Annotated in this window: 184 protein-coding genes, 1 other RNA gene and 4 pseudogenes (2 of these 189 running past the window's edge); 78 read left to right on the plus strand and 111 right to left on the minus strand. The window is 69.5% G+C overall.

Annotation, left to right across the window (positions count from 1 at the left end):
* Positions 1-326, plus strand: partial view of a ligand-binding sensor domain-containing diguanylate cyclase gene (locus GGR66_RS02760; RefSeq protein ID WP_184447117.1) — the end only. Its footprint begins 2,809 nt before the window's first position; the window shows 326 of its 3,135 coding nt (coding positions 2,810-3,135); the start codon falls outside the window, past its left edge; it ends in the stop codon at positions 324-326.
* Between the two features lie 283 nt (positions 327-609).
* Here GGR66_RS02760 and GGR66_RS02765 read toward each other — a convergent pair whose 3' ends face one another.
* From GGR66_RS02765 to GGR66_RS02775, 3 genes are read right to left on the minus strand one after another with little or no spacing between them, the layout of a single operon-like run.
* The gene (locus tag GGR66_RS02765; protein ID WP_184447118.1) at positions 610-1,692 is read right to left on the minus strand and encodes an ABC transporter substrate-binding protein; all 1,083 of its coding nucleotides are present in this window, start codon (positions 1,690-1,692) and stop codon (positions 610-612) included.
* Positions 1,689-3,077: a sensor histidine kinase gene (locus GGR66_RS02770; RefSeq protein WP_184447119.1), complete on the minus strand. Its 1,389-nt coding sequence runs from the start codon at positions 3,075-3,077 to the stop codon at positions 1,689-1,691. Before GGR66_RS02770 ends, GGR66_RS02765 begins: the two co-directional genes overlap by 4 nt.
* Entirely contained in the window at positions 3,070-3,774 is a 705-nt protein-coding gene (locus GGR66_RS02775; RefSeq protein WP_160965246.1) for a response regulator transcription factor, read from the minus strand. The genes GGR66_RS02770 and GGR66_RS02775 overlap by 8 nt, the downstream gene beginning before the upstream one ends.
* A gap of 245 nt (positions 3,775-4,019) precedes the next feature.
* On the opposite strand from GGR66_RS02775, the gene GGR66_RS02780 reads away from it, so the two are divergent.
* From GGR66_RS02780 to GGR66_RS02795, 4 genes are all read left to right on the plus strand, one after another.
* Positions 4,020-5,210, plus strand: a complete 1,191-nt coding sequence (locus tag GGR66_RS02780; protein ID WP_184447120.1) for a porin — start codon at positions 4,020-4,022, stop codon at positions 5,208-5,210.
* 138 nt (positions 5,211-5,348) lie between these two features.
* Positions 5,349-6,674, plus strand: a complete 1,326-nt coding sequence (locus GGR66_RS02785) for a CitMHS family transporter (RefSeq protein ID WP_160965242.1) — start codon at positions 5,349-5,351, stop codon at positions 6,672-6,674.
* A 125-nt stretch (positions 6,675-6,799) separates the two neighbouring features.
* Complete coding sequence (gene phbB, locus GGR66_RS02790) at positions 6,800-7,540, plus strand: acetoacetyl-CoA reductase (protein ID WP_010344527.1); 741 nt, start codon at positions 6,800-6,802, stop codon at positions 7,538-7,540.
* A 338-nt stretch (positions 7,541-7,878) separates the two neighbouring features.
* Positions 7,879-8,910 carry a LacI family DNA-binding transcriptional regulator gene (locus GGR66_RS02795; protein ID WP_184447121.1) on the plus strand — a complete coding sequence of 344 codons (1,032 nt, stop codon included), beginning with the start codon at positions 7,879-7,881 and terminating at the stop codon, positions 8,908-8,910.
* A gap of 125 nt (positions 8,911-9,035) precedes the next feature.
* On the opposite strand, the gene GGR66_RS02800 is transcribed toward GGR66_RS02795, so the two are convergent.
* Entirely contained in the window at positions 9,036-10,361 is a 1,326-nt protein-coding gene (locus GGR66_RS02800; protein ID WP_167088041.1) for an MFS transporter, read from the minus strand.
* 299 nt (positions 10,362-10,660) lie between these two features.
* Here GGR66_RS02800 and GGR66_RS02805 point away from each other — a divergent pair, with 299 nt between their 5' ends.
* Together GGR66_RS02805 and GGR66_RS02810 are read left to right on the plus strand one after the other, a co-directional pair.
* Positions 10,661-13,117: a TonB-dependent receptor gene (locus tag GGR66_RS02805; RefSeq protein ID WP_160971055.1), complete on the plus strand. Its 2,457-nt coding sequence runs from the start codon at positions 10,661-10,663 to the stop codon at positions 13,115-13,117.
* Between the two features lie 48 nt (positions 13,118-13,165).
* On the plus strand, positions 13,166-15,085 hold the full coding sequence (locus GGR66_RS02810; protein ID WP_184447122.1) for an alpha-amylase family glycosyl hydrolase: 1,920 nt from the start codon (positions 13,166-13,168) through the stop codon (positions 15,083-15,085).
* 148 nt (positions 15,086-15,233) lie between these two features.
* Here GGR66_RS02810 and GGR66_RS21095 read toward each other — a convergent pair.
* Both GGR66_RS21095 and GGR66_RS02815 read right to left on the minus strand, forming a co-directional pair.
* Positions 15,234-15,359: pseudogene (locus GGR66_RS21095) on the minus strand (IS5/IS1182 family transposase); the annotation flags it as partial.
* A gap of 153 nt (positions 15,360-15,512) precedes the next feature.
* Positions 15,513-16,574, minus strand: a complete 1,062-nt coding sequence (locus tag GGR66_RS02815; protein ID WP_184447123.1) for a helix-turn-helix domain-containing protein — start codon at positions 16,572-16,574, stop codon at positions 15,513-15,515.
* 440 nt (positions 16,575-17,014) lie between these two features.
* On the opposite strand from GGR66_RS02815, the gene GGR66_RS02820 reads away from it, so the two are divergent.
* The 3 genes from GGR66_RS02820 to GGR66_RS02830 all read left to right on the plus strand — a co-directional run bounded on the left by GGR66_RS02820 (position 17,015) and on the right by GGR66_RS02830 (position 26,565).
* A complete protein-coding gene (locus GGR66_RS02820) occupies positions 17,015-20,374 on the plus strand; it encodes a filamentous hemagglutinin N-terminal domain-containing protein (RefSeq protein WP_184447124.1) in 3,360 nt (1,119 codons plus the stop codon).
* A gap of 147 nt (positions 20,375-20,521) precedes the next feature.
* Positions 20,522-24,844 carry a YDG domain-containing protein gene (locus GGR66_RS02825; protein ID WP_255421585.1) on the plus strand — a complete coding sequence of 1,441 codons (4,323 nt, stop codon included), beginning with the start codon at positions 20,522-20,524 and terminating at the stop codon, positions 24,842-24,844.
* Between the two features lie 44 nt (positions 24,845-24,888).
* Positions 24,889-26,565 (plus strand): ShlB/FhaC/HecB family hemolysin secretion/activation protein, encoded by a 1,677-nt coding sequence (locus GGR66_RS02830; protein WP_184447126.1) that lies wholly within the window; start codon positions 24,889-24,891, stop codon positions 26,563-26,565.
* Positions 26,566-27,061: 496 nt separating this feature from the next.
* Here GGR66_RS02830 and GGR66_RS02835 read toward each other — a convergent pair whose 3' ends face one another.
* The 3 genes from GGR66_RS02835 to rsgA form a co-directional block, all read right to left on the minus strand.
* Positions 27,062-27,745, minus strand: a complete 684-nt coding sequence (locus GGR66_RS02835) for a type 1 glutamine amidotransferase domain-containing protein (protein ID WP_184447127.1) — start codon at positions 27,743-27,745, stop codon at positions 27,062-27,064.
* 101 nt (positions 27,746-27,846) lie between these two features.
* A complete protein-coding gene (locus GGR66_RS02840; RefSeq protein WP_184447128.1) occupies positions 27,847-29,091 on the minus strand; it encodes a flavohemoglobin expression-modulating QEGLA motif protein in 1,245 nt (414 codons plus the stop codon).
* Positions 29,092-29,099: 8 nt separating this feature from the next.
* Complete coding sequence (rsgA, locus tag GGR66_RS02845) at positions 29,100-30,227, minus strand: ribosome small subunit-dependent GTPase A (RefSeq protein WP_184447129.1); 1,128 nt, start codon at positions 30,225-30,227, stop codon at positions 29,100-29,102.
* A gap of 328 nt (positions 30,228-30,555) precedes the next feature.
* On the opposite strand from rsgA, the gene GGR66_RS02850 reads away from it, so the two are divergent.
* The 4 genes from GGR66_RS02850 to GGR66_RS02865 all read left to right on the plus strand — a co-directional run bounded on the left by GGR66_RS02850 (position 30,556) and on the right by GGR66_RS02865 (position 33,722).
* The gene (locus GGR66_RS02850) at positions 30,556-31,833 is read left to right on the plus strand and encodes a pyridoxal phosphate-dependent aminotransferase (protein ID WP_184447130.1); all 1,278 of its coding nucleotides are present in this window, start codon (positions 30,556-30,558) and stop codon (positions 31,831-31,833) included.
* An 88-nt stretch (positions 31,834-31,921) separates the two neighbouring features.
* Entirely contained in the window at positions 31,922-32,563 is a 642-nt protein-coding gene (locus tag GGR66_RS02855) for an SGNH/GDSL hydrolase family protein (protein ID WP_184447131.1), read from the plus strand.
* A gap of 60 nt (positions 32,564-32,623) precedes the next feature.
* Complete coding sequence (locus GGR66_RS02860; RefSeq protein WP_160966912.1) at positions 32,624-33,295, plus strand: methyltransferase domain-containing protein; 672 nt, start codon at positions 32,624-32,626, stop codon at positions 33,293-33,295.
* A gap of 85 nt (positions 33,296-33,380) precedes the next feature.
* Complete coding sequence (locus tag GGR66_RS02865) at positions 33,381-33,722, plus strand: hypothetical protein (RefSeq protein WP_184447132.1); 342 nt, start codon at positions 33,381-33,383, stop codon at positions 33,720-33,722.
* A gap of 92 nt (positions 33,723-33,814) precedes the next feature.
* On the opposite strand, the gene GGR66_RS02870 is transcribed toward GGR66_RS02865, so the two are convergent.
* Complete coding sequence (locus GGR66_RS02870; protein WP_184447133.1) at positions 33,815-34,606, minus strand: polysaccharide deacetylase family protein; 792 nt, start codon at positions 34,604-34,606, stop codon at positions 33,815-33,817.
* A 43-nt stretch (positions 34,607-34,649) separates the two neighbouring features.
* On the opposite strand from GGR66_RS02870, the gene grxD reads away from it, so the two are divergent.
* Complete coding sequence (grxD, locus tag GGR66_RS02875; protein WP_184447134.1) at positions 34,650-35,576, plus strand: Grx4 family monothiol glutaredoxin; 927 nt, start codon at positions 34,650-34,652, stop codon at positions 35,574-35,576.
* Positions 35,577-35,923: 347 nt separating this feature from the next.
* On the opposite strand, the gene GGR66_RS02880 is transcribed toward grxD, so the two are convergent.
* Positions 35,924-36,469: a DUF924 family protein gene (locus tag GGR66_RS02880; protein ID WP_184447135.1), complete on the minus strand. Its 546-nt coding sequence runs from the start codon at positions 36,467-36,469 to the stop codon at positions 35,924-35,926.
* Positions 36,470-36,632: 163 nt separating this feature from the next.
* Between GGR66_RS02880 and GGR66_RS02885 the strand changes: the two genes are divergently transcribed.
* Positions 36,633-38,033: an amidohydrolase gene (locus tag GGR66_RS02885; protein WP_184447136.1), complete on the plus strand. Its 1,401-nt coding sequence runs from the start codon at positions 36,633-36,635 to the stop codon at positions 38,031-38,033.
* Entirely contained in the window at positions 38,030-39,319 is a 1,290-nt protein-coding gene (locus tag GGR66_RS02890) for an amidohydrolase family protein (protein WP_184447137.1), read from the plus strand. The genes GGR66_RS02885 and GGR66_RS02890 overlap by 4 nt, the downstream gene beginning before the upstream one ends.
* A 188-nt stretch (positions 39,320-39,507) precedes the next feature.
* Here GGR66_RS02890 and GGR66_RS02895 read toward each other — a convergent pair whose 3' ends face one another.
* Positions 39,508-40,344, minus strand: a complete 837-nt coding sequence (locus GGR66_RS02895) for a cellulase (protein WP_184447138.1) — start codon at positions 40,342-40,344, stop codon at positions 39,508-39,510.
* A 314-nt stretch (positions 40,345-40,658) separates the two neighbouring features.
* On the opposite strand from GGR66_RS02895, the gene GGR66_RS02900 reads away from it, so the two are divergent.
* From GGR66_RS02900 to GGR66_RS02910, 3 genes are all read left to right on the plus strand, one after another.
* The gene (locus GGR66_RS02900; RefSeq protein WP_184447139.1) at positions 40,659-41,288 is read left to right on the plus strand and encodes a DsbA family protein; all 630 of its coding nucleotides are present in this window, start codon (positions 40,659-40,661) and stop codon (positions 41,286-41,288) included.
* Positions 41,289-41,335: 47 nt separating this feature from the next.
* On the plus strand, positions 41,336-42,277 hold the full coding sequence (locus tag GGR66_RS02905; RefSeq protein WP_184447140.1) for a DegV family protein: 942 nt from the start codon (positions 41,336-41,338) through the stop codon (positions 42,275-42,277).
* Positions 42,278-42,359: 82 nt separating this feature from the next.
* The gene (locus GGR66_RS02910) at positions 42,360-42,698 is read left to right on the plus strand and encodes a hypothetical protein (RefSeq protein ID WP_160966881.1); all 339 of its coding nucleotides are present in this window, start codon (positions 42,360-42,362) and stop codon (positions 42,696-42,698) included.
* A gap of 51 nt (positions 42,699-42,749) precedes the next feature.
* On the opposite strand, the gene GGR66_RS02915 is transcribed toward GGR66_RS02910, so the two are convergent.
* Together GGR66_RS02915 and GGR66_RS02920 are read right to left on the minus strand one after the other, a co-directional pair.
* Positions 42,750-43,661: a DMT family transporter gene (locus tag GGR66_RS02915; RefSeq protein WP_184447141.1), complete on the minus strand. Its 912-nt coding sequence runs from the start codon at positions 43,659-43,661 to the stop codon at positions 42,750-42,752.
* Positions 43,658-44,449: a PhzF family phenazine biosynthesis protein gene (locus GGR66_RS02920; RefSeq protein ID WP_184447142.1), complete on the minus strand. Its 792-nt coding sequence runs from the start codon at positions 44,447-44,449 to the stop codon at positions 43,658-43,660. The genes GGR66_RS02915 and GGR66_RS02920 overlap by 4 nt, the downstream gene beginning before the upstream one ends.
* Positions 44,450-44,556: 107 nt before the next feature.
* Between GGR66_RS02920 and GGR66_RS02925 the strand changes: the two genes are divergently transcribed.
* Positions 44,557-45,966, plus strand: a complete 1,410-nt coding sequence (locus tag GGR66_RS02925) for a PLP-dependent aminotransferase family protein (RefSeq protein WP_184447143.1) — start codon at positions 44,557-44,559, stop codon at positions 45,964-45,966.
* Positions 45,967-46,664: 698 nt separating this feature from the next.
* Here GGR66_RS02925 and fghA read toward each other — a convergent pair.
* The 4 genes from fghA to GGR66_RS02945 form a co-directional block, all read right to left on the minus strand.
* Positions 46,665-47,495 carry an S-formylglutathione hydrolase gene (gene fghA, locus GGR66_RS02930; protein ID WP_184447144.1) on the minus strand — a complete coding sequence of 277 codons (831 nt, stop codon included), beginning with the start codon at positions 47,493-47,495 and terminating at the stop codon, positions 46,665-46,667.
* Between the two features lie 93 nt (positions 47,496-47,588).
* Positions 47,589-48,161 carry an S-(hydroxymethyl)glutathione synthase gene (gene gfa, locus GGR66_RS02935; protein ID WP_160966871.1) on the minus strand — a complete coding sequence of 191 codons (573 nt, stop codon included), beginning with the start codon at positions 48,159-48,161 and terminating at the stop codon, positions 47,589-47,591.
* Between the two features lie 71 nt (positions 48,162-48,232).
* Positions 48,233-49,342 carry an S-(hydroxymethyl)glutathione dehydrogenase/class III alcohol dehydrogenase gene (locus tag GGR66_RS02940; RefSeq protein ID WP_048490914.1) on the minus strand — a complete coding sequence of 370 codons (1,110 nt, stop codon included), beginning with the start codon at positions 49,340-49,342 and terminating at the stop codon, positions 48,233-48,235.
* Between the two features lie 40 nt (positions 49,343-49,382).
* Positions 49,383-49,658 (minus strand): metal/formaldehyde-sensitive transcriptional repressor, encoded by a 276-nt coding sequence (locus tag GGR66_RS02945; RefSeq protein WP_048490915.1) that lies wholly within the window; start codon positions 49,656-49,658, stop codon positions 49,383-49,385.
* A gap of 319 nt (positions 49,659-49,977) precedes the next feature.
* On the opposite strand from GGR66_RS02945, the gene GGR66_RS02950 reads away from it, so the two are divergent.
* Together GGR66_RS02950 and GGR66_RS02955 are read left to right on the plus strand one after the other, a co-directional pair.
* A complete protein-coding gene (locus GGR66_RS02950) occupies positions 49,978-50,694 on the plus strand; it encodes a response regulator transcription factor (RefSeq protein ID WP_026143454.1) in 717 nt (238 codons plus the stop codon).
* Entirely contained in the window at positions 50,691-52,202 is a 1,512-nt protein-coding gene (locus GGR66_RS02955) for an ATP-binding protein (protein WP_184447145.1), read from the plus strand. The genes GGR66_RS02950 and GGR66_RS02955 overlap by 4 nt, the downstream gene beginning before the upstream one ends.
* Before the next feature lie 37 nt (positions 52,203-52,239).
* On the opposite strand, the gene GGR66_RS02960 is transcribed toward GGR66_RS02955, so the two are convergent.
* The 5 genes from GGR66_RS02960 to GGR66_RS02980 all read right to left on the minus strand — a co-directional run bounded on the left by GGR66_RS02960 (position 52,240) and on the right by GGR66_RS02980 (position 55,618).
* On the minus strand, positions 52,240-52,623 hold the full coding sequence (locus GGR66_RS02960) for a YbjQ family protein (RefSeq protein ID WP_184447146.1): 384 nt from the start codon (positions 52,621-52,623) through the stop codon (positions 52,240-52,242).
* Positions 52,624-52,697: 74 nt separating this feature from the next.
* On the minus strand, positions 52,698-52,976 hold the full coding sequence (locus tag GGR66_RS02965) for a hypothetical protein (protein WP_326520379.1): 279 nt from the start codon (positions 52,974-52,976) through the stop codon (positions 52,698-52,700).
* Between the two features lie 77 nt (positions 52,977-53,053).
* Positions 53,054-53,404 (minus strand): hypothetical protein, encoded by a 351-nt coding sequence (locus tag GGR66_RS02970; RefSeq protein WP_160966863.1) that lies wholly within the window; start codon positions 53,402-53,404, stop codon positions 53,054-53,056.
* 434 nt (positions 53,405-53,838) lie between these two features.
* Positions 53,839-54,219 carry a hypothetical protein gene (locus GGR66_RS02975; RefSeq protein WP_184447147.1) on the minus strand — a complete coding sequence of 127 codons (381 nt, stop codon included), beginning with the start codon at positions 54,217-54,219 and terminating at the stop codon, positions 53,839-53,841.
* 34 nt (positions 54,220-54,253) lie between these two features.
* Positions 54,254-55,618, minus strand: a complete 1,365-nt coding sequence (locus GGR66_RS02980) for a glutamate--cysteine ligase (RefSeq protein ID WP_184447148.1) — start codon at positions 55,616-55,618, stop codon at positions 54,254-54,256.
* 221 nt (positions 55,619-55,839) lie between these two features.
* Between GGR66_RS02980 and GGR66_RS02985 the strand changes: the two genes are divergently transcribed.
* From GGR66_RS02985 to GGR66_RS03000, 4 genes are all read left to right on the plus strand, one after another.
* Positions 55,840-56,535, plus strand: a complete 696-nt coding sequence (locus GGR66_RS02985; protein ID WP_184447149.1) for a VIT family protein — start codon at positions 55,840-55,842, stop codon at positions 56,533-56,535.
* Between the two features lie 248 nt (positions 56,536-56,783).
* A complete protein-coding gene (locus GGR66_RS02990; protein WP_184447150.1) occupies positions 56,784-57,242 on the plus strand; it encodes a VOC family protein in 459 nt (152 codons plus the stop codon).
* Between the two features lie 299 nt (positions 57,243-57,541).
* Positions 57,542-58,372, plus strand: coding sequence for a helix-turn-helix domain-containing protein (locus GGR66_RS02995; RefSeq protein WP_184447151.1), 831 nt, complete (start codon positions 57,542-57,544; stop codon positions 58,370-58,372).
* 107 nt (positions 58,373-58,479) lie between these two features.
* Entirely contained in the window at positions 58,480-59,472 is a 993-nt protein-coding gene (locus GGR66_RS03000) for an MBL fold metallo-hydrolase (RefSeq protein ID WP_184447152.1), read from the plus strand.
* A gap of 603 nt (positions 59,473-60,075) precedes the next feature.
* Here the strand turns inward: GGR66_RS03000 and yihA are convergent.
* Positions 60,076-60,699 (minus strand): ribosome biogenesis GTP-binding protein YihA/YsxC, encoded by a 624-nt coding sequence (gene yihA, locus GGR66_RS03005; RefSeq protein WP_184447153.1) that lies wholly within the window; start codon positions 60,697-60,699, stop codon positions 60,076-60,078.
* Positions 60,700-60,828: 129 nt separating this feature from the next.
* On the opposite strand from yihA, the gene GGR66_RS03010 reads away from it, so the two are divergent.
* From GGR66_RS03010 to GGR66_RS03025, 4 genes are all read left to right on the plus strand, one after another.
* Positions 60,829-61,650: a c-type cytochrome gene (locus GGR66_RS03010; RefSeq protein ID WP_160966848.1), complete on the plus strand. Its 822-nt coding sequence runs from the start codon at positions 60,829-60,831 to the stop codon at positions 61,648-61,650.
* A gap of 85 nt (positions 61,651-61,735) precedes the next feature.
* Positions 61,736-62,377, plus strand: coding sequence for a thiol:disulfide interchange protein DsbA/DsbL (locus tag GGR66_RS03015; RefSeq protein ID WP_184447154.1), 642 nt, complete (start codon positions 61,736-61,738; stop codon positions 62,375-62,377).
* Positions 62,378-62,482: 105 nt separating this feature from the next.
* Entirely contained in the window at positions 62,483-63,334 is an 852-nt protein-coding gene (locus GGR66_RS03020) for a thiol:disulfide interchange protein DsbA/DsbL (protein WP_184447155.1), read from the plus strand.
* A gap of 25 nt (positions 63,335-63,359) precedes the next feature.
* Entirely contained in the window at positions 63,360-64,127 is a 768-nt protein-coding gene (locus GGR66_RS03025; protein ID WP_152237554.1) for an endonuclease/exonuclease/phosphatase family protein, read from the plus strand.
* A gap of 171 nt (positions 64,128-64,298) precedes the next feature.
* On the opposite strand, the gene GGR66_RS03030 is transcribed toward GGR66_RS03025, so the two are convergent.
* Positions 64,299-67,187 carry a TonB-dependent receptor gene (locus GGR66_RS03030; RefSeq protein ID WP_184447156.1) on the minus strand — a complete coding sequence of 963 codons (2,889 nt, stop codon included), beginning with the start codon at positions 67,185-67,187 and terminating at the stop codon, positions 64,299-64,301.
* A 727-nt stretch (positions 67,188-67,914) separates the two neighbouring features.
* Here GGR66_RS03030 and GGR66_RS03035 point away from each other — a divergent pair.
* Complete coding sequence (locus GGR66_RS03035; protein ID WP_184447157.1) at positions 67,915-69,867, plus strand: transglycosylase SLT domain-containing protein; 1,953 nt, start codon at positions 67,915-67,917, stop codon at positions 69,865-69,867.
* Positions 69,868-69,996: 129 nt separating this feature from the next.
* A complete protein-coding gene (locus GGR66_RS03040; RefSeq protein WP_184447158.1) occupies positions 69,997-71,232 on the plus strand; it encodes a multifunctional CCA addition/repair protein in 1,236 nt (411 codons plus the stop codon).
* Between the two features lie 178 nt (positions 71,233-71,410).
* Here GGR66_RS03040 and GGR66_RS03045 read toward each other — a convergent pair whose 3' ends face one another.
* The 11 genes from GGR66_RS03045 to GGR66_RS03095 form a co-directional block, all read right to left on the minus strand.
* Positions 71,411-72,676: a M23 family metallopeptidase gene (locus tag GGR66_RS03045; protein WP_184447159.1), complete on the minus strand. Its 1,266-nt coding sequence runs from the start codon at positions 72,674-72,676 to the stop codon at positions 71,411-71,413.
* Positions 72,677-72,988: 312 nt separating this feature from the next.
* The gene (locus tag GGR66_RS03050) at positions 72,989-74,899 is read right to left on the minus strand and encodes a hypothetical protein (protein ID WP_184447160.1); all 1,911 of its coding nucleotides are present in this window, start codon (positions 74,897-74,899) and stop codon (positions 72,989-72,991) included.
* A gap of 498 nt (positions 74,900-75,397) precedes the next feature.
* Complete coding sequence (gene nagA / locus GGR66_RS03055) at positions 75,398-76,543, minus strand: N-acetylglucosamine-6-phosphate deacetylase (RefSeq protein ID WP_160966832.1); 1,146 nt, start codon at positions 76,541-76,543, stop codon at positions 75,398-75,400.
* The gene (locus tag GGR66_RS03060; RefSeq protein ID WP_160966910.1) at positions 76,543-77,571 is read right to left on the minus strand and encodes an SIS domain-containing protein; all 1,029 of its coding nucleotides are present in this window, start codon (positions 77,569-77,571) and stop codon (positions 76,543-76,545) included. The genes nagA and GGR66_RS03060 overlap by 1 nt, the downstream gene beginning before the upstream one ends.
* Positions 77,572-77,579: 8 nt before the next feature.
* On the minus strand, positions 77,580-78,659 hold the full coding sequence (locus GGR66_RS03065; RefSeq protein WP_160966830.1) for a LacI family DNA-binding transcriptional regulator: 1,080 nt from the start codon (positions 78,657-78,659) through the stop codon (positions 77,580-77,582).
* Positions 78,660-78,690: 31 nt separating this feature from the next.
* A complete protein-coding gene (locus tag GGR66_RS03070; RefSeq protein WP_160966828.1) occupies positions 78,691-79,959 on the minus strand; it encodes a sugar MFS transporter in 1,269 nt (422 codons plus the stop codon).
* A 37-nt stretch (positions 79,960-79,996) separates the two neighbouring features.
* Complete coding sequence (locus GGR66_RS03075) at positions 79,997-80,752, minus strand: GntR family transcriptional regulator (RefSeq protein WP_160966826.1); 756 nt, start codon at positions 80,750-80,752, stop codon at positions 79,997-79,999.
* A gap of 71 nt (positions 80,753-80,823) precedes the next feature.
* Positions 80,824-81,978, minus strand: a complete 1,155-nt coding sequence (locus tag GGR66_RS03080; protein WP_184447161.1) for a heparan-alpha-glucosaminide N-acetyltransferase domain-containing protein — start codon at positions 81,976-81,978, stop codon at positions 80,824-80,826.
* On the minus strand, positions 81,975-84,341 hold the full coding sequence (locus GGR66_RS03085) for an alpha-N-acetylglucosaminidase (protein WP_184447162.1): 2,367 nt from the start codon (positions 84,339-84,341) through the stop codon (positions 81,975-81,977). Before GGR66_RS03085 ends, GGR66_RS03080 begins: the two co-directional genes overlap by 4 nt.
* A gap of 4 nt (positions 84,342-84,345) precedes the next feature.
* Positions 84,346-87,228 (minus strand): beta-galactosidase GalA, encoded by a 2,883-nt coding sequence (gene galA, locus GGR66_RS03090; RefSeq protein ID WP_184447163.1) that lies wholly within the window; start codon positions 87,226-87,228, stop codon positions 84,346-84,348.
* Between the two features lie 85 nt (positions 87,229-87,313).
* Positions 87,314-90,013, minus strand: a complete 2,700-nt coding sequence (locus GGR66_RS03095; protein WP_184447164.1) for a TonB-dependent receptor — start codon at positions 90,011-90,013, stop codon at positions 87,314-87,316.
* Between the two features lie 1,159 nt (positions 90,014-91,172).
* Here GGR66_RS03095 and GGR66_RS03100 point away from each other — a divergent pair.
* Positions 91,173-93,806 (plus strand): TonB-dependent receptor, encoded by a 2,634-nt coding sequence (locus GGR66_RS03100; protein WP_184447165.1) that lies wholly within the window; start codon positions 91,173-91,175, stop codon positions 93,804-93,806.
* Positions 93,807-93,885: 79 nt separating this feature from the next.
* Here the strand turns inward: GGR66_RS03100 and GGR66_RS03105 are convergent.
* The 3 genes and pseudogenes from GGR66_RS03105 to GGR66_RS03115 form a co-directional block, all read right to left on the minus strand.
* Positions 93,886-94,491: pseudogene (locus tag GGR66_RS03105) on the minus strand (expansin EXLX1 family cellulose-binding protein); the annotation flags it as partial.
* 263 nt (positions 94,492-94,754) lie between these two features.
* Positions 94,755-95,156, minus strand: a complete 402-nt coding sequence (locus GGR66_RS03110; RefSeq protein WP_160966811.1) for a VanZ family protein — start codon at positions 95,154-95,156, stop codon at positions 94,755-94,757.
* Entirely contained in the window at positions 95,156-96,340 is a 1,185-nt protein-coding gene (locus GGR66_RS03115; RefSeq protein ID WP_255421556.1) for an SAM-dependent methyltransferase, read from the minus strand. The genes GGR66_RS03110 and GGR66_RS03115 overlap by 1 nt, the downstream gene beginning before the upstream one ends.
* 54 nt (positions 96,341-96,394) lie before the next feature.
* Between GGR66_RS03115 and GGR66_RS03120 the strand changes: the two genes are divergently transcribed.
* Entirely contained in the window at positions 96,395-97,129 is a 735-nt protein-coding gene (locus tag GGR66_RS03120) for a pteridine reductase (RefSeq protein ID WP_184447168.1), read from the plus strand.
* Between the two features lie 150 nt (positions 97,130-97,279).
* Here the strand turns inward: GGR66_RS03120 and folK are convergent, their stop codons facing one another.
* Positions 97,280-97,768: a 2-amino-4-hydroxy-6-hydroxymethyldihydropteridine diphosphokinase gene (folK, locus tag GGR66_RS03125; RefSeq protein ID WP_184447169.1), complete on the minus strand. Its 489-nt coding sequence runs from the start codon at positions 97,766-97,768 to the stop codon at positions 97,280-97,282.
* Positions 97,769-98,473: 705 nt separating this feature from the next.
* On the opposite strand from folK, the gene GGR66_RS03130 reads away from it, so the two are divergent.
* The 11 genes from GGR66_RS03130 (at position 98,474) to GGR66_RS03180 (ending at position 110,269) form a co-directional block, all read left to right on the plus strand.
* Positions 98,474-100,384 carry a methyl-accepting chemotaxis protein gene (locus tag GGR66_RS03130; RefSeq protein WP_184447170.1) on the plus strand — a complete coding sequence of 637 codons (1,911 nt, stop codon included), beginning with the start codon at positions 98,474-98,476 and terminating at the stop codon, positions 100,382-100,384.
* A 59-nt stretch (positions 100,385-100,443) separates the two neighbouring features.
* Positions 100,444-101,970, plus strand: a complete 1,527-nt coding sequence (locus GGR66_RS03135) for a chemotaxis protein CheW (RefSeq protein WP_221236316.1) — start codon at positions 100,444-100,446, stop codon at positions 101,968-101,970.
* Positions 101,967-103,013 carry a chemotaxis-specific protein-glutamate methyltransferase CheB gene (gene cheB, locus GGR66_RS03140; protein ID WP_184447172.1) on the plus strand — a complete coding sequence of 349 codons (1,047 nt, stop codon included), beginning with the start codon at positions 101,967-101,969 and terminating at the stop codon, positions 103,011-103,013. The genes GGR66_RS03135 and cheB overlap by 4 nt, the downstream gene beginning before the upstream one ends.
* A 13-nt stretch (positions 103,014-103,026) precedes the next feature.
* Complete coding sequence (locus GGR66_RS03145; RefSeq protein WP_184447173.1) at positions 103,027-103,635, plus strand: HEAT repeat domain-containing protein; 609 nt, start codon at positions 103,027-103,029, stop codon at positions 103,633-103,635.
* Position 103,636: 1 nt separating this feature from the next.
* The gene (locus GGR66_RS03150) at positions 103,637-104,476 is read left to right on the plus strand and encodes a protein-glutamate O-methyltransferase CheR (protein ID WP_160966801.1); all 840 of its coding nucleotides are present in this window, start codon (positions 103,637-103,639) and stop codon (positions 104,474-104,476) included.
* The gene (locus tag GGR66_RS03155; RefSeq protein WP_160966800.1) at positions 104,473-104,844 is read left to right on the plus strand and encodes a response regulator; all 372 of its coding nucleotides are present in this window, start codon (positions 104,473-104,475) and stop codon (positions 104,842-104,844) included. The genes GGR66_RS03150 and GGR66_RS03155 overlap by 4 nt, the downstream gene beginning before the upstream one ends.
* Positions 104,841-107,516, plus strand: coding sequence for a chemotaxis protein CheA (locus GGR66_RS03160; protein WP_184447174.1), 2,676 nt, complete (start codon positions 104,841-104,843; stop codon positions 107,514-107,516). Before GGR66_RS03155 ends, GGR66_RS03160 begins: the two co-directional genes overlap by 4 nt.
* Entirely contained in the window at positions 107,516-107,752 is a 237-nt protein-coding gene (locus GGR66_RS03165) for a hypothetical protein (RefSeq protein ID WP_184447175.1), read from the plus strand. Before GGR66_RS03160 ends, GGR66_RS03165 begins: the two co-directional genes overlap by 1 nt.
* Positions 107,753-107,771: 19 nt before the next feature.
* On the plus strand, positions 107,772-108,149 hold the full coding sequence (locus GGR66_RS03170) for a response regulator (RefSeq protein WP_160966797.1): 378 nt from the start codon (positions 107,772-107,774) through the stop codon (positions 108,147-108,149).
* Between the two features lie 19 nt (positions 108,150-108,168).
* Positions 108,169-109,314: a methyl-accepting chemotaxis protein gene (locus GGR66_RS03175; protein ID WP_184447176.1), complete on the plus strand. Its 1,146-nt coding sequence runs from the start codon at positions 108,169-108,171 to the stop codon at positions 109,312-109,314.
* Between the two features lie 115 nt (positions 109,315-109,429).
* Positions 109,430-110,269: a 20S proteasome subunit A/B gene (locus tag GGR66_RS03180; protein WP_160966793.1), complete on the plus strand. Its 840-nt coding sequence runs from the start codon at positions 109,430-109,432 to the stop codon at positions 110,267-110,269.
* 234 nt (positions 110,270-110,503) lie between these two features.
* Here the strand turns inward: GGR66_RS03180 and GGR66_RS03185 are convergent, their stop codons facing one another.
* From GGR66_RS03185 to GGR66_RS03205, 5 genes are all read right to left on the minus strand, one after another.
* Complete coding sequence (locus tag GGR66_RS03185) at positions 110,504-112,018, minus strand: hybrid sensor histidine kinase/response regulator (protein WP_184447177.1); 1,515 nt, start codon at positions 112,016-112,018, stop codon at positions 110,504-110,506.
* Positions 112,019-112,024: 6 nt separating this feature from the next.
* Positions 112,025-112,465 carry a response regulator gene (locus GGR66_RS03190; RefSeq protein WP_010343137.1) on the minus strand — a complete coding sequence of 147 codons (441 nt, stop codon included), beginning with the start codon at positions 112,463-112,465 and terminating at the stop codon, positions 112,025-112,027.
* Entirely contained in the window at positions 112,462-114,273 is a 1,812-nt protein-coding gene (locus GGR66_RS03195) for an ATP-binding protein (RefSeq protein ID WP_160966789.1), read from the minus strand. The genes GGR66_RS03190 and GGR66_RS03195 overlap by 4 nt, the downstream gene beginning before the upstream one ends.
* A gap of 194 nt (positions 114,274-114,467) precedes the next feature.
* The gene (locus GGR66_RS03200) at positions 114,468-114,833 is read right to left on the minus strand and encodes a hypothetical protein (protein ID WP_184447178.1); all 366 of its coding nucleotides are present in this window, start codon (positions 114,831-114,833) and stop codon (positions 114,468-114,470) included.
* Between the two features lie 166 nt (positions 114,834-114,999).
* On the minus strand, positions 115,000-115,416 hold the full coding sequence (locus GGR66_RS03205) for a BON domain-containing protein (protein ID WP_184447179.1): 417 nt from the start codon (positions 115,414-115,416) through the stop codon (positions 115,000-115,002).
* A 147-nt stretch (positions 115,417-115,563) separates the two neighbouring features.
* Between GGR66_RS03205 and GGR66_RS03210 the strand changes: the two genes are divergently transcribed.
* Positions 115,564-116,604, plus strand: coding sequence for an oxidoreductase (locus tag GGR66_RS03210; RefSeq protein WP_184447180.1), 1,041 nt, complete (start codon positions 115,564-115,566; stop codon positions 116,602-116,604).
* A 4-nt stretch (positions 116,605-116,608) separates the two neighbouring features.
* Here GGR66_RS03210 and gnd read toward each other — a convergent pair whose 3' ends face one another.
* Positions 116,609-117,553, minus strand: a complete 945-nt coding sequence (gnd, locus tag GGR66_RS03215) for a phosphogluconate dehydrogenase (NAD(+)-dependent, decarboxylating) (protein ID WP_184447181.1) — start codon at positions 117,551-117,553, stop codon at positions 116,609-116,611.
* A gap of 69 nt (positions 117,554-117,622) precedes the next feature.
* Positions 117,623-118,876 (minus strand): hypothetical protein, encoded by a 1,254-nt coding sequence (locus GGR66_RS03220; RefSeq protein WP_255421588.1) that lies wholly within the window; start codon positions 118,874-118,876, stop codon positions 117,623-117,625.
* Positions 118,877-119,115: 239 nt separating this feature from the next.
* Here GGR66_RS03220 and GGR66_RS03225 point away from each other — a divergent pair, with 239 nt between their 5' ends.
* Entirely contained in the window at positions 119,116-120,006 is an 891-nt protein-coding gene (locus GGR66_RS03225) for a TIGR01777 family oxidoreductase (protein ID WP_184447183.1), read from the plus strand.
* 139 nt (positions 120,007-120,145) lie between these two features.
* Here the strand turns inward: GGR66_RS03225 and GGR66_RS03230 are convergent, their stop codons facing one another.
* The 6 genes from GGR66_RS03230 to GGR66_RS03255 form a co-directional block, all read right to left on the minus strand.
* Positions 120,146-120,514 (minus strand): glycine zipper 2TM domain-containing protein, encoded by a 369-nt coding sequence (locus GGR66_RS03230; RefSeq protein WP_160966777.1) that lies wholly within the window; start codon positions 120,512-120,514, stop codon positions 120,146-120,148.
* Between the two features lie 131 nt (positions 120,515-120,645).
* Entirely contained in the window at positions 120,646-121,380 is a 735-nt protein-coding gene (locus GGR66_RS03235) for a DUF2242 domain-containing protein (protein WP_184447184.1), read from the minus strand.
* Positions 121,381-121,505: 125 nt separating this feature from the next.
* Positions 121,506-122,555, minus strand: a complete 1,050-nt coding sequence (locus tag GGR66_RS03240) for a DNA methyltransferase (protein WP_184447185.1) — start codon at positions 122,553-122,555, stop codon at positions 121,506-121,508.
* Positions 122,548-123,654 carry a hypothetical protein gene (locus tag GGR66_RS03245; RefSeq protein ID WP_184447186.1) on the minus strand — a complete coding sequence of 369 codons (1,107 nt, stop codon included), beginning with the start codon at positions 123,652-123,654 and terminating at the stop codon, positions 122,548-122,550. Before GGR66_RS03245 ends, GGR66_RS03240 begins: the two co-directional genes overlap by 8 nt.
* 9 nt (positions 123,655-123,663) lie before the next feature.
* Positions 123,664-125,088: a nicotinate phosphoribosyltransferase gene (locus GGR66_RS03250; protein ID WP_184447187.1), complete on the minus strand. Its 1,425-nt coding sequence runs from the start codon at positions 125,086-125,088 to the stop codon at positions 123,664-123,666.
* Positions 125,089-125,148: 60 nt separating this feature from the next.
* Positions 125,149-126,204: a bifunctional nicotinamide-nucleotide adenylyltransferase/Nudix hydroxylase gene (locus GGR66_RS03255; RefSeq protein ID WP_184447188.1), complete on the minus strand. Its 1,056-nt coding sequence runs from the start codon at positions 126,202-126,204 to the stop codon at positions 125,149-125,151.
* Between the two features lie 288 nt (positions 126,205-126,492).
* On the opposite strand from GGR66_RS03255, the gene GGR66_RS03260 reads away from it, so the two are divergent.
* Both GGR66_RS03260 and GGR66_RS03265 read left to right on the plus strand, forming a co-directional pair.
* Positions 126,493-127,488, plus strand: a complete 996-nt coding sequence (locus GGR66_RS03260) for an arabinogalactan endo-1,4-beta-galactosidase (protein WP_184447189.1) — start codon at positions 126,493-126,495, stop codon at positions 127,486-127,488.
* Positions 127,489-127,535: 47 nt separating this feature from the next.
* A complete protein-coding gene (locus GGR66_RS03265) occupies positions 127,536-128,456 on the plus strand; it encodes an endonuclease/exonuclease/phosphatase family protein (RefSeq protein ID WP_184447453.1) in 921 nt (306 codons plus the stop codon).
* Positions 128,457-128,811: 355 nt separating this feature from the next.
* On the opposite strand, the gene GGR66_RS03270 is transcribed toward GGR66_RS03265, so the two are convergent.
* On the minus strand, positions 128,812-129,711 hold the full coding sequence (locus GGR66_RS03270) for a LysR substrate-binding domain-containing protein (RefSeq protein WP_184447190.1): 900 nt from the start codon (positions 129,709-129,711) through the stop codon (positions 128,812-128,814).
* Positions 129,712-129,797: 86 nt separating this feature from the next.
* Between GGR66_RS03270 and GGR66_RS03275 the strand changes: the two genes are divergently transcribed.
* Entirely contained in the window at positions 129,798-130,541 is a 744-nt protein-coding gene (locus tag GGR66_RS03275; protein WP_184447191.1) for a sulfite exporter TauE/SafE family protein, read from the plus strand.
* A gap of 491 nt (positions 130,542-131,032) precedes the next feature.
* Here GGR66_RS03275 and GGR66_RS03280 read toward each other — a convergent pair whose 3' ends face one another.
* The 4 genes from GGR66_RS03280 to GGR66_RS03295 all read right to left on the minus strand — a co-directional run bounded on the left by GGR66_RS03280 (position 131,033) and on the right by GGR66_RS03295 (position 135,450).
* The gene (locus GGR66_RS03280) at positions 131,033-133,210 is read right to left on the minus strand and encodes a carboxy terminal-processing peptidase (protein ID WP_184447192.1); all 2,178 of its coding nucleotides are present in this window, start codon (positions 133,208-133,210) and stop codon (positions 131,033-131,035) included.
* 233 nt (positions 133,211-133,443) lie between these two features.
* Complete coding sequence (lipA, locus tag GGR66_RS03285) at positions 133,444-134,454, minus strand: lipoyl synthase (protein WP_160966755.1); 1,011 nt, start codon at positions 134,452-134,454, stop codon at positions 133,444-133,446.
* A 22-nt stretch (positions 134,455-134,476) separates the two neighbouring features.
* Positions 134,477-135,184 carry a lipoyl(octanoyl) transferase LipB gene (gene lipB / locus GGR66_RS03290; RefSeq protein ID WP_184447193.1) on the minus strand — a complete coding sequence of 236 codons (708 nt, stop codon included), beginning with the start codon at positions 135,182-135,184 and terminating at the stop codon, positions 134,477-134,479.
* Positions 135,172-135,450, minus strand: a complete 279-nt coding sequence (locus tag GGR66_RS03295; protein WP_160966751.1) for a YbeD family protein — start codon at positions 135,448-135,450, stop codon at positions 135,172-135,174. The genes lipB and GGR66_RS03295 overlap by 13 nt, the downstream gene beginning before the upstream one ends.
* 353 nt (positions 135,451-135,803) lie before the next feature.
* Here GGR66_RS03295 and GGR66_RS03300 point away from each other — a divergent pair, with 353 nt between their 5' ends.
* Positions 135,804-136,856 (plus strand): lipid A deacylase LpxR family protein, encoded by a 1,053-nt coding sequence (locus tag GGR66_RS03300; protein WP_160966749.1) that lies wholly within the window; start codon positions 135,804-135,806, stop codon positions 136,854-136,856.
* A 169-nt stretch (positions 136,857-137,025) separates the two neighbouring features.
* Here GGR66_RS03300 and GGR66_RS03305 read toward each other — a convergent pair whose 3' ends face one another.
* The 10 genes from GGR66_RS03305 to GGR66_RS03350 form a co-directional block, all read right to left on the minus strand.
* A complete protein-coding gene (locus GGR66_RS03305; RefSeq protein WP_160966747.1) occupies positions 137,026-138,237 on the minus strand; it encodes a D-alanyl-D-alanine carboxypeptidase family protein in 1,212 nt (403 codons plus the stop codon).
* 149 nt (positions 138,238-138,386) lie between these two features.
* Positions 138,387-139,883, minus strand: coding sequence for a septal ring lytic transglycosylase RlpA family protein (locus GGR66_RS03310; protein ID WP_184447194.1), 1,497 nt, complete (start codon positions 139,881-139,883; stop codon positions 138,387-138,389).
* On the minus strand, positions 139,880-141,016 hold the full coding sequence (gene mltB / locus GGR66_RS03315; protein WP_184447195.1) for a lytic murein transglycosylase B: 1,137 nt from the start codon (positions 141,014-141,016) through the stop codon (positions 139,880-139,882). The genes GGR66_RS03310 and mltB overlap by 4 nt, the downstream gene beginning before the upstream one ends.
* A gap of 352 nt (positions 141,017-141,368) precedes the next feature.
* Complete coding sequence (locus tag GGR66_RS03320) at positions 141,369-142,799, minus strand: glycosyl hydrolase family 28 protein (protein ID WP_184447196.1); 1,431 nt, start codon at positions 142,797-142,799, stop codon at positions 141,369-141,371.
* Positions 142,796-144,136 carry a virulence factor family protein gene (locus GGR66_RS03325; RefSeq protein ID WP_184447197.1) on the minus strand — a complete coding sequence of 447 codons (1,341 nt, stop codon included), beginning with the start codon at positions 144,134-144,136 and terminating at the stop codon, positions 142,796-142,798. The genes GGR66_RS03320 and GGR66_RS03325 overlap by 4 nt, the downstream gene beginning before the upstream one ends.
* Before the next feature lie 326 nt (positions 144,137-144,462).
* Positions 144,463-145,569: a rod shape-determining protein RodA gene (rodA, locus tag GGR66_RS03330; protein ID WP_160966739.1), complete on the minus strand. Its 1,107-nt coding sequence runs from the start codon at positions 145,567-145,569 to the stop codon at positions 144,463-144,465.
* Complete coding sequence (mrdA, locus tag GGR66_RS03335) at positions 145,566-147,626, minus strand: penicillin-binding protein 2 (protein ID WP_160966737.1); 2,061 nt, start codon at positions 147,624-147,626, stop codon at positions 145,566-145,568. The genes rodA and mrdA overlap by 4 nt, the downstream gene beginning before the upstream one ends.
* A gap of 1 nt (position 147,627) precedes the next feature.
* The gene (gene mreD / locus GGR66_RS03340) at positions 147,628-148,113 is read right to left on the minus strand and encodes a rod shape-determining protein MreD (protein ID WP_048491037.1); all 486 of its coding nucleotides are present in this window, start codon (positions 148,111-148,113) and stop codon (positions 147,628-147,630) included.
* Positions 148,110-149,198 (minus strand): rod shape-determining protein MreC, encoded by a 1,089-nt coding sequence (mreC, locus tag GGR66_RS03345; RefSeq protein WP_184447198.1) that lies wholly within the window; start codon positions 149,196-149,198, stop codon positions 148,110-148,112. The genes mreD and mreC overlap by 4 nt, the downstream gene beginning before the upstream one ends.
* 169 nt (positions 149,199-149,367) lie before the next feature.
* A complete protein-coding gene (locus GGR66_RS03350) occupies positions 149,368-150,414 on the minus strand; it encodes a rod shape-determining protein (protein WP_010343692.1) in 1,047 nt (348 codons plus the stop codon).
* Between the two features lie 257 nt (positions 150,415-150,671).
* Here GGR66_RS03350 and GGR66_RS03355 point away from each other — a divergent pair, with 257 nt between their 5' ends.
* Positions 150,672-151,604, plus strand: coding sequence for a carbohydrate kinase family protein (locus GGR66_RS03355; protein WP_184447199.1), 933 nt, complete (start codon positions 150,672-150,674; stop codon positions 151,602-151,604).
* A gap of 254 nt (positions 151,605-151,858) precedes the next feature.
* On the plus strand, positions 151,859-153,838 hold the full coding sequence (locus GGR66_RS03360; protein ID WP_184447200.1) for a sigma-54-dependent Fis family transcriptional regulator: 1,980 nt from the start codon (positions 151,859-151,861) through the stop codon (positions 153,836-153,838).
* A 426-nt stretch (positions 153,839-154,264) separates the two neighbouring features.
* On the opposite strand, the gene GGR66_RS03365 is transcribed toward GGR66_RS03360, so the two are convergent.
* From GGR66_RS03365 to ubiE, 13 genes and pseudogenes are all read right to left on the minus strand, one after another.
* Positions 154,265-156,661, minus strand: a complete 2,397-nt coding sequence (locus GGR66_RS03365) for a TonB-dependent receptor (protein ID WP_184447201.1) — start codon at positions 156,659-156,661, stop codon at positions 154,265-154,267.
* 16 nt (positions 156,662-156,677) lie between these two features.
* On the minus strand, positions 156,678-157,787 hold the full coding sequence (locus tag GGR66_RS03370) for an S-(hydroxymethyl)glutathione dehydrogenase/class III alcohol dehydrogenase (RefSeq protein ID WP_184447202.1): 1,110 nt from the start codon (positions 157,785-157,787) through the stop codon (positions 156,678-156,680).
* A gap of 54 nt (positions 157,788-157,841) precedes the next feature.
* Complete coding sequence (locus tag GGR66_RS03375; RefSeq protein WP_184447203.1) at positions 157,842-158,855, minus strand: beta-propeller fold lactonase family protein; 1,014 nt, start codon at positions 158,853-158,855, stop codon at positions 157,842-157,844.
* Positions 158,852-159,418, minus strand: a complete 567-nt coding sequence (locus GGR66_RS03380; RefSeq protein WP_184447204.1) for a c-type cytochrome — start codon at positions 159,416-159,418, stop codon at positions 158,852-158,854. Before GGR66_RS03380 ends, GGR66_RS03375 begins: the two co-directional genes overlap by 4 nt.
* Positions 159,419-159,495: 77 nt before the next feature.
* A pseudogene (locus GGR66_RS03385) lies at positions 159,496-161,160 on the minus strand (quinoprotein dehydrogenase-associated putative ABC transporter substrate-binding protein); the annotation flags it as partial.
* A gap of 80 nt (positions 161,161-161,240) precedes the next feature.
* Positions 161,241-163,253, minus strand: coding sequence for a methanol/ethanol family PQQ-dependent dehydrogenase (locus GGR66_RS03390; protein ID WP_184447206.1), 2,013 nt, complete (start codon positions 163,251-163,253; stop codon positions 161,241-161,243).
* 402 nt (positions 163,254-163,655) lie between these two features.
* Positions 163,656-164,294, minus strand: a complete 639-nt coding sequence (locus GGR66_RS03395) for an HAD family hydrolase (RefSeq protein WP_184447207.1) — start codon at positions 164,292-164,294, stop codon at positions 163,656-163,658.
* A gap of 5 nt (positions 164,295-164,299) precedes the next feature.
* Positions 164,300-165,019 carry a hypothetical protein gene (locus GGR66_RS03400; RefSeq protein ID WP_184447208.1) on the minus strand — a complete coding sequence of 240 codons (720 nt, stop codon included), beginning with the start codon at positions 165,017-165,019 and terminating at the stop codon, positions 164,300-164,302.
* Entirely contained in the window at positions 165,016-165,999 is a 984-nt protein-coding gene (locus tag GGR66_RS03405) for an alpha/beta fold hydrolase (protein WP_184447209.1), read from the minus strand. The genes GGR66_RS03400 and GGR66_RS03405 overlap by 4 nt, the downstream gene beginning before the upstream one ends.
* A 33-nt stretch (positions 166,000-166,032) precedes the next feature.
* On the minus strand, positions 166,033-166,383 hold the full coding sequence (locus GGR66_RS03410; protein ID WP_184447210.1) for a cupin domain-containing protein: 351 nt from the start codon (positions 166,381-166,383) through the stop codon (positions 166,033-166,035).
* A gap of 424 nt (positions 166,384-166,807) precedes the next feature.
* Positions 166,808-168,748 (minus strand): M1 family metallopeptidase, encoded by a 1,941-nt coding sequence (locus tag GGR66_RS03415; protein WP_184447211.1) that lies wholly within the window; start codon positions 168,746-168,748, stop codon positions 166,808-166,810.
* Between the two features lie 209 nt (positions 168,749-168,957).
* Positions 168,958-169,062: pseudogene (locus GGR66_RS03420) on the minus strand (class I SAM-dependent methyltransferase); the annotation flags it as partial.
* Positions 169,063-169,189: 127 nt separating this feature from the next.
* Positions 169,190-169,951, minus strand: coding sequence for a bifunctional demethylmenaquinone methyltransferase/2-methoxy-6-polyprenyl-1,4-benzoquinol methylase UbiE (gene ubiE, locus GGR66_RS03425; RefSeq protein ID WP_152243601.1), 762 nt, complete (start codon positions 169,949-169,951; stop codon positions 169,190-169,192).
* A gap of 112 nt (positions 169,952-170,063) precedes the next feature.
* On the opposite strand from ubiE, the gene GGR66_RS03430 reads away from it, so the two are divergent.
* The 3 genes from GGR66_RS03430 to GGR66_RS03440 all read left to right on the plus strand — a co-directional run bounded on the left by GGR66_RS03430 (position 170,064) and on the right by GGR66_RS03440 (position 173,396).
* The gene (locus GGR66_RS03430) at positions 170,064-170,519 is read left to right on the plus strand and encodes a nucleoside deaminase (RefSeq protein ID WP_184447212.1); all 456 of its coding nucleotides are present in this window, start codon (positions 170,064-170,066) and stop codon (positions 170,517-170,519) included.
* A 249-nt stretch (positions 170,520-170,768) separates the two neighbouring features.
* Positions 170,769-171,956 carry a heparan-alpha-glucosaminide N-acetyltransferase domain-containing protein gene (locus GGR66_RS03435; RefSeq protein ID WP_184447213.1) on the plus strand — a complete coding sequence of 396 codons (1,188 nt, stop codon included), beginning with the start codon at positions 170,769-170,771 and terminating at the stop codon, positions 171,954-171,956.
* A gap of 75 nt (positions 171,957-172,031) precedes the next feature.
* Positions 172,032-173,396 carry a DUF2252 family protein gene (locus tag GGR66_RS03440; RefSeq protein ID WP_184447214.1) on the plus strand — a complete coding sequence of 455 codons (1,365 nt, stop codon included), beginning with the start codon at positions 172,032-172,034 and terminating at the stop codon, positions 173,394-173,396.
* 374 nt (positions 173,397-173,770) lie between these two features.
* Here GGR66_RS03440 and hslU read toward each other — a convergent pair whose 3' ends face one another.
* From hslU to GGR66_RS03485, 9 genes are all read right to left on the minus strand, one after another.
* Positions 173,771-175,138 (minus strand): ATP-dependent protease ATPase subunit HslU, encoded by a 1,368-nt coding sequence (hslU, locus tag GGR66_RS03445; protein WP_184447215.1) that lies wholly within the window; start codon positions 175,136-175,138, stop codon positions 173,771-173,773.
* Between the two features lie 99 nt (positions 175,139-175,237).
* Positions 175,238-175,789 (minus strand): ATP-dependent protease subunit HslV, encoded by a 552-nt coding sequence (gene hslV / locus GGR66_RS03450; protein ID WP_048491055.1) that lies wholly within the window; start codon positions 175,787-175,789, stop codon positions 175,238-175,240.
* Between the two features lie 48 nt (positions 175,790-175,837).
* Positions 175,838-176,068: a DUF3079 domain-containing protein gene (locus GGR66_RS03455; RefSeq protein WP_184447216.1), complete on the minus strand. Its 231-nt coding sequence runs from the start codon at positions 176,066-176,068 to the stop codon at positions 175,838-175,840.
* A 109-nt stretch (positions 176,069-176,177) separates the two neighbouring features.
* A complete protein-coding gene (gene xerC, locus GGR66_RS03460; RefSeq protein ID WP_255421557.1) occupies positions 176,178-177,188 on the minus strand; it encodes a tyrosine recombinase XerC in 1,011 nt (336 codons plus the stop codon).
* Positions 177,185-177,850 carry a DUF484 family protein gene (locus GGR66_RS03465; protein WP_184447217.1) on the minus strand — a complete coding sequence of 222 codons (666 nt, stop codon included), beginning with the start codon at positions 177,848-177,850 and terminating at the stop codon, positions 177,185-177,187. The genes xerC and GGR66_RS03465 overlap by 4 nt, the downstream gene beginning before the upstream one ends.
* Positions 177,847-178,701, minus strand: a complete 855-nt coding sequence (gene dapF, locus GGR66_RS03470) for a diaminopimelate epimerase (RefSeq protein ID WP_184447218.1) — start codon at positions 178,699-178,701, stop codon at positions 177,847-177,849. Before dapF ends, GGR66_RS03465 begins: the two co-directional genes overlap by 4 nt.
* Positions 178,694-178,945 carry a lipoprotein gene (locus GGR66_RS03475; RefSeq protein ID WP_017914634.1) on the minus strand — a complete coding sequence of 84 codons (252 nt, stop codon included), beginning with the start codon at positions 178,943-178,945 and terminating at the stop codon, positions 178,694-178,696. Before GGR66_RS03475 ends, dapF begins: the two co-directional genes overlap by 8 nt.
* 57 nt (positions 178,946-179,002) lie before the next feature.
* A complete protein-coding gene (locus GGR66_RS03480; protein ID WP_160969749.1) occupies positions 179,003-179,383 on the minus strand; it encodes a YbaN family protein in 381 nt (126 codons plus the stop codon).
* A gap of 300 nt (positions 179,384-179,683) precedes the next feature.
* On the minus strand, positions 179,684-181,774 hold the full coding sequence (locus GGR66_RS03485; protein ID WP_184447219.1) for a S9 family peptidase: 2,091 nt from the start codon (positions 181,772-181,774) through the stop codon (positions 179,684-179,686).
* 449 nt (positions 181,775-182,223) lie between these two features.
* Between GGR66_RS03485 and GGR66_RS03490 the strand changes: the two genes are divergently transcribed.
* Positions 182,224-183,435 (plus strand): pyridoxal phosphate-dependent aminotransferase, encoded by a 1,212-nt coding sequence (locus GGR66_RS03490; RefSeq protein WP_184447220.1) that lies wholly within the window; start codon positions 182,224-182,226, stop codon positions 183,433-183,435.
* Between the two features lie 38 nt (positions 183,436-183,473).
* On the plus strand, positions 183,474-183,956 hold the full coding sequence (locus tag GGR66_RS03495; protein WP_184447221.1) for a GNAT family N-acetyltransferase: 483 nt from the start codon (positions 183,474-183,476) through the stop codon (positions 183,954-183,956).
* 133 nt (positions 183,957-184,089) lie between these two features.
* On the opposite strand, the gene GGR66_RS03500 is transcribed toward GGR66_RS03495, so the two are convergent.
* Positions 184,090-186,195, minus strand: a complete 2,106-nt coding sequence (locus tag GGR66_RS03500; protein WP_184447222.1) for a prolyl oligopeptidase family serine peptidase — start codon at positions 186,193-186,195, stop codon at positions 184,090-184,092.
* Between the two features lie 67 nt (positions 186,196-186,262).
* Positions 186,263-186,562 carry a hypothetical protein gene (locus GGR66_RS03505; RefSeq protein ID WP_184447223.1) on the minus strand — a complete coding sequence of 100 codons (300 nt, stop codon included), beginning with the start codon at positions 186,560-186,562 and terminating at the stop codon, positions 186,263-186,265.
* 167 nt (positions 186,563-186,729) lie between these two features.
* On the opposite strand from GGR66_RS03505, the gene GGR66_RS03510 reads away from it, so the two are divergent.
* Positions 186,730-187,275, plus strand: coding sequence for a lipocalin family protein (locus GGR66_RS03510; RefSeq protein WP_237475431.1), 546 nt, complete (start codon positions 186,730-186,732; stop codon positions 187,273-187,275).
* Between the two features lie 234 nt (positions 187,276-187,509).
* Positions 187,510-187,926: a helix-turn-helix domain-containing protein gene (locus tag GGR66_RS03515; protein ID WP_160969735.1), complete on the plus strand. Its 417-nt coding sequence runs from the start codon at positions 187,510-187,512 to the stop codon at positions 187,924-187,926.
* Positions 187,927-188,180: 254 nt separating this feature from the next.
* On the opposite strand, the gene GGR66_RS03520 is transcribed toward GGR66_RS03515, so the two are convergent.
* The gene (locus GGR66_RS03520) at positions 188,181-189,152 is read right to left on the minus strand and encodes a YafY family protein (protein ID WP_010341069.1); all 972 of its coding nucleotides are present in this window, start codon (positions 189,150-189,152) and stop codon (positions 188,181-188,183) included.
* Positions 189,153-189,333: 181 nt separating this feature from the next.
* Here GGR66_RS03520 and GGR66_RS03525 point away from each other — a divergent pair, with 181 nt between their 5' ends.
* Positions 189,334-190,128: a DUF481 domain-containing protein gene (locus tag GGR66_RS03525; RefSeq protein ID WP_160969733.1), complete on the plus strand. Its 795-nt coding sequence runs from the start codon at positions 189,334-189,336 to the stop codon at positions 190,126-190,128.
* A 371-nt stretch (positions 190,129-190,499) separates the two neighbouring features.
* On the opposite strand, the gene hemC is transcribed toward GGR66_RS03525, so the two are convergent.
* The 4 genes from hemC to mdoH all read right to left on the minus strand — a co-directional run bounded on the left by hemC (position 190,500) and on the right by mdoH (position 194,971).
* Positions 190,500-191,423, minus strand: coding sequence for a hydroxymethylbilane synthase (gene hemC, locus GGR66_RS03530; protein ID WP_160969731.1), 924 nt, complete (start codon positions 191,421-191,423; stop codon positions 190,500-190,502).
* 58 nt (positions 191,424-191,481) lie between these two features.
* On the minus strand, positions 191,482-192,213 hold the full coding sequence (locus tag GGR66_RS03535; protein ID WP_184447224.1) for a LytTR family DNA-binding domain-containing protein: 732 nt from the start codon (positions 192,211-192,213) through the stop codon (positions 191,482-191,484).
* 103 nt (positions 192,214-192,316) lie between these two features.
* Complete coding sequence (locus GGR66_RS03540; RefSeq protein WP_184447225.1) at positions 192,317-192,982, minus strand: alpha/beta hydrolase; 666 nt, start codon at positions 192,980-192,982, stop codon at positions 192,317-192,319.
* A gap of 39 nt (positions 192,983-193,021) precedes the next feature.
* Positions 193,022-194,971, minus strand: a complete 1,950-nt coding sequence (gene mdoH, locus GGR66_RS03545; protein ID WP_184447226.1) for a glucans biosynthesis glucosyltransferase MdoH — start codon at positions 194,969-194,971, stop codon at positions 193,022-193,024.
* A gap of 305 nt (positions 194,972-195,276) precedes the next feature.
* Between mdoH and GGR66_RS03550 the strand changes: the two genes are divergently transcribed.
* Positions 195,277-195,906, plus strand: coding sequence for an isochorismatase family cysteine hydrolase (locus GGR66_RS03550; RefSeq protein ID WP_255421558.1), 630 nt, complete (start codon positions 195,277-195,279; stop codon positions 195,904-195,906).
* Between the two features lie 6 nt (positions 195,907-195,912).
* Here GGR66_RS03550 and GGR66_RS03555 read toward each other — a convergent pair whose 3' ends face one another.
* A complete protein-coding gene (locus tag GGR66_RS03555) occupies positions 195,913-197,214 on the minus strand; it encodes an ATP-binding protein (RefSeq protein ID WP_184447227.1) in 1,302 nt (433 codons plus the stop codon).
* Between the two features lie 115 nt (positions 197,215-197,329).
* Here GGR66_RS03555 and GGR66_RS03560 point away from each other — a divergent pair, with 115 nt between their 5' ends.
* Complete coding sequence (locus GGR66_RS03560; RefSeq protein ID WP_184447228.1) at positions 197,330-197,704, plus strand: response regulator; 375 nt, start codon at positions 197,330-197,332, stop codon at positions 197,702-197,704.
* A 64-nt stretch (positions 197,705-197,768) separates the two neighbouring features.
* On the opposite strand, the gene GGR66_RS03565 is transcribed toward GGR66_RS03560, so the two are convergent.
* A complete protein-coding gene (locus tag GGR66_RS03565; protein ID WP_184447229.1) occupies positions 197,769-197,993 on the minus strand; it encodes a hypothetical protein in 225 nt (74 codons plus the stop codon).
* Positions 197,994-198,397: 404 nt separating this feature from the next.
* Between GGR66_RS03565 and glgA the strand changes: the two genes are divergently transcribed.
* The 7 genes from glgA (at position 198,398) to glgX (ending at position 211,186) form a co-directional block, all read left to right on the plus strand.
* A complete protein-coding gene (glgA, locus tag GGR66_RS03570; protein ID WP_184447230.1) occupies positions 198,398-200,026 on the plus strand; it encodes a glycogen synthase GlgA in 1,629 nt (542 codons plus the stop codon).
* Complete coding sequence (locus GGR66_RS03575) at positions 200,023-202,269, plus strand: 1,4-alpha-glucan branching enzyme (protein ID WP_184447231.1); 2,247 nt, start codon at positions 200,023-200,025, stop codon at positions 202,267-202,269. Before glgA ends, GGR66_RS03575 begins: the two co-directional genes overlap by 4 nt.
* 2 nt (positions 202,270-202,271) lie before the next feature.
* On the plus strand, positions 202,272-204,059 hold the full coding sequence (gene treZ, locus GGR66_RS03580; protein ID WP_184447232.1) for a malto-oligosyltrehalose trehalohydrolase: 1,788 nt from the start codon (positions 202,272-202,274) through the stop codon (positions 204,057-204,059).
* 151 nt (positions 204,060-204,210) lie between these two features.
* Positions 204,211-206,178: a 4-alpha-glucanotransferase gene (malQ, locus tag GGR66_RS03585; RefSeq protein WP_184447233.1), complete on the plus strand. Its 1,968-nt coding sequence runs from the start codon at positions 204,211-204,213 to the stop codon at positions 206,176-206,178.
* Entirely contained in the window at positions 206,175-208,790 is a 2,616-nt protein-coding gene (gene treY, locus GGR66_RS03590; RefSeq protein WP_184447455.1) for a malto-oligosyltrehalose synthase, read from the plus strand. The genes malQ and treY overlap by 4 nt, the downstream gene beginning before the upstream one ends.
* Before the next feature lie 14 nt (positions 208,791-208,804).
* Positions 208,805-209,011, plus strand: coding sequence for a DUF2934 domain-containing protein (locus tag GGR66_RS03595; protein ID WP_160969709.1), 207 nt, complete (start codon positions 208,805-208,807; stop codon positions 209,009-209,011).
* A 9-nt stretch (positions 209,012-209,020) separates the two neighbouring features.
* Positions 209,021-211,186, plus strand: coding sequence for a glycogen debranching protein GlgX (gene glgX, locus GGR66_RS03600; protein WP_184447234.1), 2,166 nt, complete (start codon positions 209,021-209,023; stop codon positions 211,184-211,186).
* Between the two features lie 221 nt (positions 211,187-211,407).
* On the opposite strand, the gene GGR66_RS03605 is transcribed toward glgX, so the two are convergent.
* Complete coding sequence (locus GGR66_RS03605; protein ID WP_221236318.1) at positions 211,408-213,390, minus strand: PEP/pyruvate-binding domain-containing protein; 1,983 nt, start codon at positions 213,388-213,390, stop codon at positions 211,408-211,410.
* 276 nt (positions 213,391-213,666) lie between these two features.
* On the opposite strand from GGR66_RS03605, the gene GGR66_RS03610 reads away from it, so the two are divergent.
* Positions 213,667-214,650: an NAD(P)-dependent oxidoreductase gene (locus tag GGR66_RS03610; protein WP_184447235.1), complete on the plus strand. Its 984-nt coding sequence runs from the start codon at positions 213,667-213,669 to the stop codon at positions 214,648-214,650.
* A gap of 3 nt (positions 214,651-214,653) precedes the next feature.
* Here GGR66_RS03610 and GGR66_RS03615 read toward each other — a convergent pair whose 3' ends face one another.
* The 8 genes from GGR66_RS03615 to GGR66_RS03650 all read right to left on the minus strand — a co-directional run bounded on the left by GGR66_RS03615 (position 214,654) and on the right by GGR66_RS03650 (position 223,029).
* On the minus strand, positions 214,654-215,913 hold the full coding sequence (locus GGR66_RS03615; protein WP_184447236.1) for an MFS transporter: 1,260 nt from the start codon (positions 215,911-215,913) through the stop codon (positions 214,654-214,656).
* Positions 215,914-216,065: 152 nt separating this feature from the next.
* Positions 216,066-216,743 (minus strand): hypothetical protein, encoded by a 678-nt coding sequence (locus GGR66_RS03620; RefSeq protein ID WP_184447237.1) that lies wholly within the window; start codon positions 216,741-216,743, stop codon positions 216,066-216,068.
* Between the two features lie 96 nt (positions 216,744-216,839).
* On the minus strand, positions 216,840-217,628 hold the full coding sequence (locus GGR66_RS03625; RefSeq protein WP_184447238.1) for a hypothetical protein: 789 nt from the start codon (positions 217,626-217,628) through the stop codon (positions 216,840-216,842).
* Between the two features lie 284 nt (positions 217,629-217,912).
* Positions 217,913-219,253: a sigma-54 dependent transcriptional regulator gene (locus tag GGR66_RS03630; protein WP_184447239.1), complete on the minus strand. Its 1,341-nt coding sequence runs from the start codon at positions 219,251-219,253 to the stop codon at positions 217,913-217,915.
* Positions 219,238-220,674: an ATP-binding protein gene (locus tag GGR66_RS03635; protein WP_184447240.1), complete on the minus strand. Its 1,437-nt coding sequence runs from the start codon at positions 220,672-220,674 to the stop codon at positions 219,238-219,240. Before GGR66_RS03635 ends, GGR66_RS03630 begins: the two co-directional genes overlap by 16 nt.
* Positions 220,675-220,755: 81 nt before the next feature.
* Positions 220,756-220,830, minus strand: a non-coding RNA gene (locus tag GGR66_RS03640) — sX9 sRNA.
* A 43-nt stretch (positions 220,831-220,873) separates the two neighbouring features.
* A complete protein-coding gene (poxB, locus tag GGR66_RS03645; protein ID WP_184447457.1) occupies positions 220,874-222,583 on the minus strand; it encodes a ubiquinone-dependent pyruvate dehydrogenase in 1,710 nt (569 codons plus the stop codon).
* Positions 222,584-222,711: 128 nt separating this feature from the next.
* Positions 222,712-223,029 (minus strand): hypothetical protein, encoded by a 318-nt coding sequence (locus GGR66_RS03650; protein WP_184447241.1) that lies wholly within the window; start codon positions 223,027-223,029, stop codon positions 222,712-222,714.
* Positions 223,030-223,226: 197 nt separating this feature from the next.
* On the opposite strand from GGR66_RS03650, the gene GGR66_RS03655 reads away from it, so the two are divergent.
* The gene (locus GGR66_RS03655; RefSeq protein ID WP_184447242.1) at positions 223,227-223,454 is read left to right on the plus strand and encodes a hypothetical protein; all 228 of its coding nucleotides are present in this window, start codon (positions 223,227-223,229) and stop codon (positions 223,452-223,454) included.
* Between the two features lie 79 nt (positions 223,455-223,533).
* On the opposite strand, the gene GGR66_RS03660 is transcribed toward GGR66_RS03655, so the two are convergent.
* The 3 genes from GGR66_RS03660 to GGR66_RS03670 form a co-directional block, all read right to left on the minus strand.
* A complete protein-coding gene (locus GGR66_RS03660; protein ID WP_160966084.1) occupies positions 223,534-223,965 on the minus strand; it encodes a low affinity iron permease family protein in 432 nt (143 codons plus the stop codon).
* 165 nt (positions 223,966-224,130) lie between these two features.
* Positions 224,131-225,255, minus strand: coding sequence for an acyl-CoA desaturase (locus tag GGR66_RS03665; RefSeq protein ID WP_160966082.1), 1,125 nt, complete (start codon positions 225,253-225,255; stop codon positions 224,131-224,133).
* A gap of 10 nt (positions 225,256-225,265) precedes the next feature.
* A complete protein-coding gene (locus GGR66_RS03670; protein ID WP_184447243.1) occupies positions 225,266-226,342 on the minus strand; it encodes a ferredoxin reductase in 1,077 nt (358 codons plus the stop codon).
* Between the two features lie 93 nt (positions 226,343-226,435).
* On the opposite strand from GGR66_RS03670, the gene fabR reads away from it, so the two are divergent.
* From fabR to GGR66_RS03695, 5 genes are all read left to right on the plus strand, one after another.
* Positions 226,436-227,080: an HTH-type transcriptional repressor FabR gene (gene fabR, locus GGR66_RS03675; RefSeq protein ID WP_160966078.1), complete on the plus strand. Its 645-nt coding sequence runs from the start codon at positions 226,436-226,438 to the stop codon at positions 227,078-227,080.
* A 147-nt stretch (positions 227,081-227,227) separates the two neighbouring features.
* On the plus strand, positions 227,228-228,094 hold the full coding sequence (locus tag GGR66_RS03680; RefSeq protein ID WP_184447244.1) for an SDR family oxidoreductase: 867 nt from the start codon (positions 227,228-227,230) through the stop codon (positions 228,092-228,094).
* Between the two features lie 475 nt (positions 228,095-228,569).
* Complete coding sequence (locus tag GGR66_RS03685) at positions 228,570-229,082, plus strand: ferritin-like domain-containing protein (protein ID WP_160966074.1); 513 nt, start codon at positions 228,570-228,572, stop codon at positions 229,080-229,082.
* Between the two features lie 73 nt (positions 229,083-229,155).
* On the plus strand, positions 229,156-229,662 hold the full coding sequence (locus tag GGR66_RS03690; RefSeq protein ID WP_160966072.1) for a DUF892 family protein: 507 nt from the start codon (positions 229,156-229,158) through the stop codon (positions 229,660-229,662).
* A gap of 122 nt (positions 229,663-229,784) precedes the next feature.
* Positions 229,785-230,686, plus strand: partial view of a manganese catalase family protein gene (locus GGR66_RS03695; RefSeq protein ID WP_184447245.1) — the 5' portion only. It continues 1 nt past the right edge of the window; 902 of the gene's 903 nt are visible here — the first part of the coding sequence; it begins with the start codon at positions 229,785-229,787; its stop codon straddles the right edge of the window (only 2 of its three bases are visible, at positions 230,685-230,686).

Consider the following 230,686-nt stretch of genomic DNA (forward strand, 5'->3'; position numbering starts at 1 on the left):
AACGCTTGCGCGCGGCGGTGGCGACACAGGGCTTCGTCCTCGCCGAGCGCGAACTGACGCTGACCTGCTCGATCGGCTTCGCGCCCTGGCCGTTCGTCGCCGCGTGGCCGGCGCTGGGCGACTGGGAACAGAGCGTGGGCCTGGCCGACCGCTGCCTCTACGCCGCCAAGGGCGCCGGCAAGGACGCCTGGGTCGGGCTCGCACCCGGCGCAGCACCGGACCGGCCGCGCCTGCACGCGCTGCTGGCCGGCGGCGCGCCGGAGGAACTGGGCGACAGCGTGCGCGTGCTGTGTTCGCCCGGGCGCCAGCCACGCTTCGCACGCTGAGCGCAGGCGCCCTAGGGCGTGTCACCCCTCCCCGAGCATGCCGCGCCGCGGTTGCGCGTGCCTGTGGCAAGGAAGAGCGAGGAAGTGGACGTGCGTCCACGCCCGAGCGATGACGCGGCCACGGGCGCGCGCAACCGCGGCCCTTCGGGTTGGGTCTGGCAGGCGCGCTACCGGCGCCGCGCGGCTTGAACTGACGGCCAGTCAGGCGCTGCGCCACGCAACGCCGGCAGCGCGCCTGCCAGACCCAACGCGGCATGCTCGGGGAGGGGTGACACGCCCTAGCTCAGTGCGGCGGCGCCTGCTGCATGCTGCTGCGCCAGGCGTCCAGGAACTGGCGCCGCTTCAGCGCGTCCAGGTACACCAGCAGCCCCGGCCCCAGCGCGATCGGGCGAAACGCCGCGGCGGCGGCCGGCCCACCCTGCGCCGCCACGCCCGGCTGCGGCAGGATCGGCTGCAGCCGCGCCTCGCGCGACAGCACCTGCTGCCCGCGCGGGGACAGCAGGTAATCCAGGAAGCGGCGCGCCTCGGCCGCATGCGGACTGTCGCGCGGGATCACCGCGGTGCGCAGCGCGACCAGGGTGTAGTCCTCCGGCTGCACGATCGCCAGCGGCGCGCCGGCATCGATGCGCGCCTGCGCGTACGAGCCCAGCACGTTGTAGGCCAGCAGCAGCTCGCCGCGCGCGACCTTGTCCAGCAGCACGCCGGTACGCTCCTCCAGCACCACCTGGTTGTCGCCCATCGCCGCCAGCAGCGCCCCGGCCATGCTGCCAAGCTGGCTGTCCTGGGTCGCGAACAGGTAGCCCACGCCGCTGCGCTCCACGTCGTAGGTGCCGATGCGCCCGCGCAGCGGCAGGCCGGGCGCGCGCAGCAGTTCCAGCAACCGGCGGCGGGTGCGCGGCACCTGCGCGGCCGGCAACCGCGCGGTGTTGTAGACGATCGCCACCGGCTCGTAGCTGATGCCGAACACTTCGTGCCGCCACTGCGCCCACGCCGGCAGCGCCTCGGTCTGCGGCGAGCGGTGCGCCAGCGCGTGACCGTCGTTCACCAGCTTGGTCTGCAGGTCCATGCTGGCGCTGATCAGCAGATCGGCGCAGCGCGGGCCCGGTCCTGGATGCAGATAGCGCTGGTAGATGTCCCAGGCGATCGCGTCCTGGTACACCACCTCGGTGTGCGGATGCAGGCGCTGGTAGTCGCCGATCACCGCGGCGAACACCTCGATGTCGGTCGAGCCCTGGATGCACAGTTGCGCGGTGGCGGCGCCCTGCGCCGGGAAGCGGCGCACGTCGCCGGGCGCAGCCAGGGCGCTGCCGGCGAACAGCACGGTCAGCAGCAGTAGCAGACGGCGCAGCAGCGCGGGCAGGGTCATGGATGCAGCCTCGGCAGGTGCAGGCTGGCGATCAGGCCGCCGCCCACGCGATTGGACAGGTCGATGCGCCCGCCATGGGCCTCGACCACGCGCTTGACGATCGCCAGGCCCAGTCCGGCGCCGCCGGCGGCCGCGCCCTCGCCGCGCACGAAGCGCTCGAACACGCGCTCGGCCTCGGCGGCGGCGATGCCCGGGCCGTGGTCGGCCACGGTCACCACGCAATCGCGCGCGTTGCAGGTCAGCGCCACCTGCAGCGCGCCATCGCCGCCGTACTTGCAGGCGTTGTCGATCAGGTTCTTGATCGCCTCGCGCAACAGCAGCGCATCGCCGCGCACCAGTGCCGGTTCGCTGGCGATGGCCAACTGCACGCGCGGCCGCGGCGCCGCTTGCGGCAGGGCATCGTGCAACGCCTGGTGCAGCACCTCGGCCAGGTCGACGCTGGCGTAGCGTTGCAGGTTCGAACGGTGGATCACGCTGGCGTCGCTGAGCAACTGGTTGAGCAGGCGGCTCATGTGCGTGGCATTGCGCTCGATCGCCTCCAGGCTGCGGCGCATCTCGTGCGGGTCGTCCTCGTCCAGCGCCAGTTGCGCCTGCGCGCGCAGCGCCGCCAGCGGCGTGCGCATCTGGTGCGCGGCCTCGGCCATGAACGCACGCAAGGTCTCGTTGCTGCCGGCCAGGCGCGCCATGAAGCGGTTCAGCGCCGCCACCATCTGCTGCATCTCCTGCGGCGCGGTCGCGGCCACCGGCTTGAGCTCGGACGGTTCGCGCCGCGACAGCTCGCGCTCCAGCGTGCGCAGCGGCCGCAGCGCGCGCGACACGCCCAGCCACACCAGCGCCAAGGCCAGCAGCGACAACAGCGCGATCGCCACCAGCGCGTGCAGCACCACGTCCTGCGCCAGCGCCTCGCGTGCGCGGCGGGTCTGCCCCACCTGCACCCACACCTGGTCCTGCGCCGCCGCCGAGGATACGCGCCGCGACACCACCGCAAAGCGCACCGGTTCGCCGCTGTAGACCGCGTCGAACAAGCGCGGCGGTGCGCTGGCGCGCGGCAGCGACGGCGCCGCCGGCAGGTCGTCGTAGCCGGTGATGGTGCGCCCGCGCGCATCGAACACGCGGTAGAACACCCGGTCCTCCGGCGCCATCGCCAACAGGTCCAGCGCCGCATACGGCAGGTCCACCTGCCACTGGCCGCCGGCCAGCGCCACCGAATCGACGATGGACAGCGCCGAGGACACCAGCAGGTGGTCGTAGGAGCGGTTGGCGGCACGCTGGCCGTAGTCGCGCGCGACGAAGAACAGCGCCACCGCGCCGAGCAGCGACAGCGCGCCCAGGTAGCGCAGCAGGGTGCGCCGGATCGATGGCGGCGGCGGCGCGGCCTCAGCCATCGGCGTCCGCTGCCGCCGGATCCGGCGGCGTCGCGGCCGCCTCCAGCTTGTAGCCGACGCCGCGCACGGTGACGATGCGCAACGGCGCGTCGACCAGCTTCTTGCGCAAGCGCCCGACGTACAGCTCGATCGCGTTCGGCCCGGCCTCGTCGTCGAAGCCGAACAGGCCGTTGCCGATCTCGTCCTTGCCCACCACCTGGCCGAGCCGGCCGATCAGGATCTCCAGCAGGCGGTACTCGCGGTTGGGCAACTCGATCGGCGTGCCGTCCAGGCTGACGCTGTGCGCGGCGTTGTCGAAGGCGAAGCCGCCGAGCTGCACCACTTCGCTGGCCTGGCCGCGATTGCGCCGCAGCAACACCCGGCAGCGCGCCTCGAACTCGCGGAAGTCGAACGGCTTGCCCAGGTAATCGTCGGCGCCCACGTCCAGCGCCTGCACGCGATCCTCGATCCCATCGCGCGCGGTCAGCATCAGCACCGGCGTGGTATCGCCACGCTCGCGCAGGCCGGCCAGCACGCGCAACCCGTCCAGCCCCGGCAGGCCGATGTCCAGCACCACCAGATCGAAGCGCTGGTAGCGCAACACCCCGGCCGCACTCAAGCCGTCGCGCTGCCAATCCACCGCATGCCCGCTGCGGCGCATGCGCCGCACGATCGCATCGGCGAGATCGGCGTTGTCTTCTACCAGGAGCAGGCGCATGGGTCGGGGATTGGGGATTCGGGATTGGGGATTCGCAAGAGCGGCTCCGTGCGCGGATGCTAACGCGCCTGCGCCCGGGCAGACAGCGCGCAGAGCGCTTTTACCAATCCCGAATCCCCAATCCCCAATCCCGGCCCCACCGACAGGTCGATGACAGCTATGCCCGACTAGGCTGCGTCCATGCCGGTCCGCGGCGCTTGCTGGCGGGCCGATCCAATCGTTGCGACACGCACCTGGGAGGGGACGTGGAACTGAAGACTCTGACATTGGGCAGCGCCTGCGCGTTGCTGTGCCTGGCCGGATCGGCGCGCGCCGCCACCGACGACGATGGCCCGGTGACCGCCGAGTTCGGCGGCCGCCTGCACTGGGATTTCGCCCACTTCGACAACGACCATCGCGGCACGCCCAACCCCGACGACACCGAGATCCGCCGCCTGTGGCTGGACGTGTCCGGCAAGTTCTTCGGGTTCGGCTACAAGGTCGAGGGCGATTTCGCCGGGTTGCAGGACGACTTCAACGGCAAGGGCATCGAGGCCAAGGACGTGTACATCACCCGCACGTTCGGCGCCGGCATGCTGACCGTGGGCCAGTTCAAGCAGTACTTCTCCCTCGACGACCGCACCGGTTCCAACTTCGGCCAGTTCCTGGAGCGCAGCGGCGCGGGCAGCACGCTGGCGCCGCTGTACCGCAAGGCGGTGTCGTGGCAGGCCGCGGGCACCGATACCACCTGGGCGGCCAGCGTCTACAGCCTGCAGAGCATCGATGTCTCCAACGTCCGCGGCCATGCGTTCGGAGGCCGCGGCACCTGGGCGCCAGGCGCGCGCGACGGCGACGTGCTGCACTTGGGCCTGTCGCTGGCGCACGAGCACTACGACCACCCGGGCGCCGGCGGCGCACCGGCGCTGAGCATCCGCCCGCGCCCGGCCGGCCACCTGTCCGACGACAGCCGCGTCACCCTGGCACGCTTCGCCGACGGCCGCGACACCGACGTGGACAAGTGGTCGCTGGAGTACGCACAGGTGCGCGGGCCACTGTCGTGGCAGGGCGAATTCAGCGGCGGGGTGTTCGACGACGGCGCGCAGCGCGCCGACGTGATGTCCGCCTACGGCTTCGTCAGCTGGTTCGCCACCGGCGAGTCGCGCCGCTACGACCGCAAGACCGGCCGCTTCACCCGCATCAAGCAGGTCAACCACAAGTACGGCGCCTTCGAACTGGCGCTTCGCTACGACCGCATGTGGGGCGAGCAGCACCGCGACGGGCAACCGGACCTGCTCGACGCCTCCACCGCATCGTGGACGCTGGCCGGCAACTGGTACCTCAAGCCGAATCTGCGGCTGATGCTCAACCTGATCGACAGCCGCAACCGCGATCACCTGGCTGGCGTGACGCTGGACCACACGCGGGCGATCACCGGGCGCTTCCAATATGACTTCTGAGAGCCGGGATTGGGGATTGGGGATTCGGGATTCGAGATTCGCAACGGCGGCATCTTGCGATGTGACGTTTGGTCGGCCTCTTTTCTGATCCCTGATGTGGGGTCCACTTTCTTTCATGCACCACCCTGAGGAACTTCCATGCTGACCGCGCTCGGTTTCGGAATGGTCATTACCTTCATGTACCTGATCATGAGCAAGCGGCTGTCGCCGCTGGTCGCGCTGATCATCGTGCCGATCGTGTTCGCGCTAGCCGGCGGCTTCGGCACCGGCATCAACGAGATGATGCTGGAGGGGATCAAGAAGATCGCGCCCACCGGCGTCATGCTGATGTTCGCGATCCTGTACTTCGGGGTGATGATCGACGCCGGCCTGTTCGATCCGCTGGTGCGGCGCATCCTGCGCCTGGTCAAGGGCGACCCGATGAAGATCGTGGTCGGCACCGCGGTGCTGGCGCTGCTGATCTCGCTCGACGGCGACGGCTCCACCACCTACATGATCACCGTCTCGGCGATGCTGCCGCTGTATCGGCGGCTGGGCATGAACGCGCTGAACATGACCTGCGTGACCATTCTCGCCGGTGGCGTGATGAACCTGACGCCGTGGGGCGGCCCGACCGCGCGCGCCGCCACCGCCCTGCACGTGGACCCGGCCGACGTGTTCGTGCCGCTGGTGCCGGCGATGGCGCTGGCGATCGTCGGCATCCTGCTGCTGGCCTGGTACCTGGGCCTGAAAGAGCGGCGCCGGCTCGGCGTGGTGACGCTGCCGGGCGATGCCTGGATGGACGGCAGCGTGGCCGACGACGGCGAGGCCCTGCCCACCGTGGAGGACGCCGAGGACATCAAGCGGCCGCGGCTGCTGTGGGTGAACCTGGTGCTGACCCTGGCGCTGATGGCGGCGCTGGTGATCGGCGTGCTGCCGATGCCGGTGCTGTTCATGATCGGCTTTGCGCTGGCGCTGCTGATCAACTACCCGAACCTGGCCGAGCAACGCCGGCGCCTGGTCAACCATGCCGGCAACGTGCTGTCGGTGGTGTCGCTGATCTTCGCCGCCGGCGTGTTCACCGGCATTCTGTCCAACACCGGCATGGTCGAGGCGATGTCGCGCAGCTTCCTGGCGGTGATCCCCGACGCCTGGGGCCCGTACCTGGCGGTGATCACCGCGCTGGCGAGCATGCCCTTCACCTTCTTCATGTCCAACGACGCCTTCTACTTCGGCGTGCTGCCGATCCTGTCCGAAGCCGCCAGCCACTACGGCATCACCCCGGTGGAAATGGCCCGCGCCTCGCTGGCCGGGCAGCCGGTGCACCTGCTCAGCCCGCTGGTGCCGTCCACCTACCTGCTGGTCGGCCTGGCCAAGGTCGACTTCGCCGACCACCAACGCTTCACCCTGAAGTGGGCGGTGCTGATTTCGTTGGTGTTGATGGGCGGCGGGTTGTTGTTCGGCCTGTTCCCGCTGGCCAAGTGAGCGCCGCCCGGGATTGGGGATTAGGCATTCGGGATGCCTAGAAGCCACTGCCCACGCACTCATCCAATCCCCAATCCCCAATCCCCAATCCCCAATCCCGAATCCCAACTCCGAAGGAGTTCACCGTGACCCTCAGAATCGCCTACGTCACCAGCGGCATGGGCAGCATCGGCACCGCGATCTGCCAGAAGCTGGCGCGCAACGGCCATACCGTGGTCGCCGGCTGCGGGCCGGACTCGCCACGCAAGTCGGCGTGGCTGCGCGAGCAGCGCGAGCTCGGTTTCGACTTCATCGCCTCCGAGGGCAATGCCACCGACTGGGATTCCACGGTGGCCGCGTTCGCCAAGGTCAAGGCCGAGGTCGGCGAGATCGACGTGCTGGTCAACAACGCCGGCGGTAGCCGCGACATGCTGTTCCGGCAGATGGGGCGCGAGGATTGGCAGGCGGTGATCGCCAGCAACCTGCATGCGCTGTTCAACATCACCAAGCAGGTGGTGGACGGCATGACCGCGCGCGGCTGGGGCCGCATCGTCAACATCGGCGCGGTCAGCGCGCAGAAGGGCCAGATCGGGCAGATCAACTACGCCACCGCCAAGGCGGCGATGCAGGGCTTCAGCCGCGCGCTGGCGCAGGAAGTAGCCTCGCGCGGTGTCACCGTCAACACCGTCTCGCCCGGCTACATCGCCAGCGCAGCGATCAGCGGCTTCCCGCCGGACGTGCTCGATCGCCTGGCCAGCTCGGTGCCACTGCGCCGGCTCGGCAAGCCCGAGGAAGTGGCCGCGCTGTGCGCCTGGCTAGCCTCTGACGAGGCCGCCTACGTCACCGGTGCCGACTACGCGGTCAACGGCGGCCTGCACATGGCCTAGGGCGTGTCATCAATTCCCGAGTATGCCGCGTTGGGTCTGGCAGGCGCGCGGCCGGCGTTGCGTGGCGCAGCGCCTGACTGGCCGTCAAGTCAAGCCGCGCGGCGCCGGCCGCGCGCCTGCCAGGCCCAACCCGAAGGGCCGCGATTGCGCGCGCCCATGGCCGCGTCATCGCTCGGGCGTGGACGGACGTCCACGTCCTCGCTCTTCCTTGCCACAGGCGCGCGCAATCGCGGCGCGGCATGCTCGGGAATTGATGACACGCCCTAGCCATGCGCAGCGCCGCGACGCGCGCCTGGCATACACTGACGGTTCCGTTTCGTCCGTCGCGCCCGCTCCGCATGTCCGACAAACCCGAACCCGGCGCGCCCGCCGCGCGCCTGCAGATGGCCGACATCGCGCGCATGGCCGGCGTGTCCGAATCCACGGTGTCGCGCGCGCTGGCCGACAATCCGGTGGTCGCCGAACGCACCCGCGCCTACATCAAGCAGCTTGCGCGCGATGCCGGCTATCGGGTCGACCCGGTCGCGCGCAGCCTGCGCTCGCGCCGCTCCAACATCGTCTGCGTGGCGGTGCCGCTGATGCACGCGCACGAGCAGCCGCTGTCGGACCCGTTCATGATGACCATGCTGGCGCTGCTCGCCGACGCGTTGACCGCGCGCGGCTACAGCATGCTGTTGTCCAAGCTGGACCAGCACCAGGACCACTGGGTCGAGGACCTGGCGCAGAGCAGCCGCGCCGACGGCGTCATCATGCTCGGCCAGAGCCACGAGCACGCCTCGCTCGACGCCGCCGCGCGCGGCGGCCTGCCGATGCTGGTGTGGGGCAGCCGCATCGACGGCCAGGCCTATGCCAGCGTGGGCAGCGACAACCTGCGCGGCGGCGAACTGGCCACCGCGCACCTGATCGAGCACGGCCGCCGACGCATCGCCTTCCTCGGCGACGAACAGCTACCGGAAGTGACACCGCGCTTCGCCGGCTACCGGCGCATGCTCGACGCGCACGGCCTGGCGTTCGACCCGCGGCTGCATGCGCGCAGCCATTTCCTCAGCGAGGACGCCTATCGCCTGACCCGGGCGATGCTGAAGAAGACCGACCCGCCGGATGCGGTCTTCGCCGCCTCCGACGTGATCGCGCTGGGCGCGATTCGCGCCCTGATCGAAGCAGGCCACCGGGTGCCGCAGGACATCGCCCTGGTCGGCTTCGACGACATCCCCCTGGCCGCCTACAGCCAGCCGCCACTGACCACCGTGCGCCAGGATCTGGCACACGCCGCTACCCTGCTGGTGGACGGCGTGCTGAACCTGATCGGCGGCACGCCAGTGGAATCGGTGGAGTTGCCGGTGAGTCTGGTGGTGCGGGAGTCTGCGTGAGGGGCCGGGATTGGGCAGTCGGGATTGGGGATTCGTAAAAGCGGGACTTGCGCGCTGAGGGTGTCCTGGCTGAACCGGCTTTTTCCAATCCCGACTCCCGACGCGCGAATCCCGGCTCCACCGCTTTACGAATCCCGAATCCCCACTCCCGAATCCCGCCCCCTCACCAACCCCATCGCCACCGCCGCCGCCAGCATCAGCGCGCCGGCCAGGCGAATCACATTGCGCGGGTCGCCGTGCAGCAGGCTGTCGTAGTACAGCGGCAGGGTCACGATCTGGATCAGCATCGGCAGCACGATGAACAGGTTGAACAGGCCCATGTACACGCCGGTGCGTTCGGGTGGGATGCTGTTGGCCAGCATCAGGTAGGGATTGCCCATCATGCTGGCCCAGGCCAGGCCGATGCCGATCATCGGCAGCAGCAATAGCCAGCGGTCGTGGATCGACGGCAGCAGGCACATGCCGAGGCCGGCGGCGACCAGGCACACGGCGTGGGTGGCCTTGGGGCCGAACCGGCGCGCCACCGGCACCATCGCGAACGCGGCCAGGAACGCGACGAAGTTGTAGAAGCCACCGATCTGCCCGTTGACCAGGCCGGCCTCGCGGAAGCCATGCGAATCGGCCGCGGTGGTGCCGAACAGGGTGGTCGACAGCGACAGCACGATGTACTGCCAGTAGCAGAACATCGCATACCACTGGAACAGCATCACCGGCGCCATCTGCCGCATCGTCGGCGGCATCTGCCGCACCGCGTCGACGATCTCGCGCAACGTCGCCAGCGGCCCGACCGCGGCGCTGCGCAAGCGCTGCAGTTGCGCCGGCGGCAGCACCGGCTCGCGCACGCTGCGCGCGGTGAGCAGGATCGACGCGGCGGAGAAACCCGCACCGATCGCGAACGCGGCGATGGTGACGTAGGGAATGTGGTGGGCGTTGGCCGCGTCCTGGTTCATGCCCAGCCACACCAGGAGCGGCGGGGTGACGTAGGCCAGGGTCTGGCCAAGGCCGGTGAACGCGCTCTGGGTCAGGTAGCCCAGCGGCCGTTGCGGTGGCGCCAGCACGTCGCTGACCAGCGCACGGTACGGCTCCATCGCCACGTTGTTGGCCGCATCCAGCATCCATAGCAGGGCCACCGCCATCCACAGCGCCACGCTGAAGGGCATGGTCAGCAGGCACAGGCTGCAGACCAACGCGCCCACCACCATGTACGGCATGCGCCGGCCCCAGCGGGTCACGGTGCGGTCGCTGAGCACGCCGACCACCGGCTGCAGCACCAACCCGGTGATCGGGCCGGCCAGCCACAGATACGGCAGGTTGGCGTGGTCGGCGCCCAGGTAGTTGTAGATCGGGCTCATGTTGCTCTGCTGCAGCCCGAAGCTGTACTGCACGCCGAAGAAACCGGCGTTGAGCGCCAGCACGCGCGAGAGCGGAAGCAGGGGACGATCGGAACGCATGAGCATCGGCATCGGCCTGAAGGGGTCGGACACGCGGGAGGCGTGCCGCGGCGGCGGAGCGGAGTGTCGCTGCGCCTGCAATCGTTTGTAACGCTGCGTTGCACCATGCAAAATGCAACCTAATCCCGTTTGAAAGAGAGCGAACGGTACGGCGACCGGCTTTGCTGCACTGCAAGTTGCAATCGTTTGCAGGCAGCCGTATCTGTAGCCCGCCGCACCCACCGTTCGCGCCGTGTCCTGCCCGTTTGCGGCATTGGCGCGCCGCCGCCAACTGCACCCTCGCTTCGGGAGAGACAGCGATGCACCACCCTTCGATCCGCTTGCAGACCCTGGCCCTGGCCGTCGCCACGGCGCTGTCCGCCCCGGCCGCGCTCGCGCAACAGGCCACCCCCGCTGCCGACGCCCCGGCGGCGCAGAACGACGTGGTCAGCCTGGACTCGGTGTTCGTCACCGGCACCGCCACGCCCAAGAGCAAGCTCAAATCCAGCGTCTCGGTCAGCACCGTCGGCGCCGAGGCGATCGAACAGTCGGCGCCGCGCAGCACCGCGGAGATCTTCCGCAACATCCCCGGCATCCGTTCCGAGTCCAGCGGCGGCGAAGGCAACGCCAACATCGCCGTGCGCGGCCTGCCGGTCGCCTCCGGCGGCGCCAAGTTCCTGCAGTTGCAGGAAGACGGCCTGCCGGTGCTGGAGTTCGGCGACATCGCCTTCGGCAACGCCGACATCTTCCTGCGCGCCGATTACAGCCTGGAGCGCATCGAGGCGATCCGCGGTGGCTCGGCCTCCACCTTCGCCAGCAACTCGCCCGGCGGCATCATCAATTTCATCAGCAAGACCGGCGAGACCGCCGGCGGCAGCGTCGGCCTCACCCGCGGCCTGGGCGGCTACGACAACACGCGCCTGGACTTCGACTACGGCGCACCGTTCGCCGAGCACTGGCAGTTCAACGTCGGTGGCTTCTATCGCCGTGGCGACGGCATCCGCGATGCCGGCTACACCACCGACAAGGGCGGCCAACTCAAGGCCAATCTGACCCGGCTGTTCGACAACGGCTACGTGCGCGTCTACGCCAAGTACCTCAACGACCGTGCCGCCGGCTACCTGCCGGTGCCGACCCGGGTCAGCGGCCGCGACGGCGCACCGCACTTCGGCAGCATCGACGGCTTCGATCCGGGCACCGACACGCTGTACAGCCCGTACTTCCGCAGCAGCGCCACCCTCGATGGCGGCAACAAGCCCTCGCGGGTGGAACTGGGCGACGGCATGCACCCGCTGTCGCGTGCGTTCGGCGCCGAGGCGCAGTTCGACGTCGGTGGCGGCTGGACCCTGACCGACAAGTTCCGCATCGCCGACACCTCCGGCCGCTTCGTCTCGCCGTTCCCGGCGCAGGTCGCCGATGCCGGCGCGCTGGCGGCGAGCATCGGCGGCGCCGGCGCCGGCCTGCGCTACGTCGACGGGCCGAACGCCGGCCAGGCCTACACCGGCCTGGCGCTGCGCACGCACCTGTTCAACGTGCACCTCAACGACCTGGGCAACGCGGTCAACGATGTCAGCCTGGCCCGCGACTTCGGCAGCGGCGACGGCGGCAACCTCAACCTCAAGGCCGGCTGGTACACCTCGCGGCAGACCATCGACGTGGACTGGACCTGGAACTCCTACGTGCAGTCGCTGGCGCATCGCCCGCGGCTGCTGGACGTGGTCGCCGCAGACGGCAGCCTGCGCTCGCAGGACGGTCTGTACGCCTACGGCGTGCCGTACTGGGGACTGGACAATACCCGCCACTACGACGTGCGCTACGACATCAACGCACCGTATCTGGCGCTGAGCTGGGACCAGGGCCCGCTGAGCGTGGACGGCAGCCTGCGCTACGACATGGGCCGCGCCCGCGGCAACACCGCCGGCGGCGTGCTGGCCAGCAATGTCGACGTGAATGGTGACGGCGTGATCGAGGCGCCGGAGCAAAGCGTGGCCACCATCGACTACGGAAACCGCAAGCCGGTGCGCTACGACTGGAACTACCTGTCGTACTCGTTCGGCGGCAACTACATGTTCAACGACGATCTGGCGGCCTTCGCGCGCTACAGCCGCGGCGCTCGCGCCAACGCCGACCGCCTGCTGTTCGGCGTGGTCCGCGACGACGGCTCGGTGCCCTCCAACGAAGCGGTGAACGTGGTCAAACAGCTCGAAGGCGGCCTGAAGTGGCGCAGCGGCGGGCTGAGCCTGTTCGCCACCGCCTTCGCCGCGCGCACGCAGGAGCAGAACTACGAAGCCACCACCCAGCGCTTCTTCGACCGCACCTACAAGGCGCACGGCCTGGAGCTGGAAGCCGCGTACCGCGCCGGTGGTTTCAACCTCAACGGTGGCCTGACCTGGACCGATGCCACCATCGACAAGGACCAGATCACCCCGGCCAACGCCGGCAATACCCCACGGCGGCAGGCACGCTTCGTCTGGCAGCTGACGCCCAGCTACCGCGGCGAGCGCTACCAGGTCGGGGTCAACGCGATCGGCACCAGTTCGGCCTACACCCAGGACAGCAATCAGTTGAAGATGCCCGGCTACACCCAGGTCAACCTGTTCGCCGATTACCGCATCACCGATGCGCTGACCGTCTCGCTCAACGTCAACAACCTGTTCGATACCTTCGGCCTGACTGAAGCCGAGGAGGCATCCATCGCCGATGCGTCCTCCGGCGTGATCCGCGCGCGCTCGATCCCGGGCCGCACCTCCAGCCTCAGCCTGCGCTACGACTTCTGACGAGGACCGCACATCCGCGCCCCGCCCGGGGCGCGGCCAAGCCCCCCCATGACCGCACCCGCTCCTTCCGCACTGTCCGCGCTCGCCCACACCCTCTGGCAGGCGCATCTGCCTCCGGACGCCGCCGCCGTGCTGCTGCCGCGCCTGCAGCGCCACGGCGAACGCCTGCTGGCCCCATTGCACGCGCTGTACGGCACGCATCCGGCGTTCGCGCAGTGGCTGCCGCAGTGGCTGACGCAATTGGCGGCTATCGCCAATGCGCGGCCGCCGGCGCTGCGCCAGCTCGATGCCGAGCGCGCGCCCGACTGGTTCGCCACCCCGGCGATGCTCGGCTACAGCGCCTATGTGGACCGCTTCGCCGGCACCTTGAACGGCGTCGGCGAACGCGTGCCCTACCTGCAGGAACTGGGCGTGCGCTACCTGCACCTGCTGCCGTTCCTGCGCGCGCGCGCCGGCGACAACGACGGCGGCTTTGCGGTCAGCGACTACGGCCAGGTCGAGCCGCAGCTCGGCGACACCGACGACCTGGCGGCGCTGACCGCGCGGCTGCGCGCAGCGGGGATCAGCCTGTGCGCCGACTTCGTGCTCAACCACACCGCCGACGACCACCCCTGGGCGCTGGCGGCCAAGCGCGGCGATGGGCGGTTCCTGGACTATTACCACCACCTCCCGGACCGCGACGCGGTGGATGCCTACGAGCGCACCCTGGGCCAGGTGTTCCCGCACACCGCGCCGGGCAACTTCACCTGGGTGGAGGAGGCCGGCGCGTGGCTGTGGACCACGTTCTACCCCTACCAGTGGGATCTGGACTGGAGCAATCCGGCAGTGTTCGGCGAGATGGCGCTGGCGCTACTGCACCTGTCCAACCTGGGCGTGGAGGTGTTCCGCCTGGATTCCACCGCCTATCTGTGGAAGCGCCCGGGCACCGACTGCATGAACCAGCCGGAAGCGCACACGATCCTGCAGGCGCTGCGCGCGCTTACCGACATCCTGGCCCCGGCGGTGCTGCTGAAGGCCGAGGCGATCGTGCCGATGGCGCAGTTACCGCCCTACTTCGGCGACGGCGCCGCGCGCGGCCACGAATGCCACCTGGCCTACCACAGCACGCTGATGGCGGCCGGCTGGGTGGCGCTGGCCGAGCAGCGCGGCGACATCGTGCAGGCAGCGATCGCGCAGACGCCGGCGCTACCGCCGGCCTGCGGCTGGCTCAGCTACGTACGCTGCCATGACGATATCGGCTGGAACGTCCTGCAGCGCGAAGCCGCCGGCGGCGATGGCGTGGCGCCGTTCGCGCTGGCGCGCATCGCCCAGTTCTACGCTGGCCGCACGCCGGACAGCTATGCGCGCGGCGAAGCCTTCCAGAGCAGCGGCGATGGCGTGCACGGCAGCAACGGCATGAGCGCGGCGCTGACCGGTATCGCCGCGGCGCTGGCCGCCGACGACGCCGACGCGCTGGAACTGGGTGTGCGCCGCCTGCTGCTGCTGTACGCCGTGGCGCTGGCGATGCCGGGCATGCCGCTGCTGTACATGGGCGACGAATTGGCCCTGGGCAACGACGAGACCTACCGCGACGATCCGCTGCGCCGCCACGAAGGCCGCTGGCTGCATCGCCCAGCCATGGACTGGGAGCGTGCTGCTCGACGCCACGACACCGCCAGCCTGCCCGGCCAGGTCTACACCCGCCTGCGCCACCTGATCACCGCGCGCGCCGCTACTGCGACACTGGCTGCCGATCAGCCGCTGCGCGCGGTGCCGCTTGGCGATCCCGCCCTGCTCGGCCTGGCCCGCGGCGAGGACTTCGTGGCGGTCTACAACTTCAGCGCCCACCCGATCGTGGTGGATGTCGCCGCGGCGCTGGGCACTAGAGACTGGCAGACCATCGCCGACGGCGGCAGCGATCCGGCAGGGCTGGCGAACTGGAACGGCACCCTGCCCGCCTACGGCCTGCGCTGGTGGCGGCTCGGCTGAGCGGACGCGGGACGCGACGCCGGCAAGGCGCCGCTGCCGCGCAACCGCGATACGGCTGGATCGCATGGCGTCGGGGATGACGTCCCTCCCACAACCGCGCAGCCGCATCCTCGCGCGCACCGGTGGTACTGCATTGTGGGAACGGCCAACAAAGCCGTTCAGCGAAATGCAAGCAGATGACCGCGCAAGCCGCCAGTTTGGGCAATGTCAGGTGGGTGTCGAGCGACCGTTCGAACCGAATGCGTAGCGTGCCCAACCCTGCGAACCCGGCATGGAAGCCGTTGAAGGCGGTACGGTCATCGAGCCGTGGCGCCGCCCCTTGGGCGAGAACTTCGGCCAGCACCAATGGCTCGGGTTCTTGCCAGAGCGTCTGGTCGATCAGGGCGCTCTTCAGCCTTGCGCAGACAACAGTGTCGGTCCTTGCCATTCACGACGTGATGGAAGCGACGGACTGCTGGCCTGATGCCCGGCTCTCGCGCGCCTTGGCCAAGGCGCGGAAGTCCCGGGGCGGCATGTCATACGCGCGGCGGAACGCGTGGTTGAAATCCGCCGCACTCCTGAATCCCAGGCCGTAAGCGATCTCCACGACCGGCACCTTCGGGAATCGAATGAGTTCGTCCGCGGCCTCGCGCAACCGGCGATTGCGGATGTAGGTGGCCAGGCCGCCTTCATGCTCGAACAGGCGATACAGCGCGGCGCGGGACAGCCGCGATGCATCGACGATGCTCTCCAGCGAGAGTTCGGGCTCGTGCAAGTGGTGCTCGACATGCCGCCGCACCCTGCCGAACACCGCCGCGCGGACCGCGGCGCGCGCGTCGCCACTCAGGCCGCACTGTTTGGCGAAGGCCCCGACGATCAGGTGCGCGCATGTGGCCATCATCGCGCTGGCTTCAGCCCCGCTCATGGTATCGATGCTGCTGGAAAGCGCCTCCAGCTCGCCGAGAAACATGCGCGCGTGCGGCGATGCGGAGTCGATCACGCGGCCATGCAGCGATTCCGCATCGGGCAGCATCGATTCCACCAGTGCGCGCGGCAGGAACAAGGCCATGACCTGGCTTCTGTACTCCCGCTCCATGCGCATCGACTGGCCCATGTCCAGCGCCAGGATGCCCGGCCGGGATTGCAGCGCCTTGCGCCGCGGATACAGGCCGGTTGTAGTTTCGACGCAGCCGCCCACCCGTAGCACGTGAAAAATATAATCGCGCATGGTGTCGGTGGAAATTTGTGGCGCCGTGCGGGTCTGCGTGATCGGGTCGGTGCAGGCGTGGAGAAACCTCATGCCATCGACCCGGTAATGGTCGAGCGTGGCGCGAAACCCGGCAGCCACCTGTGCGTGCGACACCGCTATATCGAGAAAAGAGGAGGTTTGATCACGCCACGCCACCAGTTGTTGCGTTCGTGCGACGTCGCGTGTGCTGAAGTGCTGGCGGATCGGCGGCGCGCGAACGCTTGCCTCGACCTCGACATGGCTTGTGCTGTTGCTGGTCATCCCGGGCCCCGTCCGCGCGCGCTCAGGCTACAGGACGCGCGCCCGCTTTTATACCCGCATCGTGACAGGCGGTAACACCCTCCTACGCTGGCCCTGAGGCTTGCTGGCGCATCAACGCGCTACCGCCTGCCGTCTTGCCCACGAAAACAACGCGCTCCCCCATGTCGCCATTCCCGGGAAGGCGCGCGCTGCTTTAGAACAGCGAAGCGGGTAATCGCCCCACCAAAGCGAACCGCTGCTCCGCTGTGGCCTTGCCGTCGCAAGCGATTGCTCGTCACCCAACGCCGTCATTCCCGCAACCTCCCCTTCCCAACTGAGACAGCAGATCAAGTCGACTGTGACTTCACACGCAAAATTCCCAGCTAACCACCCCGCTCATCCGAGCCTGTCCAAGAGAGGCTTGCTCCGGGGAAATCCGCGTTGCACCACAGGGGAATCGCGTGAATCATATCTACAGGCTGGTCTGGAGTCAGGTCCGTCGCACCTGGCTGGTCGTTTCCGAACTCGCCCGCGGTCGCGGCAAGCCCGGGCGTACCTCGACATCGCACCGTACGCGCCCGGCCTGGTGGGCTGCGCTCCCCCTGAGCCTGCCGATGCTGGCCTTCGCTACCGCGCCAGCCGGCGTGACGGCGATGGATGCAGCCCATCCGGCGGCGGCCATCGTCGCCACCCATCCGACGGTCGTCGCCTCGGCGGCCTCCTCGGCCCATCCCACCGGCGGTCAGGTCACCGCCGGCAGCGGCCGTATCGACTACGGCGATCACCTCACCACCATCCAGCAGAACAGCCAGAACCTGTCGCTGAACTGGCTGAGCTTCGACATCGGCACGCAGGACACGGTCAATTTCCTGCAGCCGAACGCGCAGTCCATCGCCGTCAACCGCATCGCCGCCCCCAACGGCAGCGTGATCCTCGGCCACCTGAACGCGAACGGCCAGGTGTTCCTGATCAACCCCAACGGTGTGCTGTTTGGACAAGGCGCGCAGGTCAACGCGGGCGGCCTGGTCGCCAGCACGCTCGACGTCGGCGACAGCCAGCTGGGTCGCGGCACGTTGCATTTTGCCGGCGCAAGCGTCGGCAGCGTGACCAACCTCGGCACGCTCACCACGGCACCCGGCGGCTACGTGGCCCTGCTCGGCCACGCGGTGTCCAATCAGGGCGCCATCCACGCGCCTGCCGGCAGCGTGGCGCTGGCCGGCGGCAGCGCGGTCACCTTGAGTTTCGACGGCAGCCACCTGCTCGACATGCAGATCGACGCCAGCACCTTGAACGCGCTGGCCGAGAACAAACAACTGCTCGTCGCCGACGGCGGCCAGGTGCTGATGAGCGCCGGCGCGAAGGATTCATTGCTGGCCAGCGTGGTCAACAACAGCGGCACGATCCAGGCGCGGACGGTCGAAAACCGCGCCGGCAGGATTGTGCTGCTCGGCGGCATGGAAACAGGCACCACGCAGGTGGACGGCACGCTGGACGCCAGCGCGCCGAACGGCGGCGACGGCGGCTTTGTCGAAACCTCGGCGGCGCATGTGCAGGTGGCCGACGGCGTAAAGATCACCACCCTGGCCGCCATGGGCAACGCCGGCACCTGGCTGATCGATCCGCACGATTTCACCATCGCCTTCAGCGGTGGCGACATGAGAGGCGGCACCTTGAGCAGCCAGCTTGGTGCTGGCAACGTCACCATTCAGTCCAGCCAAGGCGCCAACTCCAGCGGCAGCGGCGATATCCAGGTCAATGATGTAGTGAACTGGGGCGCCAACACGCTCACGCTCACCGCCGCCCACGATATCGATATCAATGCCGTGATGACGGCCAGCGGCAGCGCCGGCCTCGCGCTGAACCAGAGCACCAGCAACGGCGGCGATACGGCGATTGGCGGCGGCACCGTGAATGTCAACATGGTCAATACCACGCTGGGCCAGAGCGGCCGGGTGGATTTCACCGGCGGCAGCAACACGCTAAACATCAGCGGCCAGTCGTACACCATCATCACGACGTTGGGTGCCCCCGGCAGCACCTCCAGAACGGACCTGCAAGGCATCAACGGCGCCCTTGCCTGTGCTTGCTATTTCGCGCTGGGTGCCAATATCGACGCCAGCGCCACGGCCAACTGGGGGGATTCCACCTTCGGCTCTGCCATCGGCTCAGGATTCGTTCCGATCGGCCACAGCTTCAACGCCACCGATTTCAAGATGTTCACCGGTACCTTCGACGGCCTCGGCCACACCATCAGCGGCCTCACCATCAACCGGCCCGGCTCCAGCAACGTCGGCCTGTTCGGTTACACCTACACCACAACGAAGATCCGTAACATCGGCCTGCTTGGCGTGTCGATCGCCGGGCTAAGCAGCGTAGGCGGCCTGGTCGGGTACAACTACGGCACGATCAGCCAGGCCTACGCCATCGGTGCGATCAGCGGCAATCGCGGCGGTTCCGACGTCAGCTTCGGCGGCGGTGCCAACATCGGCGGCCTGGTCGGATACAACGACAGCAGCGGCCGGATCAGCCAAGTCTATGCCAGCGGTGCAGTCAGCGGCGTGGCCACGGTCGGTGGCCTGATCGGGTACAACAACCACGCCCCGATCAACCAAGCCTATGCGACCGGTACGGTCAACAGCAGCGGCGGTGAGGTCGGCGGTCTGATCGGGATCAACGACGGCGGGCCGATCGGCCAAGCCTATGCGACCGGTACGGTCAGTGGCAGCAACGACGTCGGCGGTCTGGTCGGATACAACATCAGCGGCGCGATCAACCAGGCCTATGCGACCGGTGCGGTCAGTGGCAGCAACTATGTCGGCGGCTTGGTCGGGAACAATGTCTCCGGCACCACGATCAGCCAGGTCTATGCCACTGGTGCGGTCAGCGGCACCGGCAGCAACGTCGGCGGTCTCGTCGGGTTCAACAATGCCGGCACGATCACCAGCAGCTACTGGGACACGGAAACCACCGGTCAGTCCACCAGCAGCGGCGGTACCGGCCTGACGAGCAAGGCACTGATCGCAGCGCTGCCCGGAGGTTTCACGACCGCCAGGTGGGGCAACGTCGGCAACCAGACCACGCCATACCTGCTGGGCATGTCCGGCAATCAGGTCTTCAATACCAACGACCTGCCCACCGGCACCGTGACGCCCAGCAACCGGCCCAACCTCTACACCGTCATCCTGGATCTGAATCAGTTGCAGGCCGTGAACACCGGCCTCGCCGGCCGTTATGTACTGGGCAACGACATCGACGCCAACGCCTCGAGCGGATGGGTGGGCGTTGAGTTAGACGCCCGAGGCCGCCCCATCTTCGCCTACAACGGCTTCAAGCCGATTGGCGTCTCAGGCACACCGTTCACCGGCGTCTTAGACGGCCTTGGTCGCACCATCAACAACCTGACCATCAATTGGCCAAACACCGATTACATCGGCCTGTTCGGCGTCACCGGCAACGGCAGCGCGATCCGCAATCTCGGTCTGTTCGGCGGGTCGGTGACAGGCCAGAATGACGTCGGCGGCCTGGTCGGAGGCAACGGCGGCACGCTCACCAACGCCTATGCCACGGGGGCGGTCAGCGGCGGCAACACCGTCGGTGGCTTGGTTGGCTCCAACGGAACGAGCGGCACGATCACCAACACCTATGCCACCGGGGTGGTCAGCGGCGCCAACCACAACTATGTCGGGGGTCTGGTCGGAAGCAACCTTGGCGCGATCGCGAACGCCTACGCCACCGGGATGGTCAGCGGCGGCAACGCCGTAGGTGGCTTGGTTGGCTCCAACGAAACGGGCGGCACGATCACCAACACCTATGCCACCTGAGCGGCCAGCGGCGGTGTTTTCAACAACCATGTCGGTGGTCTGGTCGGTCTCTACCGCGGAGGCACCATCATCGGCAGTTACTGGGACACGGAAACCACAGGTCAATCCACCAGTGAAGGCGGCGGTACCGGCCTCACCACCGTGCAGATGATGGACCCGGCCAGTTTTGCGGCCTGGAACACGGAGATCAGTGCCGTCGGCGGCAGCTCCGCGACCTGGCGGATCTACGCGGGCGACACCGCGCCGCTGTTGCGCACCTTCATGACAGGCTTGGCGGTCACCGCCAAGAATCTCGGCACGGTCTACAGCGGCACCGCCTTTGCTGGCAGCAGCAGCGTGATCCTCGGCACGCTGACGCCGAGCTACTGGCGGCCGTCGAGCAGTGTGGATGCGACCCTGATGCTGGGCGACGCCAACGCTAGAACCGGCACCCCGGCGATCAATGCCGGCAGCTACGCGTTGGCTAGCGGACTGTATTCCGGCCAGATGGGTTACGACATCGCGTTCACGCCCGGCACGCTGACCATCGCCCCAGCCGCCCTCACCTATCTGGCCGATATCGCAACTACCACCTACGGCAACACGCCGACAGGGTTGACCGGCACGGTGACCGGCTTCGTCAACGGCGAGACCCTGGCCAACGCCACGACCGGTACCGTCAGTTTCGCGACCGGCGCCACAGCCACCAGCAACGTCGGCACCTACGCCATCAACGGTAGCGGCCTGACCGCGAACTACGGCAACTACACCTTCGCACAAGCCGCAGGTAACGCCAGCGCACTGACGGTGAACCCGGCCACCCTGACTTATCTGTCCGATACCGCCACCACGACGTACGGCAACACACCGAGCGGGTTGACCGGCACGGTGACCGGCTTCGTCAACGGCCAGACCCTGGCCAACGCCACCACCGGCACCGTCAGCTTCGCGACCGGCGCCACCGCCACCAGCAACGTCGGCAGCTACGCCATCAACGGTAGCGGCCTGACCGCGAACTACGGCAACTACACCTTCGCACAAGCGGCAGGCAACGCCGCCGCACTCACGGTGAACCCGGCCACCCTCACTTATCTGTCCGATACCGCCACCACGACGTACGGCAACACACCGAGCGGGCTGACCGGCACGGTGACCGGCTTCGTCAACGGCCAGACCCTGGCCAACGCCACCACCGGCACCGTCGGTTTCGCGACCGGTGCCACAGCCACCAGCAATGTCGGCAGCTACGCCATCAACGGCAGCGGCCTGACCGCGAACTACGGCAACTACACCTTCGCACAAGCGGCAGGCAACGCCGCCGCACTCACGGTGAACCCCGCCACCCTGACAATCACGGCGAATAACGCCGGCAAGACCTACGGTGACACGCTCACCTTTGCAGGCAACGAGTTCACGGCCAGCGGCCTGCAGAACGGCGAAACCATCGGCCATGTCGTGCTCACCAGCGCCGGTGCCGCGGCAAGCGCCGGCGTCACCGGTGGCCCGTACACCATCACCTCGAACGCGGCTACCGGCGGCAGCTTCAACGCGGGCAACTACGCCATCACCTACAGGAATGGCAGCCTCACGGTGGGTCGGGCCGCGCTGACCGTCACCGCCAATGACGACAGCAAGACCTACAACGGCCTCGCTTATACGGGCGGCCACGGCGTCACCTACAGCGGCTTCGTCAACGGCGAGGCCACCTCGGTACTCAGCGGCGCGCTGGGCTACGCCGGCGATGCGCAGGGCGCCACCAACGCGGGCGGCTACACGATCACGCCAGACGGCCTCACCTCCGGCAACTACGCCATCACCTACAGGAATGGCAGCCTCACAGTGGGTCGGGCCGCGCTGACCGTCACCGCCAATGACGACAGCAAGACCTACAACGGCCTCGCTTACACGGGCGGCCACGGCGTCACCTACAGCGGCTTCGTCAACGGCGAGACCACCTCGGTACTCGGCGGCGCGCTGCGCTACGCCGGCGATGCGCAGGGTGCCACCAACGCGGGCGGCTACACGATCACGCCAGACGGCCTCACCTCCGGCAACTACGCCATCACTTATAGAAATGGCGGCCTCTCGGTGGGTCGGGCCGCGCTGACCGTCACCGCCAACGACGACAGCAAGACCTACAACGGCCTCGCTTACACGGGCGGGCACGGCGTCATCTACAGCGGCTTCGTCAACGGCGAGACCACCTCGGTACTAGGCGGCGCGCTGCGCTATGCCGGCGATGCGCAGGGTGCCACCAACGCGGGCGGCTACACGATCACGCCCGATGGCCTCACCGCTGGCAACTACGCCATCGCCTACAGGAATGGCAGCCTCTCGGTGGGTCAGGCCGCACTGACGGTCAGCAGCAGCAACGTCAGCAAAACCTACGATGGCGGGCTGAGCGCGATCGGCACAGCGGTAGTGAGCGGCGGTAGGCTGTTCGGCAGCGACACCCTCACTGGCGGCAATTTCGCCTTCACCGACAAGAACGTCGGCATCGGCAAGCACGTGACCATCAACGGCGTCACCGTGAGCGACGGCAACAGCGGCGGCAACTATGCCGTCAGCTACGTCGACAACAGCAGCAGCACCATCACCGCGCTGGGCATCACCGTCGATGCCACCGGCACCAATCGCGTCTACGACGGCACCACCGCCGATGCGGTGAAACTGACCAGCACCGGCATTCTCGTCGGAGACACGGTGGGCTTCAACGGCACCGGCGCCTTCGCCGACAAGAACGTCGGCGTCGCCAAGGCGGTCGGTGTCAGCGGCATCACCGCCAGCGGTGCCGATGCCGGCAACTACAACTACAACACCACCGCGAACACGACGGCCGACATCCACCAGCGCCGCATCACTGTCGATGCCACCGGGACCAACCGCATCTACGACGGCACCACCGCCGATACGGTCACGCTGGCAAGTGCCGGCGTGCTGTCCGGCGATACAGTGAACTTCACGGGTACCGGCAGCTTCCTCGACAAGAATGTCGGTACGGCGAAGGCGGTCGGCGTGAGCGGCATCGCCGCAAGCGGCGCCGATGCGGGCAACTACCGCTACAACACCACCGCGAACACGACAGCCGATGTTGTCGCCAAGACGATCACGGTCGACGCGATCGGCATGGACAAGGTGTACGACGGCAGCACGGCCGCGACGATCGCAGCACTGGGCACGACTGACCTGGTGGCGGGCGATGCTGTCACTTTCGGCAATGCCTCGGCGGCCTTCGCCGACAAGAACGCCGGCAGCAACAAGACCGTCACCGTCAGCGGCATCACCGCCAGCGGTGCCGACGCGGGCAACTACCGCTACAACATCACCACGAACACGACGGCCGACATCCGCCAGCGCGGCATCACCGTCGATGCCACCGGCACCAACCGCGTCTACGACGGCGGCACGGCCGATGCGGTCACGCTGGCAAGTGCCGGCGTGCTGTCCGGCGATACCGTGAACTTCACCGGGACCGGCAGCTTCCTCGACAAGAATGTCGGTACGGCGAAGGCGGTCAGTGTGAGCGGCATCGCCGCCAGCGGCGCCGATGCGGACAACTACCGCTACAACAGCAGCGCGAACACGACCGCCGATATTACCGCCAAGACGATCACGGTCGACGCGATCGGCATGGACAAGGTCTACGACGGCAACACGTCCGCGACGATCGCAGCACTGGGTACAACGGGCCTAGTGGCGGGCGATACTGTCATCTTCGGCAACGCCTCGGCGGCCTTCGCCGACAGGAATGCCGGCAACAACAAGACCGTCACCGTCAGCGGCATCACCGCCAGCGGCACCGATGCGGGCAACTACCGCTACAACACCACCGCGAACACGACTGCTGACATCCGCCAGCGCGGCATCACCGTCGATGCCACCGGTAGCAACCGCGTCTACGACGGCACCACCGCCGATGCGGTCACACTGGCAAGTGCCGGCGTGTTGTCCGGCGACACCGTGAACTTCACCGGGACCGGCAGCTTCCTCGACAGGAATGTCGGTACCGGCAAAGTCGTCAGCGTCTTCGGCATCACGGCCAGCGGCAGCGATGCCAACAACTACAGCTACAACTCCAGCGCGACCACGACCGCCGATGTCACCCCCGCGACGTTGACGTACCGCGCAGATATCGCCCACTTCAAGATTGGACAGATGCCGGGTGATTTGAGCGGCGCCGTCACCGGGCTGGTCGGTGGCGATACCTTGGCCGATGCCACCGACGGCACGCTGACATGGCGAACGCCAGCCACGGCGGCCAGCCTGGCCGGGCCTTACGCCATCGACGGCAGCGGCTTGTCCGCACGCAACTATGTGTTTGAGCAGGCACCAGGCAACGCCGCCGCGCTACACGTGGTCGATGGCAGCGCGCCGCGCCTTGTCGTCAGCACCGTCGCCGGGCTGCAGCAATCCCCCGACGACACCCATGCTGTCCACGCGCCGTATGCCCCGGATGTGCACATCGTCGACGGTGGAGTTCGTCTGCCGTGAATCACGCAACCCGCACATTCCGCCCCCCGCGCAAGGATCGCCCTATGCCGTCACCGTTCGGCTTGCGCTTCGCCCCGCTCGCACTGGCCTGCTTCGCCCTGCCGCTGGCCACGTCAGCGCAGACGATCCCCAACAGCGGCCAGATCCTGCAGCAAGTGCCGCCGACGCCGCCGGACAAACCCGTCGCCGCACCCGGCGTAGCGATCGAATCGCCGCCCAGCGCCACGACTGAAGACGCCCCCCCGTTCGCGGTGACGCACCTGCAGGTGGAAGGCAACACCATCTTCGACAACGCAACCCTGCATGCGCTGGTCGCCGACGGCGAAGGGAACACGCTGACCCTGACCCAGCTCAACGCGCTGGCGCAGCGGATCACCGACTACTACCGCGCGCGCGGCTACCCACTGGCCCGCGCGCTGGTGCCGGCGCAAACCTTGAGCGGCGGCACGGTGCGCCTGCAAGTGGTCGAGGCACGCTACGACCAGATCGCACTGGCCAACCAAAGCCGCATCGGCGATGACCTGCTGCGCGCCACGCTCGCGCCGCTGCACTCCGGCGAGGTCGTCACCCAGTCCACGCTATTTACCCGCTTGCTGCTGCTAGGCGACCTGCCCGGCGTGGAACCCCACGCCACCCTGCGTCCCGGTACAGGACCGGGCACCTCGACCCTTGACGTGCGGGCCGGTGCCGAACCAACGCTGCAAGGCCAGTTGGTCGCCGACACCGCGGGCAGCCGCTACACCGGCCGCCTGCGCGTGGGAGCCTATCTCGACATCAACAATCCGATGCGCCACGGCGACCAGCTTAGCCTTGGCACGCTCACCTCAGGCCACGGCCTGCGCTACGGCCGCCTGGGTTACCAGTTCACCCTGAACGGGCATGGCACCCGGCTCGGCGCGGCGTATTCGATGCTGGCCTATGCGCTGGGTGGTCCGCTCGATAGGCTGGAGGCACACGGTACGGCCGGGGTTTCCAGTGCCTGGCTGACGCAGCCGCTGGTGCGCACGCACGACAGCCGAGTGGACGTCCGTTTGCAGTTCGACCGCAAGCAGCTACGCGACCGCATCGACAGCACCGCCCTGCGCAACGACCGCGACAGCAACCACTGGACAGCCAGCGTCGTCGGCCAGCACGGCGACGATTGGGGCGGCGGCGGGCTGACCAGCGCCAGCCTCAGCCTCGGCCACGGTCGGCTCGACTTCGCCAACGCCGCGGCAGCGGCCGCCGACGCTGCCACCGCACGCACGCAAGGCAGCTACACCCATTGGAACGCCAGCCTGGCCCGCCTGCAGCACCTCAGTGCCGCTACCCGCGTGTCTGTGAGCCTCAGCGGCCAGTACAGCACCCGCAACCTCGACTCCTCCGAGCAGTTCCTGCTGGGCGGATCGAACAGCGTGCGCGGATACGACGTCTCCAGCATCGCCGGCGCCAGCGGCTGGCTGGGCACAGTAGAGCTACGCCACGACCTGCCGTTCGACTACGGCGGCCGCTGCGAGGGCAGCCTGTTTGTCGACCATGGCAGCCTGCGCGTCAACGCCGCCCCGTGGATCGCCGGCCGCAATCAATTCGACCTCGATGGCGTCGGCATCGGCTTCAGCTGGGTCGGCACGCGCCATTGGCAGGCGCAGGTGCAACTGGCCATGCCTGTGGGCGCCACACCCACATCGCTCGGCAAGCGCAGCTCCGCACGGGCATGGTTACAGTTGGTCAGGGGGTTCTGAGCAGTGCGTAGTGGACGGAGGCAATTGAATGCCGTCTTTTGCCCTGCTGATTCCCACATCACGCATCCACGATTGAGAGGCGATCGCTCAGTGGACGGGGCCACGCGGCAGCGATGATGAGGCGGGAGATCAGCGCGGCCAAATCAAAGCAGCGATCAAACCGGCAGCAAATTTCGGACGGGTTCTCCCCCCCGAAATCACGAGCGCGTGGTTGGAGGTGCCCTGAAGCCCTTCCCACAACCACGCACCTCCATCCTCGCGTACACCAGTGATATTGCATTGCAGGAGCGGCTTCAGCCGCGACGCGCCTTACCGAGAACGCCCGTCGCGGCAAAGGTGCGTCCTGCGTGGTCGCGGCAGAAACCGACGCCATCGGTGTCCTTCAACCACGACGCCGAACAACGTTCGTCCACCGCACCATCGCCGCTTCGGGGACGGACGCTCCTTCCACATCGAGATCGCAGATCGGAGCGCCGTCAACGCAGGCGGGCACCCCTCACTTGCCGCGCAGCATTCCCAGCAAGGCCTGGGCCGCCGCTTCGGACGAGGCCGGATTCTGCCCGGTGACCAGGCGGCCGTCCTCGACCACATGCACGCCCCAGTCGGCGACCTTGCTGTACTGCCCGCCCAGGCGCTGCAGTTCGTCCTCGACCAGGAACGGCACCACATCGGTCAGGCCCACCGCGGCTTCCTCGCCGTTGGTGAAGCCGGTGACGCGGCGGCCCTTCACCAGGGGCGTGCCATCGGCCGCGGTCACCCGGCGCAGTACGCCCGGCGCATGGCAGACGAAGCCGATCGGCTTGTCGGCACACGCAAATGCTTCGATCAGGGCAATCGAATCGCGGTCTTCGGCCAGGTCCCACAGCGGGCCGTGGCCGCCCGGATAGAACAGCGCGTCGTAATCGTCCATGCGCACCGACGCTAGCGGCTGGGTGCTGGCCAATTGCTGCTGCGCCGCCGGGTCGTCCTTGAAGCGGCGGGTGGCTTCGGTCTGCGCGTCCGGCGCATCGCTCTTCGGGTCCAGCGGCGGCTGCCCGCCCTTGGGCGAGGCCAGCGTGATCTCGGCGCCGGCATCCTTGAACGTGTAGTACGGCGCGGCGAATTCTTCCAGCCAGAAGCCGGTCTTGTGGCCGGTGTCGCCGAGGCGGTCGTGCGACGTCAGCACCATCAGGATCTTCATGCGGGTCTCCTCGTGAGGTGAAGCGGCCATGCGGGGGCATGCCAGGCGCCGCAGTATCGGCAGCCGCACATTCGCGGCGGGTGAGCGCGGCGTGGCGCCGTTCAGTCCACCTGATCCATGCGGATGCGGTTGGCGAACAGCGAGAACGCCAGCATCCCGGCCAAGCCGCTCGCCCGTGCCACCCACGTCGGCAACCATCGCGGCGGCGACAGCACCCCGGACTCGAACAGCGGCGCGAACGCGGCCACGTCCTCCAACGCCATCTTGCCGGCGAACAGCCAGCGGCACAGCGGCAGACGGTCGCGCTGCAGCGCCTGGCGGAAGAAGGTATGCACCGACACCAGCCCGCGCAGGTACACGGTGTCCTTGGTGAAGGCAGCGCCGCCTGTGGTCGGCACGCCACGAAACACCCGCTGCGCCGAGGAGAAACTCTCCGCCGGCGACTGGCCGGCCGCATCGAAATAGCGGAACACCTCGATGAAGTCGGCGCCGTCGCGGGCCAGCGCGATCGCCTCGATGCGCAGGCTGATCCGCTTCATCCGCTCGATGTCGATGCTGCCGGTGATCTGCTCGGCGAAGGTCGCCAGGCCTTCCTGCGTGGCGGTGGTGCGCGGCGAGGACAGCGCCAGGCTCGGCAACTGCGCCTGTTGCCGGCCGTTGAGCGCGGTCAGCGAATGCACCAGCGCCTCGTGGTGGAACAGTTGCGCGCGGTCGTAGTCGCTGAAGTGCGCGCCGGAGCGCAGGCGGATGCGCTGCGCGCCGGCGGCGGCCTTGGCCAGCAGGTCCGGATCCAGTTCCACCGTGATCACCCGCGCGCCGAAGAATTCATCGAGGTCGCGCTGCAGCAGCAGGCGCAAGGCGGTGGCCGAGACCGGCACCTGTTCCTCGGCCGAGAACAGCTCGCGGTCCAGCTCCTGGGCGATGCGGATGAAGTGGCCGGCGGCCTCGCGGGTGGTGGGGCCGTGGCCAGGCATCGGGTCGTCCGGCACCCCGAACAGCTGCGCCGAATACGTGCCCACTGCCGGCGTGCCGAGCGCTTCCAGCAGGGCCGCGGCCAGATCCCAGCTGTGCACCGAGGACTGCAGGTAGGCGCCGAGCGGATGCGCCGGATCGGCGGCCTGGGCGATCGCCGCCAGCTCGCGGCGGGTGTCGGCGAAATCCAGCCTGGGGTATTCCACCTGCGGCAACTGCGGCTGCCCGCGCGCAACACTCTCCAGGAACGGCGCCTGCAGTGCCACCGGCCAACTGGCCAGGGCCAGCAGGCGGATGCCGCGCACCGCCTTGACCAGCCGCGCATCGAGCGCGGCGTGATGGCGGATCTCGGTGGGCAGTGCGCGCTTGGCCACGACTGGCGTCAGCGGCGCAGGGTGCGCGGTGGCGGCCGCTTGCCACCTGGTTTGCCGCCGCCCGGTTTGCCGCCGCTGGGCTTGCCGCTGCGACCGGCGGCCGCGTTCTGCGCCTGGCGCTGCGCCAGCTTGCCGGCGGCGCCAGCGACCTCGTCGCGCAGCTTCAGGTAATTGGCCAACCGCGCCTCCTCGATCTCGCCGCGCTCGATCGCCGCCTGCACCGCACAGCCCGGTTCGGCCAGGTGCGCGCAGTCGTTGAAGCGGCACTGCGCGGCCAGCGCCTCGATGTCGGCGAAACCGCCTTCGGCTAGGTCTTCTTCGCCGGTGGGCTTGAGTTCGCGCATCCCGGGCGTGTCGATCAGGCAGGCGCCGGACGGCAGCGGCAGCAGCGCGCGATGGGTGGTGGTGTGGCGGCCACGCGAGTCGGTGGCGCGCACCGCCGCAGTGCGCATCTTCTGCACGCCGAGCAAGGTGTTGGTGAGGGTGGACTTGCCGGCACCGGACGAGCCCACCAGCACCGCGGTCTGCCCTGGCCCCAGCCACGGCCGCAGCGCGTCGACGCTGTCGGCCTGGCGCGCGTTGACCGTGAGCAGCGGAATCGACTGCGCCGCCAGTTCCTCCAGCACCGCCAGCGCGTCGTCGGCGTATTCGGTGAGATCGGCCTTGGTCAGCACCACCACCGGCGCCGCACCGCCGCCGCCGACCAGCAGCAGATAGCGCTCGATCCGGCGCGGGTTGAAGTCCGCATCCAGGCCGCAGACGATGAACACCGTGTCGATGTTGGCCGCGATCACCTGCTGGTGGTAGTGCTCGCCAGCGGCGCCGCGCTTGATCGCGGTGCGCCGCGGCAGCAGCGCGACGATGCGCGTGTCCTCCAGCAATACCCAGTCGCCGACCGCGGCGCGTTCGTGGCTGGGAAAGCGCGGCCGCTGCCAGTCCGGCAGCGATTCGACCTTGAAGCCGGTGTCCACCGCGTCGGCGACCACGTAGCCGGTGCGGTGCTGCTCCACCACCCGCGCCGGCCGCGCCTGCGGATGCGCGTCGAACAACGCGCGCCAGGCCGGCTCCTCGGGCAGTCCGGGCCAGGGCCAGCCGATGGGGCGCAACGCGTCGAAGTCGATCGGGGAGGAGGTCATGCGCGGATTCTAGAGGGTGCGCCACGCTTGAGGTGAGCACATTGCGTCCGCCGGCAAACGCGCAGGGTGGCGCCTGGCGTGGCTGACCCGCCTCGCCGCGACGATACGGCGCGCGACAGGGTGACTTCCCGGGATTGGCCAGCAACAGCGCAGGACCCGCGCGAAGCGTGTATTGGCGCCACAGGGACCAGCCACGCGCCGCGCCCGTTGCAGCGCCGAGCGTGGAGGCCAGCCGCCGTAGACGACCCGCCATCACGGCGCCCCTCCGCCCCGCCGCGGTGTCACATTTCCGCTACCATGCAGGTCCCACGCCCCACCGGCCAATGCGATGCCCACCCTGCCGATCAAGCCGCTCGCGATCCGCGAACGCCTGTCCGAAGTCCGCTACGAAATCCGCGGCGAACTGGCACGGCGAGCCCGCGAGCTGGAGGCCCAGGGGCGCAAGCTGATCAAGCTCAACATCGGCAATCCCGGCGCGTTCGGCTTCCGTGCACCGGAACACCTGCAGCGCGCGATCGCCGACGACATGGGCCGCACCGATCCCTACACCCACCAGCAGGGCCTGCCGGAGGCGCGCGAGGCGATCGCCGCGGCCTACGCGCGGCGCCAGCACCCGGACGCGCATCCGGACCGCATCTTCGTCGGCAACGGCGTCAGCGAGCTGATCGACCTGTCGCTGCGTGCGCTGCTCAACCCGGGCGACGAAGTGCTGGTGCCCTCGCCGGACTACCCGCTGTGGTCGGCGGCCACCATCCTCAACGACGGCCGCCCGGTGTACTACCGCTGCGCGCCGGAGAACGGCTTCCAGCCCGACCCGGTGGAGATCGAGACGCTGGTGTCCTCGCGCACCCGCGCCATCGTGCTGATCAACCCGAACAACCCCAGCGGCGCCAGCTATTCGCGCGCGTTGCTGGAGAAGATCGTCGCCATCGCGGTCAAGCACAACCTGCTGCTGATGGTCGACGAGATCTACGACCAGGTGCTGTACGACGCTGCGGAATTCGTGTCGGTGGCGCCGCTGGCCGGCGCGCATCCGTGCATCAGCTTCGGTGGCCTGAGCAAGGTGCACCGCGCCTGCGGCTGGCGCGTGGGCTGGGCGCTGCTGTCCGGCGACGCCGAGCGCGTTAGCGATTTCCGCAACGCCATGGACCTGCTGGGCGCGCTGCGCCTGTGCGCCAACGTCCCCGGCCAGTTCGCGATCGATGCCGCGGTCAACGGCCCGGACACGATTTCGCCGCTGTGCGCACCCGGCGGGCGCCTGTACGAAACCCGCCGCGCGGTGATCGAGGCCTGCGCGGCCAGTGAACACCTGTCGCTGGTGCAGCCGGCCGGCGCGCTGTACGCGTTCCCGGCCGTGGTCGGCGCCCCAGCGCGTGGGTTCGACGATCACGCCTTCGCCCTGGAACTGATGGAACAGGAAGGCGTGCTGGTGGTGCCCGGCTCCAGCTTCAACGTGCCCTACCGGCACCATTTCCGCGTCACCCTGCTGCCGGAGGCGGCCACGATGCGCGAGGTGTTCGCGCGCATCGACCGGGTGCTGGCGCGCCGTGCCGAGGATGCCACCAAGGTGGTGCCGCTGAAGCCGCGGGCGGCTGTGGGGCGGTGAATCGGAAATGGGGAAGCGGGAATGGGCAAGGCGCGCCGGTTGGCGCGGCTGAGCACATGAGCGGCCATGTTTCGACGGTCGCCGCGCGATGAACGCATCCATTTCGGCGCCCCAGCACCACGCGCACTTGCGTTACCTGGCGCTCGGCGATTCCTACACGATCGGCGAAGGCGTTGACGCCGACGGACGCTGGCCGATGCAACTGGCCGCGGCGCTGCGCCGCGACGGCATTGCCCTGGCCGATCCGCAGATCGTCGCCACTACCGGCTGGACCACCGACGAACTGGACGCCGGCATCGATGCAGCCGCGCCGCAGGGACCGTTCGACCTGGTGACGCTGCTGATCGGCGTCAACAACCAGTACCGGGGCTATCCGCTCGACGACTACCGCGCGCAGTTCGACGCGCTGCTGCAGCGCGCGATTGCCTTCGCCGACGCGCGGCCGCAGCGGGTGCTGGCGGTGTCGATCCCGGACTGGGGCGTGACCGCCTTCGCACAGCCGCCCGCGCACGATCCGGCGCGCATCGCCGTGCAGATCGATGCCTTCAACGCTGCCGCGCAGGCCTGCTGCGCCGCACGCGCGGTGCGCTTCGTCGACATCACCGGTTGCAGCCGCGATGGCGGTGGCGCTCCGGCGATGCTGGCGGCCGACGGGCTGCATCCCTCGACGGCAATGTATGCGCGCTGGACCGCGCTGCTGTTGCCGGCGGCCCGCGATGCGTTAGCCTAACTAGCACACGACGCCCGCTGCCAAGGACCGACATTGCGCGACGCCAGCACCACCCAGCCCATGACCCGCCCGCAGGCCCTGGCCATCGCCCGTGCCTTCCTGCCCACGCATCCGCTGGGCAACCGCTACGACTACTACTACACGCGCACCAAGCTGCGCACCGATCCGCTGTACCCCGGTGTGCTCGCCGCGCTGCGCGGCACCGACGCGCCGGTGCTGGACCTGGGCTGCGGGTTGGGTCTGCTCGCGCACGCGCTGCGCGCCGACGGCCAGCGCCAGCGCTACCACGGCGTGGACATCGATGCGGCCAAGATCCGCCGCGCCGCGGCCATCGCCGCGCGCAACGGACTGCAGGACACGCAGTTCGCGGTCGTCGACCTGGGCCAGTCCTGGCCCGAGCACCACGGCAGCGTCGCGATCCTGGACGTGCTGCAGTACCTTGACCGCGACATGCAGTCCAACCTGATCCGCAGCGTGGCGCGAATGCTCACGCCCGGCGCCAAGCTGGTGATCCGCAGTGGCCTGGGCGATGCCAGCGGCCGCGGCCGCACCAGCCGCATCACCGACGTGCTCGCGCACCTGGCCGGCTGGATGCAGGAGCTGCCCAAGGCCTACCCCACCCGCGACAGCCTGCAGGCCCAGCTCGACGACGCCGGCCTGCGCGCCAGCTTCGCGCCGCTGTACGGCAATACGCCGTTCAACAACTGGTTGATCGTGGCGGAACCGCGCTGAGGCGGCCCCCGCCGCGCGCGCAAGCCGCCTCCCCACGCCTGCGCGCCTCGGCGGCGCGACGCTCCTCTCCCCCCACGGAATCCCCATGACATCCCCCACGCTTCCGCCCTATTCCGGGCTCGGCATCGCCGCGTTTGCGGTCAGCCTGATCGCTGCCGTCCTGACCCTGGCCTTGGTCGGCGTCTCCGCCGCGCTGGTGTATTACCAGCCCGCCAGCCTGGACGAAGACGCGCCGCTGGCGATGCTGGTCGGCATGGCGATGATGGTCGGCGTGATCGCCGAACTGGCCGCCGCAGCGCTCGGCATCGGCTGCCTGTTCCAACGCGACCGCAGGAAACTGTACGGTGTGCTCGGCCTGGTCTTCGCGGTCACGACCCTGGTCGGCATCACCGCGCTGATCGTTTTTGGGCTCGTCCAGGGCGGCTGAGTCCCGCGAACCGCACGCCGCGGGCGACGCGACGCGGGCCTACCGGGATGGTCGGTCGGCGCTCGGCATGGCCATCGCGCCGACTGGCGGCGCTAGCCCGGCAATGCGCTGCCGAGGCCGCGCTCGCGCATCGCCTGCAACACGCCTTCCACGATCGCCGGGTTGTGCCCGTGCGCCGCGCCTTCGTGCAGCAGCACGATGGCGCCGGGCCGCAGGTCGCGGGCGATGCGCGCGACGGTGACCGCGGGGTCGCAGCGCACGCCATCGAATCCGCGCGCGCTCCAGGCCACCCGGGTCAGGCCATGCCGGCGCAGCGGTGCGGCGACGAAGGGATTGGTCATGCCCACCACCGAGCGGTACCAGCGCGGCGCGGTGCCGGCGATCGCCGCCAGCGTCTGCTGCGCCTGGCCGATTTCCTGCGCCATGCGCCGCGGCCCCAGGGCCCAGAACCAGGCTTGCGGATGGTGCTGGCTGTGGTTGCCGATGCCGTGGCCGCGGCGCAGGATCTCGCGCACCAGCTGCGGGCGCGCGGCGGCGCGGGCGCCGACCAGGAAAAAGGTGGCCTTGGCCTGATAGCGATCGAGCAGGTCCAGGATCGCCGCGGTGTCGTCGGAGGGGCCGTCGTCGATGGTCAGCCACACCTGCGGCGCGCTGCCGGGCAGGCGGTCCAGCACCGGCGCGTACAGCCGCGCCCGCGGCAGGAACACCGGCAGCACCAGCGCTGCGTGCGACAGCAGCAGCGCCGGCAGCCCGACCCGCCAACCGTAGGCCCACCACAGCGCCGCTACCAGCACCTGCGAGGCCAGCGCCCAGGGCAGCCAGCGATACGGGTGGCGCGGGATGCGATGCAGCGTTTCCGGAACTGTCATGCCCCATGATGCCATGCGGCGTAGAATGACCGGTCCGACTCTGCGACGACTGCCTGCCATGTCCCTCGACCCCGCCCTGCGCTCCCGTATCGAAACGCTGCTCAGCTCCAACCGCGTCGTGCTGTTCATGAAAGGCCAGCCGAGCATGCCGCAGTGCGGGTTCTCCGCCAAGGCGGTGGGCGCGCTGAACGAGCTCGGCGTCGACTTCGCCCACGTCAACGTGCTGGCCGACCAGGACATCCGCGAGGGCATCAAGGTCTATGGCGACTGGCCGACCATCCCGCAGCTGTACGTGGACGGCGAGCTGGTCGGCGGCAGCGACATCATCCTGCAGATGGCCGGCAGCGGCGAACTGAGCGAACTGCTGGGCGTGGCCGCGCCGGACCGCACTCCGCCCTCGATCACCATCACCGACGCCGCCGCCGAGATGCTGCGCGGCGCGCTGGCCGACGCTCCGGGCGCGAGCCTGGCGCTGGCGATCGACGCGCAGTTCCAGCCGAACTTCCAGCTGGCGCCGACCGATCCCAACGCCATCGCCGCCGAGTCCAACGGTCTGCGCGTGCAGTTCGACCTGGGCAGTGCGCGTCGCGCCGACGGCATCACCATCGACTGGGTGGACGACCTGCGCGGTCGCGGCCTGGCGATCGACAATCCCAACGCGCCCAAGCCGGTGCAGGACCTCAGCCCGCGCGAGGCCGACGACCGCGTGCGCGCCGGTGGCCTGATCCTGGTGGATGTGCGCCCGCCGGAAGAGCGCGCGGTGGCGGCGGTCAACGTGCCGTTCCGCACCCTCGACGGCGAGCAGCGTGCGCAACTGGAAGCGCTGCCGAAGGACACCGCCCTGGCCTTCCTGTGCCACCACGGTGGCCGCAGCGCACAGGCGGCCGAGCACTTCCGTTCGCTCGGTTTCACGAAGGTGCACAACGTGGTCGGCGGCATCGACGCCTGGACCGACCAGGTCGACGGCAGCGTGCCGAAGTACTGAGTCACGTACCGCGTTGTTTGCGTCCCCTGCGGACGCGCCGAAAGGGCGATCGAACGATCGCCCTTTTTTGTGCCCGCGTGCCGCGATCGCCACAGTGCGCAAACACGCACACGCGCGCACGCGTAGGAGCGGCTTCAGCCGCGACCGAGCTTTACCGGTAAGGCCAGGTCGCGGCTGAAGCCGCTCCTACCCTGGGCACACACTCGCCTGGCGTCTTGCGCAAGTGCTGACGGCAGCACCGAAGTCCGGCGCTCCCTGTGGGAGGGACTTCAGTCCCGACTGCAGTGACACCCGACGCGCCATTGGCTTCGTCCGCATGAAGTGGCGAACGCGTAGGTCCTGCTCCCTCAACCAGCGAACCCACCCGCATCCAGGAAGTCCTGCTCCTCCGGCGTCGTCATGCGCCCCAGCGCCGCATTGCGGTGCGGGAAGCGGCCGAAGCGCTGGATCACGTCCTCGTGCACCACCGCCCACTGCAGCGACTCCGCGTCGCCGAGCGCGCTGAACAGTTCCACCGCCTGGCGTTGCCGCGCGGCGTCCTCGGCATGTGTGTAGGGAAGATAGAAGAACATCCGCAGTTCCGCTTCGGTCTCCTGGTCGAACCCGGCCGCCAGTGCCCGGTCGGCGTAGCGGCAGGCCAGGCCGTCGGTGGCGAAGGCATGCGCGCTGCCGCGGAACACGTTGCGCGGCACCTGGTCGAGCAACAGCAGCAGCGCCAGCGCGCCCTCGGCGTCGGCCAGCCAGTCGCCGCGTTCGCCGCGCGCGGCGGCGTGGTGCACCTCCAGCAGGTGTTGGCGGACGTTGGCGTCGAAGGAGTCGTTGGCGGCGAACCAGCGTTCGCGGCCGGCGCTGCGCCAGAAGTCCACGACGGTACGCGCAGGGGTGTCGGTCATCGCAATTTCCATGGGCGGCAATCGGCCTGCATAGCAGGTCCGGCGTCGCGGTCCGGTGCAGCCGGCGACGTCGATGCCGCAGCCGCACTTGGCAAGCGCGCCGGCTCGGGCTAGCGTGCGGGCACGGCCGCAACGGCCGCGTCCATCTTCCGGGGAAAATTCGATGCGTCATCTGTTGCTCGCCTGCCTGGGCGTGGCGTTGTGCGGCCCGGCCGCTGCCGCCTCGCGTTTCGTCGACGATCCCTATCCCAGCACCTACCGTGCGCTGCCCTCGGTGCCGGTGCTGATCGAACACGCCACCGTGCTCACCGGCACCGGCGAGCGCCTGGACGATGCCGACGTGCTGCTGCAGGACGGGCGCGTGCAGGCGGTCGGCCGCGCACTGACCGCGCCGGCCAACGCCACCCGCATCGACGGCCACGGCAAGTGGGTCACGCCCGGCATCATCGACGTGCATTCGCACCTGGGTGTGTATCCCAGCCCGGGCGTCAGCGCGCACAGCGACGGCAACGAGGCGACCGCGCCGGTGACCCCGAACGTGTGGGCCGAGCATTCGATCTGGCCGCAGGATCCCGGCTTCGGCACCGCGCTGGCCGGCGGCGTCACCGCGCTGCAGGTGCTGCCCGGCTCGGCCAACCTGGTCGGCGGCCGCGGCGTCACCCTCAAGAACGTGCCGGCCACCACCTACCAGGCGATGAAGTTCCCCGGCGCGCCGTGGGGCCTGAAGATGGCCTGCGGCGAGAACCCCAAGCGGGTCTACGGCGAGAAAGGCGGCCCATCCACGCGCATGGGCAACGTCGCCGGCTACCGCGCGGCCTTCATCGACGCCAGCGAATACCTGCGCAAGAACGCGCCGAAGCAGAAGAGCCCGCCCAAGCGCCACTGGTGGAGCCGCGGCGCCGGCGACAACGACAGCAGCGGCGACAGCGGCGGCAAGCGCGACCTGAAGCTGGACACGCTGGCCGGCGCCATCAACGGCGACATCCGCGTGCACATCCACTGCTACCGCGCCGACGAGATGACCACCATGCTCGACCTGGCCAAGGAGTTCGGCTTCAAGATCGCCGCCTTCCACCATGGCGTGGAGGCCTACAAGATCGCCGACCGCCTGGCCCAGGAGAACGTCTGCGGCGCGCTGTGGGCGGACTGGTGGGGCTTCAAGATGGAGGCCTTCGACGGCATCCAGGAGAACATCGCCCTGGTCGACCGCCCCGCCAACGGCTGCGCGATCGTGCACTCGGACTCGGAGGAAGGCATCCAGCGGCTCAACCAGGAAGCGGCCAAGGCGGTGGCCGCCGGCCGCCGCGCCGGCATGGACATCCCGCCCGAACGCGCGATCCGCTGGCTGACCAGCAACCCGGCCAAGGCGCTGGGCATCGACAAGCAGACCGGTTCGCTGGAGCCGGGCAAGATGGCCGACGTGGTGCTGTGGAACGGCAACCCCTTCAGCTCCTACGCCCTGGCCGACAAGGTCTACATCGACGGCGCGCAGGTCTACGACCGCGCCGACCGCCGCCTGCAACCCACCTCCGATTTCATGCTCGGCCAGGAGGCTGCCCGATGAGCCGCGCCCTACCCTCGCCCCACCGCCTGGCGCAGCGCCTGGCCCTGACCGCCTGGCTGCTGCTCGGCAGCGCGCCCGGCTTCGCCCAGGACGTGCTGATCCGCGGCGCCACCGTGCACACCGCCAGCGCCCGCGGCACCCTCGCCAATGCCGACGTGCTGGTCCAGGGCGGGGTGATCCGCGCGGTCGGCCCCGGCCTGAGCGCGCCGGCCGGCATGGCCGTGGTCGAGGCCAAGGGCCGCCCGCTGACCCCGGCGCTGTTCGGCGGCATCACCGAGATCGGCATCGAGGAGGTCTCCGGCGAGGCCTCCACCGTCGACAGCACGCTGACCCTGCCGCACGACCAGCCGATGCGTCCGGAGTTCGACGTGACCCTGGCCTACAACCCCGAGTCGGTGCTGATCCCAGTCGCACGGGTGGAAGGCATCGGCTTCACCGCGCTCGGCGCCAATACCGGCGGCGCCTTCGTCGCCGGCCAGGGCGCGGTGATGCGCCTGGACGGCGGCGCCGACCCGATCGGCCCGCGCGCGCTGTACCTGCACCTGGGAAGCGATGCGCTGGAACTGAGCGGCAAGTCGCGCGCGGCGCAGTGGATGCTGCTCGACCAGTTGGTGGCCGAAGCGCGTGGGCGCATGCCTGCCGATTCGCCGCATGCGCTGCTGACCCCGGCCGGACGCGCGGTGCTGGCGCGCTATCTCGCCGGCCAGGGCCGCATCGTGGTGACGGTGAACCGGGCAGCCGACATCCGCCAACTGCTGCGCTGGGCCCAGCGCGAGAAGGTGCGCATCGCCATCGCCGGCGGCGACGAGGCCTGGAAGCTGGCCCCGGAACTGGCAAAGGCGCAGGTACCGGTGTTCGTCAACGCACTGGACGACCTGCCGGCCAGCTTCGACCAGATCGGCGCCACCCTGGAGAACGCCGCACGCCTCAATGCCGCCGGCGTGGCGGTGAGCTTCACCCAGGGCGGCGACGGCGCGCACAACGCGCGCAAGCAGCGGCAACTGGCCGGCAACGCGGTCGCCCACGGGCTGCCGTGGGATGCCGCCCTGGCCGGCCTGACTCGTGTCCCGGCCGAGGCCTTCGGCGTGGGTGACCGCCTGGGCAGCATCGCCCCCGGCAAGCTCGCCGACCTGGTGCTGTGGGAAGGCGATCCGCTGGACGTGGCGCACTACGCCGAGCAGGTCTGGCTGGGCGGCCGCGCCATCCCGATGCGCTCGCGGCAGACCGAACTGCGCGACCGCTACATGCAGCAGAGCGGCGCGCTGCCGAAGGCCTACAGCCACTAGCGTCGCCGGCGGCGCAGGTGCGGCATTGCCCAGGCGTGCCGCACGTCGCTGGCGACGACGTGCGCGAGCGGCGATGCGCCGTACCATGCCGCGCGAAAAACGCACGCGCGACGCACCGACCGCGACAGGCCGCGACCAACCGATGCGCGGATCGATGCGTCGGTCGCGCGAGCGCCGACGCCGTGCGCTCAGTTGGCGCCGATGTTGGCCTGGATCCAGGCCCAGCCGTTGCCGCGCACCACCTCGAAGCCGGCCTCGACCACGTGCAGGTACATCGCGTTGCTGAAGCGCCCGTCCTTCGCGCGGTTGGTGTGCAGCCAGTTGAGGAACGGCTTGATGTCGATGTTGAGATTGCCGTTGCTCGGCAGGGTCGGCTGGCCGGCGGTGTTGTGCGGAATGAAGGTGTAGACGTAGTAGCCGGCGGCGCTGTTCATGCCTTCCCACAGATCGAAGGTGTAGCCGCCGGCGCTGATGACGTTGCTGGCGGTGAGCGTGCCGATCGGATACGAGTTGTGGCCGCCCCAGATCATCACTTCGGCCTGCGGGATCGCGCTGGAGGAGACCGTGCTGTCCCAGCGGAAGAACAGGTCGTAGGCGAAGTCGCCGGCCAGGTTGCTGCCGCCGGACGAGTACGCGAAGGTCGCCGGCAAGGAGCGCAAGGCCGAGACCTGCCGCGGGAAGGTGCGGTCGGAGGTGGGATTGAAGCCGTAGTGCGAGCCGCGCAGGATCGCCGGATAGCCGTACAGGCTGGCGTTGGGGAAATTGAAGGTCACGGTCATGCTCGGCGTGCTGCCGCTGTGGAAGGTGCCCTGGATGACGTTGTTGGGATCGTTGAAGTTGTTCACCCAGGCGTACTGGTTGCCGTAGACCTGGTAGGGCCCGGCCAGCGCCATCGGCGCGACGGCGAACAGGGCCGCGGCGAGCAGCGCGCGCACGGACCGCGTGCGGCCGCGCAGTGACGGTGCAACGGTGGCGGGAAGGCGCGGCGAAGCGGCGTCGGCGCAGACGGGAGTGGAAGCGTGCATGGCGGTCTCTCCTGGGCGTGCAGGGGCAGCGAAGGTGCTGCCGCGGCGGACGCTAGCAAGGCACGCGCGCCACGAGCTATGACAAGACCCGCGCGCGCCATGCGCCAGCGCAATAGCGCTACCGCGATCCAGGCCGAGGGCGTGGGGCGCTTCACAGGTATCTCGTGCCGGCGAGATTTTCGCCAGGGCATCGTCTACGCAGCGCTGTCGTCGCGACGCCCAAGCGACACCAGCATTCCGCACTGCACCATGCGCAGCGAGTCGCAGTGGGCACGACGTCGCGATAAGCTGATGGGTCATTGCGGAGAAGCACGATGACGTTGCGCTGGTACTTCGATTTCATCTCGCCGTTTTCCTATCTGCACTGGCAGCAGGTGAAAACGCTTCCGGAGTTCGACCGGATCCAGCCGGTGCCGATCGTGTTCGGCGCGGTGCTGGCGCAGCTGCAGGCGCGCGGGCCGGCCGAGGTGCCGCACAAGCGCGAGTTCACCTATCGCTTCGTGCAGTGGCAGGCGCAGCAGCAGGGCGTGCCGCTGCGCTTTCCGCCGGCGCATCCGTTCAATCCGCTGACCGCGCTGCGCCTGTGCATCGCTGCCGGTACCACGCCGCAAGCCATCGACGCGATCTTCGACTGGCTGTGGCGCGATGGCCACGCCGGCGACGACGCCACGGCGCTGGCGCCGGTCGGCCAGGCGCTGGGCATCGCCGACGTGGCCGCGGCCACCGCCGAGGCTCAGGTCAAGGCGCAACTGCGCGCCAACACCGAGCAGGCGCTGGCGGCCGGCGTATTCGGCGTGCCGACCCTGCAGATCGACGACACCCTGCTGTGGGGCAACGACGCACACGCGCTGATGCGCGCGGTGCTGGCCGACCCGCAGTTGCTGCAGCGCGGCGAGATGGCGCGCCTGGGCGCCCTGCCGGCCGCGGTGCAGCGCAGCGCCTGAGCCGTCTCCATGTTCATCGACATTTTCCCCTCCCGGAGATCCAGCGGATGCGCATCGGCATCGTCGTAGATTCCGCCTGCGATCTGCCGCAGGACTACATCGCCCGACACGACCTGGTGGTCCTGCCGATCAGCGTGCGCCTCGGTGGCACCATGCTCGCCGATCGCCGCGACGAAGCAGCGACCCTGGAGTTCCTGCATGCGCAGGTCAGCGCGCACGGCGCCGAGGCCGAAACCGTGCCGTACAGCGTGGCGCAGATCCGCGAGCTGTTCCTGGGTCGGCTGGTCATCGACTACGACCATGTGTTCTGCCTGACCATCGCCAAGACCCGCAGCCCGATCCACGACCACGCGCAGCAGGCCGGCTTCGCCATCCTCAACGACTACAAGCCGATCCGCCAGGCCGCCGGCCACGCCTCGCCGTTCGCGCTGCGGGTGATCGACACCCAGAACCTGTTCGCCGCACAGGCGGTGGTGGCGGTCGAGGCGGTGCGGTTGCATGCCGATGGCGCGGGCGTGCAGGCCATCCGCGAGCGGCTGGAGACGCTGGCCGAACACACCCATGGCTACATGATCGCGCGCGACCTGTATTACCTGCGCAGCCGCGCGCGCAGCAAGGGCGACCGCAGCGTCGGCCTGCTCAGCGCCGCGCTCGGCTCGGCCCTGGACATCAAGCCGGTGCTGCACTGCCACCGCGGCGAGACCGCGCCGGTGGCCAAGCTCAAGGGCTTCGACCACGCCGTGCAGACGCTGTTCGGCCTGGCCGCCAAACGCGTGGCGGCCGGGCTGATGACGCCCACGCTGTGCCTGAGCTATGGCGGCGAACTGGCAGAACTGCACGCCCTGCCCGGCTACGCGGCACTGCGCCAGGCCTGCGATACCCACGGCGTGGACCTGCTGGAAAGCGTGATGAGCCTGACCGGCATGGTCAACGTCGGCAAGGGCGCGCTGGTGCTTGGCTTCGCCGGCGAGGCGCTGCGCTTCGGCTGATCCGCCCATTGGCCGCGTCGACGCCGGCGCGCCGCCGGCTCTGCTAGGCTGCGCCGCTTCGCACCGCCCACAAGAGATGCCCATGGCCGTCACCTACTCGATCAGCCTGCCCGATCCCGCCCGTGCCCGCGGCAGCCAGCCGTCGCTGAGCTTCACCGCGCACGGCGCCGACGCCTTCGCCGAACAGTTGCAGGCCGCCCTGAGCGACCCGGCCTGGTTCGAGCGCTGGCGCGCGATGCAGCCGGAGCCGGACGAGGTGGATCCGGCCCTGGGCGTGACCGATCCGGCGGCACGGGTCAGCGGCCGCCAGGACGATCTGCGCATCGACCTGTCCGCCACCACCAGCATCCCCGGCGACATCCTCAAGCAGCGCCTGCGCCTGCTCGCCGGCAGCGGCTGGGAACTGCGCGACGTGCGCTGAGCCGAACGGCACGGCCGCCGCGCTGCGGTGGCCGAGGCGAGCGCCGCGCCGCTAGGGTGCGGCGACCGCGCGGCGCGGCCAGGACCAGCGCAGATTGACCGCCAGCGTCCCCAGCACGATCAGCGCCAGGCCGAGCCACTGCACCGGCACCAGCCGGTGGCCGTACAGCAGGTAGTCCAGCAGCAGCGTCACCAGCGGGTAGACGAAGGCGACCACCGCGATCGCCGCCACGTGCAGGTGCCGGTAGGCGCTGTAGAACAGCACGTACACCACGCCGCTGTGGATCACGCCCAGGCCGACCAGCCAGAACCAGTGACGGCCGGGGTGCAACGCGGCGCTGCTGGAGAAGCCGGCCAGCATCGCCGCACCGACCCAGCACTGCACCGTTACCACCGCCAGCGGCCGCTCGCGGCTGATCCGCCGCGACATCAGCAACGACGCGCCGCACAGCAGCGCGCCGAGCAGGGTCAACGCGATGCCGACCAGGTAGCCGCGGTCGGCGCTGGACCACAGCCGCAGTGGATCGGCCGAACAGGCCACGCCGACGAAGGCCAGCAGCGTCCAGCCCAGATCGGAACGGCGGCTGCGCTCGCCCTGCAACAGCGCCGCCAGGATCAGCATGACGAACGGAAACACGTGGTAGACCATGGTCGCCACGCCGATCGACGAGCGCGCCATGCCGGCGAACAGCGCCACCCAGTTGAGCACCAGCAGCACGCCGCTGAACGCAGCGTCGCGCAGCAACGCGCGCTCGCGCCACAGCCCGCGCAACTGTCCGCCGAGCAGGCCGCACACGGTCAGGAACAGCGCGCCGAACAGGCAGCGGTAGAACACCGCGGTCACCGGGTCCTGGCCGCTCTCGTGCACGAACACGCCGACCGAGCCGATCAGCACCTCGGCCAGCAGCAACTGCCAAAGCGCACGCCGTGCCGCGCCCGCAGGCGCTGCCTGCACCGCGCTCACAGCGCAATGGTCCCGTGCAGGTACTGCACGGCCGCGCCGCGCACCTGCACGTGGTCCGGCAGTACCCGGCAATCCAGTTCGCCGCCGCGCGCCGAGGCCTGCCACGCGCGCAGGTCCTGCTTGCCCAGGCGCTGCGCCCACAGCGGCGCCAGCGCGGCGTGGATCGAGCCGGTCACCGGATCCTCGACGCCGCCGTTGGCCGGCCAGAAATAGCGCGATACGAAATCGTGGTCGCGGCCGGGCGCGGTGACCGCGACATCGTGCGGCGCCAGCGCTAGCATCCGCGCCAGGTCCGGCACCACCGCACGCACCTGGGCTTCGTCCGCGTACACGGCGATGTAGGCCTGGGCATTGCGGTACGCCGCCTGCGGCGCGATCGACAGCGCCTGCACGAGGTCCTGCGGCACCGTCGCCAGCGCGGTCGGCGCCTGGTTCGGAAAGCGCAGGACGAAGCGCCCGTCGCCCTCGCGGTCCACCGCCAACTCGCCGACCGCCGCGGCGCGGAACCGCAAGGGCAGCGGCGCCAGGCCCTGGGTGGCGACGACGAAGGCGCTGGCCAGGGTGGCATGGCCACAGAACGCCACTTCGCGCAGCGGCGAGAACCAGCGGATCGCGAACGCGCCATCGGCCTCGCGTACGAAGAACGCGGTCTCCGACAGATTGTTCTCGCTGGCGATGGCCTGCATCAGCGCATCCGGCAGCCAGGCCTGCAGCGGCACCACCGCGGCCGGGTTGCCGCGGAACCGCACCGTGGTGAACGCATCGACGATGAACAGCGGCAGCTGCACGCGCGGCCTCGCGGGATCGGAAAGGAGGCGGCCAGTGTGCGCCCGGCTGGGCGACCAGCACAGAGTCAGATACGCTGCAAATCGACCGATACAGATGAGGCCCGCGCATGCGCCTGTACGAAGCCCTCGCCAGCCAGTTGCGCGACCAGATCGCGCAAGGCACGCTGCGCGCCGGCGAGCGCCTGCCGTCGATCCGGCAACTGGCCGCCGGCCACGGCATCAGCGCCGCCACCGCGGTGCAGGCCTGCCTGCAGCTGGAACGCGAAGGCCGGGTGCAGGCGCGGCCGCGCTCGGGCTATTTCGTGCGCGCGGCGGCCACGCCGGTGCCGACCGGCGCCGGCCCGTCGCGACGACGCGCCCCGGGCACAGTCGCCAATCCCGCGCTGCAAGGCGTGCTGGACATGCTCGCGCGTTCGGACCTGGTGCCGCTGCACACCGCCACGCCGGCGGCGGCGCTGCTGCCCGGCGCGCACCTGGCCAGCGCACTGGCGCGGCAACTGCGCCGCCAGCGCAGCGCAGCGCTCGACTACGCACCGCCCCAGGGGCACGCCGCGCTGCGCCGGCAGATCGCGCAGCGCTACGCGCACTGCGCCACCGCCGTGGCGGCCGACGAGGTGGTGGTGACCGCCGGCGCGATGGAGGCGATCAGCCTGGCGCTGCGCACCCTCACCGCGCCCGGCGACGTGGTGCTGGTCGAGACCCCGACCTACCACGGCATCCTGCAAGCGGTGGCGGCGCTACGCCTGAAAGTGCTGGAGGTGCCCAACCGGCCCGGCCAGGGCATCGACGCCACGCGCCTGGACGCGCTGCTGCAGCGCACGCCGGCGCGCGCCGCGTTGCTGGTGCCGAACTTCAACAATCCGCTCGGCAGCCTCACGCCCGACAGCGCCAAGCGCAGCCTGCTCGACAGTTGCGCACGCCACGGCACGGTGGTGATCGAGGACGACATCTATGGCGAACTCGACTGGTCGGGACAGCGCCCACGGCCGCTGCGCCATTTCGACACGCACGGCAACGTGATCACCTGCGGCGCCTTCTCCAAGGTGCTGGCGCCCGGCCTGCGCGTGGGCTGGCTGCTCGGCGGCGCCTGGACCGACGCGCTGGTGCGTGCCAAATACTTCTCCACCATCGGCGGCGCCAGCCTGCCGCAACTGGCCCTGGCCGACTACCTGGAGCGGCACGACCTGGAACGCCACCTGCGCAAGCTGCGCCGCACCCTGGCCGACAACGGCCAGCGCCTGCGCGAGGCAGTGCTGCGGCACTGGCCGGCCGGCACCCGCATCGGCGACCCGGCCGGCGGCCTGTCGCTGTGGCTGCAACTGGCCGACGCCGGCAGTGGCCAGGCGCTGTTCGAGGCCGCCCTGGCCGAGGGCATCGGCACCTCGCCCGGGCATCTGTTCTCCAGCCGCGGCGACTACGCCGACCACCTGCGGCTGAGCTGCGGCCAGCCGTGGAGCGAGACCCTGGAACACGCGATGCGGCGGCTGGGCGCGCTGGCTGCGCGGCTGTCGCGCTGAACTCGGCGTCCAGCGCTGCGCCGCATTCCACACGCTAGGCACGCGCTGCCAGCGCTTGCCTCCCAATCGACTGCAAGGCGTCCTGCCCCGCCTCCGAGCGAGGCGATGCATCCGAATCCATGCACGAGCGCCGGCCGGTCGCGGCGATCGCCCGCGCAGTGGGACACGACCGTGGTGACGTCATCCGACGCAACGGCGCAACGCGATCGACGGCAGTCAGGAGCGGCTTGCGCTATGGCGTCGCCGCGCCGATCGCCAATGCCACGCAGGCACCAAACAGCGTGCAGGCAAGCATCGCCACCGCGCTGAGCGGGCTGCGCCAGCGCTGCCAGGGGAGCAGCAAGATGCGACGGCAAGACATGGCGCGGCTCCGATACAGGGACGTGGCGAGGGCGAACCCTGCGCAATCTAGCCAGCGCCCGTCTCAGCAGGCGCGAACGCGGTCGCACAACCCGCGTGAAGGGCGATTCGCGCCCCCTGTTTGTTTACGAGACCGGCCACGCGGCGCCTGTCGTGGTCACCGGCCTGTCATCTGCGCGCCCGGCAAGGGGCCGGCGGCCCTGCTCGCGTGCCGTCGCGCCGGCACCGTGCAGCACGGCCAGAGGCGACGGCGCGGAAGGCCGGTGCGTCACCGGCAGCCCCGCGCGCGGCACCCTGCCCGGCGGTCCGCGTCGTGCGCGACCGCCGGCGGAGCGCGCTCAGCCCTGCAGCGCGCGTGCGTGGAAGGCGATGTGCTCGCCGATGAAGCTGCCGATGAAGTAGTAGCTGTGGTCGTAGCCGGGCTGCACGCGCAGGGTCACCGGATAACCCGCTGCCTCGGCGGCGGCCTGCAGCAGCTGCGGACGCAACTGCTTCTCGAGGAACTCGTCGCCGCCGCCCTGGTCGATCAGCAGCGGCAGGCGCTCGCTGGCGCTACCGATCAGCACGCTGGCGTCGTACGCCTGCCATTGCGCGCGGTCCTCGCCCAGGTAGGCGGTGAACGCCTTCTCGCCCCACGGCACCTGGGTCGGCGCCACGATCGGCGAGAACGCCGACACGCTGCGATAGCGGCCGGGATTCTTCAGCGCGATGACCAACGCGCCGTGGCCGCCCATCGAATGCCCGCTGATCGCGCGGCGGCCGTTGTGCGGGAACTGCGCTTCGATCAACGCCGGCAGTTCCTGCACCACGTAGTCGTACATGCGGTAGTGCGCAGCCCACGGCGCCTGCGTGGCGTTGACGTAGAAGCCGGCGCCCTTGCCCAGGTCGTAGCCCTCGGCATCGGCGACCTGCTCGCCACGCGGACTCGTGTCGGGCGCGACCAGGATCACCCCGTGCTCGGCCGCGTAGCGCTGCGCGCCGGCCTTGGTGATGAAGTTCTGCTCGGTGCAGGTGAGGCCGCTGAGCCAGTACAGCACCGGCAGCGTGGCGTGCTCGGCCTGCGGCGGCAGGTACACGGCCACCTGCATGGGGCAGCCGAGCACGGCCGAGTCGTGGCGATAGACGTCCTGCCAGCCGCCGCAGCAGGCATGGTGTTCGATGCGTTCCATGGACAGTTCCGTAGAGAGAGCGCCTGCGGCCGCGACCGGCCGCAGGCGGGGATGCCGCGACGCGCCGAACGGCGACGCGCGCGGCAGCGGGCTTCAGTGCAGCACGCCGTTCTTGCGCGCCACGTGGGTGGAGATCGCGTCCATCAGCGGCGGCGACAGGCAGTCGTACGGTTCCAGCTGCAGTTCGCGCAGGCGCTTGCGTACCCCGTCCATCGCCTCCGGAGGCGTGCCGCTCTCGATGATCGAGGACACGAACGCGGCGAAGCCCGGTGCCGACCAGCCCTGCTGCGGCGACAGTTCGGTATGCACGAAATCCAGGCCGTAGAACGGATGCTCGGTGTTCTCGATGCGTCCGTACATGTGCACGCCACAGCCGGTGCAGGCGTGACGACGGATCGTCGCGCTCTCGTCCACCACCTTCAGCTTCTCCGGATGCGCGGTGACCTTGACCTTGTCGCGTGCCACCACCGCCACCACCGAGAAGGTCGCGCCCTTCGGCTTCCAGCACTTGGTACAGCCGCAGGCATGGTTGTGCGCGGTCTGCGCACCCACGTCCACCACCACCTTGTCGCTGGCGCAGTGGCATTCCAGGGTGCCGCCCTGGAACTGCTCCGCGCCGGCACGCACGCCAGCATCCACCGACGGATGAATCGTCACAGTACTCATCTTTCCCCCTCCCGGGTTCGTTGCGTCGCTGCAATGCGCGGAAACGGCCGCGCGCCGGACTGACCTTCGGGTCAGAAGTGGATGACGGTGCGGATCGACTTGCCCTCGTGCATCAGGTGGAAGGCTTCGTTGATCTCGTCCAGCGGCAGGGTGTGGGTGATGAACGGATCGAGGTCGATCTCGCCGTGCATCGCCTGCTCCACCATGCCGGGCAGCTGGGTGCGGCCCTTGACCCCGCCGAACGCGCTACCGCGCCAGACGCGGCCGGTGACCAGCTGGAACGGACGCGTGCTGATTTCCTGGCCGGCGCCGGCCACGCCGATGATGACGCTCTCGCCCCAGCCCTTGTGGCAGCACTCCAGCGCCGAACGCATCACGTGCACGTTGCCGATGCACTCGAAACTGAAGTCCACGCCGCCGTCGGTCAGCTCGACGATGACCTCCTGGATCGGCTTGCTGTAATCCTTCGGGTTGATGCAGTCGGTGGCGCCCATGCTGCGCGCCAGTTCGAACTTGCCCGGATTGGTGTCGATGGCCAGGATGCGCCCGGCCTTGGCCTGCACCGCGCCCTGGATCACCGCCAGGCCGATGCCGCCCAGGCCGAACACCGCGACGCTGTCGCCTTCCTTCACCTTGGCCGTGTTGTGCACCGCGCCGATGCCGGTGGTGACGCCGCAGCCGAGCAGGCACACCTTCTCCAGCGGCGCTTCGGGATTGACCACGGCCAGCGAGATCTCCGGCACCACCGTGTACTCGCTGAAGGTGCTGCAGCCCATGTAGTGGTAGATCGGCTGGCCGTTGTAGGAGAAGCGCGTGGTGCCGTCGGGCATCAGGCCCTTGCCCTGGGTGGCGCGCACCGCCTGGCACAGGTTGGTCTTGCCGGACAGGCAGAACTTGCACTTGCGGCATTCGGCCGTGTACAGCGGGATCACGTGGTCGCCGACCTTGACGCTGGTCACGCCCTCGCCCACCGCTTCGACGATGCCGCCGCCCTCGTGGCCGAGCACCGCCGGGAAGATGCCTTCCGGGTCGTCGCCGGACAGCGTGAACGCGTCGGTATGGCATACGCCGGTGTGGGTGATGCGCACCAGCACCTCGCCCTGGCGCGGCGGCTCGACATCGATCTCCACGATCTGCAGCGGCTGGCCGGCTTCGAAGGCAACGGCGGCTCGGGATTTCATGCGATTTCTCCTGGCTGAGGAAATGGGTGTGGGGTATGGATCACTTGAGATAGGAGCGGACCAGCATGCCCATCTCGCGCACGCGCGCGGCGCGCTGCGCGTCGGAACTGGCGGGCTGGCCGAATTCTTCGCGAACGTGGGCTTCCATCACCTCGGACATGAGGCCGTTGACCGCACCGCGGATGGCGGCGATCTGCTGCAACACCGCCGCGCACTCGGCGCCGCCCTCGAGCGCGCGCTCCAACGCTTCGGTCTGGCCGCGCAGGCGGCGGATGCGGGCAAGGACGCGCTTCTTCTCGTGCGGGGTATGCGGCATGCGACGGGGAACCCGGGAACTATACTGGGGGATAGTATTCCCGCGGCCGGCAAAAGGGAACGCCCGGGCTGCCCCGCAGCCCGTCGGCGCGTCCCCGGCCGCCGCCGGAGACCCCGCCAGCGCAGGTGCCGGCGCATGGCAACGCATGTCGGCACAGGACACGAACCGGCCATGTTCGCGCCCCCGGCGCTGCCTATGATGGCCATGCGTTCAAGCGCGGCCCCCGGTTCCGGCGGCCACGTCCCTGTCCGCCCCAGTTCCAGGCAGCCGCGGCCACGTCTAGACTGGGCGACTCACCGTGTGGCCGCCCCTCAAGATCGTGGACATGAAATCCTTCATTCTGGTCGTCGACGACGATCCGGATCTGCGCCGACTCATCAGCGAGTTCCTGAGCGACCACGGGTATCAGGTGGACACCGCCGAGACCGTGGCGGAAATGCGCCTGCGGATGGCCGAGCGCCAGCCGGACCTGGTGATCCTGGACGTGATGATGCCCGGCGAGGACGGCCTCAGCGCCGCCCGCCAGCTCGCCAGCGAGCGCGGCGCGCCGGCGGTGATCATGCTCAGCGCGCTGGGCAGCGACACCGACCGCATCATCGGCCTGGAAGTGGGCGCCGACGACTACCTGGCCAAGCCGTGCAACCCGCGCGAGCTGCTGGCGCGGGTGCGCGCCCTGCTGCGACGCAGCCAGGCGGCGACGCTGCCACCGGAAGCGCGCGGCAACGTCTACGAATTCGCCGGCTGGCGGCTGGACGTGATCCGCCGCGACCTGCGCGACCCCACCGGCATCTTCATCAACCTTTCCGACGGCGAGTTCGCGCTGCTGCGCACCTTCGTCGAGCACCCGCAGCGCGTGCTCAGCCGCGACCAGTTGCTCGACTACGCGCGCGGCCGCGACACCGAGGTCTACGACCGCGCCATCGACAGCCAGATCAGCCGCCTGCGCCGCAAGATCAACGAACGCGTGCAGACCGAACTGATCCGCACCGTGCGCAACGAGGGCTACATGCTGCTGCCGAGCGTCGCCCGCCTGTGAGCGGGCCCACGCGCGCCCGTCGCGGCGTGCCGATCTTCGCCCGCGCCTTCCTGCTGCTGGTGGTGGCGCTGCTCACCGCGCAGCTGATCGGCATCGCCCTGGTGCTGCGCACGCCGGTCTACGAGATGCCGGTGCATCCGCCGGAGGTGATCGCCCTGCTCAGCACGCGCATGCCGGCCGGCACCCAGACCCTCAAGGTGCAGGACACGGCGCATGCGCCGCTGCCGGCGCGCGACCAGGTGCGCGACCGCAACGTCGAACGGCTGATGGCGCACTGGCTGGAAGTGGCGCCGGACCAGGTGCGCTTCTACCGCAACAGCGACGGCCGCCTGGAACGCCTGCGCCTGCGCCTGGGCGAACGCCCACCGCCGCCGCCGCACGCGGTCGCCGCCGCCGACGACGCCCCCGCGCCCGCCGCGATGGCACCGCCAGCCACCGCGCAGCAACCGTCACCGCTGGAGCCGCCGCACGCGCCGGGCGAGGCGCCGCGCAATGGCGCCTTCGGCGCGACCATGCGCGCGGTGGGCTGGCGCGAGCGCGGCTTCGCCCCGGCGGTGCCGCTGCTGGACGGCTTCACCGCAGCGCTGCGCCAACCCGATGGGCACTGGCGCAGCGTGATGTCGCCGCCGCGGCGGTTCTCCAACGAATTCAAGACCCAGGTGGTGATGCTGTTCCTGGTCGGCATGCTGGCGATGCTGCCGCTGGCCTGGTGGTTCTCGCGGGCGCTGTCGGCACCGATCCGGCGTTTCGCCGAGGCGGCCGACCAGCTCGGCCGCAATCCCGACGCGCAACCACTGCGCCGTAGCGGTCCCAGCGAGATCGTGCAGGCGGCCGATTCGTTCAACGCCATGCAGGCGCGTCTGAACCGGCTGATCAACGAGCGCACGCACATGGTCGCGGCGATCGCCCACGACCTGCGCACGCCATTGGCGCGGCTGGCGTTCCGCCTGGAGACCCTGCAGCCGCCGTTGCGCGAGAAGACCATGGCCGACATCGACGAGATGAAGGCAATGATCTCCGCAGCGCTGGACTTCATCCACAACGACAGCCGCCGCGGCACCCGCTCGCCGCTGGATTTCCGTCTGCTGGTGGAAAGCGTGGTCGACGACGCCAGCGACACCGGCGCCGACGTGGTGCTGCTGCTCGGCGAGGCCATCACCCTCGACGGCGACCCGCTGTCGCTGCGGCGCATGGTGATGAACCTGGTGGAGAACGCGCTGAAGTACGGCAAACGCGCGCGCCTGCAGTTGCGTCGCGAGGCCGGCGAGTGCCTGCTGTGGATCGACGACGACGGCCCCGGCATCGATCCCGCGCAGCGCGAGAAGCTGTTCCTGCCGTTCTTCCGCGGCGAGAACTCGCGCAACCGCGATACCGGCGGCATCGGCCTGGGCCTGTCGGTGGCGCACAGCATCGTGCTGGCGCATGGCGGCCAGATCGCCCTGGACAACCGCCCCGAGGGCGGCCTGCGGGTCAGCGTGCGGCTGCCGTGCCAGGCGGTCGGCGGCTGAGCCGGGCGCGCCGCCGTACCGCCTCATGCCGATCGGCTCAGCGCTGGTTCGGCTCGACCACCACCGCCGTGCCGTAACACAACACCTCGGTCAGGCCGGCCATCAACTCGGTGGCGTCGTAGCGCACCGCGACGATGGCATTGCCGCCCATCTGCCGTGCGTGCTGCAGCATGTCCCGGTAGGTCTCCAGGCGTGCCTGCTCGCACAGCTGGGTATAGATGGTGATATTGCCGCCGAAGATGGTCTGCAGCCCGCCCAGGAAATTGCCGACGATGGAGCGCGAGCGCACGGTGATGCCGCGCACGATGCCCAGATTGCGCACGATCCGGTAACCGGGAAGCTCCAGCGCGGTGGTCACCATCGCATCGTTCAGCGGCAAGGCCGCCGCACGCGGCGGCGAGGAATTGTACGGATCGGTCATCGATGCCCCCTGGTGGCGTGGCCCGTGGCTCCGCGGACCGCAGACCCGGTGCGCACGCACCGAGGCCGGCAGTGTTAGCACCGAAGGAAGAACCACGCAATCGCCAGGACCAGGCCGCCACTCCACAGCAGCAGCATCGCCACCACGCCGGCCAAAACGATCGCCGCGCGCCGCCACCGGCGCAGCCCGCGCGAGCGCCGTACCGCCCACACGCACAGCCAGCCGCCCAGCACCACGCCGCTGACGATCACGGCCCAGCCGAGCAGATCGATGAGCGGATCCTTGGAACCGAACTCGGTGGGGCATTGGCTCGTCGCATGCGCGGATGTCATGCATCCGAGCGACGCGGCCACAAGCGCAACTCGTTCGGGAAGACGCCATCGAACGTTCCTGCGCTCTGCGAGCGCCTGCGAACGCGTGCCGTGCGCCATCAAGGCGCGTGCTTGAGATTGGATTTGCGCAGGCCAAGCCCGTTCCAGAACGCCGGCGGATAGCTCAGATCCGGGCGGCCGACCCACCCCCGCACCAGATCGAGTTCGTAGCCATCGTCCAGCTTCCGATACTGGACGGACGCAATGGCGATCTGGTCCCAATCGCCAGTGAAGGTGAGATCGGCCAACGACGCGGGATAGGACCCGGTACGCAGCTTGTACAGCTCCACCAGCGATACCACCGTCTTGAAATGCTGGTCGCCGAACTTGGCGTCGGCCTGCTTCTGCACGCCGCAGGCGCAGACGGCAAGGGCAACGAGCAACGCCATGCCCACGTTCTTCAGTTTCATGCATCCCCCATGATGATCTCTTCGCCGCCGCTGCACTGTCCGCTCGGACCGCAACGGCGACGCGGACATTCCGCAGCGACAACGGGTGCGCAGGCTGCGCAGCTTACCTCGCCAACGGGGCCAGTCGGCTACGGCAAAAGCGGGCATCCGGCCGCGATCCAGTCCTGCGACGACGCCGCAAGCGGCACGCACTCTCCTCGGCCAGCGCACCCAGATCGCACAGGAACACCGGATGCACCGGTGCGGCCAGCGCGACCAGCACGCCCTGGCCGCCGCTGTCATCGCCGATCAGCACATGGCCCGCAGACCACGAGCGACCTCGAAGGTCGCATTGCGTTCGGCCAGATCGGCGGCGGCGTACGGCAGCAATCCATCCGTGCGCGGCTGCCCCGCCTGCGACGCAACCAGCGCGCGGATGGGCGGTGGCAAGGCGGCTAGCGCGAGCGGAATAGCCGTCGCCACCACGACGCCCTTGCGGCGCCCGCGTGGCGCTGCGCCAGGGCCGCGGCGTGGCGGGCAAGCAACAGCGGCACGGCGGTCGCCCGCCAGAACACCAGGCTGACGTACCCCGAGGACATGCCGCCATGGCTGAGGCGCGGCACGAAGACCGACTCGACGGAGGCGTCGTCCAGCGCCGTGCCGACCAGGCGCGCGAAGGTCTCGGCGAGCAGCGCCTCGCACTGCGCCGCCGTCGCCGGCAGCGGCACACCGGTCAGGGTCGAGGCCATCTCCTGCCACAGATACGGATCGCCACGTCCGCCCCATCGCATCGGCTCGTCCTGGAACAGGCCCGCCATGTCCTCGATCGCGGTCATCGTCCTGCTGGCCTGGGGGCGTGCGGCGTGACGCTCAGTACGCGAACTCGCGGAACACACGGTCGATGTCGCCCTGCCACGCGCCGTGGTACAGCGCCAGCTTGCGCTCGGCCGCGGTCTCGCCGGCGTGCAGGATCTCGACCAGCGGTTCGAGGAAGCGCGATTCGTCCTGGCCGTCGCGGTTCAACCGCGCGCGGCGGCGCAGACCGTCCAGGGCGATCTTCACCGCCTCGGCGGCAAGGTCCTGCACGGTGCCGTTGCGGAACGGCAGCTTCAGCGCCTGCTTCGGCACGCCATCGCGCAGCGCGTGGCGTTCGACCAGGCTGAAATCCTTGACCAGGTCCCAGGCCGCGTCCAATGCGGCATCGTCGTACAGCAGGCCGACCCAGAACGCCGACAGCGCACACAACCGGCCCCACGGACCGGCGTCGGCGCCGCGCATTTCCAGGTACTTCTTCAAGCGCACTTCCGGGAACGCGGTGGTCATGTGATCGGACCAGTCGCGCAGCGTCGGCAGTGCGCCCGGCAAGGCCGGCAACCTGCCCTGCATGAAATCGCGGAAGCTCTGCCCGCTGGCGTCGACGTAGGTGCCGTCGCGGTAGGAGAAGTACATCGGCACATCGAGCAGGTAGTCGACGTAGCGCTCGTAGCCGAAGCCGTCCTCGAACACGAAATCGAGCATGCCGGTGCGGTCGGCGTCGGTGTCGGTCCAGATGTGCGAGCGGTAGCTGAGGTAGCCGTTGGGCTTGCCCTCGGCGAACGGCGAGTCAGCGAACAGCGCGGTGGCGATCGGCTGCAGCGCCAGCGACACGCGGAACTTCTTGATCATGTCCGCTTCGCTGGCGTAATCCAGGTTGACCTGTACCGTGCAGGTGCGGGTCATCATGTCCAGGCCGAGCGAACCGACCTTGGGCATGTAATTCTTCATGATCTGGTAGCGGCCCTTGGGCATCCACGGCATCTCGTCGCGGCGCCACTTGGGCTGGAAACCCATGCCGAGGAAGCCCAGGCCCAGCTCGTCGGCGACCTGCTTGACCTCGTTGAGGTGGCTGCCCACTTCCACGCAGGTGTCGTGGATGGTCGGCAGCGGCGCGCCGGACAGTTCCAGTTGCCCGGCCGGCTCCAGCGTCACCGAAGCGCCGTCGCGCAGCAGAGCGATGGTATGCCCGGCTTCGCGTACCGGCTCCCAGCCGAAACGGGTCAGGCCGAGCAGCAGCGCCTCGATGCCGCGCTCGCCCTCGAAGGTCGGCGGCCGCAGGTCGTCCAGGCGGAAGCCGAACTTCTCGTGCTCGGTGCCGATGCGCCACTGCGCTTCGGGCTTCTCTCCGGAGGCGAGCACCTGGACCAATTCGGCCCGGTCGGTGATCGGCGTCTCGGCAACGTAGCTGGGGCTCGACAAGGGCAGGACTCGCACGGCGGGTGAGGCGATGTGGGGACCATGTCCCGCCATCGCAAGGCCCGCACTATAGCGTGACGGGGGCGAGGCCCGTATCGCTACCGGCGGCACTGCAGCATTCCACGGTCGCGCCGCTGGCGGCGTCGAGAGTGAGACGCAGCAAGCGCTCGCGGCGCTGGCTCGGCTAGGCTGCGGTCTCCTTCCGCTCCGCTGCAGGCAGCGCCATGCGCCAGACCCACGCCGAACGCCATCGCACCGACCGCGCCGGCTGGCTGCGCGCGGCCGTGCTCGGCGCCAACGACGGCATCCTCTCCGTCGCCGGCCTGGTGGTCGGCGTCGCCAGCAGCGGCGCGTCGGCGGCCACCGTGCTGACCACCGGCATCGCCGGCCTGGTCGCCGGTGCGATGTCGATGGCCGCCGGCGAATACGTGTCGGTGCAATCCCAGGCCGACACCGAACGCGCCGACCTGGCGCTGGAGCGTCGCGAACTGCACGAGGATCCGCAGAGCGAGCTGGACGAACTCACCGCGATCTATCGCCAGCGCGGGCTCGATCCCGTGCTGGCCCGCCAGGTCGCCGAACAGTTGACCGCACACGATGCGCTGGGCGCGCACGCGCGCGACGAACTCGGCATCACCGAGAGCCTGCGCGCGCGTCCACTGCAGGCGGCGGCCGCGTCGGCGGCGGCGTTCTGCACTGGTGCGGCGCTACCGATCGTGGCCGCATGGCTGGCGCCGGACGGCCGGCAACTGTGGGTGACCGGCGCGGCGACCCTGGTCGGCCTGTCGTTGACCGGCGCGCTGGCCGCGCGCGCCGGCGGCGCCCCGGGCCTGCGCGGCGCGCTGCGCGTGGTGTTCTGGGGCGCGGCGGCGATGCTCGCCAGCGGCGCGATCGGCCATGCGTTCGGCGTGCATGTCTGAGCGGGCGCGGCGCACGCCACGGTCGCATCGCGGCATGGCCGACACCCGATCTCCCGGAGGCTCGCTATCGGCAGGCTGGGCGCCTGACTGACGGCGCCAGGAGAGCGCTGGCCACCCCGACATTGCCGGTGCCTGCGCCTCGAAACCCCGAGGTGGCAGCGACAGGAGCGTCCAGTCCAGCGAGGCGCCATGGGTAGAACACAAGGCCACGACGCGCCTATCCTTCGAACAGAACGGGAAGCAGAGTGATGAATATCAAGACCGATACCGTCGTCGTCGACCACGCCGGATTCTCCGTTTCCTCATTGGAGGAGGCGATCAAGTTCTGGACCGAGGCCATGGGCTTCGAACTTGTTCGCACGGGCGAAATGGGCGGCGATTTCCTGCAGCAGGTGACGGGTGTCGAGGATCCGCGTTGCCGCATGGCACTGGTGGTCTCGCCCGCCGGGTTTCCCATCGAACTTCTCGAGTACTCGACAGCCAGCACGTTGGGCAAGGCACCCGAGAGCGCTGGCGCGATCGGCGCGACCCATCTGGCCGTCACCGTGGCGGATATCGACTTGGTTGTCGCCAGGATCCAGGCGCAGGGCTGGCACCTGAAAGGATCTCCCCGGCCGATCGAGGCCGGGCCACGCGCGGGAACCGTCGTTGCCTACGTCAGCGGGCCCGATGGGATCACGATCGAGGTCATGCAACCTCCCGCGTAGGCCTCATCCGGCGTGGTGCAAGCCGCCGCGGCTCTTTCGATCGCCGATGCCGAGCGCGTGTCGTGGGCGGTGAGGCGAGATGCGTTGGCGGTCCGCAGCGCGTCACCGCGTTGTCCCCGTTGCCCGGGCAGCGAGCCCGGGGCCACGGCGCACGCCTTGTCTCCCTGGCGCCGCCTCCGGTCTGCGTGACGGGTGGCGGTCCACGGCGCGGCGGCAATGCTGGCCAACGATGCGATCGGCCGGATCCTGGCATGCAGGTCCGAGCCCGCGCGCAACGCGCTGCGGTAGCATCGGCAGCCATGGCCGACACCACCTCCCCCGACGCCCTGCTGCTGGCGCGCCTGGCCAGCCTGGCCGACTGCGCGCAGGCCGAAGGCTATGCCTGCATCAGCGCGCGCCGCGAACACGGTGCGCGCTCGGTGGAGATCCCGCGGCCGCAACTGGCGATCCTGCTGCAGGGACGCAAGCAGGTGCGCACCGCGACACAGACGCTGGCCTTCGTGCCGGGCGATCTGTTCCTGGTGACGCGGCGCTGCCGCATCGATGTGGTCAACATCCCGGATCCGAACAGCGGCGTGTATCTCAGCGTGCTGGTGCCACTGTGCGAGGAAGCGCTGAGCGCCGCGCGCGTGCTGTGGAACGAACCGCTGCCCGCCGCCGGCGCGGAGCTGGCGCGCCTGCGCGCCGAGGACGTCGGCGGCACCCTGCTGCAATGGCGACAGGCGCTGCAGGACGGCCGTTACACCGAGGCGCGGCTGGCGCTGGCGGCGCTGGTGGTGGCGCTGTGCCGGCGCGGCCATGGCGGCCTGCTGCTGCCGCCGGCGCCGAGCGTGGCCGCGCAGGTGCGCGACCTGGTCGCCGCGCAGCCGCAACGCGCCTGGCGTTCGCGCGACATCGAAGACAGCCTGGGCCTGAGCGGCGCGACCCTGCGCCGGCACCTGGCCGGCGAAGGCACCTCGTTGCGCGAACTGCTCGCCGATGCGCGCCTGGCGCATGCGATGCAGTTGCTCTACACCACGCGCTGGCCGTTGAAGACGGTCGCCGCGCACGCCGGCTACCGCTCGGTGCGCAGCTTCAGCCAACGCTTCCAGCAACGCTACGGCCTGGACCCGTCCAGCATCGGCAACTGAGCCGCGTCGGCGCTGAGCGCCGCGCGCAGCGGAATGAGCGAATCGCGCAGCCGCGCCGGCGCAGCATGCCGGTACCGCGGCGCCTGCCGCTTTGCCAGGAAATCCCCATGCCCCTGTTCCCGTTGCGCGCGCTGTGCGCGCTGGCGCTGAGCGCCAGCGCGGCGCTGACGCTGCCGTCCCCCGCCCATGCCGCCGCACCGGAGGCGACCGCTGCGCAGGTGCCCGGCGTCTATCGCCAGGCGATCGGCCGGCTGCGCGTCACCGCCCTGTTCGATGGCACCGTGGCGCTGCCGCGCACGCAATTGCACAACGTTCCACCGGAGGCGATCGCGCGCCTGCTCGACCATCGCTACGTGCCGGAGAGCGACAAGGGCCTGCAGACCGCGGTCAACGCCTATCTGGTCCAGGACGGCACGCACCTGACCCTGGTCGATACCGGCACCGCCACCTGTTTCGGCCCCGGGCTCGGCCAGGTGCTGGCCAACCTGCGCGCGGCCGGCTATGCGCCCGAGCAGGTCGACGACGTGCTGCTCACCCACGCCCATCCCGATCACCTGTGCGGCCTGCTCGACGCGCACGGCCAACCCGCCTATCCCAAGGCGACGGTGTGGCTGAGCAATGCCGACGCCGCGTACTGGCTGGACCCGGCCAGCGAGGCCGGCGCGCCGCAGGCACTGCGCTTCGCCTTCCCGCTGGCGCGTGCGGCGGTGGCGCCGTACCAGGCCACGCAGCGGCTACGCCGTTTCCGCCCCGGCGACGCGCTGCCTGGCGGCGCGGTCGCGCTGGATACCCACGGGCACACGCCCGGGCACGTGTCGTACCGCTTCGATGGCGGCGATGGGCAACAGTTGCTGGTGTGGGGCGATCTGGTGCACTACCACGCGGTGCAGTTCGCGCAGCCGCAGGCATCGTATGAGGCAGACAGCGACCGCGATGCGGCGATCGCCGCGCGCAAGCGCATGCTGGCGCAGGCCGCGGATCGCGGCTGGTGGGTGGCCGGTGCGCACCTGCCGTTCCCGGGGCTGGGCCACGTGCGCCGCGCGGACACCGGCTTCGCCTGGGTGCCTGCGGAGTTCTCGCCATTGCCGGCGACGCCTTGAGACCGGTCTTCTCCCGAAGAAAGCACGGCTGCTAGCCCCTCTCCCTCCGGGAGAGGGGTTGGGGTGAGGGTACGGCGCGAAGCGTCTCGCAGAGTTCAAGCGCACGAGGCTACGCCCGGACCCTCATCCGCCCCTGCGGGGCACCTTCCCCCGATGGGAGAAGGAAACGGCTGCTAGCCCCTCTCCCTCCGGGAGAGGGGTTGGGGTGAGGGTACGGTGCGAAGCGTCTCGCAGAGTCCAAGCGCACGAGGCTACGCCCGGACCCTCATCCGCCCCTTCGGGGCACCTTCCCCCAAAAAGGGGGCCATGGTCCCGATGGGAGAAGGGAACGGCTGCTAGCCCCTCTCCCCGCGGGAGAGGGGTTGGGGTGAGGGTACGTCGCAAAGCGTCTCGCAGAGTCCAAGCACGCGAGGCTGCGCCCGGACCCTCATCCGCCCCTTCGGGGCACCTTCCCCCAAAAAGGGGGCCATGGTCCCGATGGGAGAAGGAACGGCCGTAGCCCCTCTCCCTCCGGGAGAGGGGTTGGGGTGAGGGTACGGCGCGAAGCGTCTCGCGGCGTTCGTGCACACGAGGCCTCGCCCATACCCACACCCGCCGCCGCGCTCACTCCGCGGCGGGCGGTTCGACGTCAAGCCCCAGCCAGCCGCCGACGATGCCGCGCGCCTCGTCCACGCCCTGGCGAGTCTCGCCGGAGAAGGTCTGCACGCTGACCGTGTCGCCGAACGCGCTGGTCAGCTCCTTGCGCACCTGCTGCAGCACCTGCCCCTGCTGGCCACGGCCGAGCTTGTCGGCCTTGGTCAGCAGCGCGTGCGCGGGCAGGCCGCGCTGGGCGGCGTAGCCGAGCATCTGCCGGTCGTAGTCCTTGAGCGGGTGGCGGATGTCCATCACCACCACCAGTCCGCGCAGGGCCTCGCGGGTGCGGAAATACCTGTCGATGAACGCCTGCCAGTGCGCCTGCAGCTCCTGCGGGACCTTGGCGTAGCCGTAGCCGGGCAGGTCCACCAGGTAGCGCTCGGGCTGGACCTGGAAGAACACCAGTTGCTGGGTGCGGCCGGGCGTCTTGGAGACGCGGGCCAGGGCGTTCTGCCGGGTCAGCGCGTTCAGCGCGCTGGACTTGCCGGCGTTGGAGCGGCCGGCGAACGCCACTTCCCAGCCACCGTCGTCGGGCAACTGGCGGGCGTTGTGGGCGGAAAGGAGATAGTGGGCACGTTCGAGGATCAGCGACATCCCGCTAGGATCGCACGTCCGCGGCCCCGGGCGGGCTTCGTTGACCGCCGGGCCGCAGCATGCCGATAATCGCGCGAGTGCGGTCGCCGTCCGGCAGCCGCGGGGTCGGGTCATACGGAGCTTCAGCTAATGCGCCACGCTCGCGTTCTTGCCTTTGCCGGTCTAGCGGTTTCCGTCGCCGCCGCGGTCGCGTTCGCGCAGACCTCGGTGGTTCCCATTCCCGACCACGCCCCGGTGCGCACCACGCCGCTGGAGGGCGACATCGGCAAGGCCGCCTGGGGCGACCCCAAGGCCGGCCAGGCCAAGGCCGCGGCCTGCGCCGCCTGCCATGGCGCCGACGGCAATCCCGCCATCGCCATGTATCCGCGCATCGCCGGCCAGGTGGAGCGCTACAGCGCGCGGCAGATGGCGCTGATCGCCCACGGCGAGCGCACCAGCGGCGCGGTCGCGGCGATGGTGCCGTTCGTGCAGCCGCTGAGCGCGCAGGACATGCGCGACATCGGCGCCTACTTCGCCACGCAGAAGGCCGGTGCCGGCATCGCCGACGACGCGGTGATCGCCGACGGCCCATACGCGGGCATGAAGTTCTACGAGGTCGGCCAGCAGTTGTATCGCGGCGGCGACGCGACCCGCGGCATCCCCGCCTGCATGGCCTGCCACGGCCCCGCCGGCGCCGGCAACCCGGGGCCGGCCTACCCGCACCTGGGCGGCCAGCACGCCGATTACGTGGCGCGGCGCCTGCAGGAATACCAGGCCGGCACCACCCAGGAGCGCGACCCGACGATGTTCAAAATCATGGCGCAGGTGGCCAAGCCGCTGACCGACCAGGAGATCAAGGCGCTGGGCAGCTATCTGCAGGGCCTGCACGACCGCGCCGACGACGCGGCCGCCGCGCAGGCGGCGCCGGCCACGGCAACGCCACAACAGCCGGCGCCCGCGCAACAATCCTGACCGTGCGCCGCTGCGGCGGCGCCGGCCCGTTCCCCCTTCGCGCCGGTCCAGACGACCGGCGTTCGTTTTTGCCATTGGAGATCGCATGAACCGTTTGCCCCGCCTGCTGTTGTGCCTGCTCGCCCTGCTGCCGTTGAGCGCCTGCGCGCAACCCAAGTCCGCGACCGCGGTGGAAGGCGAGGACTACACGCTGATCGCCGATCCCAAGCCGTTCGCGCCGCTGGCCGGCAAGATCGAGGTGGTGGAAGTGTTCGGCTACACCTGCCCGCACTGCGCGCACTTCGAGCCACTGCTGGAGGAATGGGCCGGCAAGCAGGCCAAGGACGTGCGCCTGACCCTGGTGCCGGCGGCGTTCGGCGGTTACTGGGACAGCTTCGCCGCCGCCTTCTATGCCGCACAGCAACTGGGCGTGCAGAGCCGCAGCCACCGCGCCATGTTCGAGGCCATCCACGACAAGCGCAGCGTGCCGGTGCAGAACGTGGCGCCGGAGGAACTGGCCGCGTTCTACGCCGGCTTCGGGGTCAAGCCGCAGGCCTTCATCGCTGCCTACCAGAGCCCGCAGGTCGCCGCGCAGGTGAAGAACGCACGCGATTTCGCCGTGCGCGCGGACATCTCCGGCACCCCGGCGCTAATCGTCAACGGCAAGTACTTGGTCAAGGGCAAGAACTTCGAGGACATGCTGCGCATCGCCGACGCGCTGATCGCCCGCGAGCGCGCAGGCAAGTAATCGGCGCACGGCGCTTCATCCGCGCCATGGCATCATGACGGGGTGGCCGGACCGCGCTTGCGGCGCGTCCGGCATTTTTCCCCCATCCTGCTGGAGATGTCGCCGATGAAGACCCGCTTCGCCCTGACCCTGATGGCCCTGCTGCCGATCCTGGTGGCATGCAAGGCCCAGGACGGCACTGCCGACGCCGTCGCCCCTGCCTCTGGCACCGCCGCGACCCCGGCGGCCGCGCCCGCCGCCGGCAACGACGCTGCCGCTGCGCCCGCCGAGACGCCGGCCGCTCCCGCGGCCACCAGCGCCGATGCCGCCGCGCAGCCCGCCGCCGAAGGCGACAGCGCCGCCCCGGCCAAGCCGGTCGCGGCCAAGACCCCGAACGGTCCGGAGCCGGTCGCCGGCACCGACTATGTCGACATCGCGGGCGGCCAGCCGTTCCAGCCGACCAACGGCAAGATCGAGGTGGCCGAGGTGTTCGGCTACGTCTGCCCGGCCTGTGCGCGCTTCCAGCCGCTGATCGGCCCGTGGAAGGCCGGCCTGCCGTCCGACGTGCGCTTCGTCTACGTGCCGGCGATGTTCGGCGGCACCTGGGACGACTACGCCCGCGCGTTCTACGCCGCCGAGGCGCTGGGCGTGCAGGAGAAGACCCACGATGCGCTGTACAAGGCGATCCACGTCGACCAGACCCTGAAGGGCGAGCGCGGCCGCGACTCGGTGCAGGACATCGCCAACTTCTACGCCAAGTACGGCGTGGACCCGAAGCAGTTCGCCGACACCATGGGCAGCTTCGCGGTGGCCACCAAGACCAACCGCGCCAAGCAGTTCGCCACCCGCAGCGGCATCAGCGGCACGCCGTCGCTGATCATCAACGGCAAGTACCTGGTCAAGGGCAAGAGCTACGACGACATGCTGCGCATCGCCGATCACCTGATCGCGCGCGAACGCGCGGCGATGGCCAAGTAAGCCGTCCGCCCCGGGCCGCACCGCCGTGACCGCTCCCGCCACCCGCACCCTGCGCGTGCTCACCGCCAACATCCAGGCCGGTTCCAGCACGCGCCGCTACAGTGACTACGTGACCCGCAGCTGGTCGCATGCGCTGCCGGCCGGGCGCAAGCGCAGCAGCCTGGACGCGATCGCGCAGCTGGCCAGCGACCACGACATCGTCGGCCTGCAGGAGGCCGATCCCGGCAGCCTGCGCTCGGGCTTCACCAACCAGACCCACTACCTGGCCGAGCGCGCCGGCTTCAACTACTGGAGCCACCAGCCGAACCGGCGCGTGGGCGGCGTGGCCTCCAGCGCCAACGGCCTGCTCAGCCGGCTGGAGCCGGTGGAAGTGCAGGACCACGCCCTGCCCGGCCGGCTCGGCGGGCGCGGCGTGCTGCTGGCCAAGTTCGGCAACGGCGCCGAAGGCCTGGCGGTGGCGGTGGCGCACCTGTCGCTGGGCGCCAACTCGCGCGCGGCGCAGTTGGCCTTCATCGCCGAACTGCTGTCCGATCATCCCAACGTGGTGCTGATGGGCGACTTCAACTGCGTCGCCGATCGCCCGGAAATGCAGTTCCTCTACCAGCGCACCCGGCTGCAACCGCCGGGCTGTGTGGTCCCGACCTTCCCGAGCTGGCGCCCGCAGCGCGCCATCGACCACATCCTGGTCAGCGACGGCCTGCGCTGCAATGCGCAGCGTGCGGTGCCCGCCGCCTTCTCCGACCACCTGGCCGTGGCCACCGAGATCGAAGTGCCGCAGCACTTGTTGCGCTGAGGCGGCGACACCGGTTCTTGCACCACGCGTAGGAGCGGCTTTAGCCGCGACGGGCGTTCCCAGGGAACATCCGTCGCGGCTCCTACAGCATCAAGGTTGCTTCGCCCCCGCATCAGCCGCGCCCTGCGAGAGCGAACGCTCGCTCTCGCAGGGTGCCATCGCGGGCAGCGCCTAGAACTTCAGATCCGCGCGCACGTACAGGTAGCGTCCACCGGGAATGCCGTAGGTGGAGGCGTCGTAGCCGTTGAGCGAGCACGACAGGCAGATCGGCGGGTCCTTGTCGAAGACGTTGTTGACGCCGCCGCTGAGGGTCAGGCCCTTGAGCCAGTCGAAGCGATAGCCGACCTGCAGGTCGTGGTAGGTGATCGCGTCCAGCGTGTTGGTGCCGGCCACCGGATTGCTGCACACCGGGAACGCGACCGCGTCGCCGCACTGTTCGGTCAGCTCGGAGATGTGCCGCAGCGTCCACGACGCATTCCAGCGGCCGCGCGACCAGTCCAGGCTCAGGTTGCTGGTCCACTCGGGAATGGAGCTGTCCACCACTTCCACGCCCGGGCGCTGCGGCTGCACCTGGCCGGCCGCGCCGGTGGCGACGTAGCGGGTGACGAAGGTGTTCTGCCAGCCGATCTTGAAGCGGCCGGCGGCGGTCTCCGGCGAGTTCCAGAACAGGTCCACGTCCCAGCCGTCGGTCTTGATCGAGCCGAGGTTGGTGAGCCGATTGTTGAAGCCGTTGATGCCGCCGGTGGAGGCGCGGGTGATGCCGTCGCAATAGGTGGGCGAGAGCGTATCCACGCACAGGTCGAGCTGGGTCTGCGCGTTGATCGCCTGGATCGCGCCGTCGATGTCGTGGCGGTAGAAGGTCACCTCCACATCGAAGCGGTCCGACCACGGCACGTTGCTGGCGAACCACGGGCTCCAGACGAAGCCGGCGCTGAAGCTGCGCGCCTTTTCCGGTTCCAGCGCGCGATTGCCGCCGGTGGTCACCGAGATCTGCGAATTGGCCTGCTGGTAGCCGGCCGGCGCGCCGAGCGCGGCGCAGTTGCTGGCGCTGCCGCGCGGCGCGGTGCCGCCCAGGCCGATCGAGCACGGGTCGGACAGGGTCAGGTCGGCGCGCGCGGCCGAGCCGTACAGTTCGCCGATGCTGGGCGCGCGGAAGCCTTCGGCATAGCTGGCGCGCAGCACGAAGTCCGGTGCCACCTGCCAGCGCAGGCCGTACTTCGGGGTGAACTTGCCGCCGAAGGTGGAGTAGTCGGAATAGCGGCCGGCCAGGCTCAGGTCGAGTTTGTCGCCCAGCGGCGAGTCGGCGAAGATCGGCACGCTCAGTTCGAGGTAGGCCTCCTTGACGTCGTAGCTGCCCTGCGTCGGCAGCGACGGCACGCCGTTGTAGTGGCCGATCACGGTCAGCGGATCGGGGCGATAGAAGCCCTCGTACTTGCGGTACTCGATACCGGTGGCGAAGGACACCGCGCCGGCCGGCAGCCGGAACAGGTCGCTGCTGAGGTTGGCGGTGAACTGGGTCAGCTCGTTCTGGCTGCGGTCGTGCACCACCGGCTGGATCCAGCGCAGCATGTCCGGGGTGATGCTGCCGGCGCCGCCGAAGATGTTCAGCGGCACGCAGCCGGCCACCGCCGCGCACGCCGCCGGATCGCCCAGCGCCAGGTTGATGTTGTAGATGTTGTAGCTGCCGTAGTTGGTCTGCTCGGCCTTGTTCTTGCTGTAGGCGCCGTTGACGTCCCAGAACCAGGTGCGGTCGGCGCTCTCGAAGCTGCCGATGAAGCCGGTGCCGACGTACTGGGTGTCCACGCGCTGCTCGAACACGCGCGCGCCGCCTTCCACCGGGCGGCGCCCGATCATGATCAGGTTGCTGCCCGAATCCAGCGCGAAGCCGAACGGGTTGTACGGGTTGGCGGCGGAGATGACGATGTTGTCGGCCAGCGGATTGCCGGTGCCGGCATCGGGGCCGAGGAAGATCGGCTCCGGCGCGGCCTGGTTGGTCGATTCGCGGCGGTTGCCGAGCAGCTTTAGGTACCACTGCACATCGTCGTTGAAGAAGAAGCGGAACTGGCCGAACACGCCCTTGCGCTCGGACGGCGTCAGCAGCAGGTTGGACGCGGCGAAGTTGTAGCGGTCGGCGGTGGTGAAGCAGTGGTAGTCGTCGCTGCGGCTGCAGCCGCCGGCGCCGTCGTAGCGGGGCGTGCCCACGCCACTGTTCGGGGTCAGGTTCTGCTCGGCGCCGGTGTTGGGGTCGACGAAGATGAAGCGCCCGTCCGGCGTAGCCGAGCTGCCGAAGCTCAGGCCGGTGCCGGGAATCGGATACAGCGACTGCGCGCGGTCGCGCGCGTAGATCGGATCCTGCTTGGTGTAGCTGGCGCCGAGGAACAGGCTGGTGCGCTCGGTGCTGTGGCCCCAGGCCAGGTCCACGCCCTTGCTGGCGCCGTCGCCCTTGTCGTACTCGCCGTAGTTCAGCGTGACCTGGCCGCCTTCGAAATTGCGCCGGGTGATGATGTTGACCACGCCGGCGATGGCGTCGGAGCCGTACAGCGAGGAGGCGCCGTCCTCCAGCACCTCGACGCGTTCGACGATGGCCAGCGGGATGGTGTTGAGGTCGGTGGCCGCGCCCACGCCCGAGGCGGAGGACTCGTTGACCCAGCGCATGCCGTCGACCAGCACCAGCACGCGCTTGGCGCCCAGGTGGCGCAGATCCACCTGCGCCGAGCCGGCGCCGACGCCGCTGCCGTCCGGCGGGAAGCCGAAATTGCCGGAGGAATTGAACTTGGCGTTCAAGGCCGAGCCGGAGGCGGTGAGTTCCTGCAGCACATCGCCGATGGAGGTGAGGCCGGTGCGTTCGATGTCGGCGCGGCTCAGCGTCTGCACCGGCACCTGGCCCTCGACTTCGGCGCGGCGGATGCGGGTGCCGGTGACCTGCACGCTGTCCAGGGTCGTGGCATTGCCGGGAGCGGCCGGGGGCGTCTGTTGCTGGGCGCCGGCGATGGCGGGGACACCGCCGAGCAGGGCCAGGGAAACCGCGAAGACCAAAGGATGGCGGTGCAGGAAATTCATCCGTCTCTCTCTCCAGAAAGGATGTGGGTCGGCCGCTGCGACCCCCTGCACCGCGACGGCGTGGAATTCTTTGTAAACAAATCGTAAACGGCCTGCAAGCATCCGGCGGGCAAAGCGCGGGCGATCGCGACGACTGGTCGATCTGGTAGACACGGGGGTGCGAGATGTCGTCAATCGGCGACGCAATGCCGAAGCCCCTCTCCCCTCGGGAGAGGGGTTGGGGTGAGGGTACGGAGGCGCAGCGCCCGCGCCGATTTGGCGACACGAGGCTTCGCCCAGACCCTCATCCGCCCCTGCGGGGCACTTCCCCCGAACAGGGGGCCATGGTCCCGGAGGGAGAAGGGAGAAGCCGAAGCCCCTCTCCCCTCGGGAGAGGGGTTGGGGTGAGGGTCCGGCACGCGAAGCGCCCGCGCCGATCTCGCGACACGAGGCTTCGCCCAGACCCTCATCCGCCCCTGCGGGGCACCTTCCCCCGAAAAGGGGGCCATGGTCCCGGAGGGAGAAGGGAGAAGGGAGAAGGCAGAAGCCCCTCTCCCACCGGGAGAGGGGTTGGGGTGAGGGTCCGGCGCGCGAAGCGCCCACGCCGATTCGGTGCATCCAGTGCGATCGCCGGCGCGCCGGGACGACGCGGAACGACAGCGCCGCAGCCGCGATGCCGGAACGTACCACTGCGTGCGCCCTCGCCCGATGGCACGGCGATTCATCGGCGTTCGGTATAGTCCCGCGCATGATCCTGCGCACGTCTCTCCTGCTGTTCGCCGCCGCGTTGTGCGGCCCCGTTTCCGCCCTCGCCCAGTCCCTGGACGCGCAACGCCCGGCGATCCGCTCGGCGATCGACGATGCCGAGCAAGGCCGTTTCGATCCGGTCCGCGCGGCCGCGTTCAAGCAGCATCCGCTGTACGGCTGGCTGGAGTACGCCAACCTGCGCCGCAACATCGACAAGGTGTCCGATGCGCAGGCGCAGGACTTCCTCAAGCGCTATGCCGGGCAGCCGGTGGCCGAAAGCTTCCGTGCGCTGTGGCTGCCGGCGCTGGCGCGGCGCGAGGACTGGCCGGCGCTGCTGGCGAACTGGAAACCCACCGAGAACCTCGGCCTGCGCTGCGCCCAGCTCAACGCGCGCCAGGCCACCGGCCGCGCCGACGCGCAGTGGGTGGACGAAGCGCAGGCGTTGTGGCGCAACGCCGGCAAGTCGCTGCCCGACGCCTGCGATCCGGTGTTTGCGGTGCTGCAGGCGCGCGGCGGCATGACCGATGCGTTGCGCTGGGCGCGCGTGGAAGCGGCCGCGGACGCACAACAACCGGCGGTGATGCGCGCCGCCGCACGCGGCCTGCCCGCGGCCGACCTGGCCCTGGCCAACGACTACGCCGCGTTCCTGGACGCGGTGCATGCCCGCGCGCTGAGCTGGCCCAAGACCGAGCGCAGCCGCAAGGTGGCGGTGGACGGGTTGGAGAAGCTGGCCAAGGCCGATCCCGACGCGGCCGAGCGACAACTGCCGCAGTTCGCCCAGGCGCTGCAGTTCAGCGAGGCGCAGCGCAGCGCGGTGCTGTACCAGATCGCGCTGTGGACGGTGGCCTCGTACGGCCCCGATTCGGCGCGCCGGCTCAACGCCGTGCCCGAGTCCGCCTACGACGAACGCCTGCACGAGTGGCGCGCGCGCGAGGCGATGGCGCGCGGCGACTGGCCGGCGGCGCTGGCCGCGATCCGCAAGATGCCGCCGACGCAGCGCAGCGATTCGCGCTGGCAATACTTCGAGGCGCGGCTGGCGGAGAAGACCGGCAATGCCAGCGAGGCGCAGCGGCTGTACCGCGAGGCTGCCACCTCCGCCACCTTCCACGGCTTTCTGGCCGCCGACCGGCTCAAGCAACCGTACGCGCTGTGCCCGTGGGAACCGAACGACAGCGCACAGGCGCAGGCGGCGGTGGAACGCGATCCGGCGCTGATCCGCGCGCTGGAGCTGTTCAAGATCGACCGCGCCGGCTGGGCGGTGGCCGAGTGGAACGATGCGCTGAGCCGCTTCGACGACACCCAGCGGCGCCTGGCGGTGGAAGTGGCCAGCGCCAACGGCTGGTTCGACCGCGCGGTGTTCTCGCTGGGCAAGCGCCCGGAGGAACAGCGTCTGTACACGCTGCGCTTCCCGCTGCACCACGATGCCACCATTCGCCGCGAAGCCGGCAAGAACGCCATCGATCCGGCCTGGGTGGCCGCCGAGATCCGCGCCGAGAGCGTGTTCAATCCGAACGCGCGCTCGCCGGCCAATGCGATGGGCCTGATGCAGGTGGTGCCGGCCACCGGCGCCAGCGTCGCCCGCAACCTCGGCCTGGCCGGCTACGGCGGCGCCGCCAGCCTGTACGACCCGGACACCAACATCGCCATCGGCACCGCCTACCTGCGCCAATTGCTCAACACCTACGGCCTGCCTTACCTGACCATCGCCGCCTACAACGCCGGCCCCGGCCCGGCCGCACGCTGGCAGAGCCAGCGCCCGGGCCACGATGCCGACTTCTGGATCGAGACGGTCAGCTACAAGGAAACCCGCGAGTACGTGGCGCGCGTCCTGGCCTTCAGCGTGATCTACGACTGGCGCCTCAACGGCGACGCCCTGCCGCTCAGCGACCGCATGCTCGGCAAGCTGGATGCGCCGCGCAAGAAGTTTGTGTGTGAGGCGGGGAATCGGGATTAGGGAGTCGGGATTGGCAACAGCGCAGCGCATCCGCATGCAGGTAGCATCCGCCGGAATAGGCCAGGGCAGCGTCCGTTCGCACGACGCCGCCCTGACCAATCCCCAATCCCCACTCCCGAATCCCCGCCCATGAACACCTACCTCGTCGGCGGCGCCGTCCGCGACGCCCTGCTTGGGCAGCCGCCCGGCGATCGCGACTGGGTGGTGGTCGGCGCCACACCGCAGCAGATGCTCGACCTGGGCTACAAACAGGTCGGGCGCGATTTCCCGGTGTTCCTGCATCCACACAGCGGCGAGGAATACGCGCTGGCGCGCACCGAGCGCAAGTCGGGGCGTGGCTACCACGGCTTCGTGGTCGATGCCGATCCGTCGGTGACGCTGGAGGAAGACCTGCAGCGCCGCGACTTCACCATCAACGCGATCGCCCGCGACGAGGACAGTGGCGCGCTGGTCGATCCCTACGGCGGCGCGCGCGACATCGAACGCCGCGTGCTGCGCCACATCGGCCCGGCGTTCGGCGAAGACCCGCTGCGCGTACTGCGCGCGGCGCGCTTCATGGCACGACTGGCCCCGCTCGGCTTCAGCGTGGCGCCGGAAACCATGGCCTTGATGCGCGAGATGGCGGCCAGTGGCGAACTGGACACGCTGGTGCCCGAGCGCGTATGGCAGGAACTGCGCAGCAGCCTCGCCTCGGCGCAACCGTCGGCGTTCCTGCGCACCCTGTACGACGCGGGCGCGCTGCGCAGCGTGCTACCTGAGCTGGACGCGCTGTACGGCGTGCCGCAGCGCGCCGAATACCACCCCGAGATCGACACCGGCCGCCACCAGGAACTGGTCAGCGACATGGCCGCGCGACTGGCGCCGGGCGATGCGCTGATCGGCTTCGCTGCGCTGACCCACGACCTGGGCAAGGCGCTGACGCCACCGGAGGAATGGCCGCGCCACCTGATGCACGAGCAACGCGGCCTGGCGCCGCTGCGCGCGCTGTGCGAACGCCTGAAGGTGCCGCAGGAGCACCGGCAACTGGCCGAGATCGCCTGTCGCGAGCATCTGAACGTGCATCGCCTGGACGAGCTGCGCGACCGCACCGTGCACGAACTGCTGCAGCGCTGCGACGGCTTTCGCAAGCCCGAACGCATCGCGCAGCTGGCAACGGTGTGCGAGGCCGACAAACGCGGCCGCCTCGGCAGCGAGGATGCCGACTACCCGCAGGGCCGCACGTTGCAGCGCCTGCACGCAGCGGCCCTGGCGGTCAACGCCCGCGACCTGGCCGCGCAAGGCCTGAGCGGCCCGCAGATCGGCGAGGCACTGGCCAAGGCGCGGATCGCGGCGATCGCCGCGGCGCGTCGCGCATCCGCAGATTGACGCGGCCGAGCCTTGCGCCGCATGCCGTTCCGCAGGTACGGCGCGGTTTTCGCCTGATGAACGGCGGTTCGAAGCGGCTGCGGGGATGCGAAGCGCAGCGTTTGCATCGGCTGACCGAGCGCGGCTCCGCTCACCTCGACCACTGCGGCTGTTCCAGGCCGCGGGCCTCTGCCCTTGGTCAACGGCCCAGCCCTGACTGACCGGGAAACTGGATCACCACGTCGTTGAGCGGCAGCTGCGACCGGCGATCTTCGATGGGCGAGGCGTGCCATGGCTCGCCCTGCCCAAACAGCTGGGCTTCGGATTCGGTGCCGAGATAGCCGAAGCGCTCGAACGCGTAAGGCACGCCTTCGGAACCTTCGAACGCGACGGCATTGGACAGCTGAAAGTGCAGATGCGGCGCCGCGGAATTGCCGGACTGTCCCAACTGCGCAAGCACTTGTCCCCGCTGCACCCGCTCGCCCGCTTTCACCTTGAGGCTGCCCCGGCGCAGATGCGCATAGCTTGCGAACGTGCCAGGTGCGATTTCCAGCACCACGTAGTTGCCGAACAGGCCGTCACTGGTGAGCGAGGCGGGTTCCGGTTGCGCACTGAGCGGCTGGTGTTCGGCCTCGCCATCGCGCGCGCTGCGCACGACGCCGTCGGCCACGGCAAGCACGTCCGCGCCGTAGCCGATCCAGTCGGCGTAGCTGGATCTGTGGATGTCCTTCACGCCGGCTCTCAGCACGTGCCCGGCATCGTCGACACCCACCAGATCCAGGGCGTAGCGCTGCGGAATGGTCAGTTGCCCGTTCACCGCCACCAGGCTGCCCCAATGGTGCGACTGGGCGGCACCGGGGCCTTCGTGGGCCAACCAGCGGCCGCCGCGCAACGGCGCGCCGATGACCATGGGCTGCGCATCGCCGACCTGGACGGTGGCGCCGTCGAGCATGCTGCTCGCATGGGCGTCCGCGGTGAAGTGGATGCGGTGACGCAAGCGGTGCGGCACCGACACCCCCGCCGGCAGGGTCAACCAGACGAAGAACACCGCGCGCTTGCCGGGGAGGATCGCCACCGGCTCCTGCGCCGCCGGCGCAGGCTTCACCACGTGCGACAGTTGCTTCGCATCCAGTGCCAGCAGGGGCGTGGCCGCATCGTCACCGAACACGTCCAGCCCCTGCGGCGCCAGCGCGCCGGAATCGCCATAGAAATTGGTGACGTGCAGCTCATAGGCCAGATGCGTGCGTCCGTCGCTGCCGGTGAACGCAGCGGGCGCGAACGGGACGCGCGCTTCCACCGGCGCCAAGGCGTCCTCGGCACGGGCGGCGGAAATGCCGGCGATTCCTGCAAGCAGGAGCACCAGTGCAGCGCTGCGAGTCATTCGATGCACACTCCTGGCAGATGCATGGAGCGCGGCGAGGACCGTGCGTCCCTGCGCCATCGCTGCGTGGAAACCGATGGCCAAGCTTGCCGATGACCCAGGCCGGCCGCAAGGTGTCCTTCGGCATGCCTCCCCAAAGCGGGACGGCACCCGCTCCACGCCACGCAGTGCTTGCACCTGCACCATGCAGCAGCAGCTTCTGCGAGGACTCGCTCGCGCTGCCACTCCCACGAGTGCGCTTCCCGGAGCGAGCAGAGGCGCCTTGGCGCCCCGACCCGCTGGCCATCACCGCCGCCGCAGCCGACATCGCACATCCGGATGACCGGCGCATCGCCGGAAAACGCGGCAACGGCAACTTCGCTGCCGTCGATCGGCGCACCGCCGGCCCAACGACCGCTACGGCACCTGGATCGCCTCTCCGCTGGCCACGACCACCGTGGCGATCTGCGACGCGGCATCGCGGCTGTCCACATCGGCCAGCGTCCCCAACAGCGTGCTGTTTTCCCGCATCTCCAGGGCATCCCGGTAGCGCGCGCTGGCCACATCGACCAGTTGCAGGCCGAGCTCGCTGGTACGCAGCGCTGCCGCATCCAGCACACCGTCCAGCAACTGCGCGCCCTGCAGGGCGATGCGCGCCGCGCGCGCGTTGGCGGTATCGCCCAGGTCGACGAAGCCGGTGAATCCCTCCAGCGTGCCCGCCGCGTCGATCACCTCATCCATCAACTCGCCATACACGAGCGACACGCGCTGGGCCGACGCCGACAGCGCGCCGCCGGCGTTCGCGCTGCGCCGCACGCGCAGTTCGGCGCTGGCATCGCGCGCGTCGACCAGGTCCAGCAGTTCGTCGACCAGTTCGCCCTCGACGATGTCCAGCGCCTGGACCCGTGCGTTGCCGGCATCGGTCATGTCCAGGCGCAGGTCCGCCTGCGCGAGCAGGCCCTGCAGGTCGAGTGCTTCGTCGATCAGTTCGCCATGGGCGATGGTCAGGGCGTCGCCGGTGACGTTACCGCTGTCCGCGAACGCGATGGTGAGCGTACCGCCGTCGAAGGAGGCGGCATCGATCGCCTCGTCGATCAATTCGCCCTCCTCGATCCGCGCCGTCACCGCATCCAGATTGCCGGCAGCCTCGAACCGCACCGCCAAGGCCGCGTCCTGCACCGCACCGACGTCGATCGCTTCGTCGATCAGCTCCCCGTCGACGATCCGCGCATCGGCGGCGACGGCGTTGCCGCTGCGCAGCAGCGTCACCGCCACGTCCGAGGCGAGCAGATCGGACGCATCCAGCGGCTCGTCGATCAGCCCACCATCGTGGATGCGCAATGTGCCGGCGAGAATCGCGCTGCCGGCATCGGTCAGGCGCAGGTCGATCGTCGCGCTCTCCACGCGCTCGGCGTCGACCAGTTCGTCGATCAGCACCGCATCCTGGATCTCCAGCGCGCGCGCGTCGACATTGGCGGTGTTGCCCAGCGCGATCGCGATCTGCCCACCCAGCCACGGCCCGGCTTGTAGTACCTCGTCCAGCAACTGGCCGGCGAACAGACGCACCTCGTCCGCCGCCACGTTGGCCACGTCGTCGGCCTGCACGGCGACGCGGCTGTCACGCAGCGGATGCGCGACCAGCGCGCCCTGCAGGCGGCCGCCGCCGACCGTCAGTGTGCCGCGGCCACCGCGGACCCGATCGCTGCGCTCCACCGCGACCTCGAGGCAAGCCGCATCGGCGGCCACGGCCGACGCATCGCGCGGCGCGATCAACCGTTCGCTCAGGCTGCCGCCGCCCAGATGCAGATGGCTCTGCGCTGTCTGCAGACTGACGTTGGCCGAATCACGCAGGCGCAGGTCGATGCGCGCACCGGCCGCGATGGGGCCGTCGATCAGCGTGCCGATCAGCGCGGCCTGCACCGGCCCCACCGGCGCGCGCAGCGTGCCATCGGCGGCGAGCGTGTCCTCGCCCAGGGTCAGGCGCCCGTCCAGCGCCACATTGGCGCTGTCCTGCACCAGGATCGCCAGCGTGGCGTCCGCGCCGACGCTATGGACCAGCGTCGGCAACAGCGATGGCTGTGCCAGCCAATGCGCATCCTGCACGGTCTGGTTGGCCTGTCCGCAGATCGCGATGGCCAGGGCCTGCCCTGCCGGCACGTCGAGCGGCTCGGCGAACGCGTAGGGCTGCCAAGGGCCGGCATTGCGGGCGACGAAGCGCCCGACCGCGGTCGGGCCGGCGCAGACCACCGGCAACGCCGGCCGCCGGCACGCTGCCGGTGTCGTCGCGGCCCAGGCCGGCCAGACCGCGGCCCACAGCAGCAGCGCCAACCCGGCTCCGCTGCTGCCAGCACCGAACGGAGTCGGCCCGTTCCTGTGCGAGTGCCGATGCAGCAACTGGCGTGCGCCACGCGGCACGTCGGCGACAGTTCCCCTCCAGCGCAGGCGACAGGCCAAGACAACGCGCGATACCCCGCTGCACCCCTGTTCGCCGCTGCCGCGAAAACGCGGCACGATCGTACGTACGATCCGCATGACGATCCCCCCCTGTGGCGATCGCCTACGAGCCTACCCCATGCAGGCGAGAACATCGCGCCAGGGGAGCAGAAGACTTTTAATCTTTTGGCTGGCAGTACCGCCGCGCGGAGAACCCCGCAGTCGCGCCGACGCACCGCGCCTGGCGCTCAATCCTCGGCGACGAAGAATGCGAAGAAGTCGCGCTTGTGTCGGCGAAGGCGCTGACCAGCTTGCCTGAGAGAATGCGCTCGGCGCCGGCAGGGACTCGGCACAGCGCAGCGCAGCCGCCATCGCTGCGCTGCGCGATGCCGCCTACTCCATCGCGCCGGCGATCCAGGTGTGGCGGACCTGCAGCGCCTCATCCAGCAGCACCAGGTCGGCCTGGTAGCCGGGCGCGATGTGGCCGTAGCGGTGGTCCAGGCCCACGCACTGCGCGGGGTACAGCGAAGCCATGCGCGCGGCTTCTTCCAGCGGCACGCCGAGCCACTGCACGCTGTTGCGCACCGCGCTGGCCATGTCCAGCGCCGAGCCGGCCAGGGCGCCGGCGGCATTGCGCACCACGCCGTCGATGGCGGTGATGGTTTCGCCGTACAGGTCGAACGCGGGGCTGTCGGCGCCGACCATCGGCATCGCGTCGGTGACCAGGAACACGGTGCCGCGCGGCTTGGCCGCCAGCGCCACGCGCAGGCTGGCCGGATGCACGTGCACACCGTCGACGATAACGCCGCACCAGGCGTTGCGGTCTTCCAGCGCCGCGCCGACCACGCCGGGATCGCGCCCCTGCAGCGGGGTCATGGCGTTGTACAGATGGGTGAAGCCGCAGATGCCGGCATCCAGCCCGGCGCGGGTCTCTTCGTAGCTGGCGGCGGTGTGGCCGGCGAACACGCGCGCGCCTGCCGCGGCCAGGGTGTGGATGCTGGCCGGCGGCACGCGTTCCGGTGCCAGGGTGATCAGGGTGACGCCGTTGTCCAGCGAGGTGGCCAGCGCCAGTTCCTCGGCGTCGGGCACGCGGAACTTGTCGGCGTTGTGGGTGCCCTTGCGCGCCGGCGCCAGGTACGGCCCTTCCAGATGGATGCCGAGCACGCCCGGCACGCCGTCGGCGATGGCCTGGCGGGTGGCGGCGATCGCCGCGCGCATCACCTCCAGGTCGTCGCTGATCAGCGTCGGCAGGTAGCCGGTGGTGCCGTAGCGGCGATGGCCCTGGCCGATGCAGCGCAGCGCCTCGACGTCGGTGCGGTTGTTGAACAGCACGCCGCCGCCGCCGTTGACCTGCAGGTCGATGAAGCCCGGCAGCAGGCTGCCGCCGCCCAGGTCGTGCTGCACCGGCGCTGCCGCCACGCGCGGGTCGGCGTCGTCCAGCAGGGCGAGGATGCGCCCGCCCTCCAGCAGCACGCTGACGCCGTCGAGGAAACCGTCCTCGCCGAGCACGCGGGCATTGCGCAGCGCCACCGTGGTCATCAGACGGTCTCCGTCACTTTGTTCAGATGCGGCGGCAGGTCCGGGTTGTAGCCACGGCGCAGCGCCAGGGCGTTGATCGCGCGGTAGAAGCTCTGGATCGCCAGCAGCGGCGCACAGGCCGGATGCGGCGCGGCCACCAGGGGCAGATCGCCGCCGGCGCTGGCCAGCCACACCTGCGCGCCACGGCCGCGGAACTCCTCGGCCAGGCGCCGGGTGCCCTCGCCGGCCTCGTCCGGCTGGTCGAAGGCCAGCACCGGGAAGCCCGGACCCACCAGCGCCATCGGACCGTGCTTCACTTCCGCCGAGCTGTAGGCCTCGGCATGCAGGCCGCAGGTTTCCTTGAACTTCAGTGCCGCTTCCTGCGCCGCCGCCAGGCCCAGGCCGCGGTCGAGCACGAACAGGTTGTGGGCATCGACCAGGCCGTCGGTGAGCGAGCGCCAGTCGGCCTGCCAGGCCGCGCGCAGCGCCTGCGGCAACTCCTGCAGCGCGCCCAGCAGCGCCGGGTCGTTCTTCCAGTGCGCACCGAGCTGCAGGATCGCCGCCAGCGAGGCCAGGTAGCTCTTGGTCGCGGCCACGCTCTTCTCGGGGCCGGCGCCGAGCGGGATCACTGTGTCGGCCAGTTGCGCCAGCGGCGAATCCTCGACGTTGACCAGGGCCACCACGCGCGCGCCGGCATCCTTGGCGGCCTGCGCATTGCGCAGCAGGTCCGGGCTCTTGCCCGATTGCGAGATCACCAGGTACAGCGCCCCGCGCAACTGCAGCGGTGCCTCGTAGACCGAGCCCACCGAGGGCGAGGCCGAGGCGGTGACCACGCCGAGCTGGGTCTCGAACAGGTACTTGGCGTAGGTGGCGGCGTGGTCGGAACTGCCGCGCGCGCAGGTCACCACGAACGGCGGCGGATCGGCGCGCAGCGAGGCGGCCAGTGCGGCCACCGTGGCGTGGTTGCGCTCGAACTGCGCAGCGACGACCGCGGCGGCTTCCGCGGCTTCGCGGAACATCAGGGTTTCGGTTTCGGAGGGCAGCGCCATGGGCAGGGTCATGTGGGGTCGGGGGAGGAGGAACGGCGGGAATGCGGCTGGGAATGCGGCTGCATGGGCGCAGTCGAGCCGCGCACCACCAATTGCGGCACGAAGCCCTGGTTGTGCACCGGCGCCGGATGGTCTTCGTAGGCATCGCTGCGCAACTGGCTGATCAGCAAGCGCGCGGCATGGCGGGCGATGTCCTCGGTGGCCTGCTTGGCGGTGGTCAGCGGCGGCCACGACTGACGCGAGAACGGGCTGTCCTCGAAGCCGGCGATGGACAGGTCGTAGGGCACGTTCATGCCCGCCGACTTGGCCGCCGCCAGCACGCCGGCGGCGATCTCGTCGTTGGAGCCGAAGATCGCCGTCGGCGGTTCGCGCAGCGCCAGCAGGCGCCGCGCGCCGCGGAAGCCGTCGTCGAAGGTGTAGTCGCCGGGGATCACCAGGTGCTTGTCCAGGGTGATGCCGTAGTCCTTCAGCGCCGCCTCGTAGCCGGCATAGCGCTCGCCGCTGGAGCGGTGCGAGGTGCCGCCCCACAGAAAGCCGATGCGCTGGTGGCCGAGCTGGATCAGGTGTTCGGTGATCGCGTAGGCGGCGTCGCGGTCGTCGACGTAGACGCACGGGCCGTCCTGCGGATCCTCGGTGGCGGCGATGATGCGCACGGTCTTGATCCCACGCGCGGCCAGCGCCGCGACCAGGTCGGCGCGCTCGGACATCGGCGCGGTCAGCACCAGCCCGGCCAGGCGCGAGCGCTGGGTCCACTCGGCCAGTTCCTCGGCGAGCATCGGCGCGGTGGAATCGCAGGGGTGGATCTGCAGGCCGAAGCCGGTCTCGCGGCAGGCGGCGAGCACGCCGTTCTGCACGCCGATGATGTGGTACGGATTGGGGTTGTCGTACACCAGCCCGATCACGAACGGGGTGCCGCTGCGCAGGTTGCGCGCCGACGGATCCGGCTCGTAGTCCAGTTCGGCGATGGCATGCAATACGCGCGAGCGCGTGGCCTGCATCACCGACGGTTCGTTGTTGATGACCCGCGAGACGGTCTTCAGCGACACCCGCGCCCGTTCGGCGACGTCTTTGATGGTGGGTCTGCGCATTGGATAGTTTGCCGAGTTGGGGAAAAGCGCGTCAGCTCGCCGCGCCCTGGCCGACGCGGTGACCGCGCAGCGCAAAGAACAAGATGTAGAGGTAGCAGGCGATCATCAAGCCGGCGAAGACCACCTGGAAATCGAAGAACTCCTTCAAATGGGCGAACAGCTGCGGAACCGCGGCGCCGCCCACGATGCCCATGATCAACAATGCAGCGCCCTTTTCGGTGAACTTGCCCAGGCCCTTGATGGCCAGGGGGAAAATGGCCGGCCACATGATGGCATTGGCGAATCCGAGCGCTGCCACGAATGCCACCGACACGTAGCCGCTGGTCAACATGGCACACAGCGAGAAGACGATGCCCAGGCAGGCCGAGAAGGACAGGTACTTTTCCTGGGAGATGTACTTCGGGATCAGCACCAGGCCGAGCAGGTAGCCCGCCAACATGCAGGCGAGCGTGCCGATCGTGAAATATTTCGCGTAGTCGAGCGACAGACCGAGGCTCTTGCCATAGATGCCGATCGCATCGCCCGCCATCACCTCCGCACCGACGTACACGAAGATGCACAACGCGCCCAGCCACACATGCGGAAACGCAAAGATGCTGTCGCGGTTGCGCTCGTCCGATGCCGACGCGTTCGCCTTCTCGGGGCTGATCTCGGGCAAGGGCGAAAACAGGAGGGCGACAGACAGCACGGCGAGGACGCCGGCGATCGCCATGTACGGGCCGTGGATTCGGCCAGCGAACTCCTGCAGCAGGATTTCCTTCTGCGCAGGCAGCACCTGTTCGATCTGGGTCGAAAAATCCTCCATGCCGTGCAGGACCACTTTCGCCAGGCCATAGGTGGCCAGCGCTCCGGCCACCTTGTTGCAGATGCCCATCAGCGCGATACGACGCGCAGCGCCGTCGATCGGCCCGAGAATGCTGATGTACGGATTGACCGCGGTCTGCAGCAAGGCCAGGCCGCCGCCGATGATGAAGATGCCGCTCACTGCGCCCACGTAGGAACGGTCATTGGTGAACTGGCCGAAGATGGCGGCACCGATCGCCATGATCAGCAGGCTCAGGGCCAAGCCCTTCTTCATCCCGGTCAGCTTCAGGATGAACGAAGAAGGCAGCGCCAGGCAGAAGTAGGAAATGTAGAACGCGCTCGGGATGAGGAACGCGAACGCGTCGCTGACGTTGAAGGCGACCTTGGCGAACAGGATCAACGGCCCGTTGATCCAGGTAAAGAAGCCCATGATGAAGAACAACAGGCCGACGATGGCGATGGAGGCGTAGGGACTGGCGGGCCGTGCGGTGGTCATGGGCGGGCGTGCTCCGGGAGGGCGCGGGGTTCGGCGATCAGCGTCGCAGTTCGGCGACGAAGTCGTAGTAGTCGTTGTGGCAATAGGTGTCGGTCAGTTCGATCGCGCTGCCGTCGCGGGTGTAGCCGACCCGCACCACGTGCAGGATCGCCTCGCCTTCCTTCATGCCCAGATGACCGGCCAGCCGCGCCGGCAGGTTGATGGCGCGGAAGTACTGCAGCGCCCGCACCACCGGGGTGCCGCGCTCGTCCAGGTAGGTGTAGAGCGAATCGGCGATGGCGTGCGGATCGGGCACCACGTGCTGCGGCAACACCGCCTTCTCGTAGGCCATCACCCGGCCGTCGGCACTGCGCAGGCGCGTCAGCGCCGCGACCACCGTGTCCGGCGATAGGCCCAGGCGCAGGATTTCCTCGCCGTGCGCCGGGCGCGTGCGCCGCTCCAGCCAGCGCGTGCCCGGCTCCAGCCCCTTCATGCGCAGGGTCTCGCTGAAGCTGGCCAGGCCGCTGAGCTGATGCTGGATGTGCGAAGTGACGAAGGTGCCGGCGCCCTGGCGGCGCGACACCAGGCCTTGTTCGACCAGCGCATCCACGGCCTGGCGCAGGGTCACTCGCGACACCTGCAGGTACTCGCACAGTTGCCGCTCGGCCGGCAGCGCCTCGCCCGGCTTCCACTGCCCGCCCTTGATCGCCTCCACCAGCTTGCTGGCCAGTTGCAGGTACAGCGGGGTCGGCGCGTCCGGATCCACGGCCAGCGCTTGCAGGCGGGGATCGGCCTGCGGCTTGGGCTTGGTCATGGCGCGCTCTCCAGTCCGCATGAATTCGTTATGTCCAATATAGTACCAATTCGCGGTCCGTGCACGCCGGGCTACAGCCGCAGGTACAGCCGCCGTCGATCCATCCACCAGCCCATTCCCCAGCACAGCAAGGTGTAGGCCAGCGCGCAAGCCAGGCTGCCCCAGGGGCCGGGCAGCAGCCGCTGGAACACCTCCACGCCCAGCCACTGGTACAGGTCCATGCCGCTCGCACCGGCCGGGATCAGCCGCAGGCAGACCACGAACAGCTCGGAAAACAGGTAGATCGCCAGCGGATTGCGCCCGAGCACGGTGAAGAAGCCGCTGCCGGCCCGCCAATGGCGCACCTCGATGGCCCACAGCAGTGCGCCCAGCAACAGCAGGTCCAGGCCCACGGTCAGCAGCACGAACGAGCCGGTCCACAGCTTCTTGGCCAGTGGGAACCACGGCTGCCAGGCCAGGGCCAGCAACGTCAGCGCGATCCCGGCCAGCAGCAGCCAGCGCACCGTGCGCGCCTGCTTGCCGGCGTGGCGCACGTACAGCCCGGTCAGGTAGCCGGCGATGACGTTGACCGTGGCCGGCAGCGTGCCGAGCAGGCCTTCCGGATCGAATCCGCCGTCCTTGCGATACAGCTGCGCCGGGTCCAGCAGCCACAGGTCCAGGCGCGTGCCGGCGTTGCCGAGCTTGCTCAGCTCCGCGCCCGGCTGTCCCCACAGGTACAGCGCGCCCCAGTAGCCGAGCAGCAGCGCGACGCAGGCGCCCAGCAGGGCGCGCGGCGACAGCCAGCGGCACAGCAGCGCGGCCAGCGCGTAGCACAAAGCGATGCGCTGCAGCACGCCCGGCACCCGGGTCTGGTCGATCGCGGTGAAGCTCCAGTGGCCGTCGGCGCCCTGGTGCACGAACGGAAACCAGTACATCAGGAAGCCGAGCAGGAAGATCAGCGCGCTGCGCTTGCCGACCCGGCGCAGGAAGGCGCCGAGCGGCTGGCCACGATCCAGCGCGAAGCTCATCGCGTTGCCGACCGCGAACAGGAACGACGGGAACACCAGGTCGGCGGCGGTGAAACCGAACCACGGCGTGTGCCGCAACTGCACGAAGGCATCGGCGCCGGCGCCCGGCGTGTTGACCAGGATCATCAGGAAGATGGTCAGGCCGCGGAACACGTCCAGCGACAGGAAGCGCTCGCGCGACGGCGCCGTGGCGGGAAGGCTGGCGGGCACGGCGTTCATGGCGCATCCACCTGTTGCAGCAGCGCGCGCACCGCGGCGACCGGATCGGCCGGCGCCTGCCGCGCGTAGGCCGTGTCGCGCGCCACCCAGTCGCGCTCCCAGGCGCGCAGGCGCTGCTGCAGCTGCGCCTCGTCCACGTTGCCGCCGGCGACCGCCGCGTCACGCAGCATCTGCAGCGCCAACGTCCAGCGCGGCAGGTAGTAGTCGGCGTACATGCCCTGCCAGGCCTTGGACGCGTAGTCGCCGAGATTGCCCTCGCCGCCCCACACGCTGACCTGCGCCTTGGCGTCGCGCCGGTAGTAGGCCGCGTCCTGTGGGGTCTTGGCGTAGCCGGCAGCCGCGTCGAGCCAGCTCGACAGGGTCTCCTGCTGGCCGCCGACCAGACGGTCGAGTTGCGTCACCGCTTCGCGCACCCTTTCAGTCGCGGCGTCGCCGGCCGCGACGTCGCCGCGTCGGTAGGCGGCCACCGCCTGCTGCAACTGCGCGTCCACGCGGCCGGTGGCGTAGTGGCGGGCGAAGTCGACCAGGTCGTAGCGATACAACGGCGCGTTGGCGTATTCCGGCGCCAGCGCCAGCAATTGCTGCAGGGCGCGGCGCAACCGGGGCGGATCGCCGGGGGCCCCGTCGAAGTCGCCGATGTCCAGCGTCGGCCGCTTGAACAACAGGTAGGCGCCGGCTCGGCTGCGCCACCAGCGCGGCGTCCAGTAGCGGGTCGACAGCATCGAGGCCTGCAGATCGTCCCAGGCCGCGCGCAGTGCCGGCGAGGTGTGTCCGTAGCGGGCGCGGGTGTAGTCGTCGAGCCAGTCCTGCAACGGGCGCTGCTGTGCGCCCCAGGCCAGCGCGTACATGTATTCGTAGACCACCGAATTGGTGTGCAGCCCTTCCGGGAACGCGCCGAAGCCGACTAGGTGCTGCTTGTCCTTGTCGGCGAGCAGTGCGCGCAGGTCCTGCCGGTAGAACGCCAGGTCGCCGTATACCGGATTGCTGCCGCCGTAGTTGTGCACGTAGCCGTAGATCCATTGCTTGCCGTCGAACGCGTCGGAGAGCTTCCAGGTCCCCGGGTAGCGGTCGTTGCCGATGTCCAGCACCAGCAGCTTGTCGTCGGGCACCTCGCGCAGGAATGCGGCGATCGCCTGCGGCGTCCAGAAGTGGCGGTCGGCGCCGAACAGCCAGCCCTGCATCACCCACACCGCATCCGGATTGGCGCGATGGATCGAGGCGTACAGCGCGCGGCCGTATTCGGCCAGGCGCTTGTCGCGCTGCGCCGGCGGCACCTCGGGCGGTGCGGCCTTGGCGGTGTTGGCGGTGCTGTCGCCGTAACTGTCCAGGCGCGCGTCGCTGCCGTCGGCGGCGATCGGCGGCAGCATCTCGTTGAACGCATCGGCCAGATAGTAGGTGCCCTTGCCGTAGGTGCGGTCGTAGAGCTGGATGAAGCGCTGCGCGATCTGTGCGAACAGCGGATCGGCCGGATCCAGCCAATAGGTCTCGTGGAAGCCCTCCCAGGCGCGCATGCGGTAGATGCGTGCCTGCGGATGCGCCTGCGCGAACGCCTTCGGCACGTAGCCGGCGAAGGCCGGCAGCACCGGCTTCATGCCCAGTGCGCGCATGCGCTGCAGGATGCGCAACTGCAGCGCATGCTTGTCCTCGATCCACTGCTGCGGCAGCGGCGCGTCGTAGCCCTCGATGTTGCCCATGCGCTGCCACGGCGCGAACGCCGGGCCGGAGAAGTACTGCGCCAGCTCCGCATCGGCCACCCCGAACTCGCGCCACAGCGCCTGCCACACGTACTCCTGGCCTTCCATCGCCAGCGGCATGTCGATGCCGTGCAGGGCCATCCAGTCGATCTCCCGCTCCCAGCGCGCCCAGTCCCACCACGGCGTGGTGTAACCGTAGGTGCAGACGTTGAGGTAGGCGCGGTGCACGAACGGGGTGGCCGTACGCTGCCCGCGGAAGTCCGCATAGGCCGCAGGCAAGGCGATCCGGCTGCCTTCCCAACTCACCGATGCCGCGCCGATCGACTGCAGATAGCTGTAGGCGCCATGCGCCAGCGCCACTTCGGACGACCCGGACACGCGCAGCGCGCCGGCCTCGGCGGCGACCTGGTACCAGTCGTTGCCGTGGCTGCGCGGCTGCCGTTGCAGGTGCAGCTCGGCCGCGCGCGGGCCGAGCGTGCGCAGCAGCACGCCGCGCGCGGCATCGCCCTGCGCGTCCTGCACGTCCTGCGCCACCGCGGCGGACGCGACCGGCACCAGCAGCGCACAGGCCAGCAGCAACAGCACGGCATGTACGCGCACCGACAGCGCCTGGACGCGGCGCAGCCCGGCAAGGCCATGCGGGAGGATCTGGCGGAAAGCACGTTTCATTGGCTCAATACTCCACTATCGCGACATCGTCGAAGCCGAACGGCGTTCCGGCCGTCACCTGCATCACCACGGCCAGCACCCGTTCGCCGGACGCCGGCGGCAACCGAAGGGACACCGGCTGCCCCGCGGCCACGCTGGCGACCCGCTGCCGGTCCAGATACACCTGGACCGCGCCGGCCGCGCGGCCCAGCCGCAGCCGGCCACCACGCTGCTGGATCCCGGCCCAGGGCGTGAACGCGGTCCGATACAGCACATAGCCATCGCGCTCGGCACGCGTCTCCAGGTTGCCCGGCTGGCAGAAGCTCCAGCTGTTGTTGTCGTTGGGCGCGCGCGGCAGCGCCGGATGCGGCGGCGTGGCGAACGGCAGGGTGTGCCGCCAGCCGCCCACCACCATCGCCGCGGCAGCCGGCGGCAACGACAGCGGCGGCGGCGCCGCCTCCAGCGCGATGCTCGCCTGCGCCGCCCGCAGGCCCGGCGCGCTTGCCTCGATGCGCAGCCGGCGGCGATCGCTGCCGGCCTCGACGATGGCCTGCGCCAGGCCGTTGAACAACTGCACCTGCGGCACGTTGTCGGGCGCATGCCGGTTCGGGTCGCCGTTGCCGACGCCGAGCAGGCGCCCGCCCTCGATCTGCAGCGTGATCTGCGCGTCGGCGAACGGCACGTGGCGGCCTTGCGCATCCACCGCCTCCAGGGTGATCGGTTGCGCGTCGCGGCCGTCGCCGCGCATGCGCAGCCGGTCCGGGGTCAGCCGCAGCGCCACCGGCGCGTCGACCGTCTGCACCCGCTGCCGCGCGACCTCGCGCCCGTCGCGGTACGCCACCGCTTCCAGCATGCCGGGCGCGTACACGACCTGCCAGGTGTTCATCGCGATCCGGTCCACCGCCTGCCGCCCCTGCGAGCGGCCGTTGAGCCACAGCTCCACCTGCTGCGCGTTGCAGAACGCCATCACCTTGATCGGGATGCCCTCGCGGCCCGGCCAGTTCCAGTGCGGCAGCAACTGCAGCACCGGCGCATCGTCGATCCACTGCGCCTGGCGCAACCAATAAGCGCCTTTCGGGAAGCCGCACAGGTCCATGATGCCGAAGAACGAGGACACCGAGGGCCATTCGAACGGGGTCGGCTCGCCGCGATAGTCGAAGCCGGTCCAAACGAAGCTGCCGGCCAGGTAGGGCCGCTCGTCGATCAGTTTCCAAGACTGGCGATGGGTGTTGCCCCAGGGCGCGGCGACCGAATCGTCCTCGGCGATGACGTGCGCCTCCATGTCGGTGAACCAGGCGCCGCGGGTCTGGAACGCACTGGTGTCCTCGCTGGACAGCAGCGACGTGTGCGGCATCGCCGCATGCACCCGGTCGTAGTTGAACTGGCGGTAGTTGAAGCCGACCACGTCCACCGCATGGGCCGCGTTGCGCTCGGTCAGCATGCCGTCGTTCATCGCCGCGGTCACCGGACGGCTGTCGTCCAAGGTGCGCACCAGCGCCACCGCGCGACGCACCATCTCGTAGCCGGCGGCGGTGCCCTGCATCGGCTCCTCGTTGAACACCGACCACAGGAACACGCAGGCACGGTTGCGGTCGCGGCGCACCAGCCAGCGCAGTTGCGCGGCGTAGTCGGGCGCGGGATTGAACACGCGGTTCTCGGCCATCACCAGCATGCCCAGCCGGTCGCACACGTCGAGCAGTTCGGCGGCCACCGCGTGGTGCAGGCGGATCGCGTTGCAGCCCAGCGCCTTGAGCCGGCGGATGCGGAATTCCAGCAGGCTGTCCGGCACCGCCACGCCGACCCCGGCATGGTCCTGGTGCAGGCAGGCGCCCTTGATCTTGAGCGGCCGCTCGTTGAGGAAGAAGCCCTGCTGCGCATCGAAGCGCAGCGTGCGGAAGCCGATCGCGCATTCACGGCGGTCGCGCTCGCGGCCTTCGCTGCGCAGCACCGTCGCGAGCCGGTACAGGTGCGGCGCGGCCACGTCCCAGCGCTGCGGCCGCTCTACCTGCAACACCACCCGCGCCTCCGCCTGCGCCAGTGCGCCGGCCTGCAGCGCGGTACTGCCCTGCGCCACCACCGTGCCCTGCGCGTCGTATAGCGTGGTTTCCAGCAGCGCCGCATCGGCCTGTTCACCGACATTGGCAACGGTGACCGTCACCGGCAGCGTCCAGCGATCGTCGGCCCCGGCGCGTGGCACCGCATGCACGCCGTCGCCAACGATATGCAGCGCATCGCGCACCGCCAGCCAGGTATGCCGGTAGAGCCCGGCGCCTTCGTACCACCACCCGTCCATCGCCTCGGCGTCCACGCGCACCGCGATGGTGTTGAGATCCTGGCCATAGCGTGCGATCGCGCTGATGTCGATGGCGAGGCCGTCGTAGCCGCTCCAGCCGCGCGCCATCAGCAGGCCGTTGACCCATACCGTGGCGCGGCTGGCGATACCGTCCAGGCGCAGTTCCAGCGCCTTGCCGCGCTGCGTCTCGTCCAGCCGCAGGCTGCGCCGGTACCAGGCGATGCCGCGGCGGCGATAGCCCTGCGCCACGTTGGCGCTGGCCTCGATCGGCTGCTCGATGGCGAAATCGTGCGGCAGCCGCAGTTGCCGCCACTGGCTGTCGTCGAAATCGCCGGCGGCCGCGCCCCAGGCCTTGCCGGCCTTGGCGTTGTCGTAGCTGGCGTCCTGCCCGGTGATCGGCGGAACCGGGATGTCGCCTTCGTGGAAACGCCAGCCCTCGTCCAGGCAGAACAAGCCGGGATCGGCCGCCAGCATCAGCCCCGGCACGGCCGCCACCGCGACGGCGCCGCTGCCGGCGATGCCCGCGGACGCCGCCATGCCGGCCCAGCTTCCGCGCGGCAGCGCCAGCAGCAGGCCGGCGCCGGCGCTGCCGGCCAGGAACGTTCTTCGTTGCATGCGCTTGTCCTCATCGGCTCGAGCGCCCGGCGCCACCGCGGCGCCGGGCCAGGGTCGCGCTAGCCCGCAGGCGCGTGCGCCGCCGTCACAGGATGTCCCACTGCATCGACACGTAGAAGCTGCGGCCGGTGACCCCGGTCATCTGCCAGCGGCTGCTGATGTCCTTGTACGCCTCTTCCTTCTTGTTGGTCAGGTTGAGCGCGCCGAGTTGGAAGCTGAGTTTGTCGGTGGCCTGGTAGCCGAGCACCGCGTCGACCTGGGTGCGCGCCTTCATGGTGTGGCCTTCGCGGGCGAAGAAGCTGTCGCTGCTGTCCTGCTCGTACTCGCTGCGGTGGTTCAACGACAGGCGCGCGGAGAACATCGCGTTCTCCCAGTAGCCGGTGGCGTTCCAGGTCTTCTCCGACAGGTTGCGGATCTTGAAGTCGGTGTCGCGCTGCGGGATCACCCGGGTGAAGTTGGCGGTCAGGCCGAAGCCGGGGATCGGCAGCCAGGCATCGAACGATTGCGTCCAGCCCAGTTCGTAGCCCTTGATCTTGACCTTGCTCGGATCGTTGCGGGTGGCGGTGATCTCGTAGATGTTGCCGCCGCCGTCCACGCAGTCGCCGGCGCCATTGGTGGACAGCGCCGTGCCGTTGAACGTGGCCGGGCAGACGATGCTGTTGAAGGTGCCGTTCTTGACGTTCTTCCAGAAGCCGGCCAGGGTCAACCCGCCGCCTTGGCCGTAGTACCACTCCAGGCTGAGGTCGGCCTGGTCGGCGGTCAGCGCCTTCAGGTCGGTCTGGCCCAGCGACACGTCGTAGGTGGTGGTGCCGCCGGTGTTGCTGCCGGAGGAGATGGTGGTGGCGATGGCGGTGTTGCTGTCCAGGATCGGCCGCACCAGCACCTTGCCGGCGGCGAAGCGCAGCAGCAGGTCCTCGCGCATGTCCAGCACCAGGTTCAGGCTGGGCAGCCAGTTGTGGTAGTCGTACGGCGCGCGCTCGGTGCCGACCACCTCGTTGGCATCCTCGCTGTACTGCGAGGCGGTGGTCAGGTAGGTGTCGGTGGTGCGCTTGGTGTTCTCGTAGCGCACGCCGACGTTGCCGCGCAGGCGCATGCTGCCGAGGTCGGTGTCGATCTTGGCCAGCGCATACGCGGAGAAGATGTCGTTGCGGATGTGGTAGCTGGCCTGCGGCGCGAACAGCACCGGCACGGTGATGCCGGAAGCGGCCAACGCCCTGGCGTAGGCGTAGACGTCCGGCGCCACCCAGTCGCTCTGCGAGGCCAGGTTGCCGTCGAGGAAGTTGCTGACGTTGGAACTGGCCGCCGACAGCTCCGGGAACATGCCGTAGCCGGACACCGCGCCGGAGTTGATCAGGTACAGGAAGTCGCGGCGCCACACGTTGCGGTCGAAGGTCTCGCGGCGGAACTTGGTGCCGACCTTGACCGCGTCGAGGAAGCCGTTGCCGACGTAGCGCTCGGCATCGAATTGCAGCGACCATTCCTTGTTGCGCAGCGCATTGATCGCGCCGTTGGGGTACTCGTCGCGGACCAGGTTGGCCTTGTTCCAGGCGCTGGCGTCGGTGGCGTCGGCATCGGTGGTCAGCGAGATCGCGCCGGGGTTGGACATGTCGAACAGCGTCGCGGTCGGCTTGCGGCCGAGGATCGCCGCGCGCTCGTCCTCGTCGGTCTTGCCTTCGGTGTAGTTGGCCACGCCGCTGAAGGTCCATGCGTCTCCCTTCCAGCGCGCGTCCCAGGTCAGCAGTTGCGAGGTCAGGTCGTGGCGCTCGAGCTGGCGGTTGTTCTCCAGCCAGTAGTTGGACGCCGACACCTTGGTCGCGGTCAGGCCGTCGGTCTGCAGCACGCTCAGGTAATTGCGGTCGAAGGAGTAGACCAACTGGTTCATGTCGTTGTCGGTCTTGTCCTGCGAGTACAGCGCCGTCAGGTTCATCTCCAGCCGGTCGTTGGGCTTCCACTGCAGCCCGGCGGTGAGCATCTTGCGGTCGGTCTCGCGCTCGATCGAGCGGTAGCGCGGACGGCGCGGGATGTACAGCGTACCGTCGCCGGTGTCCTGGGTGTACCAGCGGTCGATCCACAGGTAGTCGGCGCGGTCCTTGAGCTTCTGGTAGCCGGCGTTGACGAACACGCCCAGTTCGCCGCCGTCGGCCAGATGGAACTGGTCGATGTAGGTCAGCACGCCCTTCGGCGTCGGCGCGCCGCCGGCGAATTCGGAATACTGCTCCTTCGCCGAAAAGATCAGCTTGCGCGCCTTGTAGTCCAGCGGCTTGGTGGTCTCGATGTTGACCGTGCCCGACAGCCCGCCGGCGTCCATGTCCGCCGAGGGCGACTTGATCACTTCGATCGCCGCGGCCACTTCCGGCTGGATGATGTCGTAGCGGAAGCCGTCGGTGAAATCGGCGCTCTTGATGGTCTGGCCGTTGATCGTGGTGGCCGAGTACTGCGGACCCAGGCCGCGGATGCTGATGGTCGAGCCGCGGCCGTTGATGGTGGAGATCTGCACGCCGGGAATGCGCTGGATCGCCTCGGCGATGTTCTCGGCCGGGAACTTGCCGATGTCCTCCGACGAGATGCCATCGGTCATGCGCGCGTCTGCGCGTTTGTTGTCCAGCGCGGTGATCAGGCTCTTCTGGTAGGAACTGGTGACGGTCACCGTATCGAGCTGGGAAATCGAATCGGACGCTGGCGCTTCCTGCGCCTGCGCACCGGTGCTGAGCAGGCCGAACGCGATGGCGCTGGCGAGGACGGACAGGGGACAACAATGCGAACGGGAGCGGGCGACATGTGGCATTGGGCTATCCTGGTTGATGGCTGATCGGCACGACGACGGCTGACATCCAGGGCGGCGATCGGCAGGCAGCACCCTCCATCGCGCCCCACGCGACGCGCAGGGCGATGCCGTCCGTGCGGACACGGAATCGATGAAGCGTTCTGTCTGTTTCCTGCGCCCTGTCTTGCGGGAGGCGCGTCCCCGTCCCTTCCCCGGAACGGGCGACTGCATGTGCTGCTGGACGGATCGAGCCCGAATTGGCAAGGACCAATTCCAGGCGCTTCGATTCTTATGGTCTTAGAAAGATTGTGTCAACGCCGTGCCGCACGAAATCGCACAATGACGCCTGGACTCGCGCGCGGATCCCAGTTAATTTCTTATTTATCAATTACATGCGCGGATAAAATATTTCCGGCGCGGCATTTTCCACGCATCGTTGTCACGATACCTATGCCGCACCAATTGTGACAACGAGACCAATTTTGTGCGGCGCCACATAACCGCACTGCATTCTCATCTGTGCACGGTCGCGAACCCGCCTGACCGCTCGCACAACCAATTGATAACTATGCATTTCTCCCCCGCCGCACCATTATTTCCGGGATCCACTTCCGATTTTTTGTGGCAACACCAGAACCAGACAAATTTTCCTGCCAAGACTTGACATCGTTGTCATAGCCTCGTAAGAATCGGCGCACACGGGGGTGTAGCCGCGCATGTGCGGCGCGAAAGCGGGGCCAGGGGAGGCATGTGATCGCAATGATCCGGATGCGCGTACCGCGTGTCGCACGCGGCACTTCGTGGCAGGAGCAGAGACGGCGGCCCGCCCTGCCCGGCTTGCGGCCGTCGGCGCATGCCGCGCCAAGCCCCCTGTCGCGATTGCTGCGGCATCTCGCTGTTGGTGCGTGGTCCGATCGACCGCCACGGGCGGCGTCGCCGTCATCCGCACCCGATTCACGCCATCCGCCCTGAACACGCCGGAGCCCTTGAGGAATGCGCGTCTGCGCGACACCGGCAGCACCCGCCGTCCTGCGCAACGCGACACGGCCTCCGCGTTCCGCATCACTCGGCACTCCAGCCCGCTTCCGCACCACAGGCAGTAAGGCAACAGGCAACTCCGGCACGCGGCCCGACGTCCGCGCAATCGCGTTGATTCATTGAATGATGAGGGAGAGACATCATGCAATATCGCCATTCCGTCTTGTCTGCGGCCATCGCCGCCAGCGTCCTCGCCTTCGCCGCGCAGGCGCAGCAGGCCGATTCCGCCGCCACCGACCTGGACGCGGTCCAGGTGGTGGGCATCCGCGCCAGCCTGGAAAAGTCGCTGGACACCAAGCGCAACAACGTCACCGTGTCCGAGGCGATCACCGCCGAGGACATCGGCAAGTTCCCCAGCACCAACGTCGCCGAAGCGTTCGCGCAGGTCCCCGGCGTCACCATCGACCGCCGCTTCGGCCAGGGCGAGCGGGTCAGCATCGACGGCACCGATCCCAGCCTCAACCTGTCGTTCCTGGACGGCCACCCGGTGGCGCAGGCGATCTGGCTGTACGGCGAGCAGCCCAACCGCGGCTTCGACTACACCCTGCTGTCGCCGCAGATCCTGGGCCGCGCGGAGATCGTCAAGTCCACCGAGGCGCGACTGACCGAGGGCAGCCTCGGCGGCACCGTGCTGATGCACAGCCGCCAGCCGCTGGACCTGAAGGCCAACGAGATCGCCGGCTCCGTGGGTTACAGCTACAGCCAGCAGGCCAGCGAGGGCAAGCCCAACGCCTCGCTGCTGTACAGCTGGAAGAATCCGCAGGAAACCTTCGGCGTCGCGGTCTCCGCGCAGCACTACGAAGAGCGCGTGGACCGCCAGGGCCTGGAGGTGTTCGGCTACGCCAAGGCCAGCACCTTCGCCAACGCCGCCGGCGTGCCCGCCGATGCCGACGTGCCCAACTCGATCAACGCCGCCTGGTTCCAGCAGGACCGCAAGCGCGACAGCGCGGTGCTGAACCTGCAGCTCAAGCCCAGCGACGCGCTGGAGTTCAACCTCAGCGGCCTGTACATCAAGGAAGACTTCGACAACTACAACCAGTCGATGTACAGCTTCCTGACCTGGAACCCGGGCACCGTGGCCGCGGTGGACGCGCTGGGCGACGTGCGCAACGGCGTGGTCAACAGCGGCCATTCCAGCGCCAACGCCAGCGCGGGCGGCGGCACGGTGATCTACGACAACAACGTGCGCCAGTCGCAGGTCACCACCAAGGGCCTGGACCTGCGCGGCGCCTACCGCGGCGAACGCTGGACCTTGCGCGGCCAGATCGGCCAGAGCAAGTCCGACAACGACCACCTGGCGCAGTATTTCATCGAGCCGTTCTACAACGGCGGCTTCCGCTGGGACCTGGACCGTGGCATCCGCTTCGACGATGCCGCGGCCGCGCGCAATCCGGCCAACTGGGGTTCGGCGGGCGGCTGGATCGGCAACAACGGCGTGTTCTCCACCCAGAGCAAGGACCGCTACGGCCAACTCGATCTGGACCTGCAGTTCGACGGCGTGTTCAACCAGTTGCTGGCCGGCGTGCGCCAGGGCAAGCACGACGAGGACTTCGCGCTCAACGTCTACGGCGGCGTCACTCCCGCCACGCTGGCCGACATCGGCACCATCGGCCTGACCGACATCCGCGGGTTCTATCCCGACCACGGCCAGCACGTGCAGGCCGGGCGCGGCAACGTGATCGACTGGATCCGCAACAGCCCGGTCGACTACGCCAATCCCGATCCGTCCAGCTACCTCAACAACACCTGGGCGCTGCAGCAGACCAACAACGCCGCCTACGTGCAGCTGAACTTCTCCAACGCCGGCCTGCGCGGCAACCTGGGCCTGCGCTACGTAAGCTCCAAGACCGAAGGCAGCGGTTTCGTCTACAGCGGCACGCCGACCCTGCAGGATCTGGACAGCAAGTGGCAGACCCGTTCGCAGACCGAGCATTTCCTGCTGCCATCGCTGAACCTGGCCTACGACACCGACAACGATTGGGTGTTCCGCTTCGGCGCCGGCAAGGTGATCGCCTGGGCGCCGTACAACCAGATGGTCAACAACACCTTCCTCAACGACACCACGCTCACCGGCAGCGGCGGCAATGCCGGGCTCTCGCCCTACGAATCGTGGAACTTCAATCTCTCGGCCGAGTACTACTTCGCGCCGCAGGCGGTGGTGGCGTGGTCGATCTTCTACAAGAAGATCGACAACTACATCGACACCTCGGCCACCATCGAGCGCCAGTACAACGCGATCCGCGACACTTCGCCGCAGACCTGGGCGCAGATGCTCGGCAGCAACGGCTGCACCGCCGACGGCTATTGCGACTACAGCATCCAGCGCCCGCGCAACGCCGGCGACGGCAAGGTCAAGGGCTTCACCCTCGCCTACCAGCAGCCGTTCGGCGAGAGCGGCTTCGGCCTGTCCGCCAACTACACCTACGCCAGCGGCGAGAACAACAGCGGCAACCCGCTGCCTTACCAGTCGCGCAACAGCGTCGCGTTCAGCCCGTACTACGAAAAGGGACCATGGAACGCGCGGATCAGCCTGAACTGGCGCGACAGCTACTTGGCCGGCGGCTACGTCGCCGGCGCCGCACCGGCCAGCGTCGACGCCTACACCGACCTGGGCGCGAGCGTGGGCTACGCGATCAATGCGCAGTGGTCGCTGCAGCTGGACGCGCAGAACCTGCTGGACGAGGAATACCTGCAGTACCTGGGCGACAAGGATCACCCGGTCGGGCGCTACCACAACGGCCGCCGCTACATGGCGACGGTGCACTTCAAGTTCTGAGCCAGCAACGCGCCTGCACCGCGGAGCCATCTCCGCGACGCAGGCGCGCGTCTACCGATAGCGCATGCGCGAACGTGCTTCAGCGCGGAAACTGCACGTGCCCGTCGGCGAAGTACACGCCCTTGTCGCCCTGGCTGGGCAGCGCGGCGAGCGTATCGGTGACCACCTGGCCGCGGATGTCGGTGAGGCGGATTTCCAGCAGTTGCGCGCCCATCTGTTCGCCGACGAAATGGTTGTACGCGGTCTTGGGCAGGCTGATCCAGTCGCCGTTCTTCTTGTATTCGAACTTCACCACCGGATAGCGGTGGTTGCGCACCTGGATCGCCGCCCAGTATTGCGAGCTGCCCTCCTTGATCCGGTACACCACGTTGCCGCTGACCGGCGCGGCCACCACCTGCCAGCGGATCGGGATGCGCCCGGCGCTGGTGTCGCCGATCGCGGCGAAGGCATTGGGCGACAGATCCAGCCCGCAGTCGGCGCCTTCCGGATACAGGTCGGTGACGTAGACGGTGACCGTGCCGCGCGGTCCCTGCACCTGCAGGTAGGCGCCGGCCAGCGCCGCCTGGATTCCGCCGTAGTTGAGCTGCGTCGGATTCAGCGCGGTGATCGTCGCGGTGGGATCGATGGGATCCAGCAGCAGGGCGCCGCCGGAATAGCCAGAGCTGGTGTAGGTGGCGGTGCCGCTGCAGACATCGTTCCAGGCCGCGCTGGCGGGTGCGGCGCTGGCGGCCAGGCACAGCGCGGCGAACAGGCCGGCGCCGCGCGCGGCACGGGGGGAGTGGCGTGCTTGCATGCGTGTTCTCCTGCACAGGCGCGCGGAGTCGCCGCGCGGCGACCGGGCAGTCTGCCCGGCGCCGGCACTCTAGGCCGCCGCGCGCCTGCCGCGCCTTGCGCGCGGCCGGGAATTCCACAACTTGGCCGACGCCGTAGACCGCGCGGCGACCTCGGTCAGCGACGGCGCAGGCTGCCGCGCTCCAGCCGCCACAGCAGATCGCGCCACGGCGTGGCCGCGGTGGCCATGCCGGCGGCCACGCCCAGGGCATCGGCCAGCGCATCCAGCGGATCGGCCGAGCGCGTGGTGGTCCAGGCGCCCTGCGCGAACTCGATGCCCACGCCCAGCGCCAGCAGGCCCAGCGCAGCCCAGGCCCAGGCGCGTGGCCCGGCATAGACCTGCACCGCCGCGGCGGCCAGCAGCAGGTAGGCAATGAAGTGCTCGGCCTTGTCGCTGTCGGGCAGGTCCGACAATTGCGGCGGGTGCGGCATCATGCACACGTAGATCAGCACCGCGATGCCCAGCCACCACAGCCCCAGCCACAACCAGGGCCAACGGAAGGCGCGCACCGCCGCCATCACAGCCGCCAGGTCAGGTCGCCGGACAGGAACGCCGGTGCCAGCGACACGTCGCGCTCGAAGCCCATCACCTGGAAGCGCTCGCCCATCTCGCTGGGCAGGGTCAGCCGCTTCACCTGCTGGCGCAGACGCAGTTGCGCGGCTTCGTCGCCGCGCGCCTCGGCCTCGGCCAGCAGCGCGTCCAGGCCGTTACCGAGCAGGAAGCTGGCCTGGTTGCAGTAGCCGGCCAGGTCGAAGCCCGCTCCGGTGCCGGCCTCGGCCAGCGCGGTGAAGTCCACCGACGCGGTCAGGTCCTGCAGGCCCGGCCAGCGGTACGGGTCGGCGTGCGTGCGGTGCCGGTAGAACGCGCGCAAGGTGCCGTCGTCGCGCTCGGGCAGATAGAACTCGCGGCGCGGATAGCCGTAGTCCACGAACAGCATCGCGCCGCTGCGCAGGCCGCCGGCCACCGCCTGGATCCAGTACGGCAACTGCGGCAGCAGCTCGGAGCGGTAGCCGTCGGCGAACGGCACCTGCAGATAGCGCTCGATGTGCCGCACCGCCGCCGCCAGCAGCGGGTCGGCCGGCTGTTCGCCGCGGCGGAAGCGGCCCTCGCCGTCCAGGGTCACGGTCTCCTCGAACACTTCGCCGTCGCGCAGCGCGAAGCGCGGCGTCGGCAAGGCATCGATCACCTCGTTGGCGAACAGCACGCCGTTCCAGTCGTCGTCGAACGGCCGGTCCAGCCACTCCACCAGGTCGAACACCGGCGGGATCAGCGTGCGCGCCAGGCGCTCGCGCTGGCGTTCGCGCAGGTCAGCACTGGGTTCCAGGATCGCGTAGCGCTCGGGCAACGCATCCAGCGCCAGCAGGCGCTTGAGCATGACCTCGGCGAAGGCGCCGCTGCCGCCGCCCACCTCCAGCATGCGTGCCTGCGGCCCCAGTTGTTGCAGCACAGGCGCCAATGCATTGGACACGGTCGCGGCGAACAGCGGCCCCAGTTCCGGCGCGGTGACGAAATCGCCGGCTTCGCCGAACTTGCTGCTGCCGGCGCTGTAGTAGCCGAGGCCGGGCGCGTACAGCGCCAGCTCCATGAAACGCGAGAAGGGAATGGCCCCGCCGGCGGCGGCGATCTCGGCGCGCACATGCGCGGCCAGGCGCTCGCTGTGGGCCAATGCGGTGGCATCGGGCAAAGGAAGGTCGGTGGGCATGCGGTGCCGGATTGCGTGGACAATGCACAGCATAGCCGAGCATGGAACCCGTACATGACCCAGACCAAAGTCGCCCTGATCACCGGCAGCGCGCGGCGCATCGGCGCCGGCATTGCCCGGTGCCTGCATGCGGCCGGCTACGACGTCGCCTTGCATGCGCACACCTCGCAGGCCGAGCTGCACGCGCTGGCGCAGGAACTGGAAACCGTGCGCACCGGCAGCACATTGACCCTGCAGGCCGATCTGCGCGACACCGCACGCCTGCCCGAGCTGGTGACGCGATGCGTGGCGCGTTTTGGCCGGCTCGATGCGCTGGTCAACAACGCCTCCAACTTCTATCCCACGCCATTGCATGACGCCACGCCAGCGCAGTGGGACGACCTGTTCGCGGTCAACGCGCGCGCCCCGCTGTTCCTGGCGCAGGCCGCGGCCCCGCAGCTGCGCCAGCATGGCGGCGCGATCGTCAACCTCACCGACCTGCACGCCGAACAGCCGCTGCGCGCGCATCCGCTGTACAGCGCGGCCAAGGCTGCCCTGGCGATGCTGACCCGCTCGCTGGCACTGGAACTGGCACCGCAGGTGCGGGTCAACGCCATCGCCCCCGGCGCGATCCTGTGGCCCGACGCCGGCAAGGACGCCGCCGCGCAACAGGCGCTGCTGGCACGCACCCCGCTCGCGCGCACCGGCCAGGTCGAGGAAATCGCCGAGGCCGTGCGCTGGCTGCTCGACGACGCCAGCTTCGTCACCGGACAGACCTTGCGGCTGGATGGGGGGCGCGGGCTGACGTGAGGCCGGGATTGGGGATTCGGGATTTGGGATTCGCTGTGAAGCAGGGATTCGGGATGTAGGGATTCGGGATTCGCTTCAGGCAGCAGCAACGGCGAGAGCGCATCGGGTATCCGCTTTTGCGAATCCCCAATCCCGAATCCCCAATCCCCACTACTCAACCAACTCCACCACCTCGAACGCCTTGCCATGCTCCGCATGCGCCTGCCACAGCGCACCAAGGCGTTGGCCGCTGACCGGGTCGACGAAGTCCGCGGCGATGTCGGCCAGCGGCTTGAGCACGAAGGCGTGGCGCAGTTCGGGGCGGGGGATGCGCAGGTGGCCGGGACCTTCGACGATGCGATCGCCGTAGAACACCACGTCGATGTCCAGGGTGCGGTCGCTGAAGCGCGGGCCGCTGCGGTCGCGGCCGTGCGCATCCTCCAACGCGTGCAGCCAGGTATCCAGCGGCGCCAGCTCCCAATCGGTCTGCAGTGCCACTGCATTGTTGAGGAACGCCGGCCCATCGAAACCGACCGCTCCGGTGCGATAGGTCGGCGACACGACGATCGCGCCGAACTGCCGGCGCAGCGCCGCGATCGCCGCGGCCAGGTGGTGATGCGGGCGCAGGTTGCTGCCCAGGCTCAGAAGCACAGTGGTCATGCACTATTCGCGCATGCCGCGGCCGCGAGCGTCAACCGGCAAGTGCGCGTGTCACTGCCATACCGCGGCTCTGCCGACTGCGCTGCCTGACGCACCAGCCCGAAGATGCAATGTGATGCGTGCTGTGCAGTTCGCCTGCAGACGGTAGAGGCGAGACCTACCCGGCCGCACCGCAGAAAGCGTCGCCGCCGTTGACCGTGTACGGCGTCGATCGTCGACGCTGTCGCCTCGGCCGCATGGCCTGCCCTGAGCGCGGGAAGGTTGAGAAGGGCGCGTAGCCCGCCCCGCCCCCGAGCGAACACGCAGGGGCCGGCGCCAAGACAGATCGCGCCAGGCGCCGCCTGTCTTGCGCAGCCATGGCGCAGGCAGGGAAGCCCCCGGTGGCGTGCGCCCCCTGTGGAGGCGCCGATGCGCTGCCGCAGGTCGCTCCCAGGACCCGCCACGCCGCAACCAGCAAAGACGACGCCGCCCGCCCTGGCAGGCCTGCGCCCCCCGGAAACAGGCACAACGGCCACCCGTCACAGCTCCTCACAAAGGCTCTAAAGGTCCCGCCATACCTGCCGATACGTGAAGGCAATGTCAAAATTCAGCCACTTTGTAGACAAGTGACGCTTTTATTTCTTAATTGTTTCGAATTTGTTCACAAATGAAAGCATCAAGAAATTTTCCCTTTTGAATCAAAGAACTCCACCCCAAGGACCCGCAATGGCACTCGTGAAGCATTCCCAGAAGCAAGCCACCAGGCCGTCCGATGGCCCGCGTGCGACCTCCACCCGCGATGCCGAAGCACAGCGCAAGCGCGCCCGCACCCTGGCCAAGCAGCAGCAGGCCGCCGAGCGCATCGCCGCGGCGACGACGCAACTGGCCTCGGGAATCAACGAGGCCGCCGCGGCGGCCGAAGAACTGAAGCGGGCCTCCGATCAGATCGCCGCCGGCGCGGAAGAGGCGAGCAGCGGCGCGCAGGAATCATTGGCCGCCTTCAAGCTGATGGACGACGCCATCGCCCGCCAGCGCCACAACGCGGACCTGAGCCAGGCGCGGGTGGAATCCACGCAGGCGCTGGTGGCACGCGCCAACACCGACATCATCAGTCTGGTCGCCAACGTCGGCTTCGTCGCGCAACGCCAGGCCGCCTCGGTGCAGCGGGTGCAGGAACTGGAGCAGCAGGCCGCCAACATCGGCGACATCGTCAAGGCGGTGGTACGCATCGCCGACCAGACCAACCTGCTGGCGCTCAACGCCGCGATCGAGGCGGCCCGTGCCGGCAAGCATGGCAAGGGCTTTGCCGTGGTCGCCGACGAGGTGCGCACGCTGGCCGAGACCTCGGAGAAGAGCGCCAAGCAGATCCAGGACCTGGTCGGACAGATCCAGCAGGAAGTGAAGGTGGTGGCCGAGGGCATCAACACCTCCGCGACCTCCATCGAAAGCGAAGTGGCCAAGGGCCGCACGATCACCGAACAGCTCGAGCAGATCCGCAAGGACGCCATCGAGGTCGCCGCCGGCGCCACCGAGATCGCCAATGGCGCGCAGCAGTCCGCCAGTGCCACCCAGCAGGCGCTGAAGGGGTCCGAGAACATCGCCGCGGCGGCCGAGGAGCAGTCGGCGGCGGCCGAGGAATCGGCCAAGACCGTGGCCGAACAGTCGCGTGCCCTGAGCGAGTGCGAGCAGACCACGCAGGCGCTGTCGGAACTGTCCGAGGACCTGAAGAGTTCCACCGATGTGGCCAAGAGCGCCGAGGAAGTGGCCTCGGCCGCCGAAGAGCTGTCCTCGGCGGTGCAGGAGATCAACCGTTCCAGCGCGCAGATCCTGACCGCGATCGACCAGATCCGCCGCGGTGCGCAGGTGCAGGCGGCCAGCGTCGAAGAAGCGGCCACGGCGGTCGCGCAGATCGAAAGCGGCCTGACGATCGCGCAGAACCGCGCGCAGACCAGCAACGAGCGCGTGATCGCGATCAAGGCGCTGATGGCGGTCAACAAGAGCGCGGTCGATACGCTCATCGCCGGCATCGGCCAGTCGGCCGAAGCCACCCGCATCAGCATCCGCCAGATCACCGAACTGGAGCTGGTGTCGCGGCGCATCGACAAGATCGTCGACGCCATCACCACCGTCTCGATCCAGACCAACATGCTGGCGGTCAACGGTGCGATCGAAGCCGCACGTGCCGGCGAGTTCGGCAAGGGCTTCGTGGTCGTGGCCACCGACATCCGCAACCTGGCCCACGATTCGGCCGAGAACGCCGACCGCATCAAGGACCTGGTGAAGGCGGTGCAGGACCAGATCGGCGTGGTCGGCCGCGACCTCAACGAGATCGTCACCACCACCTTCAACGAAGCCGAAAAGGCCAAGGTCAGCACCGCCAACCTGATCCAGATCGAGACCGACATCACCGCCGCGGAAGCCGGCATCGCCGAGGTGCTGGCCAGCGCCAACGACATCGCCACCGCGATCTCCCAGGTGCGGACCGGCATGACCCAGATCTCGGCGGCGGCGCAGCAGGCTGAAAAAGCCGCCAGCGAGTCCGCCGCCGCCGCCCAGCAGCAGTCGCAAGGCACCGAAGAACTGGCCGCCGCCATCGAGGAGATTTCCTCGCTGGCCGACGAACTGCAAAGCGCGTGAGCGCCAGCGAGGGTCTTATGAGCAACGATCCTTCTTCGCAAGCCGCAGCGGCTGCGCGAATGGACGACGACGCGTCGGACGCCGAGGGCGCCAGCACGTCCAGCGGGCGCCTGTTCGTCACCTTCCTGGTCGGCAGCGACGTCTTCGCGGTGGACATGGCGCCGGTGCAGGAAATCATCCGCGTCCCGGACATGGTCCGCGTGCCGCTGGCGCCGCCGGCGCTGGACGGCCTGGCCAACCTGCGCGGCCGGGTGTTGCCGATCATCAGCCTGGCGCGCGTGTTCGGTCTACCCGAACGCCCGGCCGACGACAGTTCGCGTGCGGTGGTGATCGACCTGGGGCAACCGCTGGGCTTCGTGGTCGACCGCGTCGCCAGCGTGGTGGAGGTGCAGCCGGATTGCATCCAGGACATCGGCGAGATCAGCGCCACCGTCAACAGCGAGCTGCTGTCGGGCCTGCTCAAGGACGTGGGTGGGCACCAGATGGTGATGGTGCTGGATTTCGCCCGCCTGATCGCCAGCCAGTTCGGCACCATCGGCGCGCTGGTCCGGCATGCCGGCAGCGCCGGCTTCGTCGAGGACGCGCGCGACGAGGAAGACGACGCCAACAACGATCAACTGCAGTTGGTCAGCTTCGAGGTCGCCGGGCAGGAATACGCCATCGGCATCGAGCAGGTGCAGGAAATCGTGCAGGTCCCGGAACACCTGGTGCAGGTCCCGCACTCGCAGCAGCACGTGCTTGGCGTGATGACGCTGCGCCAGCGGCTGCTGCCACTGGTGTCGCTGCGCAGCCTGTTCGGCCTGCCCAGGCAGGGCGTCAACGAACGCAGCCGCATCGTGGTGATCAACAGCGGGCACCTGTCCGTCGGCGTGGTGATGGACAGCGTCAAGGAAGTCCTGCGCGTGCACCGGAGCGCGGTGGACCAGGTCCCGGCGCTGCTGGCGCGCGGCGGCGACATGGCCGAGATCAGCCAGATCTGTCGCCTGGACCAGGGACAGCGCCTGGTGTCGATCATCGAAGCGAGCAAGTTGTTCGACCACTCGAAGATAAAGGAAGCCCTGCACATGGATCTTTCCCGCCAGAACGACGCCGCCGACGAACTGCTCGACGAGGAAATCGACGACGAAGAGCAGGTGGTGGTGTTCCACCTGGACGCGGAAGAGTTCGCCGTGCCGATCGCCAGCGTGCAGGAAATCGTGCGCGTGCCGGCGGAACTGACCCGGGTCCCGCGGACGCCGGCCTTCGTCGAAGGCGTGATCAACCTGCGCGGCGCCGTGCTGCCGGTGATCGACCAGCGCCGGCGGCTGGGCCTGGCCCGCGTGGACCGTGACGACCGGCAGCGGATCATGGTGTTCCTGCTCGGCGGCGTGCGCACCGGCTTCATCGTCGATGCCGTCACCGAAGTGCTGAAGCTGCCGCGCCAGGCGATCGAACCGGCGCCGCAGCTGAGCGAGGAGCAGGCCAACCTGATCACCCGCGTCGCCAACCTGGAGAAGCAGCGCCGCCTGATCCTGCTGATCGAGCCGGAGCGGCTGCTGCCGCACAGCGACCTGCAAGCGCTGGAGCAACTGAGCGAGGCGGCGTGATCAAGCTGCTCATCGTCGACGACTCGGCGCTGATGCGGCGCAAGTTGTCCACCCTGTTCGAGCAGGCCGGCGGCTTCGAGATCCGCCTGGCGCGCAACGGCAGGGAAGCGGTCGAGGAAAACCGTGCGTTCCTGCCGGACGTGGTGACGCTGGACATCAATATGCCGGAAATGGACGGACTTACCGCCCTGTCGCTGGTGATGGCCGAGCGCCCCACGCCGGTGGTGATGCTCTCCTCGCTGACGGTGAAAAGCGCGCTGGCCACCTTCGAGGCATTCGCGCTGGGTGCGGTGGACTGCGTCGCCAAGCCGGACGGCACCATTTCGCTGCACCTGGAGCGGATCGAAGAAGAACTGCTGAGCAAGGTCAAGCAGGCCGCGCGCGCGCGGCCGCGGACAGCGCGCGCCACGCCGGCGTCCAAGCCGAAAGCGGCGATGCCGGTGCCCAAGCCGGCCGCCGCACCGCGGCGCGAAGGCGGCCTGGTGCTGATCGGGGTGTCCACCGGCGGGCCGCGCACGCTGGAAGACATCCTGCCGCTGCTGCCGGCGGACTTCCCCTGGCCGGTGCTGATCGCACAGCACATGCCGGCGGCGTTCACCGGGCTGTTCGCGCAACGCCTGGACCGCATCTGCGCACTGCAGGTACACGAAGTGGCCGAACCGATGCCGCTGGTGCCCGGCAACGTCTATATCGCCCGCGGCGGTGGCGATGTAGTGGTGAGCAAGCGCCGCGACCAGCGCGTGGCCCTGCCGCAGCCGGCGCATCCGCAGCACCTGTGGCATCCATCGGTGGAACTGCTCGCGCGCTCAGCCCTGCAGCACTACCCGGCGCGCGAACTGGTCGCGGTGATGCTCACCGGCATGGGCCACGACGGCGCCGAGGCGTTCGCCGAGATCCATCGCGGCGGCGGCCGCACGGTCGCCGAATCGGAGGAGTCGGCCGTCGTGTTCGGGATGCCGGAACGGCTGATCCAGCAAGGCGGCGCCGATCGGGTGTTGCCGGCCAACCGGATCGCCAAGCAACTCGTCGAATGGCTTCACTAACAGGATTCCCCCGATGCCGCTGATTCCTTCCCGCGCCGCCCCCCCCACCGACAGCGGAACCGACTACGCCGACCTGCTGGCGCAACTCGCTGCCGACTCGGCAGCACAGCGCCGTACTGCCGCCCGTGGATTGCAGGCGCACCCCGATGCCGCCGCAGCGCTGGTCGCGCAGTTGCAGAACGAGAGCAGCCCCAGCGTGCGCGAAGCGATCCTGCTGACGCTGGCACACCTGCGCGATTCGGTTGCGCTGCAGGGCCTGGTGGACTGCCTGCGCAGCGAAGACGCCGCGCTGCGCAACGAAGCCATCGCGGCGATGCAGCAGTTGCCGGAGGAAGTGGCGCCGCTAATGAGCCAATTGCTGACCGACCCCGATTCGGACGTGCGCATCTTCGCGGTGAACATCCTCGAATCCTTGCGCCATCCGGAGATCGAGGAGTGGCTGCTGCAGGTCATCGAGCAGGACGCGCACAGCAACGTCTGCGCCACCGCGGTCGACCTGCTCGGCGAAGTCGGCAGCGCGCGCGCGCGCGGGCCGCTGCAGCGGCTGAAGCAACGCTTTCCGGACGACCCGTTCATCCGCTTCGCGGCCGACCTCGCCCTGCAACGCCTGGAAGCCCCGTGACATGAGCATGTCGCTGAGCGACGCGGACTTCCACAAGTTCCGCGAATTCTTCTACCGCAAGACCGGCATCCGCTTCGACGACAGCAAGCGCTACTTCGTCGACAAGCGCCTGCTGGACCGTATCCGCGATACCGACAGCGGCGATTTCCGCAACTATTTCGTGACCCTGCGCTTCGAAGCCTCCGGGCAGGAGTTGCAGACGCTGACCAACCTGATGACGGTCAACGAGACCTACTTCTTCCGCGAGGAGTATCAGTTCCGCTGCCTGGTCCGGTCGCTGATGGAGGAGATCGTCGCGCGCAAGACCGATCGCAAGCCGATCCGGATCTGGTCGCTGCCGTCCTCGTCCGGCGAGGAGCCCTACTCCATCGCGCTGTACCTGCTCGAGTACTGGAACCGCATCAACGACTGGGACGTGGAAATCATCGCATCGGACATCGACACCGCGATCCTGCGCCAGGCGCAGCAGGGCCTGTTCAGCGCGCGCTCCATCCAGCATCTGCCCCCCAGCGTCCTGCAGCGGTATTTCGAGAAACAGGCCGACGGCTTCCAGCTCTGCGACGACGTGCGCGATGCGGTCCGCTTCACCCGCGTCAACCTGATGGATGCGGACGACGTGCGCGGCCACGACAGCTTCGACGTGGTGTTCTGCCGCAACCTGCTGATCTATTTCGACGACCTGTCGCGACGCCGGGCCGCGGAGACCTTCTACGAGGCGCTGGTGCCGGGCGGCTTCGTCTGCCTGGGGCATTCGGAGTCGATGAGCCGCATCTCGTCCTTGTTCCGCGTTCGCAAGTTCCCCGAAGCGATCGTCTACCAGAAGCCCTTGGAGGACCGGTGAAACGCATCCTGATCATCGACGACGCCGCGACCGTGCGGCTGTATCACCGCAGCATTCTGGAAAGCGCCGGGCACGGCGTGGAAGAAGCGATCAACGGCATCGAGGCGCTGGAGAAGGCCTTGTGCGCGCCCTACGACCTCTACCTGGTCGACGTCAACATGCCCAAGCTCGACGGCTACGGCTTCCTGCGCGAACTGCGCGACCAACCGATTCCGCAGGCGCCGGCGCTGATGATCTCCACCGAGTCCGATCCGATCGACGAGCGCAAGGCCTACGCCGCGGGCGCCAACTTCTATCTGGTCAAGCCGGCCAAGCCGGAAGAACTGCTGATCTATGCCGGCCTGCTGCTCGGGGAGATCGCCGCGTGAATCCCCTGCTCGCCCAGTTCATCGCCGAGTCGCGCGACCTGCTGCAATCGATCGGCCAACATCTGATCGAGATGGAGCTGGCGCCGGACGACGACGCCCTGATGAACGAACTGTTCCGCATGGTGCATACCCTCAAGGGCAACAGCGGCCTGTTCGAACTGCCCGGCATGACCTGGCTGCTGCACGCGGCCGAGGATCTGATGGATGCGGTGCGCCACGGGCGCGTGGCCTACTCGCGCGACCTCGCCGATACGCTGCTCGAGGCGATGGACGAGGTCGCGGCGCAACTGGACCTGCTCGAAGAAGGCGCCGAACGCATCGCCGAGTCCGCGGCCACCCGGCAGCTGGCGGCGGGGCTGCGGGCACTGATGGCCACCGACACCGCCCACGCCCGGGTGACGACGGCGCACGACGCGCCACACGTGCAGGGCGCACAGGACACCGAGCCGAGCGTCGATGCGCAGCTTCAGGCCGAACTGCAGCAGATGCCCGAAACGCTGCGCATGCAGCTGTTCCGCGAGGCCTGCGCCGGCGCGACGCTGCACTGGGTGGTGTACCAGCCCGAACCGGATTGCTTCTTCAAGGGCGAGGATCCGCTGCACCTGATGCGGCAGATCCCGGACACGCACTGGACGCGCGTGCAGCCGCTGGCGCCCTGGGCGCCGCCGACCGAACTGGACATCTATCGCTGCCAGGTGGTGTTCCATGCGCTCAGCAGCGCCAGCGCCGAGGCGTTGGACCACCTGTTCCGCTATGTCACCGAGCAAGTCGTGCGGCACCCGGTGCCGGCAGCGGCGCTGGTCGTGGCGCAGGGACAGCCTGGCGCCTGGGCCGACGATGCGGCATTCCAGCAGGACGCGCTGGCGGTGCTGGAGGGCGGCGACCTGTCCGCGTTGCGCCAGCACGTGCAGGCACGCCTGGAGCAGTGTCCGGAAACCTCGTGCAGCGCCTCGGCGTTGCGCTGGCTGGACCTGCTGCTGGACTGCGCCGTGCCCGATGTGGCGCTGTTGCGGCGGGTGCTGCAGCAAGACGATGCGGTCGCGCAGAGCGCGGCCGCCGCCATCGCCCTGTCGCCGGCGCAGCAGATCGCCTTGCGCAACCTGATCCAGGCGCAACGCCAGATCCTGGGCCAGGCCGATCCGCTGTCGCCGGGCAGTCTGCTCGGCGTCGGCGCGACGCTGTCGGCCTGCTGCGCCGCCAGCGGCCAGACCGCACTGCAGCCAGCGCTGACCGATGCCCTGGACATGAGCCTGGTCAGCCACTCGGCACAGCCGCTGCTGGAGTGGCTGGAGTGCCATGCCCGGCAGTTGCCCACAGCCGCCGCGGCGACGCAACCCGACACGCCACCCGCTGTGGACGCAACGCCCGTCGTCACCCGCGACGCGACGCCCGCGCTGCCTGCAACGACGACGCAACCCGCCGATACGATCGCCGCGCCAACGGCGCCATCATCGGGTGCCGACGCCGGCGCACGGCGCAGCGAAGAAGGCGGCCAGGGCTCGCGCATCCTGAAAGTCGACCAGGCCCGCATCGATCGGCTGATGGACCTGATCGGCGAGATCGTGGTCGCCAAGAACGGGCTGCCCTATCTGGCATCGCGTGCCGAGGAGCACTACCGCGTGCGCGAACTCGGCCGCGAGATCAAGGCGCAGTACGCGGTCATCAACCGGATCGCCGAGGAGTTGCAGGACGCGATCATGCAGGTGCGCATGCTGCCGCTGTCGTTCATCTTCCAGCGCTTTCCGCGCCTGGTGCGCGACATCTCGCGCAAGCTGGGCAAGGAGGTGGAACTGGTGATCGAGGGCGAAGACACCGAGGCCGACAAGAACATCGTCGAAGCGCTGGCCGATCCGTTGATCCACATCCTGCGCAACAGCCTCGATCATGGACTGGAAACGCCCGAGCAGCGTCGCGCCGCCGGCAAGCCGGCGGTCGGGCGCCTGTTGATCCGCGCCCAGCAGGAAGCCGACCGCGTGCTCATCGAGATCAGCGACGACGGCCGCGGCATCGACCCGCACGTCATCAAGCGCAAGGCGTATGCCAAGGGCCTGATCAGCGAAGCGGCGCTGGACAACCTCAGCGACGTGGACGCGCAACGGCTGATCTTCACACCGGGCTTTTCCACCGCCGAGACGGTGTCCGACCTGTCGGGCCGCGGCGTGGGCATGGACGCGGTGCGCTCGGCGATCGAGAAGGTCAACGGCAGCATCGGCCTGGACAGCACCCCGGGCAAGGGCACGCGCCTGCGCCTGACGCTGCCACTGTCGATGGCGGTCAGCAACGTGATGGTGATCGAGACCGCCGGACAGATCTTCGGTATCCCCATGGACCAGGTCGTGGAGACCGTGCGCGTGCCGCAGTCGTCGGTGCGCACCATCAAGCAACAGCGCACCGCCACGCTGCGCGACCGCATCGTGCCGTTGGTGGCCCTCAACGACCTGCTGGCGCTGGACGCGCCGCCACGCCCGAACGCCGATGACGCGCTGGCCACCCTGGTGGTGCGCGTGGAAGGCGAACACGTCGGCATCCTCGTCGACGAATTCCGCGCCACCACCGACATCATCCTCAAGCCGATGAGCGGCGTGCTTGCCGGACTCGGCGGCTACGCCGGCTCGGCCCTGCTCGGCGACGGCTCGGTGCTGATGGTCCTCAATCCCAAGGAGCTGCTCTGATGCCCATCGCGTATCGCAAGCGCTCCGCCACCCTGGCCGGCGTGGTCAGCGTGGAAGACGCCGAAACGCTGCTGGCGTGGCTGCAGGCCAACCGCAATGCCAAGCTCAATTGCGCCGACTGCGAACACCTGCATACCGCGGTGCTGCAGGCGTTGATGGCGACGCAGGCCGGCGTGTCCGCCTGGCCCAAGGACTGCCAATTGCGGCAATGGCTGCATTCCGCCCTCCATCCCTGATTCAAGGAACCCCCACCCAATGTCCAAATCCATCCTCCTTGTCGACGATTCAGCCACGATGCTCATGAGTCTGCGCAGCAGCCTGGAGCTCTCCGGCGGATTGACCGTGGAGACCGCCAGCGACGGCGTGCAGGCGCTCAAGCGCCTGCGCAGCGGGCCGCGCCCGGACCTGATCATCACCGATATCAACATGCCCAACATGGACGGCCTGGAACTGATCCGCCAGGCACGCCAACTGCCTGGCTTGCGCTTCACGCCGCTGCTGGTACTTAGCACGGAAAGCCAGCAGACTCGGCGTGACGAAGCCAAGACCCTGGGCGCGACCGGCTGGCTGGTCAAGCCGGTCGCCCCCACCGAGCTTCTGCAGGTGATCAAACAGGTGCTGCCCGGCGCATAGCCGAAAGGACGCTTCTCCCATGCTAGCCCCCGCTTCCTCTCCCGATCCGCTGGCGCGCTTCCGACGGCACGTGCTGTGCGGCCTCGCCGTGCTGGTGCCCTGGCAATGGCTTGGCTGCTGGCTCCTGCTCGGCCATGCCAGCGGCCGTCCGCTGCTGCAGGCCACGCTCGCCGCCGGCATCGCCGTGCTCGGCGCCGCCGTACTGGCGCTGTGGCTGTTCCGGCTGCCCTTCGCAGGCTGGCGCGAACTGAAAGCGAGCGCGTCGCAAGGCCGCGTGTTGGCGCACAACCAGCGCGTCGACGCCGAGGCCGGGGCGAAACTGGATGTGGCGATGCACGAGCGCCTGCAGGACGTGATCCAGGAAACCGAGCATTCGGCCTTGAACATCCTTCGCAAGCTGGAGTCGCTGCGCAAGCATTCCGATGAACTGCTGCAATACCTGCACAACTCGGCGCACAACAACGTGAGCCTGCAGGACGATATCGTCGCCAGCACCAAGCTGATCGAGGAAACCGGCGAATTTCTTCTGGCGCTGCCGCAAATGCTGTCCAACGAGTACGCCAATGTGCATCGGCTGGTGGACGAGATCGGCGCGCTCGGCGATCTGGTCAAACTGGTGCGCGAAATCAGTGCGCAGACCAACCTGCTCGCGCTCAACGCGTCGATCGAGGCGGCCCGGGCCGGCGAAGCCGGGCGCGGCTTCGCGGTCGTCGCCGAGGAGGTCCGCAACCTCGCCAACCGCTCGGCCAACGCGGCGCAGTTGGTGCAGAAGAACATCGAGCAGGCACAACGCCTGGCGATGGACAGCTTCGCCCTGGAAAGCCAGCTGAAGGAAAGCGTGCCGCTGCGCAACGCCTGCAAGCTGGCGAGCACCGTCGCGGAACTGCGGGCCAGCTATGTCGACCTGCGGTCGTTCCACAACACCCTGACCGCCAACGCCACAACGCACAACCAGGAGCTGGCCAACGGCATCGTCGATCTGCTGGGCGACATCCAGTACCAGGATGTGGTCCGGCAGCGGTTGGAGCGCATCCAGACGGTGCTGCAGCAGCGCAGCAGCGGCGACGTCGGCGACCCCAGCGCCCTGGTCGCGCAGTACCTCAGCCAGGACGGCCACCACGCGCGCTACGGCCAGGCCGGGGTGCAACGCATCGAGCTGTTCTGATGGATGTACAGGGCGCCCTGAGCCCGCTCCGGGCCGCCCGGTTGCCGCCAGCAACGGTAGCCAAGTCAGAGCCACCCCGCATAGAATCGGGACGTACCTGGTTTTTGGCAGCGCCATGACATATTGCGTCGGCATCGAAGTGGACGAAGGCCTGGTCTTCGCCGCTGACACGCGTACCAACGCCTCGCTGGACGACGTCCGCGTGCACCGCAAGCTGCACGTGTTCGAGTATCCGGGCCAGGCGGTGTTCGCCCTGATGTCGGCCGGCAACCTGGCGACCACGCAACTGACCCTCTCGCGCCTGCAGCGCGACGCCGACGATCCCGACGCGCCGCGCAGCCTGCGCACCTTCCGGCATCTGTTCGAGGTCGCCGAGTACGTCGGCGAAGTGCTGGCGTCCAGCCAGATCAAGCTCTCCGAGCAGTCGCAGAACAGCGGCGTCAACGTGCAGTCGACGCTGATCCTGGGCGGGCAGATCGCCGGCGAACGACCCGGGCTGTACATGATCTATCCGCTCGGCAACGCCATCGCCACCTCGCCGGAGACGCCGTATCTGCAGATCGGCGAATCCAAGTACGGCAAGCCGATCCTGGACCGCATCATCCGCTCGGAGATGCAACTGGAAGACGCCGCGCGCACTGCGCTGGTGTCGCTGGACTCGACGATCCGTTCCAACCTGTCGGTGGGCATGCCGATCGACGTGGCGCTGATCCGCCGCAACGACCTGCGCGTCACCGAGCGCATGCGCCTGGAAGCCGACACCCCGCTGTACGCCGAGATCCACGACACCTGGTCGCGCAAGCTGGAAAACGCCGTGCGCACCCTGCCGCGCTTCCCCTGGGAACCGGCGCTGGCCGCCGACCACGACGACACCGCCCGCGACACCCTGCCGCCCCTGCCCCCGCGCCGCGCCCCGGCCCGCCGCGACCCGGAAGACCAGTCGGCGCAGCAGTGAAGAGCCGGGATTGGGGAGTTGGGATTGGGGATTGGCTGTGAAGCGGGGATTCGGGATTTAGGGATTAGGGATTCGTTTCAGGCAACAGCAACGGCGAGGCCAGCGTCATCGCGGAAATCGCAGCGAGGTTCAAACAGGCGCTATCAGACCAGCGCAACCCGCTTCTGCGAACCCCCAATCCCAACTCCCGAATCCCCGCTTCACAACGAATCCCCAATCCCCAATCCCGGCTCCTCAACCGCTTTCAAGGGCATGCGCCACCGCACGGAACACGCGCTGCATTTCCAGCGGCTTGCGCAGGACGTGCACGGCGATGTCGGCGGGGAAGTGGTCGCGTTCCAGGTGGGTGCCGGTGTCCTCGAGCACGATCGCCGGGCCCTGGTAGCCCAGGTCCTGCAGCGCCAGCAGCAGGCGCACCGCCGACAGCAGGATGATGTCGCTGTCGACGATCATCAGATCCGGCAGGCCATGCTCCTCGACGTCGCGCAGCGCGGCGGCGCCGTCGGACGCCAGTTGCGGACGATAGCCCTGGCTGGACAGCGCATTGCCGAGCAGCGACAGCCGCGTGGCCTCGCCGTCGACCAGCAGCACGCGCTGGCCCTTGCCCATCGGCAACGACAACTCCGGTTCGGCCGATGGCGCCGTCGCGCGCAGCGGCATCAGCATTTCGAAGCAGGTGCCCTCGCCCGGCGTGCTGTCCACGCCGATCTGGCCGCCGTAGCTCTCGACGATGCGCTTGCAGGAGATCAGGCCCAGGCCGGTGCCGTCCGGCTTGGTGGTGAAGAACGGGCTGAATAGCCGCGCCTGAGTCTCCGCGTCCATGCCGATGCCGCTGTCGCGGACCAGGATGCGCACCTGCTCGCTGCCGTCGGCGCCGATCGCCGGCGTCGCCGACAAGCTCAGCTGGCCGCCGTCGGGCATCGCCTGGATCGCGTTGAGGCCGAGGTTGAGCAGGCACTGCTGCAGCTCGGTGTAGTTGGCCTCGATCGACAGTGTCGGATCGGCCACGTCCACCTTCAGCGTCACCCGCTCCGGCAGGCTGCTCTTGAGCAGCATCTGCACCGCCTGGAACAGCTCGGCCAGGCGCACCGGCTCGCTGGGCGTACGCGAGCCGCGCACGAACGACAGCATCGACTCGGCCATCTCATGACCGCGCCGGCCGCACTCGGCGATGACGTCGGCCAGATGCCGCAGTTGCGGATCGTCGCTGCGACCGACGATCAGTTCCGGCACGATCAGCAGCGGCTGCAGGATGTTGCGCAGGTCGTGACTGAGACCGGCGGCGAGCAGGGCCAGGCTCTCGAGCCGCTGCGCGCGCATCAGTTCGCGCTCCACCCGCTGCCGCTCGCGTTCGGTGCGGGCCTCGCGGATCGCGCGCGCCACCGCCGACGGCAGACGCGTGGGGTTGTGCTTGATGATGTAGTCGTTGGCGCCGTCGCGCAGCGCCTCGACCGCGGTCTCCTCGCCGATGGTGCCGGAGACGAAGATGAAGGGCACCGCGTTGCCGTCCTCGCGCACCACCCGCAGCGCCTCGTGCCCGGAGAAACCGGGCATGCTCAGGTCCGACAGCACGATGTCCGGGGCGAACTCGCCGAGCGCCTCGCGCAGCGCCGGCTCGCTTTCCACGCGGCGGAACACCGCCTCCAGGCCGGCCTCCAGCAGCTGATCGGACAGCAGCTCGGCATCCTCCGGCGAATCCTCCACCATGAGGATCCGGATCGGGCCAAGCCTGGGGCCGGTGGTGGGCATGCGCGCTTACTCTTTGTCCGGCGCCTGGTTGATCAGCGCCCAGAAGGTCCCCAGGGTCTTCACCGCGGTGAAGAACTGGTCCACGTCCACCGGCTTGACCACATACGCATTCACGCCCAGGTCCCAACTGCGGGCCAGGTCGCTTTCCTCGCGCGAGGACGACAGGATCACCACCGGCAAGCGCTTGAGCGACTCCTCGCTGCGCACCAGCTTGAGCACTTCCAGGCCATCCATGCGCGGCATCTTGATGTCCAGCAGCAGCACCGCCGGCAGGCCTTCCTCGCGGTCGGCGTAGGCGCCGCGGCGCAGCAGGTAGTCCATCGCCTCCACACCGTCCTCGACGTGCACGATGGGATTGGCCAGGCGCGCGTCGCGCAACGCATCCACCGCCATTTCGGCGTCGGCGGGACTGTCTTCGGCAAGCAGGATGGTGCGGATGGCGGTCATGCGATGAACTCGGTAGTGGGCGCTTCGGGCGCCGGAGGCAGGACGAAATGGAAGGTGGCGCCCTGTTCGGGGGCGGACTCGGCCCAGATATGGCCGCCATGGCGGGTCAGCACGCGACGCACGCTGGCCAGGCCGATGCCGGTACCGGAATACTCGCTGGCCTTGTGCAGGCGCTGGAACACGCCGAACAGCTTGGCCGCGTAGGTCATGTCGAAGCCGGCGCCATTATCGCGCACGCTGAAGTGATGGCTGCCGTCCGGCTGCACCTGATAGTCGACCTGGATCTGCGCGACCTCGCGCTTGGCGCTGTACTTGACCGCATTGCCGAGCAGGTTCAGCCACAGCTGCCGCATCATGTTCTCGTCGGCGACCAGGATCGGCAACGGCGCGATGGTCCACTCGATGCGGTGGCCGCTGTCGCCGTGGTCGGACTGGTAGTTGGCGTCGAGCACCGAGCGCGTCTCCGCCACCAGCGACTGCATGTCCACCGCCTGCAGGCGCAGCGCGCTGCGGCCCAGGCGCGAGTACACCAGCAGGTCGTCGATCAGCGAGGCCATGCGCCGCGCCGAAGTGCCGATCACCTCCAGGTAGTGCCGGCTCTTCTCGTCGGCGCCGTCGCCCAGGTGGCGGGCCAGCTTGTCGGCGAAGCCGGCGACGTGGCGCAACGGCGCGCGCAGGTCGTGCGAGACCGAGTAGCTGAACGCCTCCAGTTCGCGGTTGACTTCCGACACCTGCTCGACCTTGCCCTCCAGCTGCCGGTTCAGCTCCTGGATGCGCTGCTGCGCGGTTTTCTGCAGGGTGATGTCGCTGACCGTCATCAAGACCACTTCGTCCTCGCTGTCCGGCAGCGGCATGCGCCGCGCATTCAGCAGCATGGTCCTTGGTACGCCGTCGGCGCCGACTTGTTCGTGCTCGAAATCCCACAATTCGCGTCCGCGCAACAGCACGTCGGCCAATCGCTGCACGATCACCGGATCTTGCCAGACGCCGTCGCCGACGTCGGCGAGCAGCTTCGGCGGATCCGCCAGGTCCATGCCGTACAGTTCGGCGAAGGCGGTGTTGTGCATCAGCATCCGCTGCCCATTGTCCAGGAGCACGATCGGCTCGCGCACGGTCTGCAGCACCGCCGCGGCGCGGCCGTTGGCGCGCAGCATGTGGCGCTCGGCGTCCAGGCGCCGGCCGATCTGCCGTTGCAGCAGCCAGATCACCAGGCCCAGCAGCAGGAGCTGCACCACCAGCGAGGTCCAGCTCATCATCGAGGCGAGCATCCGACGCTGCTCGGCGTCGGCGGTGCGCTCGCTCAGCAGTTCGTCCTCGCGCCGCTGCAGCTCGGCGATCAAGCCGCGCACCGGATTGTCGGCGGTCATGTCCTGGATCAGCGCGCGGATCCGCTCCGGATCGCGCGCCTGGGCGATGCGCTCGGCCAGCAGGGCGCGCCGTTCCAGCGTGCTCTGCAGGCGGCCGATGCGGATCTGCTGGTCGGGATTGTCGCGGGTCAGTTCGGCCAGGTGGGCCATGGTCGGCTGCAACGACGCGCGCGCCTCCTTGAAGCGCGCGGTCAGGATCGGCGACTGCACGCCATGCGACATCGCCATCGCCGCCGACTCCATGTCGCGCATGTCCGCTTCCATCGCGTTCAGCGTGGCGGTCACCTCCTGGCTGTGGCCGACCCAGTCGGCAGCGCGCAGGGTGCTGGCATTCATTTGCCGCAGCAGCAGCGAGGGCAGGATGACGATCAGGACGACGGCCAGGGCCAGCAGCGGCAGGCGCCAGCGGTCCCAAGCATCGTGTTTGGCGATGGTCTGCATAGCGGTGCGTTAGAAGAAGGAACGGCTGCGGCCATCGCGGGCGCGCATTGTCGCCCATCTTCCCCGGCAGCAGATAAATTGTTCAGCGAGCGCGCGATACCCCGATCGCGCCAGCGGCGTGGACGCTATCCCAGCCAGTACGCACGGCGGTACCGGCGGCAGGCCGCCGCCGAAGCGCCACCCGCGCGCGCCGCTCAGGGCTGGCGCGCCAGTGTAGGGGCGGCGCCGTGGGTGCCGGCCAGCGTCCAGGCCGGCATGCCGGCGCGTACCAGCAGGAAATCGGCGTGGCCACGCAGGCGGCGGCGCTCGGACTGGCTCAGGCCCTGATCCAGTTCCTGCATCAGCGTCGTGAACGCCGGCCAGAAACCGGCATCATCATGGAAAGTCGTCAACAACATGCTCAACTGCACTTCGAGCCTGCGCACCGCGGACAGCAGCGGCGACGTCTGCGTGTCACGGCTGGACAGCGCAGCGCCCAGCGCTTCGGCAGCCGAAGCCGCATACCCCGCGGCCGGGTGGGGTTGGGTGTCCAACATTGCGCGCGATCCGTTGACGAACATGAAGGCATGATGTCTGAGCGGGTGTCAAAACGGCGCGAAATGCGATGCAGGTCGCGAATTTAGGCCACTCCGCCCAAAAAAAACGCACCCCGCAGGGTGCGCCATTGGCCGGTGTCGCGAGTGGGGCGCCTCGTCGCACCCCACCCGCGGCCGCGGATCGCAATGCTTACTTCTTGGCAGCGGCGCTGACCGTCAGGTCGGCCGCATCCACCTTCTTGACTCCCTTGATCTTCTTGGCAACCGCCACGGCCTTGTCCTTCTCCGCCTTGGTCGCGACCGTACCGGACAGCTTCACCATGCCGTTGACGGTATCGACCTTGATTTCGGTGCCCGACACGTTCTTGGTGGCCAGCAGATCGGCCTTCACCTTGGTGGTGATCCAGGTGTCGGTGACCGGCTCGTTGGAGTCGTGGTGGCTGGCGTCATGGGCAGTGGTGTCGTGCTGCATCGTGTCCTGCTGGCCCATGGTGCCGTGGTCCTTGGCGCTGGTGGCCTGGCCGGCTGCGAACGCCTGGCCCGCGCCGAACGCGAAACCGGCCACCAGGGTGGCGCCAAGCAGGGTGCGTGCATTGATCGTTTTCATCGTGTCTTCCTCCGCTGAAGGTGTGCGTGCAGTCTCCCCTAGTCCGTTGTACAGGCAACGTGACCGCCGAATCGCCGTAGCGTGAATACGCAAGCCGCCGACGCAGGGCGGGCGATACTGGCGTCCCGCCGCTTCCCGCCCGCGCCCATGTCCGACTTCAATCTCGCCCTGCTCGGCTTCGGCTACGTCGGCCGCACCTTCCATGCGCCGTTGATCGCACACACGCCCGGTCTGCGCCTGCATACCGTGGTCTCGCGCCAGGCCGAGGCAGTGAGCGCAGACTGGCCGCAGGCGCGCGTGGTCGCCGATGCAACGCAGGCCTTCGCCGATCCGCAGATCGACGCGGTGGTGATCGCCACGCCCAACCAGACCCACGCGCCGCTGGCGCTGGCCGCGCTGGCGCAGGACAAGCACGTGCTGGTGGACAAACCGTTCACCCTGGACGTGGCCGAAGCGCAGCAGGTGCTCGACCAGGCGCAACGTGTCGGCCGCATCGTCAGCGTGTTCCAGAACCGGCGCTGGGACGGCGACTTCCTCGGCGTGCGCGCCTTGTTGGAGGCCGGCACCCTGGGCGAGATCGCCGAGTTCCATTCCCATTTCGATCGCCATCGTCCGCAGGTGGGCGACCGCTGGCGCGAGCACGCCTTGCCAGGCTCGGGGCTGTGGTTCGACCTGGGGCCGCATCTGCTCGACCAGGCGCTGCAACTATTCGGACCACCGCAGGCGCTGCAGGCCGACCTGGCGCTGCAGCGCCCCGGCGCGCAGGCGGTGGACTACGTGCATGCGGTGCTGCGCTATCCGCGATTGCGGGTGGTGCTGCATGCCGGTTCGCTGGTCGCGGCCAACGGCCTGCGCTTCGCGGTCCACGGCACCGGCGGCAGCTACCTCAAGCACGGCCTGGATACGCAGGAAGCGCAGTTGCGCGCCGGCGTCGCGCCGGGCGCGCCCGACTGGGGCGCCGATCCCCTGCCCGGCCAGTTGCGCCTGGTCGGCGCCGATGGCACGCACGCGCTGCAGACCTTGCCCGCGCATCGCGGCGACTACCGCGAATGCTACGCGGCCTTTCGCGAGGCGATGGCCGGGCGCGCGCCCGCGCCGGTGGATGCGGCGCAGGCGCTGGCGGTGATGCGCCTGCTGGAGGCGGGCGTGCGCAGCGCCGCCTCCGGGTGCAGCGTGACGCTGGACTGAGGCGTCAGGCTGGACGCGTGCCGCCCGGCGCGGGCGTGTCGCCGCCCTCGTGCTTGATCGCATGGCCGCCGAACTGGTTGCGCATCGCCGCCAGCAACTTGTCGGCGAACGAATCGTCGTCGCGCGAGCGCAACCGCTCCAGCAACGACAGGGTGATCACCGGCGCCGGCACGTCCAGGTCGATCGCCTCGGCGACGGTCCAGCGGCCTTCGCCGGAGTCCTGGACGAACGGCGCGATCCCGGCCAGGGTCGGATTGGCGCCCAGCGCATCCGCGCACAGGTCCAGCAGCCACGAACGCACCACGCTGCCCTGGCGCCAGACCTCGGCCACCTGGTGCAGGTCCAGCGCGAATTCCTGCTTGCGCCCCATCAGCGCGAAGCCCTCGGCATAGGCCTGCATCATTCCGTACTCGATGCCGTTGTGGACCATCTTGGTGAAGTGGCCGGCACCGCTGGGGCCGACATGTCCCCAGCCGGCATCGGTGGCCGGCGCCAGGGTCGCGAACACGTCGTGCAGGCGCTGTACCGCGGCGGTGTCGCCACCGATCATCAGGCTGTAGCCCTCGCGCAATCCCCACACCCCGCCGCTGGTGCCGCAATCGACATAGGCGATACCGTGCGCGGCCAGTTCACCGGCGCGGCGCATCGAATCCTTGTAGTAGGAGTTGCCGCCGTCGATCACCACATCGCCCTTGTCCAGCAGCGGCAGCAACGCGGCCAGGGTGTCGTCGACGACCTTGCCGGCGGGCACCATCAGCCACACCGCACGCGGCGCCGGCAACGCCGCGATCAGCGCGGCCATGCTGTCGACCGCTTCCACCCCGCGCTGCTGCGCCGAGTTGCGCGCGGCCTCGCCCAGGTCGAAACCGACCACGCGATGCCCGCCGCGCACCAGCCGCTCGGCCATGTTGGCGCCCATCCGGCCCAAGCCTACAAGTCCCAGTTCCATGCGTCGTTCCCGGTTCGAAAAAAGGAGGATTAGGGTCTCACGAAGCGACGGCGCCGACGTGACGCGCAGCTAAGGCGCTGGTGCGGCGGCGGGCGCCGGCGCTGGCGCCTGCGCGCAATCGCGCAGTTGCAGGTCGCGCCAGCGTTGGTACAGCGTGGTGTGCAGATTGTGCAGGGTCAGCTCGACCGCGAACGGCGTGCGCGGATTGCGATCCAGCAACCGCACCACGTGATAGCCGATCGGCTTGACGCCCTTGGGATGCACGTAGACCTGGAAGCCGCGGTAGAACGGATCGTCGAGCAGGGCGTCGAGTTGCGCGAGCACCACCTGCTGCGCCGGATCCAGGCGCGCGCGCAGGGCCAGGTCGCGCGCGTACAGCAGCCGTTCGAAGCGTTCGCGACCCGGGCCGCGCAGGGTCTTCGCCAGTTCCCAGATGCGCCGGTTCTGTGCGTCGTAGTACGCGAAGCCGCCGTGTGCGCGCAGCGCCGCCGCGGCCTCGGCGCTGACCGCGGCGACCACGAAGTTCTCCGCCTGGTTGTTGATGTCGTCCAGATAGCGGCGCTCGAACACATGCACGATATAGCCCGGCGCGCCGAGGAAGGCGGCACGGCCGCGCTGCGACGTCTTGACCGCCTTGCCGTCGGCGAAGAAGGTGCCGGCATGCGCGCCGAGCAGGATGCTGTCGGTGTCGTGCAAGGTCAGGAAGGTGCCGATCGACACCTCGTCGGCACTGAACGCACGATCGAATGCGGCATCGCCGTACAGCTCGCGCTGTGTGGCCAATTGCGCGATCTGCCGGCCGACGCCGCATTCCGAGCGCACGTGGCCGCTGTAGAACGCCTCGATCGCCTGCGCATTGCCGCCTGCTGGACGATAGCCGCGGCCGAAGCTGCGGAAGCGCTCCCAGCCCTGCGCCTGCGCCCCGCGCAGGCCGAAGCCGATCCAGCCCAGTTGCAGCGCCGAGAAGCGATAGCCGGGATTGTCCTGCAGCCGTGCGACCGCGCGCGTGGTGGCCGCGCCCAGCTGCAGGAAATAACCGCACTGCGTCGCCGGCGCGTCCAGCAAGGCACGCAGCGCCTGCTGCCGTTGCGCGGCGTTCCAGGTCGCGGGCAAGGCCGCCTGCAGATCGCCGTGCGCCTGCGCCTCGGCCAGCGAACCGCGTTCGCATGGCGCGCCGGCCGCAATCTGCGGTTGCGCGGCGGCGGTGCTACCGAGGCGCCAGCCCAACCGCTCCAGCAGTGCCGCCAGGCAAGCCGCGCTGGCCTGGTCGGCCGGCGCTGGCGCGGCAGTGGCCGCGGCACTGGCGAGCAGTGTGGCCAGCATCAGGCCAACGCTGCGGCGCAGACGCGGCATGCGAGCGAAGCGGGGTAGTTGGATCATGGAGCGGGCATCGCGAGCAGGAACGTCCGTTGGCCGCGCCGCGGCGGCGCCCGCGCAGCGTGCCGCATGGCCCGTGCAGGCATCGCGAAACCACCCGCCACATCGACGGCCCCCGGTATTCACTCTTCCGCCATGCCCAGCGCCCCTACACTGCGGCTCCCTTGGCGCAAGCGACCCCCTGCATGCACGTGCTCGTTACCGGAGGCACCGGATTCATCGGCCGCGCGCTGTGCCCGGCTCTGCTCTCCGCCGGGTATCAGGTCAGCGTGCTCACCCGCGACCCCGCACGCGCGGCGCGGCTGTTGCCGGCGGTGCAGGTGCTGGACGACCTGCAGCGCGCCGCACCGGCCGACGCGGTGATCAACCTGGCTGGCGAACCGCTGGGCGAGGGCCGCTGGAGCGCCATGCGCAAGCGCCGCTTCCGCACCTCACGCATCGGTACCACCCGTGCGCTGATCGACTGGATAGGCAAGCTCGACGCCGCGCAGCGTCCGGGCTGCCTGATCTCCGGCTCGGCGATCGGCTACTACGGCGACCGCGGCGACGAGGTCCTGGATGAAGACAGCACGCCCGGCGACGACTTCTCCGCCCAGTTGTGCCGCGACTGGGAAGCCGAGGCGCTGCGCGCACAGGAACTGGGCGTGCGCACCAGCCTGGTCCGCACCGGCGTGGTGCTGGGCCGCGACGGCGGCGCGCTGGCGCGGATGCTGCTGCCGTTCCGTTTCGGCATGGGCGGGCGCATGGGCGATGGCCGCCAATGGATGAGCTGGATTCACCGCGACGATCAGGTCGGGCTGCTGATGTGGCTGCTGCAGCAAGGCGGCGAAGGCTCCTATGACGCCACGGCGCCGGCGCCGGTGACCAACGCCGCATTCGCGCAGCAGCTCGCCGCAACGCTGCATCGCCCTGCGCTACTGCCGATGCCGGCGGCGGCACTGCGCCTGACCTTCGGCGAGATGGCCGACCTGTTGCTCGGCAGCCAGCGCGTCCTGCCGGCACGCGCGCAGCGCGAGGGCTATGTGTTCCGCTATCCGCAACTGGACGTGGCACTGCGCGCCTTGCTTGCCGACTGAGGCACCGCGTCGCCACATCGCGCAACGTCGCACCGCACACCAAAACGAAAACGCCCCGGCGGAGGCCTCCGCCGGGGCGAGCTGCATCAGGTTGCCGCGTCGGCGTCAGGCGCCGATCGGCACGCTGCGGTCGCGCGACTCAATAGCGCTTGCAGACGGTCTCGACCACGCGATTGCCATTGGCCTGCTGACGCTGACCCTGGATGTAGCGGCCGGTGGCACCGCCGGCGACCGCGCCGCCGACCGTGGCCAGCTTGCGGCCATCGCCCTTGCCGATCTGGTTGCCGAGCAGACCGCCGATCGCTGCACCCGCCACGGTGCCGCCGATGCGGTCGGGGTCGGTGCTGTTCTTGCGCACCGCGACCTTCTTGCAGTGCACGCGGGTGCCGTCGCTGAAGCGGCGGCCGGCGTCCTCGGGACCGTAGTGGCGTTGCGCCTCGGCCAGCGGCGCAGCGGCCGTGGCGATGGCGAGCACGGAAAGACACAAGGCGGACTTGAGAGTGTTCATGCTGATTGCTCCTGGGTGGCGGAGCCGATGCACAAGCACCGCGCTCTCGACGGGCGCCACCTTCTCACCGGCTTCGCGAATGGTTCGTGAAGCGAAATCGGCCGCATTCAGCTTCTACAGCTGCACCTGAATCAGTCGGCGCCGCCGGGACCGCTGCTAGGCGGCGCCGTGGTGGCCGGCGGCTGCACCGCGGTGGTGGCCGCGGGTGCCGGCGGCGGCGTGGGCGCCGCGGCGGGCGTCGGAGTCGGCGTCGGAGTCGGCACGGGTGCCGGTGCGGACGGCGTCGGGGCCGGCGCCGTCACGGCCGCGGGCGGATGCGCAGGCGGCTCCGGTGCCGGCTTGCTCTTTGGCAGGTACTCGGTCATCAGCTGGAAGAAGCGCTTGTAGAAGTCGCCGTCCTGCACCGTGCTGCTGGCCACGCGCACCATCGAGTCGTCGCTGCTGCCGATCGGCAGCGACACCGAGCCGAGCACGCCGACGCCGACGCTGGCCGAGGTCGGGCTCTTCTTCAACGCATAGCGGTCCTGCAATGCACTGACGAACACCCAGGACTCGTCCTGCCCGTGCGCCACGCAGGACACGCGCAACTCGAGTTGCTCGTGCAGATCGTCGCTGGGCTGGAAGTTCTTGGTGCCCTCCACCGCATCGGCGGTGGCCTTGGACACCACGTAGCCCTGGCTGAGCAGCGCGCGGCGCGCCGATTCGCAGGCCTGCGCCGGCTGCACCGGGTAGTTGCGCGAATAGGTGTTGTCGGAATTGAAGGTCTCTTTCACCAGGCCGTCCTGCTTGCGGGCGAAGCAGCCGCTCAGGCCGATCGCGATCAGCGCGAGCGCGGGAATGGCGAGAACCTTGGAGGTAGCGGACATAGGCCGTTGACCGAAGAGAGGGAACCGCGGCAAAGGATAGCCGCAAGCGCGTCGGCACGGCCTTGACGCCGCCGCGGCCGCTCATCCCGCGGTTAGCGAGGTGCGCGGCGTGGGGTACCGCCGCGTCAGGCGGCGGCGGGCTCCAGCGCCAGGTCCACGCGCAGCAGGCCGCCGTCGCGGTCGCGGCGTTCGGCGCGCAGGTAATGATGGGCGTCGAGCAGTGCCAGGGTCGGCGGCGTGGCCAGCGGCTCGCCCCACAGGCTCAGCAGGAAGCCACGTGCGCGCAGCCAGTCGAGCAGCCGCAGCAGCCTGTCCAGGTCGCGCGGCAGCAGCAGGTCGACGTCGCCGGGCAGGCGCGCCGCCGCCGCCGGATCGGCCAGCCAGCATGGATAACTGCCGTGCACCGCGAAGGCAAACCCGTCGGCACGCAGGGCCGCCAGCAATTGCGCCGTGCCCGGCAGGTCGATGGGCTGGCGCCGGTGCTGGAAGATCAGCGCGTACTCGTGGCTGCGATCGCTGCGGGGATCGCCGGGTGCCAGCGGCTGCGCCGTCGCGCGCGGATAGCACAGCACGCGCTCGGGACAAGGCGCGAACAGGCTGCCGAGGATCCGCGCCAGGTCCCAGGCCTGCGGCAGCGTGGCCTCGCCGAGTTGCACGTTCTCCACCATCGCGATGCAGAAGCCGTCCTCGCGCAGCAGGCGGCGCACGCCATGGAACACGGCGCGCAGGCCCTGCAGATAAGCGGCGTAGTCGGCGCTGGCGTAGAGCTGGCCAGGCGCCGCCGCGGCCGGCCAGGCGCAGCCGAAATACGGCACGTTGGTCAGGCACAGATCCACCGGTGCGTCGGGCACGCACAGCGGCAAGCCGCCGTCCAGCACTTCGGCCCGTAGCCCGAGCCGTTGCAGCCGTTCGCGCGCCAGCAGCGCGCGCGCCGCGTCGATCTCCAGGCCGATGCCGTGGCGGCCTTCCACTTCGGCCGCGAGCAAGGTGCTGCCGAAGCCGCAGAACGGATCCAGCACGCGCTCGCCTGGCGCGCTGAAGTGACGCACGAACGGACGCATCTGCCCGACCCAGCCGCAGTCGCGCGCGCCCAGCGGATCGCGCTGGCGCAGGTCATCAGGCAAGCGATGCTCCGGCGGATCCGACGCCGGCGTCCACCAACTGCGGCTATCCATGCTCCGCCCGCCACAGCAGATCGCGGTCCGGCTGCCAGCCGGCGCACAGCCGGCCGTCGGCGAAGAACACCAGCTTGTAGATGTCGCCGCTGTCGTGGCGCGCCTGCATCGCACCGTAATCGGAGGTCTCGAACACCACCTCCATGCCGTCGGCGGTGGCCAGGCGCAGGTTCCAGAAGTAGTAGCCCTCGGTGATCTGCAGCGGCTGCAGGTCGCGCCACCACGGCGCGGCCATGCAGGCGCCGAGCACCTGTTCCACCGCGACCCGTGCCTGGGTCAGATAGCGCGCGGTTCCGCCGTCGCGGTAGCCGTCGCCGAGCCGGGAGAACTCGCGGAAGATCACCGTGCGCGCCCCGCAGGCGCGCGCCCAGTCCAGATAGGCCGCGACGCCGTCGGCATCGGCGATGCCGCCGTGCTGCAGGATGCACACCAGGCGCAGCGGCAGCGCGTCGGCGATGCGCTGCGCGGTGGCGACGAAGACTCCAGCATCGGCGATCGCCTCGCCGGGGCGAAAACGCATGATCGCGTCGTTGCGCGCCTGTTGCGGATGGTGCCGCGACAACTCCAGCCACGACAGGCCAAAACCCTGCAGCGCCTGCAGCAGCGTCTCGCCCTGGCCGCGGGCGAAGCCGGCGCCGTTGCTGTACAGCACCCGCTGTTCGACCAGCACGCCCTCGCGCTCGGCCGCGCCCAGGGTCTGCAGCAGTTCCACGAACCAGTCTTGGTCGTCGGTCATCTCCAGCCCCGACAGCGAATGCGACAGCGGCAGCCCGCGCAGCTGCGCCAACGCCTGGCGCAACTGTGCGAAGTAATCCGGCGGCGGCCGCAGGCTGGCCGCGGCGGTGCCGCCGGCCTGCGGCCGCAGGGTTTCCGAGCAGAAGCGGCAGCGCGCCGAACACGGCCGCACCGACGCGTAGGGAGTGAAAGTCACCGGCTGCGCGACGCGGTAGTCGCGCGCACCGATGCGCTGCTGTCGCCAGCGCGACGCATCCGCCGCGGCCGGCACCCGCCATTCCAGATGCGGGGTGCTGGCGCGCAGTGCGGCGAACAGCGGCGAACCGCCGCTCAACGGCGGCGGACTCGGCAGGGACGCATCCATGGGCGCCTCCTACAGGCGCGCGGCGTTCGCGCGCTCGCGCACCTCGGCGAAGGTCCAGTCGTGCACCAGGCGGCCGTTCTCCCACACGGTGACCATCGCATCGTCGTAGCCGGCCGGACCGGCGACCGACTCGGCCGACACCGCGTCTGGCGCCACCGGCTCGGTGCGATAGCTGCCGTACTCGCGGTGACGCAGCAGGCGCATGCGGCCGCGCTTGCTGAGCTTGCCCTTGTCGGTGACCGGGTCCTTGTAGACGTCGATCCAACGCCCGTCGACGCGGGCGGCCGAGCACTTCAATGCGAACTTCTGCGTATCGCGATCGAGCCGCTGCAGCAACGCACCGCCCATGCCGAAGGCCAGGTTGTCGGTGGCGTAGCCGGCGCTGGTGATGCGCTCCAGGATCGCGCGAATGCTGGTCGGGTTGACCCCGTCGCCCTGGATCACCCGCACGTGGTTGAGCACCTTGTAGCCCTTGCCGTTGACGGTGTGGCCGAAGGCCTCGTCGAGCAGTTCCAGGCACTGGTGCACCACCGCCACCGGATCGCCGGAGTCGGGGCGGATCACCACGGTGGCGCCGGAGGCGATCACCTCCTCGCGCAGCGTGGTGCCCCAATGCTCGCGGATCGCATGGAAGATGTCGTAGCTGTCCGACACCACCGCGACCACGCCGCCGGGCTTGCCGAACTGCTTGAGCATGTTGCGGTACGCATCGACCTCGCGCTCGCGGCCCCAGCTGGTGATGGTGCTGTGCTCGGCGGCGGGAATCGAATAGCCGGCCATCGACTCGTGGTAGTGCGCGCGCGCCAGCAACAGCCCGGACACGGTGTCGGTGCCGAGGAAGTTGACCAGGTGCGAGGCACCACCGATCGCCGCCGATTCCAGACTGGATACGCCGCGCGCGCCGAAGTCGTGCAGCTTGAACGGCAACTGCCCATCCGGATCGTCGCTGGTGCGCTCCAGGAACTGGCGCAGGGTCTGCTTGGCGTGCCAGCTCACCGTGGCCACCGTCACCGGGTACCAGATGCGCAGCAGCAGCGTCTCCAGGTACGACGGCACCCAGTAGGCCTGCGCGTCGGTGGATTCGATGGTCATCAGCGCGTTGTGGGTCGGCACCACGCTGCCCTCGGGCACGGCGCGAATGCGGATCGGCAGCTGGCCGCCGAGGCGGTCGACGATGTCGCGCCAGCCGGCCTCGTTGAACGGCTCGCCGTGCGCGGCGAACAGGTCGCGCGCCTCGTCGATGTCGGCATGGGTGACGGGGCGGCCCAGCGCCTCCTTGAGGATCGACTGCAGGCCGAAGAACACGGTCCGGTCATAGACGCCGCCGCGCGATTCCACGTAGAAGAACGTGGCGTCGGTGCCGGGCGGGTACTGCAGCCAGTGGCTGGCCTTGTAGCTATCGGTGTTGAGCAGCAGGTTGTTCAGGCATTGCATGACGGAAGCTCCTTCGCGTCTGGGAAAGCCGGCGGTCTGTCCGCCGGCCGGGAGGCCGCGTCAACCGCGGCCCAGGAAGAATTCGAGCAGGTGCAGATGGTCTTCGAACAGTTTCGGGCCCATGCCCAGCACTTCGCTGACCGGCACCCAGCGCGCCTTGTCGGCGTCGTCGCCGCCGCGCACCTCGGGCAGTTCGCCGAACACGAACTCGAAGTGGAAGGCGTGGGTGATGGTGCGCCCGCGCAGGCTGCGCTCGGGATGGTCGAACACGTGGCGGTTCTTCAGCGAGCCCTTGAGCACCGGCACCGGGATCTTCAGCCGGGTCTCCTCGCGCAGCTCGCGCAGGCAGGCGTCGAGGATGCTCTCGTGCTGGCCGACGAAGCCGCCCGGCAGCGCCCATAGGCCCTTGCCCGGGGCCGCACGGCGGCGCACCAGCAGCACGTGCCCGGAATGCACCACCACCGCGTCGGCGGTGACGAAGGTGGGCGGATACGGCGCCTCCTTCCAGGCGGCGCGGTACTGTTCGATGAACTGGTATTCGGCGAGCAACTCGGCATACGAGGGCGAGTTCTTGCGGAACGCCTCGAGCATGTCGAACACCGGCGTCGGCACGTTGCCGCGCAGCATCAGCAGCGCGCCGTGGAAATCGATGCTGCCGGCCTCGAACAGGTAACGGCGCAGCTCGGTCGCCGACAGCGTCTCGGTATGCTGCACGTCGACCAGCGGCCACTGCGGAAACTCGCGCAGGTAATAGCTGCTGGCGTCCTTGTCCATGCCGATCAGGCCGATCCGCGCCTCGGCGCTGCCGCCGTCGCTGCGTACCGCCTCGGCCACCGTCGTCTGCACCGCGGCGATCCACTGGCTTTCGTTGTACAGGTGGTCGCGCAACGGACGCAGGATCAGCCGCTCGCCGGCGCCTTCCAGCGCGGCCTGGATCATCACGCTACGCTCGGCAACGGTCCAGGGATTGCGAATGGTGCGGGGGGTCTCGGCCGAGCCGATCAGGAAGATGAGTTTCTGTCCACGCGCCAGGGCGTGGCGGGCAACGGCGGCGTGGCCGTTGTGGAAGGGCTCGAAGCGCCCGATGAACACGAGATAGTCGAATTCCATGAGCATCCCTCACGGTTGGGTGGATCGCCGCGGGTCTGTCCCTTGGCGTGAGCGGAATGCTACGCCGATGCGGCATCGCGTCAAGTGACGCACCGCGCAGATTCATCGGCCGTCCAGACAGCGCTTGCGGACGCCGCGCCGGAGCCCCGCTGCAGTGCAGCGCGCGTCGCCACGACGATCGCGCTAGCCTCGTGCGCGCCGCGGCCGCGGGGACGGCCCGGCACGTCCTGCGGGCCGCCGCTCAGGGCCACGCGACGCCCTCCTTCCCCGTTCCCACATCACCGCGAGAATCGCATGAACCGATCGAGCAAGCGCATGTCCGCCTGGCTGCTGTTGTTGCTTGCGTGCCTGTGCGCGCCGGCCATGGCGCAGAGCTTCGCCAAGGGCGCCGATGTCAGTTGGATCGACCAGCAGGAGAGCAGCGGCCGCGTGTTCCGCAACGCCTCCGGCGCCACCACCGATTTCTTCGCGCTGCTCAAGGGCACCGGGGTCAATGCGATCCGGCTGCGCGTGTGGGTCAATCCGCAGGGTGGCTGGAACGACGGCGCCGACACGCTGAACATGGCCAAGCGGGCCAAGGCGCAGGGCATGCGCATTATGATCGACTTCCACTACAGCGACAGCTGGGCCGATCCCGGCAAGCAGACCAAGCCGGCGGCCTGGAACGGCCACGACTTCGCCACGCTGGTCAAGGACGTGTACGCGCACACCAGCGGCATCCTCTCCTATCTCAAGTCCAACGGCATCGACGTGAGCTGGGTGCAGGTGGGCAACGAGATCAACAGCGGCATGCTGTGGCCGGACGGCAAGACGCCCAACTTCGGCAACCTCGCGCAACTGATCAACAGCGGCTACAACGCCAGCAAGTCGGTCTACCCCAATGCCAAGGTGATCGTGCACCTGGCCAACGGCTACGACAACGCGACCTTCCGCTGGTTCTTCGACAGCCTCAAGTCGGCCGGCGGCAAGTGGGACGTGGTCGGCATGTCGCACTATCCCTCCACCAATGCCTGGCAGAGCGCCAATACCCAAATCGCCAGCAACATGCAGGACATGGTGACGCGCTACGGGTCGGACGTGATCGTCAGCGAGGTCGGCATGGACTGGCAGCAGGCCGCCACCACCCGCGCGATGCTGGCCGATCTGCTGAGCAAGACCCGCGCGCTCGGCAACCGCGGCCTGGGCGTGTTCTATTGGGAACCCGACGCGTACCCGGGCTGGCAGGGCTACACGATGGGTGCGGTCGACAACAACGGAAAACTCACCCAGGCGTTGTCGGCGTTCAACTGATCGCCGCTCGGCGGGAGCGCTACGCGGTGGTCACCGACACCACCGCCATGCCACCATCGCGTGCTCCGCTCCTGTCGAGATCTGCCATGTCGCTGTCGCTTTCGTCCGCGCGCAAGCTCGCGCTTCCTCTGCTGCTGATGTTGGGCGTGTGCATCGCGCCGGTGCAAGCGCGCGAGCCGGCGGCGCCCGCCGCACCGGCCCCGCTCAAGGTGATGAGCTTCAACGTGCGTGTGCCGGTCGACACCGACGGCGACAAGCGCTGGGACGTGCGCCGCAGCGCGATGGCCGCGCTGATCCGCGCGCAGCACCCGGATGTATTCGGCACCCAGGAACTGGTCAAGCGCCAGGCCGACTACCTGGCCGCGCAATTGCCGGAGTACCGCTGGTTCGGCCCCAGCCGCGACGGCAAGGACGACGGCGAACGCATGGGTGTGTTCTACGACAGCCAAAAACTGAAGCTGGTGGAATCGGGACACTTCTGGTTGTCGGACACGCCGGAAGTCATGGGTAGCATCAGCTGGGGCCATCCGCTGCCGCGCATGGTCAACTGGGGGCTGTTCGAGCGCGTCGGCGATGGCCGCCGCTTCTATCTGTTCGACACCCACCTGCCCTATCGCGACGAGGACGAAGCGGCACGCGCCAAGGGCGCGGCGCTGATCGTGTCGCGCCTGAAAGGCCTGCCGGCGGACGTGCCGGTGGTGCTGACCGGCGATTTCAACACGGTGCCGGACTCGCCGACCTACCGCACCCTCACCGCCAGCCTGGCCGATGCGCGCACGCAGGTGGCGCAGCCGCAGGGCCCGGAAGCGACCTTCCACGATTTCACCGGCCACCCGGACCGGCGCATCGACTGGATCCTTTCGCGCGGGCTGCAGGCCACCCACTACGCCACGCTCGACGCGCGGCCGCAGGGTCACTGGCCGTCGGACCATTTCCCGGTGATCGCCACGTTCGCCTGGCCGCAGTGACGGGATGACGCCTGCGGCATGGACCGCAGGCGCGCGTGCAAGAGCGGCTTCAGTTGCGAAGAGGCGCTAGCGGTAACGCCTGTCGCGGCTGAAGCCGCTCCTACGAGGCAAGATGATGCCAGGCGAAGCAGGCCTTAGCGGTGTTCTGGCCTCCTCCCCAGGGGAGCATGTACGCCTACGAAGGGCCGCTCGTCGTAGGAGCGGCTTCAGCCGCGACGCGCATGACCAGGAAACAGCCATTGCGGGTGATCCGAACAGGCGACACGAACCGCTTCCGCAAGGTAACGACACGTTCCGCCGCACCACTGAGAAGCACGTCGTCAGAGCCATCCGCAACGCGCCAGCCTGCGGACTTTCACGCCGCAGGCGAAGCATGCGCACACAGCCAGTCCAGCACCTGCTGCACCGGCGGCGACGGCACCGGTGTCGGTCGCCAGACGATCGACAACTGGCGCAGCGCCCATGGCTCCTGCAGCGGCACCGCGACCAGTTGCGCGCGCACGCTGACCCGCTCCAGCGCCGCCTGCGGCAAGATCGCCACACCGGCGCCGCGCGCCAGCATGCGGCACAGCGGTTCGATGCCGTGCACCTGCGCGCGGATGCGCAGCCGCCCGCCTGCGCGCGTCGCCTGCGTGCGCAGGTGTTGCTGCAGGGCGCTGTCCTCGGCCAAGCCGAGGAACTGCGCCTGCCACACCTGCGCGAACCGCAGCTGCGGCGCCTGCGCCAGCGGATGCGTGGCCGCGGCCACCAGCACCAATCGATCCTGCCGGAACGGATGCGCCTGCAGACCCTGCAGATCGGCATGGTCGGCGATCACCGCCAGATCGGCGCGTTGCTCGCGCAGCGCATCGGCCGCGGCGACGCTGCCCTGCTCGCGCAGCGCCAGATCGATGCGCGGATGCGCCACCAGGAACTCGGCCAGCAGCTCCGGCAGCCATTCCGACAGCGCCGCGGTATTGGCCAGCAGGCGCACGCTGGCCTGGTGGCCGCCGGCGTAGTCGCCCAGTTCGCTGCGCATCGCCTCGGCCTGGCGCAGCAACTGCCGCGCGTGCCGCAACAGCGCGGTGCCGGCCGCAGTGAGGCCGACGCCGCGTGGGCCACGCTCGAACAGCGCGACGCCGAGCTGCGTCTCCAGCGCGCGGATGCGTGCACTGGCGGCGGCCAGCGACAGCGCCGCGCGATCGGCGCCGGCGGTGATGCTGCCGGCCTCGGCCACCGCCAGGAACAGCCGCAGATCGGTGAAATCCAGATGCATCGGCGCTCCCGCCTTCGTCGTTGCCGAAGTCTGCCTGAAGCATTCGCGCATTGTCCGGCCGCCGCGACGCACCGATGCTCGTCGCCATGGACACGCTCGCACCGCACCTGCTGCCGATCGCCCTGGTCTTCCTGCTCGCCGGCGGCGTCAAGGGCGTGGCCGGCATGGGCCTGCCCACGGTGGCGATGGGCCTGCTGGGGCTGTGGCTGACGCCGACCGAAGCCGCTGCGCTGCTGGCGCTGCCGTCCCTGCTGACCAACCTGCAACAGGCCTGGGGCGCGGGCACCGGCATGTTGCTGCGGCGACTGTGGCCGTTGCTGGCGTGCATCGTCGTCGGCACCTGGTTCAGCGCTGGCATCCTCGCCGGCGCCGACCCACGGCTGGCGCGCGCCGGCTTGGGCGCGTTGCTGGCGCTGTACGCCGCGCTCGGCCTGAGCCAGTGGCAGGCGCGTCTGTCGCCCTCGCAGGCGCGCTGGGCAGGGCCACCGGTGGGCCTGGCGACCGGTCTGCTGACCGGCGCCACCGGCGTGTTCGTGCTGCCGGTGCTGCCCTACCTGGTGGCGTTGGACCTGCCGCGGGACACGCTGATGCGCGCCCTGGGCAGTTGCTTCGCCGCAGCCACCCTGGCGCTGGCTGCGGCACTGGTCGCGCACGGCGCCTTCCCCGCGCAAGCGCTGGGTCCGTCATTGCTGGCGTTGCTGCCCACGGCCGTGGGCATGTGGCTGGGCGCACGGCTGCGCCAGCGCATTTCCGCCAGCGCGTTCCGCCGCGTGTTCTTCCTGACCCTGCTGGGACTGGGCTTGCACCAACTGTGGCAGGCGCTGGGCTGAAGATGTGATCCCGCCACAACTGCTCAGCCGTAGGAGCGGCTTCAGCCGCGACCGGACGCCCCCGAGAAGGTCCCGTCGCGGCTGAAGAGCATTTCCAACAACGAAGAAGGCATTTGTGGGAGCGGCTTCAGTCGCGACGGGCGTTACCGGGAATGCCCGTCGCGGCTGAAGCCGCTCCTACAATCGCGATGACATACCATACCGAGCTGCGGCAATAAGGCGTTACCAGAGGTGTCCTGAAGCCGCTCCTACGACGACACGCATCAAGCGCGCGGCAGACCAAACGCCACGCCCGCGGTTCTCACCAATCACCCAAAAACTGCAGGCCGGCCCCTCAGTCCGCCCAACCCTCCGCACGCATCGACACGGCGGACGATCGACGGGCGCACGGCGATGGCGCACGCCTGCCCTGCAAAGCCCGAACCTGCAATGAAAAACGCGCCATCGCTGGGCGATGGCGCGTTCGGTGTTCGCGACGGTGGAGCGCGAGCTCAGTCGGCCCAGCGCCCCGGGCCGGTGGACTGCGGCAGGACCTGCACCGACAGCGGATGGTCCTTCTCCAGCAGGTTGACCGCGTCGCTGAGGATCGAGGCCGATTCACGCAGCAGCGGATCCGGGCGCTTGTCGACCAGCTTCTCGCGCGCGGCATCCTTGACGATGTCGCGCTCGTTGCCGGTCAGGCCGTCGTCGCTGCTATCGTCGGCCAGCGGATCCAGCGGCAGGCCGAGCTGCTTGCGGATCTCCTGGCGCTGCTTGCGCTGCGCGTCCTGCTTCTCACGCTCGGCGCGGCGCTCGGCCTCGTTGAGCACCACGTACTTCTTCGCCGCCTCGTCGCGGAACTGGCGCACGTCCTCTTCCCACCACTGGAACTCCTTGTCGCTGGCGATGCGGCTGTTGTGCAGCGCCTCCAGCTTCGGCAGCAGCGGCGCGAAATTGCCGTACTGGGTGTGCGGCACCGCGGCGATGCGGCTCCACGGCAGCGCGTTGTCGTAGGTGCTTTCGCCGAACTCGGTGGCATCGACGCTGGCCGGGAAAGCGATATCCGGCACCACGCCCTTGTGCTGGGTGCTGCTGCCGCTGACGCGGAAGAACTGGGCGATGGTCAGCTTGACCTGGCCGAAGCGGTCGGTCTCGTTGGCCGGCCAGCGGTCCAGGTCGACGATGTTCTGCACCGTGCCCTTGCCGAAGCTGGTCTCGCCGATGATCAGGCCGCGGCCATAGTCCTGGATGGCGCCGGCGAAGATCTCCGAGGCCGAGGCCGAGCCGCGGTTGATCAGCACCGCCAGCGGGCCGTCCCAGGCCACGCCCGGGTTCTGGTCGCTGTTGACGGTAACGCGGCCGCCGGATTCACGCACCTGCACCACCGGGCCCTGCTCGATGAACAGGCCGGTCAATTCGATCGCCTCGTCCAGCGAACCGCCGCCGTTGTTGCGCAGGTCCAGCACCACGCCGTCGACCTTGTCGGTCTTGAACCCGGCCAGCAGCTTGGCCACGTCGCGCGTCGCCGAGGCATAGTCCTTGGCGTTGCGGCGGCGGCCTTCGAAGTCCTGGTAGAACGCCGGCAGCTTGATCACGCCGATGCGCCGCGCCGGCTCGCCGTCCTTGGCCGGCAATTCGATGGTCTCGCCCTTGGCGGCCTGTTCGGCCAGGCGCACCTTCTGCCGGGTCAGCAGCACCTGGCGGTGCTTGCCGTCCACGCCGGCTTCGGCCGGGATGTACTCCAGGCGCACCTGGGTGTCCTTGTCGCCGCGGATCTTGGCGACCACGTCGTCGATGCGCCAGCCGATCACGTCCTCGACCGGCCCGGTCTTGCCCTGGCCGACGCCGACGATGCGGTCGCCCGGCTTGAGCGTGCCGTCCAGCGCGGCCGGCCCGCCCGGGATCACCTCGCGGATCACCACCAGGTCGTCCTGCTTCTGCAGCTGCGCGCCGATGCCTTCCAGCGACAGCGACATCTGCTGGTTGAAGTTCTCGGCGGTGCGCGGGGTGAAATAGTCGGTGTGCGGGTCGACGGTGTTGGTGTAGGCATTCATGAAGAACTGGAACACGTCCTCGCTCTTCAGTTCCTTCACCGAGTCGTCGAGATTGGCGTAGCGCCGATCCAGGGTCTTGCGGATGTCTTCCGGCTTCTTGCCGGCCAGCTTGAGCCGCAGCCAGTCGTTCATCACCGACTTGCGCCACAGCGCATCCAGTTCCTGGTCGTCCTTGGCCCACGGCGCGTTCTTGCGGTCGTACTCGAACTTCTCGTCGCCGTCGAAGTTGAAGTCCTGCTTGAGCAGCTTGCGCGCATAGGCGATGCGCTCGTCCACGCGCTGCCGGTACACGGCGAAGATCTGGAACGCCGGTTCCAGCTGGCCCGAGGAGATGTTGGCGCCGAGGTTGTTCTGGAACCCGGCGAACTTGTCGACGTCGGCCTGGGTGAAGAACTGCTTGCTGCCGTCCAGGGTCTCCAGATATTTCTTGAAGACCTCCTTCGAGGTCGCCTCGTCGAGGGCGCGCGGCCGGTAGGCGTAGCGGCTGTCGGAAAGCAGGCCGTATACCAGCTTGGCGGTGGTGGCCTGGTCGGCGGTGGCAGCGGCCGGCAGCGCGGGCGCATCGGTACGGGCGAACAGCGCCAGCGGTGCGGTCAGCGCAAACGCCAGCAGGAAGGCGGAAGCTTTGAATTTCATCTGGGAACTCTCGGCACCAGGCCGTCAGGGGGGCAGCACATCGCGTGAGACAACACGACAGTGACGCAAGTTGCAGGCCGTGTCACCTGTTCATGAAGCAGACTAGCGGCCGACATGCGCAGAAGTGTGAACGTTGCCGGTGCGAGCCGTGTGGACGGTCGCTGTGCGGCGACGAACGTGCGTCGCCGCCGCGGCCATGCGCGATGCGCGCGGGCCATGTGCGCGAATAAGGATCAGGCGGCGACGCCGGCGCCGGCAGCCTGGCGATCGGCGTGGTAGGACGAGCGCACCATCGGGCCGGAGGCGACGTGGCTGAAGCCCAGCGCGTTGCCGTACTCCTCCAGCGCCTTGTATTCGTCCGGCGTCCAGTAGCGCATCACCGGGTGGTGGTGCGCGGTCGGCTGCAGGTACTGGCCGATGGTGACCATGTCCACGTCGTGCGCGCGCAGGTCGCGCAGGGTCGCCTGCACCTGCTCCAGGGTCTCGCCCAGGCCGAGCATGATGCCGGACTTGGTGGCGATGGCCGGATGCTGCGCCTTGAACTTCTTCAGCAGGGTCAGCGACCACTGGTAGTCGGCGCCGGGACGCACGTTGGGATACAGGTCCGGCACGGTCTCGATGTTGTGATTGAACACGTCCGGCGGATTGGTCGCCAGGATCTCCAGCGCGCGGTCCATGCGGCCCTTGCCGCGGAAGTCCGGGGTCAGGATCTCGATGCGGGTGGTCGGCGCGGCGGCGCGGATCGCGCCGATGCAGTCGGCGAAATGCTGGGCACCGCCGTCGCGCAGGTCGTCTCGGTCGACGCTGGTCACCACCACGTACTTCAGGCCCATGTCGGCCACGGTCTGCGCCAGGCTGGCCGGCTCGCCGGCGTCCGGCGGCTTGGGCCGGCCGTGGGCGACATCGCAGAACGAGCAACGCCGGGTGCAGACCTCGCCCAGGATCATGAAGGTGGCGGTGCCGTGGCCGAAGCACTCGTGGATGTTCGGGCAGCTGGCCTCTTCGCAGACGGTGACCAGACGGTTCTCGCGCAGCTTGGCCTTGAGGGTCTGCACCGCATTGCCGGAGGGAATGCGCACGCGGATCCACGAGGGTTTGCGCAGCACCGGCGCGTCGGCGAACTGCACCGGCGAGCGCGCGATCTTGTCGCCGCCCAACTGCTTGACGCCGGTCTGCAGCGGCGCGGAGGCGCTGTCGCCGGAAAGGACCTGCAAGGGAATGGAGCGTGCGCTGGGCTGGGTCATGGCGTGGTCGGCGGGCAGGCGGTCAGGCCGCGTGCGTGAGCGAGAGGTCGGGCAAGGCGTCGAGCGGCTGCAGGGTCAGCCCGAACTGGCGCGCCAGTTGGGCCAGCAGGACCGGAGTGACCGCCTGCATGCCGGAGGGACCGCCCAAGTCTAGCACCGCGGTCACCTGCAGGCCCTGGTAGCCGCAGGGATTGATCCGGTGGAACGGCTCCAGGTCCATCGCCACGTTGAACGACAGGCCGTGGAAGGTGCAGCCGCGGCGCACGCGGATGCCGAGCGCGGCGACCTTGGCGCCGCCGACGTAGACACCCGGCGCGCCCTCGCGGCGCTGGCCGAGGATGTTCCATTCGTCGAGGGTGTCGATGATCGCCTGCTCGATGCGGCACACGTAGTCGCGCACGCCGATGTGCAGCCGGCGCAGGTCCAGCAACGGGTACACCACCAACTGGCCGGGGCCGTGGTAGGTGACCTGGCCGCCGCGGTCGACCTGCAGCACCGGGATGTCGCCTGGCGCCAGCACGTGTTCCGGCTTGCCGGCCTGGCCGAGGGTGAATACCGGGTCGTGTTCGACCACCCACAACTCGTCGGGGGCCGCCTCGTCGCGCGTATCGGTGAAGCGCTGCATTGCCCGCCACACCGGCGCGTAGGGCTGGCGGCCCAGCTGGCGGACGCGGCACGGCGGCAGCGTCGTTGCCGGCGCCACTGGCGCATCCGCGGCTACAGCGTCCACTTCACTTCCGGGTGTTCCCGCAGCGCCTGGTGCGCGGCGTCGTACTGGGCGCGGTCCGCGGCACGGAAGGCGATGCGCACCGACACGTACTTGCCGTTGGACGAATGCTTCCAGCTGATGCGCTCGTCCATCACCTCCACGCCGGCGGCGGCGAGCAGGCGCGGCAGCTCGGCCTCCAGGCCAGTGTCGGCGGTGCCCATGGCGCTCAGTTCGAACACGCCGGGGAACTGGAAACCGTGATCGGGATTGTCGGAAGTGATGTCCATGCCCGCATTATCGGGCCGGCGCCGGACAAACCCAAGGCCGCGCCGAGTAGGCCGGCAGTGCTCCGGCACCCGGAGCCGCGCAGGACAGGGTACCGACCAACTGACCAAGCGTCGCCGCGGCGTGGCCTCCTGCCGGCGGCAGTGCCTCCCTGCCCCCGCACGGTGCACCACCGCCTTCACACGACAAGAGGGCAAATGGGACGGACAAACCCAAACGGACGAATTTGTCCGCTACGCCACATTTGCCTATCCTTGTCGCACGGGCTGCGTTCATGGTCCGGGGTGTTCGCCGGCATCGGCTGCCGCAGGCGCGCATCGCCGCTCACTCCCCCTCCCGACCAGAGACGCCGTCCATGCCGTCATCGCGCCCGTTTCTCCCCCTTGCCGCCGCGCTCGCCCTCGCCGCAGCGCCGGCCGCCGCCACCGAATGCCCACGCGAGACGCGGGAGGCGACCCCGCCCACGGTCAACTTCCGCCTCGACAACGATCTGTTCGGCGGTGCCGGCCAGGATCAGGGCTATACCAACGGCTTCGGCCTGATCCTGGTCTCGCCGAACCTGCGCGACTACACCGACGACCCCTGCCTGCCGCGGCTGGCGCGGGCGGTGAACCGCTCTCTGACCTGGCTGCAGCCGAACAGCGACTTCACCCAGCGCAACATGACCTTCGCGATCGGGCAGGCGCTGTTCACCCCCACCGACAAGACCCGCCGCGACCTGATCGAGGACGACCGTCCCTACGCCGGCCTGTTGCTGATGAACATCGGCTACAACGCGCGCAACGACGACCGCCTGCGCACCACGCAACTTACCCTGGGGCTGATCGGCCCTTCGGCACAGGGCAAGCAGGTGCAGGATGCGGTGCACGAGGTGCTCGGCGACGCCAAGTTCCAGGGCTGGGACAACCAGTTGCACGACGAACCGGTGTTCCGCGTGCTGCACGAACGCATGCGCCGCTGGTCCGGCGAGGGCAGCCGCGACGGCTGGGGCTGGGACGCGATCAGCCACTGGGGCGGCGCGCTGGGCACGCTGGACACCCACGCCAATGCCGGCATGGAACTGCGCCTGGGCTGGAAGCTGCCGGACGATTTCGGCAGTTCGCCGCTGCGTCCCGCCGGCGAGAACGTCGCCCCGCCCGCCAGCAGCGTCGGCAGCGGCTGGTCGGCGCATCTGTTCGTGACCAGCGACGGCCGCTGGGTACTGCGCGACATCACCCTGGACGGCAACACCTTCCGCGACAGCCACAGCGTGAAGAAGCGCCCCTTCGTCGGCGACGCCGGCGTCGGCCTGGCGGTGACGCGCGGCAAGTGGAAGTTCGCGCTCGCCCGCTACTGGCGCACCCGCGAATTCGACCTGCAGCGACAGACGCCGGTATTCGGGAGTTTCACGATCAGCTATCGGCTTTAGCCGACGGGATTGGGGAGTCGGGATTGGGGATTCGCAAGTCTTCGCGAGCGCGCAGTGCCGTACGAGAACGAGAGGCAGCACGCGTTGTCGCCACCAATGCCGAATCCCCACTCCCGAATCCCCAAGAAAAAAGCCGGCGTCAGCCGGCTTTTTTCGAGAGGAGAGGAACTTACTCCGATTCCCACCACATCCAGAAGCTGTCCCACAGACGCTTGAAGAAGCCGGCCTCGTCGACCGCCTTCAGCGCCACCAGCGGGGCCTGCGCCACCACCTTGCCGTCCAGGCTCACCTTGACCATGCCGATCTGCTGGCCCTGCTTGATCGGCGCTTCCAGGGTCTTGGGCACTTCGATCGCCGGCTTCAGCTCGTTGTAGCGGCCGCGCGGCACGCTGACCAGCAGCGGCTGCGCCACGCCCAGCAGCACCTGCTTCTCGGTGCCCTTCCACACGCGCTGCTGCGCGACCTGCTTGCCCGGCTCGTACAGGCTGTGGGTCTCGAAGAAGCGGAAGCCCCAGTTCAACAGCGCCAGGCTGTCCTCGGCGCGCTGCTTCTCGGAGCTGTCGCCCATCACCACTGCGATCAGGCGCTGGTCGCCGCGCTTGGCAGAGCTGAGCAGGCAGTAGCCGGCCTCGGAGGTGTGGCCGGTCTTGATGCCGTCCACGCTGGGGTCGCGCCACAGCAGCAGGTTGCGGTTCGGCTGGGTGATGTCGCCGACGCGGAATTCCTTGATCTTGTTGTAGGCGTAGGTTTCCGGGTAGTCGCGCACCATCGCCCGGCCCAGCAGCGCCAGATCGTAGGCGGTGGTGTAGTGGCCTTCGGCCGACAGGCCGTGGGCGTTGACGAAGTGCGAGCCGGTCATGCCGATCTTCTTCGCGTACTCGTTCATCAGCGACGCGAAGGCTTCCTCGCTGCCGGCGGTGTGTTCGGCCAACGCGATCGCCGCGTCGTTGCCGGACTGGATCGCCATGCCCTTTTCCATGTCTTCCAGGCGCGCGGTCTTGTTGACCGGGAAGCCGCTGTAGCTGCCGTCGGTACCGGCACCGCCCTCGCGCCAGGCGCGCTCGCTGAGCATGACCTGGTCGTCGCGGGTGATCTTGCCCAGCTTCAGTTCGGCCGCGATCACGTACGAGGTCATCACCTTGGTGATGCTGGCCGGGGCCACGCGTGCGTGTTCGTTCTCGCCGGCCAGCACCTGGCCGGTGGCGTAGTCCATCAGCACCCAGGACTTGGACACGGCCGGCTTCGGCGCGGGCGGGATCGCCACGGTGGCCGGAGCGGCGGCAGCAGCGGGCGGCGGCGCGGGAACCGGGCCGGGCGTCTGCGCGGAAACCAGGCCGACGGCGAACGTGGCCACGGCAGCGACGGCGAAGCGGAATTTCATCTAAAACGACTCCTGGCGGGCCCGAAGGCCGATGGAAAACGCGACATTGTAGGCCGAGCCGGCGCCCTGGCAGGCGCGGCGCGGACACGTGCGCGAACCGGCGTTAAGCCATCGGCGCGGCGCAGGCCCGCAACGGCGGGCGCGACGCCTCAATCCTTGACGATCTGCGGCCGGCCGAAACCCAGGCCGGCGATGCGGGTGGCCAGCTCCGCGGCGCGGCCATGGTCTTCGGCCGCCACCCGCAGCCGCCACAGGGTGCGGCCGCCGGAGACGATGTCGCTGATGCTGGCGCCGACGATGCCGGCCGAAGCGAGCTGCGACAGCGCGCGGTTGGCGTTCTCGCGACTGGCGAAGCTGGCCACCTGCAGCAGGATGCCGAGCGGCCCGCGCGCGCTGTCGGCCTCGGCGCGCGGCGCGGTGGTGGCGACCGGCGCAGGCGGAGTCGCCGGCGTCGCCGGCGTCGCCACGGCGACGGTCGGCGCTGCCGCGGCGGCCGCAGGCGCGGCAGTGGGCTTGGCCGTCGCGACGCCACGGGATCCGCGTGCCGGCGCACTCGCCGCGGCCACGCTGGGCGCGGGCGTGGTCGGCTTGCCGGTGGCCACGCGCACGCCGCGCGACTTCATCCAGGCATCGAAGCGATCGGCATCGCCGACCCGGCCCGGCGCGTCCTGCACGCGGTAGCGCCAGCGCTCGCCTTCCGGCAGCGCCGCGGCCGTGGCGGTCGCCGCGGCTGCGGTCGGCGCGGCAACCGCGGCCACCGGAACCGCGCGCGCCGGCACGGTCGCGGCGGCGGCCACGGTGCCGCCGGCCGATCCACTCGATTTCGCCGGCAGGGTCTTCACCAGGTCGTCCATCTGCGCGGCGCGCCGCACCGCGGCCGGATCGCGCGTGGTGGCGTCGCTGCGCGCGCTGGCCAGCAGCGTCGCGGGCTGGCGGCCGGTACGGCGACGCGCCAGCAGATCACCGTTGTCGGCCGGGGTCAGTCCGCGCACTTCCACGCGGCCGGTGCCCTTGCCGGTGATGCCGAGCTTGACCGCCGCCGCGTAGCTCAGGTCGATCAGCCGGTCGTCGTGGAACGGGCCGCGGTCGTTGATCCGCACCACCACCGATTCGCCGTTGTCCAGGTTGGTGACCAGGGCGAAGCTGGGCAGCGGCAGGGTCTTGTGCGCAGCGGTGAACGCGTACATGTCGTAGACCTCGCGGTTGGAGGTCAGCCGGCCATGGAACTTGCCGCCGTAGTAGGAGGCGGTGCCGCGCTCGACGTAGCTGTGCGGATCGTCGATGACCACGTACTCGCGGCCCAGCACCGTGTACGGCGAGTGGTTGCCGATCGCCGAACGCGGTTCGTCGGTGACCAGCGGCTCGGGGATGCAGGCGACGTTGGGCACGTAGTCCGGGGTGGTATCGCGCACGCCGGGCGCGTACAGGCCGCCGGCGGTGTAGTTGCCGCGCTTGGACGGGTCTTCCTTGGCCGGCGCGTAGGGCGAGGTCGACGGGCAGCCGGTGGCGACGTGCGCCGGCCCCTTGCCCTCGACGCGGATGCCAGGGCTAGCGCCGCCGGCGGTCTTCTTCGGAGCGCTGCTGCAGGCGGCCAGCGCCAGCACAGCGACGACGGGAGCGATCCGGAGCAGCGCGCTCGGGTTCATGCCGGGGGTAACTCCTTGCCGGCGATGGCCTGGGACAGTTGATAGACGGCCATCGCGTACATCTTGGAATTGTTGTAGCGGGTGATCGCGTAGTAGTTCTGGAAGCCCAGCCAGTACTGCTTGCCGGCGCTGCCGTCGAGCGTGATCGGGGTGGCGCCGCCGGCCGTCGCCGGCACCGGCGCGGTCGGCGTGTAGCCGCGCGCGGCCAGGTCGGCAAGGGTGTAGGTCGGGGTCCAGTCGCTGGGATTGAATTCCTCGGCGCCCGGACGCAGCGTCGCCGGCACCGCGACCACGCCGTCGCGCACCCAGCCGCCCTTCTTGACGAAGTAGTTGGCGATGGACGAGAACGCGTCGTCGTAGTCGCTGAACAGGTTGCGCTTGCCGTCGCCATCGCCATCGACCGCGAACTGGCGGTAGCTGGAGGGCATGAACTGGCCCAGGCCCATCGCGCCGGCATAGCTGCCGATCAGGGTGGTGATGTCCAGGTTCTCCTCACGGCCCAGCGCGAACAACTGGCCGAGTTCGTCGCGGAAGAACAGTTCGCGGCGCACCTCGCGCTCGAGCTTGGCCGGATCGCCGCTGCGCGGATAGCGGAACGCCAGCGTGTACAGCGCGTCCAGCACGCGGTAGGAGCCGGCGTTCTTGCCGTAGCTGGTCTCCACGCCAATGATCGCCACGATGACTTCGGCCGGCACGCCGGTGCGCGCCTGCACCCGCTGCAGTTCGTCGCGATGCGTGGCCAGGAAGGCACGGCCGCCATCGATCCGCGCCTGGCTGATGAACATCGGTCGGTATTCGCTCCACGGCTTGACCCGCTCGGCCGGGCGCGACATCGCCGCAACGATCGCATCCTTGAATTGGGCCTGTGCCAGGGTCGCCTCGATCTGTGCCGGCTCCATGCCGTACTTGGCCGCGGTATCGCGGACGAAGTTGGCGCGGGCGACCTCGAACGGCACCGGGGTCAGGTCCACCGGCGGTGCCTGCACCACTTCCGGGGCGGCCTCGGCCGGTGGTGCCGGGCGCGGCGCAGGCGGCGGCGCGCTGGCCTGCGGCGGCGACGGTGGCGCCTTGGGCTGGGTCGCGCATGCGACCAGGCCAAGCGTGAGCAGGCAAATCAGCGAGCGTCGGATCATGCCGGCAGACTACCAGATTCAAGATGAATTTCTACCAATAACGCCATGAAACAAAAGAACTTTGCCGCAGGTCAAGTGTACCTGCAGCATTCTTTCCCAGGGCGCCTTGCATCTTCAGGGCCGCCTGCTGCTGCCGGAGCGTGAAACGCCGCCTGGGATTGCCCCGCGGTCGCAGCAGGTTCTCGCTGTGATGGCGCTCCCGGAACAAGCGGACGGTCAGCGGCGGAACGGAACCGGCGCGCAGGCGACATCGGCATGGGCCACGCCCGCGCGGCGCATTCGCCGCGTCTCACGCCAGGCACTCCCGGCGGCAAACGTTTCGAGCGCGTCGGCGCGCGCGCCACGCAACGGGTTACAGCGCCGGAAACACCGGCGCATGCGCGCAGGCCGGGACCGAGCCTGCGAGCGTGGTCGCGTAGGTGGAAGCCGCGCTGCTGTCCTCGCTCAAGCGCAGGTCGGACTGATCCACGCCGATGTGCGCGTTGCTGGCATGCAGGGCGGTGACGTCGGCGGCCACGTGCGCCAGCACCAGGTCCAGCGGCGTCGCGGCGCTGTAGCCCTGTACGGTGCTGCCCTTGCCGGCGGGCGTGTCCTGCGCGCGCAGTCCGTCGACCACAATCCCGGCAAAGGTCGGCACGCTGCCGCTGCGGCTGCCACCGTGGTCGTGGCCGTACAGCGGCGTGATCACCAGCGGCCTGGCCACGCCGAACAGGCAGGTGTTGCGGTAGAGCACGTCGCGCACCGGGCCGCCCTTGGCCAGGCCGGTCTTGATGCGCAGGCCGTTGTTGTCGGTGGCGACGATGCCGTCGGCGTCATGACCGACCACGCTGTTGCCGTCCACCAGCACGTTGCCGACGCCGTACATCACCTCGCTGCCGATGGAGATGCCGTGGGTGCCGTAGAAGCGCGAGTCGCGCACGGTGATGTCGGCCGAGCGCGCGGCACTGGTCTTGATCGCGATGCCGTCGTCGCCGGCCATCACGTCGTTGTCGGCCAGGGTCGCGTTGCGCACGCTGTCCAGATCCAGGCCGTCGGTGTTGGGGCTGTTGGCCGGCGCCCTGACCCGCACGCCCCACACGGTGACGCCGTCGCCGCCGTGCACGAAGAAGTGGAAGTACGGCGCGTCGAGCAGGTTGACGTGATAGAGCTGCAGATCGGCGACGTCCTGCGCACGGATCAGGTCGGGCGCGTTCTGGGTCTGGCCGGCGGCCTTGGCGCTGCGCGCGAACTGCCACCAGCTGTCGCTGCTGCCGAGCATCGGCAAATCGCCGCGGCCATCGATGCTGCCCTGGTGACCGGCGGCGTCGCGCACGCCCATCACCCCCAGCGCGCGCGCCTGCAGGGTGATCAGCGCGCGGCAACCGCCGCTGCGGGCCGCCGCCTGGCCGCAGGCATTGCGGCCCGGGACCTGATAATCGGCGGGCTGGCGCGAGGCGAACAGGGTCACGCCACTGTCGATCGCCAGCGTGGTGTTGCTGCGAATGGTCAACGGCCCGCTGAGGAAGGCAGTGCCGCGGCCGGCGCGCAACAGCACCGCGCCATGCGCGCCGTCGGCGCAGCGGTCGAGCGCGGCCTGGATGCGCGCGGTGTCCGGCGGGCTGCGCTCCTGCGCATCGGCGAAGCGGCGTTGCTGCGCCTGCAAGGTGGCGTCCAGGGTCATGCACAGCGGCGGCAGGCGCGGTTCGACGACGCGGCGGGAATCGCCGGTCGCCGCCGCGCTGCCGAACGCAACAGCGGCGAGCAAGCCGCCGAGCAGCAGCGCCGCGCGCATGCGCAAGGTCATTGCCGGAGTGCCGCCTGCGGTGGCTGCGGCGTGGCCGAGGGCGATGCCGCGGCCGGTGCATGGTGCGGCGGCGTCCGCAGTTCGGCGATGGGCTGCGCGCCGGCGGACAACTGCTGCCAGCGGGTGTCGACGATCGTCGCCAGCCCGGCCGGGTGTTCGTCGAAATGGTGACCACCGTGCAACACCACGACCTCCGCACCGCGCGCGCGCAATTGCGGGCAGAGCGTATCTTTTTCCTTGTCGCCGTAAACGCACAGCAATTGCGCCGCGGGAATGCGCGCCAGCTCCGGCTGCACCGGCAGCGCGTCGTCGTCGTCGCCGAGATTGAGCCAACCGCGCACGCGGATCTGGAAATCGGCCTTGTGCTCCAGGCCCAGCAACGCCACCAGGCCGACCTGCTCGCGCTGCGCCGGCGGCAGCCGGTTGACCATGAACGGCAGCGTGGTGGCACCGAAGGAATAGCCGACCAGCAGGATCTTCTGCGGACGCCAGCGCTGCTGGTAGTAGGCGATGACCCGGCTCAGGTCGGCGCTGGCGCGGGCCGGCGGCTTGGCCCGCCAGAAGTAGCGCAGGCTGTCCCAGCCGACCACGGCGATGCCGCGCCGCTGCAGGGCCTCGGCCATGCCCTTGTCGATGTCGCGCCAGCCGCCGTCGCCGGACAGCACGATGGCCAGCGGCGCGCCCGGGGTCGCCGACGGCAACTCGGTCAGCGGCAGATCGTCCAGCGCGCCGCCGCGGCCGCGCGCATGCAGGTGCGCGGCGACCCGCGCGGCCAGCGCGGCATCCACGCCGCCATCGGCCGGTGCCGCCACGGTGTCGACGAAGCCCTGCGCCGCGGTGGCGGCGGCGGTGCCGGCGCAGACCTCGGTGGGTGCCGGCGCCACGCCGATGGCGCCGCCCAGGGTCGCGGAGGGCGCCGCGCCGACGATGCGCGCGGCCAGGGTCGCGGCGGTGCCGGTCCCGGCCAGGACCGGCAGGTAATAGCTGTCGCCGTGCAATTGCCGCTGCAGCCGCCGGCTCAGCCGTTCGGCGTCATGCCAGGCCTTGTCGCAGCCGTGGCCGCCATGGCGCAGATGCTTCAGATAGCGCTGGCCGTCGACCACCGCGACCAGCGCGCCGCTGGCGGCGATGCGCTGCGCAGCGGCCTGCCGCTGCGCCGGGCTGCCGCTGGCCAGCAGGATCACCACGCCCTGCGGCGCGCCCTGCGGATGCACCAGGGTCGTGCGGCCATAGCCGCGGACGTGCAGCGCCCCCGGCGGAAAGTAGTAGCGCAGCAGTGCGTAGCCGCTCAGGCCCAGCACCACGCTCGTCAACAGCAACACGCGCAGGAATTTCATCAATACGCATCCATCTCGGCCAACGCCGAGCATCGGGACAACCACGGGAACGGCGAGGGAGCGGCGGACGACGCGAACGGACGGGCCAGGGCCCGGATCGGCGGATGCGCTGCGTGGGGTGCCTCGGCGATGTGGGCTGGGATGGATGCGCGGGGTCGCACCTGCCTGCCCGGAAGTTCCTGCACGCGTGTGGGCCGGGGGGAGCGGCGCGCGTCACGTGGCATCGACGCGCATTGTGCGCATGCGCGACACGCGCCGCAATAATGCAGTCACCTGCCTGCAAGGGCGCGGTTAAGCCAGCGCGCAGCCGCCGCGGTGCCGCTCGCTCAGTAGCCGTGCACCGGACGGTGCGCCTTCACCGCCATCACCAGGCCCAGGCCGGCCAGCAGCGACACCGCCGAGGTGCCGCCGTAGCTCATCAGCGGCATCGGCACGCCGACCACCGGCAGCAGTCCGGAGATCATGCCGCCGTTGACCAGCACGTAGACGAAGAACGCCAGGCCGGTGGCACCGGCCAGCAGCCGCGAGAAGGTGTCGCGCGCCTGCGAGGCGATCCACAGGCAGCGCCCGATCACGATCAGGTACAGGGTCAGCACCGTGGCCACGCCGATCCAGCCGAACTCTTCGCTGAGCACGGAGAACGCGAAATCGGTGGTCTGCTCGGGAATGAAGTTCAGGTGCGACTGCGAGCCCAGGCCCCAGCCCTTGCCGTGCAGGCCGCCGGAGCCGATCGCGATCTTGGACTGGATGATGTTCCAGCCGGCGCCGAGCGCGTCGTTCTCCGGATTGAGGAACATCATGATGCGGTCCTTCTGATAGGGCCGCAGCAGCCACAACCAGGCCACCGGCGCGGCCGCGGCGACGCCGCCGACCGCGATGCCCACCCACCACCACGGCAGGCCGGCCAGCAGCAGCACGAAGCCGCCGCTGGCGGCGATCAGCACGCCGGTACCGAAGTCCGGCTGCAGCATGATCAAGGCGGTGGGAATGCCGATGATCACCGCGCTGACCAGCACGGTCGGGATCCGCGGCGGCAGCGGCATGCGGTGCAGATACCAGGCCACCATCATCGGCATGCTGATCTTCAACAGCTCGGCCGGCTGCAGGTAGAACACCTTCAGGTCCAGCCACTGCCGCCCATACTTGCCGGTGCCCAGCACGAACACCGCCAACAGCGGCAGCATCGACAACGCGTAGATCATCGGTGTCCAGGCGCGCAGGCGCAGCGCCGACACCCGCGACAGGCCCCACATCGCCGCCGCACCGATCGCGAAGCGCGCGCCCTGCGCCATCACCAGGTGCATGCCGCCGGCGCTCTTGAGCACCGCCAGCCCCATCGCCATCAACGCGCCCAGCGCCAGGCACATGGGCCAGTCCAGGGTGCGGGTGAAGCGGCCGCCGATCTCGACCAGCCAGCGCAGGAAATCCTTCATCGCTCGTCCGGAATTTCGTCGGGAATCGGCGGCGGCGCGGCCTGCAGCGGCACCGCCGCGGCGTCCACCTCGGCCTGGCCGATCAGCACCGGGCGCTCACCGGCGGCCAGCGCGACCGCATCGGCCGCGGCGCGCGAACCCGGATCCTCGGCGTAGTACAGGTGGCTGCCGAACGCGGTGGCGCCGCGCAGGCTGTCCAGCGGTTCCACGCCAGGCGGCAGCCGGCCGAGCAGCCAGGCGTCGAAGATCTTGCGCGCGATCGGCGCGGCGGTACTGGCGCCGTAGCCGCCGCCTTCCACCGCGATCGCCAGGGCGATGGTGGGCTTGTCGGCCGGCGCGAAGCCTTCGAACAGCGAGCGGTGGCGCAGGTGCATCGGCAGGCTGCGCGGATCGACCGCCGCCAGCCCCTTGCGGCTGACCACCTGCGCGGTACCGGTCTTGCCGGCCATCTCGTACGGCGCGCCGATGGCGATGGCATGGCCACTGCCGCCCGGACGCATGGTGTCCATCATGCCTTCGCGCACCGCCTGCAGGTTGCTGGGGTTGTCGCTGATCGGCTTGCTCGTGCCCGGCTGTACCGGCGCCCACGGTTGGTCGAAGGCCTCGCGCGTGGCCATCACCAGGTGCGGCGTGCGCAGTTGCCCATCGGCGAGGCCGGCGACGCCGCGCACCAGTTGCAGCGGCGTCACCTTCCAGTCGCCCTGGCCGATGGCGATGTTGACCGTGTCGCCTGGGTACCAGGCTTCCTTGCGGCTCTTGGCCTTGTATGCCGGCGACGGCACGATGCCGCCGGTCTCGCCGACCAGGTCGATGCCGGTCGGCACGCCGAAGCCGTAGCGGCTCATGTACTGGTCGACCTTGGAGATGCCCATGTCGATGGCCAGCTTGTAGTAGTAGGTGTTCACCGACTGCGCGATCGACTTGCGCAGGTCGGTCCAGCCGTGGCCGCCGCGGTGCGAGTCGCCCCAGCCGCGGCTGACCCCGGGCAGGTAGAACATGCCGGTGGAGAGGATCTTGTCCTCCGGGCGGCGGGTGCCGCTGTCCAGGCCGGCCAGGCCCATGAACGGCTTGATGGTGGAGCCGGGCGCCACGCCGCCCAGCACCAGGCGGTTGAACTGCGGCCGCGACGGGTCGCTGTTGAGCGCCTGGAAATCGGCGTGGGAGATGCCGTTGACGAACAGGTTGGGGTCGTAGGACGGCAGGCTGACCATCGCCAGGATCTCGCCGGTGCGCGGATCGATGGCGATCGCCGAGCCCTGGTAGTCGCCGAAGGCGGCGACCATGGCCCGCTGCAGATCGGCGTCGATGGACAGGCGCAGGTCGGCGCCGGACTGCGCCGGCACCCGGCCGACGGTGCGGATCGCACGGCCCTGCACGTTGGTCTCGACCTGTTCGTAGCCGACCTTGCCGCGCAGCTGTTCCTCGTAATAGCGCTCCAGCCCGGACTTGCCGATGTGGGTCAACGCGGCATTGCCCTCGCCCAGCGTCTCCAGGTCCTTCTCGTCGATGCGGCCGACGTAGCCGATGATGTGCGCGAACAGGTCGCCGTAGGGGTAGTGCCGGGTCAGGTAGGGTTCCAGCTCCACGCCCGGGAAGCGCCAGCGGTCCACCGCGAAGCGTGCCCGTTCCTCTTCGCTGACGCGCAGCTTCAGGGTGATCGGGCGGAAGCTGCGGCTGGCCTTGCGTGCGGCCTGGAAGCGCTCGATGTCTTCCGGCGACAGCGCGATGACCTTGCCCAGCTCGGCCAGCAGGGCGTCCATGTCGGCGACCTTGTCCGGGGTCACGTCGAGCCGGAACGCGGGCACGTTCTCGGCCAGCAGGCGGCCGTTGCGGTCGTAGATCATGCCGCGCCCGGGCACCACCGGCCGCGGCTTGATGCGGTTGGCGTCGGAGCGGGTGGCGTAGACGTCGTGGTCCAGCACCTGCAGCTTGAAGTACCAGCCGCCCAGGCCCAGCAACGCCACCAGCACGCCGAGAAAGCCCAGCGCCGCGCGGCGCCGGAACTGCTCGGCCTCGGCGTGCGGGTTCTTCTGCGCGCGGCGCGGGTGCAAGGCCATGCTACTTGCTCCGCCGGCCCAGCCGCAGCGCGTCCAGCAGCACGAACAGCGGCGGCCACAGCGCCATGCCCAGCAGCGGCGCCCACCAGTAGTTCCACGGCAGCGTCGGCTCGCCGACCGCCAGATGCACCGCCGCGGCGACGATGCGGTCGTTGACCAGCAGGCCGCCGATCGCCAGCGCCTGCTGCGACATCGGGAAAAAGCGGATGCGCGCGCGGAAGCGCTGCAGGATGAAGCTCAGGATCACCAGGCGCAGCGCCTGCTCGCCCAGCACCCCGCCGTACAGCAGATCGGCGAGCACCCCGACCGCAAAGGCGAAGCCCAGCCCGACCTTGTCCGGCGTCTCGATCACCCAGTACGCCACCACCAGCGCCAGCCAGTACGGCCGCAACGGCTGCACCGCCAGCGGCAACGGCATCAGCCCCAACAACAGCGCCACGATCACGCTGACCGGCAACACCCAGCCTTTGCTGCGCAGGCGGCTCATTGGGTGGGCTCCTTCGGAGCCGGGATTGGGGATTGGGGATTGGGGATTGGGGAAGGCCCTGGCTGCTTGGGGGTTGCGGGCGCGGCCGCAGGCCGTGCACGCGATTGGTCACTGGTGGCCCGCGAAGGCGTCGCCTGCTGAGAGGAAGACACCGGCTGCGTGGTCGCCGCCGGCATTCCATGACCATCGCCGACGCCAGTAGCGCCGCTTTTCACCAATCCCGAATCCCCAATCCCCAATCCCGTTGCCGCGGCCGAAGGCCGCAGCAACAACACATCCCGCCCGCGGTCCAGCTTCGCCGCCGGCTTCAGTTCGCCGACCAGGAAGGCGTGGGTGTCGTCCGGGCGCAGGGCGGAGATGGTGCCGACCGGGAAGCCGGCCGGGAAGCGGCCGCCCAGGCCGGAGGTGACGATCTCATCGCCCACCTCGACGCCGGCGCTGAGCGGGATGTCGCGCAGCTCCAGGCTGCCGCCGCGGCCGTAGACGATCAGGCGCACGCCGTTGCGCGCCACCGTCACCGGCACCGCGTGGTCGGGGTCGGTCAGCAGCAGCACGGTGGAGTGCAGCGGGGTCACCGCGATCACCTGGCCCATCAGGCCGCCGGCATCGATCACCGCCTGGCCGACGTGCACGCCATCGCGGCTGCCGGCATCGAGCACCAGCCGCTGTCGGGTCGGGTCCAGGTCGATGTCCAGGATCGGCGCCAGCTGCACGTCCAGGCCGCGGCGCTCGGCCACGCCCAGCAGTTCGCGCAGCTGCGCGTTGTCCAGCGCCGCGGTCTGCAGCCGGGTCAGGCGCGCCTTGGCGATCAGCAGTTCGTTGCGCAACGCGCGATTTTCCTTGACCAGCTGCGCGTGGCTGGCCGCGTTCTCCTGCACCTGGGTGCCCAGCCGCCCCGGCAGGCCGGCCAGCGCCCAGATCGGCTGCACCAGCACCGTGGCCTGGCTGCGCAGGCGGGCCAGCCAGTCGGCCTGCGCGTCGAGCACGATCAGCACCAACGCCAGCGCCAGGTAGACCAGCAGGCGCGGCGTGCTGGCGGATTCGCCGGGGCGGGCGGTGACGGGAGGACCGGCGTAAGGAGGCACGGTTAAAGCCGGGATTGGGGAATCGGGAATGGGGAATCGGGAAGCAACGGCGCGTCCCCGGCGCGATCAGGCCGGGGCGCAGGCGGTGCGGTGGAGACGGGGCCGGCAGTGCGGAGGCGGAGGGGCCATTCTATTCCCCATTCCCGATTCCCCATTCCCGGCCTCACGCTCACTCCGGCGCGAAGAACTCGTTGCCGTGCATGTCCACCAGCTCCAGCGCACGGCCGCCGCCGCGGGCCACGCAGGTCAGCGGATCGTCGGCGACCTGCACGTGCAGGCCGGTTTCCTCGGAGATCAGCCGGTCCAGGTCGCGCAGCAGCGCGCCGCCGCCGGTCAGCACGATGCCGCGCTCGGCGACGTCGGCGCACAGTTCCGGCGGGGTCTGCTCCAGGGCCAGCTTGACCGCCGAGACGATGCCCGACAGCGGCTCGTGCAGCGCTTCCAGCACTTCGTTGGAGTTGATCTTGATCATCTTCGGCACGCCCTCGGCGAGGTTGCGGCCGGAGATCTCCATCTCCTGCACCACCGCCTGCGGGTAGGCGCAGCCGATCTCCAGCTTGATCCGCTCGGCGGTGGCCTCGCCGATCAGCATGCCGTGGTTGCGGCGCACGTAGTTGGTGATCGATTCGTCGAAGCGGTCGCCGCCGATGCGCACCGACTGCGAATAGACGATGCCGTTCAGCGAAATGACCGCGACCTCGGTGGTGCCGCCGCCGATGTCGATGACCATCGAGCCGCGCGCCTCGGTGACCGGCATGCCGGCGCCGATCGCCGCGGCCATCGGTTCCTCGATCAGGTACACGTCGCGGGCGCCGGCCTCCTCGGCCGATTCCTTGATCGCGCGGCGCTCGACCTGGGTGGAGCCGGCCGGCACGCACACCAGCACGCGCGGGCTGGGCCGCAGGAAGCGCGACTTGTGCACCTTCTTGATGAAGTGCTTCAACATCGCCTCGGTGTAGGTGAAGTCGGCGATGACGCCGTCCTTCATCGGGCGGATGGTGGTGATGTGGCCGGGAGTACGGCCGAGCATCTGCTTGGCCTCGGCGCCGACCGCCGCCACCGAGCGGGTGCCGCCGATCGCCCGGTCCTGGCGTACCGCCACCACCGACGGTTCGTTCAGCACGATGCCCTGGCCACGCACGTAGATGAGGGTGTTGGCCGTGCCCAGATCGATGGACAGGTCGTTGGAGAACATGCCGCGGAGTTTCTTGAACATCGGGGGATTGGGTCCTGGGGCGCGCCGTCGCCAGAATGGCGAAAAAATGGGCAGAAAACGAAGTCCGCTAGCCTAGCAACCCGCCTGGGTACGGGCAAGGAAAATTCTCGCTAAAACCACGCGTTGCGTGGTATCGGCGAGATCGCGATGGATCGTGGTTCTGGCCCTGCCGGGCCGCAGCCGTTACCCTTTGCGCCGCGGCGACCCCGCCCTCGCCCGCCTGAATGCGGGCTCATTCCTCCGCCAAGGCCTGCCCGATGTCTGCACTGATCTGTGGTTCCCTCGCTTACGACACCATCATGGTGTTCCCGGACCAGTTCAAGAACCACATCCTGCCGGACAAGGTGCACATCCTGAACGTGTCGTTCCTGGTGCCGCGGATGCGCCGCGAATTCGGCGGCTGCGCCGGCAACATCGCCTACAACCTGCATCTGCTGGGCGGCAATCCGATCCCGATGGGCACCGTGGGCCAGGACTTCGGCCCGTACCGGGAGCATTTCCAGGCGCTGGGCATCGACCTGTCGCGGATCAAGGTGATCGACGAACTGTTCACCCCGCAGGCGTTCATCACCACCGACCACGACAACAACCAGATCACCGCCTTCCACCCCGGCGCGATGATGCGCAGCTACGAGAACCACGTGAAGGACGTGCCGGGCGTGACCCTGGGCCTGGTCGGCCCGGACGGGCGCGAGGGCATGATCCAGAACGCCGAGGAATTCAGCGCCGGCGGCGTGCCGTTCATCTTCGATCCGGGCCAGGCCATGCCGCTGTTCAACGGCCCGGAACTGCGCCAATTCATCGAGCAGGCCGACTACGTGGTGGTCAACGACTACGAGTCCAACCTGCTGCAGGAGCGCACCGGCTGGGACGAGAAGGACATCGTCTCGCGCGTGCAGGCCTACATCACCACCCAGGGCCCGAAGGGCGCACTGGTGCACACCCCCGAGAAAACCTACGACATCCCGCCGGCGCACGAGCGCCGCGTGGTCGACCCGACCGGCTGCGGCGACGCCTTCCGCGCCGGCCTGATCTTCGGCATCCAGCGCGGCTGCGACTGGCTGACCATCGGCCGGATGGGCAATCTGATGGGCGCCCTGAAGGTCGAACACCCCGGCACCCAAAACCAGCGCTTCGACTTCGACGAGTTCAACGACCAGTTCAAGCAGCAGTTCGGTTACGCCTTGTAAAGGCGGGAGTGGGGAGTCGGGATTGGGGATTCGTAAAAGCTGGCCCCTGGCGCCTTGAGTCCACGAAGAACCGCGCGATCGCGCGGTTTTTTCGTTTGGCCTAACGGGCAAAGAAGCAGCCCCAGCCAAGCCGCTCTTACCAATCCCCAATCCCGATTCCCCACTCCCGGCTTTTGCTGCACTGCGGGTTGAGCACGGACCCCGTTTGTGCGTCACTTGCGTCAGGGGCCCCCTGGGGGGACGAGAGCGCGCCCATGTCCGAGTCGACTGTCGCCAACCTCGCGCACGCCGCTGTCGCACCCGTGCAGGACGCCGACTGTGCGCCGCTCGCGCGTATGCGCCAGTTTCGCCAGATCGAGACCTTGCCACCCGCCCTGGCGCGCTCGTGGCGGCGCTGCCTCGACGACTACGGCCTGGATCCCGATACCCATCCCTCGCCGATGGTCCACGACAACGGCGAGCTGCGCGAGCGCCAGCAGCGGCTGGAGGCGCTGCTGCGCATCGCCAAGGTGGAGATGGAAAACCTCTACGAGCAGATCGCCGGCGGTAGCTATGCGGTGGTGTTCGCCGACACCGAGGCCACCGTGCTGCACAGCGTGCAGGATCCGGCGCTGCTGCGTGCGTTCCGCGAAACCGGGCTGTTCTGCGGCGCCAGTTGGGCCGAACGCTACCAGGGCACCAACGGCATCGGCACCTGCGCGGTCGAGGGCAGCGCGCTGAGCGTGCACCGTGGCGAACATTATCTGGAGCGACATCTGCCGCTCTCGTGCAGCGGCGCGCCGATCCTGGATCCGCAGGGCAACTTGCTGGCGGTGCTGGACGCGTCCACGCCCGACGCGCGCGACACCAGGCTGGTGCAGTGCCATACCGGCGCATTGGTGCGCATGTCGGCGGCGCAGATCGCCCGCGCGTACTTCCTGGAGCAGTACCGGCATGCGTGGATCCTGCGCTTCCATAGCCGCCCGGAGTTCGCCGGGTTGCTGCACGAGGCGCTGATCGCAGTCGGCGGCGACGGCCGCGTACTCGCGGTCAACGAGGCGACGCTGGAACAGCTGGGCAAGCCCGACCGCTCGCCGCTGGTCGGGCGCGATATCGCCCAGGTGATGCAACTGGATTTCGATACGCTGGAGCAGCGCGCGCGCAACGACGCCAGCACCCTGTGGTCGATCCGTTGCGCCTGCCACGGCCGCCGCTTCTTCGCCCTGGCGCAGCCGCCACGCGCGCGCAGCACTGCCGGCCGCACGCGCGCCGCGGGCGAGGATGGCCAGGCCGCGCGCGCCAACGACCATGTCGGCTCCGATCCGCGCATGCTGCACAACCTGGACAATGCGCTGAAGCTGGCCAAACACCGCGTGTCGATCCTGCTGTGCGGGGCCACCGGCACCGGCAAGGAAGAGTTCGCCAAGGCGGTGCACCGCAGCTCGCCCTGGGCCGACCGGCCGTTCGTGGCGGTGAACTGCGCGGCGATTCCGGAAGCGCTGATCGAGAGCGAACTGTTCGGCTATGCGCGCGGCGCCTTCACCGATGCCGCGCGCGAGGGACGCCACGGCAAGCTGCTGCAGGCCAGCGGCGGCACCTTGTTCCTGGACGAGATCGGCGACATGCCGCTGCCGTTGCAGACGCGCCTGCTGCGCGTGCTGGAGGACCAGAGCGTGACCCCGCTGGGCAGCGACCGCGCGATGCCGCTGGAACTGCACGTGATCAGTGCCAGCCACCGCGACCTGGCGCAGATGGTCGGCAGCGGCGGCTTCCGCGAAGACCTGTACTACCGCCTCAACGGCGTGGTGCTGCACCTGCCGCCGTTGCGCGAGCGCAGCGACAAGGCCGAACTGATCCGCACCCTGTTGCGCGAAGAGAGCGGCGAGCAGCCGGTGCGCATCAGCGAGGATGCCCTGCACAAGCTGCTCAGCTATGCCTGGCCCGGCAACCTGCGGCAGTTGCGCAACGTGCTGCGCACCGCCGCGGTGCTGTGCGCCGATGGCGTCATCCGCATTCCCAACCTGCCGCAGGAGATCGTCGACGCCGACAGCGGGCCGTGCCTGCTCGGCGACGATGCGCACGCCGCCGACGGCGTGCCTGGCCGTGTCGCCCTGGACAGCGCCGAGCGCAGCGTGCTGCAGCAACAGCTCGAGCGCCACCGCTGGAACGTCAGCCGCACCGCCGATGCGCTGGGCATCAGCCGCAACACCTTGTATCGCAAGCTGCGCAAGCATGGGTTGGCGACGGTGAGCTGAGGCGGACTTACACGTTGCGGGTCTTGCCTGCGAGTCGCGGATGAAGCCTTGCCTGTTGTGTTTTGCCAAGCAGCTGGCGCTACGATTGCCACGAGAAACGCAAGTCCCAACCTCTGAGGAGGCTGGATGATGCCTGGTTTCGATGTCGCGACTGAAGTCGCTCCTACGACAACAGCCGGCGAGTCGATTGGGCGACACAACCTGTGGGAGGCACTTCAGTCCCGACTGCTATCGGAGCCAGATAGGTTCTGGCTCCGAGGTCGCGGCTGAAGCCGCTCCTACATGGGTTTCGCGCTTGGTACCGGCGCAGCGTTTCCTGTAGGAGCGGCTTCAGCCGCGACGGTCACCGGAGCCTAGCGGCTCGCGGCCACGGCAAGGCAAATGGCACGAAGTCCATCAGCGCCGACGCCAACCACGCGACGCGCGTTAGAAGCGCCAGCGCAGGCCGACCTGATACTGCCGCGGGGCGCCAGGCGCGACGAAGCGCGAGGGGCCGTCTTCGACCGCGGCGTCCTGCGGGCGTGCCAGTGCGCCGCCCGGGAACAGGTCCTCGGCGATCGCCGCGTAGGTTTCGTAGCGGCGGTCGAAGACGTTGTTGATCCGCAGGTACAGCGACAACCCGTCGGCCAGTTCCCAGGTGCCGTGCAGGTCGAGCAAGGCATAGCCGCCGGTGGACAGGTCGTGGCGCGCGGGCGCCTCGCCGTCCTCGGGATCCTCGACCAGGCCGTCCTCGTTGCCGCTGGCCACACGCCGCGACACCGCGCGCAGGTCCGCGCCCAGCGACAATTGCGCCAACGCCTGCCAGTCCATGCCCAGCTTCAGCGTGCTGCGCGGCAGGCCGGCGATGCGCGTGCCCGGACGCAATGTCACCGTGCGCTCGCCCGACAGCAATTCGCCGGCGCTGCGGTAGCTGGCGTCCAGGTAGCTGTAGCCGGCGAACCAGCGCAGCGCGCCGTGGCTGCCGCGGTAGCTCAGGTCGGCGCCCTGGTAGCGGGTGCGGCCGACGTTGTCGAAATAGCCCTGCTGGGAATTGGGTGCGCGCAGGAACAGGATGTCGTCGCGGTTGTCGGCGCGGTACAGCGAGGCGTTCAGCGTCTGCGCCGGCGACGGATTCCAGCGCAGGCCGACCTCGTAGGTGCGCGAGACGATCTGCTCCAGGCGCGGGTCGGCCTGCAACCCGGTCGGCAGCCGGCACGGTTGCTCCGGGTCGGCACAGCCGAGTTCGATCGCAGTCGGCGCGCGGCTGTTCTGCGAGGCCGAGGCGAAGGCGGTGAAGCCGCTGCCCAGGCGCTGGGTGATGCCCAGCGAGGGATTGGCCTTGGCGAACACGAAGCGCTCGCGCGGCAGCACGCCATCGTCGCCGGTGGACAAGGTATTGGCGACGGCGACGCGGTTCCAGCGCAGCGCGGCGTTGAGATGGGTGGCATCGCCCAGTTCCCAGGTATCGGCAGCGAACAGGCCCAGGGTGCTGCTGCGGCCGTCGACGCCGGAGAAGAACGCCCGCTCCTCGCCCGGATCGGCGACCACCGACCGGTCGTCCTGCACGAACGCGTCCTGCTCGTACTGGCGGTAGCGCACGCGGTTACGGTCGTAGGTGGCGCCGATGCTCAGCGCGTGCGCGCCGGCCTGGTGGCTGAAGTTCAGCGCCACGCCCTCGGCGTGCTGGCGCATCTGCGTGGTGTTGAGCACGCCGCTGTGCAACGCGTCGGCATCGGCGCGCGAGACCGCGCAGCCCGCATCCCGCGGCGTGCCGTCGGCGGCGTAGCCGTCGGCGCAGTCGTCGACGAATGCCTCGTAGTCGTCGTTGATGTCGCCATTGACGGTGTCGCGGCGCCCCTGGCGGTAGTAGGCCAGCAGGTGCAGCGCAGTGCGTTCGTCGAAGCGATGGTCGAACTGCCCGGTCAGCAGCGTGTTGCGGTTGCGGGTCAGGTCCGGCGAGGTGTAGACCGCGGCGCGGTCGGCTTCGTACAACCCGGGTTCGGCGCCCTCGTCGGTGTAGCGATGGCTGGGCAGCAGGCCGTTGCCGACCAGGCGGCTGCGCCCGTGCAGCAGCGACACGTCCCAGTCCGTGCTGTCGCCCTGCCGGCCGAGCTTGCCGAACACGGTGCCCAGGCGGCCGGCGGAGGCGTCGCGCCAGCCGTTCTCGTCGAAGCCGGTGACCGCGACGAAGGCATGCAGGCCGTCGCGGCCGGCGTAGCCGTACGACGCATCCAGACGCTTGCGCGCGCCGCTGCCCATCGACAGGTCGGCGCGCAGGCCCGGTGCGGTCAGGCCGGACTGGGTGGTGAAGGCCAGCGCGCCGCCCAGCGTGTTGGGACCGAACAGCGGGTTGGAACCCGGCATCAGCGCCACGCTGCGGATGGCCGCCTCCGGCATCATGTCCCAACTGACGATGTCGGCGAACGGCTCGTTCATGCGCACGCCGTCCATGTACACCGACACGCCCTGCGAGGCACCCGGCAGCGCCGAGGCGCGGAAGCCGCGGAAGGTCAGATCGGTCTGGAACGGGCTGCCCTGCACCTCGTTGGTGTCCACGCCGTTCATCTCGCGCAGCAGGAAGTCGGTGAGGTTGCCGGCCTGGCTACGCGCGATGTCGTCGGCATTGGCGGTCTGCACCGTGTACGGCAACAGGTCGGCATCGATGAGCGTGCCGGGAATCGGCGTGGCGGTGACCTCGACCCGGTCCAGCGCGGTGATCTGCGCATCGTCGGCGTTGACCGTGGTTTGCGCGCGCGCGGGTGCGGCGAGCAGGCCGATGGCGGTGGCGACGGCCAGCGCGAGCAGGTTTGCCGACGGGAGGCTGCGTCCGTGGATGCGGGTCATGCCAACTCCTTGCGTGTCAGTAAAGAACGATCGATTTGATGCCACGGCCGGCGCGCATGGTCTCGAAGCCGCGATTGATGTGGTCCAGCGGCAGGGTTTCGCTGATCAGTTCGTCGATGCGGATCTCGCCGGCCAGGTAGCGCTCGGCGTACGCGGGCAATTCGCTGCGGCCCTTGACCCCGCCGAACGCGCTGCCGCGCCAGGCGCGGCCGGTGACCAGTTGCAGCGGGCGCGTGCTGATCTCCTGCGCGCTCGGCGCCACGCCGAGGATGATGCTTTCGCCCCAGCCCTTGTGGCAGCACTCCAGCGCCGCGCGCATCGCGCGCACATCGCCCACGCAGGCGAAACTGTGGTCCGCGCCGCCGTCGGTGAGGTCGACGATGACCTGCTGCACCGGTGCGCCGAAATCCTTCGGGTCCAGGCAGTCGGTGGCGCCCAGCGCGCGCGCCAGCGGGAACTTGTCGCGGTTGATGTCGACCACGATGATGCGTTCGGCGCGCGCCATCACCGCGCCCTGCACCACCGACAGGCCGATGCCGCCGAGCCCGAATACCGCCACGCTCTCGCCCGGACGCACCCGCGCGGTGTTGAGCACCGCGCCGATGCCGGTGGTGACCGTGCAGCCGAGCAGGCAGACCTTGTCCAGCGGCGCGGCCGGATGGATCCTGGCCACCGCGATCTCCGGCAGCACGGTGTATTCGGCGAAGGTGCTGGTGCCCATGTAGTGCAGTAGCGGGCGCCCGTGCAGCGAGAAGCGGCTGCTGCCGTCGGGCATCAGCCCGCGCTCCTGGCTGCTGCGGATCGCCTGGCACAGGTTGGTGCGGTTGGAACGGCAGTACTTGCACACGCCGCATTCGGGCATGTACAGCGGGATCACGTGATCGCCCGGACGCACGCTGCTGACGCCGATACCGATCTCCTCGACCACGCCGGCGCCTTCCTGGCCCAGGATCACCGGGAACGCCGCCTCGGCATCGACGCCGGACAAGGCGATCTCGTCGCTGTGGCAGATGCCGCTGGCGACCATGCGCACCAGCACCTCGCCGGCCTTGGGCGGCTGCAGATCCACCTCCTCGATGGCCAGCGGCTGGTTCGCCGCCCAGGCGACCGCGGCTCGCGTCTTCATTCCGGCTCTCCCCGCCTCCCCGTCGCGGCGCCCGCTGGCGCCGCTCGCCTCACGTCATTGCGCCACGACCACACCCCACGGCATCTCGCCCACCGCGATCTGCTTGATCTCCTTCATCGCCGCCGTGTCGATCACGCTGACGCTGTTGGAACGGCCGTTGGCCACGTACAGCTTCTTGCCGTCCGCACTCAGCGCCGGATTCCACGGGCGCTGCCCGACCGGGATCTCCGCCAACGCACGGCGCGCGGCCGGGTCGATCACGCTGACCGTGCCGGCACCGTTGGACGCGTACACGCGGCTGCCGTCACGGGCGATGGCGATGCCGGCGGTACGCTGCCCCGCCTGGATACTGGCCACGCGCTTGCGTGCGGCCAGGTCGATCACGTCGACCACGTTGGCCGCTTCCTGCGCCACATAGGCCGTCTTGCCGTCGGGCGCGAACGCCATGCCGCGCGGATGCCCGCTGGTGGCGATGACGCCGGTGGAGGTGCCGGCCTTGACGTCGATCACGTCCAGGTCGTTGGAGCCTTCGTTGCTGGTCAGCAACAGCGCGCCGTCCGGGGTATAGACGCAATGTTCCGGGGCCTGCCCGCGGGTGGCGATATGCGCGCCGATCGCGAAACTGGCCGGATCGATCAGCATCACCTGGTTCTGCCCTTCCACGCACACCGCCAGCTGGCGGCCATCCGGCGCCACGGCGACGCCTTCGGCGTTCTCGCCGATGTCGACGCTGCGCAGCACGCGGTCCTGCACGGTATCCAGTTCCAGCAGGCGATGACCCTGCGCGTCGATGACGTACAGATGCCCGGCCGGTCCCGGCACCACCTGCTGCAGGCGCTTGCCGAGCTGGCCCTGCGCCGACAGCGTGCGCACCACGCGATCGCTTCCGGTGTCGATCACCGAGATGGTGCCGCTGCGCTGGTTCGGCACGTAGGCCAGGGCCGCGGCGCTGGGCGCGGGCGCAGGCGCCGCGGCGTCGGTGCCTGCGGCCGGTGCCGACGTGCGCTGGCAGGCCGCGGCGACCAGCGACAGCGCGACGACGGCGGACAGACGCCACGCGTTCCTCATTGCGTGGCGCCTGCCGTCTTGTTGATGGAATGGATGAAGGCCAGCAGCTTCTCGGTATCGCCAGGCTTGAGCACCGGCCCGAACGGCGGCATCTGCCCGACCACCTTCTCGTGGCCGATCCGGGTCTTGCCGTGCGCGGTCATGCCGGCGGTGCCTTCGGTGATCAGCGCGCGCAAGGTGTCGTCATCGTTGCCATACACCCAGATGTCGTTGGTCAGCGGCGGGCACATGCCACCACCACCGGTGCCGCCGTGGCAGGCGGTGCAGCCCGCGGAATTGAAGATCGCCTTGCCTTCGGCGACCAGCTCCGGGGTGACCTTGACCGGCGGCCCCTTCGGAATCGGCGTCACCGCCGCAGCGGGTGCCGGTGCGGCGGCGGCGGGTGCGGGCGCGGCTGCCGCCGGTGCGGAGGCCGGTGCAGACGCGGGCGCCGGTGCAGGCGTGGCCGCCGGCGCGGGCGGCGTTTCCTGCTTGCCGCAGGCGGCCAGCAGCAGGAGCGAGGCGAACAGGGACAGGGGCAGCAGCGCGGAGACGGCGCGACGACGGATGGAAGCAGGACGCATGGGGACAACACCTTTGCGGAATGCACGATGGGAAGAGCAGGCCGCGCGAGCGGCATGTGCGGGACGACAGGAAGCGGTCATTGCGTGCGTCGGTGCTGGGCCTCCGTCAGCAGGTGGGCGAGTTCGGCATTGCCGCGCTGCTGGGCCAGCGCCGCCGGGGTCTTGCCATCGGCATCGCGCGTATCGGCGCTGGCGCCGGCGGCGAGCAGGCGCCGGGCGCTGTCCTCGCGCCCGGCCGCGGCGGCCAGCATCAACGGCGTGACGCCGGCGCGGTTCGCACGGTCGGCGTCGGCGCCGCGCTTGAGCAGCAGGTCGAGGATCTTCGGATCGTTGCGCGCCACCGCGAACATCACCGGGGTGAAGCCGGCCGGGTTGGCGCGACGCACGCTGGCGCCAGCGTCGAGCAATGCCTGCACCAGGTCGGCATCGGCGTAGGAGATCGCCAGGTCCAGCGGCGTCCAGCCATCGGTGGACACCGCATCGACCTTGGCGCCATGCGCCAGCAACTGCGCGGCGCTCTTGCCGTCGTTGGACCAGGCCGCCTTCATCAGCGGCGTCCAGCCACTGCTGTCGTGGCTTTCGACCTTGGCACCGGCCGCCAGCAGCTCGCCGACCAACAGCGGCGCCTGGTTGCGGATTGCCTGCTGCAGCGGCGGCTCGCCGAGCAGGTTGGGTTTGTCGGCGCTGGCGCCATGGCGCAGCAGCCAGGCCACGCGCACGCCGTCGCCGGCATCCAGCGCGTGCGCCAGCTCCTCGTTGGGATCGGCACCGCCGGCGATGCGCAACTGCAGTTGCGCCAGCATGTCCGACGAGGCCTGCGCGCTCGGCGTGTCGTCCTGGTCGGCGGGCGCCGCATAGGGGCCGTGCGAGCGCAGGTCGCCGGCGACGATGCAATCGGCGCAGGCCACCAGCGGCACGTGGTAGTCGCGCAGGATCGCGTCGATCTTGCCGGCGCTGCGCTGCATCGCCTCATTCAGCGCATCGCGCAGTGCCGCGTTCTTGCGCGACACCGCCCACGCCATCGAATACTCCAGCACCTCGTTGTCGATGACGTTCAACGGCACCACGCCGAGGCCGCCGCGCGCGGCGTAGTAGCCGGCCACCGGGCCCCAGGATTCGGCGGCATCGAGCTTGCCGGCGGCGACCTGCTCGGCGAGCTTGCCGGGATGCTCCTGCGGCGCGCTGGCCGAGTCATAGAACAGGTACTGCACCTCGCCCTGCACGCCATGGTCGAACAGCGCCTGCCGCGCCGGCGAACTCTGGAACACGCCGACCTTGAGTTTCTTCAACGCCGGATCGTCCAGCGAGGCCGGGCGCAGTGCCAGGCCCTTGCGGGTGACCAGCACATAGGTGGAGCGATACAGCGGGCGCGTGGGCAGGCCCATCTCGAAATCGCTGTTCATGTCCATCAGCACGTCGCAACGCCCGGCGTTGATCGTGCTGCGCGCCAGGCCGCGCTGGTAATAGCTGCGCCATTCGTACTCCAGGCGCCGGCCCATCTCCGCGGCCACCACCTGGGCGATCTTGTTCTGGAACCCCTCGCCTGCGCGATCGGACAACGGCATGTTGCCGGGATCGGCGCAAACCCGCAGCACCGGCGCATTGGCCGGCAGCGTGGCGGCGGGCGCGGCGGAGGCCGGCGCCGCAGTGGCGGCTGGGGCAGCAGGAGCGCGAGCCGTCGCGGACGACGGCTCGCGCGTGCAACCTGCGGCGACGAGTCCGAGGCTGCACAACAGCAACACGGCGCGCGCGCCCGCAGGCAGGCGCCACGAGCCGGGCGCCATGCGGCACCCGCTCGTACCCTGGACGCGGCGCCGCCGGCTCATCGCACCGTCTTGGCGGCGACTGCCGCGCTACCGCCGCCGGCAGCCGCCGTGGCGGTCGCGGTAGGCGTGACGGTCTTGCCGGCGCCGTCGATGCGGAAGGTGTGCACCATGCCGCCCAACGGGATCTTGTCGAAGCCATTGCTGAAGGCCAGGCCGGCGGCACCCAGCGCGCCGTACGGATCGCCCGGATCCAGACCGGCAGCGACCGGCAGGCCGATCCAGCCGCCGATGCCCGAGAACACCGCCACGTACTGGTGGCCGTTGGCCTTGTAGGCGATCGGGTTGCCGATGATGCCCGAGGGCAGCTTGGTCTCCCACAGCTTCTTGCCGGTGTCCTTGTCCACGGCGCGGAACCAGCCGTCGAGCGTGCCGTAGAACACCAGCCCGCCGTCGGTGACCAGGGTACCGCTCCACACCGGGAACTTCTCCTTGATCTCCCACTTGGACTTGCCTTCGACCACGTCGAACGCCTTGACGATGCCCAGCGCGCCCGGCTCGTTCGGCTTCATCATCACGTTGGCGAACACGTACGGCAGGCCCATCATGGTGTTGCCGCGCTCCTGCGGGTCCAGCTCCATGTGCCAGTTGTTGGTGCCGCAGAAGAACACCGCCGAGTTGGCCGGATCCACCGAGCACGGCTGCTGGTCCTTGCCGCCCATCGCCGACGGGAACGCTTCGACCTTGCGGCCGCGTTCCAGCGGCGAATGCGCCGCGACCTTGACCGGGCGCCCGGTCTTCATGTCGATGCGCTCGGCCCAGTTGGCCGGCACGAACTTGTTGGCGCGCAGCAGCGTGCCGTCGCGGCGATCGAGCACGTAGGCGAAGCCGTTGCGATCGAACTGCACCACCGAGGGCACCTGCTTGCCGTCGATGGTCAGGTCCACCAGGATCGGCTCGTTGATGCCGTCGTAGTCCCATTGGTCGAACGGGGTCTTCTGGTAGCCCCATACCGCTTCGCCGGTATCGATCTTGCGGGCGAACAGGGTCATCGACCACTTGTTGTCGTACTCGCCGCTGTCGCATTCCTTCTGCGTGGTCTTGCCGCAGCGGTACGACGGGCTCCACAGGCCGGGATTGCCGGTGCCGTAGTAGACCAGCTTGAGTTTCGGGTCGTAGCTGTACCAGCCCCACGCCGCACCGCCGCCGCGCTTCCAGCCTTCGTCCGGATAGGTCTTCTGGCCGAGGTCGCCGAGCTGGCCGTGCTGTGGATTGGCCTTGTTGAAGTCCGGGCCGAGGCAGATGTCCTTGTCGGTACCGGTGGCTTCGCAGGACCAGGCCTGCTTGCCGTCGGCCAGCGCATACGCGGCGACGCGGCCGCGCACGCCGAACTCGTTGCCGCTGATGCCGGCCACGACCTTGCCGTCGGCGATGATCGGGGCCATGGTGATGGTCTCGCCCTTCTCGGGATAGGCGAGCTTCTGCTTCCACACTTCCTTGCCGGTCTTGGCATCGAGCGCGATCACGTCGCCGCTGAGGCTGCCGAACACCAGCTTGCCGTCGGCATAGGAGGCGCCGCGGTTGACCGTGTCGCAGCAGGCCACCGCCACCGCGCGCTCATCCTGCTGCGGGGTGTACTTCCACAGCACCTTGCCGTTGTCTTCCTGCGACAGGTCGATCGCGAACACGTTGTTCGGATACGCGCTGACCATGTACATGGTGCTGCCGATCACAAGCGGCTGGCCTTCGTGACCGCGGGTGGCGTCGGTCTTCATCTCCCACGACATCTTCAGGTTCTTGACGTTGTCGCGATTGATCTCGGCCAAGGGGCTGTGCCGGTTCAGGCCGAAGTCGCGACCGATGCCACCCCAGTTGTCGGGGTTGGCGGCATTGGTGGCGAACTCGCTGTCGGTATCGGCGACCGCGGCCGGCGCGGCGGCCGGCGGTTGCTGTGCGGCGGCCGGTGCGGCTGGTGCCGGGGCCTCTTCCTGCTTCTTGCAACCCGCCAGCGCCAACGCAGTGGCCAGCGCGAGCAACGTACAAGCCCGGGTACGACGTGAATGACTGTGCATCGTTCTACTCCCCTCGTTGAAGAGCCGCGACAGCTGCACCTGGGTCGGCGTGTGCCACGGAACCTGAAGCGTGGGTGTCTACGAGCAACGTCCATGCCATCGCACCGCTGCGATGCAACATCCCTTGACGTACGGATCACAACGTCGGTTGTCGTCCCAGAGACGCGCGTCGTCACGGTCGCAGGCGTCCCGAGAACGTGACACTTTGTGCCATGCCGTTGCATCGTGATTGGCGCAGTATGGGCACACTCACCGGTGGCACACCCTGCGCCATCGGCGCGCTTGCCGCACAGGTGCAGGCGCACGGGGACGCGCGGAAGGCGCGTGCATTCGGCATGCATGCGCCGGTACGCGGCATGAAAGATGGGTGGGCGCGGCGGCCGTCAGCCGCCGCGTGCAGCATCAGTGCGGCTGCGGTCCGACGTGGTCCTGCCACCACGCCAGCAGCGCGGCGCAATCGGCGAAATGCAGATCGGCCAGCGCCGGCCAGGGGTTCTCCGGGTGCAGCAGCACGGTGGTGGCACCGGCGTGGCGCCCGCACTGCAAGTCGTAGGCGTGGTCGCCGACCATCGCCAGCGCCTGCGGTGCCACGCCCCAGTGTTCGGCCAGCTGCAGCAGGCCGCCCGGATGCGGCTTGGGCGGGGCCTCGTCGCGGCCGAGGATGGTCACTTCCTCGAACAGGTCGTCGACCTCGATCTCTTCCAGGGTCAGCTGCGCCAGTTCGCGGGCATTGCGGGTGAGCACCGCCAGCCGGCAATCGGCCGCATGCAGGGTGCGCAGCAGCGCCGGCGCGCCGTTGGCCGCGGTGGCCTCCTGGGCCAGTACGCGCTCGTGCTCCAGCAGCCAGGCATGCTTGCTGGCACGCTGCGCGTCCGGCAGTGCCGCCAGGTGCTGCAGGATGTCGGCCTGCGGCGGGATCTGCAGTTCGCGGCGGATCAGCGCGAAATCGTGCACGGCGCGGGTGAGGGTGCCATCCATGTCGAACACCCAGTGGCGCACCTGGCACAGCGCCTCGGCCGGCGGGGGCGTGGCGGCATGCATCGCGTTCAATCCCAGCCCGGCATCTGCGAACCGTCCAGGCCGCCGGTCTCGAACACCGCGGTGCGGGTGCCGCCGGCCTTCACCGGGAAGGTGATCTGCAGCACCGTGGTCTTGCGCGCCAGCTTCCACAGCGCCTTGTCGTCGCTGATGAACATGGCGATGGCCTCGTCGGTCTTGGGCCGCCAGGCCGCGGCCGCGTGCGGCGGCGCGTCGTCGGCCTTCAGTTCCACCTTGCAGCCGCCGGCGCAGCGGAAATCGCCGGACTGCAGCACCAGGTAAGCGCTGCGCTTCCATTCCGGGTGGTCGCGGAACACCAGTTGCACCGGCTTGGGCCCGCTGCCGTCCACGTCGACCTTGTCGCGGCTGTACAGCATCGCCGAGCGCTGCACGCCCTTGCCGGCCGGCACCTGCGAGTACTGCCAGGCGGCCTGCATGCGGCGCAGCTCGCGCGCCGCCTCGCCCTTGGCCTTGACCTCGGCGTAGCCGGGCTGGATGCGCTCGGCCGCGTCCGACCCGGGATACTGCTGCAGCAGCGCCGCGCCGTGGATCCGCGCCAGGTCCCAGTTACCCGACTTCACCGCGGCATCGTATTGCTTGGCCAGGTCGTCGGCGGCCTGCGCCTTGGCCTGCGCTTCGGCCGCGGCCTGCGCCTTGCGCTCGGCCTCGTGATCGCCGCAAGCGGCCAGGGCGACGGCGCACAGCGCGCCGAGCAGGATGCGTTTCATCGTGGGGTTCCTCGTTGGATCAGGGTGTCGATGGCCTGCGCGACCTCGGCCGGCTTCTCGACGATGGACATGTGGCCGCTGCCGTCCAGCAGCACCTGGATCGCCTGCGGCAGGCGTTGCGCGTACAGCGCCAGCGCGCTGGCGTCGATCACCGCGTCCTGCACGCAATTCAGCAGCAGCGCCGGCTGGCGGATGTGCGCGGCTTCCTCGAACGGCAGGAACGCCTCCTCGCCACGACCGATGCGCGCCAGCACCTGCTGTTCGAACGCGGCCTCGCGGCGGCGCCAGGCCACCACCGCCGGCACCGCCCAGCGCGGGATGCGCGGCTTGGCGCGTTCGAGCAGGAACACGGTGTCGATGTAGCGCTGCAACGACGCCGCATCGTGCACCGCGAACGGATTGTGCCCGTCCAGCACCGCCTGGCCGAACGCGTTGTCGGCGAAGCGCACGCCGGCGGCGTTGAACAGGCCGACCCGGTCGAACACCGCCGGATGGCGCGCCGCGGCCAGCGCGGCGATGCCGCCGCCCATCGAATGCCCGAGCAGCACGCATTCGCTGCCGGCACGACGCGCGCACTGCGCGGCGAACGCGGCCACGCGCTCGGCCTGCGCGACGAAGCCGTAGTCCTGCCCGGCGATGCGCTGGCTCTCGGCCCAGCCGGGCAGATCCGGGATCACCAGGTGATAGCGCGTGCCCAGCGCGCGCGCCAGCGGCAGCCAGTTCTCCTTGCTGCCGGTGAAGCCATGCACCAGCAGCAGGGTCGGCGCGGCGGGATCGACGGCGGCGCGCACCAGATAGGTCCAGGTGTGCCCGGCGACCTGCGCCTGGCGCCGCTGCAGTCCGCTGCCACGGCGCTGGCGCAGGCTCTCCAGGCGCACCAGCAGGAACGGATCGCGCAGCACCAGCAGCACGCCGATCACCACTGCCACCACCAGCAGGATGCCGGCGAGCAGCAACCAGGCCATCGTCAGCACCAGCACGGCGACACCGGAAGGCGAATACGGATCATGCGCTCAGACCACCACGTCGGCTTCGCCGAGATGCAGCGCCAGCCACACGGTCGGCTGCCCGGGATCGGTGAAGGTCACCCGATGCGGCGTATCGGCCGGGATGAACAGATGGTCGCCCGGCGCCAGCGCGACCTCGCGCTCGCACAGCGCCACCCGCGCACGACCGCGCAGCACCAGCACCCATTCGTCGTGCGCCTGCAGGTAGGGCGTGTCCTGCGGCGTGGTCTGCCCGTGCGAGACGATGCGCTCGACGCGGCAACCGGAGCGCCGCAGCAGTTCGGTGAAGATTTCGCCACCGCGGGCATCGGGCAATTCGGCCAGCAAGGAGCCGGACAGGGCGTGAGCGTCAGTCATCTCTGCATTGCCTCCGCAGGCGCGAGCGGGTCCGCTCGCATCGGCGATGGCAGTGTCCTGCCAGGGCGATGGCGCTTGCTGCGACGACCGGGGCGGCGGTGGCGAACGATGTCATGCACGCATGGACCGAGGACCATCGGGACTGCCGAGGATATCGCGAATGCGTGGCAGCGGGTCGTGCACGCCCGCGACGGTGCGTGTGGAAAAAGTTAAGCACGATGGGACAGGCACGCGCTTCATGCAGGCAGCGCATGCGACGGCGCGCAGGGCGACATCGTGCAACGCGCGCGACCAAGCGCCGCCGAAGCGTTCGCCTCCGCCCCACACAGCACACTCACCGCAACAGGCCGGCCGCACAAACGCACACGGCGCCGGGATCGCTCCCGGCGCCGTGTGCGCGGTCTTTCGCAGGTGGCGGCGCGCGTCAGTGTGCGGTGCTGCCGGCCTTGGCCTTGTCCAGCATCTCCTGCACCGACACCGTGGTGATCGGGTGGTAGCCCGGCTTGGCCTTGGCGAACACCTCCTCGGCGAAGGCCAACCCGTCCGGCGTCTTCACCAGTTCGGCGTAGATCGGCAGGATCAGCTTGCGGCGGCCGACGCGGGCGATGAACTCGCCGGCGGCCGGGCGCGCGTCCACGTAGCCGCTGCGGATCGCCAGCGGATACCAGCGCATGGCGATCTCGCCGTTGGCGGTGCCGGTGAAGTGGTAGGCGTCGTCGAGCTGCTTGAGCTGCGCCGGGGTCAGTTTCTCGCCCAGGCCGCTGAGGAAGCGCGTCCACTCCTGGGTGCTCCAGGCATCGGTGACCTGCTTGCCCGGCAGGGTGCCGCTGCCGGTCCAGGCGATGCGCGCGGTATCGACCATGGCGAAGTTGCGCGAGCGCGCCTTCTGCGCGAACGCCGGAATGCCCGGCTCGTCCAGCCACGCATGCAGTTCCTGCGCGGTCACCGCGTCGGGCTTCTTGGCCAGCAGGTGGGTCTTCAGGTACGCGACGAACTGGTCGGTGTTGGCGCTCTGGAACGCGTGGTCGTCGAACCAGCCGCGCAGGAACGGATCGAAGGTGTCGCGGCCGAAGCGCTGCTCCAGGAACTGCAGGAACCACGCGCCCTTGACGTAGGCGACCTGGCTCAACGCCTCGTCCGGATCGCGCTCGGTCAGCGCCGGCAACGCCAGCGCCTGGTCGGCCGGGCTCATGCCCTTCAATTCGGCCAGCAGGTCGGTCTGGTCGATCTCGCGCTCCATCTCCGCCGCTTCGGGGCCGTACAGCGCCTCGGTGATGCGCGCCTGCACGTAGGTGGTGAAGCCCTCGTTGAGCCAGATGTCCTTCCAGCTGGCGTTGGTCACCAGGTTGCCGGACCAGCTATGCGCCAGTTCGTGCGCGATCAGCGACACCAGCGACTTGTCGCCGACGATCACCGTCGGCGTGGCGAAGGTCAGGCGCGGATTCTCCATGCCGCCGAACGGGAACGACGGCGGCAGCACCAGCATGTCGTAGCGGCCCCAGCGGTACGGACCGTACAGCGTCTCGGCGGCCACGATCATCTTCTCGGTGTCCTCGAACTCCTTGGCCGCCTTGTCGACCATCGCCGGCTCGGCCCACACGCCCGAGCGCGCCGAGATCGGCTTGAACACCAGGTCGCCGGCGGCGATGGCCAGCAGGTAGGACGGGATCGGCTGCGGCATCTTGAAGCGGTAGTCGCCGTTGCGCACCGCCTTGGGATCGTTGTCGGCGCTCATCAGCACCATCACGTCCGGACGCGAGACCACATGCGCGCTGTAGGTGAAGCGCACGCTCGGGGTGTCCTGCAGCGGCACCCACGAACGCGCGTGGATCGCCTGCGACTGGCTGAACATGAAGGGCAGCTTCTTGCCCTCGGTCATCGACGGCTCCAGCCACTGCAGGCCCGAGGCGGTCGGTGCGGTGTGGTAGGTGATGCTGATCTTCTGCGGCTGCGTGGGCGCCTCGATGGTCAGCTTGCTGCCGTAGATCTTGTCGGCCGGCGCCAGCGCGTACTGCAGCGGCGCGCCCTGGCCCTTGCCGTCGTCGGCCTGCACCTTTTCGATGGTCAGGTCGCGGGTATCCAGCACCAGTTGCTTGGCGCTCTTGTCCTTCCAGTCCAGCGTGTAGGTGGCGGTACCACCGATCTGCTTGCTGTCGAAATCCAGCTTCAGATCCAGCGCCAGATCCTTGATCACGACCTTGGACGGCTCGGCGTAGGAGGTCTCGTCGTGGCTGCGATCGGCCGGCTTGGCCGCGGCGGGCGCCGGCTTGGCGGCAGGTGCGGCCGCATCGGGCGCGGACGCTTCACGGGAACACCCGGACGCGATCACCGCGGCCAGGGACAACAACAGGAACGGGGAACGCATGGCAGACAGCACCGGTTCGGGGAAACCCGAAGTTTACCGGAAGGCCGGGATTGGGGATTCGGGAGTGGGGATTCGCAACGGCAGTGCGGCGCACGTTGACGAATCCCGAATCCCCAATCGAAGCGGGGATTGGGGATTGGGGATTCGCAGCAGCGAACAGCCGGCGCGCTTACGAATCCCGAATCTTCAATCCCCAATCCCGGCTCCACTCAGAAGTGGATCGCCACGATACCGCCGGCAAGGTTCTTGTAGTGGCTGCGGGCGAAGCCGGCTTCTTCCATCCTTGCCTTCGCGTCCTGCGGCGAATGCTTGCGCCGGCATCGTCGTATCGCGCGTCGGGACTGAAGTCCCTCCCACAAGGACTACCCAGCGCCGCGATCGGTCAGCAACCGATCGCCCGCTCTTGCGAATCCCCAATCCCGATTCCCAAATCCCGGCTTCTCAGATCTTGTAGCCCGAATGGATCGCCACGATCCCGCCGGTGAGATTCTTGTAGTGGCTGCGGGCGAAGCCGGCCTCTTCCATCATCGCCTTCAGCGCGTCCTGCGGCGGATGCTTGCGGATGCTCTCGGCCAGGTACTGGTAGCTGTCGGCGTCCTTGGCGAACAGTTGGCCCAGGCGCGGCAGCACCTTGAACGAATGGAAGTCGTACAGCGGCTTGAACCAGTCGGCGGTGACTTCGGAGAACTCCAGCACCCGCGCCTGGCCGCCGACCTTGAGCACGCGGTACATCTCGCGCAGCGCGGCGTCCTTGTCGGTGACGTTGCGCAGGCCGAAGGCGATGGTCACCAGGTCGAAGCTCTGGTCCGGGAACGGCAGCGCCTCGGCGTTGCACTGCACGTAGTCCAGGCCCGCGACCAGGCCGCGGTTGGTGAGGCGGTCGCGGCCCACCGAGAGCATGCCGGCGTTGATGTCGCCCAGCACGATCTCGCCATCGGCGCCGACCCGGTCCTTCAGCAGCGCGGCGATGTCGCCGGTGCCGCCAGCCAGGTCGAGCACGCGGTCGCCCGGCTTGACCTGCGCGGTGGCGACGAAATAGCGCTTCCAGACCCGATGGATGCCCATGCTCATCAGGTCGTTCATCAGGTCGTAGTTGCCGGCGACCGAAGTGAAGACCTCGCCGACCAGCTTCTGCTTGTCCTTGGCGGCGACGTCGCGGAAGCCGAAATGGGTGGTGCCGGATTTGTAGGGGGATTCGCTCATGCCGGGATTATCGCACCGCCGGCCGCTCCGTGCCGGTGAAGCACCGCCCGGGATGACAGCCGCCCGCCGCCTGCGCCAGACTGCCAGCCACTCCCTTTTCCCCGGCCCTCCCATGCTGACCACGCCCGACTACCGCGCCCTGCTCGACACCGCCATCGCCGAAGCCCGCCAGGGCCTGGCCGAAGGCGGCATCCCGATCGGCGCCGCCCTGTACCACCGCGACGGCCGCCTGCTCGGCTGCGGCCACAACCGCCGCGTGCAGGAAGGCGACCCGTCGGTGCACGGCGAGACCGACGCCTTCCGCAAGGCCGGGCGCCAGCGCCGCTACCGCGACACCATCATGGTCACCACCCTGGCGCCGTGCTGGTACTGCAGCGGCCTGGTGCGGCAGTTCAACATCGGCACGGTGGTGGTCGGCGAATCGGTGACCTTCCAGGGCGGCATCGACTGGCTGCGCGAGAGCGGCGTGGAGGTCATCGACCTGCACAGCCAGGAATGCATCGACCTGCTCGGCGGCTTCATCGCCGCGCACCCGGAGGTGTGGAACGAGGACATCGGCGAGGACTGAGCGGCCCGCCGCGGGCGCCGGCGCGGCGCACCGAGCACCACGCCGCCGCCGTCAGGCCCGCAGGCGAACCAGGCGACGCCGACCGCCGCCGCCACGCCTGGCGCATCCACCCGCCCACCCACCCACGCGTGCCGGCGCAGCGCCGGCAGCCCTGCGCTGCCATGGCCTGAGCCCCCACGCCAGTCGCGCCGGGAATTGCCCTGCCACTCGAGTGTTATATTGTTTCAAAATCAACGCCGATCGCACCGCATGCCGTCTGTTGCCCTCGCTTCGCCCACTTCCCTCGCCGTTTCCGCAACGCCGGCCGCGCGGCTAGCCTCGATCGACCTGCTGCGCGGCACGGTGATGCTGCTGATGCTGCTCGACCACGTGCGCGAGACCTTCTACCTGCACCACCCGGTCGGCGACCCGATGGAGGTGGAAGGCACGGCGCCGGCGCTGTTCGTCGCGCGCACCCTTGCCCACCTGTGCGCACCGGTGTTCGTGTTCCTGACCGGCCTGTCGGCCTGGCTGTACGCCGCGCGGCAGGCCGACGGCCGCGCGGCGGCCGCCCGCTTCCTGCTCAAGCGCGGCCTGTTCCTGATCGTGCTGGAGCTGACCCTGGTCAACCTGGCCTGGAGCGGCGCCTTTCCGCCGCAGGCGCTGTACCTGCAGGTGATCTGGGCGATCGGCCTGAGCATGCTCGCCCTGGCCGCGCTGCTGTGGCTGCCGCGGCCGGCGCTGGCCCTGCTGGGCGCGGCGCTGGTCGCCGGTCACCACCTGCTGGACGATGTGCAGGTGCGGGGCGACGGCCCGCTCGCGGCCGTCTGGGCGGTGCTGCACGACCGGCGCTGGCTGGAACTGGGCGAGCTGCGCCTGCGCACCTCCTACCCGGTGCTGCCGTGGATCGGGGTGATCGCGCTCGGCTACGCCGCCGGCCCCTGGTACGGCGCCGCCACCGACCCGGCGCAACGCCAGCAGCGCTTGCTGGCCTGGGGGCTGGGCGCGCTGGCCGGGTTCCACCTGCTGCGCTGGCACAACGGCTACGGCGATGCGCCCTGGCAGGTGCAGGACGACCTCGCGCATACCGCGATGAGCTTCTTCAACGTCACCAAGTACCCGCCGTCGCTGCAGTTCCTGCTGCTGACCCTGGGCGTGGGCCTGCTGTTGCTGCGGCTGTACGAACACCCCGCCGTGGCCCGCACGCTGGCGCCACTGGCGGCGATCGGCGCGGCGCCGATGTTCTTCTACCTGCTGCACCTGTACGTGCTGAAGCTCGTCTACCTGGCCGCGCTGGCGCTGTGGGGCGCCAACCAGGGCGATCTGTTCGGCGTGGACAGCGTGGCCGCGCTGTGGGCCATCGCCGCCTTGCTGGGACTGGCCCTGTACTGGCCCACCGCCGCGTTCGCGCGGCTGAAGGCACGGCGCCGCGACCTGGCCTGGTTGCGCTACTTCTAAGCTGCGATGGTTCATCTGCGTGCAATGCAGGCGTGGTCGACTGCCGGTTCCCTCGTCCGCGCCCGGAGATCTGCGATGTCCACCCGCCTGCCGCAGTTGCTGCTGATCGGCCTGACCCTTGCCGCCTGCGCCGGATGCGCGACCGCGGCAAGCAAGCGCGACGCCTGGGTGGTGCAGCAGATCCACGACTACAACCATCCCTACGCCGCGCAGCGTGCCGAGCTGGACACCAAGATGGCGACCATGGCCACCAGCGCCTACGCCTTCTACCGCGGCACCGACCACATTTTCTATCAGGACATGACGACCCTGCCGGGTTCGCTGTGGACCTCGCCGCAGACCGGCTACACCTGGCTCGGCGGCGACACCCACCTCGGCAACTTCGATGCGGCACGCGACAGCAGCGGCAAGGCGGTGTTCCAGGTCGCCGACTTCGACGAAGGCCACCTCGGCCAGTATGTGTGGGACCTGCGCCGGCTGGCCGCGAGCATGGTCCTGGCCGGCCGCGACAACGGCCTGTCCGACAGCGACATCGGCGACGCCATCGACACCATGGTCGGCGCCTACCTGGACAAGATCGCCGATTTCCGCGGCAGCGACGCCGAAGCAAGCTTCCAGTTGAGCAAGCGCAACACCAGCGGCGCGGTCGCCAAGATCATCGACGGCGCCGACGGCAAGAGCCGCAGCAGCCTGCTGTCCAAGTACACGGTGGTCAGCGGCGGCAAGCGCCAGTTCCAGGACCTGGACAACCTGGTCGCGGTGGACGCCGGCACCGCCTCGGCGGTGGCCACGGCGATGAACGGCTACATCGGCTCGATCGCCGCGTCCAAGCGCTATGCGGCCAGCTACTACAGCATCAAGGACGTGCGCCAGAAGCTGGGCTCGGGCACCGGCAGCCTCGGCCGCCTGCGCCTGTACGTGCTGATCGAAGGCCCGAGCGCGTCGACCAGCGACGACGTGATCCTGGAATGGAAGCAGGAAGCGGCCAGCGTGGTCGCGGTGGCCGCGCCGTCGCAGATGCCGGCCTCCACCTACGACAACAACGAGGGCGCACGGGTCGCGCGCACCGCCAAGGCGCAGACCATCGACGCCGACGTGCTGGTCGGCTACGCCAGCGTCAACGGCACGCCGTTCTATGTGCACGAGAAGTCGCCATTCCAGCAGGACCTGGACCCGACCGCGCTGGACAGCGCCGGCAAGCTCGCCACCGCCGCCACCTACCTGGGCCAGGCCCTGGCCTCGGCGCACGCGCTGGCCGACCAGGACTACGACCCGAACGTGGTGCCCTACAGCATCGACAAGCAGATCGATCAGGCGGTCACCAGCAAGAGCGGCCTGAAATCGGAACTGCGCCAGTTCGCGTTCGACTACGCCGCGCAGGTACAACTGGACTGGCAGTCGTTCGTGGCCGCGTACAAGGCGGGAACGCCGCTGTATTGAGTTGGCCGGGTGCGAGGTGACACACGCGCTGCGCGGTTTTGCGGCGGGCCTACGCGGCGGAACCGCGTCTTGTAGGAGCGGCTTCAGCCGCGGAGGCGTTACCGGGAAGACCCGGTCGCGGCTGAAGCCGCTCCTACGACAGCACTACCCATTTTCGGCACGTGTAGCCATGCGTCGAAGGCAGGCCCGCAAGCACAATGGCTGCAGCACGCAGCTCTTGTAGGAGCGGCTTCAGCCGCGACGAGGCGTTACAGGGAAGGCTTGGTCGCGGCTGAAGCCGCTCCTACGACGCGCGCGATGTAGGCGCGACGTAGGGATCAGGTGCACAGCGGCAGGCGCAGGTAAGGCGCCTGCCGCTGTAGATCGCGCTGGCTTTACAGGATGTACCGGCTCAGATCCGGATCCTGCACCAGCTCGCCCAGGTGCGCATCGACATAGGACGCGTCCACGGTGACGCTCTGCCCGTCGCGGTCCGGGGCTTCGTAGCTCAGCGTGTCGAGCAGACGCTCGAGCACGGTGTGCAGGCGCCGCGCACCGATGTTCTCCTGGCGCTCGTTGACCAGGAACGCGATCTCCGCCAGGCGCGCGATGGCGTCGTCGGTGAAGCGCAGGCCCACGCCCTCGGTCAGCAACAGCGCCTCGTACTGCTTGGTCAGCGCCGCCTTCGGCTCGGTGAGGATGCGGATGAAGTCGTCCTTCGACAGCGCCGACAGCTCCACGCGGATCGGGAAACGGCCCTGCAGCTCCGGAATCAGGTCGCTGGGCTTGGCCAGGTGGAACGCGCCGGACGCGATGAACAGGATGTGGTCGGTCTTGACCGTGCCGTACTTGGTGCTGACGTTGGAGCCTTCCACCAGCGGCAGCAGATCGCGCTGCACGCCCTCGCGCGAGACATCGCCACCGGTGGCGCCGGCCTCGCTGCGCTTGGCCACCTTGTCGATCTCGTCGATGAACACGATGCCGTGCTGTTCGCAGGCCTCGATCGCCGCCGCGCGCACGTCGTCCTCGTTGACCAGCTTGCCGGCCTCTTCCTCGATCAGCAGCGGCCGCGCGGCCTTGATGGTCAGCTTGCGCGACTGCGACTTGCCGCCGCCCAGGTTGGAGAACATCTGCCGCAGTTGCTGGCCCATTTCCTCCATGCCCGGCGGGGTCATGATGTCCATGCTGACGTTGACCGCGACATCCAGCTCGATCTCGCGCTCGTCCAGCTCGCCTGCGCGCAGCATGCGTCGGAACTTGCTGCGGGTGTCGTTGTCCTGCGCCGAGGGTTCGTTGCGCGCGGCTTCCGGATCGAAGCCGATGCCGGCGCTGCGCCGCGGCAGCAGCGCATCCAGGATGCGGTCCTCGGCACGCTCCTCGGCCTGCGTGCGCACGCGGGTCTTGGCCTGCTCGCGGTACAGCTTGACCGCGGTGTCGGCCAGGTCGCGCACGATCTGCTCCACGTCCTTGCCGACGTAGCCGACCTCGGTGAAGCGGGTCGCCTCGACCTTGACGAAGGGCGCGTTGGCCAGCGTCGCCAGGCGCCGCGCGATCTCGGTCTTGCCGACGCCGGTGGGGCCGATCATCAGGATGTTCTTCGGCATCACTTCGTTGCGCAGCGCGTCGGGCAACTGCATGCGCCGCCAGCGGTTGCGCAGCGCGATCGCCACCGCGCGCTTGGCCTCGTGCTGGCCGACGATGTGGCGGTCCAGCTCCTGCACGATCTCGCGCGGGGTCATGGTGGAAGTGTCGGGATTGGGCATTGGGGATTGGGGATTCGTAAAAGCGGAGGAGGAATGATCGATGCGTGGCCGGAGACCGGGAGGGAGCCGCTCAGCGAACCCCCACTCCCGACTCCCGAATCACAGCTCTTCGACCACCACGTTGCGATTGGTGTAGATGCAGATGTCGCCGGCGATGTTCAGCGCTTCGGTGGCGATGGTGCGCGCGTCCAGCGTGGTGTGGCCGAGCAGCGCGCGCGCCGCCGACAGCGCGTAGGAACCGCCGGAGCCGATGGCGATGATGCCGTCCTCCGGTTCGATCACATCGCCGGTGCCGCTGATGATCAGCGAGGTCTCCTTGTCGGCCACCGCCAGCAGCGCCTCGAGCTTGCCGAGGCGGCGCTCGGTGCGCCAATCCTTGGCCAGCTCCACCGCGGCGCGGGTCAGCTGGCCGTGCTTCTCCAGCTTGGCCTCGAACAGCTCGAACAGGGTGAACGCATCGGCGGCGGCGCCGGCGAAGCCGGCCAGCACCTGGCCCTCGCGGCCGAGCCGGCGCACCTTGCGCGCGTTGCCCTTCATCACGGTGTGGCCCAGGGTCACCTGGCCGTCGCCGGCCACGGCGACGCGGCCATCGCGGCGCACCGACAGGATCGTGGTGGCGTGGAAAACATTGGGGTTCTGACTGGGATCCATGCGGCCTCCGGAGCGATGACTCAGGTGTGGGGGCTGGCGACGCGCGGTTCAAGCGTCGTCGATCGCGGACGGGTCATCGCCGAGCCGGGCATGCGCCGGCCGCGCCGGATCGGCGGCGATGCCCCAGGCGACGTGCCAGTCCTCGCCCTGGGTTTCGATCGGGTGCAGGGTGCGCCCGGCGCCGTTGCCGCAGGCCAGATCCTGTGCGGCGCAATAGCGGTCGCAGCCCCAGCACAGCCGTTCGGGATGGCGCGGCGCCAGCGGAAAGGGTTTGGCCATCGGGGAGCCCTCGCGACGTGGGAGGGCAGTGTCGTCCTGCGTGCGCCGGCGCGCCTTGATCCAGAACAAGCGCGGGTGCGGCAGCGGCCGTACGCCCGCGATTCCGCGATCAGGACTTGCGCTTGGCGCGCGGGTGCGCCGCGTCGTAGACCTTGGCCAGGTGCTGGAAGTCCAGGTGCGTGTAGATCTGCGTGGTGGCGATGTCGGCATGGCCGAGCAGTTCCTGCACGCCGCGCAGGTCGCCCGAGGATTCCAGGATGTGGCTGGCGAAACTGTGCCGCAGCATGTGCGGATGCACGTGCTTGAACAGGCCCTGGCGCCCGGCCAGTTGCTTGATCCGGATCTGCACTGCACGCGCGCCGATCGGCGCCCCGCCGCGGCCCGGGAACACCGACGCGGCGGCCTCGCCTTTGCTTTCCTCGCGCCACGCCAGCAGCGCGGTGCGCGCATGCGAGCCGACCGGCACCAGCCGCTGCTTGTTGCCCTTGCCCAGCACGCTGACCATGCCGGCGACGAAATCCAGATCGCGCCAGCGCAGTGCGCACAGCTCGCTCAGGCGCAGGCCGGAGGAATAGAACAGCTCCAGCAGCGCGCGGTCGCGCAGGCCCAGCGGCGCATCGGTCGGCACTTCGACCAGGCGCACCGCCTCGTCGGCGTCGAGCACCTGCGGCAGCTTGCGTGGTGCCTTCGGTGCGCGCAGTGCCGCCGCCGGGCTGGCGGCGATATGTCCGTGCTTGAGCAGCCACGCGTAGAAGCTGCGGCACGCCGACAACCGCCGCTGCAGGCTCTTGGGCGACAGTCCGCGACGGTGCTCGGCGGCGATGAAGTTGCGCAGTTGCGCGGCATCGAGCGCGGCCGGTTCGCCGAGCAAGTTGGCCGCGGCCCATGCCGACAAGGCGGCCAGGTCGCGCCGGTACGCATCCAGGGTATGCGCGGACATGCGCCGCTCGACCTGCAGGTAGGCGAGGAACCGCGACTCGGGACTCGGGACCCGGGACCCGGAAGACGCGGCCTCGTGCGCAGCGCCGACAGTCTCCTTCCCAGCCTCATGGACGGCAGTCCCGGTTGCGGCTTCTCCCCGGGTCCCGGGTCCCGGATCCCGAGTCCCGGCCCCACTCATCGCTGCAACGCCACCGCCAGCGCCTCGCCCATCATGCGCAGGAACAAGGTGCCCATGCCGGGATAGAACCGGTTCGGGTCGCGGCTGCCGACCGCGATCAGGCCCAGGCCGGGCAGCGGCAGCAGCGCGGTGGATTGCACCTCGTCCACGCGCTCGCCGTACAGCAGCGCCTGCTTTTCCGGTTGCAGGCGGCCGCAGATCGGCTCGCCGTCCTTCAGGCAATCGCGGAACGGCGCCAGCCGCGGATCGTCGGCCGCCAGCACCTGCAGCCACGGCGCCTGCTCCAGGCCGGGCAAGGGCTGCAGCAGCACGATGCTGACCAGGTCGCCCTGGAAATCCTCCTGCAGCGAGGCCGCCATCGCGCGCACGCTGTCGGCGGCGCTGCGCTGGCGCATCAGCGCCAGGGTCAACTGATGGGTGCGCACCGCCAGCCGTTCGTTGACCTGGGCATTGGCGGCCAGATCGGCCAGCCGCCGCGACAGTTCGCGGTTCTTGTCGCGCAGCACTTCCAACTGGTAGCTGGCAAGCGACGCGGTGGGGCCGTCGTCGCGTGGCACCACCAGAGTCAGCGCCAGATCGGGAAACTGTTTCAGGAAGCCAGGATGGCGCCGCAACCACGCCGCCACCTCATGTGCACCGAGCTTGTCGTGGCTGTCGCTCATCGGATCCATTCTCCATCGAAGACGAACGTCGCCGGCCCGGACATCACCACCGGTGCGGTGTCGTCCGGCCACTGCACGCGCAGTTCGCCGCCAGGCAGGCTGACGCGTACGTCGCGCTCGACCCGACCGCGCTGCATCATCACCGCCGCCGCCGCGCAGGCGCCGCTGCCGCAGGCCAGGGTCTCACCGACGCCGCGCTCGTACACGCGCAGGCGCAGGTGGCCACGGTCGATCACCTGCACGAAGCCGACGTTGACCGAATCCGGGAACGAGGCGTGCTGCTGCAGCAACGGGCCCAGGCGGTCCACCGGCGCCGCATCGACCAGGCCCACTTCCAGCACCGCGTGCGGGTTGCCCATCGACACCGCGCCGAAGCGCACGCTTCCGCCCTGCAGCGGCAACACGTACTCGTCGCGCGCGCGCGGAAAGCCGACCAGCGGCACGTCTTCCGGCGCGAACCGCGGCACGCCCATCGCCACGGCGAATTCACCGTCGGCACTGCGGGTGATGTGGTGGCTGCCGGCGGGGCTTTCGATCACGAAGTCCGCGCCGCTGGCACTGCCGTCGCGTACCAGCCAGGCGGCCACGCAGCGCGCACCGTTGCCGCATTGCCCGGCAGCGCTGCCATCGGTGTTCCAGATGCGATAGCTGGCGACCGCTGCGGCATCGCGCGGCGGTTCGATGGTCAGGATCTGGTCGCAGCCGACGCCGAAGTGGCGGTCGGCCAGGCGGACCGCCAGTGCGGCGTCCGGCGGCGGGGTGCCGTCGCGCAGGTCGAGCACCACGAAATCGTTGCCCGCGCCCTGCATCTTGCTGAAACGCAGGCGCGCGTCGTGGCGGGCCTCACTCATTCCCATTGGTGGGCATGGTGGTGTCGTTGGCCGGCGGGCGCTGCCCGTCCACCGGCTGCGCCTGCCCGGCGGGATCGGTGGTCGCCGGCGGCGTCGCGTCGGGCGCGGGCGTGGCGGGCGCGGCTTCCACCGGGACCGGCTTCTGCGGCATCACCAGCGGCCCCTTGTTGCCGCAGCCGGCCAGGGCCAGCAACGCAGCGGCGGAGAGAACGAGACGGATCGGAGAAGAGGACGATGTGCTCATGCGCCGAGTATAGCCACACCGGCATGAACCGGCTGTGCCGCGCGCGCTGCGGCGCACTCACTCGCGCGGCGGTTCGGGCCGCCACCACAGCCACAGCGCCACCGCGCTCATGCAACCGATCGCCAGCACCTGCACCCACGGCCGGTGCACGAACAGCAGCAGCACCAGCGCGCACGCGGCCATGGTCAGCGTCGCCATCCACTTGCCGCGGCGGCTGACCGCGCCATGCCGTTCCCAGTCGCGGATGCTGCGGCCGAAGCGCGGATCGCGCAGCAAGCGCCGGCGCAGCCGCGGCGAGCCGCGCGCGGCGGCGTAGGCGGCGATCAGCACGAACACCGTGGTCGGCAAGCCCGGCACGAAAATGCCGACGATGCCGGTCGCCAGGCTGGCATAGGCCAGCAGCCACCAGGCCCAGCGGAAACGGGAGTTCGGACGCATCGCGCCATCATAAGCCCGCGTCGGCGCGTACTGGCGTCGATCCGACTACTGACGCGACCGCCGGACGCGTGCAGCAACGGCTGTAGGAGCGGCTTCAGCCGCGACGGGCGTTACCGGTAACGCCGTCGCGGCTGAAGCCGCTCCTACGACCGCAGTCTTTCGTGGTCGCTGGAGCACACCGTTGGTCGCGAAGAAAGACGTCGCCGGCCGATCGGACTTAGGCGCAGCCGGGACCGGCGCCCATCCCGCACAACATCAGCGCCATCGGCCGGCCCGCAGGCCAGCCGACGCGCGCCGCACTCACTTGGCCGGTTGCTCCACGCCCAGTTGGTCCAGCATGAAGGCATAGGACTCGGCCATTTCGCGGTAGCGACGGAAGCGGCCGGACTTGCCGCCGTGGCCGGCTTCCATGTTGACGCGAAACACGATCGGCTGGCTGCCGGTGTCGTTCTCGCGCAGCTTGGCCACCCACTTGGCCGGCTCCCAGTACTGCACCTGCGAATCCCACAGGCCGGTGCCGACGTACATCGCCGGGTAGGCCTGGCGGGCGACGTTGTCGTAGGGAGAGTAGCTGAGCATGTAGTCGTAGTACGTCTTCTGCTCGGGATTGCCCCACTCGTCGTATTCGTTGGTGGTCAGCGGGATGCTCGGGTCGAGCATGGTGGTGACCACGTCCACGAACGGCACCTGCGCCACCAGCACGCGGTAGTCCTTGGGCGCCATGTTCGCCACCGCGCCCATCAGCAGGCCGCCGGCGCTGCCGCCGGCCGCGGCGACGCGGTCCGGGGCGGCGTAGCCCTGCTGCACCAGCCCGCGGGTGACGTCGATGAAGTCGGTGAAGGTGTTCTTCTTGTGCAGCAGCTTGCCCTGGTCGTACCAGTCGCGGCCCATTTCCTGGCCGCCGCGGATGTGCGCGATGGCGTAGACCACGCCGCGGTCGAGCAGGCTCACCACCGGCAGGTTGAACGCGGGGTCGGTGGACATGCCGTAGCTGCCGTAGGCGTACTGGTACAGCGCGGCGCTGCCGTCCTTCTTGAAGCCCTTCCTGTAGACCAGCGACACCGGCACCTTGACCCCGTCGCGCGCGGTCACCCAGACGCGTTCGGTCTGGTACTTGCTGGCGTCGTAGCCGATCACCGGCTGCTGCTTGAGCAGCTTGCGCTCGCCGGTGCGGGTGTTGAGTTCGTAGGTGGTGGCCGGGGTGGTCAGCGAGGTATAGCTGTAGCGCAGCCACGGCGTGTCCGCCTCGGCGTTGATCGACAGGCCCATCGAATACGCCGGCTCGTCGGCCTTGACGTACTCCTCCTTGCCGTCGGCGAAGTGCAGGCGGATCCGCTCCAGGCCGTCGGAGCGCTCAGCGATGGCGGTGAAGCCGTCGAACAGCTCGAAGCCGTCGATGAACACCTTCTCGTCGTAGGGCAGCCAGCTCTGCCACTGGTTGCGCGAGGTGGCGCCGTCGGGCGCGGTCATCAGCGCGTAGTTCTTGGCCTTCCAGTTGGTGCGGATCACCCAGCGGCCGTCGAAGTGGTCGGCGTGGTACTCGACATCGCGCTCGCGCGGCGCCAGCACGGTGAAGCGCTGCGGATCGGCGGCCGGCGCGTAGCGCTGCTCGGAGGACACGGTGCTTTCGACGCCGATGACGATGTACTTGTCGTCGCGGGTACGGCCCACGCCCATGTAGAAGCTGTCGTCCTTTTCCTCGTAGACCAGCGTGTCCTGCGCGGCCGGGGTGCCCAGCACGTGCTTCTTGACCCGCACCGTCAGCAGCGTCTCCGGGTCATTCTCGACGTAGAACAGGGTCTTGTTGTCGTCGGCCCAGACCACGTCCGGCGACACGCCGGGAATGCGGTCGGCGTAGACCTCGCCGGTGTCCAGGTTCTTGAAGCGCACCACGTACTGGCGGCGGCCCACGTCGTCCTCGGTCCAGGCGAGGAGGCGATTGTCCTGGCTGACCGCCGCGTCGCCGACGCTGAAGTAGCCCTTGCCGGCAGCCATGGTGTTGACGTCGAGCAGGATCTCCTCCGGCGCCTCCATGCTGCCCTTGCGGCGCGCCTGGATCGGGTAGTCCTTGCCGCTCTCGTAGCGGGTGTAATACCAGTAGCCGCGCTCGCGGTACGGCACGCTGCTGTCGTCCTGCTTGATGCGGCCGACGATCTCCTGGTAGAGCGTGTCTTCCAGCGGCTTGAGCGGCTTCAGCACCTGGTCCGCGTAGGCGTTCTCGGCATTGAGATAGGCCAGCATCTGCGGATTCTTGCGCGCGTCGTCGCGCAGCCAGTAGTAGGCGTCCTGGCGGACGGCGCCGAACGGCGCCTTGACCGCGTGCGGCTGCTTGGCCGGATGCGGCGGGGTCGCCGCGGCGGCGGAGGCGGAGGAAGCGAAGGAGGCGGTCATGAGCAGGACAAGGCTCGCTAGCAAGGGGCGGTGAGGCATCTAATGGGGCTCCGGCGGCGGTAACGCAACGGGACGCGTCGCCCTGGCCGGGCGGCGGCAGCGGGCGGGCGCCGCGCAGTGCCGGCCGAGTCTCCCTGCAACGCCGCGCCGTGGCAAGCATGTCGGGCAACGCGTGCGATGCGGCGTGGGATGCGGTGGGTCGGGCGACCTGCGGCGCGGCGATGGCATTGCGGCATACGACCTTTCGCGCCAAGGCGAATGGCGCCGTGCAGCGGAAGATAGCGTTCGCGGCGAGGCCACGCATGACACGCCGACCGCTGCGCGCGCCCCGCTGCACGACCGCTCCGCCCGGGTGCAGCGCACACGGTGTGTCGGCATGGCACAGCCGTTTCGCAGTCCGCTCGATATCGCTAACACGCGCGAAAGCACGCTCCTCTATCATCGGCGGCATGGCTTCCCTTCCCGGCAACACCTTCAACGCCTCGCCCGCCGCGCCTGGCTACAGCCAGCGCAGCCGCGAGATCGAACCCTTCCACGTGATGGCGCTGCTGGCCCGCGCCAACGAACTGGAACACGCCGGCCACGACGTGATCCACCTGGAGATCGGCGAGCCGGACTTCACCACCGCCGCGCCGATCGTCGCCGCTGGGCAGGCCGCGCTGGGCGCCGGCCATACCCGCTACACCGCCGCGCGCGGCCTGCCCGCCCTGCGCCAGGCGCTGGCGGATTTCTACCGGCAGCGCCACGATGTCGACCTGGACCCGGCACGCATCCTGATCACCCCCGGCGGCTCCGGCGCACTGCTGCTGGCCAGCGCGCTGCTGGTCGATCCCGGCCGCCACTGGCTGATGGCCGACCCCGGCTATCCGTGCAACCGCCACTTCCTGCGCCTGGTCGAAGGGTCGGCGCAGTTGGTGCCGGTCGGCCCGGACAGCCGCTACCAGTTGACCCCGGACCTGCTGCAGCGGCACTGGAACGCGGACAGCGTCGGCGCGCTGGTGGCGTCGCCGGCCAACCCCACCGGCACGCTGCTGTCGCGCGCCGAACTGGCGGCGCTGTCGCAGACGCTGCACGCCCGCGGCGGGCACCTGGTGGTGGACGAGATCTACCATGGCCTGAGCTACGGCATCGACGCGCCCAGCGTGCTCGAGGTCGACGACGACGCCTACGTGCTCAACAGTTTCTCCAAGTACTTCGGCATGACCGGCTGGCGCCTGGGCTGGCTGGTGGCCCCGCACGCAGCGGTGCCGTCGCTGGAGAAGCTCGCGCAGAACCTGTACATCAGCGCGTCCAGCATCGCCCAGCACGCGGCGCTGGCCTGTTTCCTGCCGGAGACGCTGCAGATCCTGGAAGCGCGCCGCGCCGAATTCGCCCAGCGCCGCGACTACCTGCTGCCGGCGCTGCGTGCGCTCGGCTTCCGCATCGAGGTCGAGCCGGAGGGCGCGTTCTACCTGTATGCCGACGTGTCCGATTTCACCGACGACGCGCAGGCCTTCTGCGCGCACTTCCTCGAGACCGAGCATGTCGCATTCACCCCGGGCGTGGATTTCGGCCGCCACCGCGCCAGCCAGCACGTGCGCATCGCCTATACCCAGAGTCTGCCGCGGCTGGAACAGGCCGTAGCGCGGATCGCGCGCGGGCTGTCGCGCTGGGCGCGCTGAGGCGGCCAGCCGCACTGGGAAGCGACTGGAGCCCCCTCATGCTCACCTATCGCGAAGCCACCGCATCCGATCTGCCCGCGATCTGCGCGCTCGGCGAGGAAGTCAATGCACTCCACCATGCGGCGTCCCCCCACATCTTCGCTGGCCCAGGCGCCGCGGACCGCGATGCGGCGCACTGGAAGCGCAGCATCGGCCAGGACGATGCCACCACCTTCGTCGCCGACGCGCAGGGCATCCTCGTCGGCTTCGTCACGGTCGGCATCGTCGTGGAATCGCACTCATTGCTGCAGCCCATGCGCTTCGGCCGCGTGGGCAGCGTGGGCATCACCCGCAGCCATCGCGGCCGGGGCATCGGCCCGGCGCTGATGCAGCGCGCGCACGACTGGGTGGCGCGACGCGGCGGTGTCGAAATGCGTCTGAACGTCTGGGCCTTCAACAGGCACGCGCTGCACGTGTATGAAGAACTGGGCTACGACGTGCGTTCGCTGACGCTGGTCAAGCCGTTGACCGACGACGTCTGAGCATCCACTGCGGCAACGCCGACAGTGCCGGCGCGTTCATTGATGCCGCGCATTGCGCGCGGCTCGATCGTTCACTGCTGAGACGCCAACCAGGCGATGGTCCGCGCCCCGACCGGAACGCGGACCACACCACTCACTTGGACAGCCGCTCCCACAGGAAGCTGTACGCCAGCGCCTGCATGTGCGCCGCCTGCGCGTTGTTGGCCGCGCCGCCATGACCGCCTTCGATGTTCTCGTAGTAGGTCACGTCCTTGCCGGCGTCGATCATCTTCGCCGCCATCTTCCGCGCATGGCCCGGGTGTACGCGGTCGTCGCGGGTGGAGGTCAGGAAGATCACCGGCGGATAGGTCTTCTTCGGATCGAACAGGTGGTACGGCGAGAAGGTCTGGATGAACTTCCAGTCGTCGGTGTCCGGGTTGCCGTACTCGGCCATCCACGACGCACCGGCCAGCAGGTGGCTGTAGCGCTTCATGTCCAGCAGCGGCACCTGCACCACCACCGCGCCGAACAGCTGCGGGTACTGCATCAGCATGTTGCCGGCCATCAGCCCGCCGTTGCTGCCGCCCTGCACGCCCAGGTGCTTGGCCGAGGTGATCTTGCGCGCGACCAGGTCCTGCGCCACCGCCGCCATGTCCTCGTAGGCCTTGTGCCGGTTCTGCTTCAGCGCCGCCTGGTGCCAGCGCGGGCCATACTCGCCGCCGCCGCGGATGTTGGCCAGCGCGTACACGCCGCCCTGGTCGAGCCAGGCGCGGCCGAGGCTGCCCGAGTAGAACGGGGTCATCGAGATCTCGAAGCCGCCGTAGGCGTACAACAGGGTCGGTGCGCTGCCGTCGGCCTTGAGCTGTTTGGGCCGGACCAGGAAGTACGGCACCTTGGTGCCGTCCTTGGACACGGCGAAGTGCTGCTCGATCGCATCCTTGGACGCGTCGAAGAAGCTCGGCATCGCCTTCAGGGTCTCGATGCTCTTCGGCCCGCGCTGCACGTCGGCCAGCATCAGCGTGGTCGGGGTCAGGAAGTCGGTGGAGGTCAGCCACACCTGGTCGTTCTCGTCGGCATCGACCGCGTCGACGCTGGTGCTGCCGAAGGCCAGGTCGCCGACCGGGAACGGCGCGCGCGCCCACTCGCCCTCGCCCGGGGTCAGCACCCACAGCCGGCTCTTGACGTCGTCGAGCACGTTCAGCACCAGCCGCGACTTGGTCCAGGCGAAGGACGCCAGCGACGCGGTCTCGGTCGGCGTGAACAGCACCTGGAAGGTGCGCTTGCCGGCCATGAAGTCGTCGAACTTGGTCGCCAGCAGCGCACCGGCCGGGTAGGTCGTGCCGCCCACCGTCCACGGATCGCGCAGCTCCAGGGTCAGCCACTGGCGGTGCACGCCCTTGTTGGCCGAGTTGGGCACGTCGATCTTGGTCAGGCGGCCATCGGCGCCGCGCAGGTACATCTCGTCGTTGTAGAAGGCCAGCGTGCGGCTGACGAAATCGCGCTCGTAGCCGGGCGTGTCGTCGTGCATCGCAGCGATGTACATGTCGTCCGGCTTGCCCTCGTAGACCAGCGTGGCGCTGCTCATCGGGGTGCCGCGCTTCCACTGCTTGACGATGCGCGGGTAGCCGGAGCTGGTCAGCGAGCCGGGGCCGAAGTCGGTGTACAGGTAGACGGTATCGGCATCGATCCAGCTCAGCCCGCCCTTGGCCTCGGGACGGAAGAAGCCGTCCTTGATCCATTGCTTGCTGCTCAGGTCGAACTCGCGGGTGACGTCGGCGTCGGCGCCGCCGCGCGACAGCGCGATCAGGCAGCGGCGGTATTCCGGGCGCAGGCAGTTGGCGCCATGCCACACCCAGTTCTCGCCCTCGGCCTTGTTCAGCGCGTCCAGGTCCAGCACCGTCTCCCACTTCGGCTCGGGCTTGCGGTACTCGTCCAGGGTGGTGCGGCGCCACAGGCCGCGTTCGTGCGCGCGGTCCTTCCACAGGTTGTAGTAGTACGGGCCGATCTTCTGCACGGCCGGGATCTTGGCGTCGGAATCCAGCACCTCGCGGATGCCGGCCTCGCGGGCCTTGAAGGCGGGGGTGTCGGCCAGGCGCGCCTCGGTCTTGGCGTTCTGCGCCTTGACCCAGTCCAGCGCCTTGGTGCCGGTGACGTCTTCGAGCCAGGCGTAGGGGTCTTGGGGCATCGCGGTTTCCTTGGCCGCGGCGGTGCCGGCGGCGAGCAGGCCGGCGATCAGGCAGGCGTGTGCGAGTGAGGACATGGTTCGGATCCGGGAAGGACAGCGCCGCACCGTAGCACGCAGCATCGCCGCCCTCCCCTGCCGAAGGTCAGGCCGGGCGCGCGCTCCGCAGCGCCGGCCGGCGCCGCCGCGCCTGCGCCCGCGGCCGGGCCCGCCATTGCCCCCACAGGCGGCGCAGCGGCGGCAACGGGAAGCGATGCAGGGCCCACCAGGCGCTCAGCGGCATGCCCAGCAGCCACAGCGGCCGCCAGCCCAGCCATTCGCTGTGGCCGCGCGCGGCCGGCCACACCAGGACCAGGGCGAGCCCGGCCAGGATCGCCTGGCGCAGCAGGCGACGCAGGCCGGGGTGCGGGAGGTGGGTGCGCGGGGACGACGGGACGATCGGCATGACGGCAGCTCCTGGAAGTCGAGGCGCGCAGGGTGCCGCCGCGACATCTCAGGGGCTGCGACGCACCATTGACATGGCGCACGCGCATACTTCATCGGCGTTCGCCCTTCGCCCCGGAATTCCCTATGCGCCTGCTTTCCCTGTTCGCTTCCGTGCTGCTGCTGGGCATGGCCGTCCCGTTGCCGACGGCCCGCGCCAAGGCGCCGGACCCGGAACAGGAGCCGGCGCAGCCGCCGATCGACCTGCAGCGCTTCATGGGCCGCTGGTACGTGATCGCGCACATCCCGTATTTCGCCGAGCGCGGCCACGTCGCCAGCAGCGACGAGTACACCCTCGAGGAAGACGGCAAGATCGCAGTGCGCTACGAGTACCGCAACGGCTTCGACGAGCCGGTCAAGGAGCTGAAGTCGCGCGCCACGGTCAAGGAAGGCACCGGCAACCGCCGCTGGACCACCTGGTTCTTCAGGATGGTGCCCACCAAATACCGCATCCTGGAAGTGGCGCCGGACTATTCCTGGGCGCTGATCGACTACCCCGGCCGCGACCTGGCCTGGGTATTCGCGCGCTCGCCGAACATGAGCCACAAGCAGTACCGCGAGCTGGTGGACAAGCTGGACCACCAGTACGGGGTCAATATCGACAAGCTCAAGCGCGTGGCGCAACACCGCGACCAGGTCGGCAAGCTCGGCTTCGAAGTGCCGAACAAACCCTGAGGCGGCTCACGACCAAGGCCGGTCGCGACGCGGCCGGCTGCCTGCGCTGCGGCAAGCCGGCGTGCCTATCCGTCATTCGGGCCGCATCAAGCAGCGGTACTGCCAGCACAAGCGCCATGAACGTCATGGCGCCACGGACGGCCTGCACCGAACCATCGATCATCCGTCGCTCAGCGAAGCGCCCGGCGCGGCCCGTATGATCGGGGCGCCCTCCCCCACAGACAGGTGCACCGCTTGGCCAGCGTCCTCTCCGACCCTCTCGACGAAGCACCGCGCGGCTGCGCGGACGCGACCCTGCTGCGCGGCCAGGTGTTCGCGCAGAACTGCCCGTCCCGCGCCGTGCTCAGCCATGTCACCAGCCGCTGGGGCGTGCTGGTGCTGGTGGCGCTGCGCAAGGGCACCCACCGCTTCGGCGACCTGCGCCGCAGCCTGGAAGGGGTCAGCGAAAAGATGCTGTCGCAGACCCTGCAGGCGCTGGAGGCGGACGGCCTGGTGCAGCGCACCGCCTACCCGGTGGTGCCACCGCACGTGGAATACGACCTGACCCCGCTCGGCGAGGAAGCGGCCGCGCACGTGCATGCCTTGGTGGACTGGATCGAGCGCAATATCGGCGTGATCCTCGGCGGCGGCGCGCCGCTGGATGCGGCATAGAGCGCCCACATCCCGGCCGCGACGGGCATTGGCGGTAACGCCCCGGTCGCGACTGAAGCCGCTCCTACAACAGACGCTGTGTCATGTGGACCAGGATGCATCCAGCCCACTGCGATGCATACCTCGGCGACGACGCATTCTGGACGCGAGGCGGATCACCCGTAGGAGCGGCTTCAGCCGCGACACGCTGGGCAAGTGACGCCCGTCGCGGCTGAAGCCGCTCCTACAGAAATCGCGTCGCCGGCAACGGCGCCTCAATCGTCGCTGTAGTTGCTCAGCGCCAGCGACAGCAGCGCCTTGGCCTGTTCGCGCAGCGAGCGCGGCTCCACGATCTCCGCATCCGAACCGTAGTGCAGCACGTCCATCAGCAGCTCGCGCGAGACGCTGTAGGGCACCTTCAGTTCGTAGCGGCCATCGGCCAGGAAGCGGCCCTGCTGCTTGGAATGCCAGTGCTCGTCGGCGACCCAGCGCGCCGCCTTGGGACTGAACACGATGGTGGCCCAGCCCTTGGGCGCGCCGGAGAAGATGCCGTAGCTGGCGGCCAGTTGCGAATCCAGCTCGGCGTCGGCCACGTCCTGCGCCGGCTGGTCGAGCAGGCGCGCATGGTTGATGCGGTCCACCGCGAAGCTGCGCACCGCGTCGCGGCCATGGTCCCAGGCGTCCAGATACCAGTTGTCGCGGTAGTGGGTGATGCGCTGCGGCGACACCGTGCGCTTGGTCGATTCATCGGTGGAGCGGGCGCGGTAGTCGAAGGACAGGCGCTTGCGCTCCAGCACCGCCGAGGCGACGGTGCGGAAGCTGGCTTCGTCGAGCTTGCGGCCGCGGTGCGGGATCACCCGCACCCGCTCCACCGGCCAGTGGGTCGCGCCGGCCTGGGCGGCGAGCAGGCTCTCGATGCGCTGCTGCAGCGGCGCCAGCACCGAGGACAGCACTCCGCCGCCGGTGCGCGCCAACAGTTGCTGCGAGGCCAGCAGCGCGTGCAGTTCCTCCGAACTCAGCCACAGCCCCGGCAACTCGAAGCGGTCGCTCTCGCCGGATTCGTAGCGGAAGCCGGCCTCGCCATCGCCCTCCACCGGCGCCATCAGCGCGTCGCGCAGGAAGGCCAGATCGCGGTAGACGGTGGCGCGGGAGCAGCCCAGTTCGTCCTGCAGCCGCGCCACCGTGACCGGATAGCGTGCGGACTTGAGCAGGCGGTGCAGTGCGTTGATGCGTTCGTAGCGGTCCATGGCCTCGATTATGTCTGAGTCGCGGGCGGAAAACGCCTGCCCGACGCGGCTGCCGGCAGGACGCCCTAACCGGCGATGAAGCCGGGGGCCGGCGCCGGCCAGGGTGTCATGTGGATCCGGTATGATGAAATCGTTTCCATTTCGTTAGCCGAAGGCTGCGTCCCCCACCCCCGGAGAAGCCATGTCCCGCCGTGCCACCCTCGTATCCGCCATCGCTTTGTTGCTGCTGAGCACGTCCCCGGCCTGGGCCGCCGACGTTGCGACCTCACCGACAGCCACAGACCCGGCCAGTTCGCCGTGGAGCGGATCGGGCGAACTGGGCTTCGCCTCCTCGCACGGCAACAGCAGCAACGAAAGCCTCAACGGCCGGCTCAAGGGCCAATACGTGGACGGCGACTGGATCCACAGCCTGGACCTGCTGGCCCTGCACGCCAGCGCCGAGTACGTCGACACCAATCCCGACGGCACCACCACGCGCAAGCGCCAGACCACCTCCAACCGCTACACCGGCAGCGCCGGCAGCGCGCTGCAGCTCGGCGAGCACCGCCAGCTGACCGCCTCGCTGCGCTACGAGCGCGACGACTTCGCCACCTACGACCGCCTGGCCACGATCGGCATCGGCTACGGCACCCGGATCATGGACGGCGACCGCCGCAGCCTCGACGTGCAGATCGGCCCCGGCGTGCGCCGCGCCCACGACGTGGTCGAGAACCGCAACGAGACCGGCCTGATCGGCCGCGGCCTGGTCGACTTCAAGTACGGCCTGACCAGCAACACCGAACTGGGCAACACCCTGCTGGTCGAATCCGGCGCGTACAACACCTTCGCGCAGAACGACCTGGGCATCTCGGTGAGCATGAACGAGCGCCTGGCGCTGAAGGCCGGCTGGCAGGCGCGCTACAACAGCGACGTCAGCGTCGACAAGAAGAAGACCGACACCCTGGCCACGATGAACCTGGTCTACAAGTTCAAGTGAGCCGGGATTGGGGAGTGGGGATTCGGGATTGGAGCACGGCGGTGCGACGAGCCGCCACGCTGCAGGGCTGACCCGTTGACCGCTTCTCGTAGGAGCGCTGCAGCCGCGCCCCGCCAGCACAGAATGGCGGTGGCGCGCAGAGACCAAATGTCTCACCTGTAGCAGCGGCTTCAGCCGCGACAGGCCTTCCCGGTAACGCCCGTCGCGGCTCAAGCCGCTCCCGCACGTGCACAACCGGCACTGTCGGGATCTGCACTGTGGGAGGGACTTCAGTCCCGACGACGGAGGGTATCAGTCGGCTTTCGGCTTGGCTTGTCGCGGCTGCATGACAGTTGACTCGTACGGCGGATGGCGCGGGGCGGTGGACACCCTCAGCCCGGCAGGTCCACATCCAGCAATTCGCGCGCGCCGGCGCCGAGCAGGGCCTCGGCCACGGCTTGGCCCAGGGCCTGCGGATCCTGCGCACTGCGCTGCAGGTCGGCGCGCACCAGGCGCCCGTCGGCGACGCCGCCGACCAAGCCCTGCAGCAGCAGGTCGTCGCCACGCCATTGCGCGAAAGCGGCCACCGGCACGTGGCAACTGCCATGCAGGGCACGGTTCATCGCCCGCTCGGCCTCCACGCAGGTACGGGTCGGCGCGTCGTCGAGCGCGGCGAACAGCGCCAGTGCGGCACTGGCGTCCTCGCGGCACTCCACCGCGATCGCGCCCTGCGCCGGCGCCGGCAGCCAGTCCGGCGCCTGCAGGCGCTGGGTGATGCGTCCGTCCAGGCCCAGCCGCTGCAGGCCGGCGCAGGCCAGCACGATGCCGTCGTAGCCACCGTTGTCGAGCTTGGCCAGGCGCGTGTTGACGTTGCCGCGCAGGTCCAGCAGCTCCAGGTCCGGGCGCCGCGCGCGCAGCTGCGCCTGCCGCCGCAGCGAGGAGGTGCCGACGCGCGCGCCGAGCGGCAGCGCGTCCAGCGAGGCGTAGAGGTTGGAGATCAGCGCATCGGCCGGATCGGCGCGCGGCAGGATCGCCGGCAGCACGAACGGCGGGTCCAGCTCCATCGGCACGTCCTTGAGCGAATGCACCGCGCAATCGGCCTCGCCGCGCAGCATCGCCAGTTCCAGCTCCTTGAGGAACAGGCCCTTGCCGCCGATCGCCGCCAGCGAGCGGTCCAGGACTTCGTCGCCGCGGGTGCTCATCGGCACCAGCACTACGTCCAGATGCGGGTGCGCGCGGCGCAGGCAGGCGGCGACATGCTCGCTCTGCCACAGGGCGAGCGGACTCTTGCGGGTAGCGATGCGCAGGATCTTCATGCGCGCATTATCGCGGAAAGCCACCGCCCGCCGCTGCTGCCGCGCGATCCGGCCGGCCTCAGCGCTGGTGGATCTCCTTGCGCAGCTGCGCCACGCAGCGCCGGCTGACCTCCAGCGGCTGCTTGCCATGGCGCAGCACCGCCTGCACCTGGCCCTCGCCGAGCCGGCGCAGTTCCACCAGCTCGTGGCGCGCGACCAGGCAGTTGCGGTGGATGCGCACGAAGCGCTCGGCGAACTCCTCCTCCAGCGCGCGCAGCGACTCCTCGATCAGGTCCTCTCCGCGGGCGTGGTGCACCACCACGTACTTTTCCTCGGCCTGCAGGTAGTGGATGTCGTCGACCGGGATCAGCCGCAGGCTGCCGCGCAGGCGTGCGCACAGGTGGGTGCGCGCCTGCGGCGCCGGCGTGGCGGCCGCGCCGTTGCCGCGTCCAGCCATGAAGGTGCGGGCGCGCTGCAGGGCCGCGGCCAGGCGCTCGGCGCGCACCGGCTTCATCAGGTAGTCGATCGCCGCCGCTTCGAACGCGGACAGCGCATGCGCATCGTAGGCGGTGCAGAACACCACGGCCGGGCGCGGCTCGAACGTGGCCAGGTGACGGGCGGCCTCCAGGCCGTCGAGGCCGGGCATCGCGATGTCCAGCAGCACCAGGTCCGGCTGGGCGGCAGCGCAGGCGTGCAGCGCATCCATGCCGTTGTCGGCTTCAGCCACCACTTCCACACCGGCATGCGCGGCCAGCAGCGTGCGCAGGCGTTCGCGGGCCAGGGGCTCGTCGTCGGCGATCAATACCTTCACCCAGGTCTCCCCCGATAGGCTGGCGTGCGCTGCGGCCGATACTAGCCCCGGTTCCGGGCGCCCGCCATCGGCAGCGCACCATGCCGCCACGCGGCCGCCGTCCTCAGTTGCCGGTGATGCAGGCATCCATCCAGTCGCCCAGGTCGGCGATTTCCTCGGCGCAGACCTGATGCGCCATCGGATAGCGCCGCCACTGCACCGGCATGCCCAGCGCCTGCAGCGTCTGTGCGGTGCGCTCGGCGTAGGTCTGCGGGATCACCGGGTCGCCCTGGCCATGGGCCATGAACAGCGGCTGCTGCAGGGCCGCCGGGGCGTGCCAGCGGGCGACGCTCTCCAGTTCCGGCAGATAGGTGGACAGGCCGATCAGGCCGGCCAGCGGCCGTTCGCGGCGCAGGCCGGCGGCCAGGGTGATCGCACCGCCCTGGGAAAAGCCGGCCAGCAACAGGCGCTCGGCCGGCACGCCGCGCGCGTCCTCGCGTGCGATCAATTCCTCGACCTGGACCACCGAGTCGGCGACGCCGGCGCTGTCGGCGCGGTTGGAGAAGTCCATGCTGACGATGTCGTACCAGGCGCGCATGCGCACGCCGTTGTTGATCGTCACCGCCCGCACCGGCGCGTGCGGAAACACGAAGCGCAGCGCCGGCCAGTGCGGCCGCACCAGCTCCGGCACCAGCGGCGCGAAGTCGTTGCCGTCGGCGCCCAGGCCGTGCAGCCACAGGACGGTCCAGCGCGGCGCCGCGCCGGTCTCGTGTTCCACTGTTTCCAGCATGTCGTTTCCCGATGGAGGAGGCCGGATAGTATGCCGGCGTCAGCCCTGGGCCTGCGCCTCGGCCTCGACACGGCGTGCGGCGGCTTCGCGGCGCAGTTCGGCGGCGCGCAGCAGCACTGCCGGCGGTTGCGACTCCTCGGGTATGGCGAGGATGCGCAGCTTGCGCAGCCACAGGCCGGCGGCGCGCGAGGAACTGATCGCCACGACCGGTACCGCCAGCGCCATGCCGATCACCACCGGCGCCATCCATGCCGCCAGCGACGGCGACACGGCATAGGCCATGCCGCCCATCAGCAGACCGAACGCGCTCAGTCCGCCGTAGCTGCGCAACAGCGCCGACCACGAAATGCGGCCGTCGTCGCGCTGCTGCGCGTCCCAGCCCGAGTCCTTGCCGGCCAGCACCTCGGAGACGCCGCGCGACTGCACGTACATCACCACCGGCGCCATCAGCGCGGCCAGCAGGGTTTCCAGCAGCATGCTGACGAAGGCGCGCAGTCCGCCGCCGCAGCCGCGACGTTCGCCGGGCTTGAGCAGCATCGCGAAGTAGCCCATCACCTTGGGCGCGAGCAGCACGAACATGGTCACCGCGAACACCCAGAACACCCGCGTGGAGTCCTGCTGGTGCCAGTAGCGCGCCGGCGAGAACGGCGAGATCACCGAGGCGACCAGGTCGAAGCCGCCGTTCTGCAGCGGAATGGCGATGCCGATCAGCATCAACATGCCCCACATCGGCGCAGTGAAGTAATGGCCGATGCCGATCAGCATGTGCATGCGGCTGACCCAGTGCAGGCCGCGCGCGCGCACCACCTTGGAGTGCTGCAGGTTGCCCTGGCACCAGCGGCGGTCGCGCACCAGCAGGTCGGTCAGCGTCGGCGGGCCTTCCTCGTAGCTGCCCTGCAGGTACGGCACCATGTGCATGGCCCAGCCGCCGCGGCGCATCAACGCGGCTTCGACGAAGTCGTGGCTGAGCACGTGGCCGCAGAACGGCTTGCGCCCGGGCAGCGACGGCAGGCCGGCCTGCGCGGCGAAGGCCTCGGTGCGGATCATCGCGTTGTGGCCCCAGTAGTTGCTTTCCGAACCGTGCCACCAGGCCACACCGAACGCGATCACCGGGCCGTAGACGCGGCCGCCGAACTGCTGCATGCGCGCGAACAGGGTATTGCCGTTGACCACTTCCGGCAGGGTCTGGATCAGGCCGACGTCGGGGTTGGCCTCCATGCCGGCGGCCAGGCGCACGATGCTGTCGCCGGTCATCAGGCTGTCGGCGTCGAGGATCAGCATCTGCGGATAGGCGCCGCCGAAACGGCGCACCCAGTCGGCGATGTTGCCGGCCTTGCGCCCGGCGTTGCTGGCGCGGCGCCGGTAGAACAGCCGGCCTTGCCCGCCGACGCGCTCCACCAGTTCGGCGTACACCTTCTCTTCTTCCGCACCGATCGCCGGACGCGTGGTGTCGCTGAGGATGAAGAAATCGAAGCGCTCGATCTGGCCGGTGGCCTCCACCGACTCGTAGATCGCCTGCAGGCCGGCCATCAGCCGGTGCGGATCCTCGTTGTAGGTGGGCATCAGCAACGCGGTGCGGTTGCGCACCTGCGGCAGCGGCGCGTCCGGATCGATGCCGAGCTTGCGGCCCTTGCCGAACACCAGGGTGAAGAAGCCGGCCAGCGCGCTGACGAAGGACAGCGCGATCCAGGCGAACAGCGGGATGAACAGCACCATCAGGCAGGCTTCGAGCACGCTGACGCCGCCGATCAGCAGCACTTTGCCGATCAGCCAACTGGCGTAGGCGGTCATCGCCGCAGTGGTGCCGAACACGTAGAACCGCCGCCAGCCGATCCCGACCGGGGTGCTGGGCAGGCGCTTGTTGCGCAGCTTGCCTTCCTGCAGCGACTGCAGCGGCATCGCCAGCGGCGCTTCGGGCGGCAGGACCGCGTGGCCGGCATCCAGCGGAGCGTCGACGTGCATGGCCGATGTGGGGGCGACCGTACTCATGCGACCTGCCGACCGCGTCCGGCGCCGCAGCGCCATCGGGAAGTGCCGCGGGCGGACGGCACGGCGGATGCCGCCGCGGCCACGCGCGCCTCGTTATGTTCGCCAGTTCGTACCACGTGCTCTCCTGTCGACGGGCAAAGACGCCGGTCAATGTAAACCCTAAATAGTAAGCTTTCGCGAAGGCGACACCGGCGCGGTGGCGGCGCTGGCCGCCGATCCGTTCAGCCACGTCTTCACTCGCGCTCACCCTGGTTTCACCGCGCGCGCCGACCATGAAGCCCTGTCCGGCAATGGAGGATCGGCGCATGCGGCACCCGGCCCGGCGACGTACTGACACCCCTGGCGATCAGCCGCGCCCATCGACGTCCAAGCAGGCACCGACCCAGCCAGGGCAACCGGCGTTGCTGATCGTGGACATGATCAGCCGCTTCGATTTCCCCGGCGGCGTGCATCTGGCCGCCGCCGCGTTGCCGGTGGCCGAGCGCATCGCCCAGGTTCGTGCACGCTTCCATCGCCGCGGCTGGCCGGTGCTGTTCGCCAACGACAACTTCGCCGACTGGCGGACCGACTTCGAAGGCCTGTGGACGCTATGCGCCGATCCGGCGCAGCGCGGCGCGCAGATCGCCGCGTGCCTGGCGCCGCGCCCGCAGGACTACTACGTGCTCAAGCCCAAGCACTCCGCCTTTCTCGGCTCGGCCCTGGCCCTGCTGCTGGCGCGGCTGCAGACCACCCACCTGCTGGTGACCGGCATCGCCACCGATGCCTGCGTGCTGGCCACTGCGATCGATGCGCGCATGCGCGACTTCCAGGTGCAGGTGCCGCCATCGTGTTGCGCGGCGCTGGATGCCGGGCGCCAGCAACGGGCGCTGCGACTGCTGCGCGAGGCCTTCGCGGTGCGTATCAGCGACCGACTGCCGGCGCGCGCAGGCGGATGACGGCGATTACTCCGCCGCCGGCACCGGGCCTGCGCCCTCGTCGTCGTCGCCGAGTGGCCGGGGTACGAACGGAAACGCCAGGGTGATGGTGGTGCCGCGGCCCAGTTCCGATTCGACGTCGACGAAGCCGCCGGCCTGGCGCACCAGACCGTAGACCTGGGCCAACCCCAGCCCGGTGCCCTTGCCCTCGGGCTTGGTGGTGAAATACGCCTCGAACAGGCGCGACTTGACCTCCTCGGACATGCCTTCGCCCTGGTCAGCGACCGCCAGGGTCACGTAGCGGCCGGGCTGGCGCATCGCCGCCGCACGCGAGGGCGGCACCTCCAGCGCGCCGCAGCGGATCGTCACCGTATCGCCAGGGCGACAGGCGTCGCGCGCGTTCAGGGCCAGGTTCATCACCGCCTGCTCGACCGCATTGCGATCGGCGTAGGTCGTCGCCACCTCGTCGCATGCAATCAAGTGCAAGCGCATTTCGCCGCCCAGCGCCTGCGCCAGCAGCGGTTGCATCTGCCTCACCAATGCGTTCAGGTCCAGCCAGACCGGCTTGACCGGGTGCGCGCGGGCGAAACCGAGCAGGCGCCGGGTCATGCCCGCGCCGTGCTGCAGGGCCTCGCCGGCAATGCCGAGCAGGCGGCGCTGGTCCGGCTGCAAGCGCTGCGGATGGTCGGCGACCATGCTCACCGAGGTCATCGCGGTATGCAGCATGTTATTGAAGTCGTGCACCACGCCGGCGAGCATTTGCCCGATCGCCTCACCCTTCTGCGCCTGGGTCATCGCGCGCTCGGCCACGCGCTGCGCGGCCAGGGCGATGTCCAGTTGCCCGCGCAGCTGCGACTGCTCGGTCTGCCAGTGGCGGCCCAGCGCCGCCGCATCGGCCGGCAGCAGCGGCTGCTCTTCCGCATCGATGGGTGCCAGATCGCCCAGCGCGCGCAGCGCCTGCTCGATCTGGTACTGCTGGGTGACGTCGCGGCTGATCACCAGCACGCTCTCGACCCGCGCCGAGGCATTGGCCAGCGGACTGACCATCACGTGCCACCAGCGCCGGCGTCCATCCAGCGACGGGCGCTCGGCCCAGAATTCGCGCTGCTCGTTGCCGAGCGCCGCGGCAAAGGCGCCCTGAGTGAGCGAGCGCATGTCCTCGGGCCACAGCTCGGCCCAGGGGTGGCCGACGATGTCGGCGGGATCTGACACCCCGAGCAGGGCCAACCCGTGGGGATTGATCGAGCGCACGATGCCGTCGCGGCCGACTTCCTTGATGCAGTCGTGTGAAAGTTCGACGATCTGCCGATAGTGGGCGTGAGTGGACAAGCTGCGTCTCGCAGTGAATGTGGACGAGAATATCGGGATTGCCGGGGCGTCACCAGCGCTTCACCGACACATCGTGAAGCTGCAGTGGATTATTTATTAAAGCGATCACTGCATTATGCGCGTCACCTCCGCCTTCACCGCCATTCTTCTGGTGGAGGACGACCAAACGATTCGAGAGCTGGCTGCGGCCATGCTGGCCGCCGACGGGTACCGGGTGCTGTCGGCGGCGACCGCGCAGGAAGCGCTGGAGGTGCTGGAGCGGCACCCGGACGTGGAGTTGATCTTCAGCGACGTGCAGATGCCCCGCTGCGACGGCCTGAGCATGGTGCGCCAGTTGCGCCGCCGTGGCATCGACACCCCGGCCCTGCTGACCTCGGGCATGCATGCGCCGGAGCCGTGGATGCTGCCAGAACACACCGGCTTCCTGCCCAAGCCGTACCGCCGCGCCGACCTGCTGGCGGCATTGGATCGCCTGCAGACCGGAACCTGAGCAAGGCGATCGCCACGGTGCGTCGCCGCAGCGCTCGAACACGACGCGGGAGCGGAGTGCGGCGTCAGGCGAAGACCAGTTTTCCGTACCGTGCCGAACGGATCGCCGCCAGGCGCTCGGCGACGAAATAGGCGCCGGCATGCGCGTCACGGAAATACACCCCGTCGAATGCATGCCGGCCGAGCACCTCTCCATCATTGCCGCTGATGCGTATCTGCGGCTCCAGGACGCCATCGGGGAGTGGGCGCAGCAGCGCGTCGAGGACGAAACCGTCCAGCTCGCGGCGCATCTGCGGTTTCGAGACTGTCATGAGCACACTGCACCATAGACCGCATGAAGCTCGCACAACGGAGGTGGCCGCCACGGTCGCACGGGAAGCGCGACATGCCTGCGGCAACGGAAGCTAAACGATTCATTGGCGCATGCAGGACGGTCCAGGCCTGCGGCGCTTGACGTTCGGCGAATCCACTATGCGCTGTACTCACGATTTCGCCGTAGACAAGCGCGCGCTTCACGCCTCTTTTATCGCGCAATCCGTACTTTGCTCCTGCATTATCGCACTGCAACAATGCCGTCCCCTTTCGGCGCTGCTGTGCCTCTTCTCTGGTTTTACGTCGCGCGTCCGCCAGGACACGTGGCGGCAGTCGCTTTCCGTGTGTTCCCCGTCCTCCCCCCTTTCCAGACGGAACCGCCATGTCGCCCCCCACACCCGCCGACCTGACCGACAGACAACGCGATACCCATCCGGTGCTGCACGCGCCGCGCCGTCGCTACCGCGATGCACGCGGACGCTTCGTGCGCAACGCCGAGGTGACCGTCAAGCTGCACCCGGCGCCGCGCCGGACCAGCCTGTTCGTCACCTCGGAGATGGCCGACTTCATCAAGGCCGGCGGTCTGGGCGACGTCGCCGCGGCCTTGCCGCGCGCGCTGCGCGGCAGCTGCGACATCCGCGTGCTGATCCCGGGTTACCCCGCCGTGCTGCGCAAGACCGGGCCGCTGGAGATCGTCGGCCGCATCGCCGCGCACGCCGGGCTGCCGGATTGCGCGCTGGGCCGGGCCGAGCGCCCCGACGGCCTGTGCATCTATGTGCTGCTGTGCCCGCAACTGTTCGAGCGGCAGGGTTCGCCCTACGTGTGCAGCGAAGGCCGCGACTGGGAAGACAACGCGCTGCGTTTCGCCACCCTGTCCCACGCCGCGGCGCAGATCGCTGGCGGCCATGCCGGGCTGGACTGGACCCCGGAGTTGCTGCACCTCAACGACTGGCCGTGCGCCCTGGCCGCCGCCTACGTGCGCTGGTCCGGCGGCCGCACGCCGTGCCTGCTGACCATCCACAACCTCGCCTACCAGGGCCTGTTCCCGTATGCGATGGCCGGTGCCCTGGGCATCCCCGCCGACGGCCTGCAGGACCTGGAGTTCTACGGGCAGATGTCGTTCCTGCGCGCGGGCATCGTCCACGCCGACCACGTCAACACGGTCAGCGTCAGCTACGCCGCGCAGATCACCGGCCCGGCGCAGGGCTGCGGCCTGGACGCGCTGCTGGCGCGGCGCGCCGCCAACGGCCGCCTCAGCGGCATCGTCAACGGCATCGACGCCAGCTGGGATCCGCGCACCGACGCGCATCTGCCGGCCCACTTCGGTGTCGGCCAGATCCAGGGCAAGCACGAGAACGCGGCGCAGGTGCGCCAGGCGTTCGGCTTGCTCGACAGCGACGGCCCGCTGTTCGCGGTGGTCTCGCGGCTGGTGCACCAGAAAGGGCTCGACCTGATCTGCGAGGTGGCGCCGCAGATCGTCGCCGCCGGCGGCCAGATCGTGATCATCGGCGGCGGCGAGCCGCAGATCGAGCAGGCGGTGGCGGCGCTGGCGCGGCGCTACCCCGGCCATGTCGGCGCGCACATCGGCTTCGAAGAGCCGCTGGCGCGGCGCATGTTCGCCGGCTCCGACTTCCTGCTGATGCCCTCGCGCTTCGAACCCTGCGGGCTAAGCCAGATGTACGCGCAGCGCTTCGGCAGCCTGCCGATCGCCCATGCCACCGGCGGCCTGATTGACACGGTGGACGACGGCGTCACCGGCTTCCTGTTCGAGGAAGCCTCGGCCGACGGCCTGCGCCGCTGCCTGCAGCGGGTGTTCCGCACCTTCCGCCTGCCGGGCCTGCTGCAGGCGATGCGCCGCGCGGCGATGCTGCGGCCCAGCGGCTGGGAGCTGGCCGGGCGCAAGTACATGGCGCTGTACGAGCGCGCCACCGCCACGACGGCGGCCGGCAACGTGGCGACTGTGGCCAGCGCCACGGTGCCGACCACTGCGAGTGCCATGGCCGCCGCATGAGCGATCAGGAACACGCCGTGGACCCGGCCGCCGGCCGGGACCCGGCGGCGGACGCGGAGGACGACGGCGACGGCCTTGCGCTGCAGGCGCTGGCGCGTGGCGAGGCGATCGATGCCTTCGCCTGGCTTGGTCCGCATCCACAGGCCGACGGCACGCTTCGGGTACGCGTGCTGGCGCCCGGCGCCGAGGCGCTGGGCCTGCTCGACGCGCAGGGCAAGCTGATCGCGCGGATGCGCACCCACCCGCAGGCCGACGGCCTGTTCGAGGGCGAGCTGAAGCAGCCCATGCACTACCGCCTGCGCATCGTGTGGCCGGACGCGGTGCAGGAATGCGACGACCCGTATGCCTTCGGGCCGACACTCGATCCGGCCTGGCTGCAGGACCTGGCCGCCGGCGACGGCGCTGCCCTGCGCATTGCGCTGGGCGCGCACCATGCCCGGGTGGGCGAAGTGGAGGGCGTGCGCTTCGCGGTGTGGGCGCCGCAGGCCAGGCGCGTGGCGCTGGTCGGCGACTTCAACAGCTGGGACGCGCGCCGGCATCCGCTGCGCCTGCATGCGGAATCCGGGGTCTGGGAGTTGTTCGTGCCGGGTCTGCATGGCGGCGAGCACTACCAGTACGAACTGCAGGCCGCCGACGGCAGCATGCTGCCGCGCAAGGCCGATCCGGTGGCGCGCTGCAGCGCCCTGGCGCCGTCCACCGCCTCGGTGGTGCCCTACGCCGACAGCCATGCCTGGGGCGATGCGGCCTGGCTGGCGCAGCGCGAGGCTCAGGCCGGCAGCGCGCAACCGCTGAGCATCTACGAACTGCATGCCGGCTCCTGGCGCCACGACGGCCACGGCCAGCCGCTGCACTGGGATGCGCTGGCCGCCGAGCTGATTCCGTACGTGCGCGGACTGGGCTTCACCCACATCGAGCTGCTACCGATCGCCGAATATCCGTTCGGCGGCTCCTGGGGCTACCAGCCGCTGGGCCTGTACGCGCCCACTGCGCGCCATGGCGACGCCGACGGCTTCGCGCGCTTCGTCGATGCCTGCCACCAGGCCGGCATCGGCGTGCTGCTGGACTGGGTCGGCGCGCACTTCCCCGACGACCCGCACGGCCTGCAGCGCTTCGACGGCAGCGCCCTGTACGAACACGCCGATCCGCGCGAAGGCGTGCATCGCGAGTGGAATACGCTGGTCTACAACTACGGCCGCCCGGAAGTGGTGGCCTACCTGATCGGCAGCGCGCTGGAGTGGATCGAGCGCTTCCATGTCGATGGCCTGCGCGTGGATGCGGTGGCGGCGATGCTGTACCGCGACTACGGCCGCAACGCCGGCGAGTGGATTCCCAACGCCCACGGCGGCCGCGAGAACCTGGAGGCGATCGCCTTCCTGCGCCAGCTCAACGACGAGATCGCGCAGCGCTTCCCCGGCGTGCGCACCATCGCCGAGGAATCCACCGCGTGGCCGGGCGCCACCGCGCCCACGCAGCAGGGCGGGCTGGGCTTCAGCCACAAGTGGAACATGGGCTGGGCGCACGACACCCTGCGCTACCTGCAGCGCGATCCGCTGTACCGGCAGCACCACCACAGCGAGATGACCTTCGGCCTGGTGTACGCGTTCTCCGAGCATTTCGTGCTGCCGCTGTCGCACGACGAGGTGGCGCGCGGCAAGGGCTCGCTGCTGGCGCGCATGCCCGGCGACGCCTGGCAGCGCTTCGCCAACCTGCGCGCCTACCTGGCCTTCATGTGGGCGCATCCCGGGCGCAAGTTGCTGTTCATGGGCTGCGAGTTCGGACAGTGGCAGGACTGGGACCACGACCGGCCGCTGGACTGGGCGCAGGCGCAGCAGCCCGAACACCGCGGCGTTGCCCGGCTGGTCGCCGACCTCAATCGTCAGTTGCGCGCGTTGCCGGCGCTGTACCGCAGCGACCGCAGCAGCGAAGGCTTCGAATGGAGCATCGCCGACGACCACCACAACAGCGTGTTCGCCTTCGTCCGCCACGACCGCGACGGCGGCGCGCCGCCGCTGCTGGCGGTGAGCAATTTCACGCCGACCGTACACCACGACTACCGCGTGGGGGTGCCGCGTAGCGGACGCTGGCGCGAGATTCTCAACAGCGACAGCGGCTATTACGGCGGTTCCAACCAAGGCAACGGCGGCGTGCTGTCGACCCTGCCGCAACCGATGCACGGGCATGCGCAATCGCTGGCGCTGACCCTGCCGCCGCTGTCCACCCTTTGGCTGCAACCGGACTTTTGAACATGGCCACGACCGCTGCATCGATCGACTCCCCTGCCGCACCGCGCGCGGCGCTGCGCCCCGGCGCCTGGCCGAGCGCCAACGGCGAGGTCGCCTTCGCGCTGTGGGCGCCGGATGCCGAGCGCGTGGAGCTGGTGTTCGACGACGATCGGCGGCAGACGCTGGAGGCGATCGGCGACGGCTACTTCGCCGCCACCCTGGCGTGTGCGCCCGGCACCCGCTACCGCTACGCCATCGACGGCGGCACGCCGGTGCCGGACCCGGCCTCGCGCTGGCAGCCGGACGGCGTGCACGGCGCCAGCGCGGTACTGGCCACCGACGGCTACGCGTGGCGCCACGGCGACTGGCGCGGCCGCCCCTGGGCCGAGACCGTGTTCTACGAACTGCACGTGGGCACCTGCGGCGGCTACGCCGGGTTGCGCGCGCAGTTGCCGACGCTGGCTGCGCTCGGCGTCACCGCGATCGAACTGATGCCGCTGGCCGAATTCCCGGGCCGCCACAACTGGGGCTACGACGGCGTGCTGCCGTACGCGCCGGCCTCGGCCTACGGCCATCCCGACGAGCTCAAGGCGCTGATCGACGAAGCCCACGGTCTGGGCCTGAGCGTGTTCCTGGACGTGGTCTACAACCACTTCGGCCCGGACGGCAACTATCTGGGCCAGTACGCCTCGACCTTCTTCCGCGAGGACGCGCCGACGCCCTGGGGCGCGGCGATCGACTTCCGCCTGGCGCCGGTGCAGCGCTACTTCATCGACAACGCGCTGATGTGGCTGCACGAGTACCGCTTCGACGGCCTGCGCCTGGATGCGGTGCACGCGATCGTGCCCAACGCCTTCCTCGACACCCTGCGCGAGGCGATCATGGCCAGCGTCGCCGACGGGCGCCATGTGCACCTGGTGCTGGAGAACGAGGCCAACCAGGCCGATGTGTTGGAACGCGGCTACAGCGCGCAGTGGGACGACGACTTCCACAACAGCCTGCACGTGCTGCTGACCGACGAACACGAGGGCTACTACGCCGGCTTCGCCGATGCGCCGGCGCAGCACCTGGCGCGGGTGCTCGGCGAAGGCTTCGCCTTCCAGGGCCAGGCCGACCATCGCGGGCACGCGCGCGGCGAGCCCAGCGGCCACCTGCCGCCGCACAAGTTCGTGATCTTCGCGCAGAACCACGACCAGATCGGCAACCGCGCCAGGGGCGACCGGCTGATCACCCAGGTGAGCGAACCGGCGCTGCGCGCGGCGCTGGCGCTGACCGCGCTGACCCCGATGATCCCGCTGTTCTTCATGGGCGAGCCGTGGGGCAGCCGGACCCCGTTCCAGTTCTTCACCGATTTCGCGCCGCCGCTGGACGAGGCGGTGCGCGAGGGCCGACGCCGCGAGTTCGCGCACTTCGCCGCCTTCGCCGATCCGGAGCAGCGCGCCACCATCCCCGATCCCAACGCGCCGAGCACCTTCCAGGCCTCCATCGCCGACATCAGCGACGCCACCCACGGCGACGGCGCGCGCTGGCGCGACTGGTTCGCGGCGCTGCTGGCGCTGCGCCGCCAGCACCTGGTGCCGGCGCTGACCCAGGCCAGTGCGCTGGGTGCGCGGGTCCTCGGTTCGAAGGCGGTGGCCGCGGGCTGGCGCCTGGGCGACGGCGAATGGCACGTGGCCGCCAACTTCGGCGACGCCCCGGTGGCGCTGGATCTGCCCGGTAGCACCGTGCACGCGGAGAACGCCGGCGACGACGCCACGCAGTTGCCGCCGAACGCCTTCGTCGCGCGCTACCGATCCGGCAGCGCCGCATGAGTCCGCGCTGTCGCGACGCCATCGCGACAGCGCACCCCGCACGCTGGCCGCCTCGTTCGCTGCGCATCGCCGCGTACGCGCCGCCGGCGCGTGCGGGCGGGACCGCGGCGGATCTCCCTTCTTCCGCCCTGCTGCCCGGTTTGCCCTCCCCATGACCGACACTTCCCTGCATACCCTGGCCGACGCCGCCGGCCTGCTGGTCGACTGGATCGATGCCAGCGACACGCCGCGCACGGTCGGCGACGACACCCTGCGCCACGTGCTCGGCGCGCTGGGTCTGGACGCGCACGACGCCGCGGCCTGCCGCGACAGCCTGCACCGGCTGCAGGCCGATACCGCGCTGCCCCCCCTGCTGACCGCCGACGCCGGCGCACCGGTCGAAGTCGGCGCCGCCCCCGGCGCGGCATATCGACTCGACAATGAAGACGGGCAGGCGCTGCACGGCCACTGCGACGCGCAGGGCCGCCTCGTCGCGCCCGACGCCGCCGGCTACTGGACCCTGCAGCACGGCGACCGCAGCACCACCCTGGCGGTGGCGCCGCCACGCTGCTTCGGCGTCGCCGATGCGGTGGGCGCAGCGCAGCCGCGGCGCTGGGGCCTGTCGCTGCAGGTGTATTCGGCGCCGGGCGCCTACGATGCCGGCATCGGCGACGCCGACGGCACCGCCGCCTGGGCCACGCGCATCGCCGCGGCCGGCGGCGATGCCATCGCCTTGAGCCCGGTGCACGCGGCGCGGCCGATCGGCGCGCATTACAGCCCGTATTCGCCCAGCGACCGGCGCTTCCTGGATCCGCTGCAGGCGGCGCCGGCGCGCGTGCTCGGTGCCGCTGCCGCACAGCGCGCGCTGGATGCGGCCGGGCTGGCGCAGGCGTTCGCCGAGGCGCAGGCCCGCCCGCTGATCGACTGGCCGGCCTCCGCTGCCTTGAAGTGGCAGTGGCTGCGGCAGCTGCACGCCGACTTCGACCACGCCGATGCCGCGCTGCACGCCGACCTGGCCGCGTTCGAACGCGATGGCGGCAGCGCCCTGCACGCGCACGCCGCGTTTGCCGCGCGCGACTTCGGCGATGCCGATCCGGGCCTGCACCGGTTCGCGCAGTGGCTGGCCGCGCGCAGTTGGGCCGACGTGCAGCGACAGGCGCGCGCCGACGGCATGGACATCGGCCTGATCGCCGACCTGGCGGTAGGCTTCGACGCGCACGGCGCCGAAGCCGCGGCTTGGCCGCAGGCGGTGCTGCAGGGCCTGGAACTGGGCGCACCGCCGGACGCCTTCAACGGCGACGGCCAGGCCTGGGGCATCTGCGGCTACGCACCGACCGCGCTGCGCGCCAGCGGCTTCGCACCGTTCATCGAGTTGCTGCGCGCAGTGATGCGCGATCGCGGCGGCGTGCGTATCGACCACATCCTCGGCCTGCTGCGGCTGTGGGTGATCCCGCGCGGGGCGTCTTCGTCCACCGGCGTGTACCTGCGTTATCCGCTGCACGACCTGCTGCGCCTGCTGGCGCTGGAATCCTGGCGGCACCGCGCGATCGTGATCGGCGAGGACCTGGGCGTGGTGCCGGACGGCATCCGCGCGGAGCTGTCGCGGCGCGGGGTGATGGGCATCGACGTGCTGCTGTTCACCCGCGACCGCGATGGCGCGTTCCTGCCGCCGGCGCAGTGGCGCAGCGACGCCCTCGCCACCACCACCACCCACGATCTGCCGACCCTGCGCGGCTGGCGCCGCGGCGAGGACATCGACTGGCGCCGGCGCCTGCAGCTGAGCGACGCCACGCAGCAACACGCCGACCACCAGGCGCGCAGCGACGACGTCGCGCACATGGACGAAGCGGTCGCCGCGGCGCTGCCGCCGGACCAGGCCGCCGACCCGGAACTGGGCGCGCTGCGCTTCGTCGCCGCCACGCCCTCGCCGCTGGCGCTGCTGCCGGCCGAGGACGCGCTGGGCCTGGACCAGCAACCGAACCTGCCCGGCACCGTCGACGGCCATCCGAACTGGCGCCGGCGCCTGCCGGCACCCGACGCGGCCGCAGCCGCTGCCACCCTCACCACACGCCTGGATGCCTTCGCGCAGACCCGCCAGACCACCGCCACCGCTGCGCAAGGAGCCGACGCATGCGCATGATTCCCCTGCGGGCCACCGCCCGCCTGCAACTGCATGCCGATTTCACCCTGCTCGATGCTGCCGCGCAGGTGCCGTATTACGCCGGGCTTGGCATCAGCCATCTGTACCTGTCGCCGATCGGCACCGCCGTGCCCGGCTCCACCCACGGCTACGACGTCACCGACCCGCGCCAGGTCAATCCCGAACTCGGCGGCGAGCCGGCGCTGCTGCACCTGTCCGAGCGTGCGCGCAGCCACGGCATGGGCCTGATCCTGGACATCGTGCCCAACCACATGGCCACCCACCCGAGCAATCCGTGGTGGTGGGACGTGCTCACCCATGGCCGGCGCAGCCGCCATGCCGGCTGGTTCGACATCGACTGGCGCGCGCCCGGGCGCGAGGGCAAGCTGTGGCTGCCGGTGCTGGACCGGCCTTATGCGCAGGCGCTGAGCGAAGGCGCGCTGCAATTGCAGGTGGCCGAGGACGGCAGCGTCGTCCTGCAGCACCACGACCAGCGTTTCCCGATCCGCCTGGACGGCGCCATCGCCCAGGAACCGGCCAGCGCGCGCCCGGCCTGGGCGGCGCGGCTCAACGACGCCGCGCGGCTGGGCGACGACGCCCTGCACCGGCTGATCGAACGCCAGTGCTATCGCCTGGCCTGGTGGCGGGTCGGCAACGACATGCTCAACTACCGCCGCTTCTTCGACATCACCTCGCTGGCGGCGCTGCGCGTGGAGCAGAACGACGTGTTCGCAGCGGTCCACGAGCTGCCGCTGCGGCTGGTCGCCGAGGGCCATCTCGATGGCGTGCGGGTCGACCACGTCGATGGCCTGGCCGACCCCACCGGCTACGTGCAGCGGCTGCGCACGCAACTGGATCGCGCCGGCCGCCGCCGCGGCATCGCCCCGGGCGGCATCGCCCTGTACCTGGAAAAGATCCTGGCGCCGCACGAGCAACTGCGCACCGACTGGCCCTGCGACGGCACCACCGGCTACGACTTCATGGACCAGGTCGCCGCGGTGCTGCACGACCCGGCCGGCGCCGAACCGCTGACCGCGCTGTGGCGACGCTGGAGCGGACGCAGCGGCGACTTCGGCCAGGAGCAGCGCGCCGCGCGCGACGAAATCCTGCAGGGCTCGCTGCAGGCCGAGTTCGTGCGCACCGTGCAGGCGCTGGGCGCCGCCGCGCACCTGGATCCGCTGACCCGCGAGTTCAGCCCGCAGATGCTGGCGCGCGGGCTGATGGCCTTGCTGCGGCACTTCGAGGTGTATCGCACCTACGCCGGGCCCGACGGCCTGGACGACGACGATGCGGCGCGCCTGGCCCAGGCCGCGCAGCGCGCGCGTGCCGGCGCCGAACCGCGGGTGTGCGCGGCGATCGACGCGATCGAACGCTGGAGCCGCGACGGCCGCGGCACGGGCAAGGCACAGGTGGCGCTGCGGCGGATCGTGCGCCGGCGCCTGGAACAGCTGTCGGCGCCGCTCAACGCCAAGTCGGTGGAGGACACCTCCTTCTACCGCCACGGCGTGCTGCTCTCGCGCAACGAGGTGGGCAGCGAGCCGGACGTGTTCGCGCTGACGCCGGCCGAATTCCACGCGGCCAACGCGATGCGCGCGGAGCGCTATCCGCGCGCGCTGCTGGCCACCGCCACCCATGACCACAAGCGCGGCGAAGACGTGCGCATGCGCCTGGCCGCACTCAGCGCGCAGGCGCCGTGGTGGGACGCGCAGGTGACGCGGTTCCAGGCGCTGTCGGCCGACCTGCTACCGGCCGGCAGCGCCGCGCCGCTGCCCGGCGACCTGCTGATGCTGTGGCAGATGCTGGTGGCGGCGTGGCCGCTGGAACTGGCGGTGGACGATGCCGACGGCCTGCGCGACTACGCCGAGCGCATCGGCGCCTGGCAGCTCAAGGCCGCCCGCGAAGCCAAGCTGCGCACCCACTGGACCTGGCCGGACGAGGACTACGAGCGCACTGCGCGCGCCCTGCTCGATGCCGCACTGCTGCAGCCGGCCGGCGCCGCGCTGCGCGAGGCGCTGGCGCAGGCCGCCGCGGCGCTGGCCCCGGCCGGCGCGCTCAACAGCCTGGTGCAGACCACCCTGCGCCTGACCCTGCCCGGCGTGCCCGACCTGTATCAGGGCAGCGAGGGCTGGGACCTGTCGCTGGTGGATCCGGACAACCGCCGCCCGGTGGACTACGCGCTGCGCCAGGCCTGGCTGGGCGACGCCACCGCCCCAGGCGCGCTGCTGCAGGACTGGCACAGCGGCCACGTCAAGGCCTGGCTGACCGCACAGCTGCTGCAACTGCGGCGCGCGCATCCGGCCCTGTTCGCGCACGGCAGCTACACGCCGCTGCAGGCGCAGGGCCCGCAGGCGCAGCACGTGCTCGGCTTCGTGCGCGAACACGAGGGCGCCTCGCTGGTGGTAGCGGTACCGCGGCTGAGCGCCGCCGCGCAGGCGTTGCGGCCGGACGCGCCGCTGCGGGCGCCGCTGGACTGGCGTAACACGGTTCTGACACTGCCCCAGGCAGAGTATCGCCCGGTGCTGGCCGATGCTGCCGTCGCGACAACCTCGGCCATTCCGGTATCGGCGCTGTTCGCCGAGTTCCCGGTGGCCGTACTGGTCGCCTCCCCCTGATTCCGCAAGAAGCCATGGACGCAGAAACACGCCAACGCCGCATCCGCCAACTCGCACACGAAATCTGGGAAGCCGAAGGGCGACCCGACGGCCGCGCCGCCCGCCACTGGGCCATGGCCGAACGCCTGGTGGACGCGGAGGCGGCCGCCGAAGCCGAGGCCGAGGCGCTGCCGCCGCAGCAACCGCGACGCAGCGCCGGCAACGGCAGCACCTCTTCGTAAGGATCCTTCATGCCCGTGCGCAAGCTCACCCGCCGTTCGCGTATCCGCGAGGGCCTGCCGTACCCCCTGGGCGCCACCTGGGATGGCCTGGGGGTGAACTTCGCCCTGTACTCGGCGCACGCCACCAAGGTGGAGCTGTGCCTGTTCGACGACCGCGGCCGCGAGATCGAACGCATCGCCCTGCCCGAGTACACCGACGAGATCTGGCACGGCTACCTGCCCGACGCGCGCCCGGGCCAGCTCTACGGCTACCGCGTGTACGGCCCGTACGCGCCCGACGCCGGCCACCGCTTCAATCCCAACAAGCTGCTGCTCGATCCCTACGCCAAGCAACTGGTCGGCGAACTGAAATGGGCGCCGGCCCTGTTCGGCTACACCATCGGCCACAAGGATGCCGACCTCAGCTTCGATCGCCGCGACAGCGCCGCCTACATGCCCAAGTGCGCGGTGATCGATCCGGCCTTCACCTGGGGCAAGGACCAGCGCCCGCAGACGCCGTGGGACAGCACGGTGATCTACGAGACCCATCTGCGCGGCACCACCATGCGCCACCCCTCGGTGCCCGAAGCCTGGCGCGGCACCTTCTCCGGGCTGAAGGTCGACGAGGTGGTCGAGCACATCAAGCGCCTGGGCATGACCGCGGTGGAGCTGCTGCCGGTGCACGCCTTCGTCGACGACGAATACCTGCTCAAGCAGGGACTGCGCAACTACTGGGGCTACAACACCATCGGCTTCTTCGCCCCGCACCCGCGCTACATGGCCACGCGCACCGTGTCCGAGTTCAAGCAGATGGTGGCGCGCCTGCACAGTGCCGGGCTGGAAGTGATCCTGGACGTGGTCTACAACCACACCGCCGAAGGCAACGAGCTGGGGCCGACGCTGTCGTTCAAGGGCATCGACAACGCCAGCTACTACCGCCTGGCCGAGGACCGTCGCTTCTACATCAACGACACCGGCACCGGCAACACCTTCGACCTGACCAATGCCGGCGCACTGCGCATGGTCAACGACTCGCTGCGCTACTGGGTGGCGGAGATGCACGTGGACGGGTTCCGCTTCGACCTGGCCACCATCCTCGGCCGCGAGCACCATGGCTTCGACCCCAAGGGCGGCTTCCTCGACGCCTGCCGCCAGGACCCGCTGCTGAGCCAGGTCAAGCTGATCGCCGAGCCATGGGACGTCGGTCCCGGCGGCTACCAGGTCGGCGCATTCCCGCCGGGCTGGTCGGAGTGGAACGACAAGTTCCGCGACAACGTGCGCGCGTTCTGGCGTGGCGACGAAGGCCAGCTGGCCGAACTGGCCACGCGCCTGACCGGCTCGGCCGACCTGTTCCACCACCGCGGCCGCCGCCCCACCGCCTCGGTCAACTTCGTCACCGCCCACGACGGCTTCACCCTGCACGACCTGGTCAGCTACGCGCACAAGCACAACGAGGCCAACGGCGAGCACAACCGCGACGGCTCGGACAACAACATCTCCGCCAACTACGGCGTGGAAGGCGAGACCGACGACGAAGACATCAATGCCCTGCGCCTGCGGCAGATGCGCAACATGCTGGCCACCCTGCTGCTGTCGCAGGGCACGCCGATGCTGCTGGCCGGCGACGAGTTCGGCCGCAGCAAGGGCGGCAACAACAACACCTACTGCCAGGACAACGAACTGACCTGGCTGAACTGGGAAGCCGGCCCGCGCGCGCACCAGCTCAGCGCCTTCGTCTCGCGCCTGACCCACCTGCGCGCGCACTACCCGCTGCTGCACCGTGCGCGTTTCTTCGACGGCGTCTACGACGAGGAACTGGGCATCAAGGACGTGACCTGGCTGGCCCCGGACGGCGAGGAAATGACCGAAGCCTCCTGGCACGACCCGCACGCACGCGCGCTGATGATGCGCCTGGATGGCCGCGCCCCGTCCAGCGGCCTGCGCCAGGCCGCGTCCAACGTGACCCTGCTGATGATCGTCAACGGCGCGGTCGAGGACGTGCAATTCACCCTGCCGCTGGTGGAAGGCGAACACTGGCGCGTGCTGATCGACACCGCCGAGCGCGACCATGAGCATGGCCTGCCCGGCGGCGCGCAGTGGCACGGCATCGGTCGCTCGCTGACCCTGCTGGCGGCCGAGCGCGACAACAAGTCCACTGCCGCGCATCACCGCAATGCGGATGCGCCGGCGGCGTAATCTGATGGGAGCGCCCGGCGATCTGCCGGGCGCTGCGCGTCGCGGCTGAAGCCGCTTTTACAGAAGCTCGGCAAAAGGCGAACGTCGCGAGCTGTCGTCCGCAGGAGCGGCTTCAGCGCCGCGACCCGACATCGATGGAACCCCGGCACCGCTTCGTCGCCCCTGCGGCCCACCGCAATCGCCCGCGCGGATAGCATCGCCGACAACAGCTTGACGGCGGCTCATTGGTGCCCGCCCCGCTCCACATACGGCCGCGCCTGCAGGATCACCACCTCGTCGCCCACCACGGCCCACTCGATGTCCTGGTCGGCGCCGCCCAGGGCCTGCTTGGTCATCGCGCCAACCTTCGCCAGCCGCGCGATGAGGGCGTCGGTCAGCACCTGGCGGGTACCGGTGATCGGCACCTCGCGGACGCCGCCGGCGGCGTTGGCCACGAGCTGGGTGTCCTCGGCCGAGCGGCTCAGCACCTGCACCGCCTTGGACCAGCTCGAATACATCACCTGTTCGGCCTGGCGCTTGCCCTCGACCACACGGATGCCCAGACCGCGCTTGGCCGAGATGTAGGTGACGTGGCGGCGCGCGGCATCGAACGGGTCGCGGGTGATCATCACGCCGGAGCTGTCCGAGGGCGCGGCCAACTGCACCAGCACCGCCATGGCCACCGCGTCCTGCGGCAGGCCGGCGGCGGCGCGTGCTTCGTAGGCCTCGAAGTTGTACACCGACGCCCACACCGTCTGCACGGCCCTGGCCAAGGCGTCGGCGCGGGTGACGTTGGGCACGGTGGTGTACAGGCCGGCGCCGCTGAAGCCGGGTAGATCCTCGGAGTTGGACGAACTGCGCACGAATACGCCGGCGCCATGCAGTTGTTCGCGCCACTGCGCCTCCAGCGCGCGCACGAAGGCGGGATCGGGCACGGCGTCGGCGATCTCGCCGCGCAGCGTCGCCAGCGCGGCGCGGCGCACCTCCGCGTCGGTGGCGAAGCCGGGGCGACGCTGCAGGTCGTGCAGGCGCTGGTCGACCTGCAGGCGCTGCAGCGTCGCCTGGTAGAACGCGAACGGAATGCAGAAGCCGTTCGGCACGCGCGCGGCTGGCGGCAGCACCGCCTTCAACGTGCCGAGATTGGCCGCCTTGGTCCCGCATGCCCGGCTGTCGCTGGCGCGCAGCGCCGCCAGCGGCTTGAGCGCGGCCACGCGCAGGTCCGGACGCGGCAGCGTGCGTGCCGCGCTGCGTGGGGCGGCAGCGGGTGCGGCCGCCGGCGGCCCCGCCAGCGGTGTCACCCGGTAATCGTTGTGGGTGACATCCAGTTGCACCCAGCGGCCGTCGTACTGGCGCAACGCCGCCTGTGCATCGCGCACGTACACATTGGGAATGCCCCAGCCCTTGGCCAGCAGGTTGACGTGCGACAACAGCGTGGACGGGCGCTGCGTGACCAGGCCGGCGACCGGCGCCAACGCGATCGGTACCTCGTCCAGCACCGGGATGTCACGCGGCGACAGCGTGCGGAACTGCGCCTCCGAGCGCACGATGCGCAGCCGCCCCTCGGCGTGGCCGGTATTCAACGGCAGGAAGCGCTGCTCGCGCAGCAGCGCCTCCTGGGTGACGAACGCCAGCCCGGCGCTACGGGCCAGTTGCTCGTGCAGCGTGGAATTGGTCTTGAACCGCAGCGTGTCGAAGAACGACGCACGCAAGGCGGCATCGGTCTGCTGCAGCAGCGGTGCAGTGAGCAGGTCGCCCTCCCAGAACTCGTAGGTGTAGCCCGGCAGGTCCTGCTGCCAGCTCAGGGTGCCGAACAGGAAGCGCCGCTGCGGATCGCGGTACTGCGCCTTCAGCGCCGCCTTACCCATGCGCGGCGCCAGGCGCTGGCGCACGAACGGTTCGTGCAGCGCGAACCGCGGCGTGTTGAGGTAATAGACGCGACCGCCCTGCTGCCGGTCGATCACGAACAGCAGATGCGGCAGCTCCAGCGCGGTGCCGGCGTTGTAGACCCGCGCCAGTTGCATGAACTGCGCGCGGCTGTCGAGGCGCGGCAGGAAATCGGGTCCGGTCGCCGGCTGCGCGGCGGCGTCGCGGCCTGGGCGTTGCTCGTAGGCAGATGGCTTGCGCGCGGTCTGCGCCAGCGTGGGCGCCACGTGCCACAGCAGCGCAAAAAGGAAGCACCACGCCGACACGCGTGGCCAGGCAAGCGGCGGACGGGCTCGATCCATGATGCCGGTTCGGGAGGACGAAGAGCGCGGATCATACGCCAGCGCCTGCGCGTTGGCTGCGCGGCGAGGCGCTGCCGGCGGGGCCGGGCATTCGCTGTCGGTGCGGACCGTTGGTGGGATGGCGCGATGGCAAGAACGCGATGGCGCCCCATGCCGAACAGCTCCATCGGATCGTCCTTTCGGTATCGTTGGCGGACAGAACGCTGCGCAGCCGCGTGCGGCCCCGCCGCCTGCCTGCCCGCGACCTGACGCATCTCGCCCCAGCAAGGAGTCCGCATGCCGCTGTATCCCCTGTTCGCCGACCTGGCTGGACGCCGCGTGCTGGTCGTCGGCGGCGGCGAGGTGGCGATGCGCAAGATCGAGGCGCTGCTGCACGCCGGCGCCGACGTGCTGGTGTACGCGCACGCGCTCAACCCCACCGTAGCGCAGTGGCTGGCGCAGGGCCGCCTGCAGCGCGCCGACGGCGCCTTCGACCCGCAGTGGCTGGACGACGCCTGGCTGGTGGTAGCGGCCACCGACGACGAGGCATTCAATCGGCAGTTGGCCGAGCAGGCCGGGGCGCGGCGCAAGTGGGTCAACGTAGTCGACGACGCCGCGCTGTCGACGTTCCAGGTGCCGGCGATCATCGACCGCGATCCGCTGCTGATCGCGATCTCCTCCAGCGGCGCGGCGCCGATGCTGGCGCGGCGCCTGCGCGAGCGCTGGGAAACCGAACTGGACCATTCCTACGCCGAACTGGCGCAACTGTTCGCACGCCACCGCGCCGCGATCCGTGCACGCCTGCCGGAGTTGGCGCAGCGCCGACGCTGGTTCGAGCAAGTGCTGGAGGGGCCGGTGCAGACGCTGCTGCAGAGCGGCCAGCGCGACGCCGCCGAGCAGGCCTTTACCGACAGCCTGCAACGCAGCGACGAGGTACCGCGGCAGGGCAGCGTGTGGCTGGTCGGCACCGGCACCGGCGACCCCGGCGCGCTGACGCTGAAGGCGCTGCGTGCGCTCAACCAGGCCGACCTATTGCTATGCGGTGCACAGGTGAGCGCGGCAGTACTGGGCATGGCACGCCGCGATGCCAGCCGCCAGCCGTTGCCGGAGGATCCGGCAGCGCACCTGGCGCTGCTGGTCGAACAGGCGCAGGCCGGGCAGCGCGTGGTCAGCCTGCTGCCGGGCGATGCGTTTCGGCAGGCGCCGCATGACGCGCTGGCGGCGCAGTTGACCGCGGCCGGCATCGCCTGCGAGGTGGTGCCCGGCGTCGCGCCGGGCTAAATCCTAAGCCGGCAGCGGCGGCACCGGTTCGTCGGCTGCGCGGTCGCGCTTCGCCGTCACCAGGTGCTTGCGCATCCCCACCCACAAGGCCAGCGACAGCAGCGAGATGCCGCCCAGCAGCAGGAACGCGGCGCGGTAGCCGAACGCCTGGGCGATCCAGCCGCCCAGCGCCGGACTCAGCGCCGCGCCGACGCCCTGCATCGTCATCACCGCGCCCTGCCCGACGTTGACCCGGCCGGTGCCCTGCAGCAGGTGCGCCACCAGCGCCGGCACCGCCACGCTCTGCAGGCCGGCGCCGACGCCATCGAGGATCTGCACCGGGAACACGCCCCAGGTATGGATGACGCTGGCGGCGATCAGCCCGCGCAGCGGCAATGCCAGGAAGGTCAGCAACAGCACCCACCAGTGCCCGCGCACACGGATCAGGCGCATCGCCAGCAGCGAGACCAGCACCATGGTGGCCTGGGCGACGATGATGGTGGTGGCGGTCAGCGCGTTCGGGTCGCCCTGGTGCGCGGCCACCACTGCCATGCCGTACAGCGGCAGCATCGCCGCATTGCCCAGGTGGAACAGCGCCAGGGCAGCGGCAAGCACCAGCAACGGCTTGCAGGTCAGCAGCACCGACCAGCCACTGACGTGGGCGCCATTGTCGTCGTCGGCCTCGGCCATGCCGCGCGCGGCGCGATGATCGATGGCATCGCGCGGAATCAGCAACACCGAGACGATCGCCAGCACGCCGAAGCAGCCGGTGAGCACGAACACCGCGCCGAAGCCGAATTTCCAGCCGAGCACACCGGCCAGCGCCGCGGCCACCACGTTGCCGGCGTGGCTGCCGACCTGATTACGCGCGATCTGGTGATCGAAACCGGCCTGGCGCACCAGGCCCAGCGTGATGCCGGACAGCGCCGGCCCCAGCGCGGCGGCGGCGAGCGCGGTCATCACCTGCGCGGCGATGACGCCGGGCAGGGTCGGCGACCACCACAGCAGTGCCGAGGCCAGCAGGATCATGCTGCAGCCGACCACCACGATGCTGCGCTTGCGCTTGGTCGCATCGACCAGCGCGCCGCCTGGCGTGGTGGCGAGCATGCCGACGATGCCGCCGGCGGTCATCACCGAGCCGATCGCGCCCAGCGACCAGCCCTTGGATTGCAGGAACACGCTCAGGAACGGGCCGAGCCCGTCCTGCACGTCGGCCATGGTGAAATTGAGCGCTTCCAGCGCGCGCGTACCGCGCGGGCGCTGACGCTGATCGGCGCCGCTCATGCGCGCACCGGCGAGAGCGAAGGAAGCAAGGAAGGAGGCAGGAAGGCGTGGTGCAGCGCAGGCGGGACGGGCGGCATGACGAAGTCCTGGATGAGCGAAGGCAACACAGGCGCGGCGGTGGCCAGGGGCACACCGCCGCGACGGCTCGGTACTTAGTGGGGCTTGTGCTTGGGTTTCGGCTTCGGCTTCGGCCCGTCCTTCGGCGCAGCATCATGCGCATGCCCGTGCAACGGCTTGTGATGAGGCTTGGGCGGCTTCGGTTTCGGCGCCAATGGCTGCACCGTCGCCTCGCTCGCACCCAGCGCCTGCGCATGCAGCACCTGGCCGTGCGCGGACTCCAGCAGTTCGCCCTGCGCCGCCAGCGGCTTGCCGGCGGCCAACCAACGCGCCGATTCCGGCACCGCGTGCGGCGGGAAGCGCACGATCAGCCCATCGTCCAACAGCGCACCATGCACCTGCCCGTGCGGACCGTGCAGCAGCCGCGCGATGGTGCCGGCGTGGCGTACCGCGTCCTGCGCGGGCTTGGGCTTGGCCGGCGGCTTGGGCTTGTGGGGCCCGGCATGCGGACCTTCATCGACGATGCGCTCGGCCCCGTCCGGATCGATCGCCAGCGCCACCAGCACATCGGCGCCGCGCGGCTTGAGCCCGCGCACGCCGAGGCTGGCGCCGGGATGCAGCGCCTTCAGCAGTTGCGCCGACAGGTGCGGCGGGGTGTGCACTTCGGTGCCATTGTCGAACAGCAGGCCGTCGACGTCGGCCTTGGGGTTGAGCAGGAAGCGGGCGAGCGTGCCGCGGGTTTCCGGCAGGGAATCGGGATCGACCCAATGCATTTTGTTCTCCAGGAGAAAGGGGGAGCCGGCGGGGGCCGGCAGCGCCCGCCGCGAACGGCGGGCGCAGGGGTCAGGCGCGATGCGGCAGCGCCTGGATCAACGCGGTGCCGGCGGGGGCGGTGCAGCCGGCGCACCCGGTGCGCCCGGCGGCGGCGGGGCCGCCGGCGGCGCAGGCGGGGCCGGCGGCGCGAACACCGCCTGCAGCGAATTGCGGTCGCGGCCGACCTGGGTGGCTTCCACCGAACGGCCGACCTGGGTCAGCACGCCGAAGCCGTTGACGCTCAGGCGCGCGCCGGGCCGCAGCAGTTCGCTGTACTGCAGGGCGGCGTGCGGCGGCATGCGCACCACGGTGCCGTCGCTGAGCAGCACGCCGGCGGTGTCGCCGCGCGGGCCGTAGACCAGCCGCTCGATGCGGCCATCGGCCTGCAGCGGGGTCAGGGCCGGCGGTGCCGGGGGAGCCGGCGGCGGCGTCGCCGGGTTCGGCGGGCGGTCGACCACCTGCTTGCCGCTGCGACGCGCGGTGATGGTGCTGGCCTGCAGCAGCGGCAGGCTGCCCAGGCGATAGCCCTGCACCGACACCGCGTCGCCACGGCGCACCGCCGCCTGCAGATCGGCCGACAGGTGCGGCGGGAAGCTCACCTGGGTGCCGTCCATCAGCCACAGGCCATCGACGTCGCCGTTGGGGTTGAGCATGAAGCGCTCGACGGTGCCGTCCACGCGCACCGGCGTGGCAGCGACGGGGGCCGCGGGCGGCGGCGGCGGTGCCGGGACGCTGCCGGGCGCCGGCGGGGCGGGAGGTGCGGGCGGCGCCGGCACCTGCGCGGTGGCGGCAGCGGCGGCGGTGGCCAGCACCAGGGACAGAGCGAGTGCGCTACGACGGATCATGGATGTTCCTCCTGAGCGGCAAGGGGGCGCCGCTCGCAGGAGAGATAATGCAGAGGCCGTGCCAACTTTTAAGTCATTGATCCTGAAGGTAATCGAGTACAAACTCGGGCTCCACGGCGTCTCCATTCCATCCACACCTGTCCGCTTTGCGGACAGGTGTGGATGGAATGGGATTGGGGATTGGGGATTGGGGATTCGTGAACGCGCCGGACATCAGGCCGCGGCACGCGCTTTTACGAATCCCCAATCTCCAATCCCAAATCCCGCGGCGCGCCAGCGCGCCGCTAAAGCCCATACTCGTCGAGCTTGCGATACAGCAGCTGACGATGGATGCCGAGGCGGCGCGCGGCCTCGGCGCGGTTGCCGTGGGCCTGGGTCAGTGCCGCCTGGATCATCTGCCGTTCCAGTTGCGCGATCGCCTGCGGGAGGGTCAGTGCATCGGTGTCCAGCGCCGTGGGCATCTCGGCCGGTGGCGACGCCAGCAACTCATCCAGGTCGTGCGCCTCGATCACCGGCGCGCGCACCAGCACCTGACAGCGTTGCATGGCATTGCGCAGCTCGCGCACATTGCCCGGCCAGGGATAGGCACGCAGGCGCGCCTGCGCGTCGGCCGACAGGGTCTGCGGCGCGCTGGCACCGGCGGCGAGGAAGTGCTGGGCGAGCAGCAGGATGTCGTCGCAGCGCTCGCGCAGCGGCGGCAGTTCGATCGGCACCACGTTGAGCCGGTAGCGCAGGTCGCTGCGGAAGCGCCCGGCCTCCACCGCCTGCACCAGGTCGCGGTGGGTGGCGGCGATCACCCGCACGTCCACCTTCTGCGCGCCGCGCCCGCCCAGCGGCGACACCTCGCCTTCCTGCAGGAAGCGCAGCAGCTTGGCCTGCATCGGCAAGGGCATGTCGCCGATCTCGTCCAGGAACAGGGTGCCGCCGTCGGCGTCGCGGATCAGGCCGTTGCGGTCGCTCACCGCGCCGGAGAACGCGCCCTTGCGGTAGCCGAACAGTTCGCTCTCCATCAGCTCGGCGGGGATCGCGGCGCAATTGATCGCCACGAACGGCTGCGCGGCGCGAGCGCTGGCGCGATGCAGCGCGCGCGCCGCCAGTTCCTTGCCGGTGCCGGTTTCGCCGCTGATCAGCACCGGCAGGTCGGAGGCGGCGGCCAGGCCGATACGCTTGTGCACGGTGCGCATCGCCGCGCTGTGGCCGAGCAGTGCGTCTGCCTCCTCGGCGGGCATCGCCGGCGCGGGGTCCGGCGTGTCGTCGCCGCGGCTGCGCAGCGCGCGCTCGACCACCTCGGCGATGTCGGCGCGGCCCACCGGCTTGACCAGGTGATCGAAGGCGCCGAGCGTCATCGCCTCGATGGTGTTGCCGCTGGAGGCATGCGCAGTGAGCATCACCAGCGGCACGCGCATGGCCTGCGCGTCGTCCTGGCGCGCGCGCATCAGCGCGATGCCGTCCATGCCGGGCATACGGAAATCGACGAAGGCCAGATCGATGCCGCCCTCGCGCAGGCGTGCCAGGCCCTCGCGCGGGTCGGCCACGGCGATCGCCTCGTGGCCGAACGAGCGCAGCGTCGCCTGCAGGGTGCTGAGGAACGCCAGGTCGTCGTCGATGATCAGGATGCGCGCCATGGCAGCTCCAGGCTGAACTCGGTGATGCCGTCGCGATGCGCGTAGTGCGCCTCGCCGCCATGGGCGCGGGCGATCTCGCGCACCAGCGCCAGGCCCAGGCCGTTACCGTCGCTGCGGCCGCTGGCGAACGGCTCGAACAGATGCGCGGCCACCGGGGCCGGCACCGGGTCGCCGTGGTTGCGCACGCGCAGTTGCAGCACGTCGTCTTCGGTCTGCGCTTCCAGGGTCACCTCGGTGCCGGGCGCGGCGTGCTGCAGCGCATTGCGCAGCAGATTGAGCAACGCGCGCGCGGCCTGTTGCGGATCGAGCATCCACTGCGCCGGCGCCGCCTGCAGGCGCAGCGCGATCGGCGGCGCCTGCCCGTCCCAGTCGCCCGGCTCCAGCAGCGCGTGCAGCCACGGCTGCAGGGCCACCGGCTGCCGGTGCAGGCGAATCGGCTGGACCATGCCGAGCAGGCTTTCCACCACCCCGTCCAGGCGCTGGATCTGCGCCAGCATCAGCTGCGCCTGGGCGTCGTCGGTGCCGTCGGCGTGCGCGGCGATCTGGTTTTCCAGCGCCAGCCGCAAGGTCGCGATCGGGTTGCGGATCTCGTGCGCCACGGTCGCAGTCATGCGCCCGAGCGCAGCCAGGCGTTCGTGTCGCGACAGTTCCTCGCCGAGCCGGCGGGTCTCGGCCAGCGCCTGCGCGCTGCGCTGCGCGTAGTCGGTGACCGCGGCGCCGAGCCGGTCCAGTTCCGGCGCACCGGTGCGCGGGATCTGCGGCACCTCGGCCGGCGTCGCCAGCGCCTGCTGGATGCCCTGCAGGCGCTGGCTCCAGCGCCGCACCACCCAGCCCAGCGCCAACGCCGAGACCACCACCAGCGCCAGGATCAGGCCCAGGCCCAACGCCAGCGGCAGGCTGGCGGCGGCATCGCTGGAGGCGACCCGGGTCATGGCCCAGGCCGCGGCCGTGCGGTCCAGCGGGCAGGCCGCGATCAGCAGGCTCTCGCGCTGGCCGTCGCGGCGGTAGTCCACCGTGTGCTGCGCCTCCACCCCGCGCTGCGCGGTGGAAATGATCACGTTGCGCTCGGCCGAGGGCACGTCGGTCTTGTGCTCGGTCCCGTCGTAGGTCGGATAGGCGTAGGCGAGGAAGCCGCGCTGGCGGTCCCAGAAGCCGCCTTCCACGCCGGCGGCATCGGCCAGCACCAGCTGCGACACCACCGCCGCCAGGCCGGTGCCGTCGCTGCCGTGGGCGGCGGCGCTGGCGCCGTTGTAGCGCTGCACCATGCGCGTGCAGACCTCGCGCAGCCCGGTCTGCGCACGTTCGCTGCGCACGCCTTCGCTATGCCGGTACAGCCCGACCAGCACCACCGCCATGCCCACGCAGGCGGCGACGATGACGATCCAGATCAGCAGCAGTTGCCGCAGCAGCGAACGGGGCATGGCCTACCTTGGGCGCGACGGAAGAGGCGGAGCGAACCGCGGCGATCGTACCCGGATCGCGATGCGGCCACGACTCACAGGGGCCAACACCACGTCGCGCGCGGTGTCAGGTGGGTACGGGCGATGCGTAGGAACCGCAGCGGACACGTGGTGCATGCGGGGTTCGGGCACCGTCCGCGCCGCGTGCGGTTGGCCGCGCTCAGCGCAGGTTGGTCTTGACCAACTCCAGCACCTCGTCGCCGCGCCCACTCATCACCGCGCGCAGCAGGTACAGGCCCATGCCCTTGGCCTGTTCCAGCTTGACCGCCGGCGGAATCGCCAGTTCCTGGCTGGCCACGCGCACGTCCACCAGCGCCGGGCCGGGATGCGCGAACGCCTCGCGCAGCGCGGGCTCCAGTTGCGCCGACTCGTCCACGCGCAGGCCCAGGATGCCCATGGCGTTGCTCATCGCGGCGAAGTCCGGATTGCTCAGGTCGGTGCCGGTGTCCAGGTAGCCGGCCGACTTCATTTCCATCGCCACGAAGCCGAGCGAACCGTTGTTGTAGACCACCACCTTCACCGGCAGGCCGAGCTGGGCCAGGGTGATGAAGTCGCCCATCAGCATGGTGAAGCCGCCATCGCCGGACAGCGAGATCACCTGCCGGCGCGGGAACTGCGCCTGCGCGCCCAACGCCTGCGGCATCGCATTGGCCATCGAGCCGTGGTTGAACGAACCGAGCAGGCGGCGCTGGCCGTTCATGGTCAGGTAGCGCGCCGCCCATACCGTCGGCGTGCCGACGTCGCAGGTGAAGATCGCATCGGCATCGGCCAGCGCATCGACCATGCGGGTGACGAACTGCGGATGCAGCGGCTCGCCCGGCGCCGAGGCCACCGCCAGGTCGTCCAGGCCTTCGCGCGCCTTGCGGTAGTGCGCCAGCGACTTCTCCAGGAAGCCGCGGTCCTCGCGCCGCTGCAGTCGCGGCAGCAGCGCGGCGATGGTTTCGCGCACGTCGGCAGCGATGCCCAACTGCAACGGCGTGCGTCGCCCCAGCGCGGCCGGGTCGTTGTCCACCTGCACGATGGTGGCGTCCTTGGGATAGAACTGCCGGTACGGGAAGTCGGTGCCGAGCATCAGCAAGGTGTCGCAGTTGAGCATGGCCTGGTAGCCGGAACTGAAGCCGATCAGGCCGGTCATGCCGACGTCGAACGGGTTGTCCCACTCCACGTGCTCCTTGCCGCGCAGCGCATGCACGATCGGCGCGCCGAGCGCGTCGGCCAGCGCCACCACCTCGTCGTGCGCGCCGGCGCAGCCGCTGCCGCACAGCAAGGTGGTGGCCTTGCTCGCCTGCAGCAGATCGGCCAGCTTGGCCACGTCGGCGTCGGCCGGCAGGATGCGCGGCGCGGCCAGCGCTGGCCACGCCGTCGGCGTGCCCTTGGGCATCTCCTGCAGGGCGACGTCACCGGGGATCACCACCACCGCCACGCCGCGGCGCAGGATCGCGGTGCGCATCGCCCGCTGCAGCACCTCCGGCATCTGCGCCGGGTTGGTCACCAGTTCGACGTAGTGGCTGCACTCGCGGAAAAGCTCCTGCGGATGGGTCTCCTGGAAATAGCTCAGGCCGATTTCCGAGGACGGGATGTGCGCGGCGATGGCCAGCACCGGCTGATGACTGCGGTGGCAGTCGAACAGGCCGTTGATCAGGTGCAGGTTGCCCGGACCACAACTGCCCGCGCACACCGCCAGCTTGCCGCTGACCGCGGCTTCGGCGCCTGCGGCGAAGGCGGCCACTTCTTCGTGGCGCACGTGCATCCACTCGATGCTGTCCATCTGCCGCAGCGCATCGGTCAACCCGTTGAGACTGTCGCCGGTGACACCCCAGATGCGCTCGACGCCCGCGCTGTGCAGGGTTTCGGCGAGCAGGCGGGCCATGGTCTGCTTGGACATACGTGCTGAACTCCGGGTGGGGAGCGGCATGGTCGCACCGCGCGCGTTACCGACGCGTGGCGCAGACCGGATGCGTCTGCGCCTGCCGAACGCATGTTCAGCGCACGGTGCGGCTAGTCTTCGCCGCGTGCAGCGGCAGCATCCTGCGCCGCATGGTCCGCATCGTCCTCGTGATAGCCACCGGGCGTGGCGCCCCTGCCATGAGCGCCGCCTGCATGCTCGCCGGTGGCGCCATAGGTGCCGGCCTGGCCCAGGTTGGGCTGGGTGCGTCCGCTGCGGTCCTCGCCGTGGTCCTGTGGCGCATGTGTCTGCGGCGGAGGCATGGGCTGCGACGGCACGCCGCTGTCGGCCGAGACATCGCCCTGCTCGCCGCGATACGCCGCCTGGCGTACGTCATGCGTACCGGTGGGAGGTGAAGTGCGCTGGACCATGACGATCTCCTGCAGAAGCGTGGGAATGCGTCACGCTAGGGCGGCATGCGTTAGCCGACCCGCAAGGCATCATGAAGAGCACGCGAGCACGCGCGCCGCTGTCGACCCGCACCACCACGCCATCCGCACGCGACATGCACGCCTGCGCCACCCGCGCTGGCCGACGCTGGCGGCTCCTTCCGCACTGGAGCCTTTCGATGCCCGGTCTATTCTGGAAACTGGCGCTGGCCGGCACGGCCTTCGCCGCGATCCGTGCCTATCGCCGTCAGACGCACTCCGCCTCGCCCGAAACGGCGTCTCCCGCCCCGGCTGCGGTCGCCGACGACCTCCGCGCCACGCCGCCGCACGGCGATACCCTGCAGGCCACCGAGCGCGCGTCGACGACCGCGGCGGCGGACGATCCGGATGGCGCCGTGCCGGCCTGATCCCTGCGACGCGCAGCGGCGTGTCGCGCTCATCGCCGGCACGCCGCTTACGTCATCGGCAAGCGCATGAACGTCTGGGTCAGCCCTTGGGACGATCGTGGGTCTCGCGACCATCGCCATCGCGGGCATTGCGCGCGCGCAACGCCTCGCCGGCCTTGCGTGCCAGTTCCTCGTATTGGCGACGGATCTCTTCCAGCCGCTTCTCGTCGAGTTCTTCCAGATCCAGCAGCTCGTTGTTGGCCTTGGCGCTGACCCGGATCAGTTCGTCGAGCTTGATCTGCATCGCCGCGGTATCGGCGTTCTGGGTGTGCTGGATCAGGAACACCATCAGGAAGGTGATGATGGTGGTGCCGGTGTTGATGACCAGTTGCCAGGTGTCGTTGAAGCCGAACACCGGCCCGCTCAGGCCCCACACCAGCACGATGCCCAGCGCGATGCAGAAGGTCCAGGGCGTGCCGGCGGCATACGACGCCTTCTTGGCGACGACATTGAACAACTTGGCAGGTTTCATCGCAGGCCCTCGCGCAATGGAAGACGCCTGCACCGCCGCCAGCGTCTGCAGGCGGCTGAGGATGATCGACCGCCTCCCGTGAGCGAGGCGTGCATGTCGCGCCAGCGCCGAGCCAATGAAAAAGGCGGGGTCGCCCCCGCCTTTGTGCTGTCCCGCGCGCCGTGCTCAGCCGGCCTGTTGCGTCGCCGGCTGCAGCGCGCGCACCGGGCGCGGCCGGCTCGGGAAGGCGTGGCGCACGATCCGCCACACCACCTGACCGAACTGCCGCGGCAGCGAACCGGTGTTGTAGTGCTGGCCGTAGCGCGCGCAGATCTCGCGCACCTGCACCGCCAGCGCCGCGTAGCGGTTGGCCGGCACGTCCGGGAAGAAATGGTGCTCGATCTGGTGGCTGAGGTTGCCCGACAGCACGTTCAGCAGCTTGCCGCCGGCCAGGTTGGACGAACCGCGCAGCTGCCGCAGGTACCAGTGCCCGCGCGACTCGTTCTTGATCGAGTCTTTGGGGAAGGTCTCGGCATCGGCGGTGAAGTGGCCGCAGAAGATGATCACGAACGTCCAGATGCTGCGCAGCACGTTGGCGGTCAGGTTGCCCAGCAGCACCGGCAGGAAGAACGGGCCGGCCAGCGCCGGGAACAGGATGTAGTCCTTGAAGATCTGCCGGCCCATCTTGCGCCCGACCGGCAGGAACGTGCGCTTCAGTTCGCCGCGCTTCATCTTGCCGGCCAACCAACGGCCCAGGCGCAGGTCCTGGATCGCCACGCCCCATTCGAACAGCAGCGCGAACACCACCGCGATGAACGGCTGCGCCAGGTAGAACGGGCGCCAGCGCTGCTCGGGGAAGATGCGCAGCAGGCCATAGCCGATGTCGTCGTCCATGCCGCGCACGTTGGTGTAGGTGTGGTGCTTGAAGTTGTGCGTCTTGCGCCAGTTGTCGCCGGTGGCGACGATGTCCCACTCGTAGGTGTTGCCGTTCAAGTGCGCATCGCCCATCCAGTCGTACTGGCCGTGCATCACGTTGTGGCCCAGCTCCATGTTCTCCAGGATCTTGGACAGGGTCAGCAGCACCACGCCGGCGATCCACGCCGGCACCAGCACGCTGTGCACGAACGCGCCGAGGAACAGCAGCGCGCGACCGGCCACGCCGGTATAGCGCACAGCGGCGACGATGCGGCGGATGTAGCGCGCGTCGCGCGCGCCCAGGTCGGCCAGCGTGCGCGTGCGCAGCGCATCCAGTTCGTCGCCGAAGGCCTGCAGTTCGGCCGGAGTCAATGCACGGTTGCGGGGAGCCGCCATGGGGAAGTCCTCAGAGGTCCAGGGTCAGGTCGCTGCTCGCGCTGTTGACGCACAGCTTCAGCGAACCGGGTTCGGCGGCGTGCGCGCCGCTGAGCAGATCACGGGTGACGCCGGCCTGCTTGCCGCAGGCGCAGCTGTTGCAGATGCCCATGCGGCAGCCGTGCTTGGGCCGCAGGCCTTCGGCCTCCAGCGCGGTGAGCAGCGACTGGCCGCGCGGCAGTTGCAGCACGCGGCCGCTGCGCGCCAGGGTCACCGCCACGGTGCCTTCTTCGACATCGACCGGGGCCGGCGGCGCGCTGAACGCCTCGGCCTGGAAGCGTGCCACGCGGTGCTGCAGGCGTGCACGCGCGGACTGCACGAAGCCGCCCGGGCCGCAGGCCAGCACCTGCGCCTGTTCCAGGCTGCCCAGGGACTCCAGCGGCAGCGTGTCCACACGCGGCGCCGGCGTCTCGCCTTCGCCGGTGATGGCCAGATGCAGGCGGAAGCGCGGATGCGCCGCGGCCAGCGCCTGCAGTTCGTCGCGGAAGCAGACCTGGTCGTGGCGCCGCGCCCAGTACAGCAGGTCGACGTCGGCCGGCATGCCGGCGTCGACCAGTTGCCGCAGCAACGCGCGCATCGGGGTGATGCCGCTGCCGGCGGCCAGCAGCAGCCAGCGGCCGTGCGGCGCGGTCGGCAGCACCATCTCGCCGTAGGCCTGGCCGAGTTCGAACACCTCGCCGAGACGCGCCGCGCCGGCCAGGTACTGGCTGACCCGGCCGCCGTCGATGGTCTTGACGGTGATCGCCAGGCGCCCGCCCGGCAAGGGCGTGGGGCTGTAGCTGCGCAGCAGCCGGCGGCCGTCGATCTCCACGCCCAGCTCCACGTGCTGGCCGGCGCGCAGGCCGCGCCAGTGGCGGTTTGGCTGCAGCACCAGGGTCACCGCGTCGCTGCTGGCGGCCTCGCGCTGCACCAGGCGCGCGCGCGGGCGCTGCCACGTCCACAGCGGATGCAGGCGGGTGGACCAGAAATCGAACACGTCCGGCTTGACCCAGGCGCGCAGGGCGCGGGCGGCGGGGCGGGACTTGGCAGGACGGCGGGCAGCGTTCATGGGGTCCACTATACAGGCGAAGATACAGATGTCTATACACTTGTGCATTCAGCAATGGCGGTATCATCCCTCATTGCCTGGTCCGGTCTGCCCATGACGACGATCTCCCCTCCTCCGTCCGCGGACATGCCGACCGTCCGCAAAGGCGCGATCTCGCGCGAGGACCTTCTGGCGGCGGCCCTGAAGCTGATCGGGCCGCACCGCAGCGTGTCCACGCTGAGCCTGCGCGAGGTCACCCGCGAGGCCGGCATCGCCCCCAACAGCTTCTACCGTCAGTTCCGCGACATGGACGAGCTGGCGGTGGCGCTGATCGACCTGGCCGGCAGTTCGCTGCGCACCATCATCGGCCAGGCGCGCCAGCGCGCTGCCGGCACCCGCCGCAGCATCATCCTCAGTTCCGTGGAGACTTTCATGGAACAGTTGCGCGCCGACGACAAGCTGCTGCACGTCCTGTTACGCGAGGGCACGGTCGGCTCGGACGCGTTCAAGCACGCGGTGGACCGCGAGCTGAACTACTTCGAGGACGAACTGCGGGTGGACCTGATCCGCCTGGCCGCGCTGGAAGGCACGCCGCTGCACGAACCGGCGCTGGTGTCTAAGGCGATCACCCGGCTGGTGTTCGCGATGGGCGCCACCGCGATGGACCTGCCACCAGAAAAGGACCCGGAACTGATCCGGCAGATCACCGCGATGCTGCGCATGATCATCGTCGGCTCGCGCACGCTCGCCGCCGGCTGAGTTCGCGGCGCGGCGGCATCGGCTGCCGCAGACAGCCGCCAGCGTGGGCGCTCGCCCGCGTCGTGACATGCCGGCGACATGGCCTTGGCCCCGGCTTTACCTGCGCCTGCCCACCCTCGTTGGACACTCCCCCAACGAGACATGCCCATGGCCGTTCCCAACTATCCGTCGCCGCCGTTCAAGGCGCAGCAGCAATCCTTCCCCGGCAAGACCCAGGCCATGGATCCGAAACCGGATCATGGCGAAGACAGCTATGTCGGCCACGGACTGCTGCAGGGCAAGCGCACCCTCATCACCGGCGGCGACAGCGGCATCGGCGCGGCGGTGGCGATCGCCTATGCCCGCGAGGGCGCCGATGTCGCCATCGCCTATCTGCCCGACGAGCAGGACGACGCAGAACGTATTGCCAAGCTGGTCGAAGACGCCGGCGTGCGCGTGCTGCTGCATCCGTGCGACATCAGCGACCGCGCGCAGGCCGAAACCCTGATCAAGACCGTGGCCGACACCTTCGGCGGCCTCGACGTGCTGGTCAACAACGCCGCCTACCAGCGCTATTTCAATAGCTTCGACGAGATCACCCTCGACGAATGGGAAAAGACCTTCGCCACCAATGTGCACGCGCCCTTCCACCTGGTGCGGTTGGCGCTGCCGCACATGCCCGAGGGCGGTTCGATCATCAACACCGCCTCGGTGAACTCGAAGAAGCCCACGCCCAACATCCTGCCGTACTCGGCGACCAAGGGCGCGCTGGCCAACCTCACCATCGGCCTGGCCGGCCTGCTCGCCGAGAAGAAGATCCGGGTCAATGCGGTGTTGCCGGGCCCGATCTGGACCCCGTTCATTCCCACCGGCATGGACGAGGAATCGGTGCGGACCTTCGGCGAGCAGACACCGTTCGGCCGCCCTGGCCAGCCGGCGGAACTGGCCTCGGCCTATGTGCTGCTGGCTGCCGATACCTCGAGCTATACCTCGGGCACGCTGCTGACGATTTCGGGTGGAGCAGTGACGCTGTAGAGCCGGGATTCGGGATTCGGGATTCGGGATTCGGGAAAGCATCACGGCTGGCGGCGCTGTAGGAGCGGCTTCAGCCGCGATGGCTTTTCCCGAAAATGTCCTTCGAAGTTGCGGTTTCCCATGCGCACGCGCATCGCGACGCGCGATGCAATGCCTTTCACGGCACCGGCGGCGGGCCATTCTCAGATCCAATGCACTCTCAGGTAGGAGCGGCTTCAGCCGCGACAGGCGTTCCCGAATGTCTGTCGCGGCTGAAGCCGCTCCTACAAGCACGCCTGTGGAAACGTATTCGACACACGTGCATCGCATGCACCGCCACCTGTGCACGTTCCCTCACGCCGCATCTCGCATGGCATTCACCCTGCGCTGCAACCGCTCTAACGGCGACGGGTCTAGCGTGGTTGCACAGGGGAAAAACACACGGACGCGCGATGCGATGCACGTTGCGTCGCGCACAACATCTGGAGCGATATCCATGACCCGAAGCAACACCGAACGCTTGTTGAAGTGGCTGCAGGACGCCTATGCGATGGAGCAGGAGGCCAACACCATGCTCACTGCCACCGCCGGCCGCCTGGAGCACTACCCGCAGCTGAAGGCGCGCATCGAGCAGCACGTGAACGAAACCCGCGATCAGTCCGAGCAGGTCAAGCGCTGCATCGAGATCCTCGACGGCTCGATCCCCACGATCAAGGGCACGGTGGCCAGCGTGATGGCGTCGGTGCATGCCGCCGGCAATTCGATGATGAGCGATGAAGTGGTCAAGAGCCTGGGCGTCAGTTATGCGTTCGAGCACGTGGAGATCGCCAGCTATCGCGCGCTGGTCATCGCCGCCAAGGAAGCCGGGCAGACCGAGATCGCTGACATCTGCGCCGCCATCCTCGACCAGGAAATCGCCATGGCCGAATGGCTGATCGAACACCAGGAAGCCACCGTCCTGGCTTTCCTGAAGCGCGAACGCACCGAAGGCGAGACCGCCAAGCACTGAGCAACGGCGTACGCGACACCACGCGCACGACATTCCCCAGCATCACCCATTACCTATCGACCGGAGACTCCCCATGGCTGTCAAGACCATCGACGAATTGTTCATCCACGAGCTGTCGGACATCTACAGCGCCGAGAAACAGCTGACCAAGGCATTGCCGCGCCTGGCGCGCGCCTCCACCAATCCGGCGCTACGCGCCGCGTTCGAAGCGCATCTGGAAGAAACCCAGGGCCAGATCGAACGCATCGACCAGATCGTCGAAAAAGGCAACCTGCGCCTGAAGCGGATCAAATGCGCCGCCATGGAAGGCCTGGTGGAAGAAGGCAAGGAAGTGATCGAGTCGATCGAAGCCGGCCCGGTGCGCGACGCTGCGCTGATCGGCGGCGCGCAGAAGGTCGAGCACTATGAGATCGCCTCCTACGGCACCCTCGCCGCCATGGCCAAGCAACTGGGCATGGACGACGCGCTGACCCTGCTGCTGGAAACGCTCAACGAAGAGAAGTCCACCGACGAGAAGCTGACCCTGCTCGCCGAACAGGGCGGCAACGAAGAAGCCTCGCGCAAGCGCAAGGCGGCCTGACCGCCCTGCCGCGGCCCGCTACGGCGGCGCCGCGGCGTCCCAGACGCCTATCCCCCACGCGCGGCCGCCGGTCGCGTCATTGCGTCGTCGCGACGTTCGGGCGGCACTCCAGGAGATTTTCCATGTTCATGCACAACAAACGGCTGATGTACACGGTCCGCGTGGCGCAGCCCGACCCGGCACTGGCCTCGCTGATGCTGGAGCAGTTCGGCGGCCCACAGGGCGAGCTCGCCGCAGCCATGCGCTACTTCACCCAGGCCATCGGCGAGGTCGATCCCGGCCGTAAGGACCTGTTGTACGACATTGCGACCGAGGAACTCAGCCACCTGGAAATCATCGGCTCGATCATCGCGATGCTCAACCAGGGCCCGAAGGCGGTGCTGTCCGAAGGCATGGCCGAGGCGGAGGACATGCGCAACCTCACCCTCAACAACAACACCAGCCAGACGCAGCAAATCCTCTACGGCGGCGGTCCGGCCTTGGTCAATTCCAGCGGCGTGCCGTGGAGCGCGGCCTACGTCGACAGCATCGGCGAACCGACGGCCGACCTGCGCTCAAACATCGCGGCCGAAGCGCGCGCCAAGATCGTCTACGAGCGTCTGATCAATGTCACCGACGATCCCGGCATCGTCGATGCGCTGACCTTCCTGATGACCCGCGAAGTGGCGCACCAGAAGTCGTTCGAAAAGGCGCTGTACTCGATCGAGCCGAACTTCCCGCCGGGCAAGCTGCCGGGCGATCCGGCCTTTACCGACCGTTACTACGACATGTCGCAAGGCGAAGGCGACATGCACGGACCTTGGAATAGCGGTAGCCAGTGGGAAGGGATCGCCGATCGCAACCGCCAGGTGGCGGTGGACGGTGGCAGTGGCGTCCCCAGCGTGGGGTTGAGCGAACTGGAACAAAGCGCGGTGCAGGCGCTGGCCGCACGTACGCTGTCGCAGCCGGACAGCGACCCGACCACCGGTGCCGACCTGGGCGCCGGACCGGGTGCCGGCTCGACCAAGGGCAGCGTAGCGCGCTA

Source organism: Xanthomonas sp. 3498 (assembly GCF_014199795.1).
Lineage (GTDB): Bacteria > Pseudomonadota > Gammaproteobacteria > Xanthomonadales > Xanthomonadaceae > Xanthomonas_A > Xanthomonas_A rydalmerensis.

Coding starts and splice junctions, on each gene's coding strand:
- GGR66_RS03080 (WP_184447161.1), bottom strand. CDS start 81,978: ATGAACGCCGTGCCCGCCAGCCTTCCCGCCACGGCGCCGTCGCGCGAG.
- rodA (WP_160966739.1), bottom strand. CDS start 145,569: ATGAAGGATTTCCTGCGCTGGCTGGTCGAGATCGGCGGCCGCTTCACC.
- gfa (WP_160966871.1), bottom strand. CDS start 48,161: ATGAGTACTGTGACGATTCATCCGTCGGTGGATGCTGGCGTGCGTGCC.
- rsgA (WP_184447129.1), bottom strand. CDS start 30,227: ATGACCTCCTCCCCGATCGACTTCGACGCGTTGCGCCCCATCGGCTGG.
- GGR66_RS03395 (WP_184447207.1), bottom strand. CDS start 164,294: ATGCATGCCGCCACGCCCCCGCCGGCCGAGGCGCTGTGCCAGGTGCGC.
- malQ (WP_184447233.1), top strand. CDS start 204,211: ATGACCGACACTTCCCTGCATACCCTGGCCGACGCCGCCGGCCTGCTG.
- GGR66_RS03250 (WP_184447187.1), bottom strand. CDS start 125,088: ATGCAATGCCTGAACAACCTGCTGCTCAACACCGATAGCTACAAGGCC.
- GGR66_RS03085 (WP_184447162.1), bottom strand. CDS start 84,341: ATGAAACGTGCTTTCCGCCAGATCCTCCCGCATGGCCTTGCCGGGCTG.
- GGR66_RS02960 (WP_184447146.1), bottom strand. CDS start 52,623: ATGACCGATCCGTACAATTCCTCGCCGCCGCGTGCGGCGGCCTTGCCG.
- GGR66_RS02765 (WP_184447118.1), bottom strand. CDS start 1,692: ATGACCCTGCCCGCGCTGCTGCGCCGTCTGCTACTGCTGCTGACCGTG.
- GGR66_RS03495 (WP_184447221.1), top strand. CDS start 183,474: ATGCTCACCTATCGCGAAGCCACCGCATCCGATCTGCCCGCGATCTGC.
- GGR66_RS03200 (WP_184447178.1), bottom strand. CDS start 114,833: ATGTTCGTCAACGGATCGCGCGCAATGTTGGACACCCAACCCCACCCG.
- hslU (WP_184447215.1), bottom strand. CDS start 175,138: ATGCCCAATCCCGACACTTCCACCATGACCCCGCGCGAGATCGTGCAG.
- glgA (WP_184447230.1), top strand. CDS start 198,398: ATGTCGCCCCCCACACCCGCCGACCTGACCGACAGACAACGCGATACC.
- hslV (WP_048491055.1), bottom strand. CDS start 175,789: ATGGATCCCAGTCAGAACCCCAATGTTTTCCACGCCACCACGATCCTG.
- GGR66_RS03300 (WP_160966749.1), top strand. CDS start 135,804: ATGCCGTCATCGCGCCCGTTTCTCCCCCTTGCCGCCGCGCTCGCCCTC.
- GGR66_RS03035 (WP_184447157.1), top strand. CDS start 67,915: ATGATCCTGCGCACGTCTCTCCTGCTGTTCGCCGCCGCGTTGTGCGGC.
- GGR66_RS03095 (WP_184447164.1), bottom strand. CDS start 90,013: ATGCCACATGTCGCCCGCTCCCGTTCGCATTGTTGTCCCCTGTCCGTC.
- GGR66_RS03655 (WP_184447242.1), top strand. CDS start 223,227: ATGCCCGGTCTATTCTGGAAACTGGCGCTGGCCGGCACGGCCTTCGCC.
- GGR66_RS03175 (WP_184447176.1), top strand. CDS start 108,169: ATGCTAGCCCCCGCTTCCTCTCCCGATCCGCTGGCGCGCTTCCGACGG.
- GGR66_RS03205 (WP_184447179.1), bottom strand. CDS start 115,416: ATGAAAACGATCAATGCACGCACCCTGCTTGGCGCCACCCTGGTGGCC.
- GGR66_RS02850 (WP_184447130.1), top strand. CDS start 30,556: ATGCCCACCCTGCCGATCAAGCCGCTCGCGATCCGCGAACGCCTGTCC.
- GGR66_RS03270 (WP_184447190.1), bottom strand. CDS start 129,711: ATGCATCTGGATTTCACCGATCTGCGGCTGTTCCTGGCGGTGGCCGAG.
- GGR66_RS02855 (WP_184447131.1), top strand. CDS start 31,922: ATGAACGCATCCATTTCGGCGCCCCAGCACCACGCGCACTTGCGTTAC.
- mreD (WP_048491037.1), bottom strand. CDS start 148,113: ATGAGCCGCCTGCGCAGCAAAGGCTGGGTGTTGCCGGTCAGCGTGATC.
- GGR66_RS02810 (WP_184447122.1), top strand. CDS start 13,166: ATGACCGCACCCGCTCCTTCCGCACTGTCCGCGCTCGCCCACACCCTC.
- GGR66_RS02970 (WP_160966863.1), bottom strand. CDS start 53,404: ATGAAACTGAAGAACGTGGGCATGGCGTTGCTCGTTGCCCTTGCCGTC.
- GGR66_RS03295 (WP_160966751.1), bottom strand. CDS start 135,450: ATGGACATCACTTCCGACAATCCCGATCACGGTTTCCAGTTCCCCGGC.
- GGR66_RS03135 (WP_221236316.1), top strand. CDS start 100,444: ATGGACGACGACGCGTCGGACGCCGAGGGCGCCAGCACGTCCAGCGGG.
- GGR66_RS03540 (WP_184447225.1), bottom strand. CDS start 192,982: ATGCTGGAAACAGTGGAACACGAGACCGGCGCGGCGCCGCGCTGGACC.
- GGR66_RS03430 (WP_184447212.1), top strand. CDS start 170,064: ATGCTGACCACGCCCGACTACCGCGCCCTGCTCGACACCGCCATCGCC.
- GGR66_RS02870 (WP_184447133.1), bottom strand. CDS start 34,606: ATGGCATCATGGGGCATGACAGTTCCGGAAACGCTGCATCGCATCCCG.
- GGR66_RS03350 (WP_010343692.1), bottom strand. CDS start 150,414: ATGTTCAAGAAACTCCGCGGCATGTTCTCCAACGACCTGTCCATCGAT.
- mdoH (WP_184447226.1), bottom strand. CDS start 194,971: ATGAGTACGGTCGCCCCCACATCGGCCATGCACGTCGACGCTCCGCTG.
- GGR66_RS02785 (WP_160965242.1), top strand. CDS start 5,349: ATGCTGACCGCGCTCGGTTTCGGAATGGTCATTACCTTCATGTACCTG.
- GGR66_RS03500 (WP_184447222.1), bottom strand. CDS start 186,195: ATGTCCTCACTCGCACACGCCTGCCTGATCGCCGGCCTGCTCGCCGCC.
- GGR66_RS03265 (WP_184447453.1), top strand. CDS start 127,536: ATGCCACCATCGCGTGCTCCGCTCCTGTCGAGATCTGCCATGTCGCTG.
- GGR66_RS02905 (WP_184447140.1), top strand. CDS start 41,336: ATGCGCATCGGCATCGTCGTAGATTCCGCCTGCGATCTGCCGCAGGAC.
- GGR66_RS02815 (WP_184447123.1), bottom strand. CDS start 16,574: ATGACCAGCAACAGCACAAGCCATGTCGAGGTCGAGGCAAGCGTTCGC.
- mltB (WP_184447195.1), bottom strand. CDS start 141,016: ATGATCCGACGCTCGCTGATTTGCCTGCTCACGCTTGGCCTGGTCGCA.
- gnd (WP_184447181.1), bottom strand. CDS start 117,553: ATGGAACTGGGACTTGTAGGCTTGGGCCGGATGGGCGCCAACATGGCC.
- treY (WP_184447455.1), top strand. CDS start 206,175: ATGATTCCCCTGCGGGCCACCGCCCGCCTGCAACTGCATGCCGATTTC.
- GGR66_RS03355 (WP_184447199.1), top strand. CDS start 150,672: ATGTCTGCACTGATCTGTGGTTCCCTCGCTTACGACACCATCATGGTG.
- GGR66_RS03625 (WP_184447238.1), bottom strand. CDS start 217,628: ATGATCCGTCGTAGCGCACTCGCTCTGTCCCTGGTGCTGGCCACCGCC.
- nagA (WP_160966832.1), bottom strand. CDS start 76,543: ATGACCACGGTGGCGCTGCGCAATGCCCGCGTGCTCGGCGAGGACGGT.
- GGR66_RS03575 (WP_184447231.1), top strand. CDS start 200,023: ATGAGCGATCAGGAACACGCCGTGGACCCGGCCGCCGGCCGGGACCCG.
- GGR66_RS02900 (WP_184447139.1), top strand. CDS start 40,659: ATGACGTTGCGCTGGTACTTCGATTTCATCTCGCCGTTTTCCTATCTG.
- GGR66_RS02925 (WP_184447143.1), top strand. CDS start 44,557: ATGCGCCTGTACGAAGCCCTCGCCAGCCAGTTGCGCGACCAGATCGCG.
- GGR66_RS03040 (WP_184447158.1), top strand. CDS start 69,997: ATGAACACCTACCTCGTCGGCGGCGCCGTCCGCGACGCCCTGCTTGGG.
- lipA (WP_160966755.1), bottom strand. CDS start 134,454: ATGACCCAGCCCAGCGCACGCTCCATTCCCTTGCAGGTCCTTTCCGGC.
- GGR66_RS03255 (WP_184447188.1), bottom strand. CDS start 126,204: ATGCTCATGGAATTCGACTATCTCGTGTTCATCGGGCGCTTCGAGCCC.
- GGR66_RS03210 (WP_184447180.1), top strand. CDS start 115,564: ATGTCCGACTTCAATCTCGCCCTGCTCGGCTTCGGCTACGTCGGCCGC.
- GGR66_RS03380 (WP_184447204.1), bottom strand. CDS start 159,418: ATGCGTCCTGCTTCCATCCGTCGTCGCGCCGTCTCCGCGCTGCTGCCC.
- glgX (WP_184447234.1), top strand. CDS start 209,021: ATGCCCGTGCGCAAGCTCACCCGCCGTTCGCGTATCCGCGAGGGCCTG.
- GGR66_RS03400 (WP_184447208.1), bottom strand. CDS start 165,019: ATGAAACGCATCCTGCTCGGCGCGCTGTGCGCCGTCGCCCTGGCCGCT.
- GGR66_RS03595 (WP_160969709.1), top strand. CDS start 208,805: ATGGACGCAGAAACACGCCAACGCCGCATCCGCCAACTCGCACACGAA.
- GGR66_RS03615 (WP_184447236.1), bottom strand. CDS start 215,913: ATGAGCGGCGCCGATCAGCGTCAGCGCCCGCGCGGTACGCGCGCGCTG.
- GGR66_RS03235 (WP_184447184.1), bottom strand. CDS start 121,380: ATGTCCGCTACCTCCAAGGTTCTCGCCATTCCCGCGCTCGCGCTGATC.
- GGR66_RS02890 (WP_184447137.1), top strand. CDS start 38,030: ATGAGCCGCGCCCTACCCTCGCCCCACCGCCTGGCGCAGCGCCTGGCC.
- GGR66_RS03440 (WP_184447214.1), top strand. CDS start 172,032: ATGTCCACCCGCCTGCCGCAGTTGCTGCTGATCGGCCTGACCCTTGCC.
- GGR66_RS03165 (WP_184447175.1), top strand. CDS start 107,516: ATGCCCATCGCGTATCGCAAGCGCTCCGCCACCCTGGCCGGCGTGGTC.
- GGR66_RS02940 (WP_048490914.1), bottom strand. CDS start 49,342: ATGAAATCCCGAGCCGCCGTTGCCTTCGAAGCCGGCCAGCCGCTGCAG.
- GGR66_RS03490 (WP_184447220.1), top strand. CDS start 182,224: ATGGCTTCCCTTCCCGGCAACACCTTCAACGCCTCGCCCGCCGCGCCT.
- GGR66_RS03065 (WP_160966830.1), bottom strand. CDS start 78,659: ATGCGCAGACCCACCATCAAAGACGTCGCCGAACGGGCGCGGGTGTCG.
- GGR66_RS03100 (WP_184447165.1), top strand. CDS start 91,173: ATGCAATATCGCCATTCCGTCTTGTCTGCGGCCATCGCCGCCAGCGTC.
- GGR66_RS03110 (WP_160966811.1), bottom strand. CDS start 95,156: ATGGCGGCGGTGCGCGCCTTCCGTTGGCCCTGGTTGTGGCTGGGGCTG.
- GGR66_RS03665 (WP_160966082.1), bottom strand. CDS start 225,255: ATGGCGGCTCCCCGCAACCGTGCATTGACTCCGGCCGAACTGCAGGCC.
- GGR66_RS03415 (WP_184447211.1), bottom strand. CDS start 168,748: ATGCGTTCCCCGTTCCTGTTGTTGTCCCTGGCCGCGGTGATCGCGTCC.
- GGR66_RS03185 (WP_184447177.1), bottom strand. CDS start 112,018: ATGCCCACCACCGGCCCCAGGCTTGGCCCGATCCGGATCCTCATGGTG.
- GGR66_RS03465 (WP_184447217.1), bottom strand. CDS start 177,850: ATGAGCGACAGCCACGACAAGCTCGGTGCACATGAGGTGGCGGCGTGG.
- GGR66_RS03150 (WP_160966801.1), top strand. CDS start 103,637: ATGAGCATGTCGCTGAGCGACGCGGACTTCCACAAGTTCCGCGAATTC.
- GGR66_RS03170 (WP_160966797.1), top strand. CDS start 107,772: ATGTCCAAATCCATCCTCCTTGTCGACGATTCAGCCACGATGCTCATG.
- GGR66_RS02985 (WP_184447149.1), top strand. CDS start 55,840: ATGCGCCAGACCCACGCCGAACGCCATCGCACCGACCGCGCCGGCTGG.
- GGR66_RS03670 (WP_184447243.1), bottom strand. CDS start 226,342: ATGAACGCTGCCCGCCGTCCTGCCAAGTCCCGCCCCGCCGCCCGCGCC.
- GGR66_RS03390 (WP_184447206.1), bottom strand. CDS start 163,253: ATGCACAGTCATTCACGTCGTACCCGGGCTTGTACGTTGCTCGCGCTG.
- GGR66_RS03310 (WP_184447194.1), bottom strand. CDS start 139,883: ATGAACCCGAGCGCGCTGCTCCGGATCGCTCCCGTCGTCGCTGTGCTG.
- GGR66_RS03120 (WP_184447168.1), top strand. CDS start 96,395: ATGACCCAGACCAAAGTCGCCCTGATCACCGGCAGCGCGCGGCGCATC.
- GGR66_RS03145 (WP_184447173.1), top strand. CDS start 103,027: ATGCCGCTGATTCCTTCCCGCGCCGCCCCCCCCACCGACAGCGGAACC.
- GGR66_RS03275 (WP_184447191.1), top strand. CDS start 129,798: ATGGACACGCTCGCACCGCACCTGCTGCCGATCGCCCTGGTCTTCCTG.
- GGR66_RS03365 (WP_184447201.1), bottom strand. CDS start 156,661: ATGACCCGCATCCACGGACGCAGCCTCCCGTCGGCAAACCTGCTCGCG.
- treZ (WP_184447232.1), top strand. CDS start 202,272: ATGGCCACGACCGCTGCATCGATCGACTCCCCTGCCGCACCGCGCGCG.
- GGR66_RS02800 (WP_167088041.1), bottom strand. CDS start 10,361: ATGCGTTCCGATCGTCCCCTGCTTCCGCTCTCGCGCGTGCTGGCGCTC.
- GGR66_RS03260 (WP_184447189.1), top strand. CDS start 126,493: ATGAACCGATCGAGCAAGCGCATGTCCGCCTGGCTGCTGTTGTTGCTT.
- grxD (WP_184447134.1), top strand. CDS start 34,650: ATGTCCCTCGACCCCGCCCTGCGCTCCCGTATCGAAACGCTGCTCAGC.
- GGR66_RS02910 (WP_160966881.1), top strand. CDS start 42,360: ATGGCCGTCACCTACTCGATCAGCCTGCCCGATCCCGCCCGTGCCCGC.
- GGR66_RS02795 (WP_184447121.1), top strand. CDS start 7,879: ATGTCCGACAAACCCGAACCCGGCGCGCCCGCCGCGCGCCTGCAGATG.
- GGR66_RS03650 (WP_184447241.1), bottom strand. CDS start 223,029: ATGGTCCAGCGCACTTCACCTCCCACCGGTACGCATGACGTACGCCAG.
- GGR66_RS03475 (WP_017914634.1), bottom strand. CDS start 178,945: ATGAGCACATCGTCCTCTTCTCCGATCCGTCTCGTTCTCTCCGCCGCT.
- GGR66_RS03505 (WP_184447223.1), bottom strand. CDS start 186,562: ATGCCGATCGTCCCGTCGTCCCCGCGCACCCACCTCCCGCACCCCGGC.
- dapF (WP_184447218.1), bottom strand. CDS start 178,701: ATGAGTGAGGCCCGCCACGACGCGCGCCTGCGTTTCAGCAAGATGCAG.
- GGR66_RS03630 (WP_184447239.1), bottom strand. CDS start 219,253: ATGGCGCGCATCCTGATCATCGACGACGACCTGGCGTTCCTCAGCACC.
- GGR66_RS02830 (WP_184447126.1), top strand. CDS start 24,889: ATGCCGTCACCGTTCGGCTTGCGCTTCGCCCCGCTCGCACTGGCCTGC.
- GGR66_RS03325 (WP_184447197.1), bottom strand. CDS start 144,136: ATGAAATTCCTGCGCGTGTTGCTGTTGACGAGCGTGGTGCTGGGCCTG.
- fghA (WP_184447144.1), bottom strand. CDS start 47,495: ATGGAACGCATCGAACACCATGCCTGCTGCGGCGGCTGGCAGGACGTC.
- hemC (WP_160969731.1), bottom strand. CDS start 191,423: ATGAAGATCCTGCGCATCGCTACCCGCAAGAGTCCGCTCGCCCTGTGG.
- GGR66_RS03030 (WP_184447156.1), bottom strand. CDS start 67,187: ATGAATTTCCTGCACCGCCATCCTTTGGTCTTCGCGGTTTCCCTGGCC.
- GGR66_RS03680 (WP_184447244.1), top strand. CDS start 227,228: ATGGCCGTTCCCAACTATCCGTCGCCGCCGTTCAAGGCGCAGCAGCAA.
- mrdA (WP_160966737.1), bottom strand. CDS start 147,626: ATGGCCTTGCACCCGCGCCGCGCGCAGAAGAACCCGCACGCCGAGGCC.
- GGR66_RS03565 (WP_184447229.1), bottom strand. CDS start 197,993: ATGCGCCGCGAGCTGGACGGTTTCGTCCTCGACGCGCTGCTGCGCCCA.
- GGR66_RS02860 (WP_160966912.1), top strand. CDS start 32,624: ATGACCCGCCCGCAGGCCCTGGCCATCGCCCGTGCCTTCCTGCCCACG.
- GGR66_RS02770 (WP_184447119.1), bottom strand. CDS start 3,077: ATGGCTGAGGCCGCGCCGCCGCCGCCATCGATCCGGCGCACCCTGCTG.
- GGR66_RS03115 (WP_255421556.1), bottom strand. CDS start 96,340: ATGCCCACCGACCTTCCTTTGCCCGATGCCACCGCATTGGCCCACAGC.
- GGR66_RS03660 (WP_160966084.1), bottom strand. CDS start 223,965: ATGAAACCTGCCAAGTTGTTCAATGTCGTCGCCAAGAAGGCGTCGTAT.
- GGR66_RS03130 (WP_184447170.1), top strand. CDS start 98,474: ATGGCACTCGTGAAGCATTCCCAGAAGCAAGCCACCAGGCCGTCCGAT.
- GGR66_RS02990 (WP_184447150.1), top strand. CDS start 56,784: ATGAATATCAAGACCGATACCGTCGTCGTCGACCACGCCGGATTCTCC.
- GGR66_RS03370 (WP_184447202.1), bottom strand. CDS start 157,787: ATGAAGACGCGAGCCGCGGTCGCCTGGGCGGCGAACCAGCCGCTGGCC.
- GGR66_RS03000 (WP_184447152.1), top strand. CDS start 58,480: ATGCCCCTGTTCCCGTTGCGCGCGCTGTGCGCGCTGGCGCTGAGCGCC.
- GGR66_RS03525 (WP_160969733.1), top strand. CDS start 189,334: ATGTCCCGCCGTGCCACCCTCGTATCCGCCATCGCTTTGTTGCTGCTG.
- GGR66_RS03075 (WP_160966826.1), bottom strand. CDS start 80,752: ATGACCAAGCCCAAGCCGCAGGCCGATCCCCGCCTGCAAGCGCTGGCC.
- GGR66_RS03180 (WP_160966793.1), top strand. CDS start 109,430: ATGACATATTGCGTCGGCATCGAAGTGGACGAAGGCCTGGTCTTCGCC.
- GGR66_RS03550 (WP_255421558.1), top strand. CDS start 195,277: ATGCGGCACCCGGCCCGGCGACGTACTGACACCCCTGGCGATCAGCCG.
- GGR66_RS02880 (WP_184447135.1), bottom strand. CDS start 36,469: ATGACCGACACCCCTGCGCGTACCGTCGTGGACTTCTGGCGCAGCGCC.
- GGR66_RS02945 (WP_048490915.1), bottom strand. CDS start 49,658: ATGCCGCATACCCCGCACGAGAAGAAGCGCGTCCTTGCCCGCATCCGC.
- folK (WP_184447169.1), bottom strand. CDS start 97,768: ATGACCACTGTGCTTCTGAGCCTGGGCAGCAACCTGCGCCCGCATCAC.
- GGR66_RS02805 (WP_160971055.1), top strand. CDS start 10,661: ATGCACCACCCTTCGATCCGCTTGCAGACCCTGGCCCTGGCCGTCGCC.
- GGR66_RS03520 (WP_010341069.1), bottom strand. CDS start 189,152: ATGGACCGCTACGAACGCATCAACGCACTGCACCGCCTGCTCAAGTCC.
- GGR66_RS02775 (WP_160965246.1), bottom strand. CDS start 3,774: ATGCGCCTGCTCCTGGTAGAAGACAACGCCGATCTCGCCGATGCGATC.
- GGR66_RS03190 (WP_010343137.1), bottom strand. CDS start 112,465: ATGACCGCCATCCGCACCATCCTGCTTGCCGAAGACAGTCCCGCCGAC.
- yihA (WP_184447153.1), bottom strand. CDS start 60,699: ATGTCGCTGATCCTCGAACGTGCCCACTATCTCCTTTCCGCCCACAAC.
- GGR66_RS03605 (WP_221236318.1), bottom strand. CDS start 213,390: ATGGATCGAGCCCGTCCGCCGCTTGCCTGGCCACGCGTGTCGGCGTGG.
- GGR66_RS03010 (WP_160966848.1), top strand. CDS start 60,829: ATGCGCCACGCTCGCGTTCTTGCCTTTGCCGGTCTAGCGGTTTCCGTC.
- galA (WP_184447163.1), bottom strand. CDS start 87,228: ATGCAACGAAGAACGTTCCTGGCCGGCAGCGCCGGCGCCGGCCTGCTG.
- GGR66_RS03060 (WP_160966910.1), bottom strand. CDS start 77,571: ATGGCGCTGCCCTCCGAAACCGAAACCCTGATGTTCCGCGAAGCCGCG.
- GGR66_RS02865 (WP_184447132.1), top strand. CDS start 33,381: ATGACATCCCCCACGCTTCCGCCCTATTCCGGGCTCGGCATCGCCGCG.
- GGR66_RS03375 (WP_184447203.1), bottom strand. CDS start 158,855: ATGAGGAACGCGTGGCGTCTGTCCGCCGTCGTCGCGCTGTCGCTGGTC.
- GGR66_RS03220 (WP_255421588.1), bottom strand. CDS start 118,876: ATGCTGGCCACACTGCTCGCCAGTGCCGCGGCCACTGCCGCGCCAGCG.
- GGR66_RS02995 (WP_184447151.1), top strand. CDS start 57,542: ATGGCCGACACCACCTCCCCCGACGCCCTGCTGCTGGCGCGCCTGGCC.
- GGR66_RS03320 (WP_184447196.1), bottom strand. CDS start 142,799: ATGACCTTGCGCATGCGCGCGGCGCTGCTGCTCGGCGGCTTGCTCGCC.
- GGR66_RS03195 (WP_160966789.1), bottom strand. CDS start 114,273: ATGCAGACCATCGCCAAACACGATGCTTGGGACCGCTGGCGCCTGCCG.
- GGR66_RS03690 (WP_160966072.1), top strand. CDS start 229,156: ATGGCTGTCAAGACCATCGACGAATTGTTCATCCACGAGCTGTCGGAC.
- GGR66_RS03070 (WP_160966828.1), bottom strand. CDS start 79,959: ATGACCACCGCACGGCCCGCCAGTCCCTACGCCTCCATCGCCATCGTC.
- GGR66_RS03015 (WP_184447154.1), top strand. CDS start 61,736: ATGAACCGTTTGCCCCGCCTGCTGTTGTGCCTGCTCGCCCTGCTGCCG.
- GGR66_RS03280 (WP_184447192.1), bottom strand. CDS start 133,210: ATGAAATTCAAAGCTTCCGCCTTCCTGCTGGCGTTTGCGCTGACCGCA.
- poxB (WP_184447457.1), bottom strand. CDS start 222,583: ATGGCCCGCCTGCTCGCCGAAACCCTGCACAGCGCGGGCGTCGAGCGC.
- GGR66_RS03510 (WP_237475431.1), top strand. CDS start 186,730: ATGGCCGTCCCGTTGCCGACGGCCCGCGCCAAGGCGCCGGACCCGGAA.
- GGR66_RS03360 (WP_184447200.1), top strand. CDS start 151,859: ATGTCCGAGTCGACTGTCGCCAACCTCGCGCACGCCGCTGTCGCACCC.
- GGR66_RS02885 (WP_184447136.1), top strand. CDS start 36,633: ATGCGTCATCTGTTGCTCGCCTGCCTGGGCGTGGCGTTGTGCGGCCCG.
- fabR (WP_160966078.1), top strand. CDS start 226,436: ATGACGACGATCTCCCCTCCTCCGTCCGCGGACATGCCGACCGTCCGC.
- GGR66_RS02835 (WP_184447127.1), bottom strand. CDS start 27,745: ATGAAGATCCTGATGGTGCTGACGTCGCACGACCGCCTCGGCGACACC.
- GGR66_RS03435 (WP_184447213.1), top strand. CDS start 170,769: ATGCCGTCTGTTGCCCTCGCTTCGCCCACTTCCCTCGCCGTTTCCGCA.
- GGR66_RS03230 (WP_160966777.1), bottom strand. CDS start 120,514: ATGAACACTCTCAAGTCCGCCTTGTGTCTTTCCGTGCTCGCCATCGCC.
- GGR66_RS02895 (WP_184447138.1), bottom strand. CDS start 40,344: ATGCACGCTTCCACTCCCGTCTGCGCCGACGCCGCTTCGCCGCGCCTT.
- GGR66_RS02975 (WP_184447147.1), bottom strand. CDS start 54,219: ATGACCGCGATCGAGGACATGGCGGGCCTGTTCCAGGACGAGCCGATG.
- GGR66_RS03455 (WP_184447216.1), bottom strand. CDS start 176,068: ATGGCCAAACCCTTTCCGCTGGCGCCGCGCCATCCCGAACGGCTGTGC.
- GGR66_RS03560 (WP_184447228.1), top strand. CDS start 197,330: ATGCGCGTCACCTCCGCCTTCACCGCCATTCTTCTGGTGGAGGACGAC.
- xerC (WP_255421557.1), bottom strand. CDS start 177,188: ATGAGTGGGGCCGGGACTCGGGATCCGGGACCCGGGACCCGGGGAGAA.
- GGR66_RS03245 (WP_184447186.1), bottom strand. CDS start 123,654: ATGGATGCGTCCCTGCCGAGTCCGCCGCCGTTGAGCGGCGGTTCGCCG.
- GGR66_RS03485 (WP_184447219.1), bottom strand. CDS start 181,774: ATGACCGCCTCCTTCGCTTCCTCCGCCTCCGCCGCCGCGGCGACCCCG.
- GGR66_RS03480 (WP_160969749.1), bottom strand. CDS start 179,383: ATGCGTCCGAACTCCCGTTTCCGCTGGGCCTGGTGGCTGCTGGCCTAT.
- GGR66_RS03225 (WP_184447183.1), top strand. CDS start 119,116: ATGCACGTGCTCGTTACCGGAGGCACCGGATTCATCGGCCGCGCGCTG.
- GGR66_RS03685 (WP_160966074.1), top strand. CDS start 228,570: ATGACCCGAAGCAACACCGAACGCTTGTTGAAGTGGCTGCAGGACGCC.
- GGR66_RS03410 (WP_184447210.1), bottom strand. CDS start 166,383: ATGACTGACGCTCACGCCCTGTCCGGCTCCTTGCTGGCCGAATTGCCC.
- GGR66_RS03305 (WP_160966747.1), bottom strand. CDS start 138,237: ATGAAATTCCGCTTCGCCGTCGCTGCCGTGGCCACGTTCGCCGTCGGC.
- GGR66_RS02825 (WP_255421585.1), top strand. CDS start 20,522: ATGATGGACCCGGCCAGTTTTGCGGCCTGGAACACGGAGATCAGTGCC.
- GGR66_RS03240 (WP_184447185.1), bottom strand. CDS start 122,555: ATGGATAGCCGCAGTTGGTGGACGCCGGCGTCGGATCCGCCGGAGCAT.
- ubiE (WP_152243601.1), bottom strand. CDS start 169,951: ATGAGCGAATCCCCCTACAAATCCGGCACCACCCATTTCGGCTTCCGC.
- GGR66_RS03635 (WP_184447240.1), bottom strand. CDS start 220,674: ATGCCCCGTTCGCTGCTGCGGCAACTGCTGCTGATCTGGATCGTCATC.
- GGR66_RS03620 (WP_184447237.1), bottom strand. CDS start 216,743: ATGCATTGGGTCGATCCCGATTCCCTGCCGGAAACCCGCGGCACGCTC.
- GGR66_RS03610 (WP_184447235.1), top strand. CDS start 213,667: ATGCCGCTGTATCCCCTGTTCGCCGACCTGGCTGGACGCCGCGTGCTG.
- GGR66_RS03020 (WP_184447155.1), top strand. CDS start 62,483: ATGAAGACCCGCTTCGCCCTGACCCTGATGGCCCTGCTGCCGATCCTG.